Origin of the sequence: Streptomyces rubiginosohelvolus (genome assembly GCF_014649875.1) — a bacterium.
GTDB classification, from domain to species: domain Bacteria; phylum Actinomycetota; class Actinomycetes; order Streptomycetales; family Streptomycetaceae; genus Streptomyces; species Streptomyces rubiginosohelvolus.
The window spans coordinates 55,389-286,074 of record NZ_BMTW01000004.1 but is presented as its reverse complement, the minus strand read 5'-3'; the positions used below and the strand labels follow the sequence as shown (position 1 = coordinate 286,074).

The following is a 230,686-nucleotide window of genomic DNA, read 5'->3' as shown; positions in this document are numbered from 1 at the left end:
CCCGTAGCCGGGGCGTCTCCCACGCGGGAAAGACCGCGTAGGCCAGCATGGCCAGGGCTCCGCCCAGCAGAGTGAGGGCCATCCGCTCCGGAACCGTCTGTTCCCATTCCTGACCGCCCATGCCGAGCAGGAAGACGACGTAGGCGGCGGCGAAGCACTGGGAGTAGGCGTAGCCCGTACGAATCAGGGTGTACGACAGGCCCGCCGAGACCACCGCCAGCGCACCGAAGAGACGGGCGTCCGGGCCCAGGGCCTCCACGGCTCCGGTGGCGAGCGCGACACCCACCAGAGTCCCGGCGAGACGGGCGACCGCACGCGCGTACGTCCGGTGGAAGTCCGGGCGCATCACCATGACCGAGGCGATGGGCGCCCAGTAGCCGTGCCCCAGGGGCAGCTGTGCGGCGATGAGGTAGCCGAGCGTGGCCACCGCCACCAGCCGAACGGCATGCCGGAAGACGGGCGAGTCGCGTCGGAGCTCACGGCGGACCGCCCGTGCGACGACCGGAACAAGCCGGAACATGGTCGGGCGCTCCAGCAACTCGACGCGTGCGCCTCCGTGGCGCACAGACATCCCTCTGCGCGCGTTGCCGCACTCCGCGATCTCCAGCGCCTCGCCGAGCAGTTCCCTGAGCCTTTCGGCGGCCTGCCTCGCCGGACCTTCGAGCACCTCGCGCTCCGTGCCTTCTCGCAGGAGCTCCGAGGCTCTTGGCGGTACCTCGACGGGGGTGCCTCGCCGGATCGACCGGGCGGCCGCGTCCAACACCTCAGCGGCCGCGTCGAGCAGTTCCCGCGCGCGGTCCCGCCCGGAACCCTCGGCCGGGGCGCCGATGTCAGGGTCGGCCAGCGCGGCGATGGCCGGCACCATGCGCTCGGCAACTCCTCGCGGACCGTGCAGGGCGACGGGGCGCGTGCGAGCCTGAGACGGCGTCACGGCCGCCGCGTCCCGGGCTGTCATCAAGGGCTCGGGGTCGAACCCGGCCGTCGGGTCGTGCCGGAGTCGACGGGCGTAGTCCGCCACGGCGGCCAGAGCCTCGGCGAGCGCGTCCCGATGCGCCCCCCACCGGCGGATCGGGAACAGCAGGATCAGCACTGCCTGCACCACTCCGCCGAGCGCGATGATCCCGGCGTGCTCCAAGGCCCGTCCGGCGCTCGTGGGCAGGGTGATGGTCACCAGCATGCTGCCGACGGTCGTCGCCGCGACGATCCCAGCGGTCGATCCGACGGCCCACGCCAGCCCCGCCCCGAAGGACCACAGGGCCAGCAGCGGAAGGAACGTCACGAGGTGCCCCGCCGCCAGGTACCCCGCCAGGGTGCTGAGCGCCAGCCCCGCGCCCGCGCCGAGCGCGATCACCTTGCGTGGGCGCCAGGCGCGCTGGAAGGTGGCCCCGCCCGCGGAGAAGGCGCCGAGGGCGGCGGATGCGGCGTACGCGGGGGCGCCGAGCCACAGCGCCGGCCCGACGAGGAGTGCCACACCGACGGCTGCGCGCAGAGCGAGCAGGGGCTCCAGGCGCGTCTCCTCGATGCTGAGTCCGGATCGGAGGACGTCCCTCAGGGCTCGCGGCCACGTCACGGGTGCGGGCCCAGCCGGAAGGTCGTTTCAGCTCGCGTCGGCCGGGTCGCCGGAGCCACCATCATGTTCATCTCATCATCGCCGAGGAGAGGGGCGGGACAGGCCGTGTGCCGTCGCCACCGGTGCGTGTGCATCTTGCCTGCGGCTAGCCATCGTGCTCGCCCTGGAGCAGCATGTGGCGACGTTCCTGTTCGCGCGTGGAATAGGCCGCTGCTCGGATCGCCTCGTCGCTCTCCAGCCCCGACCCCAGCGCGCCGCCCACTGTGGCAATCGAAGCCACGAACCATGACAGCGTGCAGTAGTTCTGCGCGTTCAACGGATGCCGGGTCGCGGAGGCGAACACGTGGCCGTTGAGCACGAAGAGCGCCCACACGAAGCTGACGACCATCAGGCCGACGTAGCAGACGGCTGCCCCGATGCTCACGGTCACCAGGGTCGACGTGTTGTAGAGAACCGATCGCTGCCTCGCCTCCGGCGATCCTTCCGTTGTGCGATGCCACAGGTTCGCGTCCACGATCAGCCAGCCGATCATGAGCCCGACGGAACCGACCGTGGCGACGACGAGGCGTGGCGTGCCCAGGGAGGTGGCCAGGCTCCAGACGGTGTCGTCCACCGTGGCGATGGCTCCCGTGGCGAGTGCGGCGGCCAGGGCTTTGGACAGGCCCGGCACCAGCCGCCACGGCCGGTTGGCGCGGACCATGCCGACGAGCAATTTGACGTAGCCGCGCGGGCCGTCGGCGACGTAGCGCAGATCGGCGAGCTCCTCCTCGTCGACAGGGCCCGGGCGGATGGGCGCGAGGCGGCCGGCGAAGGGGCCGAGCGGCGTTCGGCGATAGGCAGCTTGCTCACATCCGGGGGACCGCGAAGCGGCCAGGCTGAGCACGGCTTCCTCCACGACCCGCCGTGCCTTTCCCTGCAACCGCCAGCCCCCCAGGGACGGAAGGGAAAGCAACGCCGTCCCGTGTTCGTGGCTCAAATCCACGACGAGCCTTCGCCTGTGCGAGTGCAGCGGAAGGTCGGTGAGGGCCACGACGATGTCCCAGCTCTCCGCACTTCCGTCCTCCACGATCCGGCGCATCAACGTGGACGGGTCCTCGGCGTCCGCGGTGAAGGGCCTGCTGACCACCTCGACAGCGAACCGTCTCTGCCGGCCGGACTTCTCGGCGAGCCGGGCGGGAAGGGTCCGTGCCAGGCGCTTCGCGACCACGGTCGGCGCGTCCGGGTCCGCGAGGAGAACGACCACCGTGACGACCTGCGACGACGCTTGCATGACTGCATCCTTCTCGTTGTCCGTCCCCGCGACCGCAAATGCCCACAGAATGCCTCCGGCGTGGCGTCGGCCGTGCGATGACACGCTGGCCCCGGCCGGCCGGTACGGGCGGAGCGGCCGGATTTCCGTCGTTCTGCCCGTACGGGGCCTGCTCTCCGTGGCGGGGTGATCAGCCCTCTCGGACCATCGTCAGGAGCTTGCGAGCCGGGCCGCGAGATAGCGTGCGGTGGCGCTACGGCGGGCCTTCGCGACCTTGGCCGGCGGGCCCGCCGCGACCACCCGTCCGCCCGCGTCGCCGCCGCCCGGCCCGAGGTCGATGACCCAGTCGGCGGTGGTGATCGTGTCCAGGTCGTGCTCGACGAGGACGACCGTGTTGCCCGCGTCGACGAGGCGGTGCAGCTGGCGCAGCAGCAGTGCGACATCCGAGGGGTGCAGGCCCGCCGTCGGTTCGTCGAGCAGGTAGAGCGCGTGGCCACGACGGGCCCGCTGCAGTTCGGTGGCCAGTTTGATGCGCTGCGCCTCACCGCCGCTGAGCTCCGTGGCGGGCTGCCCCAGCCGCAGGTACCCCAGTCCCACCTCGCGCAACGTCTCCAGACTGCGGGCGGCGGCCGGGACGGCGGATAGAAACTCGGCGGCGGCGTCGACGGACAGCCCCAGCACTTCCGCGATGTTCTTGCCGCGGTAGGTGACTTCCAGCGTTTCGGCGTTGTACCGGGCGCCCTGGCAAGTCGGGCACGGTGCGTAGGTACCAGGCAGGAACAGCAGTTCCACCGCGACGAATCCTTCGCCCTGACAGGTCTCGCACCGCCCTTCGGGCACGTTGAAAGAGAACCGGCCGGCCGTGTAGCCGCGCGCCCTGGCCTCGTCCGTCGCCGCGTACAGCTTGCGCACCGCGTCGAACATCCCCGTGTAAGTGGCCAGATTGGACCGGGGAGTACGCCCGATGGGCCGTTGGTCGACCCGGACCAGCCGGTCGAACGACTCGACCCCCGACGCGTCCTGAACATCGACCTCCAGCCGCGCCTCGTCAAGATCCTCGGGCCCGAGTCCGAGGTGGCCTCGCACGACCTCGGCGAGCACCTGTGTGACCAGCGTCGATTTTCCGGAACCCGACACGCCCGTCACCGCCGTCAGTACGCACAGCGGTACGTCCACGGACACGTCATGCAGATTGTGGCGGGACACGCCGCTCAGGTGCAGCCAGCCGTGCGGTGTGCGCGGCCGGTGATCGAGCGGTTCGGCGCGCCCGAACAGGTACTGGCTCGTGGCCGACTCCTCCACCTGCTCAAGACCGGCGACGGGGCCGCTGTACAGCACGCGCCCGCCGCCCTCACCGGCGCCGGGGCCGATGTCGACCACCCAGTCCGCCCGCCGTACGACGTCCATGTCGTGCTCCACGACGAACAGCGAGTTGCCCGCAGACTTGAGACGCTCCAGCACGTCCAGCAGCGGTTCCGCGTCAGCCGGGTGCAGACCCGCGGAGGGTTCGTCGAGGACGTACACGACGCCGAACAGCCCCGAGCGCAGTTGCGTGGCGATCCGTAGGCGTTGCGCCTCGCCGGGCGACAGGGTCGTAGAGCGGCGCCCGAGGCTCAGATACCCCAGGCCCAGGTCGAGCAGTACGTCGACCCGCGCGACCAGATCGCCGCAGATCCGGACCGCCACCTCGGTCGTTTCCCCGGACCGGGCGGTGGAAGTGGTGGCGTCGGCCTCGGGCCGCCGTGCGACGGGCCGCAGCAGCGCCGCGACCTCGTTCAACGGCATCGCGTTGACTTCGGCGATGGAACGTCCGGCGAAGGTCACGGCGAGCGCCTCGGGCCGCAGTCCGCTGCCGTGGCACTCGGGGCAGGGCACGCTCCTGACGAACCGGAGCGCCCGTTCGCGCATCTTCTCGCTCTTGGAGTCGGCAAGGACGTGCATGACGTGCTTGCGGGCGCTCCAGAACGTGCCCTGGTAGCCGTAGTCGACGCGGTCCTCCTCCGGCTCGATGTAGACGGAGGGCTGCTCATCGGTGTACAGCAGCCAGTCCCGGTCCTTCTTCCTGAGCCTGCGCCACGGTCGGTCGATGTCGATCCCCAGGCCATGGACGATGCTGCGCAGGTTGGCCCCCTGCCAGGCGCCCGGCCAGGCGGCGATCGCCCCCTCTCGGATACTCAGCGAGAGGTCCGGGACAAGGAGGTCCTCGGCGACATCGTGGACGACGCCCAGTCCGTGGCACTCCGGGCAGGCCCCGGCCGCGGTGTTCGGTGAGAACGACTCGGCGTCCAGCCGTGCGGCCCCGGGCGGATAGGTGCCGGCGCGGGAGTACAGCATGCGCAGCAGATTGGACAGCGTGGTGATGGTGCCGACCGTCGAGCGCGAACTGGGCGCCCCGCGTCGCTGCTGCAGGGCCACCGCCGGTGGCAGTCCGGTGATCTCCTGCACGTGCGGTGCACCGACCTGCTGCAACAGCCTCCGGACGTACGGTGCCACGGACTCGAAGTAGCGCCGCTGCGCCTCAGCGTAGAGCGTGCCGAACGCGAGCGAGGACTTACCCGAACCGGAGACGCCCGTGAAGGCGACCATCGCGTTCCGCGGAAGATCGACGTCGATGTTCCGCAGGTTGTTCTCACTGGCACCCCGGACATGCACGAAGGGGTCAATCGCGTCCATGTTCACCCTTCCTGAGTACCTGATCACGCCGGGAACCGCGCGACGGGAGCCGGCGAGCGGCCGCGACGGGTGAGCGAGGGAGTGGGCGGCCACCTGCGTCATCCCACCGGGACGCCGGGTGGCACCACTACCGGGCGCAGGCCCTCACCGCTGCCGCACTGGACTGATGATGTCCAACCCTGAGGGTCTACTGGTGAAAGATCAGCGCCGAGATACGGACCGGTCCGCCTCCGGTTGAGGTCTCTCAGGGCCTGTGGTGCGGTCGCGGACGAGGTTGCCGGCATTCTCGCGGTGCTCGTGCACGAGGCGAATGGCCATGGCGCCTTCACCGGTGGCCGAGGCAACTCGTTTGACCGAGCCGCTCCTCACGTCGCCGGCCGCGAAGACCCCGGGAAGGCTGGTCTCCAGCAGCAAGGGAGCACGGCCGAGTGCGTCCCACCGGGTCGCGTCGGCAGCAGCCCGGGCGTCAGCCCCCGTCAGGACGAAGCCCTTCTCGTCCAGGGCGAGGGCTCCCCTCAGCCACTCCGTGCGCGGGCGGGCCCCGATGAACACGAACAGCGCGGCGGCCCGCAGCGGGCGGCGCTCACCGCGTGTGTTGTCCTCGACGCTCAGCGACTCCAGTTTGTCCTTCCCGGAGACGCCCCGGACTTCGGTGTGGAGGAGCACCTCGATCTTCGGATGACGTTCGACCTGGTCCACCAGGTATCGGGACATGTCCGCGTTGAGGTCGCCGCCCCGGACGAGGAGGTGGACTCCGGACGCGTGTTGCGCCAGGAACAGCGCCGCCTGGCCGGCGGAGTTGCCCCCGCCGACCACCGCGACCGGGTCCGCCTCGCAGAGACTCGCCTCGTGCACGGTCGCCGCGTAGTAGACGCTGATGCCCTCCAGCCGCTCGATGCCGGGCACCTCGAGCCTGCGGTACCGGACACCCGAGGCGAGCACCACGGCGCCCGCCCGGACGTGGGACCCGTCTGTGAAGGTGACCACGTACGCGTCGTCCTGCGGTGTGAGCCTGTTGACCTGGGCCGGCACCATGAGGCGGGCACCGAATTTGTGGGCCTGGAGCACCGCGCGTTCGATGAGCTCGCCTCCGGAGATGCCCGACGGGAAGCCGAGGTAGTTCTCGATGCGGGACGAGGTGCCTGCCTGGCCTCCGGTGGCCACGGCGTCGACGGAGATCGTGGTGAGGCCGTCGGAGGCGCCGTACACGGCTGCGGCGAGTCCCGCGGGGCCCGCGCCGACCACCACCACGTCGCACTGGGCGTCCTTCGCCGTGGGGGCGGGCAGCCCGATGAGCCTGGCGAGTTCGGCGTTGCTCGGATTGCGCAGCACTCGCTCGCCCTTCCAGAGGACGACCGGAGTCTCCTCGGGGCGGATCGAGAACCGACGCAGCAGCGCCTCAGCTTCCTTGTCCCTCTCCAGATCCAGCCAGCGGTGGGGGAGCCTGTTGCGGGCAGCGAACTCCCGCAGCCGCCGCGTGTCCTGCGAGTAGCACGATCCCAGGATGCGGAAACCTGCGCCGAGGCCGATGAGGAGATACCGGCGGCCCAGGCAACCCCGGAGGATCAGGTCACCGAGTACGGGGTCACGGCCGATCAAGGTGCGCTGGCGTTCCACCGGCACGGCGAGGATCTCGCCGGCCTCACGGACCACCGCGGTGTCGAAGGCGGCCTGCCCCTCCAGCATTCCCAGCTCACCCAGGAACCTGCCGGGTCCGTGCAGCGCCATCGTGCGCTCTTCCCGATCGCCGTGGTCCTGAAGGATCTCGACGGTGCCGCTGAGGATCGCGAGGAACTCCCGGAACGGCTCTCCCTCCCGGTACAGCACCTCACCTTCGGTGGTCCTGCGGCGCTCGCCGTGCGCGGTCAGGTTCTGAAGCTGTTCCGGTGTCAAGCGGGGGAACGCTCCGTACCGGTCCGGTGTCTCACGGACCGCACCATTCCCGTGCTGCGCCGTGCTCATCAGACCAGAGCCTCGTGAACGTAGCACCAGCGCCAGTCCTCTCCCGGTTGGAAGGACTGGACGATGGGGTGCCCGGCACTGCCCGCGTGTCGTCGGGCGTGTTTGAGGGGTGAGGAATCGCAGCAGCCGACGTGCCCGCAGGTGAGGCAGAGGCGCAGGTGCACCCACGGGGAGTGCTCCTTGAGGCACTCCTCGCAGCCCTGCGGGGTGCGCGGTGTGACGGGCCGCACCATGGCCAGGTGCGGATCCGGAATCGTGGCCATGACGTTCTCCTCCCAAGTAGTGCGCTACCGCGTGGTTTCGGGGAGCCCTTGTGGTGGCCGGGCCATGGTGACTCACTGCCCCGCAGTGGCCTGCCGGCCTTCCAGGGCTTGTTCGACCCATTGACGCAGGACGTGGGCCGGTGCCGCACCTGCCTGTCGGGCGACCGTCTCGCCGTGGTCCTGGACGAGCAGCGTGGGCACTGCCTGGACCTCGAACCGCTGACTGACTCCTGGGTTCTTGTCGATGTCGACCTTGACGAGCTTGATCCGTCCGGCGAGGTCGCGGGCGACCTGTTCGAGGGCGGGGCTGACCATGCGGCAGGGGCCGCACCAGGTGGCCCAGAGGTCCACGACGACAGGTTGGACGGCGTTGTCGGCGACTTCGGTGAAGTCGCCGTCCCCCGCGTCGACGACCCAGGGCAGTGGCTGCTTGCAGTGGCCGCATCTGGGGCGTCCCTCGGCGGCAACAGGAATGCGGTTGTCGCGCCCGCAGTGCGGGCAGGTCACCGTCGTTGTACGTGTGGAGTTCACGCTGCCCTCGCTTCCCGGGCCTCTTCCGGCTGGTCGTAGGTGACCACCAGCTCTCCGTGTTCGGCGTCGACACGGACGGTCGCGCCGTCCTGGACGTCACCACGCAGAAGGGCACGTCCGACCAGCGTCTCCACCTCGTGGGAGATGTACCGCCGCAGCGGCCTGGCCCCGTACACCGGGTCGTAGCCCTGGTGGGAAATCACCTCTCGCGCCGCATCGGTGAGTTCTACGTCGATGCGGCGTTCCGCCAGCCGCTGCCGCAGTTCGTCGAACTGCAGCTCCACGATCCTTTCGATCTGCCGCTCACCCAGCGGCTTGAACAGCACGATGTCGTCGACGCGGTTGAGGAACTCCGGGCGGAAGTGCCCACGCAGCTCGCCCATCACCAGAGCGCGGGCGTCAGGTTTGATCTCACCCTCGGCGGTGGCGCCGTCGAGGAGGTGCTCGGAGCCGATGTTGGACGTCATGATGATCACGGTGTTGCGGAAGTTGACGGTGCGGCCCTGGGCGTCGGTGATGCGGCCGTCATCGAGGATCTGCAGCAGGGTGTTAAAGACGTCGCTGTGTGCCTTCTCGATCTCGTCGAACAGCACGACCGAGTACGGCTTGCGGCGTACGGCCTCGGTGAGTTGGCCGCCTTCCTCGTAGCCGACGTATCCGGGTGGTGCGCCCATGAGCCTGCTGACGGTGTGCCGTTCCTGGTACTCACTCATGTCGAGGCGGACCATGTTGTCCTCGGAGTCGAACAGCGCCCGGGCGAGAGTCTTGGTCAACTCGGTCTTTCCGACGCCGGTGGGGCCGAGGAAGATGAAGGAACCGATGGGCCGGCGAGGGTCGCGGATGCCGGAGCGGGCGCGGATGATGGCGTCGGCGACGAGCCTGACGGCCTCGTCCTGGCCGACGACGCGCTCGCGGAGGATCTCGTCGAGGCGCAGCAGCTTGTCGCGTTCGCCTTCCTGCAGGCGGGCGACCGGGATGCCGGTCCAGGCGGCGACGATCTCCGCTATCTCCTCTTCGGTGACCACCTCGCGCAGCAGACGGTTCTGTCCCTGCCGGGTGGCCAGCTGCTCCTCCTCCGCCGCGAGTCGCCGCTCCAGGTCCTGGAGGCGGCCGTATCGAAGTTCGGCGGCACGGTTGAGGTCGTAGGCGCGTTCGGCCTGCTCCGCCTCGTGGCGGACCTGCTCCAGTTCCTGGCGCAGTTCCTGCACCCGCCGGATCGCCTGCCGTTCGGCCTCCCACTGGGCGTGTTTGGCGTCGGCCTCACCGCGCAGGTCGGCCAGTTCCTTGCGCAGCTCCTCCAGGCGGGCTTGGCTCGCCGGGTCGGTTTCCTTGGAGAGGGCGGCTTCCTCGATCTCCAGGCGGGTGACACGGCGGGTGAGCTCGTCGAGTTCGGCAGGCATGGAGTCGATCTCGGTACGCAGCCGGGCGCAGGCCTCGTCGACGAGGTCGATGGCCTTGTCGGGCAGGAACCGGTCCGTGATGTAGCGGTGGCTGAGTGTGGCGGCCGAGACCAGTGCGGTGTCCTGGATCTTGACGCCGTGGAAGACCTCCAGGCGCTCACGCAGTCCACGCAGGATGGAAATGGTGTCCTCGACGCTGGGCTCGCCGACCAGGACCTGCTGGAACCGTCGTTCCAGCGCGGCGTCCTTTTCGATGTGTTTGCGGTACTCGTCGAGGGTGGTGGCGCCGATCATGTGCAGTTCGCCGCGGGCAAGCATCGGCTTGAGCATGTTCCCCGCGTCCATGGCCCCCTCGGCGGCGCCCGCACCGACGACGGTGTGCAGTTCGTCGACGAAGAGCAAGATGCCGCCCTGTGCGGCCTTGACCTCGCTGAGCACGGCCTTGAGGCGTTCCTCGAACTCGCCCCGGTACTTGGCGCCGGCAACGAGGGATCCCATGTCGAGGGCGAACACGATCTTGTCGCGGAGTCCCTCGGGGACGTCGCCGCGGACGATGCGCTGGGCGAGGCCCTCGATGATGGCGGTCTTGCCGACACCGGGGTCTCCGATGAGAACCGGGTTGTTCTTGGACTTCCGGCTCAGGATCTGGGTGACGCGACGGATCTCGGCGTCCCGACCGATGACCGGGTCGAGCCTGCCCTCCTTGGCCTCGGCGACGAGATCGCGACCGTACTTCTCCAGCGCCTCGTAGGCCACTTCGGGGTTGGCGGAGGTGACCCGCTGATTGCCGCGGACCTGGGTGAGTGCGCCCAGGAACGAGTCCCTGGTGATCCCTGCCTGGTTGAGCCGACGTCCAACGGCTGTTGATGCCCCCTCTTCGGCCAGGGCGAGCAGGAGGTGCTCCACGGACACGTACTCGTCCTTGAGCCGTTTGGCCTCCCGTTCAGCGGCGTCCAGCAGGCCGGCAAGGCGCTGAGTGACGAAAACCTGGCCGGGTGCCGCACCGGAGCCGGTGACCTTCGGGCGGCGGGACAGTTCCTCGCGCACGGCCGCGCGCAGTTCCGCCGGATCGCTTCCGGCATGCTCCAGCAGGCGTGGGATCAGACCGTCCTCCTGATCGATGAGTGCGAGCAGCAGGTGTTCTCCGTCCACTTCGGTATGCCCCATGCGGCCGGCCGCGGACTGGGCCTCTTGGAGGGCTTCCTGGGATTTCTGTGTGAGGCGGTTCATGTCCATGGCGGTGTATCACTCCTCGTGCCGCGGCCGCGCAGGGCGGTTTCGAGCAGGCTGATGCGGTCGAGCAGGTCGAGCACCAGTCCGATGGATGCGTAATTGAGGCAGAGTCCGGAGCGCAGCCGCTGGATGCGGGCAAGCACCGCGGGGGCGTCGCGGTCGAAAACCAGGCGGCCGACGGCATCGCGTTCGGCGTCGACAAGCCCGAGGGCGACGAACCGGCGGACCAGATCCGGATGGAGACGCGATCGGCGGGCGACGGCCTCCAGGGAAAGTCCTGGGACGGGAACGAGCGCATAGCGGGTAGTCGTCGGAGCCGTAGCGGCATGGGCGACCGGCTGATCCGGGCGGTTGCCGGTACCGGACCGGGCGGTGCCCGCCGCTCCCGTGGGTCGGTCGGTCATCGGGTCCTCCTGGGGTCGAACGAGGAGGTCGCGGCGAGCTCCTCGAACAGTTCACGCTCCCGGTCACCCAGGGTGGGCGGCACCATGATGCGGAGTTCGGCGTACAGGTCACCGTTCGCACCACGCGGGTTGGGCATGCCCTCGCCGCGCAACCGCAGCCGCCGGCCGCTGGACGAGCTGGCGGGCACGGTGACCTTGGCCGTACCACCGCCGGGGGTGGGCACCGGCACGGTCGCGCCCAGGGCCGCCTCCCACGGGGAGACCGGGACCTGCACATGGACATCGCGGCCGTCCAGCCGGAACTGGGGATGGGACCGGATGCGCACCCGAAGGTGCAGGTCGCCCGCGGGCGCGGCACCGCTGCCCCGCCCGCCTTCCCCCGCCAGCCGGATGCGCTGCCCGTCGGTGACGCCCGGCGGGACGTCGACCTCGTAGCGCCGCGGCTCACCGGAGGGCCCTGCGAGTGTGACGGTACGGCGGCCACCCTTGTACGCCTCTTCGACGGTGAGTGGCAGTTCGGCCTCCTGGTCGGCGCCCGGGACGCCCGCGGAGCCGGCACCTGCACCGAAGAGGGAGCCCAGCAGGTCCTCGATGTTCACATCCTCGGCCGAGAAGTCCTCGCCGAAGCCTGCGGTGTACCGGGCGCGGGGGCCGCCGGCGCCTGTGGTCCGTCGGGTACGGAATCCGCCGCCCGCGCCGGCCGCGACCCGTTCGTCGTAGTCTTCGGGGATCTTGCGGAAGTCCTCGCCGAAGCGGTCGTAGCGTGCCCGGGTCTTCGGATCGGACAGAACGCTGTACGCCTCGTTGAGGTCCTTGAAGCGTTCCTCGGCCGACGGGTCCTTGTTGACGTCGGGATGGTGTCTGCGGGCGAGCTTGCGGTAGGCCTGCTGGATCTCGTCCTGGCTTGCGGTCCGCGACACTCCCAGCACTTCGTAGAAGTCCCGTGCCATGGCCGGTCACTCCCGCTTCGCGACAGTCACGGAGGCGGGCCTGAGCTGCCGATCGCCGTCGCCGTAGCCCGGGCGCAGCACCTGCACGACGGTGCCCGGCTCGATGTCGGGGTCATCGACCACGCTGACCACCTCATGATGGGCCGGGTCGAAGGTCACTCCGGTCTCCGCATGCCGCGGGTAGCCGAGCTGTTCGAGAACGCCCACCGCTTGGTCGCGGACTGCCCGGACGCCCTCCACGACCGCACCTGAGTCGGCGTCGGCGTGGGACAGGGCGAGTTCGAGGTTGTCCAGGACGGGCAGGAAGGCGGCGGCCGTACGCGAACGCTCGACCATCCGCTCCCGCTCCAACTCCCTCGCATGACGCTTGCGCAGGTTGTCGAGATCGGCGAGGGCGCGCCGCCAGCGGTCCTCCAGCTCCCGCACCGCGGCTGCGTGCTCGTCCGCCGCGGATGCGGGGCCGGCCGCGTCGGGTCGCGCTTCGTCCGCCGTCGCTTGCGGCCAGAGAGTCGGGCCGGGTTGATGCGGCTCCTCGCCAGGAGGGCTTACGGCGTCCTTCGGAGCCGGTCCGACCGACGCTGCGCGGTCAGGTTCTTCGGGAAGGCGGGTCATGGCGGCCTCAACCCTTGTCGAACTCGGCGTCGATGACATCGTCGTCGCCGCTGCCACCGCTCGGGGGAGCATCGGCGGAAGCACCCTGACCCGGGTCGCCCGTGGCGGCAGCACCCGGCTGGGCAGCCAGTCCGGCGAGGATCTGCTGGAGTTCGGAGGCCAGTGGCCGCACGCGCTCCACGCCGGCCTCTTCCTTGACCGCCGCCCGGGCATCGGAGATGAGCATCTCGGCACGTGCCCTCTCGTGCGAGGGGGCCGCGTCGCCCAGTTCGGCGAGGCGCTTCTCGACCTGGTACGCGACGGCGTCGAGCTCGTTCCGGGCGTCGACGGCTTCGCGGAGCTCCCGGTCCTGACCCTGGTTGCGCTCGGCCTCCTGCACCATGCGCTCGACCTCACCGCGGTCCAGGTTGGAGCTCTCGCTGATGGTGATGCCTTGTTCCTTGCCGGTGTCCCCGTCGCGCGCCGTGACATTGAGGATGCCGTTGGCGTCGATGTCGAAGGTGACCTCGATCTGCGGTTCACCTCGCGGCGCCGGCCGGATGTCGGTGAGCTGGAACCGGCCGACCACGCGGTTGTCGGCAGCACGCTCGCGCTCACCCTGGAGGACCACCACATCGACGGCCGGTTGGTTGTCGTCGGCGGTGGAGAACGTCTCCGTGCGCCGCACCGGGATGGTGGTGTTCCGCTCGATGATCTTCGTCATGACTCCGCCGCGCGTCTCGACGCCCAGCGACAGGGGCGTGACATCGAGCAGCAGGACGTCCTTGACCTCGCCCTTGAGCACTCCGGCCTGAATCGAGGCGCCGAGGGCCACGACTTCGTCGGGGTTGACGCTCATGTTGGGGTCCTTGCCGCCGGTCAGCCGACGGACCAGGGCCTGGACGGCAGGTATCCGGGTGGAGCCGCCCACGAGGATGACCTCGTCGATGTCGCTCTCGCCGACCTTGGCGTCGGCCATGGCCTGCTTGACCGGTTCCAGGCACCGCTCCACGAGATCGCCGGTGATCTGTTCGAACGTGGAGCGCATGACGGAGTCGGTGAGGTGTTTGGGGCCCGACGCGTCGGCGGTGATGAACGGCAGGCTGACCTGCGTCTGGGTGACAGAGCTGAGTTCGGTCTTGGCCTTCTCCGCCGCCTCGAACAGTCGTTGCAGTGCCTGCGGGTCGTTCCGCAGGTCGATGCCGTTCTCCTTCTGGAAGCCGTCCGCGAGATGGTCCACCAGGCGCCGGTCGAAGTCGTCGCCGCCCAAGTGGCTGTCCCCGGCGGTGGAACGCACCTCCACCACGCCGTCGCCGACGTCGAGGATGCTCACGTCGAAGGTTCCGCCGCCCAGGTCGAAGACGAGGACGGTCTCGTGCTCCTTCTTGTCCATGCCGTACGCGAGAGCGGCCGCCGTCGGCTCGTTGATGATCCGCAGCACCTCCAGCCCCGCGATCCGGCCGGCATCCTTGGTGGCGGTGCGCTGGGCGTCGTTGAAGTAGGCGGGGACGGTGATGACCGCCTCCGTGACACGCTCGCCCAGTTGCTTGGAGGCGTCGTCGGCGAGTTTGCGCAGCACTTGTGCGCTGATCTCCTCCGGCGCGTACAGCTTGTCGCGCACCTCGAAGCGGGCCGCCCCGCCGTCGCCCTCGACGACGTCGTAGGCCACCGCTTTCGCCTCGTCGGAGATCTCGTCGAAGTGCCGGCCTATGAATCGCTTGGCCGAGTAGATGGTTCCTTTGGGGTTGAGGATCGCCTGGCGCCGTGCCATCTGGCCCACGATGCGCTCCCCCGAGTCGGTGAAGGCGACCACCGACGGTGTCGTCCGATTGCCCTCGGTATTGGGAACCACGGACGGCTCGCCGCCCTCCCACGCGGCGATCACCGAGTTGGTGGTGCCGAGGTCTATGCCCACTGCCCTGGCCATGAGGAACTCCTCCCGGTGCTGCGGCCTGCGCCGATTACCGGTTCGCTGTCGTTCGCCAACGGAGAAGACCTCCACGGAGGGCCGCGCACCCCGGGCTCTCGCACCCGGACCGAACGTCCCGAGCAGGGCAACCGACCCGTAGCGCTGCTCTGCTTCGGATTCCGCTACTTCTGGCGACGTGTACGCGGAGGCTTCCGAACGCTCCCAGCATGTCGAGCCGATTCGCCCCGCGCCTGCGCCTGGCGGGACGAAAACGGATGGGCCCACTCGCCCTGCACGTACTAAGGTGAGATTGCGGACATTACGCACTGAATGGCCTCGCGGGCAGTGACCCGGAGCAGCGCTTGTCCGGCCCTCCGACAGCTCGGGATTGGTACCCATGGGGAAGCGTCGGCCGCACAACCTGAACGGCCACTCCTACGAGAAGGGCAGCCGGTCAGCCGTCGGCCACCGCCGACCGGCCGCAACTGGTCCGAGAGAGCCGCGAGCGCTTCCTTCCGGCGGCCGCTCCCTCCAGGAACTGACGGCGTTGCTCCGCGACCTTTTCGCCACCTGGGACGAAAGCAAGATTCTGCGCCTGGCCATGGACCACGTTGCCGCCGCCGGGCCCTATACGGCCGAGGCGGGATACCTGCTCGAAGCGGGCGGCGACCTGGTCCCCAGTGCGGGGAACCGCCAGGATCACGCCCTCATGATGCAGTCGAGGGTACGAGACCTGGGGGGGCGGGACGGCTCTGTAGCCGTACCCGGCAGGCGCGGCGGTCAGGCCCTGGCGCTGCGCGGAATCGAGGGCCTGCACGGATACCTCGTGGTGACGTCCCGCTTCCCGCCGACCGGAACCGAGAGGTTCCTGCTCGCCACACTCATCCGGCACACGGCTGCCGCGCTGTCGGTCGCCTTCGTACACCGCCGCCGCCGGGAGGAGGCAGTGGAGCTGCATGGCCTCAGGGAGGAACGTGCGGCACTCCAACGGCAGCTGGTCACCGTCGTGGGGGAGCTGGCGTACCGGCAGGCTGCACATGGGCTCACGGCCGACGTCGCAGCCTCGGGCGGTAACGAGGAGGCCGTCACCCGCGCTCTGCACGGGCTGACGGGACTTCCCGCCCTGGTCGAGGACCGCTTCGGCCGGCTGAGGTCCTGGGCAGGCCCCGATCGACCCGACCCCTATCCGGAGCCGGATCCCGTACGCCAGCACGCACTGCTCAACGAAGCCGCGCGGGAGGCGGGGCCGACGCGGATCGAGGGCCGGCTGATCGCTCTCGTGCGCCCGCACGGCGAGATCCTGGGCATGCTGGCTCTGGTCGATCCCCTGGGCGAGGCGGACGAGCACGCGGTGCTCGCGTTGGAACAGGCCGTCATGTCGCTCGCCCCGGAGCTGGCGCACCTGCGCAACCAGGCCAACGTCGAACTGAGGCTGCACCGCGAGCTGGCCGACGACCTCCTGGCAGGAACGGACGAGACCAGCGCCTACGCCAGGTCCGAGGCCGTCGGTCACGATCTGCACCGCAGCCACTACATCGTCGTGGTGCGGTGGTCGGACCGGGTTGCGGACGACTCCTTCGCGCAGGCCGTGGACAGGGCGGCCGCCGCCGTGGGCATGCGCTCGCTGTTGACCCGAGGGGCCGAGCACGTGGTCCTCATCGCTGATGACAGGCCGCACGCCGGAGCGCTGTACGAGGCGCTTGCCCTGGACACAGGGGCGCCGTGCGGGAGCATCGGCGTGAGCGCGCGGTGCGATACCCCCGACGACTTCCCTCAGCATTACCAGGAGGCGCAGCGCGCCCTGGAAGTGCTGCGCCACTCCCGCAAGCAATACGGGATGACGTTCTTCGACCAACTCGGTCTCTATCGCATCCTGGGACCCGGCAACAATCTCCGGGAACTGGAGGCGTTCGTCCACGAGTGGCTCGGGAAGCTCATCGATTACGACGCGGGAAACAACTCGGCCATGACGGAGACCCTGGCCCGGTACTTCGACTGCGGCGGCAACTACGACGAGACAGCCGCTTCTCTCTCCATCCACCGCAGCACACTGCGCTACCGGCTCCAGCGCATCCGCGAGATCAGCGGCAACGATCTCGCCAACGTCGAGGACCGGCTCAACCTTCAGGTGGCCACGCGAGTATGGAAGATCGTCCTGGGCGGATCCGGCTGATGCTTCACACCGGAGTACGCCAACGGCAGACCTCAACCGCCCCGGTGTGCGGGAACCTGGCCGAGAGCGGGGGAACGTGAGTATGGCTACTCATGTGGCGGATGTCGGCGCACGGCATCGTTCGGATCATCAGCACATCGGCCACCACACCGGGCATTCCGGTATCCCCAGGAGATCCGCCATGGACAAGAATCCTCGCTCGCTGCCTCAGACTCTCCGCCACTACCTGGTCAACCCGCTGGCTCTGGGGTATCTGGGCGTTGTCCTTGCGGTGTGCGTGTGGGTGACCATCGACGCCGTCTCCGCGTCCTCCTCCGGAGACGCCAGCTTCGCCGGGTTGTGGGCGGTCCTGGCCACCGCACCGACCTCGATGCTGTTCCTCGTGGCCGGTCCCGTCGGACTGATAGGCATTCCCATCGGTGCCATCGTCCAGGCCACCGCGCTCGGAGCCCTGTACCGCTCCATCACCGAACGCCGGGCCCGCGCCACGGACGTCGGTGTGAGCAACGCCTGACCTCCCCGCGCGGTCAGCACTGACGCTGGAGAATCGTGTGCGGGAAGCTCCAGCGGCGGTGCCAACAGCTGATGGGGTTCGAACTGAAGCCCTGGTCGCCATCCTCCACGACGTCATCACGGCGGCCGTTCACCACCTCCTCGCCCCCTGGTCACGCCGTGCCTCGGCTCGTCTCAGCCGCGATCCAGAAGAGCCCGGGTCTCGACATTGATCTGCTGGGCCTCTCCCGTGGGGATGACCACGACGGGAACACGGGCGCCGGGCTCACTGACGATCTCGGGGCGTTCGGCGACCAGTGGTCGCAGGCCGCCCGTGAGGCCGAACACGGACAGGCCGGCGCACACCTCCTCACGAACCTCGGGCTGATCCTCGCCGATCTCGCCGGTGAAGACGAGAGCGTCCAGGCGGCTCAGGGATGCGGCCATCCCTGCGATGCCGCGTCGGCACTGGTGGGTGAAGACGTCCAGGGCGAGTGCGGCGCGCTCGTCGCCTGCCGTCCGACTGCGGACCAGGTCCCGCGTGTCGCCTGATGTGCCCGACAGGGCGAGCAGACCGGACCTCCCATTCAGAACGTCCTCGATCTCGTTCGCAGGCAGATTCTTCCGTGTGAGCAGCCAGGTCAGGGCACCGGGGTCGATGCTGCCGCTGCGACGACTCATCACCAGCCCCTCCAAGGGCGTGAAGCCCATCGTTGTGTCGACACTGCGCCCGTCGCGGACCGCGCAAGCGGAGCAGCCACCCCCAAGGTGCACCATCACCAGGTGCAGCTGCTCGGGGCGGCGGCCGAGGAGTTCAGCCGTCCGGGCCAGCGCCCAGGCGTAGGAGAGGCCGTGGAAGCCGTAGCGGCGCAGTCCGTACGTGTGGCGCCAATCGGCAGGTACCGCGTACTCCCTTGCCGCGGCGGTCAGGCCGGAGTGGAAGACGGTGTCGAAACAGGCGACATGGGGAACTCCCGGCAGCAGATCCCGGGCCGCGTCCACCACGGTCAGTGCTTGCGGGACGTGCAAGGGCGCGAGGTCTGCCACCTGGGTCAAGCGGGCACGGACAGCGTCGTCCAGCAGAGTATGGCTGCGCAGCTCCGGACCCCCGTGGACGATACGGTGTCCCGCAGCTGCAGGAGGCGGTCCTTCCTTCAGCAACTGCCGCAGCGCCTGGGTCGCCCCCTTACCCGGCGGGGACTCACTGTGGTGTTCGTTGAGGACGTGACCACCGTCGCCGAAGACCGTCAGACGGAGGCTCGATGACCCGGCGTCAGCCACCAGTACCGGGCTGGTTCGTGTACGCACACTCCGATCCTCTCCGTCGTTCCGCGAACATCCCTCGAAAGAGGATTCATGACTGTCGTGATGGGCTCCCTCGCTCCGGCACCGGGTACCCGATCAGTCAACGCAGAGAACAGGACGGTCCGCCGAGGGAGTCGCCTTCCGGACCAGCGGAGCCTGCTTCGAGCTACACGTTCCTGGAGCCTCGGCCCCGCCCGGGAAGTGACGCGTCACCCTGGCCGTCCTCACGGGGTCTTAAGCGGGCTGCTTCTCCACGACCACATCGATCAGCTCGATCGTGGGTTCCTCGAAGAGCTCACCCGATTTCTGGCTGAGCGCCTGCGCGACCGCGCCCGACAGGTGTGCTTGGCGCCCGTCGTCGTCGGGAAAAGCGTCGAAGATCCCGAACGACGAGGGCCCGAACTGGATTCCGAACCACCTCACCGTCCCGGGCTCCCCCTCAACGATTGACAGCCCCTGATTCAGGAAGTCGCGGACGTCGTCCTCCCTGCCGGGGAGTGCTTGAAGCCGTACCAGGACCGCTTTGCTGACCTGCGTAGCCATCTGGGGTCTCCTCAACTTCCACTTGCCCGGTTCGCGTACTCGCAACGTTTGAGCCACCGGCGCCGGCTCAGGGAGCCGTCCGCAATGACGTCATCGCCATGTCGGTCATGGCTGCCCCCTCCCCTCCGGGACCCCTACCGAGATGTTGGATTGCACCCCAAGGAATTCCTGGACCCCTCAACCCTCACCCGGTGTCCTCCCACCTGCAAACGCAGCCCACAGGCGAAACATCTGATTCATGGACCAACTGCGATTTGTGGTGGAAATAGGCTGCTCCAATGACCTCTCCGACTCCGAACGGGGCCCGAGCACGTTCCGCTGGAGCTCAGGGTCGGGACGACGCCCCGGCATGACGCCGACGAACCGCCCGCGTGGACGGCACGCCCACCCTGTGCCGTCGCCATGGACGGAGGGTGCTCGACTCATCTGATGTGTTTCGGGACGCCCCTTCGATCCTGCCGAGGTCAGAAGCCCCGGAAGACACCGTTGTCGGCGGCGTTCTCGAAGTCCTCCCAATCCATGTTGGCGAGGGAGATATTGTTCTCGACCGACCACAGCTCTGTGGCGATGACTCGGAGTTGGCCGTGCTCCTGCCTGGCCTCACCCTCCCCGCATTCGTCGTTCTCGTCGAAGAGCAGGAGGGCCAGCAGCGGCATCTCCGGCGCCGTGAGGGAGGTCTTGTCGGCCACGATGAGAAGGTCGGTGTCCAGCTCGCGTGTGGCCGAGAGGATCTGTTCGGTCGTCAGGTCGCGATAGGCGAGATCATCCACTGGGTGGACGTTCGCCAGGAAGCCGTCCTGGTTCGGTGTCATAACGGTCGCTAGCAGGGCTTGCCAAGCGGTCGGGTCGGAGAAGTCGGTGCGGATCAGCAGGGTCTCGTCCGTGTCCGGCAGGCTCTTCACGAGTCCTCCCCGTGCGGGCGTGTTCGGGGTGGCGGCGTGCTCGGCCACCGGCTCGCCGTCGCGCCAGACGATGGTGCCGTCGGCACGGCACAGGATCACTCCGCCCTCCTCGATACGCAGTTCGTCGGCCGGTCCGCCCAGCGGTGGGCGTTCGTCGCCGAGAACGCGCAGCATGCCGTCCTCGCCGAGCCGCAGTCCGGGCTCGGCCGCTTCGCCGAGGTGCGCGTACCAGAGCCAGGTCTGGTCGGCCCCGAACAGCACGAGGCGGCGTTCGTCCCAGTGTCCGAGCACGGTGCTTCCGTCGGGGGAGGTGAGGGAGTGCCGTCCGAGCGTCTGTCCCCGGCGCAGCACGGCACCCCGCGGGGCGTCGGCCGTGGGGCCGTGGCATGCCGTGTGTGTGCCTATGGACCACACCGACCGGCCGTCCACGTCACGCAGTTCGGCACGGCCGTCATCACCGACCACGAGCCGGCGGGCCCCCGAACCGGACGGGCCGGAACTCCACACCGGGACACCATGGGTGTTGCGGACCGAGAGGACCCCGTCCTCGGAGAGCTCGGCCCACCCTCCGTCCACCCACCCCGTGCCGGTCGACCACACGGCACGGCGCTCGGTGTGGCAGTACAGAGTCAGGTCGCCGTTGCCCTGGTGAGCCAGTGTGTGCGTACCTGCGGGAGACGTCAGGGACTGGTTGCGCAGGCGGCCTCCCACCTCCAACGCGGGCCCACCGTACGCGTAGGGCTCTCCCGGGGGGACCGGTCCATGAGGGCGTTGGGTGCCCTCGTGCCACAGGACGGTCCCGGCGGAGTCGACCAGGCACAGCATCAAGCCTTTGGATTTCGAACCACCCGCCAGGTGCCGGCGCCAGGTGAGCACGGTGTCCTCCTGTTCGAACCAGTCGACCAGCGGACGGGTCAGCGCGTAGCTCATACCCCCGCCCTTCCCGTACTCGCAGACCCGCAGCCATCCGTCCTGCTCGCGGGCCACTGTCCGGCGCGTCTTCCCCTCGCTGACCAGATAGGCATCCCGGGTGATGGCAGCCGCGGGCGCCGCGTCCCCGAGCGGCACAGGGCGGGTGAGTCCGGTGCGTATGTTGCCCAGGCGGACGTGGGAGCGGTCCAGGAGTTCCAGCTCTCCGGCGTCCGTGAGGGTGAGGTACTGCGCCCCAGGCGCGGCGAAACCGGAGCGCCACACCGTGTCGTCGTCCTCCCCGCCCTCGACGACGACCTCGTACCCGTGTCCGAGAAGCAGTTGCCCAGTTGCGCCCGCACGCCAGACGACCTGATCGCGGTCGGTGTCGGTGATCACTGCGATACCCTCCGAGTCGCACCGCAGCACGAACCTCTCGGAGGGGGACGTCAGCTGGACATCGGGGTAAAGACGTTCGAACATGGGCAGTTCATGCACAGGAACCCTCTTCTCCTACCGGGCGACGCCAGGTCAGGGTGGCGTCGGTGAAGCGGATTCTGCCGGACGCCACTGACAACGGGCCTGGTTGGCCCGACGGCCCTGCCCTGACACCCCTGCCGCACACCCTGAGCTGCCCCGAGTTTCGTAGAGATCCGGTGATCTTGGTTCAGGCGGGCCGCGGGATCTGCTCCTTGCTTCGCCGGAGGGCTCCCTCGTACTCGGCGGGCGAAACGTATTCGAGCGCGGAGTGAAGACGTTCTCCGTTGTACCAGGTGATCCATTGGAAGATCGCCCGTTCGACCTGGTGACGTCCTTCCAGGGGTGCTGCGTCTCTATAAGTTCGGCCTTGGAGGTGCCGTTCAGTGCCTCGGCCATCGCGTTGTCATACGAGTCCGCGCCCGACCCGACGGAGGCGAAGGCACCGATGTCTGCGAGCCGGTCGGTATACCGAATTGACACGTATCGCGACCCGCGGTCGCTGTGACGGATGAGGTCGGAGCCCCTCGTGATCCTCGGCCTCCACAATGCCATTTCCATTGCGTCCAGCGGCAGTTCCGTTCGGGCCCAGCATCGCGAAGACGGCCTGTAGGTAGTCGGTCATGGCGGTCATGCCTCTCGAAGATGCTTGCCGGGAATCGTTCGTGCCAGCATCGAGCGCCTTTCCTGTCGACGGCTGGCCGGGGTCCTCGTTGTCCATGGCATGGAGGTGGGGCGGCAACTGGTGCCAGACAGGTTGTGGGAGCTTTTCCTTTGCGTGAGGCCCGGGGCGCGTGTTCGATGACTAACAAAATGTCCGCCGAACTGACCGAAGAATCCGTTCCAACCTGGCGAATGGAAACGGATATACCACCTACATCGGCGTGAAAATCTGATCAGCAGCCCTGCTGGTGGTGTGTGCTGACGCGGCGGATGCCGTAAGTGGCTGCGCCGATGAGGAGGACGGCGGCTCCGGTGAGCACGGAGGACGGCGGCAGGGCGAAGGCCAGGACGAGGCAGCCCGCCACGCCGGTGACGGGGATGATCCGCGCCGGGCGGCCTTCGGCGGGGGTCAGGGTCCAGGCGGAGGCGTTGGCGATGGCGTAGTAGGCCAGGACGCCGAAGGAGGAGAACCCGATAGCTCCTCGTACGTCCGTGGTTGCGGCGGCCACGGCGACGACGGCGCCGACGAGGAGTTCGGCCCGGTGGGGGACCTTGAAGCGTGGGTGGACGGCGGCCATGGCGTGGGGGAGGTGGTGGTCGCGGGCCATGGCCAGGGTGGTGCGGGAGACGCCGAGGATGAGGGAGAGCAGGGAGCCGAGGGCGGCGACGGCCGCGCCGACGCGTACGAGGGGGACGAGCCAGTCGGCGTCGGCCGCCCGGGCGGCGTCCGTGAGCGGGGCTCCGGCGGCGGCGAGTTGGCCGGGGCCGAGGACGAGGAGGGGACGGAGACGGCGACGAGGGCGTAGACGACGAGGGTGATGCCGAGGGCGATCGGGATGGCGCGCGGAATGGTGCGGGCCGGATCGCGGGCCTCCTCGCCGAGGGTGGCGACGCGGGCGTAACCGGCGAACGCGAAGAACAGCAGTCCCGCCGCCTGCAGTACACCGGCGACCGTGGCATCGGCGCCGATCTCCAGGCGGGCCGCGTCCACCCCGCCGGACGTCAGGGAGGCGGTCGCGGCGGCGGCGAGCACCGTCAGGACGACGGCCACGATGACGCGGGTGAGCAGGACGGACTTCTGGACGCCCGCGTAGTTGACCGCGGTCAGGGCCACAACGGCGCCCACCGCGATCGCGTGCGCCTGGCCCGGCCAGACGTAGGAGCCGACGGTCAACGCCATCGCCGCACACGATGCGGTCTTGCCCACGATGAACGCCCAGCCGGCCAGATACCCCCAGAAGGGGCCGAGCCGCTCCCGCCCGTAGACGTAGGTGCCGCCCGAGGCCGGGTAGAGGGCGGCGAGCCGGGCGGAGGAGGTGGCGTTGCAGTAGGCGACGACGGCAGCCAGGGCGAGGCCGAAGAGCAGGCCGGATCCGGCGGCACGGGCGGCCGGGGCGAGCGAGGCGAAGATCCCGGCGCCGATCATTGACCCCAGGCCGATCATCACCGCGTCCGGCACGCCAAGGCGCCGCCGGAGTTCGTCCGGGAGCCCGACTGCGGGCGGAGGCATGCTGCTCACGGCGTTCTCTCCTTGCCGAATGCGCACCGCGGACAGTTCCGCGGTGCGCGGGCACGATAAGCGATCGACCTGAACAGCACCCGGCTTGCCCCGCCTGTGGACCGGGGTACGGGTGTCGAGCGGGTCGCGCCTGGGCCTGCTTCGGTCAGCAGTTGGACCAGCTCGTCGGGGGCACGCCGGTTGGTCACGAACTGCAGTAGCCGCCTGCTGGAGCCTCTTCGGCAGTTGCGCCGACCGTGGAGGGGGTGCCGAGCTGGACGAGAGGCGGGGTGGGCGCGCAGCAGCCTTCGCTGTCGGTTTCCCTGGTGTCGGAGGTGTCGAAAAGGCCGGCTCCGCCGCAGACTCCGGTCTCGGGGAGGGTGAGTTCGACGCGGTCGGCGGAGGCGAGGTCGCCGGCGATCGCGGCGGCTACCGAGCGGACCTGCTCGTAGCCGGTCATCGCGAGGAACGTCGGGGCGCGGCCGTAGGACTTCATCCCGACGAGGTATACGCCGGGTTCGGGGTGGGAGAGCTCGCGGTGGCCGTGGGGGTAGACGGTGCCGCAGGAGTGCTGGTTGGGGTCGATCAGCGGAGCGAGCTCGGCCGGTGCCTGGAGGCGCTCGTCAAGGTCCAGGCGCAGTTCGTTGAGGAAGGACAGGTCGGGGCGGAAGCCGGTCAGCACGATCAGCTCGTCGACGGAGTCCAGGCGGCGGCCGTCCTCGCCGACGAGGGTCAGGCGGCCGTCGGTGTCGCGTTCGACCGCTTCGGTGCGGAAGCCGGTCACGGCGTCGGCGTGGCCCTCGTCGACTGCGGCCTTCGCTGCGAGGCCCAGGGCGCCGCGGGCGGGGAGCTGGTCGGCTTCGCCGCCGCCGAAGGTGGAGCCGGAGATGCCCCGGCGCAGGATCCAGACGCCCTTGGTGCCTGTGCCGTCCTTGGACTTGGCGAGGTCGGCGAGGTAGGCGAGGGCGGTGAACGCGGAGGCGCCGGATCCGATCACGGCGGTGCGCCTGCCTGCGTAGCGGGCGCGGGTGGCGGGGTTCTTGAGGTTCGGGACGCGGTAGGTGATCCGGTCGCTCGCCGCATGTTCCCCGAGGGCGGCCAGGCCGCTGCCGCCGGCCGGGCTGGGCGTGGCCCATGTGCCGGAGGCGTCGATGACGGAGCGGGCGAAGATGCGTTCCTCGCGGCCGTCGGCGTGGGTGAGGTGCACGACGAAGGGCTGCTGCTCGCGGTCGGCGTCGACGATGCGGTCGCGGCCGGCGCGCGAGACGCCGGTGACCATGGTGCCGAGGCGGACCCGGTCGCCGAGGGCGTCGGCGAGCGGCTGGAGGTACTGCTCGGCCCAGTCTCCGCCGGAGGGATAGGTGTCCGGGTCGGGGCGGGTCCAGCCGGTGGAAGCGAGGAGCTTCTCGGCAACCGGGTCGATGACCTCGCCCCAGGTGGAGAACAGGCGCACGTGTGCCCAATCGCGCACTGCGGCGCCGGCCTGCCGGCCGGCTTCAAGAACGAGGGGTTCGATGCCCTGGTCGAGCAGGTGGGCGGCGGCGGCCAGGCCGGAGGGGCCTGCTCCGATCACGGCGACGGGCAGCTCGGGGGTGGCGGGCGCGTTCACGGTGGCTCCTTGCGTGGTTCGACATCTGTCGATGGCTTGCGCGGCCCAGCATCGCACCTGTATTGATGAGCGTCAACATAGACGTCTATCGAATTACGCAAATGGTTCAGGGAGCACATCGACGTCGATGTCATCGGTGGCGGCCGGTCGGACTCGCCGCCGCCCGCGCGCTGCTGGGGCGCGCGCTGCGGCGGATGGTGGTGGAGGCGTTCGACGGCACCGGCCGGTGCTGCCGGGTCTGACGGAGTTCACCGAGCAGGCGCTGCATGCTGCCGACTACCGCAGCCCAGCGCCCGTCACCGGCGGCCGACTGGTGGTGGTCGGGGCCGTAAGTTCCGCGGCGCAGATCGCCGCCCCGTGAATTCTCGGCCGGAACCTGCACTTCTGGACGGCCCGCACCGGCCTGGACGCCGCGCCTCTCGGCCGGCTTCTGGTGCGCCCGCCGGGGCAGCCCGTTCGAACTCGCTGCGCGGTGTCGGCCGGGAGGCGGAGCAGATCGCCCGGCGCGTTGCCGCCCGGCTCGTGTGCCGATGACGGCCCTCCCCAGGCTGGTTCGACGTGTGTCAACATAGACTTATGTCGAATGTGCAGGAGTTGCCGCTACTAGAACCCACCGGTGGTCAGGGTGCGGTGCCGTGCTGCCCGCCGCTGACCGAGCGCCCCATGAGCGCCGCGGAGGCCGAAATCGCGGCGCGGATGTTCAAGGCGCTCGGTGACCCGGTGCGGCTGCGGCTCTTCTCCGCCGTCGCCTCGCACGAGGGTGGGGAGGCGTGCGTGTGCGACATCTCCGACGTCGGCGTTTCCCAGCCCACCGTCTCCCACCACTTGAAGAAGCTCAAGGAGGCCGGTCTGCTCACCTCCGAGCGGCGCGGCACCTGGGTGTACTACCGGGTCGAGCCCTCGGTGCTTGCCGCGATGGGCCAGTTGCTGGCCATGCCGGCCGCGGCCTGACAATCGGACGGAAAGGGGGCGGGCGCAATGGGCGGGGCACTGAGTGCGGTGGTCGTGCCACTGGCGGTGGAGCACGCCGAGCAGGTGCTGGCGATCTACCGGGCGGGAGTCGACGAAGGGAACGCCACCTTCGAGACCACCGCTCCGGCGTGGGAAGCGTTCGACGCGGCGAAGCTGCCCGAGCACCGCTTCGCCGCCGTCGAGGGGAACGGGAAGGTGCTGGGGTGGGTCGCGGCGAGCCGGGTTTCCGACCGGTGCTCGTACGCGGGGGTGGTCGAGCACTCCGTCTACGTCCATCCGGCGGCCCGCGGTCGCGGGATCGCTTCCACCCTGCTCAGGGCGCTGATCGAATCGACCGAGCGAGCCGGTATTTGGACCATCCAGTCCGGAATCTTCCCCGAGAACGCCGCCAGCCTCGCCGTGCATGAGCGGGCCGGCTTCCGGGTCATCGGCACGCGGGAGCGGATCGGGTGCCATCACGGCGTCTGGCGCGATGTCGTCCTTGTCGAGCGCCGCAGCCCGGCCATCACGTGAGCGTCAGCTCGACTATGCGATCTCAGGTGCGGCATCGTGGGCAGGGCGACCGACGCCGATGAGTGTGGCTGACGCCGGGCCGGTCCGGTCGCCTGAGCCGAGCCGCTCCAGTATCCGATCGGCTGAGTGGCCAGCATGTCATCGGTGGCGGCAGGGTTCGCCGGTGCCTGGTCAGCGGTCGTAGCGCTTCTCGTGGTCGGCGCGGTAGTCGAGGCCGCGCCGGCGCAGGTGGTGGCCGGCGGCGAGTCCTGATTGGCCGCCGCCGACCACCACATCCGTGTGCTGCGTCATGGGGCCGTCGTTACCGCGCCTGGGGCGAACTTCTTCCGCCAGGCGAGTGCGACGTAGACCAGGCCGATCAGGACCGGGACTTCGATGAGCGGGCCGACGACGCCGGACAGGGCCTGGCCGGAGGTGACGCCGAAGGTGGCGATGGCGACCGCGATGGCCAGTTCGAAGTTGTTGCCCGCCGCGGTGAACGCCAGGGTCGTGGTGCGGTCGTAGGCCAGGCCCAGGCCCTTGCCGAGGAGGAACGTGCCGAAGAACATGACGGCGAAGTAGACCAGCAGAGGCAGCGCGATCCGCACGACGTCCAGCGGCTGCGAGGTGATGATCTTGCCCTGGAGGGCGAAGAGGATGACGATCGTGAACAGCAGCCCGTACAGCGCCCATGGGCCGATCTTCGGCAGGAACTTCGCCTCGTAGGTGTCGCGGCCCATCGTCTGCTCGCCAATGCGGCGGGTGAGGAAGCCCGCCAACAGCGGGATGCCGAGGAAGATGATCACGTTCAGCGCGATGTGCCAGACGGACACGTCCAGGCCTTGGCCGTCGCCGAGGTTCATCCACCGGGGAAGCAGGTCGAGGTAGAACCAGCCCAGCAGTCCGAACGCGAGTACCTGGAAGACGGAATTCAGGGCGACGAGGACGGCGGCGGCCTCGCGGTCGCCGCAGGCCAGGTCGTTCCAGATGATGACCATGGCGATGCAGCGGGCCACGCCGACGATGATCAGGCCGGTGCGGTACTCGGGCAGGTCCGGCAGGAAGATCCACGCCAGGGCGAACATCACCGCGGGTCCGACGATCCAGTTGATGACCAGCGAGGAGGCCAGGAGCTTGCGGTCGCTGGTCACGCGGTCGAGCCGGTCGTAGCGGACCTTCGCGAGGACCGGGTACATCATCACGAGCAGGCCGAGCGCGATCGGGAGGGAGATCCCGCCGATCTCGATCTTCGCGAGCGCGTCGTTCATCCCCGGGATCAGGCGGCCCAAGCCGAGGCCGACGGCCATGGCGAGCAGGATCCACACCGCGAGATAGCGGTCGAGGGTGGAGAGCTTCTTGACGATCGAGTCGTCCCCACCGCCGGTCGGAGCGGAGGCGGTGGTGGGCTCGGTGGAGGTCACGGGCAGGCCCTCTTGTTATCGGCGGCGGCGCGGGCGGAGGCGGCCAGGGCGGCGAACTGCTCGGACAGGCCGGCCAGCACCTCGGGCTTGAGCTTGTAGTAGGTGAAGCGGCCGCACGGCTCGGTCTCCACGATCCCGGCCTCGCGCAGCACCTTCATGTGGTTGGACAGGTTGGTCTGCTTGGCCCCGGTCTCCTCGACCAGGTGTGTCGTGCAGAGCGTCTCGCGCGCCAGCAGGGTCACGATCTGCAGGCGGAGCGGATCGCCCAGCACCCGGATCACATCAGGTTCGACTGAAGTCAGCATGCACTGATAATGTCACATCATCACTCGCTGATACCAGCGGGGGCTGAAGTTAATGGCGGCTGGGTTCCGCCCTGCGACGAGAGAGAACGATCACCATGGCCGACAAGCCGTCCGTCCTGTTCGTCTGCGTCCACAACGCCGGCCGCTCCCAGATGGCCGCCGCGTGGCTGACCCACCTGGCCGGCGACCGCGTCGAGGTCCGCTCCGCCGGCTCCAACCCCGGCGACCAGGTCAACCCGGCCGCCGTCGAGGCCATGGCCGAGGTCGGTATCGACATCTCGGCCGAGACCCCGAAGATCCTCACCATTGACGCGGTCCGCGAGTCCGATGTCTGCATCACCATGGGCTGCGGCGACACCTGCCCCGTCTTCCCCGGCAAGCGCTACCTCGACTGGAAGCTCGAGGACCCCGCCGGCCAGGGCGTTGACGCCGTCCGCCCGATCCGCGACGAGATCAAGACCCTGGTCGAGGGCCTGATCGCCGAGATCGCCCCGGCGAAGCCGGAGGCCACGGCGTGACCGAGATGCGAGAGGTCGTCATCATCGGCTCAGGCCCCGCCGGATACACCGCCGCGCTCTACACCGCCCGCGCCCAGCGGCGGGCCCCTGCTTTCGGTTAGCGGCATCTTCGTCGGTGGCTCTCTCGCGACCGCCACCGAGGTCGAGAACTTCCCCGGTCTCCCCGACGTGGTTTCCGGGACTGGTACGCCGAGCCGGGACGGGAGCTCGCCACTCTCGAGGCTGAGCTATGGCGGGCGACTGGCATGATCCGGCGGCCGACTGGTGAGACCGGTTGCGGACCGTTGGTCCCGTGCTGCGGATGGACAGGCGCGAAAGGAGGTCCTGATCGACTTCGGCGGACGGCTGACGCTCTTCCCGGCCCGCGCTCCCCTTCGCTGGGTGCCCGGTTTCCTTCACCGCCCCGAGCAGGACTGAGCCGAGGATGGCACCTGGCCGGCATCGACGGGTTGAGAGCGGCGGCGATGCTGCGCCTGCTCTCCAACCCCCCCGCGGTTGGAGGAGGCCGCGGCCCGGATGCGGGAGGCCCGGCGGACCTCGCCGACGAGGTGTGGATACCGGACAGAGCTGCCGTTGCCGAAGGCGCCCGAGCTCAACCCGGCAAAAGTGTCTGCCCCGGAACGGCGCGCAAGCTTTGCTCGGACCTGGCACCGGAGATGTCACCGCAGAGCAAGATCACTTACGGGGCAGCCCTCAGTGTCGGGCCATGTCCTCGATCAAGTGCCCGCGTTTACTGCAAACGCGGTGCGTGCTCTGGCCGCCGTTTCGTCGGCTTCATGATGAGTGGCAGCCAGAGGTAGGGCCCGGTCGCGGCGCACGTCCCGGGTCTGTCCTCGCCCGGCGGTGCGCTCCTCAGCGGAGGTGAGAGGGCTGGCGAGGGCAACGAGCCCACCCGCCCCTGCGCGCGCCGCCCAGGGCTCCTATCGCCGAAGCCGACAGGCGAGGGCTATCCTCGGGGTTGCCTTAACGGAGTTTGGTGGACACGAACCGGGACAACCCGGACCGTCAGGTGCGGCTGAGCTTCCTCGGCTGAAAAGATCGTTGCTCTGGGGCGTGCCGCCGATTCTCCGTACTGGGCGCGCTCGAGCGGAGAGAAGTCCTGCGGTACGGGCCTCAATGCGGTCGAACGACCCTATGACGGATGCGGCAAGTGCCTGCTCGGAGTGCGGCGGTTGTCGCGCGTGAAGCTGGTGACGCCTTCCCCTGAGCGCCAGCGCGAGAACGTGCTCACGGCCGCCGTCGGCGGGGCCCACATCATCGGCTGGGCGGACGATCGGGAGGTCTCCGGCGGCCGGCCTGTACGACGCCGTGTGGTTTCCGGGACTGGTATGCCGTGCCGGGACGGGAGCTCGTCGCTCTCGAGGCTGAGCCATGGAGGGCGACTGGCATGATCCGGTGGCAGCTTGGCGAGACCGGTTGCGGGCCGGTGGAGCCGTGCTGCGGGTGTACAGGCGCGAAAGGAGCTCCTGATCGACTTCGGCGTACGGGTGACGCACTTCAGGCCCGCGCTCCCCTTCGCTGGGTGCCCGGTTTCCTTCACCGCCCCGAGCAGGGCTGAGCTGGGGAGAGGCCGCGGCCCGGATGCGGGAGGCATGGCAGACCTCGCCGACGAGGTGTGGTTACCGGACAGAGCTGCCGTCGCCGAAGGGAATCGGGCATCTGCGCCAAGGGTGACGGGCCCCCGTTCGGCCGGTCAGCGCCCTTCCGTGCCGCCAGACTCCGAGGAGGGAACGCTCCGGCGGAGCGTGGGTATGGGTGATACGGGGCGGGCGTGATCGAGCGGGGTAAGACCGATCGTGCCGCCCCGGGGGAGACGGGGCTGAGTTGACCGATCACGGTGTCCATCGCGCATACAAGGCAACGGGAGGCGGGCCGGGTGGGCGACGGTCCGGCAACGACCAACGCCGGGACACCGGGCGGGTGCGTGCGGTGCCGCGGCACGTGGCCTGCGTGATGGACGGCAACGGCCGCTGGGCCCAGCGGCGTTCGCTTCCACGGACGGCCGGCCATCGGGCTGCCGAAGCCACCGTCATCGACATCATCGAGGCGGCTCGGGCGGCCGGAGTCGAGTGGCTCAGCCTGTACGCCTTCTCCACCGAGAACTGGAACCGCCCCGGCACCGAGGTCGACTACCTGATGCGCCTGGTCCGCCGGGTTGTGCGCAAGCACGCACCCCTGCTGCTCGCCCGCGGCATCCGCTGCCGTTTCCTCGGAGCCGCCGACCCACGCATCCCCCGGGAGCTGGCCCAGGATTTCGACGACCTGGCGACGCTGACCGCCGACAACCGGGGGATGACGCTCACAGTCGCCTTCGACCACGGCGGGCGCCGAGACATCGTCGAAGCCGCCAGATCGCTGATCCGCAACGGGACACAAGCCGACGACGTGACGGAGCGGCTTTTCGCGGACCACCTGCCGTTTCCCGACACCCCCGACGTCGACCTCGTCATCCGCACCTCCGGCGAGCAGCGCATCTCCAACTTCATGCTCTGGCAGGTCGCCTACGCCGAGTGGGTCTTTCCCGACGTGCTCTGGCCGGACTTCCGGGCCCCTGACTTTCTCACCTGCCTGCGCACCTACCGGCGCCGTGACCGCCGCTTCGGCGGCGTCCCGCCCCAGACGAACGGAGACCCGTCATGACGACTGGAACCACGGGAACGGCTGAAGAGACACCCCTGTTCGCCACGCAAGCGCCGTTCCGCGCCTTCTTCGACGACCCGCGCTGGGCGCTTGCCATCATCCGCGCCACCGTGCTGGAGGCCGCCCACCCGCAAGTTGGCGCGGCTCTGGCCGACAACTCCACCTTCGTCGCCCACCCCTGGCGCCGACTGCGCAACACCTTCCTCAGCATGCGGCGCATGTTCGACGCCGACCCAGCGGTGCGAGACCGGGAGGCCGCCCGGCTCAACAGGCTCCACGCCCGCATGAGCGGCTCCGACTCCCGCGGCCGTGCCTACGACGCCATGGACCGCGCGACCCGCGCCTGGGTGGTCGCCACCCTCTTCGAGAGCGCCGTCACCATGTGCCGGCTCAGCGGTCAGCCGCTCGACCAGGCCACGATGGAGCGGCTGTACGGCGAGTACCGTGCGTTCCTCGCTGCACTCGACGGCGACGCCGGTGAACTACCCGAGGACCTGAACGACTTCTGGCGCTACTTCGACAGGGTCGTCGAGGACGAACTGGAGAACACCGAGGCCGCCCGCCTCATCCTTTACCGGCTCTTCGACCACCTGCCCGCCCCGGCACTGCTGGACGGCATGCCGGCCCTGTGGGCGGCCGGCCGCGCTGTCGTCGGTCCCCTCCTCGGCGCGATCACCGTCGCCTCGCTCCCCGAGCCCTACCGGCGCAAGGCCGGCCTGGCCGAGATGCCGGGAACCCCGACCCTCATGCAGGGCGCCTACCTCGCCGCCGGGCTTACCCGGTTCCTGCCCGATGGCTGGATCAATGCCGAAACCATCATCGAGACCCTTTCCCTCTCGCCCGACAGCGACGACCCCCGCGCCCGGACCGTGACCGCGCTGCGCGCCCGCATGACACAAGCCTCGGCCCTGCTGCGCCTCCTCACGCCACTGGGCGGCGACGCAGGCCCCGGCCCGGCCCCCACTGCCTCGAAGACCACGGGAGAAGGCCGACGCTCGGCGGAGGAGTTCTTCCGCACGGTGCTGGACCAGACCGGCGACGGCTACCTCGACTGGCCCGACCTCGCCGCCATGGCACGCGAACTGGCCACTCGACTCGACCTGGACGAACCCCAAGAGACCCGGCTCTACGACGCCTTCGCTGCCTGGTGGCGTGAACTCCAGGCCGCCCTCGACACAGACGGAGACGGCCGTGTCAGCGCCGACGAGTACGCCACAGCCGTCCCCTCCCTCGCCGGGCCCGCGCTCATCCGCGTCGCTGAGGTGCTCTTCGACGCGACCGACAAGGACGGCAGCGGCACCATCAACGCCGAAGAACACCGGGCGCTCTTCCGCACCGCCTTCCACCGTGACCTCACCATCACCGACGGCACCTACGACCGCAGCGCCTTCGTGGGCGACTTCCTCACCTTCATGGCAGGCCGACGCAGGAACTCCGCGTACGACGCCCTGCTGGCCGACGCCTGACGAACTCGTGCAGGTCGGCGGCCACGGCTGCACGCTCTCCTGCGGGACGGTGGGTGGGCGCGATTGTTTCGGTGAGGCCTCGGCGGAGGGCGGACAGGTGCGGCCGGTGCGGGTCAGGGGGTGTCAGACGCGGTGCACCCCTCGGGGCGATGGGCGAGGTGCCCCCGGGAACTCCTGATCCCTGTCCAGGAGCATGGGCCGGACGCCCGATCACTACGGCGGGGGCTCGGGCGCCGACCGGGTTTGGAGCAGCTTCCAGCCCCGCTCGGTGCGGAGGATGAGCCGGCCGTGCTCCGGCCTCGTCACCGAGTGGTGGCGGCCGCCCGCATCGCACGCACTGCGAGCCGTGGATGGCCCGTCCGGGGCGTGTGACGGAGTCCCTCGTGCCGAGTGTGCTGGAGCAGCGGATCACTACCGGCAGCGCCCACTGGACCAGGCGGCGCCTGCTGAACCGTTACGGGCAGAAACCCCGGGCGCGGTCCCTGAGGGGATGCGGATCCTGCCGTCGGTCGCCGCCTGGCGGATGGTGCCGAGCCGGGAGTGGCACCGGTCCGGAGCAGCCGAGATCCTGCGCGGCTGCTTCTACGCCCCGCGCCTGGAAGAAGCCGCAGACACGACTTTGCCGGAGGCGATGACCCGCCTCCAGCCCGCTCCCGGCATCGGCGCGTGGACCGCCGCCGCAGAAACGCTGCAACGTACCCCTGGCGCCCTGGCGCCTTCCCTCGGCGACTTCCACCTGCCCGTCCAGATCGGCTACGCCCGCGGCGGCGCCGACGAGCAGGTGCTTCAGCTGCTGGGGTCGTACAGAGGGCAGCGCCACCGCGCCGCCCTCCTCCTGCTCGGGTACCGGCAGCCGGCGGCTGGCTGCCGAACCGCCGGGCCAACCGGACAGCCGCATCGCCTATCTGCGGCGCGGCCGCGCCGCGCGGCGTTCGGCAGGAGTGCGGGTCAGACGGTGCCGCGCCAGCTGCCTGTCTCGGTGCCGCGGGCTTCGATGAACTGCTTGAAGCGCTTGAGGTCGCCGGTGGCCTGGCGCTTGACGAAGCCAAGCTTGTCGCCGACGGTCTCGGCCAGGCCCTCGGGGTCGTGGTCGAGCTGGAGCATGATCTTGGTGGTGGTGTCGTCGATGTAGTGGAAGGTCACGACACCGGCCTGCTTGGCTTCTCCGCCGACGCTGGTCCAGGCGACCCGCTCGTCGGGGATCTGCTCGGTGATCTCCGCGTCGAACTCCCGCTCGACACCGGCGATCTTCGTCTTCCAGTGCGTCAGAGTCTGCGTACGCTGCTCGATCCGCTCGACCCCCTCCATGAACTGCGGGAAGCTCTCGAACTGCGTCCACTGGTTGTACGCGGCACTGACCGGGACGTTGACCTCGATGGACTCTTCAACCTGCGACACGGTGCTCTCCTTCGTGGGGGGATGTCCCCCTGGGGTGCCCCCGATCACGCCCGGCACACCCCGGCACCCGCCCGCTGGTGGCACGAACAGACCGAACTCCTTCAGAACGCCCCCTCCACCGACCAGGCCGTCACCCGCGGCGAAGAGCCTGACAGCGAGACCGACGGCGTTCCCTCCGCCTTCACCACCGCACTCGGTGAGGTATCCACCACCCACGCGAGCCTGCTGCCCACCGCACTCTTCACCGCCACGGACACCACGCTCACCCGAGTCCGCGACCGACTCCTATCACGCCCGAGGGCAATGCGGCCCCTGACCGCCGCCCGCCGGCACCCCTGGGCATGGGGGTGATGGCGGGACATCCATGTAAGGGCCCGTGATCACCGCTCCGGTGGCCGGCGCTGATCATCGGGAGACGGCAGAGTGAAGGGCCTGCGCCGTTACGGCGCAGGCCCTTCACTCCCATCCGGGAGCCCTGCGGCGGTTGTGTACGCCTGGTGGCGGGGTCAGCGAACGATCCAGCCGCGCTCCGCGTCGAAGTAGGCTGCCTGCCCCTTCACGGTGGTGATCCCGTACGGGCCGCCGAGGTTCTGGTACTCGCCGATGGCCCACCCCGCCTCGATGCCCGCGTGGCCGTCGGCGTGGGCGTCGAGGCCGTTCGCCGAAGCGGGGGCCGCGGCGATGAAACCGGCTGCGGTGACAGCTGCCAGGGTGATGGCGATACGACGGATCATGAGCGGTCTCTCCTTCGTTCCATAGGCATATGCGCGTGAAGTCACCCTGTCCACAAGACCGGTGGGTGATGGACGCGGCACGCGGGGATCCCGGCACGGAAGACCTGATCGGCCCTGCGGCGGGACCTGTGGAGAAGAGCGCACCGGCCCCGGCCTGACACCGGACGCCCAAAGCGGCGAGCCCGCTTCTGGGCGGACGGCCTCTGAACCGGCAGAGTCTCCACCCGCATTGTGGCCGCCCCCTTCACCACCCGGCAGCCCACCGCGGATGACCGCGCACTCGAAGCGCTGCAGGTCTACGCCGAGGGGCCGTGCGAGGGCACCATCGTGCACTACGCCTCGGTTGCCTGACCGCGCGTCCGCTGAGGAACGCCGACGGGTGCCCGGGAGGGTGGCCTCGCCCCCGGCGCTTGCTCGAGCTTGAGGCTGGTCCGACCGCCGAGGCACCTCGGCGGTCCGAGCCCCGCCCGTGCCGGGTGGTGGTGCTCAGGCGCCGGCTGTGTTCAGCCAGGTACTGATCCTGCCCAGGGCCCCGGGGCCGTAGTCGGAGGTGACGTCGGTGGCGAGGTCGGCGACGGTGATCGACCGGAGGGTTTCCCGCCAGGCGGTCTCCGCCCGGCCCATGGCGCGGCTGATGGCGCAGGGTGCGGCGCAGGCTTCCGGGGGAGTGGCCATCGGGCCGCGCTGTCGGATCTCGGTGCAGACGAACGCGGGCCCCGGGCCGTCGACCGCCTCGACGACGTCGAGCACTGTGATGAGCGCGGGTGACCGGGTCAGGACGTAGCCGCCCGCTTTGCCCTGGACCGACTGGACCAGACCGGCCCGCGAGAGGGCCTGCAGCTGCTTGGCGAGATAGCTGGGCGAGACGTCGTGCAGCTCCGCCAGCCGAGCGGCCGGTGTGGGCCCTTCCGCCGCGGTCAGCACGACGCAGCAGTGCAGTGCCCACTCGACGCCACCAGACATTTTCACTTCTTCACTCTATTCCACGGCTCCAGATACCCGGATACACAATGTCCGAGTATTATCGCGGATAAATGATGTCCGTGTTTGCCGGGTGGGAGGCGCGACGCCCCCGGCCGGCCGGGCGGGACGCGTGATCGAGGGAAGGGCAGGACCATGCACATTGCCGTCATCGGCGGAACCGGACTGATCGGATCCCAGGTGGTGCGGGATCTCGACGCGGCCGGACACCGCGCAGTACCCCACTCCCAGTCCACCGGGGTCGACGTGATCACCGGTGAGGGCCTGGACGCCGCCCTCACGGGCGCGGACGTGGTCGTCAACCTCACCAACTCACCGACGTTCGACGACGCCTCGCCCGGGTTTTTCCGGACCTCGATGGACAACCTCGTCACCGCCGCCAGGAAGGCGGATGTCGGGCACTTCGTCGTCCTGTCGATCGTCGGGGTCGACAAGGTGCCCGAGCTGGACTACTACCGGGCCAAGACGCTCCAGGAGGCCATCCTCAAGGCCGGCCCCGTGCCCTACTCCATCGTTCGCGCCACGCAGTTCATGGAGTTCATCCCCGCTGTCCTCTCCTGGACCGCCGACGACGACACGGTGCGCCTGCCACGCACCCGGCTCCAGCCGGTCGCCGCCGCGGACGTCGCCGCCACCGTCGCCGAGGTAGCCGCCGGCACCCCGCTCGGGGGCACTCTCGAACTCGCCGGGCCCGACGCCTATCCGCTGGACGAACTGGGCCTCATCACACTCCGCGCCGAGGGCGACAGCCGCTCGGTGACCACCGACGACACCGCTGGGATGTTCGCCGCGGTCAACGGGGACGTCCTCACCCCGAAGAGCGGCGCCCGAATCGCCCCCACCCGCTATACCGACTGGCTGGCCAGGCACGCCTGACCCGCCCCGCGGACGGCGGTCCTCTCGCCAGGCGCCGGAAGCCGCCGAGAACGCGCGCAGCGGTGGCTCCCCGTGCGGAGGGCCGCCGTGCCCTCGTGACCCCGGGCGGCGGGCTCGGGGATCCGTCACCGACAGCCTGCCGCCACGATGCGAGGAGCCGCTTGACGATGTCCGGGCGGCCACCCGCCAGCGCTTGCGCCGCCGACGCGCGGCGGGTGCGGATGACGCGGATGGTCTCGGTCCCGAGGGGGCGCTGAGCTCGTCGGCGTACCAGAGGTCCTCCGGGCCGCGTACGGAGCACAGCGGCACGCACGGTTCCTGTTCTTCCGCTGTGTGCCGGGTGCGGCGGAAGAAGGTCGTTGAGGTCAGCGAGACGTCTCCGCCGTTGCTGCATGACCATGCGCTGCAGGCGGTGAAGGGGCTGCGCTTGGAGGGGGGCTCCGTGTCCTTGCCCTCTGTGTCAGCGGTTCTCCTCCTGGGCCCGGAGGATGCCGAGCTTGGGCGGGCAGTCCGCGGCGCGGGCTTGCTCGGCGGCGAGCAACGCCGAGGCCATTTCGTATTCAGTGACGGTCGGCATGCCGGTGTTGGCGCGGTCCCGGCTACCGGCTTCGAGCAGCTGCCCGATGAGCGGTTCGTCCTCGGGCGCGCTCGCCCGCTCCGGGTACGCGGTTCCCCGGCACAGGTCATCGACATGCCGCAACAGGGCGTAGTACTCGTGCGTGTGCGTCGGGCCGTGGACGCCTGGGCGGGGCATGCCCACACCCAGCGACCGGCGGTGGGCCGCGCCTTCGACGATGGCAGTGCCCAGGGTGCCCTCCCGGCGGGAGGCGATGGCCCGCGCGGCCCAGGCCCGATTCGAGGTCGAGCGGTGGCAGTCGATCGTGCGGTCGCGCATGGCGACGTAGCGCTGCCCGGCGAGGGCGGTGTCGAGGTGGGTGCGCATCTCCTCCTCCAGAGGACCGTCCGCCCACATCGCGATCCACCGGGCGCCGGTGTGGTGGTACAGCCCCACTTCGATGTCGGTGACCTCGGCCAGATGCCGGGCGAGCAGAGCGGCTTGACGGCTGCGGCTCATGAGCTGTCTCCTGGGCGACGGTGGAAATCGGACGGCGTCCGCTCCCGGCGGCGGGCATCCGTAGGGATATCGGGGTGCCAAGATATCGACCGCATCACCGTGTGTGCATCTCTTCGGGGCGTTGCTGCGTAATGGTCATCGGATTACACGGCGTCAGCCGCAGTGCCTGTCAGTCCCGCCGTCGCCAATTCCTGCCCAGCCGCACCAATCCGTGGACCTCTCCGGAAGTCGGGCCGCAAGGGCGGACCCAGTTCGCGGACCGAACACGGTTCGCGGCGAAGCCCGTTCGGGTTGTTGTCAGTGCGGATCTGTAAGGTCCCCGCCCATGACCTCTCTCACTGGTGCTGAGCGCCCGGAAGACCTCGTGGCCGCCTACTCCGGGCTCCTGGGGTCGGTGAAGCGCACGCAGGCCCGCAAGGCGGTGCGGGAGCTTGTGGCGCTCGCCGACGACGGATCGGCCCTGAAGCTGGCGGCAGCGCTCGCGCCGGTAGCGGCTCTTGCGCCGGACACCTTGGTGCGGCTGTGGCCGCAGGCCCACGATCCGGACGGCTTCGCCGCGGCCCTGCTGGCCCCGGCCTTCCGAGAGGAAGGGCGTACGGAGCTGAAGCTGCAACGGGTGAACTCGCTGGCGGGCCTGCGGCACCTCGTCATGCTGCGCAGGCTGACAGTGGAGCGCTGCAAGGAGATATCCGACCTCACCGAACTCGAAAGCCTCACCGAGCTGCGCTCCCTCGACCTGAACGGCTGCGCGGGGGTAGAGGACCTGACACCTCTCAGCGGTCTGACCCAGCTGACGTGGCTGAGCCTGCACCGTTGCCGTCCGGTCCGCGACGTCAAGCCGCTGCTCACCCTCAGCCGTCTGCGCCATCTCGATCTGAGTATCACGCGGGTCACGTCCGTGGATGGATTCGCGGCCTCGTTTCCCCTGCTCGAAAAGCTCGACCTGCGGGGTTGCCGGTCCTTCAGAAGCCCCTCCCAGCTCTCGGGGCTGACCCGCCTGACCCATCTCGACCTGGGGTGGACGGCCGTACGCAACCTGAGCGGCCTGACGGACGTGCCCGCGCTCACGTCCCTGCACCTGGCGAGCTGCAAGCAGTTGCGCGACCTGACTGGCATCGACGCGGCTGAAAACCTCGTCGAGCTGGTCGTCGAGGAATGCCCAGCCCTCCGGTCCGTACAAGGCTTCGGGTGCCACCCCCGGCTGACGAAACTGGAGTTCAAGGGCTGCACGGAGCTTTCCGATCTGCGCGGTGCCTCCGCCCTGTCGCACCTGGAGGAACTGCGGATTTCGGGGAGCGAGCGCCTGGCCTCCCTCGCGGGCATGGGCCCTCTGCCCGCCCTGAAGGAGATCGCCATCGAGGACTGCCCCGCCTTGGCGGACTTCACAGGCCTTACCGGAATCGCCTCCGCGTACCGGCTGTACCTGAGCGGACTCGGCCTGATCCGGGACCTCGCCCCCTTCACCCTTCTCCGCGGCCTCCGCGCCCTCGCCCTCGACAGGTGCCAGGGTCTGTGGGAGCTCACCGGGCTTGACCTCCGCAGCGGCCTGGAGGAGCTGACGGTCAGCCGCACCGGCAGCCTGAGCAGTCCCGGCGACCTGGGCGAGGCACCGGACCTGCGGGTGCTGGAGCTCCGGGACCTTCCCGCGCTCGCCGATCTCGGCCTCCTGGGCGGCCTGACCGAGCTCACCACGGTCGGAATCAGGGGGTGCCCCGCGCTCACGGATATCAGCGCGCTTGCCCGCACGCCGCTCACCGGACTGTCGCTCCACCACACGACGGCCCTGGACTCGCTTCATGCGCTGGAGGAATGCCGCGACCTGCGCGTTCTGAGCGTGCGGGACATCCCCGGCCTCAGGACCTTCCCCGCACTCCCATCCCTGCGCGAGCTCTCCCTCGCCCGGCTCCACTGGAAGGAACTCTCGCCCCTCGCCGGCCTCGGAGGGCTCCAGCACCTCCGCCTGGACGACTTCGACGACCTGACCGACATCAGCGCACTGACCGGACTGCCCGACCTTTCCGAACTGCTCCTCGGACACCTTCACTCCTTCACCGACCTCGGGCCCCTGCTGGACATCCCGTCACTGCGGCGGCTCAACAAGTCACCCCAGATGAACGCGGAAATCCTGCAGGGCCGACGCGACCCCGTGCTGGTCGAACTCGCCAACCGCCAAGTCGCCATCGACCGGCGCTGAAGGACTTCCGGGTGGCACAGGCTGCAGACTTGGGCCGCTGCGGCTGTCCGTCGTCCGCATCGTCATCCTCGAAGACCAGCGTGAAGAAGCCCAGCGCAGCAACGCCGAACTCCAGCGAGGCGTCGGCCCGTCCAACGCGCCACCTGCCGCCTGAAGTCCGGTCGAGGCGGAGAAGTCCAGCACAGGCTGTCCGCCGTCGGTGATGCGCGCGAGGCCTCTTTCCAGCGGTGCTTTCGGGTGTCCCGAAGGCGCGCTCTCGTCCTGGGTCTGGGCGCGCCTTGCTGAGCCTTGCTCATTCGAGCAGGAGGCCCACCGGCTGGTCGCAGCGGTGTCTACGTACTGACTTCGGTGGGCCAATATCTATGGCCACGGCGTCAGGTTTCAATGCGCGGCGCCAGGAGCGTTACTGCAGCGAAAGGATCAGTGGAATTTATTCAGCGTACGCGGATCGCTGCAGCGTGCTACTGTCGGTCTCGGTTGCAGTTGTGGTTCCCAAGAATTCTAGCTTCTGTTTGGGTGTTTTCGACCAGCAGACGCTTCACTTTTTCCGGGCTTCTCCGGTCGGGGCATCATCGCGGCGACGCGGGACCCGCACTCGCGGGTCTCGGCGTACCTGCCCCCTGAAGGAGATGTCACATGGCGTCGAGAATCGTGAAGTGGTTCAGCGCGGGCCATAGGGTCTCGGCTCCATCGAAAAGGGCGTCGGCGCTGATGTCTCCGCCCACCCCTCGAACATCGCCGCCGAGGGATTCCGTGAACTGATGGAAGGCCAGAAGGTCACCTTCGGCATCGCGCCCAGCCCGAAGGGGCCGACGGCCGAGAATATCGTTCTCGTCTGACACTGGCACCTGTGCAGCACCTTTGCTTCCGGGTTTCCTGCCCCGTCTCTGGATACCCGCTCGGCGGTGGCAGAGATTCTCGATCCGCAGTGTCACTTGCCTCGTGGCCTGCCTCCCCATGCGGGATCAACCGCATTCCGTATTTGATTCCCCGTTCCGCTCGGCCCGTTCTTGTGATTCCCCGCGCTGTTCTTTCGCTGCTGGAATTCCTTGATGCGAGTCACCTCAAGGAAGGTTCTGAATGAACCCCACGCGTACGAACAACCGCTCTACCCGCGCACGTAGCCGAACCGCCGACTCCATTCGTGGCGGAAGCCGCGTCAACTCGACCACTTCGACCCGTTCGGTCGCTCCTGCTCGCTCCGGAGGTTCGAGTCGCTCGGGTGGCCTGGGACGGCGGCCCGTCGCGGTCCAGGGCGAGTTTGCCCTGCCGGTCACGGTCACTCCCGCACTGCCTGCTGCCGAGGCGTTCGCCGACCTCGACATGCCCAAGCAGTTGCTGGCGGCGCTGACCGTGCAGGGGGTGAGCGTTCCGTTCCCGATCCAGGGGGCGACCCTGCCCAACACTCTCGCGGGCCGTGATGCCCTGGGCCGGGGGCGCACCGGGTCCGGTAAGACCCTGGCCTTCGGCCTCGCCCTGCTGGCCCGTACTGCCGGTCAGCGGGCTGAGCCGCGACAGCCGTTGGCGCTGGTCCTGGTACCGACGCGTGAGCTGGCCCAGCAGGTGACCGACGCACTGGCTCCGTACGCGCGTGCGGTCAGGCTGCGGCTGGCCACGGTCGTGGGCGGAATGTCGATCGGGAGGCAGGTCAACGCGTTGCGCGGTGGTGCCGAAGTCGTCGTGGCGACGCCGGGACGACTCAAGGATCTCATCGACCGCGGTGACTGCCGGCTCGACCAGGTCGCGATCAGCGTCCTGGACGAGGCTGACCAGATGGCCGACATGGGCTTCATGCCCCAAGTCACCGAACTCCTCGACCAGGTCCGCCCCGAAGGGCAGCGGATGCTCTTTTCCGCCACCCTGGACCGCAACGTCGACCGCCTGGTCCGCCGTTACCTCAGTGACCCGGTCGTCCACTCCGTAGACCCTTCCGCCGGAGCGGTCACGACGATGGAGCACCACGTGCTGCACGTCCACGGCACCGACAAGCACCGCACGACGACCGAGATCGCCGCGCGCGAAGGCCGGGTCATCATGTTCCTGGACACCAAGCGCGCCGTGGACAAGCTCACCGACCACCTGCTGGCCAGCGGGGTGCGGGCGGCGGCTCTGCACGGAGGGAAGGCGCAGTCCCAGCGCACCCGGACCCTGACCCAGTTCAAGACGGGGCACGTCACCGTACTCGTGGCCACGAACGTCGCCGCCCGCGGCATCCACGTCGACAACCTCGACCTCGTCGTCAACGTCGACCCGCCGACCGACCACAAGGACTACCTCCACCGCGGCGGCCGGACCGCGCGGGCAGGGGAGTCCGGCAGCGTCGTCACCCTGGTCACCCCCAACCAGCGCCGCGACGTGGCCCGCCTCATGACGGCCGTCGGCATCGTGCCCCAGACCACCCAGATCCGCTCGGGCGAGGAGGCACTCGGCCGCATCACCGGCGCCCAGGTTCCCTCCGGAATTCCCGTGACGATCACCGCGCCGGTGGCCGCGCGGCCTCAGCGCAGCACGTCCTCACGCGGTCGGCGTCGCCCCGCCTCCGCAACCCGGCGCGCGAGCGCACATCAGGCGGCCGTCAACGCGGCGGCCTGAGAACTCCGTGATCCGGAAGCTGACACACTTGTGCAGGAGGCACCTATTGACGCTCGTCCAGATGCAGCCCCGCTCGACCAAGGCCACAGCCGTGGGCAGGACGGTGGCCGAGGCCATGGACACCGCCGGCCTCCAGGTGTACGACGACATGACCGTCGAGGTGGCCCTGTCCGTCATGGCCAGTGCCCATACCGGACATCTGCTGGTCTGCGACGACAGCAGTCTGTGCATCGGACTCATCACGCACGCCCGGCTCACAGCATTCCGCATGAGCCCGGCGTACTCGGACAGGGTCCAGCTGCGGGACATCTTCCGCGACCGAGGACCCTTCACCTCACCGTGGGCCACCACGGCCGAAGCCGGGCACATGATGCGCCACAGCGACGTCGATGCCCTGCCTGTGATCGACGAACACGGCAGTGCCCTGGGCGTGTTCGCTCTGGCCCGCTGAGCTGTCCCATCCGCAGCGGAACCACTCCATCGTCGCTTCTCTCCCTGTGAGGCATCATGCGCTTCGTCATCGCCCGCTTCCCGTTCGACCTGACCAGGAGCGGCGTCCTGGAATCGATGAAGGGCATCAAGCCCGAGCACGCCGCCGGCGAATCGGTGATCATCGGCCGACGCACCTACCCCGTCAAGCAGGTCGGAGAGGTCATCACACGTCAGGACCGCCGCGACTTCAGTGCCGGCGAGGTCCTACGGGCCATGACCCAGCTCGGCTTCACCTGCCGCAGCCTGGTCCCTGCCCCTGTCCCCACACGGGTTCCCACGTCGGTGGAGCAGGCATCCGCGATGCTCGGCGCACCTCTGCCTGCCTGACGAGCAGGCAGACGAGTGCTGTCGGCCAGAACATGGGTGGGGGCCGGCCGGAATGTTCCGGCCGGCCCCCACCGCGTACGGAGATCCCCGGGCAGCGGTTCAGTGGTCGGAGTAGCTGAAATCGCCCATGGTCCATGCACTGACGTCCTCGATCGCGACCCGGTACATGCCACCCGTCTCCGGGATTCCCACCGGTCCCTGCAAAATCCGAGCCACGTGAAAGTGCAGATGCGTGGGGGGCCCTTCCTCAGGTGCGGCAGTGGTGAACATGGCGGAGAAGTCGCTCAGCTGAGCCGAGTCCGCAAGGACCTCCGACACCCGCTGCCTCCAGACGGCTTCCGGTGCCAGCCGGCCCGTGATGACCGCTCCACCTGTTACGACGGTCAGGGGCATCTGGTTGCTCCGCCCGGACTCGACCAGAGCGGCAATGTCAACGAGCAGCGCATCGTGCTTCGGCATGAGGCCGATCATATGCGTCGGGGCCCCTGCTGCTCTCCTGTGGGGTGAGGCTTCGACGACGGCGCTGAGGCGCCGCAGATAGGCCTGCCAGAGCCGGTCGGTGTCCGCTTCGGCCGCGGCCCAAGACGACCGGTCGGTGAGTCTGGGATGCAGTCGGCCCCGGGAGTGTGCGACGGCGGTGCCGTGGATACGGGTGTCGGTGAGGTGTTTGCTGTCCGGGGCGTCCCAGGTGCCGGGCTGTGCGAAGACCGAACTCGCTGCCGGCGCTGCGGCCCCTGGTGTGAGGCTGCCGTGCCGGGGCCGGCCTGCGCAGGACTCGGTCCCAGCGCATCCGGGCCCGCACCTGCAGCGGCAGGTCCCGCAGGAGGTGGACGGCGAGGCGTAACGCATCCAGCGGGGCGGTCCACGAGCTGCGCCCCGGCTCCAGCGCGCAGACGCTCGGTGCCGCGGCCCGGGCGTCCGACAGCCCCGGGCGAGGGCGGCGTGGAGCCCTCCGTGGTCGGAGCGCATGTTCAGACGAAGGCCGCTTCTGTGTACGGCGATACTCAACCGAGTGGTCGAGTACGACGCAGCGTTCGACGACGTGCGTCGAAGATCAAGTTAGGCGCCGATCAGCTCACGCACGGTGGCCATGTCGCTGAAGGGGAGCAGTTCGCCCCGGATGCTCTGGTGCGGTTCGCTGCCCTTGCCCGCGATGAGCACGATGTCGTCCGGCCCCGCCTCCGCCAGCGCGGCGGCGATGGCCGAGCGGCGGTCGGTCAGCCGCTCGAACGGCGTCCCGGTCGACACGATGCCCTTCGCGATCTGGTCGAGGATGCTCTCGGGGTCTTCGTAGCGGGGGTTGTCGGAGGTGAGAACGCACAGGTCGGAGTGGGTGCCCGCGATCGCGCCCATCTCGGCGCGCTTGGTGGTGTCGCGGTCGCCACCACAGCCGAACACGGTGATGACCCGCCCTCGGGCGAAGCCCCGGATGGTGGTGAGGACCTTGTTGAGGGAATCCGGCGAGTGGGCGTAGTCCACGATCACCGAGGTACCCCCGGGGATCTGGAGGCGCTCGAAGCGGCCGGGGATCTGCGGCATCTGCTCCAGCGCGTCCACCAGCCCGGCCAGACCGTGGCCCAGGAGGTGGCACGCGGCCACTGTGGCCAGCGCGTTGGAGACGGAGAACCGGCCCGGCGACGGGATCGCCGCCGGATACTTGTGGCCGTCGTGGTGCAGGGTGAACCGGGAGCCCGAGGCATCCACGGTGAGGTCGCTCGCGCGGTAGTCCGCGTCGCCGTCCAGTGCGTATGTGGTCACGGCGCCGGGCATCAGCTTCCGGATCCCGGCACCCACCGGGTCGTCGGCGTTGACCACGGCGTGCCGGCACAGGCCCTGGAAGAGGCGGAGTTTGGCGTCCCGGTAGTTCGCCATGGTGCCGTGGTCGTCGAGGTGGTCCTGGGTCAGGTTGGTGAAGACGCCGACGTCGATGAACGTCCGGTCCAGGCGGTGCGTCAGCAGCCCCATCGACGTGGCCTCCAGGACGACGCTGCCGCACGCCCGGTCGCGCATGTGCCCCAACAGGTACTGGAGATCGGGCGATTCCGGAGTGCTGAGCACCGATGGCGGCATCGGGATGACCTCGTCCCCGATCCGGCTGCCCGCGGTTCCGATCACTCCGACCCGGGCCTGCTCGGCGAGCCGCAGCACCGACTCGGTCATGTACGAGACGGATGTCTTTCCGTTGGTCCCGGTGATGGCGATCAGGTCCATCGCCCGGCCCGGTTCGCCGAAGTAGCGCGAGGCCACCACTGCGGTGGCCTTGCGGACATCGGGGACGCGGACGGCGCACACGTCGCCCACCGCGGCGGGCAGGGGTGGCGCCTGTTCGTCGACGAGTACGGCGACCGCGCCGCGTGCGACGGCCGGGGCGACGGCGTGCGGGCCGCCGGCGGCATGGCCGGGCACCGCGGCGAACACGGAGCCGGGGGTGACCCGGTCCGCGTCGAACGTCACGCCGGCGGTGACGTCCGTGCGGTCGGGGGTTCCCCGCAGCACGTGGTGGTCCTGTCCGGCCATGAGGTCGCTCAGCTTCACGGTGATCCCTTCGAGTGCGGCGTCGGCCGGGTGGTGCGCCATTGCCGGGAAGCGGCACGGGCGGGTGCGCCGTGGGCCGCGTGGTGCTGTGGAGCCGATCGTGGAACGCACGCCTCCGGCGGACGCCGGAGGCGACGGAGGCTCCGGAGCTCGGCGCGCCGGAGCGGTGGTGTCGGTGTGGGGGCGGCGGGGCGGGGCGGTCACGCCAGGGGCGTGGAATGCCGGATGCCGCTGCCGGGAACGGTCGCGAAGATCGCTAGCCGTGGCCGTGCAGCGCGGTACGGCCCGTTCCGGGCGCCGCGTCCGCGGGCGCCGGGGGCACGGCCGCGCGGGCGGCGAAAGGGGGCAGCGCGGAGCAGGCCCGGTGCGGGCACTTACTCGGCTCGGCGCTGTGTCCCATGGGCCGAGTGTACGGGGTCGAAGGAACGGGCCCCCTCCGCGTCGGTCCCCCCAGCGGCACCTGTGACCCGGTGACCTCGGTGATGCCCGACCGGCAGGGCCGGATCTGGTGGGTCACCGGGCTCGGCGGGCCCGGGGACGGCAGGCGGTTCTGCCGATGATCTCGGAATCACCCGGTGCGGCAGCAAAGAAGTGACCTCTGACGGCAGGAACGTGGGAGGCGATCAATTTGGCTGCTCAACAGCGGAGCCAGGTGCCTCATCGTGAGGTTCGTCCGCACATACGCGGTGACCAGCAGCGCCCGGTCCTCCAACGACACTCTCCACACGGCCGCCCCCAGCCTGAGGAGCCAACATCCTCACGACGCGGCGCGGTCAGCAACTTGCCGAAGGCGCCCGGACTCAACCCGGTAGAAGTGGCTGCCCGGAACGGCGCGCAAGCTGTGCTCACACCTGGCACCGGCGAGGTCACCGCAGAGCGAGATCACTTACGGGACAGCCCTCAGTGCCGGGCCATGTCCTCGATCAAGTGCCCGCGTTTGCTGAAAACGCGGTGCGTGCTGTGGCGGCCGCCTTTCGTCGGCTTCGTGATGAGTGGCAGCGAAGGTAAGGCCCGGTCGCAGCGCACGTCCCGGGTCTGTCCTCGCCCGGCGATGCGCTCCTCAGCGGAGCTGAGAGGGCTGGCGAGGGCAACGAGCCCACCCGCCCTTGCTCGCGCCGGCGAGGGCTTCCATCGCCGAAGCCGACAGGCGAGGGCTATCCTCGGGTTGCCTCAACGGAGTTTGGTGGACACCAACAGGGATAATCCCAACCGTGAGGTCCGACTGAGTTTCCTGGGCTGACCTCGGCCCTCCGAAGCCGCGCCGTCGATTCTCCGTGGCATGCGCGCCCCTGCGGCGGGTGCCTGCTCGGCCGTCGGAAGCGCAGCGCGACCGTGAAGACGCGGGCGGCAGGTCGGCCGAAGCTCGGGGCGCCCCAGGGGTTCCAGTGAACGCGCACCGTCACGGGCGGCCCCATCGATCACGTCGAGTCGCACTCTCACAGGGGGAAGTACGGGTGCACAGGCTCATCGGCACTGCCGGTCAGCTGGCCAGGCCGCTGATTGCGTCGCCGATGTACTTGGCGGCGAGGACGACCAGGACGGTGGTCATGATGGCCGCGTTGTGGGCGGTCATCCACGCCTTCCATCCACCGAGCACCTTCGCGGACTTCGCGCCGCCGAGGAGGTAGACACCGAGCGGCAGCAGGGTGCAGAGGGAAGCGACGAGCACCATGAGGACGGCGGCGCCGGTCTTGCCGCCCGTCGAGGCGGTGCTCGCGGCGATGGAGACGGCGCCTCCGACGGCGAGGACCAGGTTCTTGGGGTTGGCGACGGCGAGCGCGGCGGCGAGCCCGGCCGACTTGCCGGGGGTGAAGCGGTCGATCGTGGCCATCCAGCCCGGCGGTTCGGCCGCGCGGCCCTCTCTCGGCCGGTCCTTCCACTGCTTGGCGCCCAGGAGCAGGAACAGCAGGCCGAGGCACAGCTTGAGCCACAGCGTCCAGGTGGCCGGGCCGTCGTCGCCGCCGGACGCGTCGCCACCCGAGCTGGCGAGGACGACCACCGTGACCAGGACGGCGAGTGAGAGCACCCAGCCCGCGGTGAAGGCGATGCCGTTGCGCCGGCCCTGGGGGGTGGCCAGCATGAGGATCACGGCGATCAGCGGCAGAGGGCTGATGGCGATGCCGACTGCGGAGGCGAGCATCTGCCCGATCGCGTCTCCCACGGCGGCCTCAGCTCCGTGCCACGACGGGCGGCAGTTGATAGGTGCCGTCGAGGACGGGCTGTCCGGGGGTGTAGAGGCGGATCATGGGGCGGAAGTCGCCGGTCGGGGCGGGGAGCCAGTTCGCTGCCTCGGCGGGGTCGGTGGGCCGTTCCCGTTGGATGACGACGGTCAGCGAGCCGTCCTCGCCGTACACCAGGCCGGGGGTGCGGTCGCCGAGGGAATACCGGTCGGCCGGATTGGCGACGAGGTAGTAGTCGGGGGTGTCGTACATGGTCACCGACCAGAACGACCCGACGGGCGGCGGCTGTTCGAAGCGCAGGGTGTAGGAGCGGGAGCCGTTCAGCTGCTCGCCGCCGGCGTCGGTGTAGGTGCGGGCGTACACCGCCTCGTAGCCGTGGTTGCCCCAGAGCCCGACGCGGGCCGCCGTGGCGCGGACGAGGTAGGACGCCTCGCGGTCGGCGATCTTCCACTGTGGCGCGTCGATGGTCCCGACGCCGAGGTGGTCGAGGTTGTAGTCGAACAGGTGGGGATTCATCTCCCAGGACCCCGGCCGGCGGCCGCCGTCGGTGGGGGGCTTCGACGCGGCCTCGACCCGCGCCTTGCCGGCCGCGACCCCCCGGGTGAGGGCGTCGACGAGCTCGGGGGACGGGTTCACGTACGGCGAGGGGCCCTCTTCGAGGAGGCCGAGCGGCTGGAAGCGCTCCTGGTGGTCCTGGTCGGGGCCGGCGGGCGGGAAGGCCGCCGTCCAGACCCGCAGTTGCTCCCAGAAGTGCAGTTCCTCGGGCACGTCGGGATCGGGCGACGGCAGCCCCGAGGTGTGCGTGCCGGTTTCGGGAGCGGTGAGGGTGAGCGCCTGCTGCAGGGCGTGGACGCGGGGCATGTCGCCCGGCCCGTCGCAGGCGAAGCGGCCGACGACGGACACGACGGCGGTCGGCGCCTCGATCACGCCGCGCACTCCGTCGGGGGTGGTGCCGGTCCAGCGGGGCGGGACGAGCAGCCAGTCGCTCTCCTCGGTGCCGGTGGCCCGCTTGCCGAGGTAGGCGAAGTTGTTGCTCCACACGTCGACGAACTGCAGGACGAAGTAGGCGCCGGCCGTGTCCGGCACGTGGAGCAGCAGAGGGCCGCCGGAGAGGTCGACCTGGGCGATGGAGTAGACGGTGTCGTTGTTCACCGACACGAACTGGGCGTCAGCGGTCGCCAGCTTGGTGGCGTGCCCGAACCGGTTGAACGGGGCGGGCGGCAGGGAGCCGAAGCCCCGTTGCACGGACGTCGAGACCATCGACACGTCGAAGACAAGGGGGTAACCGTAGACATAGGCGTCGGCGGCCAGATCCGCCAGGCTGCCGGTGCTGCTCGGGCTCGCGGCGCTGTTCGGTTCTGCGGGGCTGTGCGGGCTGGTCACAACGGGCTCCTGTCAGGCGTCGATGCTCAGGGCGGTCAGTGCCGACACGTCGTCACTCCTCTTCCGTGGCAGGCGGACGTCATCGGGGCAGGGCCCTACGGGGTGACGACGGGAAAGCCGGCGTCGGGCGCGGTGACGTAGGACAGGAGTCGGGCCAGCATGGCCGGGTCGCCGTCGGTGGTGACGCTGTCGAGGCCCTGCCCGGCCAGGATGCCCAGGAGCTGCGGCCTGGTGAGCGTGAGGGTGAGTCCGGCGGGGGTGCGGGGCTCGCCCGCGAGGGTGCGGTGGGTGAGGGCGCCGTTGTGGAGGGTGAGGCGGTGGCGGGCGTCCTCGTCGGTGAGGACGAGGTCGACGGTGAGGTCCTCGTGCCAGGCGCGCGGGCCGTCGATGCGGACGGCGACGGAGTCGAGGAGCATGTCGGTGGTCAGTGCCGTTGCCATCTCGGGGTTGCCGGTGTCGAGCAGGGCGGCGTTCTCGCCGTGGCGCAGCTCCATCGCGGAGGTGAGGTAGAAGTTGCGCCAGGTGCCGTTCTCGGCGCCGTGGCCGAGCCGGTCATAGACCCCCGCGAGCGCCTCCTTGGCGTCCGTGCGGGCGGGATCGGCGAAGACGAGGTGGTTGAGGAGGGTGGCGGCGAAGCGTAGGTCGCCGTGCCCGATGTAGTCGCGGGCCTTGGCCAGGGTCCGCTCGGGGCCGCCGGCGAGGTCGACGTACCGCTTGGCCAGTTCGACGGGCGGGTGCTCCCAGAGGGTGGCGGCGTTGCCGTTGAACCAGCCGAGGTAGCGCTGGTAGATCGCCTTGACGTTGTGGCTGAGGGATCCGTAGTAGCCGCGCAGGTGCCACGCCTTCTCCAGGGCGGGCGGGAGCTGGATCTCCTCGGCGATCTCCGGGGCGGTCAGGCCGGTGTTGAGGAGGCGCAGGGTCTGATCGTGCATGTAGGCGTAGAGGTCGCGCTGTTCGGAGAGGAAGCGCACGACGTTGTCGTGGCCCCAGGTCGGCCAGTGGTGGGAGGCGAAGGCGACGTCGTAGCGTCCGTCGAAGAGGTCGACGGCCTCGTCGAGGTAGCGGGACCAGATGCGGGAGTCGCGCACGACGGCGCCGCGCAGGGTCAGGATGTTGTGCATGTTGTGGGTGGCGTTCTCCGCCAGGCACAGGGCGCGGTGGTCGGGGAAGAGGAAGTTCATCTCAGCGGGGGCCTCGGTGCCGGGGGTCAGCTGGAAGACGATCCGTACCCCGTCGACCGTCTCCTCCTGGCCTGTCCTCGTGATGTCCACGGTGGGCGGGATGAGGGTGATGGTGCCGGTCGAGGTGGTCATGCCGAGGCCGGCGCCGATCTGGCCGTCGGGCGCCTTGGGCAGCCGGTCCCCGTACATGAAGACCGCGCGGCGGGTCATGGCGTTGCCGGCGTAGACGTTCTCGCTGACCGCGTGCTCCAGGAACCCGGCCGGCGCGAGGATCGGCACGCCCGCCTCGGTGCCGCGCGCCAGCACACCGCGGGCGCCGCCGAAGTGGTCGCCGTGCGAGTGGGTGTAGATCAGGCCGGTGACGGGCCTCTCGCCGCGGTGCTCGCGGTAGAGGGCGAGCGCGGCGGCGGCGGTCTCCGCGGAGATGAGCGGGTCGATGACGACCACACCGCGCTCGCCCTCCACCAGCGTCATGTTCGACAGGTCGAGGCCTCGGACCTGGTAGATCCCCCCGGTCACCTCGTACAGGCCCTGCTTCGAGGCGAGCTGCGCCTGCCGCCACAGGCTCGGGTTCGCCGTGTCGGGGCACTCGCTCCCGAGGAATGCGTAGGCGTCGTTGTCCCACACCACGCGCCCGTCCGCCGACTCGACCACGCCGGGGGTCAGCGCACCGATGAAACCGCGGTCGGCGTTGTCGAAGTCGGTGGTGTCCTCGAAGGGGAGGGCGCTCATCTCGTGCTCCGTTCTGCGGCGGTGCGATCCGGTCCATCTGAACACCGGCCGGCGGTATGCGCACTTTGTCACGCATGGCCGGTCGGCTCGTCGTCGGACCTGCTGCCGGGTGCGGTGCCGGCCTGCTGCCGTGTGGCGATCCAGGCGTGCCCGTCGGCGACCGCCGTGCCCAGGGACCCGAACAGCTCGGGGCGGGCGGGTACGACTCCTCCCTCCCCGAGTCGCTCGCTCAGCCCGGACGCTTCCAGTGCACGTACGAGCGGGGGCCTGGCCCCGGCCAGGACGAGCCGGCCTCCGGCGTCGGCGAGCGTGCGGGCGTAGCGGTCGAGCAGTTTGATCACGGCCGAGGACGGCACGTCCGGCACGGTCCGTACGACGAGCACGAGGACGGCGTCGCGGGCCCCGGCGGGGTCGGGCAGCTGGGCTTCGATGCGGGGGAGTTCGGCGAAGAAGGATACGCCTGCGTAGTCGAGCACCGTGACGTCGCCGGGCGGCAGTCGCCTTGGCGGGTCGGCAGTGCGCCAGGTCCTGTCCTCGCCCCGGTCGAGGGCGACGACCTCGGCCTGACGGGCGGCCTGGGCGCAGAACAGCAGCAGGGACAGGACGGCGCCCAGGACGATGGCCTGCTGGAGCGGGAGCTGGGTGGTGGCCAGGAAGGTGAGGACCATCGCCGCTGACGACATCCGGGAGGTGCGGAGCACGAGGCGGATGTCGCGGCGCTTGCCCCAGACCAGTTCGCCACCGACGACGAGGATAAGGCCGCCGATGACGGGCATCGGGATGCGCTCGGCGAGCGACCCGCACAGCAGGACGACGAGGGCGAGGAAGACGCCGGAGACCACCCCGGCCCAGCGGGTGCGGGCCCCGGCGGAGACGGCGACCCCGGTGCGGGACAGCGAGCCACCGGAGGGCAGCGCCTGGAACAGGCCTCCGAGAAGGTTCGCGTACCCCTGGGAGCGGAAGTCGCCGTTGACGTCGGAGCGTGAGCCGTCGGGGTTCGGCATGGACGGCGAGATCCCGGCCGCCTGCGCGAGGGCGACGAGCGCCACGGAGAACGCCCCGCCGACCAGCTCGCGCACGGCCGACAGGTCGGGTGCGGTGAAGGAGGGCAGGGCGGCGGGAATCGAGGCGATGCCCTTCACCAGTTCCACGTCGGCGGACAAGGCCGCCACCCCGACGCTCGCGACGACCATGGCGATCAGCAGGGCCACCGCCTCGAGCCGCTTCACCGCCCGCGCCGCCGCCCAGACGGCCAGGGTGCAGGCGGCGACGAGGGTCGTCGACCCTTCCCAGTCCCCGACGTGCACCAGCCAGTCGCCGAGCTGGTGCAACTTGTTGTGCCCCTGCGGCTCGTAGCCGGTCGCGTCCTCCAGTACGCCGGTGACGATCTGCAGGGCGATGCCGGTGGAGAACCCGGTCATGACCGCGTTCGACACGAAGCTCATGACGGCCCCGAGCCGGAGCACGCCCATCAGCAGCATCACCGCACCGACCATCAACGTCAGTACGGCCACGTTGCCGGCGTCCTTCGGATCCAGCCCCGCGTCAGACAGCACGCTCTGCGAGGTCAGGGCGATCGCGCTGGTCAGCGTCGTGACCATGAGGACGGTGCGGGAGGTCAGCGAGCCCGCGATCGCGGGCACCACGCCCGCGTACAGGCCGGCGACCGGGTTGAACCCGGCGATCGCCGCGTACGCCATCCCCTCCGGGATGGAGAACAGCCCGGTCACCGCGCCCGAGGTGGCGTCGGCGGGTGTCGGACGGCCCAGCCCGCGCAGCCTCGACGGGAGGTGCCTGCGCCGACGGGCCGCCATTACCCCACCGCCCCTCTCCGTCCGTCCGCCCTCAGGCAACCCCGGCCGAGGGGCCCCGGCCACCGAGACCTGTCCGAACGGGCGAACGGCGCGGCGGAGCCGCCGGCCAGGATGCCGGCCGCCCCGTCGAACCGTCCGTCTGGCGACGAGGCGCCGGTCGGACGGCGGGCGGACCCGCCCGGCCCTCGGTCTCAGTGGCTGACGGGGACCCCGGTGGCCTGGGACTCCGGGACACCGAGGCGCTTCGCGTCCTTCTCCGGACGCATGAAGAGCGCCGCCAGCAGGCCGGTGATCAGGAGCAGCGCCGCCGTGACAAGCCAGCCGTTCCGGTAGCCGGCCGTGGCTGTCGACGCGCTGTCCACGATCCCGCCGAGGATGAGGGGCGACACGATCCCGCCCAGGGCGAAGACCGCCACCAGCGCGCCGAGGGCGACGCCACGCTGGGAGGGTGGAGTGATCCGGGCGACGGACGTCTGGGCGACGGTGATCATGACCAGGGCGAGGGCCATCGGGCCGAACATCATCGGGATCTTGATCCAGAGAATGCCCGAGGTCGCGAACAGGGCCACCGCGGCCGCCGAGGCCAGAAGGAGCAGACCGGCTCCGGCTCCGGCGGACAGCCTGCCTCCGGTGCCGCGCAGGGCGGCCCGGCGGGCCAACAGCCCGTGGGCGAGGAGCACGACGCCGTTGGCGACCGCGCCCCCGCCGACCGCCGCACCGGCCTGCCGGAGGTCCCAGCCGAGGGCCGTGTGGAGGTAGTCGGGCAGCCAGGTGAGCTTGGCGCTCATCACCCAGTACGCCGCGAACGATCCCAGTGCCGCCGTGACGAAGGTGGGGGACAGCAGGACGGACCGCAGCGGCACCTCGGGGCAGACGGCGTCCTCGGTGCGCGCGCGGCTGCCCACCGGCGGGGCCAACGGCCCCTCCCTGCCCTTCACCGCCCACAGCAAGCTGGCCAGGCCCGCCGCTCCAAAGGCCCAGCGCCACCCGAAGTGAGAGATCACCGCCCCCAGGGCCGGCGCCGCCACCGCGACGCCGGCCGCCGCGCCCACCATGAGGACTGCGGTCGGCAGGGTGCGTTCTCGCTGCTCGAACCAGCCGAAGACGTGATGGGCCGCCACCGGCGCCGCAGGCCCCTCGGCGAAGCCCAGGAGCACCCGGGTCGCGATCAGCGTCCCGAAACCCGCCGCGGCCCAAGAGCATCGGGAGTTGGGCGACCGACCACAGCAGGGCCATCGCCAGCAGCAGAACCGAGGTACGCACCTTGCGCGTCAGGAACGACACGCCCACCGCGGAGAGCGAGAAGAGGCTGAAGAACGCGGCCTGCGCGGTGCCGAACTCCCCCCGGCTGAGGCCGAACTCCTTCATGACCTCCGGGCCGGCCAGCCCCAGTACGGCCTTGTCGGCGAAGTTCACCAGCATGAAGGCCAGCAGCAGCCACGTCGTCGCCCACGCCTGTCGGCCCGAGGGAGGCTCGGCCGCCCGGCCCCCGTCGGGCACTCGGGTGTCCATGGTCTCCGTGCTCATTCCCCCTCCCGGATGCCGGTGCTGCCGGCCGCGCCGCACCCGCAGCCGTCGTCGTCGACGACGCCCACGCTGACGGCGCCCGCGGCCCGCCGCCGCCCTTCGTCGCTGCGCGTCAGCTCGGTGGCGAGGTCCGTGCCCTCGGCGATTGCGGCGGATTCGGCCGCCGCCCAGTGGAAGACGCCGCGCGCCATCGTCGAGGTCTCCGCCTTCGCCCGGCAGGCGAAGACCTCCGCACGGACCTGGGCCACCTCCCGGTCGGCCGGCGCGGCCAGCGCGGCGGTCTCGGCGAGGTGCGCTGCGAGGCGCAATTGCCCGCGGCCGAGCAGCCGTTCGGCCCGTTGCGCCAGCGCGCGGGCACCGCCCGCCGCGTCCGCGAGCTCGGCGGCCAGCGCAGGCTCCGGGGCCGGCTTGAGGTGCGCCGGGTTCTGGTCGTACCAACCGCCCCACAGCCGCCACAGGTTGCGGACGACGAACTCCGGCTCGTCGTAGGCGGGGTGCAGGTACGGCTTCTCCAGCAGGCCCGGCGGCACCTTCACCCCGTGCAGGACCTCGTCCAGGCGCGCGCCGGCGTTCATCAGGTCCCGCGTCTGGGTGCACAGCGACTCCAGCAGCTCCGCCGTGTCGCCGAGCGCCTGCCGGATGCGGTCCGCGCCCAGGATCGGCACCCCGTGCCCCGGCAGCAGCACCTCGGCGCCCAGCTCCTGCATGTCCCGAAGGGCCCGTGCCCGACAAAGACAATGCCGACCGTCAGGTCCGCCTGTCGTTCCTCGGGTAGAACCGCGTCCGCCGTCACGGGAAAAGCGCGACAGCGCCCCTCGTCCGTGACGACGAGGGGCGCTGCGGCTCGGGAGCGGCCGACCGTCAGGTGCGGTAGGCGTAGTACGCGGCGTTCGGGTAGGACGAGATGATGCTCGTCACCGAACGGCGCAGGGTGTTGGTGGAGTGGTACGTCAGGTACGGCACGCCGTTGCGGCGGGACGTGACGATCATGGTGTGGTCCTTGGACCCGTCCTTGTCGAAGTCGACCTGGAGGACGTCGCCGACGTCCATCTGGTAGACGTTGGCAAGGCTGGTGGTGCGCTTGGAGTTCTGCGCGAACCAGGACCACTCGTTGACGCCGACGAAGGAGTGCGACTGGATGTCGGCGGTGCCGAACCAGCGCGTGTAGTCGTAGACGTAACCGGGAACGTGCTTCCAGCCGCCGGCCTTGAGGGACTGACTGACGAAGTTGGTGCAGTCGCCGCCCGCACCGGCCCCGTTGAAGTTGGGGTAGGCAGGGTTGTAGTTCGTCCAGTGCTTCTCCGCGTACGCGGCCATCGCCTGGTAGTCGTACTCGCCGCCGGTGAGGTTCTTGGGGGCGGCCGGCGGGCGCTTCGTGATGGCGGCGCGGGGCGCGGCCGGGGTGGTCGTGGTGGTCTTCGCCGCCGCGGTGGTGGTCTTCGGCTGGGCGAGCTGGTTGACCGCGAGGTAGCCGTCGGCGGTCTCGCGGATCTTCGTGACCTTCCAGGAGCCGCTGCTGTCCGCCTTGAAGGTCAGCTCGTGGTGAGCCTGGAAACCGGTGGTGCCCGGCTCGCCGCCGGTGACCTTCGCGTAGGTCAGGGTGGTGTTCTCGGTGACCCGGACGACGGCGGTACGGCCCTTGACCTCGGTGCGGTCCAGGGTGACCTTGGTACTGCCGGCGCTGTACCTCTCGCCGTTGCGTGCGAGTCGGTTCTTGCGCTCGTCGAGCTGCTTCCGGGCGGCGTTCTCGGTGCGGCCGATGCCGGAGGAGAGCTCCACCTTGCCGGAAACGCCTTCGGATACGGCCTTCTTGCCGCCGTGGCGCGGCCGGTCGACCAGCGCGTTGGTGCGGTCGGTGAAGACCGCGTCGGCCAGGCTCTGGAAGGCGGCCTTGGTCTGGGCGTCGACCCGGGGTTCGGCCGTCGTGGACGCGCCCGCGTTCCAGTTGGGCAGCAGTGCGACCCCCGCGACGGCCGATGCGGCGGCCGCCGTGAGTATCGTCGCCCGGCGCCGCGTGTGCTTGAGTTTTCTCGACTTCACTGGCGTTCTTCCCTCTTTTTCCCGGCATGGGACCGCCGAGCCAAGCGGCATCTTTGCATGACTCGTGCAGCCGGTGTGAGGGAGGTGCGGGGATTGATGCGAGGAGGTGTCCGAACTGTCACCGCAGGTGAGGGCGACGGTCGTTGGGCGTCACCTCACGACGGTGGACCAGTCCGGAGACTGGGCGGGGTCGAGGCTGCGGAGCCGCTCCAGGGTGGCGGGCTTCTGAGCGTCCATCCAGTCGGCAAGTTCCTTGAAGGACACGCACTGGACGTCCTTCTTGGTGCACACCTTCTCTATCATCTGGTCGACGGCCTTCATATAGATACCGCCGTTCCACTCCTCGAAGTGGTTGCCGATGAACAGAGGCGCGCGACTGCCGTAGTAGACGCGGTTGAACCCGGCTGTGTAGGTGTTCAGGGTCTCCTGCTGCCACTGCGGGTGCATGGCCGGGTCGCCGTCGGTCTTTCCATCGGACTGGTTGTAGAGAAAGTTGAAGTCCATGGACAGGCCCTGGTACTTGCCCCCCTCGTACGGGAGCATCTGGAGCGGGAAGTCCCATATGCCGTTCTTCTTCCTCGGCCATATCTGGAAGTCACCGGCGGAGCTGGCGTCGTAGCGCCAGTTGTAGCTCTTGGCGGCCTGGAGGAGATTGGGCTGACCTTCGAGGCAGGGAGCGCGGCCGCCGGCGACCTCACGGCGTACGTCGAACGGCAGCGGTTCGAGGTCGGTCCTGCCGGTGTTGGTCTTCCACTTCTCGACGAAGTCGTAGAACTGGTCGATCTCGCTCTTCCACTCGGGCACGCTCCAGTCGCCACCGCCCTTCGGGCCGCAGAAGTGCCCGTTGAAATGGGTGCCGATCTCGTTGCCGTCCTTCCAGGCCCCGCTGAGCTGCTCCAGGGTGGTGTAGACGTGCTCGTCGGTGGGGAAGCTGATGGCCGCGCTGCCCCGGGGGTGCTGCGGCGGGTCGTACAGGTCCCTCTTGCCCTTCGGCAGCAGGTAGATACCGGTGAGGAAGAAGGTCATGTGGGCGTTGTGCCGATTGGCCATCTCCCGGTAGTGCGCGAACAGTCCGTCATCGCCCTGGAGGGCGCCGTCCCAGGAGAACACCACGAACTGCGGCGGCTTCTCGCCAGGCTTGAGGGGCCGGGGCTTGAGCTGCCCCTTCTGCGGGCCGGTGTAGGAGGTCGAGCCGTCCCCGATCACCTTGACCTTGCCGTCCCAGGCCGGTTCCTTCGCGTCTCCGGACAGCGGTTGGCGCGGCGAGCGGTTCGTCGCGGACGCGGTCGGGGTGGTGTCGTCGGTGCCGGACAGGACCAGGTAACCGCCGAGGGTGGAGGCGACGACGACGAGTGCCGCCAAGGCGAGCGTCCGGGGGCGGGCGGGGAGACGGCGGGGCGCGGGGTCCTTGCGGCGTCGGCCCGACGGCTTGTTCATCAGCGGCTCAATCTCTCGTGGCCTCCACCTGGCGGAGGCGCGGAAGGGGACGTTGTCGGTCGTGCCGGTGGTCAGCCGAGCGGTCTCAGGGCTTCCGACCAGATGCCGTACGGGACGCTGTCGGTGATCGTGCCGCCCAGTCCCTCCAGCGGTAGGGGTTCGAGGCTCTTGGCCAGGTCCATGCGGTAGACGACGACCGCGGTGGACACCTTCTTCTCGGTGCCGACGTACCAGGCGGCCGTGTCGTCCTCGGTGGTGCCCCTCTTCCCCGCGACCTCGCCGCCCGCCTTCGCGGCGGTCTCCGGGTAGGCGGTGCGGAAGGCGTCCGTCAGGGCGGACTGCACCTCGGCGGCGGTGTCGGCGTCCACGGCCCGGCGCGCGACCGGGACGTCCGTGGGGACCTCGTGGCCGTTGCGGGTGACCTTGAGGATGGCGTACGGCTCGGTGTGCCGGCCCTCGGCGGCGAAGGTGGTGTAGCCGCTCGCCATCCGGATGGCGCTGGGCCTGGAGCTGCCGGTGGTCAGTGCGGGCACCTGGGCGCCGAGGCTGGAGGGCAGCAGGCCGCTGGCCCGGGCGGTCGCGCGGACCTTGTCCAGCCCGGTGTCCATGCCGAGCTGCATGAAGGTGGTGTTGACGGAGGACGCGAGGGCTTGGTGCAGGGTGATCTGTCCGTACGATCGCCCGTTGTCGTTCTTCGCGGCGACCTTGCGGCCGCTGCGGTCCCAGTAGGGCCCTTCCGGCGTGGTGACCGGCACCTTGTCGTCGCCGTCGTACACCGTCCCGCCCGTCACCGGCTCGGGGCCGCTGTCCCGGCTCTTGCGCACGCCGTGCTCCAGGGCGGCGGCGTAGACGAACGGCTGGAACGCCGAACCGGCGGGCACGGTGGTCGCGTTGGACTCGTTGTAGCCCTGCTTACGGTGGTCGGGTCCGCCGTGGATGGCCACGATCCGCCCGTCGACGGCGATGGAGGCAGCGCCGTAGTGGACGTGTTTCGCGGCCTTGGGGTTGTCCTTGCGGGCCTTGTCGCGGGCCTTGCCGACGGCCCGGGTGAGCTGGTCCACGCGCTTCTTGTCGAACGTCGTGTAGATCTGGTAGCCGCCGCGGTCGAAGTCCTTGTCGGAGATGCGGGCCGTCTTCTTGGCGTACCGGGTGGCGAGTTCCACCAGGTAGTCGCTCTGCTCGCCGGTGCTGTAGAGCGGGTTGCTCTCCAGCACCTTCGGGAAGGTCCGGTAGTCGGCGCGCTCCTCCGGCGACATCTTGCCGATCTCCACCATCCGGTCGAGCGTCCACCGCCACCGCTCCTCCGCCCGGGCGCGGTTGGCCTCGCTGAGCGTCGGATCGTACAGCCCGGCGCCCTTGAGGAGGGTGGCGAGAAAGGCGCCCTCGCTGGCGTTGAGTTCGCTCACGTCCTTGCCGTAGTACGCCTGGGCCGCGCGCTGGATGCCGTAGGTGCCGCGTCCGAACCAGCTGGTGTTGAGGTACCCCTCCAGGATCTGGTCCTTGCTCATCTTGTTGTCGAGCTTGAGAGCCATGATGGCCTCGGTGAACTTGCGGCTGTAGGTCCTCTCCTGGCTCAGGTAAGCGTTCTTGACGTACTGCTGGGTGATGGTCGAGCCGCCCTCGGTGCTGCCCTGTCCGACGGTCCGCAGGAGGGCGCGGGTGAGACCCTTGGCGGAGATGCCGGGGTCGCTGTAGAAGCTCTCGTTCTCGGCCGCGAGCACCGCCCAGCGCACGTCCTGGGGAACGTCGTCCAGCTCCATCTCCTGCCGTTGCACCCAGCCGGCGCGAGCCATGGGAGTGCCGTCGGCCCAGAAGTAGACGTTGTCCTGCTGGGTGGCGAATGAGTTGAGGTTGTCCGGAATGTCGGTGACGGCGTAGGCGACCGTCAGGGTCAGGACGCTCAGCCCGAACGAGGCGAGGACCGCGCCCCCGGCTTGCCGCCAGTTGGGCAACCAGCGCTTCCAGCCGGTGAGCCCGGGGCGGGGATAGCGCGGCCGCACGCGGCGAAGCCAGGGGCCGAGCACGGCGACGACGGTACCGGTGGCGGCGACGGCCGCGGCGGTGAGGCGGGCGGCGGGCGTCGACTTGGGCGCCTTGCGGCGGCGCCGGGTACCGGGCCGGCCGGATGCGGCGGCTTTGGCGTCCGCGCGGCGCGATGTGCGGGATCCGGAAGTGGCCGCGGGGGAGTCGCCGGTCGGTGCGGTCTGTCCGGTCTTCTCCGTGTCGGAGGGTGTGCCGGTGCTGCCGTCGGGTATCTCCCGCCGCCCTGCGCCGGTTATGGGCGGCTCTTCGAAGCCGGGGGTGGGTATGCCGCCTTCGGCTATGCGAAGCTGCATCGTCTCGTCGGGTATGAGCCGCTGTCCGAGCGCACGCCTGTGTGCCGGGGGACTCGACTCCGAGGGCTCTCCCTCGCCGCCCTGAGCGTCTGCTCCCTGCCCTGCCTGGGTCACGATCGGCCTCTCTCCGTACTCCCAACACGCGCAGGCAGTACGGACGTACGAGGGCTTGACCCAGCAATCGTTATGGCGGTCGCAAACCCTGACTTCCCCCGACCTCACGGGATCGCGGCTCTCAAATTACCAGCGTAGTTCGCAGGATCTCCACACGGTGGTCGGGCGAATCCGGTCACATCATGGCTGACCGTGCCTGTACGCCTCGCCGGGGGCTCTTCGCCGCATCGGACGAGCTGACCTCGACGGTTCCGGGAAAGAGACGGACTCAGGTCCTCCCGCAGCGACTACGCGGCGCGATCGTAGTCGGCGGGCTCTTCGGGGGAGCAGGGGTGCGCCTCCCCGCCCCCACTGCCTACGGCCCTACGGAAGAGCCCTTTCTGGGCGGCCCGGAGAAGCGCCCAGGAGATGAGGAGAGCGGCGGTCAGTGCCCAGGCGGCGACCCACCAGTTGGCGGCCGTTCGCAGGATGGCCTCGGTGGCGGTGAGGGCGATGGCGGTCGCGTGAGACCAGCACAGCGCAATGCCTGCCCAACGGGTGGCGTGGTCGATCCTCCGCAAGCCGAATCTCGCCCCGCGCTGGTGCTGCTCCATGACTCCCCCGTTTCGTCGCGTGCTTCTTTGCCCGAGCTTGACTGTTTATGCGATTCGGTGCACGGAACGGAGCGGCCCGGGGCTGTCTTTCGGCCGCGCTTTTGTTGATGCTGAAACTGTTGCCACGGGGAAAGTCAGGCTGGGGCGGGGTGCTTTTCGGGGCGAAGGGGGCATGGAGGCTGGCTTGATCTCGCCCACTTGCGTGCTCTTGGTCGAGAGCTTGTTCGTGTTGAGTGAAGGAGTTGTGGCAGTGTGTGGAGCTCCAGTGGGTACCTTCACGGCCTCTGCGCATCTCCTGCCGTCGCCCCCCCGTGATCGCCACGTCTGCCGAGACACCCTTCACCTCGCAGCTCGCCTTGTCCGGCCATCTCTTCTCCCCTCCCGCTCCGTGCTGATCGCGGCCGGTTTCCTGGGTTGATCGCGATCACCACCCGAGCTGCCTGGATCCTGTCGGCAGGTGCGCTTGCCGATTGGTAACCCATGGGTTACCAATAAGGGGTGGACCCGTTCATAGCGCTGGCCGACCCCGTACGTCGTGACCTGCTGCGCGCACTCGCCTCCGGCCCGGCCCGGGTGGTCGACCTCGCGGCGCGGCATCCGATCAGCCGACCCGCGGTAAGCAAGCATCTGCGCATGCTCACCGAGGCAGGGCTGGTCACGGTCGAGGACCGCGGTCGCGAGCGCCACTACGCGCTCGCCCGCCCGGGCCTCGCCCCGGTCCGCGCTCTGCTCGACGAGCTCGCCGGGCGCCGTCCTCCGATCCCCGAGAGCGCCTTCGACGCCCTCGACCTGGAGGTCCGCAGAACGGTCCACGACCGCCGGGCCGGCGCCGACGCCGTTCCCGGTACCGGAAGATCTCAGGAGGAATCAGCATGACCAGCACCCCCACCGGGCGTCGCGTGACCATCGACGGCCTGGACAGCATCGCCTTCGACCGCACCTTCCGGGCCGGTATCGAGGACGTCTGGGCGGCGGTCACCGAGTCGGACCGTCTGGCCCGATGGATCGGCGAATGGACCGGCGACCCGTCGACCGGCTCGGTCGACTTCCGCATGCTCTTCGAGGGCGACGAGCACCAGGCCGAGGTCTTCACCATCCAGGAGTGCCAGGCCCCTCGCCGTCTGGTCCTCATCTCGCAGGTGCCTGGCGAGGAAGCCGTCTGGCACATGACTCTCACGCTCGTCGAGCACGAGGGCACCACCACCCTCACCTTCACGCAGTCCGTCGGCGACGACCCGGCGATGGCGGGCGGCGTGGGCCCCGGCTGGGACTACTACCTCGACCGGCTCGTCGCCGCCGAGACCGGCGGCGACCCGGCATCCGTCGACTTCGGCGACTACCACCCGGTCCACACCCAGCACTACCTCGACATGTTCAGCTGAGCTCATGGAGGACGCCCGGTACCCGGGGCCGTATCCCGCCTAACGGGGATGCGTGTCGGCCACGCCCGGGCCGCGATGCCCGTCGGCCGAGCCGGGAAGCAGGCCCGCGTCCTGGGCGCGCAGCACCGCGCCGAGCCGGTCCGTGGCCCCGAGCTTCCGGTACAGCGCGTTCAGGTGCTTGTGGACGGTGCGCGGCGAGATGCCCAGCCTTCGTCCGATCCCCCCGGCGGTCAGTCCCGTGGCCAGCAGGTGCAGCACGTTCGTTTCGCGCGGGGTCAGCGGGGCCGCCAGGGCGTGGTTGGCCTGCCGCCTGTGGTCGCTGCCGGAGGACTTGCGCAGTGCCGTCAGGAGGGCCCGGTGGGCCGTCGCGGCCTTGAGGAGTGGCTGGACGCGCGCGGCGTAGCGCTCATCATGCCGGGAGAAGTCGCCGCCTGAGCGGTGCACCAGGAACCCGCTCACGTGCGGCCCCCTCTCCGGCAGCGGCAGGCCGAACACGTGCCGTGTCCCGAACGCCTGGCGGAGAGCGTCGGCGGTCGGACTGTTCTGCCAGGTCCGCGCCCCCACCACACGTGCGGCGCTCTGTGGCGTCCAGTCGGAGCTGGCCCCGTAGCGGTCGATGAAGGGGTACCCCGAGCGGATGTGAGCCTGCACCGAGTCGTCACCGACGCCCGCTTCCGGCAAAGGCCGCGGGGACCGGATCACCACGCTGCCCTGCTCAGGTGTCCAGGGCACCTCCTTGACCACGATCAGTTCGCCGTCGAGCGCCGTGAGCAGTTCCCCCGTGAGCAGGGGCCAGACGGACGCAGGGGCCTCGGTGCTCATCACCTCGACCGTCAGGTCCAGCATGCGTGCGTACCGATCCGGCATGACGACTTCCCCCGACGTCCCCGTGAATGTCCCGCTTTACCGTAACCCGCTGTTGTCCATACGCAGTTCTCCCCATGGTGCGGCACGAGGCGCCCCCGCCACCATCGGCTCCGTGCGGACCACGGGGTCCGCACGGCACAGCTTCTCGCCGACCACGTGGTGGCCGGAGCAGCCTGACGCTCTTTCAGGTGACGGGTGGCTGTACCGAGTCGTACCCCAGTGGCCTGCGCGGCAATGGCTCGTTCACCGGGCAGGTCCCGTACGCCGACGACAGCCTCGACGACCTTGTCGCGTACGTGAAGGTCTGCGCGGCTGACGCCGCGACCGCGAACCACCGAAGGGACATCTCCACCATGCGCCCACTGCGCTCCGTGCTCACCTCACTCACCGCGGTATGCGCCCTCGCGGCCGGCCTGGCCGTCGCCGGGCCCGTCGCCCCGGTCCAGGCCGCCGCGTCGGACTGCACGGGCGGCGCCCGGGGCTTCCGCGACCACCCGGACAACGCCTCCGGCGACACCGACAAGCCTCGCAGCCTGGACCTCGGCGGCGGGGTCGTCATCACCTTGGAGAAGGGGGTGTACGGGGGCCAGCAGATCGCCTTCGGGAAGATCAGCGGCCCCACCCGCCCGGGCGACAAGGTGTGGATGGACTGGCGTGCCGCCGGATGGGACGACGGCGGCAGGCCCGAATGGCCGGTCCACCCCTGGCTCCAGTGCGGGCCCTTCACCGTGCAGAGCCACGGTCAGAGCCTGACGACTCCTTTCAAGCGCACCAGCACCGACCCCAATTACCAGTTCCGGGTCTGCGGTTCGCTCGCCACCAACGGCGTCGTCCGCTGTGCCACCAAGAACGGCGTCGACTGGTGGTGACCCGCCGACACCGCTGAGGTACGTCACCGACGCCTGACCCGCCGTACCCATCCCCTTCCGGAAGAACCGAGGATGACCGTGTCCCTGTTTTCACACCGACGTCTGCCCGTGAGCGCGGCCTTGATCGCCGCCCTCGCCGGAGTTCTGGCTCCCGCCACCAGTGCGTCCGCAGCCCCCGCCACCATCCGGACCCAGGAGTCCGCCCCCGACATGGCCGGCATCGTCGCCGCACTAGAGTCCGCGATGGCCAACGGAGCGCCGGGCGCGATGGCCCGCTACTCCGGTCCGGAGGGGGTGAGAGGAAGAGCGGTCGGCGTCCGTGACCGGGAGTCGGGCGCGGCCATGGACACCCGGTCCCGGTTCCGGATCGGCAGCGTCAGCAAGACGTTCTCCAGCGTCGTGCTGCTCCAACTGGTCGAAGAGGGACGGCTGAAGCTGGACGCGCCCGTCAACACGTATCTCGAGGGGCTCCTGCCCGACGACCGGATCACGGTCCGTCACCTCCTGACCCATCGCAGTGGCCTGGCCGACTACACCAACGCCATGTTCGAACAGACCGTGCCGGGCTTCGAGGCGGTGCGCAACCGGGTGTTCAGCTACCAGGAGCTGGTCGACCTCTCCCTCGCCGAACCCCGGACCACCGAGCCCGGTGCCGCGTACGCGTACTCGAACGCCAACTTCGTCGTCGTCGGCATGCTCATCGAGAAGCTGACGGGACGCCCGGTGGCCGACGCCTACCAGCGGCGCATCATCAAGCCGCTGGGGCTGCGCGACACCGCCTACGTCCACCCCGACACGCGCATCAAGGGCATTCACGTGCGTGGTTATCTGCACCCCGACGAGTCCGGTGCGCCGCTCGTCGACTCCACCGAGCAGACCGTGTCCTGGGCGCAGTCCGCAGGCGCCGTCATCTCCAGCCCCGCCGACCTCAACAGCTTCACCGGTGCCCTGATGCGCGGTCGGCTGCTGTCCCCCAGGGCGCTGGAGGCCATGACCACGGTCACGCCGACGGACGGCACCAACACCCGGTTCTACGGCCTCGGTCTGCGCCGCTACGACCTGTCCTGCGGTACCCGGGTGTACGGGCACACCGGCACCGTCCAGGGCTTCTACACCTACGCCTTCTCCACCCGCGACGGGCGGCGCAGCCTTTCGGCGCTGGCCAACACCTCCAACCGCGGTGCCGCGAACACCGCGCTGGGCAACACCCTGGAGGCCGCCTTCTGCGGCAAGAGGCCGGTACCCGCCCCGGCCGCGCGCTCCACGGCGCCCTCCGGCACCGCTGCCCACGTACCGCTCCCCGCCGAGCGTGACCTGCCCGAGCGCCACTGAGGTCCAGCGGTCACGTCGACCAGACCACCTTGCCCTGGTGCACGATGACCACCTTCGCGTCGGGCCTCAGCACCATCTGGGCGCCGCCGAAGTCATGGGTCTTGGAGGCCCAGATGGCCCGGTCGTCGCCGTTGTGGATGACCAGGTTGCCGTCGGGCTGGAAGATCGCCCGGTGGTTCTCGCCGAAGGTCATGGCGGCCCAGATCGGCTTGTTCTGCTCGTTGTAGACGACGAGGTTGCCGTCCTGCTGCATCGTCATGCGGATGCGGTTGGTGGCCCAGGACTGGCCGACCCCGATGGAGCTGGTCGCGGAGACCGTCTGGGTGCCCCAGTTCGGCTTCGGGGCCGCCTTGGGCTTCGGTTTCGGCGAGGCCTTCGGCTTCTCGGCGGGGGCGCTCGTCCGGGGCGCGGGTGAAGGGGCCACGGGTGCGGGGGCTGCCTTCGGCCGGTCGGTCTTCTTCTGTTCCGTCGGGGACGGTGTGGGCTTCACCGCCACGTAGTCGTCCAGCGCCGCCGGGGCCGACTCCGGGTTGAGGACCGTGTCGGCGCTCCCCGCGACCGGGGTGGTGGAGGGGCGTCGGGGCTCGTCGTCGTTCGCGCTGCCCATCAGCAGCACGGGTATCGCGACCAGGGCGGCGCCGACGAACGCGGCCCCCGCCAGCACCGGGGTGCGGGGGCGGCCCTTGTCGGCGGCGGTGAGGGTCTTGGTGCCCGGCTTCGCAGCGACGGCCGCTGCCAGGGCGATGCTCTCCGTACGGCCCTCGGGTGCTTCGGTGGTCCGCGCCGTGGACGAGGGCTCGGACGGGGCGGCAGAGGCCGTCGGCGAAGCCTCGGCTGTGGGTGTGGGTGTGGGTGTTGCTGTGGCTTCGGCCTCGGTTGGGGCTTGGGGGTTTTCGGTACCGGCCGTTGCGGCGGGCTCGGCGGGGGTCCCTTCGGTGCCGGCCGTCGCGGCGGCCTCGCTCCGGGGCTCCTGCGACTCGGCCGGGGCGGCGGGGCCGGACTTCTTCGTGCCGGGCGGCGGGGAAGTGGCGCCGGACTTCTCCGTGGCTGCTGCCGCGGACTCGGTGCCGGGGGCGGGGGGCTCGGGGGGCATGTGCTGACTCCTCCTCGGGGGCGAGCCCAACGTAGCCCGTCGGAGAAGGGGGAGAGGACACTCGCTTCGATACGCCTCCGTCGCTTTGTCATCCGACGCCTTTCCTGTCCCGGAAAGTTCCGCGCTCGGGCAGCAAACGGGCAGGCAGACGGCCGATACGGGCCCGCCCTCGGGCCCCGCGAACGGAGCTCGTATGACATCCTGTTGAGGCCGTTCGGCACTCAAAGATTCGTACGGAGCCAAGAGTTCAGGTGGATGCCTCCCTCGTGCCGGAAGCCGTGAAGGACGCCGCACGTCGTGCGCCCGGCCACTGGATCGGAATCGTCGATCCGGAGTGGACGCAGGCGCGGACGCCGCCGGAGTGGGCCGTGCTGGGGGAGTGGCAGTCGGACGAGAGCGGGAGCGTGGGCGAGTACCGCGCCAACCCCGCCTACCGTCCCTCGGCCCGGGTCCTCGGCTGGCCGGAGCCCACCGATCCGGTGGACGCGGCCGCCCAACGGGCCGCCACGGGGTACGGCACCGTGGACGAGGCGCTGGCCGCGCTGGCGGAGGCGGACGTCACCGTCGTACGCGGGCCGGACGGCGGGCCGCTCCTGGCCGCGGGGCGGGACGGGGCGCCGGTGGCGCTCCTGTTCACCTCGCCCACCCACGCGTTCATGTCCGCGGCACTTCACCATGACACCGTGTCCGCCCGGGAGCTCGCCGGGCCGCTGGCGGACACCGGCGCCCTGCTGATGGTCAACCCCGGTGCCGCGGCTCCGCTGCTCGTTCCCGCCGACAGCCTTGCCGGTGCCGTGAGTTCCGGCCCGGTGACCGAGGCCGTCGACCCCGCCCCGACCGAACCCTGGCCCCACACCACAGGGAGGACCCCGTGACGCGTTCGTCGTCCCAGCAGACCCCCGCCTCCGCTCCCGTGCAGGCGAAGCCCGAAGCCGAGGCCGCGGAGGCGGCGAAGGTCTCCGAGGAGGCCGAGAAGGGCCTTGAGGCTGCGAAGACCCCGGAAGCCGAGAAGGCTGAGGGGGCCCCGCAGGTCGCGAAGGCCCCGAAGACCGGGGAGGCCAAGGAGGCTGAAAAGGGTGAGAAGGGCGAGCAGAGCGAACGCCCCGATGCCCCCGCCCCCGACGCCCAGGCCACAACCCCCGAGGCCGCCCCCGACTCCGAGGCCGCCCCCGACTCCGAGACCGACCCCAGCGCCTCCGCCGCCGCCCAGAGCCGGCTCCCCGCCCTCGTGCGGACCATGACCGCCACCGCCATCGGGCAGCCGCAGCAGGAGGCGGGGCCCGTGGGGCGGCCGGGCAAGGCCGCGCTCGCGGGGGCGGCGGTCGTGGGAGCGCTGCTCGTGTCGGTGCCGTTCCTCGTGCTCGCCGGGAACAACGACGACGGGCCCGAGCGGACGAAGGCGGCAGGTGCCGGGACCGTCCTCGACGGGAGCGGGCCGGAGGCTCCGGGCGAGTTCGCCGTCACCGCTCCCGAGACCAGCGCGCCCGCCGAGGACGGGAAGAAGGGGGAGAAGGACGAGGCGAAGCCGGAGAAGGCCGGCAACGCCGTGCCGGCCATTCCCCCGACGGATGGTGGCAAGGAGGCGGCGAAGCAGGACAACGGCCCCAAGGACCCGCCGAAGAAGGCGGATTCGTCCGAGGACAAGCCCAAGGCCGGGAGCGGCGGTGGCAAGAACCAGCCCGCCAAGGCCCAGCCCGCCGTCACGTTCAGCGGGCCCGTCTCCTTCCGCAGCCACCTCTCCGGCCGCTGCCTCGACGTTCCCGGTCACAACTTCAACGACGGCCAGCCGCTGTTCATGTGGGACTGCAACGGCGCCGACGCCCAGAAGTGGCGCTTCGGCTCGGACGGCACGATCCGGGCCAGGGACAAGTGCCTGGACGTGGCCAACGCGAACTTCGCCAACGGCTCCCGTATCCAGCTCGCCTGGTGCAACGGCTCCGCCGCCCAGAAGTTCACCCTGAACGGCGCCCACGACCTGGTCAACACCGTCGTCGGCAAGTGCGTCGACATCCCGAACCACAGCAAGGGGCGGGGCCCGGAGACCTATCTGATCCTGTGGGAGTGCACGGGGCTCGACAACCAGAAGTGGAGCACCTGACCCGGGCGCGGGCAGCGAGACATGATGAAATCGCCGGAGCGCCGAACCCTGTCCCCGGCGAAGAGGGGCGTCCGGACAGGACGCCGCCGTAGCAAGGAGGTTGGTGCGTGTCGCGCCAGGTACTGACGGTCGGCCCCGCGGACCGCTTTTCCACGATCGGTGAGGCGCTCGCCGCCGCCCGTACCGGTGCGCTCATCAGCGTCCGGCCCGGGACGTACGCGGAGAACCTGGTGATCCACACCCGGGTGACCCTCACCGCCGCCGAGGGACGGGGCACGGTGGAGATCCGGCCGCGCTCGGGCAGCGTCATCGCGCTGCGCGCCGACGCCGTCATGATCTCCGAACTCACCCTGCGCGGCGGGGACTCCGAGCTGCCCGCCGTGGACGTGCGGCGCGGGCAGGCCGCGCTCGACGGGTGCGAGATCGTCGGCGCCGCCTGGACCGCGATGCTGGCCGGCGGGACCGGCTCCCTCGCGCTGCGGGACTGCCGGGTGAGCAATCCGCAGGGCGCGGGCATCGTGGTCACCTCCACCACCCCCACCACCGTCGAGTCCTGCACGCTCGAACACCTCGGCACCAGCGGCATCGTCCTCGCCGAGCAGGGCGAGGCGCGCGTCCGCGACTGCACGGTACGGGGCGCCCGGGGCAACGGGCTGCTCGCCAACGGCGAGACCCGGGGCACCGTCGAGGACTGCGACATCTCCTCCACCGACAAGCCCTCCATCGCCCTGGAAGGGGACTCCGCCGTCTCCGTCGTCCGGACCGTCGTGCACGACACCAGCACCGGCGTGCATCTGAGCAGCGCGGGCCGCACCACCCTGGAGGACGTACGCGTCACCGGCGCCTCCGGCAACGGGATCGTCCTCGCCGTCGGCACCGATCCCGTCCTGCGCCGCTGCCGAGTCTCGCGCGCACGGGGGCACGGCCTGTTCGTCACCGACCGGGCGCGCGGCACCTTCGAGGACTGCTGGGTGGACGCGGCGCAGGGCGCGGCGCTGCGGGTCGCCGGGGCCTCCTCCCCGGCGCTGACCGGCCTGACCGTCCGCGACTGCGAAGGGGCCGGGCTGCTCCTGGAGGAGGACGCGGCGCCCGAGCTGGACCGCTTGGAGGTCATCGGCTCCTCGCCCGCCGTCGCTCTGCAGGGCGGCGCCAACCCGCTGCTGCGCCGGGCCCGGCTGGTCGAGCCCGCCGGTGACGGCATCGCGGCCACCAAGGACGCCCGGGGCCGCGTCGAGGACTGCGAGATCGTCCGCCCGAAGGGAGCCGGTGTCCGCGTGGCCTCCGGTTCCACCCTCTACCTGGCCGGTGGCGGGGTCTCCGACACCGCCACCAGCGGCCTGGTCGTGGAGGACGGCGGCAACGTCACCGTCCGCGACTTCCGCGTCGAGGTCTCCGGCGAGGAGGGCGTGGTCGTCGCCGCGGGCGGTGAACTGACCGCCAACCGCACCACCGTCCACGCCCCCAAGGGACATGGCTTCCTCCTCCGCGAGGGCGCTCTCGCCTCGCTCAGTGGCTGCGAGGCGGGCGGGGGCGCCCAGGACGGCTTCCGGGTCGAGTCCACCGCCCCCGTCTCGCTCGTCAACTGCACCGCCCGCGAGAACGAGGGCGGCGGTCTGGTGCAGACCGCGCCCGGCGAACGGCTCGCCGTGGACGGCCTGAACAGCGTCGGCAACGGCAAGCGCGACGCCTGGGGGAGCGGCAGTGCCGAGAACACCGACCCGGCCGGATCCGGCGCCGCCGACGCGCCCCCGCCGGACCGTGCGGACGGCCCGCTCGGCGCCCTCAACGCGCTGATCGGCCTGGAGAACGTCAAGCAGCAGGTACGCACCCTGGTCAACCTCACCCAGCTCGCCCAGCGCCGCGAACAACTCGGTATGCCCGCACCCCCGATGAGCAGACACCTGATCTTCGCCGGACCGCCCGGCACCGGTAAGACCACCGTCGCCCGCCTCTACGGGGCGATCCTGGCCGAGCTGGGCTCGCTGCGCAGCGGACACCTGGTCGAGGTCTCCCGCGCCGACCTGGTCGCCCAAGTCGTCGGCGGCACCGCCATCAAGACCTCCGAGACCTTCCAACGGGCCCTGGGCGGAGTTCTTTTCATCGACGAGGCGTACACCCTCACCGCCGACAGCGGCAACGGCGGCGCCGACTTCGGCCGCGAGGCGGTGGACACCCTGCTGAAGCTCATGGAGGACCACCGCGACGACGTGGTCGTGGTCGCCGCCGGATACTCCCGTGAGATGGAGTCCTTCCTCAGCTCCAACCCGGGCCTGGCGTCCCGCTTCTCGCGGACCGTCGAGTTCGAGAACTACTCCGTGGACGACCTGGTCGCGATCATGGAGAGCATGTGTACCCAGCACCAGTACGAGCTGGGGGAGGGTACGGCCCAGGCGCTCGCCGCCCACTTCGGGGCCATGGACCGGGACGCCGGATTCGGCAACGGCCGTGCCGCGCGCGGGGTGTTCGAGGAGATGGTGGACCGCCAGGCGATCCGGCTCTCCGCCCAGACCCAGGTCAGCGAGAACGATCTGCGGCTGCTGCTCCCCGAGGACGTCTCCGCCACCGCCGCCGCCTCGGCCGTCGAGACCGCCGCACCGGCCGACGACCCGCTCACCCGCCTCGGCGACATGATCGGACTGGCCGAGGTGAAGCGCGAGGTCGCCGACCTGGTCAACCTCATCACCACCGCCCGCCACCGCGCCGCGGCCGGGCTGCCCGTCCCCTCCCTCAGCAACCACCTGGTCTTCACCGGCCCGCCCGGCACCGGCAAGACGACGGTCGCCCGGCTCTACGGCGAGGTCCTCACCCAGCTCGGCGTGCTGGAGCGCGGCCAGCTGATCGAGGCCGCCCGCGCCGACCTCGTCGGCCGGTACATAGGCCACACCGCCCAGTTGACCCGGGAGGTCTTCGAAAAGGCCCGTGGCGGCGTGCTGTTCATCGACGAGGCCTACACCCTCACCCCGCGCGGCGGCGGAGCCGACTTCGGGCAGGAGGCGGTGGACACCCTGCTGAAGCTGATGGAGGACCACCGCGACGAGGTCGTCGTCATCGTCGCCGGCTACACCGACGAGATGGAACGCTTCCTCGCCTCCAACCCCGGCCTCTCCTCCCGCTTCCCGCGCCGGATCACCTTCGCCGACTACTCCTCCGAGGAGCTGGTCACCATCGTGCGCGCCCAGGCCGCCGCCATGGGGTACGAGTGCGGCCCCGGCACCGGACCGCTGCTCAAGGAGCACTTCGACGCGGTACCCCGCGACCGGTCCTTCGGCAACGCCCGGCTGGCCCGTCAGGTCGTCGAGTCGATGGTCACCCGCCAGGCGGGCCGGATCAGTTCGCTGGCCGCGCCCACCCTGGACGACCTGCGCATCCTCCTCCCGGCGGACGTCACCGCCGCGGCCCCGAAGGCGGTGCCCCGGTGAGGCCGCCCGAGCGACGGGCGACCGGGAGGCCCCGGACGGCCAGGACGGCCCGCCTGCTGTACGGGGCCTCGCTCGCCGCCGCCCTGGTGGTGCCCCTGGCCTTCGCCCCGGCCCAGGCGGCACCTGTCACCCGTACACCGGCCGCCGACGGGGCCAAGGGCCAGGAGCTGCCCGGGATGCCCACCGCGCTCGATCCGCGAGCCGAGGCCGTCGCCTGCACCCCCGCCTCCAAGGAGCGGGCGAAGAAGCAGGACTGGTCGCGCCAGCGCCTCGACCTGGACCGGCTGCACCGGCACACCACCGGGTCGGGGGTGACCGTCGCGCTGATCTCCACCGGCGTCGATCCCGGGGCCGAGGGACTCGACGGCCGCGTCACCGCCCAGGGCCAGGCCGCCGACGACTGCGTCGGACAGGGGACGTTCCTGGCCGGGCTGATCGCTGGGACCGGCGGCCCCACCCCACGCCTCGCCGGGGTCGCCCCGGGCGGGAAGATCCTCGCCCTGCGCGGCACCGACCGACGCGGGCAGCCGGACCCCGCACTCGTCACGGCGGCGGTACGGGCCGCCACCACGGCCAAGGCCGACGTCATCGCGGTCGCGGTGGCCCTTCCCCGTAAGGACACCGCGCTCACCCGGGCTGTCGCCGAGGCCCGCGAGGCCGGGGCGGTGGTGGTCGCTGCGGCCACCCCGGAGCCGCCGTCGCGCGGCGCGGCCGACGAGATCCCCTCCCGTACCTACTGGCCCGCCGGTGAGCCCGGCGTCCTCGCGGTCGCCGACATGCTGCCCGCCGGGGCCCGGCCGGACGGCGCGCTGCCCACCGAGGGCATCGATCTGGCCGCCCCGGGTGCCGGGGTGGTCTCCGGCGGGCCGCGCGGGAAGGGGCACTACCTCGGCGGCGGTGTCGCGGTGGCCACCGCGTACGCGGCCGGGGCCGCGGCGGCCGTCCGCGCCACCCACCCCGAGGCGTCGGCCGACGCGGTGGCCCGCCGGCTGACCGCCACCGCGTACCCGGCCGACATCCCCCAACTGGACGCCTACGCCGCCGTCACCACGGTCCTCGGCGACGCGGGCGCGCCGGTCGGCGGTGCGGAGCGGGCCGCCGACCCCGTGGCCGTACGGGACACCTCCGACACCGACCGCGCCACCGGCCGGGCCGTCCTCTTCGTCCTCCTCGGCTCGGCGGGCGTCCTCTCCCTCCTCTGGGCCGGCTTCGCCCTCACCCGGGCCCGCGCCCGGGGCTGGCGTCCGGCGGGGCCGGGCACCTCGGACCGGGGCTGAACGCCAAAGGGGCCCCCTCCGGCCGGAGGGGGCCCCTTTGGCGTTCTAATCCACCAGGGCCGTCTGCACCAGCCGCGGCTTGCGGCGCTGGATGTGCAGGGCCCGGCCCGGCGGCAGGTTCAACGGCTTCGCGTTGCCGAAGAGACGGCCCTCCGTGGGCGGGCAGGAGAGCAGGACCGCCGGGTTGTTGGCCTCGTCCAGACGGCGGATCAGCCCATCGCTCAGACCGCGCCCCGCGCCCATCGCGCTCCGGGCGACGACCAGGTGCAGGCCCATCTCGTAGCCCAGGGTCAGGTGCTCGAAGAGCGGCTCGAAGGGGCTCTGGAACGAGTTGCCCGACACCATGTCGTAGTCGTCGACCAGGACGAACAGGCGCGGGCCCGTCCACCAGTCGCACCGGCGCATCCGGGCGGGTGAGATGTCGGCCCCGGGCACCCGGGTCTTCATCGCGCGGGCCGCGCCCTCGATGGTCTCGTTGAGGTTGTCGAGGGAGATGACATGCCCGATGCGGTACTCCTCGGGGATGGCGTCGACCAGGGTGCGGCGGTAGTCCACCGCGATGATCTTCGCCTCGTCGGGGGCGTACCGGGTGGTGATGCCCTTGACGATCAGGCGCAGCAGGTTGGTCTTGCCGCTCTCGGTGTCGCCGACCGCGATCAGGTGCGGGGTCCGGCTGAAGTCGTGCCAGACGGGCTCCAGCGCGTCCTGGTCGAGACCGAGCGCGAGGCGCATGCCGCCGCCCTCCGTGGCCTCGGGGGAGGGGAGTTCGGAGACCGGGAGCCGGTGCGGGAGCATCCGTACCTGAGGGGCGGGAGGACCGGACCAGTGCCGGGCGATCTCCCCGACGAGGTGGGCCACACCCTCACCGAGGTCCTCCAGGGAGCCGCTGCCGTCCAGCCGGGGCAGGCCCGCGAGGAAGTGCATCTTGCTGTCGGCGGTGATGCCCCGGCCACCGGTGCGCGGCACCGAACGGGCCTTGCGGGTGTCGATCTCTGAGTCCATCGGATCGCCCATCCGCAGCTCCAGACGGGTGGCGGCCTGGTCGCGGACCTGCGCGGACAGCTCCACCCAGCGGGTGGTGGTGATGAGCAGGTGGATGCCGTAGTTGAGGCCCCGGGCGGCGAGTTCGTTGAACTTCGGGATCAGGTCGTCGTAGTCCTGGCGGACCGTGGACCAGCCGTCGACCACCATGAAGACATCGCCGAACGGCTCGTCGGGGAACTCCCCGGCGGCGCGGCGCCGCCGGTAGGACTGCATGGAGTCCAGCGTGTGGTCCACGAAGAACTGCTCACGGCGGGCCAGGAGCGTCATCACCTCGGCCACCGTCCGGTGCACCCGCTCCGGGTTGAGCCGTGCCGCGACCCCGCCGACGTGCGGGAGCGCGGCGAGCTGGGAGAGCCCGCCGCCGCCGAAGTCCAGGCAGTAGAACTGCACTTCCGCCGGGGTGTGGGTGAGCGCCAGCGCGGCGATGAGCGTGCGGGCGACCGTGGACTTGCCGCTCTGCGAACCGCCCGCGACGGCGACATGGCCGCCCGCCCCGGCCAGGTCGACGATCAGCGGGTCGCGCCGCTGCTCGAACGGCTTGTCGACCAGGCCGACCGGCACCCGCAGCTTCCCGGTGCCCGGCCAGCGCGAGGCGATCAGGCCCCGCTCCTCGTCCGGTGCGATCCCGGGCAGCAGGGCGTCCAGCGGGGACGGCTCGTCCAGCGGCGGCAGCCACACCTGGTGGGCGTCCGGCCCGGAGCCGCGCAGCCGGTCCAGCGCCACGTCGAGCAGCGCCTCCTCGTCCTCGGCCTCCTCCGTCTCCGGCTCCGGGTCGGGCGGGGTCTCCAGGGTGCGGGGTACCACCCATCCGCTGGTCCACGGCACCACCTGGCTCGCCACCCGGGCCTGCACCACCGCACCGGTCCTGCGCCGGTACGTCCCCGAGGAGTACGCGGCACGGAACCGGGTCAGGGCCTCCACCCCGGACTTCAGATAGCCGCTGCCGGGCGCTGCGGGCAGCTCGTAGGCGTCCGGTACGCCGAGCACACCGCGGCTCTCCATCGCGGAGAAGGTCCGCAGCCCGATGCGGTACGAGAGGTGGCTCTCCAGCTGGTGCATACGCCCCTCGTCCAGGCGCTGCGAGGCGAGCAGCAGATGGACGCCCAGGGACCGGCCGAGGCGGCCGATCATCACGAACAGCTCCATGAACTCGCGGTGTGTGGAGAGCAGTTCGCTGAACTCGTCGACCACCACGAAGAGGCTGGGCAGCGGGGCCAGGTCGGCTCCGGCGGCGCGGGCCCGTTCGTACTCCAGCGCCGAGGTGTAGTTACCCGCCGCGCGCAGCAGCTCCTGTCGGCGGATGAGTTCGCCGTGCAGGGCGTCCTGCATGCGTTCCACCAGAGCGACTTCGTCGGCCAGGTTGGTGATCACGGCGGAGGTGTGCGGGAGTTCCTCCAGGCCGAGGAAGGTGGCGCCGCCCTTGAAGTCGACCAGGACGAAGTTGAGCGTCTCGGAGGAGTTGGTCAGGGCGAGCCCGAGGACGAGGGTGCGCAGCAGCTCGCTCTTGCCGGAGCCGGTGGCGCCGATGAGCATGCCGTGCGGGCCCATGCCGCCCTGCGCGGACTCCTTGATGTCGAGCTCGACCGGGCGGCCGTCCACGCCGACCGCGATCGGCACCCGGAGCCGGCCGGAGCCGGAGTGCCGGGCGAACAGGGTCTGCGGGTCGTGCCGGTGGAGATCGGGGATGCCGAGCAGGGTGGTCAGCTCGACGTCGGTGTCCAGCGGCTGCGCGATGTCGGTGCCGAGGCTCATCCGGCGCGGGGTGAGCAGCCGGGCCAGCGACTCCGCGCCGAGCGGGCCGAGCCGGTCGGGGCGGCCGAGCGGCACCGTGCGCTCCTTGCGGCTGCGGTCGGTGCGCACCAGGTTCACCTGGCCGGGCCCCACGGTGAGGCGCAGCGTGTTGCGGCCGGGCCGCCAGCGCAGCGCCCCGGACACATCCAGGATCAGGGCGTTGCGGTAGCCGTGGCCCTCCCAGCGGTGGCCCTCCGGCACGCTGACGCCGTCCAGCACGACGACCGTGTACGGCTCGTCGCGGCCCGGCCGGGCGTCCGGGTCGAACCCGGGGCGCTCGGCGAACTCGGCGCCGAGCAGATCGTCCAGCTCGGTCAGGTCGGCGGTGATCCGGCGGGCCTGCCCCGCCCCGTCCTCCTCGTGCGGATCCAGCACGTGCGGCAGCCACTTGACCCACTCCCAGTCGGGTCGCCGCTCGTCGCTGACACAGAGGGCGATCCACAGCTCCTCGGGCGCGTGGAACACCGCGAGCTGCCCGAGCATCGCCCGCACCAGCGCCCGTACGGCGTCGTGCTCCGGGGGGTGAGCGCCGGGGGCGGCCCCGTCCGGCGCCTCCTCCGGGCGCAGCAGGATCCGGGCCGAGGAGCGCAGATAGAGCCCCAGCGGCTGCTCCGGGATGGTGGAGTAGGCCCGGATGAAGCGGCGCAGCGCGTGGGCGCAGAGGGGTTCGAGATCCTCCACCGGACGGGTGGAGACCGGGTTCAGGGTGAGTGCGAGCTGCTGTTCGCCCACCGCGAGACGGACCTCGCCGAAGTCCTCGTCGGCCGGGCGGCGTTCCCACAGCCGGGAGGTGCGGGCCAGCGAGCGGAGCGTGGCCGGCTCCGGGTGACGCCAGGCGAGCGCCCGCTGCTGCTCCGCGATGGTGGTCCGCACCCGCTTGCGGGTCTGGGCCAAGTAGCGCAGATAGTCGCGCCGTTCACCCTTCAGCCGCTGCTTGCGCTCGCTGGAGCGCCGCATCAGCTGCCCCAGCAGCATCGCGCCGGCGGAGAGCGCCATGACACCCATCGCCAGATACATGAAGACGCCGTTCCCGCCGCCGGGGCGCAGGAACATCAGCATCATCGACACCGACATCAGCGCCATCGGCAGGTACGTCCACACCGCCGAGGTGTCGGGCACCGTCTCGGCGAGGACGGGCGGCTCCTGGAGGGTCAACTGCCCCTCGGGCATCTCCGGCCCGCGCCGGCGGGCCGGACGGCGAAACAGCACGACACTCAAGGAACAGAACCTCCGGTTCACTGGCTTTGCCGCCCGCCGAATACCGGTGCACCCGGCAGGGGAAAGACCGCACCAGGCTGATTCATTCGGTCGCGGAACATGCTCCGATGAACGCCGGGTGAAAGTCTCGAGCGGATTGCGCGGAGCGGCCAACTTCCCGGAAGGCGCACCCGCATACCGGATTCGGAGCCCGGCCCGCAGCACGGCCGGTGGCCGCAGGCAGTAGTCTGCATTCACGGAACGCGCCCTGTCCACGCGGGAGGGGTCCGCACCCGGTGTGCGGGCACAATTTCCCTGACAGGACCCCGGCTTCACGGCCGCGCGGACTTTCCGTACTGTTCGCACATTCCCTCTCGCCGGGGAAGTCCTCTGTCAAAGCCTGCACGGAAGACGAGAGTTCTGCTGATGACCGACAGTGCGGTGGCCGAAACGTGCCGCCTGACCGTACGTGCGCCGAGCGTCACCATCGATCTGGCCGTGCCCGCCGACGTACCGGTCGCCGATCTGCTCCCCACCCTCCTGCGGTACGTCGGTGAGGAGGCCGAGGAGGCCGGGCTCGACCACGCCGGCTGGGTGCTCCAGCGGCTCGGCGACGCCCCCCTCGATGAGGAGACCACCCTGGCCCGGGCCGGTCTCGCCGACGGCGCGGTGCTCCACCTGCGCCCGCACACGGAGGCACTCCCCGAGGCCCGGCTCGACGACCTGGTCGACGGGATGGCCGAGACGGTCGGCCGCCGACTGCACACCTGGCACGCCGGAGCGGCCCGCGGCCTGCTGGTGGGCACCGCCGTGGCGACCGTGGCGACCGCCCTGGTGATGGTGTTCCGGCCCGGCGTGGCCGACTCCGCCGCCACCCGAGCCGCCTGCGCGGCCGTGGCCGGAGTGCTGCTCCTCGCGGGCGCCGGCTCCGCCAGCCGCGCGGTCGGCGACCGCCTCTCCGCGACCGCTCTCGGCCTGCTGGTCGCCCCGTGCTTCGCCCTGGTCGGCTGGGTGCTGCCCGGCGGCGACCTGACCGGCCCCGACGCGGCGCAGGTCGTCGGCGCGCGGCTGCTGGCGGCCGGTGCCGCGGCGGCGGGCGGCGCGGTCCTCGCGCTCGCCGCGACCGCCGTCGGCGCCCCCGCCCTGCTGGCCACCGCCGTGGTCGCCGTGGCCACCGCGGTCTCCGGGGCCCTGATGGGCTACACGAGCCTGGACGCGGCGGCCTCGGTCGCCCTGGTGGCGACGGTCGTCGTGCTCGCCGCCGGAGCCGTGGCGCCCTTCGCCTTCAAGTTGGCCGGAATGCGTATGCCCGCGCTGCCGTCCTCAGCCGGACAGCTCCAGGAAGGCATCGACCCGTACGCGGGCGACGAGGTCGCCGAGCGCACCGAACTCGCCGGACGCTGGGTCACCGCGCTCTTCGCCGCCACCGGCACCATCGCCGCCGCAGCCCTGGCCGTCCTCGCCCACCACCCGGACCTCCCCGAGACGCTCACCGCGCTCGCGCTGACCCTGCTGCTGCTCCTGCACTCACGGGGCCTCGTCCACATCGGCCAGCGGCTCACCCTGGCCGTGCCCGGGGTTCTGGGGCTGCTCCTCCTCGCCCGCGCCTGGGCGGTGGACAGCGACGCCGACGGCCGCGTGATCGTCTTCGCGGTGCTGCTCGCCTGTGCCGCCGCCCTGGTGACCGCGTCCTGGATCGTGCCCGGCCGCCGGGTGCTGCCGTACTGGGGCCGGGCGGCTGAGCTGGCCCACACCGGCCTCGCGGTCGCGCTGCTGCCGTTCGCCCTGTGGGTGGCGGGCCTCTTCGGCTGGCTGCGCGGCCTGTTCGGCTGAGCACCCGCGTACGCCGGTCGACCAGAAACGAGTTGAGGAGAGGCTGTGCAGTCCAAGCGCGACCAGGTCCAGGCCCACGGATTCATGATGGGCAGGCTCAGTTCGGGCCTGCTGATGGCCGACCCGGATGCCCCCGAGAGCCCGCTGGGCCGCACCACCCGCGGCGTCGTCTTCGGCCTGCTGGTGACCGTCCTGATCGGCGCGGGCGCTACCGTCTACGGGCTGCTGCGCCCCGGCGGGAACGACACCTGGCGCAAGGGCGAGCACCTGGTGGTCAACCGTGACACCGGCGCCCGCTACCTGTGGACCGGCACCGACGGCGTCCTGCACCCGGTGCGCAACTACGCCTCGGCCCGGCTGATCGGCGGGTCCGACCTCAAGTCCGTGGACGTCTCCACCGCCTCGCTGCGGGACGTCCCCGTGGGAACCCCGGCGGGCATACCCGGCGCCCCGGACACCCTGCCCGACCCCGGCCGGCTCGACACCGGCGCCTGGCACATGTGCGTCACCGGGCCGGACGGCGCCCTGCCCACCACCTCCGGCGGGGTCCCGGACGCCGGAGTGGACCGGCCGGGGGCCACCACCGTCGTCGCGGGGGCGCCGCTGGACTCCCAGGACGTCGGCGGCGACCGCGGGGTCCTCGTACGCGGCCCGGACCGAACCGAGTACCTGGTGTGGCGGGGCAGCCGGCTCGCGCTGGACCGCGCGTCCGACGCCCGTAACGCCCTCGGCTACGGCTCCGAAGAGGCCATGCCGGTCTCGGCGGCCTTCCTCGACGCCCTCGCCCCCGGCCCCGCCCTGAAGCCGCCGGAGGTACCGGGACGCGGGGCGAAGGGTCCGGCCATCGGCGGTGAACCGAGCACGGTCGGCCAGCTCTTCGAGGTGAGCGTGCCCGGTGGCGGCAGCACCTACCACCTGCTGCGCAAGGACGGGCTCGTACCGCTCTCCGGTCTGGAGGCCGCCCTCGTGCTGGGCGACCCGGCCACCCAGAAGGACGCCTACCAGGGGCGCTCGCCCGAGGCCCGCGCGGTCGGCGCCGACGCGCTCCGTACCCACCGGGCCAAGGGGGCGTCTGCCGGCTCCGCGGGCGCGGAGCTGCCCCGTACGCCGCCCGCCCCGCACTCCGCACCGCGCGGCACCGCGCTCTGCGCCCAGGTGGACGGCGGCGACGGCGGCGCGCGGATCCGGTCGGTGCTGGTCCCGCTGACCGCTCTCGCCCCCGTCGCGGTGTCGCAGGGAACCGCCCAGCCGCTGGCCGCGGCCTGCGTCCGGACCGACGCCACCGTCGTACGCCCCGGGCGCGGCTCCCTGGTCCGGGCCCTGCACGCGAGCGGCGCCGCACACGCCGGAACCACCTATCTGGTCGCGGACAACGGCGTGAAGTACCGGTTCCCGGCCAAGGACTCCCTGACGGCGCTCGGGTACGGCGAGGGGGACATCGGCTCGGTCCCCGCACCCCTGCTCGCCGCTCTGCCCACCGGCGCGGACCTCGACCCGGCCGCCGCCACCGGCGCCGCGGAACCCCGGGTGACCGCACCGAAGTGCGGTGCTCCCGCCAAGGACGGGGCAGGCGACTCCCGGCCATGATCCAGGGCGAAATCCCCCATAGGGTGGCGAAGAAAGGGAAATGGGTGGGGAAGCGGAACTTCACGCACGACTCGGCGTCAATCGCGTTCTCTGGCGCGTGGACGGGGCCTGAAGGGAAACCTCAGAAAAAGCTCAGAATTTGAGCGCCTCGTCCTCCACGGAATCCTGCGAAAGGGGCGCACCCCACCGGAAACGGGCCTCCTCGATGACCGTTCGGATTCTCCGGCTGCCCGTTTCCCGTCCGCATCGACCGGTACGCCCGTGCGGCAGGTGGTCCGCGTTCATTTCGTCGAAACCTTCGGACAACTCCGTTGGCGTGCAAGGAATCTGACCCGAAGAACTATGCTCAAATCTTCCCTGCATACGTTGCGGCGGACGGCGATTTCTCTTTAGCCTCGGCGGGCAACGGTGCGACGAGAAGTCACTCAACGAAGGGAGCGCGACATGGCGGACAGCGGCCAGAGGCGGGCGGACTATGCCAAGGGCCTGGGAGGTGTCTCCTCGCTGGAGTCGGCCCGGGCAGCGGTCGAGAAGATCCAGAACAACGTCGGTGAGATCGCCGCGCGTTCGGGCGTCGGCGGCGACGAGGGTCAGGCCCTGCTGAAGCTGTTCCGCAGCTGGAACGGCGAGGCGCAGAAGGTCGTCGTGCAGATCAGCAAGATGATCGACGCGCTCCAGGAGAACGTCCAGTCGGCCGACCGGCTGGCGAAGGAGAACCAGGACCTCACCGAGGTGCTCAACAGCAAGACCAGCCAGGGCGTCTTCGAGGCGCTGCGCTGACCCGTCCCCGGCGGCGCCGGCCCCCTGTGCGGCGGCCGGAACCTGTGAGCATCCCCGGGCCCGCGGGCCCGGCCACCCGAGAGGAGATGTCATGGCCGACGGCATCATCGATGTGCAGTACTCCACGGTCCGCAACGCGATCGAGGAGCTGAAGCAGCAGACCCAGCAGATCATCACCACCCTGAACAACCTGGAGGACGAGCTCAAGCCGCTCGTCACCTCCTGGGAGGGTGACGACCAGGCGATGTACCTCGGCGTCCAGGCCGAGTGGGACCAGGCGACCAAGAACATGGCCCTGCTCCTCGGCGACAGCGGCGAGCTGGTCCAGAGCATCCACGACAACCACTCCCGCGACGAGCGCCGCAGCGCCGACAGCTGGGGCAACGTGCGGGCCCGTTAGCCGCCCGGCCGGGGGCCGCCTTCCCGCTCGTACGCGGTGGAGGCGGCCCCCGGCCTCCCGCACTTCCGTCTCCGCGACCCCCGTCAGGACCCGACCGCAGGAGGACGTCCCATGGCCGGTGAGCAGGCCGACGTCAAGCATTTCGACCTCAAGCAGATGGAGAACTTCCGCGACAACGAGGTGCACCCGGTCTACACCAAGGCCAAGAAGCACAAGGAGGACGGCGAGGGTGAGGGCGAGGGCCGTATCCGCCCCCTCGGCGAGCTGATCGGCGGCTACACGACGCCCGACAACCTCGACCAGCAGAAGCAGCTCCTGCGCCTCGGCCTGATGAACACGGAAGCGCTGGTCTCCGGTCCGAAGCTGGTCGAGAGCGTGACGACCGTCGCGACCTCCCTCGACAAGCTGCTCGGGGACCAGATGGAGCTCTTCAAGGAGCTCAAGGAAGCCCTCACCGACACCATCGAAGAGGCCAACAAGACCAAGAACAAGAACCTGGACGCGATCGACGCACAGACGCTGCTCCAGACCTTCGAAGAGGTCGACACGCTCACCAGCGGATCCTCGGAGACGGAAGAGAACTAGCCGCCCCCGCGCACGGAGTGGACGGCGAGAGACGAGAAAGGGCGCGCGGTGGCTGACCGGTACGACGAATCATCCGTGGAGAACGTCGACAAGTACGAGGACACGGAAGCGGCCTCAGCCGACAACTGGGCCGACCTCGTCAAGCACATCACCGGGTACCCCGTGCCCGAGCGCGGCAAGGTCTTCGACACGCTCCGCTCCGACCACGGCGGCAAGCTCTTCCGGATGGACATCAAGGAGCGCAGCCTCAGCCTCCTGGTCAAGGACTCCGGCTTCCTGCAGAACAAGGGCCAGGACTACGACATCTGGTTCTTCGACAGCGGAAAGAAGCGTTCCATCATGCAGGCCCGGATCGTCTTCGAGGGCCGCGTGAAGTCCGGAGACGAGATCATCTTCGCCGGCACCGACTCCACCGACGTCAACAACGTGTCCGTCCGCGAGGGCAACGAGTTCACGGACTACAACAAGGACAAGTTCAGCACCATCCCGTTGGCCCAGTACATGAACGGGCCCCGGGCGGCGCTCATCGCGCTGCTGAACGGGAACAGCGGCGACGGCCGGTTCAGCGGTCTGGTCGCCAAGGAGTCCGACACCGTCGACCTGGACTCCTTCAACAACGCGGGTCACTCCTTCGACTACGCGGCCAAGTTCTTCAAGGACCACGCACCTCTCCTCAAGGACTGGGAAGACCGTTTCGGCCGCGACGACGCGAGCTGGAAGGGAGAGGCCGCGGAGGTCTTCCGCAGCCTCATCACGAAGATCCGCGAGAACTACGACAGCTACGTCGAGACCTTCAACAGCACGGCCGGCACCGGGGACCAGACCGGCACCGGCAACACCGTGTACTCCCGTGCCCTCTCCCTGGGCCGCCAGCATCTGGAACAGGCCGCCAGGGACCTGCTGGCCGCCTGGCTCAAGTGGGCCCAGTCCGACTACTACGACCCGCACCGGGTGCTGCGCTACGTCCTGGACGACCTGGCCCAGTGGGTCGACGCCAACAACGTGGCCAAGACGGAGATCACGTCCACGACCACCCGCTACACCACCACGGTCCGCCACAGCCCGCACGGCGACTTCTCGCAGACGCATCCGGAATACCTCGACCTCACCGACATCGCCAACTGGGCGAAGGTCGGCGACAAGGCGGTCGACATCTGGAGCCGGGGCGTGGACGACTACCTCGTCAAGCCCGCCCGCGAGGTGCAGTCCCGCCTGAACAACCAGTTCCTCTCGCTCTCCGAGGACTTCTCCGAGAACGTACCCGAGCCGAAGTCGACCGGTACGGCCTCGGAGGCGTACGAGGAGAAGAAGGCGGAGGAGGAGCGGGAGAGGATCGAGAAGGAGAACGAGGAGAACCGCCGCTACCAGGACGAGCTGCGGGAGGAGCAGCGCCTGCAGCGGGAGGAGGACAAGCGGCTCCAGGAGGAGCTCCGCAAGGAGCAGGAGGAGCAGCGCGAGGAGGACCGGAAGTACCAGGACGAGCTCCGGGAGGAGCAGCGCCTCCAGCGCGAGGAGGACAAGAAGCTCCAGGACGAGCTGCGCGAGGAGCAGAACCAGCAGCGCGAAGAGGACAAGCGGTACCAGGAGGAGCTGCGCGAGGAGCAGCGGCGAGAGCAGGAAGAGGCCAAGCGGGAGGCCGAGGAACAGGCCAAGCAGATGGAGGAGAGCCTCGGCAACATCAACGGGCCGGGCGGCGGAGGCGAGAACCTCGGCAACCTCGACGACCTGCTCAACCTCAAGCAGGACGTCCCGGTGACGGAGAGCCTGGGCGATCTCGGCGGCATCAACAACCCCGGGGGCCAAGGCGGTTCGAACACTCCGAGCCTCGACGACGTGAACAACGCGGTCTCCGAGAACCTCGGCAACCTCGGTGACGTGAACAACCCCGCCGGTGGCCCGGTGCCCGTGACCTCCAACCTCGGAAATCTCGGCGGGATCAACGGCGGTCCCGGATCCACGCGGAACCCCAACGACGCGGCCAACCAGGCGATCACCGAGAACCTGGGCAGCCTGGGCGACCTCAACAACGGTACGGGCGGGTCCCTCGACACCCCGACCGGCGGCCGGACCCAGCTCGACGGCAACCAGCTCACCACCGACTTCCCGGACGGCAGCGGCACTTCCTTCGACGCGGACAGCGGAGTGCTCACCACCACCCACCCGGACGGCAGCGTCACCACGCAGGACCTGGGCGACGGCGCCCGGGTCACCAACGCGGACGGTTCGGTCACCTCCCTCGGCGACGACGGCAAGCTGACGACGACGTTCCCGGACGGTACGAAGCAGGAGATCGATCCCGCGACCGGTCAGGCCGTCTCCACCGCCCCGGACGGCACCGTCACCACGGAGAACCTCGGCAACCTCGGGGGTCTGAACGGCCGGAACGACATCGGGGACCTCGGGGATCTGGGCAACATCAACGCCGACCTGCCGACGGAGTCCCCCGGCGACCTCGGTGACCTCGGCGACCGGGAGACCATCAACGACCTGGGCGACCTCGGGAACCTCAACACTGACGACGTCGGCCTGGAATCCCCGACCGGCAGCCTCACCGGGCTGGAGAACGGCGACTTCGCCACCACGTTCCCGGACGGCGGCAAGACCGTCTTCGACCCCGATACGGGGCAGCTCACCAGTATCGCCCCGGACGGCTCCGAGGTCACCACCGACCTCACCCACGGGGCCGAGGTCACCAACCCGGACGGTTCCGTCTCGTCGCTGGACAACGGCCGGTTCCTCAACTCCTTCCCGGACGGCTCCAGCCACTCCATCGACCCGGACACCGGGATCGCCACCGTCACCGACCCGCAGGGCAGGACGGAGACGGTCACCCTCGACGAGCTCAACTCGCGCGGGAGCGACAACAACAGGCCGGACTTCCTGGACGACTTGAGGGACCTCGGCCAGGACCGTGACCTCGGCAACCTCGGTGACCTCAACGGGAACCGGGACCTGGACGGCCTGAACGAGAACCGGGATCTCGATCTCGACGGGCTCAAGGACCTCGCCAACGGCAGCAGCGGCGGCGGGGGAGGCGACGGGACCACCACCCGGGACGTCCCCCTCTCGGAGCTGGGGCTGAGCGCCCAGGCGGGAGCAGGCGGTTCCGGCGGTGGCCTCCCCGGCGCGAACCTTCCGTCGTCGGAGACCCTCGGCCAGGTCTCCCCGCTCTCCGACAGCGCCACGAACAACGCGATGACCCCCAACACCGGCGGCGGCCCGGGAGCCCCCGGAGCCCCGGGCACGCCCGGCACCCCCGGTATGCCGATGGGCGGCGGCATGGGCGGTATGGGCGCGGGCGGCGAGAAGGGCAACGGCGAGCGTGTGCGCGCCGTCCTGGTCGACGCGGCGGAGGAGAGCGAACGCCGTAACCGCCGCAGGCGCAGCCCGTGGAACCGCCAGGAGGACAGCGACACCTTCCTCACCCCGGCCTCCCGGGTGACCACCACCGGCGGCGAATCCCCGGAGGAGGAACAGGAGCAGGGGCGCCGGCCCATGACATCCGCCGACTACCTGGAGGAGGACGCGGACGTCTGGGGCACCGAGGAGGGCGGCACCCCGGCCGTGATCGGCAGGTGACGGCCTGTCAGGCCGTCACGGCTGGGCCGGATGTGCGAGCCCGGCGAGGGGAACGTACGGTCATGCGTACGGGCGACGGAACGATCATCAGGACGGAACGAGGGGCACGCGCGTGACGGAACCACTGGAGAAGCGCCTGGAGAAGGCCATGGCCGAACTGCAGGCCGCTCAGGAGGCGGTGGCGCGTACCGAGCGCGAACTGCGGTCGGCGTCCTTCTCCGTGCTCTCCTCCGACCGGGCGGTACGGGCCACCGCGGGCCCGCAGGGCGAGCTGACCGGGATCGAGTTCCTGGAGAACAAGTACCGCGACATGTCCCCGCAGGAGCTGGCCGCCAGCGTCCTGGAAGCGGCGAGCGCGGCCCGGCTGAAGATGAACCGGCATGTGATGAAGGCGATGGCCCCCTTCACCGAACCCAGCAGCAACGTGCCGGAGTTGAAGGGCTTCGAGCTGGACTGGGAGCGCGTCTTCGGCCCCGAGGTCCTGCGGGAGGACGACGAGACCACCTCGCGCGGCGGCCCGGCGACCCCCGCCTGGCGGGACGCGCTCGGCGACGAGGGAGAGGACTGACGGGATGGGACAGCGGTACTACGTCGACCCGGAGCGCATCGAGGCGCTGGCACGCCAGTTGGAGGAGATCGGGACGCTCACCCGGACCATGACCGAGGAGTTCCTCGACGAGCTGGCGCCCACGGTCAGCTGGCCCGGAACCAACAGCGAGTTCTCGGAGAAGGCCAAGCCGCAGGAGCAGAAGGAGCGGCAGACCACCAAGGACACCATGCTCTCCATCCGGGACGCGCTGGTCGGCATCACCGACGCCACGATCGGCAACGTCCGGATGATGAAGGACACCCGCGACCGCAACATCGACGAGATCGAGCACGGCAACAGCCGCCTCGAAACCGATGGATTCGACGGCCCGGGCGGGCATGGCCGGCGCTGACCTCCGCACCGCAGGCCGCTCCCGTACGCGACCGGGAGCGGCCGCTCCGTCCTGCCCGCACGGCCCCCGGGGCGGCCGCCGGTGAGCATCCAGGTATCGCCCGAGGTCAACGCCATGATCTTCATCCTCACCGGGGAGAAGCTCATGGACGCCGACGAGGACCTCGCCTTCGAGAGCCGCCGGCCCTACTCCGGCCTCGGGCGCAAACTGGACCGGCTGTCCTCGCTGATCGACAAGTCGATCCACGACATCGGCGAGTCCATGCCGGACGACCTCGCCTCGTCGTACGCCAAGGCGATGGGCATGCTCATCGACGACGGCGGCAAGAACTACCTGCGCGAATTCTCCGACCAGCTCGACAAGATCGCCGAGGGCCGCCGCAAGACCTCCATGGACATCATGGAGTCCAAGTGGCAGGTCATCGCCGAGATCATCCGGCTGCTCATCGAGATCGCCATCTACCTCGCGATGTCCTTCTTCACCGGTGGCGCCTCGGCCAGCCAGATCATGATGGCCAAGCTGCGCAGCCGCTTCTTCATCCTCACCACCCTCAGCCACCTCCTCCAGCGGCTGCACCTCGCACCCTCGCTGACCGAGGCGTTCGCCGAGGCGTTCACCACCTTCGCGGTCCGGCTCGCGATGATGAACTTCGCCCCGGACGGCCGCCGCCCGGACGGCATCGACTGGAGCGACATCGGCAAGGCCGCCGCGTTCGGCGCGGCGGCGGGGTTCTTCACCAGCGTCTTCGAGAAGTTCGCCAAGGACATCGTCCGCAGCTTCGACGGCAACTTCCTCAAGGGCGGCCCTGATCTCGACTTCAAGAACCCCAACTGGCGGGACACGCCGAACGTCGACATCAAGACCAACGGCCCGACCCCCAACCCCAACCCCAAGCCCGGTCCTGACCTTCCCGATCCCCCGAAGGACCGCCCCGACCCGAACCCGTACGGCAACGGCCCCACACCCACGCCCGGCCCGGTGCCCGTCACCTTCCGGGACGGCCCGTTCTCCTTCCGCAACAACCCCGAACTGTGGCGCAACAGCCAGATCCTGCGCCTCAACCTCGACCGGCCGGGCGCGCTGGTCGCACACTACGGCCTGAAGGGGACGGCGGACTTCATCGCCGCGGGGGCGGGCGAGGTGGTCGCGGAGATCCTGATCAAGGGCGCATTCGAGGGTGACTGGTCCTCCAGCTGGACCACCTTCTTCGGCGCGGGCATCAGCAGCCGGGTCGAGTCCTCGCTCATGGGCGCCGCGCTGAACAGCGGAGCCGAACTCCGGCACGCCATCGACAAGTTGCGCAACCAGCCGCCACCGACCGTCTCCGGCGGCAACGGCGACGGCACCGGGGCGGATAGCCCGGACCGCACCGAGGGCTCCTCCCGTACGGACGGCACCGGCAGCGACGGCCCCGGGCCCGGTCTCTCCTCGCCGCCGCCGGTCGTCCAGCAGACCACGGGCCAGGGCGACTTCACCGGCAGCCAGTCACCGCCGCCGTACATGTCGCAGGACGCGCCACCGCCCTACCTCTCGGCCGACCCCCCGCCGTACACGCCGGGCCCCCTGCCGGTGACGGCCGCCGAGAACGCGCTGTGGCAGCAGGTCCACCAGGGCCCGGCCGATGTCCGGGAGCAGGCGCTGCGGGACCTCGCCGCCCTCCGGGGCTCCCAGCCGCCGGGCCCTGCCGAGATCGGCGTACGCGACGGGGTGCACGAGAGGCTGTCGCAGGTGCCCGAGGTACGCGTGGTGCCCGGCGGGAACAGCCCGGCCGGTCAGGTGGACACCGACGAGGTGCGCCGGGCCCTGGAGAGCCTCGGCACGCCGGTGACGGTGGACGCGCCGATCGTGGGGGAGGGGCCGGGGGCGTCGCCGGTGGACGGTGCGCCCGGCGGGGCGGAGAGCCCGGTACGTTCGCCCGGGACCGGTGCGTCCGGCGAGGTCGGGACCGTCGGTTCGCCCGAGACCGGTGCGTCCGGCGAGGTCGGGACCGTCGGTTCGCCCGAGACCGGTACGTCCGGAGAGGCGGGCACCGTGGACTCGCGGGGTACGGAGACCTCCTCCGACCCCGAGGCCCGCGATGTGCGGGGTGATGCCCCGGTCACCGCCGACGGTGCCGGCACCGGTGCGCCTCCGCTCACCGTCGTGGTCTCCGAGGGCCCGCCGCCCCTCGCCGCATCGCCGGAGGCGGCCGAACTGCTGGACGGCGCCGGGGTGGACCGGGCCGTGGTGCTCGGTCCGCCGACCGGGTCCGACGCGGCGGGGCAGCCGGTGCGCGAGGCGGTCGAGCTGACCCGGGAGGGTCCCGGCGCGCCGGTGGAGGTCCGTCCGCTCACGGGACCCGAGTTCGCCGGGGCGCCCGACAGCGGCGTGAACACGGCGTTCCCCGGCGCGAACGTGCTGCTGCCGCTCGCCGACGCCCTCGGGGTGCCGCCCGTGATGGCGGCCGCTCCGCCGCCCGCCGCATCGACCGTCCCGCCCGCCGCATCGACCGTCCCGCCCGCCACATCGGCCGTCCCGCCCGCCACATCGGCCGGCTCTCCCACCACGTCGACGGCCTCGCCCCCGCGTTCCCTCTCGCAGGGCGACACCGGCACAGCCGAGGCGTCGCCGGGCGAGCAGACGCAGCAGACGACGGGCACACAGGAGACGCCGGAGCCGCCCGCCGTCACCGAGTCCGGTCAGGTCGACCCCGTTACCGCGCCTCCCCGCACCGAGTCCGAGCACCGCGACATCGACCCGTCCTCGGTGAAGGTGGTGTCGGGCGAGCCTGCCCCCACCCCCGGTGACCTGCCGGGCCCCGACGCCAAGCCTTCGGTGATCACCACCACCAGTTCCACGCCCGGCCCGGACGTCAAGGCTCCGCTCGCCGACAACGCCCCCGAGGCCGCCCCGGACATCAAGCCGACGGTCATCCCGACCTCCTCGGCCCCCACGACCACGCCCACCGACCCACCCGCCGCCTCCAAGCTCGCCGCCGACGCCCGCCCCTGGACCGAGACGGCCACCGATCTGCACCTGGAGTCGGGCCGTGGCGACGCGGACACCACCCCCACCGCCACGCCCGGGCAGATCACGGTCCGCCCCGCAGACCCGGCATCTGGCCAACCACCGCAGACGCTCCGGGACTTCCTCCCGGAGGACCAGTGGTGGACCTTCTACATCGACCCCAAGAACCACCAGGCCGCGCTCGAAGCCTTCCCGGACGACCCCGGCTCCTACTACGACCACGACCGCTCACCCGGCTTCCAACAGGGCATGGTGTCGGCGTACACGCAGTTCCTCGGCGACCCCGCCACCGTCGCCACGCCCATGGACTCGACCTCGTACCGGACGATGCACGGGCTGGCCACCGGCCACCTCGGCCGGACGATCGGCTGGTCCGGCGGCGGTGCCACGCAGTTCCCGCTGCGAGGGGAGACGCTCGCCGACGACATCTTCGACGAGCGCATCGGCGAACAGCTGCTTGTCTACGACACGACCAGCCGCGACTGGTCCACGCCGCTCCCCAAGCCCCGGCCGGTCACCATCCTGACCCGGTTCATGCACAACAACCCCTCTCTGGCGACCAATTACGGCAAGAACGCGGCCCCCGGCCTCGTCGACACGCTGTTCCAGCAGCACTACGCCCGGGTGTCCGACCCCGACGCCGACGACGCGGCCAAACTCGCCTCCATCGTCCGTACCATCCGGGCGCTGCACGTCGTCCACCCGTTCCAGGACGGCAACCTCCGGTCCAACGTGCAGATCCTGCTGCCGAAACTCCTCCTGGAGCAGGGCCTGCGCCCGGTCGTGCCGGACAACATGTACAGCCTGTTCCAGGGCGGGCGTTCCGTACCGCAGATGGTCGACTCCCTGATCCGTAACGGCGCACTGGACACCGGAAGGCCGCGCCCGCCGCAGGGCGAGACCGCCGCCGAGGTGAACCTGGAGTCGCGGCGGGACAACGTCATGGACACGGGCGACAACCCGGTGGCCCCGATCGCCACGAGCAGCAGCACCGACGGCGACACCAGCACGCCGCCTCCCACCGCCGGGCCCTCCGTCACCACGCTCGACCGGAAGACGGTGCCCTTCAGCGAGCTCCGGCGCTTCGTGCCCCAGACCACGACCGCTCCGCAACCCGGCGTGGCCGTGCAGACGGTGACCATCTCGCAGGGCCCGGCCGAGGACGGCACGGCACGCAGTTCCGGCCGTGAGGCGCTGCTCGGGCAGGACAGTTTCCGCGGAGTGCGCACCACCGCGGCCGAACCCCCGCCCCCCGGCACCTCCGAGGCCCCGCCCGCTCCCCGTACCGTCTTCACCGGCCCGCCGACCGCCCTCCCCGGCTCCGGAACCGAGCGCGGCGCCGACTACTTCGTCGGCCACGGCACGCCCCGCACGGTCACCCTCGGCACGGACAACGCCGCGTACCCCACCGTCAAGATCAGCGGCGTCCAGCTCGGCGAGGTCCTCAAGTCCTGGGCACAGGACGGGGACCAGGACCGGCCGCTGGTGCTGTTCTCCTGCGAGACCGGGCAGCAGCCGAAGATCGCGGGGCTGCCGGTCGCCCAGCACGTCGCCAACCGGACCGGGCGCCCGGTGTACGCGCCGACGACCGAGGCGGGCACCGCGAAGGACCGGGACGGCAACGTCCGCGCGGTCCTCGGCGAAGGCCCCGACGGGCCGGGCCGGTGGCGGCTGTTCACCCCCGAGCCCGCCGGGACCGCGCTGGACGACCTGGCGCGTGACGCCGGACTGCACGCGGGCCCGGACCCGGCCGACGCCTTCGCCCGCGCCCGTACCCTCCAGCAGATCCGCACCCTGCGCGAAGTCCTCGGGCCGGACGCCGAACAGCAGCCCGGAAACCGGGGGTTGCTGGCGGCCCTGGCCTATGTGGACGGCCTGCGCTGGCGTGATCCGGTCACCGCCGCCCGGTACGGCGACGGCCGGATGACCCCGGAGCTGCTCGACCGGATGGTCACCGACTGGCACACCGCCACCAACGGCACCACCGTCGACCCGGCCACCGGCCCCACCCCGGAGCAGTACACCGCGTTCCTGGAAGCCGCAGCCGGACTGCGGGCCGGCGCGACTCCCGAGACCACGCTCGACGGGTTGTTGCCGCCCCCGCCGCCCGAACTGCCCCCGGACACCCTGGTCTCCCAGCCCGACGTGCTCGGCCTCTCCTACGCACGTTCCGCGCAGATCACCTGGTCCCTGTCGAACGCCCCGCTGCCGTTGTCCGAACTGGGCCTCGGCCCTGCCGACACCGCCGAACTGGCCCGCCGCCTGCACCACCCGGAGCTCACGGACCCGACCGGCCCGCAGGACGCCCCGCGGCCCGAAGGAAGCCCGCCCCCGCCGGCGCTCCCGGTCAACGCCCTTGCCGTCAACGCCTACACCGCCCGGCACACGTACGGCATTCCGGAGAAGAACTTCGACAAGTTCCGTGACCTGGCGCGGGACCGGAACGTGGTCGTGGACGTGCGTCCGACGAATCCGTCGGCGCCGAAGTGGCTGGACGCGGGGGCGATGCCGAAGCCGCAGGACATCAAGGCGAAGACGGTCAACGAGGTCGATGTTCTGCTCGGTGCCGATGCGGGGACGATCGGTCTGGTCGGCTATTTCCAACCGGTGCTGCCGGACCAGGGCTCCGTTCCGCACGGTGCCTGGGACCGGGTGCTCTCACGGTTCAACCAGCGGTCCACCGAGTTCCGCGAACTGGCCGGGAAGATGGCCCAGTACGAGGCCGAAGGCCGCTTCGTCGTCCAGGACGGCGTCGTCCACGGTGTCGACGACGCCGGTGACCGGCGCCCGATCACGGGTGACCACGATGTGTTCGACGTGTCGTCCCCCGACGGCTCACGGCTCTCGCATCCCGACCACGACGCGCTGATCGACGAGATGCGGGCCAAGGACATGGCCGTCGTGCACGGCGCGCACATGTTCTGGAATCCGCCGACCGCGTTCGACAAGTCGGTCTTCGACAAGATCGTCAGCTCCCATCAGGGCCCCTCCGGCGAACCGTTGCTCCGCTTCACCCCCAACAGCGACCACGCCGTCCTCACCTGGACGCAGAAGCTCAAGCCCGGACAGGTCGACTCCTACACGGCCCGGCACACGTACGGCATTCCGGAGAAGAACTTCGACAAGTTCCGTGATGTGGCGCGGGACCGGAACGTCGTGGTGGATGTGCGGCCGACGAATCCGTCGGCGCCGAAGTGGCTGGACGCGGGGGCGATGCCGAAGCCGCAGGACATCAAGGCGAAGACGATCAACGAGGTCGATGTTCTGCTCGGCGCCGAGGCGGACACGATCGGTCTGGTCGGCTACTTCCGGCCGGTGCTGCCCGCCGAGGGCTCCGTTCCGCACGGTGACTGGGACCGGGTGGTCTCACGGTTCAACCAGCGGTCCACGGAATTCCACGAACTGGCCGGGAAGATGGCCCAGTACGAGGCCGCCGGCACGTTCACCGTGCACCAGGGGATCGTGTTCGGTTTCGACGACGCGGGCGGCCGCCGTCCGATCACCGGCGACCACGACCTGTTCGACGTGTCCTCGCCGGACGGTTCCCGGATCTCCCCCGCGGCCCACGATGCGCTGATCGACGAGATGCGGGCCAAGGACATGGCCGTGGCGCACGGCGCGCACATGTTCTGGAATCCGCCGACGGCCTTCGACAAGTCGGTCTTCGACAAGATCGTCAGCTCCCACGAGGGCGCGTCCGGCGAACCGCTGCTCCGCTTCAGCCCCGGCAACGACCACGCCGTCCTCGTCCACCCCGAACCCCGCCCGGCCTCGCCGCCGCCCGCCCGCCCGGAGAGCATCGCCGAGGACATGCAGCTCTCCGGCAAGGCCACCGGGACGCCCGGCCTCGCGGACACCGTTCACGCGGACGGCCGGGCCTTCCGCAGGATGCCCGCCAGGGGCGACGGGGACTGCCTCTTCCGGTCGCTCCTCGACACCGCGCGCAGCCACGCCGTCCCGCCCCCCTGGGCCGCCCGGAACGTCGCCGGGCTCCGCGGCCTGCTCCGCGACCGGCTCACCGGCTCCGAACTGCTCGCCCCGGACGTCGAGGCCACCCCCGACCCGGTGCTCGCCGTCGTCGACGACCTCCGGATGACCGCCCTGGCCGGGGTACGGGACGCGGAGGCGCGGGAGCGTATCGGGCAGCGCTGGGACCGGATCGAGCAGTCCGTCGTCAAGGACGGCGACGGACGCCGGTGGCGGAGCATCCTCCGCGACAGCGGCTACCCGCATCTCGCCGACGTGGCGCCCACCCCCGCCGACGCACGGCGGCTCGGCACCGACGGGCTGATCCTCGCGGCGGCCGAACTCCCGGCCCTGTGGTCCTCGCCCTTCGCCGACGCGCTCCCGCTCGCGCTGGCGCACACCCTCGACATCGAGCTGCGGCTCGTCCGCCCCGACGCGTCGGCAGCGACGGGCACGTCCGTCACCCCGCTCAACCCGGGCGGCCGGAGCGGCACCCTGCATGTGGCCTACAACGGCGCCGACCACTACGACGCCCTCGTCCCGGCCACCGCCCTGCCCGCACCGACGACCGCTCCCGCCCCTGCCCCGGCCACCGAAACCCCGGCCGTCTCCGACGTCTTCGGGGAGTGGCTGCGGAGCATGGGCGGGGTCACGGATCTCAGCAGTCCCACCGAGGAGAGCCCGGACCGGGGCGATCCCGTACCGCTGGAGACCCAGCTGGAGCGGCACCGCCCGGCACGGCTGCTGACCGGCGAGGACGCCCGGCCGCCGGGTCCCGCCCCGCGCACCGTCACCTTCGACGACGGCAGCCGTCTGCCCACCGTCCTGATCAGCCCGGACGCCGATCCCGACGACGGCTCCACCGGCCCGGGCGCGCGGACCGCCGCCGGGCCGCCGAGGACGGGGCTCCTCAACGGCCCGGGCGTCCTCACCCTGCGCTCACCCGAGCAGGTCGCGAAGGAGATCTTCGACCAGCTGCCCAAGAAGCTCCGCGCCCAGTTCGACGAGGCGGAGCTGCTGCGCCTGCTGAAGGACCAGCCCGGCGCGTTCACCGCCCCCCGCGGCGCCCGCTTCGTGGGCCGGGAGAAGTCCGGGGTCGGCCACGAGATGATCGTCGAGGCCGTCCCGTACCACCGCTGGGAGCGTTTCGGCGAGGTCGGCGGCGCGACCGTACGGCTGGACACCATGCGGCGCGGTCAGGCCGGTACGGGCGGCGGGCGCAGCGTCGGCGTCGGCCGCCGGGTCGCCGCCGCGCTGGGCATGGGCCCGCCGCTCAACTGGATGCTCAAGATCGGCGTCTCGCTGGGCTGGACCCGGAAGACCGACTACACGCAGGGCACCCAGGCGTACCACCAGAGCGAGTACCGGGCCTGGGAGGGGTCCCACCTGCACCTGGACGACGTCCACTACCGGGTGCGCGTCGAGCGGGTCACCGAGGCGCCGAAGCCCCCCGCGCCGACGGGCCCCGGGCCGGGCACCGCGCCCGCCGCCACGCCCCGGTGGCAGCGCAGCCAGGTGCACTCCGCCGCCTTCGCCATGCGGGACGGGCTGAGCTGGCGGCTCCCGGACGACCTCACCGTGCCCTTCAAGGGGCCGAAGCGCGCCCCGGAGACGCTCACCTTCCCCGACGGGGCCGAACCGCGGATCACCGACACGACCGCCCTCCACCTCACCGATCCGCCGGAGGACGTCGCGCTCGCCATCTCCGGTGCGCGCCCCGGCAGTTCGGCCCACCGCACACTGATCTCGTACGTACGACCCGGGCGGCTCCTCGGCCTCTTCGGGCGGTTCACCGGACCCGTCAGCGGGCCCGAACTGACCCGGGGCAGCGGGCAGCACCCGCTGGGCCATCTGATCGTCGAGCGGTCGATCCCGCACCGGGCCACCCTGGTCACGGAGTCGGTCAAGGCGGAGGTCCGCGACCTCACCCAGACCACGTACCAGAACCAGCGCGCCCACGTCCGCGACACCCGCCTCGGCGTCCAGGTCACCGCCGGGCCCAACTACACCCTCATCGGCCCCGAGACCGACGTACGCCTCCAGGGCGGACCCCTGGTCCGCACCGATCTCAGCGCGGGCCGGGGTCACTACCTCGGCTCGGACGCCGCCCGCAAGGTGACCGGCCGCGTCCGCAACCACCCCATGGCGCTCTACCGGGTGGAGCGCACCCTGATGGTGCGCAAGGCCGGTCAGCCGTCCTCCGCCGCCCGGCCGGTCCGGGTGGTCAGCCTCGACTGGTACTCCACCCAGGACGCGCGCCGCCTCGCGGGCTGGGACAGCCGTACGCCGGGAGCGGCCGGCCCGAACCCGGACGCCGAGCCCCCGGTGCCCTGGTACCTCACCCGCCAGGACCCGGTGCACCTGGGCGGCCAGGTCCGCGCCGAGGGCTTCGTACCCGACCAGCGTCCCCCGGCCCCGGCGACCGCCCCGGCCCCGGCCACCGCGACGACGGCTCCCGCTCCGGTGGCGACCACGTCCGCCCCGGCGACCACGACCACGCCCGCCCCGGCTCTCGCCCCCACCCCTCCGGACCCCCTGAAGGCCTTCACCGACACGGTCCTGGACACGCTGCACCGCGCGTACCCCTCGCTCTTCGTGCCGCCGCTGATGCTGCGCCACCCCCATCTGGCCAAGCTCTGGTACGGGGACGGGCGCATGCGCACCGCGCTGCACAACGAGCGCCAGGTGCGCGAGGCGCTGAACCGGCCCAGCCTCGCGCAGAGCCTCGACGACCTCACGACCACCGGGGTGCCGGTCACCCTCACCGAGGACGGCAAGGTCCGCCGGGGCCACCACACGCTCATCCTGCGCGCCCGCCTCACCGACCGGCGGTTCGAGACCACCCTCAGCGAACGATCGCTGCGCAACGCCGTGATCGGCACCGAGATCTCCGGCCAGGGGCAGCAGGAGTCCACCACCCTCTCCGCCGGGGTCGAGCTGGGCATCTCGCCGCGCGACCACGACAAGGACCCCGGCACCGGGCTGCCCCGCCAGGCGGGCAACGTCTCCCTCGGCGCCCGCTACGCGCAGTCGCGTACCCGCGCCACCAAGAACACCGTCGCGGTCGCCCACGACCAGCTGACCTTCCAGAACGGCGCCGATCTCTACAGCTACCAGGTGGAGTTGGGCGCCACCTTCGAGGGCCACCGCCGCCCGCGGGGCTGGACCCGGCTCGTGTCGGTGGGGCTGCTGGGCGCGGGCGTCTTCGTCAGCAAGGTCGCGGAGCGCCCGCTGTTCGCCCGGGGGACCGAGACCGTCGGGCGGGTGGAGCTGGCCGTCCCCGCCGCCCACGGCTCCGAACGCCACGCCCCCGCCGATCCCCCCGCCACCGGCCCCGCCCCGGCGCCCGCACCCACTCCCGTACCGCGTTCCCTCTCCTCCACCGAGGCGGACCAACTCCTCGACGGCACCCGCCCCTTGCCGCGCACGTCCTCGTCCGACCGGCAGCTCGTGAACAAGCTGCTCAGCGCCCCGCACGTAGTCCTCAGCACCGAAGGCGGCGAGCAGCGCCAGCAGCTCGTCCAGGACACCGCCGACCGCGCCACCGGCACCTCCTGGCACGTCAGCGCCCCCGGCACCCCGATCCGCACCGCCCTGCGCCGGGCCATGGCCAACCTCGGCGTCGCCGGGCAACTCGGCCAGTACCTCGGCCCGTTCGGCTCCCGCATCACCGGGCTCACCGGCGCGGGCCCGTTCTCGACGCACTACCTCAAGGGGGCGGTGCGGGGCGAGCTGGAGAACCTCCGCGTCAAGAGCGACCCGAAGCCCGGCAGCCTCGAAGCCACGATCGGCAACGAACACCGCGTCGCCGGAACCTCCGGCAGCGGCTCCCGGACCACCCTCGGACTCCAGGGCGCCGTGACGCCGGTGCAGCAGGCCCCCGGCCAACAGGCCGTGGTGGGGACGTACTCGACCGCGCTCCAGTACGCCTGGGGCAAGGGCCGCAGCGTCTCCCAGACCCTCACCCGGGGCCGCAACACCACCCTCAGCTACGCCGGCCGGATGTACCTGGTGGTCGCCGACGCCGCCGAGACCGTGGCCGTACGCGACCGCTGGACGGCGGCGATGGGGACGGTCGGCACCCGCGCCGGGGGCCGGATCGGCTCCGCCGCCGGGCGGATCTCCGAACGGCTGGGGCGCGGCCTCTCGCCGCGCCGTGCCGCCGCCGCGCTCCAGCGCGTCCGCGACGCGGTGATGTTCCACCTGCCGATGCAGGACGCGATCGAGGCCGGGCTCGCCCCGGACGGCCTCGGCACCAGCACACCGGCCAACCTCGGCGGCGGCTACCGGCTGCCCCCGTTCCTCCGCCGCCGCCACTTCCCCTCCCACCCCAGCGGCCAGCTCGACGCGAGCCGGGTGGCTCAGCAGCTGATGGGGCAGCTGGAGCGGATGGGCGTGCCCTCGCACGACCGGGAGCAGGTCCTCCAACGGCTCTCGCCGGACTTCCTCCGCTCCCATGTGCACGAGCTGACCACCGACGGGATGGCCCTGCCGGTCCACTACCGCTCCTGGTCCAGCCCCCACCACCTGCCGGTCGGCGGCAGCCCCGGGCAGCTGAAGGTGACCCTGACACCGGTCACCACCACCGTGGAACGGCTGCGTACCGGTTACGAGTTGGAGGACTACCGGACCACCGCCCGCGACGATGTCGACGGCCGCTCCCAGGACCGCGGCGCCGATGCGACGCTCAGCGCGAGCGAACGCGCGGCGGGCAGCGGAGTACTGGTCGCCAACCCGGCGCTCCAAGGAACCGCGGCCAAGCAGCGGTCGAGCAATGTGACCGAGGCGGTCGGCAGTACCGCGATGCCCAACATCGCCACCACCCAGGCCCACGCCGAGATCGTGACCACGTACACCCTGACGGCCACCCTGGTCGACGCGTCCGGGAAGCCGCTCGGCCCCACCGCCACCGCCCCCGTCGGCAGCCTCAACGAGATCCTCCCGGCGAGCCTGCTCTCTCCGGCCGGTGATGGCGCCGACGGCGCGCTCACCGAACAGGATGTGCCAGAACCCCCGCGCGCGGTAAAGGTACTGACGGCACATCAGGCCCTGCCTGACTCCATCACCCGATGGCGGACCACGGACAGTGAGACCGGCGAAAGCGACCCCGACATCCTGCCCTTCGACGATGTGATCGGCTCCGGCATCCTCGCCGTGGACATCCTCGGCTCGGCCAACGTGCAGGACGCCCTGACCCTCGCCACCGCCCGCGCCGACGGCTTCCCCGGCGACGCGGACCTCGGAAAGCGCCACACGGGCACCTCGCTCACCGAACGCGTACGGATGGCCCGCCACACCCCGCTCACCGGACTCGGCACCGCCCCGGCCCAGGCCCAGCAGGAGGCCACCTCCCAGGTCGGTCTGACCGCGGGCTTCCGCGAGGCGCTCGGAGCCGACGGGTCACCGCTGCCCACCCAGTCCTCCGCACGCCTCCTCGGCCAGTCCCACACCGCCGACTCCCGTCTCTACGCAAAGATGCACCGCAGCGGCGCCCGGCTGCTGGCGGTGGAGAACAAGCCGCGTATGGAGGCCATGCAGCGGCGCAAGACCGGCGACGCGCTGGACGCGGGCATCACCGACAACGTCGAGGGTGCGGTCAGTACGTCGCCGCTGGCGGGCAACAGCAACGCGGGCGTGACCAACCCCGGGGCCACGGTCCCGATCGGCGGTACCAACGACTCCACCGCGCTCAGGGGAGCCACCGACACCACCCTCGGCACCCACGTCAAGGTGCTCACCGACCGCAGCATGCTTTTCGCGGTCCCCGTCAGCTGGCTGTCGGTGGCCGAGGTGGACCACCGGGTCACCGACAGCCGCCCGGTGCAGGCCCTCGGCAAGCCCAAGCGCGGGCCCCGCGCCGTCGAGGCCGAGACCACCGCCCTGGTCTGGCTCCGCGAGGACATCGCCCGCGACTACGGCCTCCTGGACGACACCACCTTCCCCGACGAGGCCCGCACCGCCTGGGACGACCAGGCCAAGGCGGCGGCCGACCTCGCCACCGCCGAGAAGAACTACTACGACGCCCGCGCGAAGACCCGGGAGACCTGGCTCGACCTGAGCCCCGAGGAGCAGGCCGCGCTCGGGGACGACATCGGGGACACGACGCCGCCCCCGGAGCTCGCCGCGTCCCCGGCCGTCACCGCCTGGCAGTCCGCCCGCGACGAGGTACGCCGTCGGCAGCAGCACCTGGACGCCGCCGCGAAGGACCACCACCGCCTCCACCTCGCCGCCGCCCGCCTCACCGCCCACCACCAGGGTTCGGGCTCGGTGCCTGTGAAGGACGTACCGCAGGAGTACGCCGCGCCAGACTGGCGCTCCGAGGCACCGGAGCCGTACACGGTCACCGACGCCACCGACTCCGCGCCGCGCACCCTCACCTCGCCGGACGGCCGCACGGTGCACCAGGTGCACGAAGTGCCCCACGACGGGGCCTCGTTCTTCCACGCGCTGCTCGCGACGGCCCAGGACCGGGGCAGGCTGTCCTTCCTGCTCGACGGGGACCTCGCCGACCGGTTCGCGGCCGACCCCGGTGACCTGGCGGTCACCAGGGAGGCCGTCGACGCCGTGCGCAACCGGCTCGCGTGGGCGCTGGGCGACGAGAGCAACCAGGACCTGCTGGACAGCCTGGCCCTGGATGCGGCGGACACCTTCACCCAGGCCGAACTGGACTACGCCGAAATTGATCTGACGAATGCCCAGCAAGCGGAGTTCGACGCGTTCGGCCGGCTTCCGCAGACCGTTTGGCCGAGCCCGGAACAGCGGGTGGCGCTGGCCATGGCAGCCTTGTCACGCCCGTTCACGGCCGAGCCCACGACGGCGGACCCGGACGGCGGGGACCCGGCCCTGCCCGAGCGCCGGGCGGGCGACCACGGCGGCGCGGACCTGCTGCCCGCCCTCGCGGCCCGGGTCCTGGGCACCCCGGTGACCATCGTGACGGGGGAGGGACGGCAGCAGACGTTCCTGCCGCACGGCGCCGACCCGGCGACGGCCGACGCGGCCACCGGCCCGGTGCTCTTCGCCGCCGACGGCTTCTTCTCCGCCGCGCTGACACCCGGCACGACGCCGCCCGTCATCACTGCGCTGCCGACCCCGCCGACCACAGTTACGCCCTCGGGCAGTACGGAGATCACCCCCGTCCCACCCGCCCACCGCAGCCACCCCACCCCGCCCTGGTTGCCACCCGCCGACACCGACGGCCCGCGCTACCGGCTGGACCGGGACGGCCTCCTCACCGCACCCGACGGCGCCACCTACACCCAGGGCGTTCCGGCGGGCCGGGGCAACGGCTTCTTCGCCGCGCTCTCCACGGCCCTGCGCCATGCCGCCGAGCAGCCGGGCCGCGACGCGGGGGCGGCGGCCAGGCTCCGGACCCGCGCCGGGGCGTCGCCCGCCCAGCTGATGCGGCTGAACGGACTTCCCGGCGAACGGGCGGAGCGCGACACGCTGTTCTCGCCCCCGCCCCCCGCGAATCAGATGGGCATTCCCGCGCTGAGCCAGGACGCCCTCGACGGCCGACTGCGCCGCCACCTGGCCAACGCCCCCTGGGGCCCGGAGGCCGACCGCGCGGTGGCCGAGTGGGCGGCGAAGGCGACCGGCGCCACGGTCACCCTGATCGAGGAGAACGGCACCGTCCACACCTACGCTGGCCCCTCCGCCGACGCGCCGGTCCTCCGACTGCGGCGCCGGGGCGGGGACTTCGTACCGCTGCTGCTCCGGACTCCGGCCCCGGCTCCGGCCACGGCCCCGAAGCCGAAGACGCCCACGGACGGCAGCGTCCCTGGGCTGCCCGGGGAGGAAGAGGCGTACGAACTCAGCACGCTGTCCGGCACGGAGCCCCAGCCGCAGCCCCAGCCCCACGGCGGCACCGACTCCGACTCCGACGCGGATTCCGACTCCGACGGCGAGGTGGACACCCGCATCTGGGCCGACCCCGAGTGGCTGACGGCGGTGTTCGGTCCGCAGTGGAACAGGGCCCCGCGCGCCCGGCTACAGGAGACCTCCGAAGCCCTTTACGAGCTGGTCGAGGAGGCGGCGGGCGGCCGCCCGACCCGCGACGGCCTGGCCGACCTCGTCCGGCACGTCCTGCACCTGCCGCACCGGGCCCGGGTGAGCAATCAGGACGTCCTGGACCTGGGAGCGCTGGCGCTGGAAGCGTCGTCGGACGACCTGGCGACCGCTGACGACCTCGCCGTGTACTTCGTCGACCGGCAGATCGAGACCAGGCGGGACGCCCTCGCCGAGGAGACCCTGCTCCGTACGGCGGACCGGACCTCGGCGGAACGGGCTCCGGCGGGACGGGACTTCACCGGGGCGGGCCGGGGCCTCCCGGCCCCGGACTCCTACCTCGCCGAGCGTTCCGGCCGCATGGCCGGGCAGAGTGCGCCGTGGCGGAACCCGTACCTGTTCGTGGCCGAGGCGGCGGAGGGCGGCGGCGTCGAGATCGTCACGCCGTGGCGCACCTTCGTGGTCCGCGACGCCGAGGAGATGGCCCGGATCATCTCGTACGACTCCCGGCGGCCGGGCGGCGCGGACATCGTCCTCGCCCTGCCCCCCGCGTTCGCCGCGCGGGTGGCCAACCTGGTGGCCGGTACGACGGCCCGCCCGGTCTGGTACCCGCTGGGGCCGGCCGAAGTGGCCACCCACCCCACCACCGGGGCCGCCCACCTCGTGGTGCACCGGCGGGCAGGGGAGACCGGGCCGGACTGGACCACGCCCCCGCCGCCGCAGGAGCCCGGCCTGCCCGGCGCCCGCGACCTCAGCAGCGACAGCGAGAGCGACGACGGCCGGGGCGGCGATACCGACAGCGACAGCGGCTCCACCAGCGACGGCGACGCGGAGTTCGACCGGCTGGCCGACCAGTTGCAGTGGGAACGCCGTGTCGACGCCCTGCGCGCCCGTCCTCTGATCACCCGCGACTACGAGGTCGTCGACGACAGCGGCACCGGAGTGCTGTTCACCGAGCCCGGCCTCCGCACGGTCGGTGCAGTCCGTACGGCCGGGACGGATGAAGGGCCCGCGCTGGTCCTGCCCCACCAGACTCCCGCAACTGTCCCCGCCGCCGACCGGCCGCCGCTGCACATCTCCGAGGACCGGACGGTCGCGCTGCTCTCGGCCGGGGACGACACCACCGGACGCGGTAGGCAGGTGTACGCCACCCGGGCGGCGATCGAGCGCTCCTCGGCCCGCCTGGCCGCCGCCGGAGCCGGGGTGCGGCTCGCGGCCGATCCATCAGTGCGGGTGGTGCTCGCCCGGGAGGACGGCACGCCCGGCGAACCGCTGTTCCGCGTGGAGCCCCGGTTCCTCACCGCCTCCGGGTCATCCGAGTACGCCTTCACGCGGGACTTCGCCCGGATGGTCGCGGGAACGGATGCCGCACCGCTCTCCCACTTGGCCTTCCGCACCTCCGGCGGTACGGTCGCCACGGCCCCGGTGAACGGGCTGCACGGCCGGGAGGTGACCGGCACCCACCACCTGGCCCAGGCGCTGACGGAGGTCGCCGACGGCACCCGTACCGGCACCGACGTCACCCCGGTCTGGGCGGCCCGGCAGGCGGGGCGCGACCCGCGCTTCACCGGCGGAGTGGTCGGCGCGCCCACCCCGGGCGAGGCATACGGCCAGGCCCTCCGCCACACCCAGGACAACGCGCTGCGGGGGCCGTTGACCCGTGCCGCCGCCCGGACCGGGGTCAACGAGTACGCCTGGGCGGAGGTCGGCGAGGGCTACCTGATCCAGTCGGTCAGTACCACCAACGACGGCGGCGCCCAGCTCTTCACCCATAACCACGCCAAGCCCGGCGACCCGGTCGGCCCGCACGCCCCGTACCACTTCGCGCAGGTGGTGCTGGCGAGCGAGGACGGCAGCCACCAGGTCACCCTGGAGAACGAGACCCACTCCCGTACACCGATACCGGTGGAACAGCTCGACGCGGTCGTCGACGAGAACCTCGACCGCTACGACGAGGACCAACTGAAGGCCCTGGCACAGGAGTCGGAAGACCGCGCCGCGAAGGCCCGGCGCGATGGCGCGGCCCCGGGGGAGATCGCCCGCCTTGAAGCCTTCGCCCGTGCGGCCCGGGCCCTGGCCGCCGTCCACGAGGCCGAGCACGTCCGGTGGTACTTCACCGAGGACCGCCCCGAACACGCCCTGGCCCAGCGCGAGGTGGATCAGGCCCGCGCCCGCGCAAGGGAAGCCGTACGGGCTGCGGCGCCGGTCCTGGACGACAAGGACCAGTGGTTCTTCCGGGCCTACAGCAGGCGCCCCGGCGAGTCCGCCCACGCGGTCAACGCGGCTCTCCTGTCGGAGCGTTCACCCGCTGTCTCCAATCCGCTCACCGCGGTCGCCCTGCACGGCCACGCGCTCCGCCCGGACCGGCGGACCGTCCGCTTCGCCCAGCAGCAGCACACCCCGTCGGCGGACGCGGACGAGAACCTGGACGCCCTGGCCCTGTCCCTGGCCCGCACCGGCCTGTGGAACCACGCCAACGGACTGCCCCTGCCCACGGTCACCGTCACCGGACACGGCAACCGGTCCCGGGCCAGCGGCCAGAAGCGGGCCGAGGCGGTCGGCAAGGCACTCGGGGACCGGCTGGCCCGGTTGCTGAGGACCTTCCAGGACGGCGCCCCCGGCCCGCACGTCCGGCTCGCCGACTTCACGCTCACCCTGGACGCCCAGCGGGTCCGTCGCGCCACCGACCCGGACCGGGGGCGGACGGTGACCGTGGCCATCGACGACCACCGGCACATCCCGCCCCTGACCTCCGGCCGCCCCGCACCCGTCCGTCCGGCACCCGCCGGGGAGCCGCCCCGCACCGAACCGCTCGCGCTGCCCCACCCGACCGCCGAGCCGACCCCCGGGACGTCACGCCCCACCGGTACGGAACCGTCCACCGCGCCCCCGCCGACGCGCCCCGGCCTTCCTGCGTCCACCACGGCCCCCGCGTCCGCCACCCCCTCCCACCGGGACCGCGACCCGTCCCGCCCCGGCCGCCGGTCCGCGACGCCCAGCCCCGAACGGGGCGCACCGGTGCCTGCCTGGGTCCAGGCCCGTATCCGGTACGCCGAGGAGTCCGTCGCCTTCGAACGGCGACTGGCCGAACACCTCGCCGAGAACGAGGCGGTGACGGAGGAGTTCCGCACGATGGCGCGCGCCGCGTGGGATCGGGCGCGGCAGCAGTACCCGCGCGCCCTCGCCACCTTCGGCAGCGAGAACCCGAGCATGCCCGGGACGGTCGGAACCAGCAGGCCCGCCCTTCAGCAGGTGCTGCGCACCGGCCATCTGAGGGAACTGGTGACCTTCCTGTTCCAGGGCATCTCCAGCGACCTGGTACCCGAGATGCTGGGCGGCAGGGAGGACCCGAACCCGGAGATCGAGCAGGAACGGCCGAGCCGCCGCCAGGCCGAGGGTCGCGCCGAACTGGAGAGGCTGGCAGCTCAGTTGAACCTGGACGACACCCTCTCCGTAACGGAGAAGCAGGCGGCGCTCGCCCGTGCCACCCGGGAGCACACGGTCCAGAGGGACCCCGACGACGTACGCCCACCCCTGAGCCGGGCCGAGCGCCCCTTCGCGGTGAACGACCTCGGCCTCACCTGGATGCCCGCGTCCTCCGTCTACGACCTCGCCATGAGCACCGGCCTTCAGGAGGCGTCCGAGGACACGGGGGGCCTGGTCCTGACCGGCACCGCGGGTTCGACCTACCGCTTCCTGGTGCACGCCGCCCGGATGCGGGACCAGTGGGGGATCGACCTGGACCTCGGGCTGATCCGGGCCGGGATGATCGCCATGTCGCTGTCGGCTGGCCACCACTCGTTCCACGAGGTCATGCGCGGCGCCCAGTTGGCGCTGGACTCGGTTCCCGGCCATGACCCGGCGCTGGACTACCAGGACAACTGGGGCCGGTACTGGAACATCCACCCGCTCACCGAACAGGACCTGCGCACCCACGTCGCCCGGGACGGCCTCTTCCCCGACGAGCACGCCCGGGCCCTGCTCGAAACCCTGGCCTCGCGCCGCACTTCGCTGCCGTCGTCCGACTCGGCCGCGCCGCACCGGCCCGGCAGCCGGTGACTGCTCTCCGAGTGCCGCGATGCGAGAGGAGGAAACCACCACTCCCGTCGGACGTCAGCCGTAGGCTTTGCGGGAACCAAGGGGAGAGAATGATTGACTACCGCAAGGCAACCGTTCCGGTGTGGACGCTCGCGACGGGTGACGTCCGGGTGCCGGCAGTCGCCGGAGACGGTCCGATGACGGCTGACCGCCTGGGTGAACTGCGCAGCGTGCTGGCTGTCCTGGCCGACGAGCCGATCGCCACACTTGAGGTACATCCATTGCCCGGCAAGCTCGACCGCAGCCGAGGTATCCCGCTCGATGCCGTGAGCCCCTTGGCGCAGCACCTGTCGCAGCTCGTCACGCAAACAGTGCGGAACTCCTCCGCTGCGTCCACGGCGACCGCTGCCGGCGAGAACCTGTATCGCATGGTGGTTCCGGCGAGATTCGCAGCCCAGTTCGGTCAGGGCATGGTTCGTCCAATGGCGGCCAAGGGAGTGGCCGGCGGCATCTACGGCTCCCTCGTGAACTCAACAGGCATCGTTGCCAACGCGTCGTTCGTCCCCGTCGGCAAAGCGGCCGCAGCCGGTGCGGTCGGCGGGGCCGGTGCAACAGTCGGCGTCGCGGCCGCAGGCAGCGCGGCGCTCACCGTGGCCGCGCCGCTCGTACTGATGGCCGTAGCGGTGGGGGTGAGTGCGCATGCCGACCACAAGCGGGAGCAGGCCATCGGACACATAACAGAACTGCTGGAGCAACTGCACGAAGAGAAGCTCGATGAGGAGCACAGCGAACTCGACGGCTGCCGCGATGCCATCGACAAAGCCACAGCCATCCTGCTCGACCAGGGCAAGCTCGGTGTCTCGTTGGGACTCGACTCGGCGGTGCATGCCATCAACACGGCCCTGGGTGCCGCCGACCGACGCCTTGCCCGATGGCAGAGCGCACTCGACAAGTTGCCCGACGGCGAGGCCGTCGAGATCGGCACGCTGACCAAGTCGTTTCCCGGTGTCGACGAACAAGGCGGCCCGTTCCGTGCGCACCTCGAACTAGCTTCCCTGGCCATTGCGTTGAAGCGGCGAGTCATTGTCCTGCAGGCCGTCGAGCACGCCCAGAGCGATTCCGGTAACCCGTTCGAGGCTTTCGCCCGCGCACTGAAGCGTGACCAGCAGCGCCTGGATGAACTGGAGTCGAGCATCGGTGGAGTCCTGCTACGACTGTCGGCTCTGGAGCTGGCTCGCCCGAGCGGCCTGCGGCCCGTCTTCACGCCCGGTGAAGTTGATCGTCTGATGCGTGCGACACACCGGATTCACCAGCTGGGCGACGGCGTCACGACCGAAAGCCACACCACGGACGTGGCGATCGAGATCGCTCGCAGCCGGGACGGCTCGTTGGTCGTGTTCCCCGCGCTGTCGGCATAGGCGGGTTCGCATTGTTCAGTACCGTGGCCGATCGTGGGGCTGATCTACCCCGCCTCGTCCGGACGGCTCGCTGGGTGGGACGGCAGAGGTGATGTGAGGCGTACCGTGATCGCTTGCCACATGGAATGTCCATGTATCCGGTCGGCCCGTCCGGCGGGTTCCGGAGGCGAGCGAGGGGACCGCGATGAGCGAACTGACGAAGCCGGTGGTCGAGGTTCCGGAGGGGGACGCGCCCACTGAGCTGACGATCCGGGACCTCGTGGTGGGGGACGGGCCCGAGGCGCAGCCGGGCCGGGTCGTCCGGGTGCACTACGTCGGGGTGACGTTCGCGTCCGGGCGGGAGTTCGACTCGTCCTGGGAGGAGGACCGGCCGTTCAAGTTCGCCGTGGGCGGCGGCCGGGCCATCAAGGGCTGGGACCGCGGGGTGCGGGGCATGAGGGTCGGCGGCCGGCGCGAGATCATCGTTCCCCCGCGCCTCGGCTACGGCAAGCAGTCACCCTCCGCGCTGATCCCGCCGGGCTCGACGCTGATCTTCGTCGTGGACCTGCTCACGGTGGTGGGCGGCCCGCCGGACCGTGGCGCGGCTTGACGGATTCCGTCACGGACACCACCGTCCGAGGGCGCTCGTGGCCGCAGCGGAGCGGGAGCTCAGCTCTCCTCGGACGTGCGGAACGGGATCTCCAGTGAGTGCTCCTCCAAGCTGCGGAGGATCACCCGCCCGTCCCGTACCTGGTTGATCAGAAACAGCTCCCGTGTCCGGCAGTCAGGGCAGAGACCGGCCACGGCCAGCGGCCAGAGATCGACCGGACGGCCCGAGGGGTCGCTGTCGACATAGACCCGGTCCGGGCGCAGCGGGTAGGTGGTTGACCGCTCGAACGGTTCCCAGCTCGGATGGCTTCCCCGGAGCCTCAGGCCCACGGTGCGGAAGGAGGACTCGTCGAGATACTCGCAGCGCTCCACCCAGTACCACTGGATTCCTGACAGCCAGTTCACCGAGCTGATGGCCGAGACCACGCGGGGTTCGAGTTTCTCGATGTCCACGTCGATCTCGTGGCTCATGCGGACGCCGTGGGAGTGATGTGAGTGATTGCGGAAGTCCTTGATCTCCTCCAGGAGCTTCCGTGTGGTGTCGCGGTCCCGGATCGCCTCGAGTTCCGCAAGGGCGGGCGTGCCTTCCACGTCCTCCAGGAAGCGGTCGATGAGCCACAACCAGGTGCCGAAGGCAGCACCATTGCGGAACTGCTGGCGAAGGGATTTCGTGAACCCTCGGTGGTGGGCGATGAGTTCGCTGAGCGCGAGGATGCCCAGCGTGCGTGCCGTGCCCTCGCCCAGCTTGAGCAGGCCGTCCTTGCGCTCGGCGGAATGGGTGCTGACGCGGTAGCGGCGGGCGAGGGCAGCCATATGGAAGGGGTAGCTCGACTCCGCCCGCCAGATGGGGTCGTCGAAGGGGCGCACCAACTGGCCCGCCAGCCGTGCCTCGTGGGAGGCGAACCGTATCGCGGTCCGGATGTCGTCGCTGAGGGTCTCGCTGCCGGAGAAGACGTTCGGCAGGATGCCCTCGGTCGTGGCCCGTAGGCCGCGACGCGCCTCCTGCACCTCCTGCAGCAGGTCGTCGACCGCCGCGTCGGTGACCAGGTCGACAGGGACCGGAGTGTCGAGCAGGTCACGGACGCGCGGGAACGCACCGTTGCTCTTGCGGGAGTTGAGCCATTCGCACAGCACTGCGCCGCGGTCCCCGAGCGGATGCAGTACGAACAGAGGCGTAACGGCCTCACCGAATCCTGCCGGGAGAAGCCGCCAGTTGCCGAAGCGCCCCACTAGATCGCCGCCGGAGCACGGCGTCACTTCGGAGTCGTCCAGCTCCGCGTCGGGCAGTTCCACGGCCGATTCGACGCTGTGCAGATGAGGTGCGGTGAGGTGCTTGGGCGGGGCCGCACCGTCATCCTCAGGTTCCGGGCGCGCCAGTTTGAACCGCCCCGTTTCCAGCCGCGCGAAGTTCTGCAGCGGTTCGAAGGGGCCGTCGAATTCCGCCACGTAGAAGAGTCTGGGCGCGATCTCACATCCGGGTCGCGTTCGGGCGGGGTCAATCCAGGCGTCGGGCGTACGGGACCGGACCCGGTTCTGGAGGTACTCTTCGGGGTCCTCGTCCCACGGCAGCGAGACCGTGCTCCGCAGCTCCACGTCGGGCTCTGTCGTACCGCGGCTCCGCTGGAGCTCACCGCGTTCGTCGCGCACCCCGATCGCGTTGCGGACGGCCTTGTCGAACGCGCTTCCGCCAGGCCAGGACTGTCCGGTGCTCTCCGCGGCACGGCGGAGCGCGCTGCGTGCTGCGGATCCCGTGTTCCAGGTCGTACCGACGAGGCCCCGAAGCGCCGACACCAGCGCTTCGGGATCGTCGGCCCGCTGGACCGGCCGGAGGGCGGCGAGCCGGTCAAGCGCCTCCGGGGAGAGCTCGAAGCGCAAGCGCAGCGGGCTCTCGACGACAATCTGGCGATACAACAGGTCCTCGTTGCGCACGACACGCACATGGTCGCGCGGGGATCGGATCGGGGCGGGAGAGGAGGGCGTCGCTTCGCTATAGAGCTGTACGATCTCGGCCAGCTGATCGGGCCCGAGATACTTCCGCTTTCCGCCGACCGACTGGCGCATCTTCTGCCAGTGGTCCTGAGCGTTGACGAGAATGACACGTCCGCGTCGGCCGACGGGCTTGCGGTTGCTGAGCACCCAGATGTACGAGCTGATGCCGGTGTTGGTGAAGAGCTGATCAGGCAGCGCGACGATGCCTTCGAGCCAGTCGTTCTCGATGATCCAACGCCGGATCTCGGATTCCCCCGAGCCGGCGGCACCGACGAACATGGGTGAGCCGTTGAAGGCGATCGCGAGACGGCTTCCCCCGCGGTCGGAGTCGTCCACCGGCTTCATCTTCGCGAGCATGTGCTGGAGGAACAGCAGGGAGCCATCGTTGATACGGGGAAGGCCGGCGCCGAATCGGCCTCGATGGCCGAGGTTCTCGTGCTCACTACGGACGTCGTGCTCGACCCGCTTCCACTCGATGCCGAACGGAGGATGTGCCAGCAGGTAGTCGAATTGTTCCCCTGCGAACTTGTCATCGCCCAGAACGTTTCCCCAGGCCATCCGCACCGGGTCGTGGCCGCTCATCAGCATGCTGGAGTAGGCGATCGCCCAGCTCTCGGGGTTGATGTCCTGGCCCGACAGGTGGACCCGGGCGTCGGGATTGACCTCGGTGATGAGATCCGAGGCCGCACTCAGCAGCCCGCCGGTCCCGCAGACGGGATCGTGGACGGTCCTGACGGTCCCGGGAGCCGCGAGTTGCCCCGGATCGGGCTCCAGTACGAGGGTGGCCATGAGCCGGCTGACGTCGCCCGGCGTGGTGTGCTCGCCGCTGGTCTCGCTGCTCTGCTCGGCGAATCGACGTACCAGATCGTCGAAGATGAGGCTTGTCTCGGAGGCTGAGAGGGTCGGCCCCAGATCCAGCTGCTGGAACCGGGCGACGATGTGATGGAGCAGACCGGTGGAGTCCAGGCGCTTGACCGTCGTCGCGAATTCGAAGCGCTCGAAGACTTCCTGAATGTTCCGGGAGAAGCCGTATACATAGTCGAGCAGGAGAGGTCCGGTCATCCCCGGTTCTTCGGCAACGCGCGCGAGCGTCAAGGGGCGGGTGTTGTAGAAGGGGTGGCCGGAAGCCTGTCGCAAGAGCGCGTCCGATTCCTCGCCACGGTCGCGCGCCAGTTTTTCCGCGACCTTCAGCACGTCGGGCCGGGTGGGAGCGAGCAGACATTCGAGTCGCCGCAGGACGGTGAACGGCAGCAGGACCTTTCCGTAGTCGTAGCGCTTGAAGTCGCTGCGCAGCAGGTCGCCGACGGACCAGATGATTCGGGATAGTTGGGTCACCGAATCACTCATGCTCTTCCCCTCCCGGACGCGCGGATCTTCCCCGATCGGCCTCAAGAAGCTTATGCGGGGGAGAAGGCCGGTGTGCGGGGATTCTGGGGCGGCTGTGGCTCCCCGCTGTGACCGAAGGGACTGCGCTCAGACCCCCCGCTGAGCGCCTGCCGCCGTGCCGGACATCGCCGGAGCGGCGTTGAACAGCGCGTGGACGGCGGAGGTGACCTGGGCGGCGACGATCTCGGGGGTGGAGGAGTCGAGCTTGCCGTCGAGGTGCAGGAACGCGAGGCCGTGGACGAGGGCCCACACCGTGGTCGACAGGGCGTCCGCGTCCACATCGGGGAAGGTCGCGGCGACGATGGTGCGGACGTACTCCGAGATGGCGGCGGTCGCGGCGACGCGCTCCTCGCTCGTGGGGTCGCAGGGCTCCGCGAACATCGCCCGGAACAGGGCCGGGTGCTCCAGTGCGAACCGTACGTACGCGACGGCGACCGCGGCGAGTTCATCGGGGGTCGAGGGTGCGGGGTGGGCCTGTGTCAGGTGCGTGGCGAGCTCGCGGTACCCCTCGGCGGCCACCGCGGAGACCAGCGCCTCGCGGTCGGCGTAGTGACGGTAGGGGGCCGTCGCCGAGACCCCGGCCCGCCGGGCGACCGCGCGCAGCGAGAGTCCGGCGCTGCCGTCCTCCTCCAGGAGTTCACGCGCGGCACGAAGGCAGGCGGCGCGCAGATCGCCGTGGTGGTACGTGCTGCTGCTCCGGGACATGGGCCGTGCTCCTTATGTTTGCCATGTCCACATCTCCTCCCTGATGTGAACGATGTATACATCTTAGGTGATCGGAAAGGAAGAAGAAACCGAGGCCGTCTGCGAGCGGTTCCGGCACCGTTTCTCCGGGGGCGCCGGAACCGTTCGACCGGATCCGCTGCTGCGGCGTGACGCGGGCAGTCGCCATCGCTGTCGCTGTCGCTGTTCAGCGCATGCCGATCGCCTTCATGACCTTGAGCGCACCGGTCAGCAGGTCGGCCCAGGTCTCGGGGGAGATGCGGGACGGCGGATAGAAGCCCTGGAGGCGCTGGTGGGCGACGGTCTGGGGCTCGGTGTACTTGAGGATGCCGTCGGCGCCGTGGCGGCGGCCGAGGCCGGAGTCGCCCATACCGCCCATCGGGGCGTCGATGCTTCCCCACGCGGCGGCGAAGGCCTCGTTGACGTTGACGGTTCCGGCGTGCACGCGGGCGGCGACAGCGCGGCCCCGGGCTCCGTCGCGGGACCATACGCTGGCGTTGAGGCCGTAGGACGTGGCGTTGGCCAGGGCGACGGCCTCGTCGACGTCGCGGTAGGTGGAGATCGAGACGACCGGGCCGAAGGTCTCGTGGTCGTACAGGGTCATGTCGGGGGTGACGTCGGTGAGGACGGTCGGCTCGTGGAAGAGCGGGCCGAGGTCGGGCCGCGCCTGGCCGCCGGCGAGGACGGTGGCGCCCTTGGCGACGGCGTCGCCGACGTGCTCGGTGACGGTCTGCAACTGGGAGGGAGTCGTGAGGCTGCCGACGTCCATGCTGTAGTCGTACGCGGCGCCGATGATGAGCTTCTTGGTCCGGGCGGTGAACGCGGCGATGAACGCGTCGCGGACGGATTCGGCGACGTACAGGCGCTCGACGGAGACGCACAGCTGACCGGCGGAGGGGAAGCAGGCGTTGACGGCGCCTTCGGCGGCCTTCTCGATGTCGGCGTCGTCGAGGACGATCATGGGGTTCTTGCCGCCGAGTTCGAGGGATGCGCCGATGAGGCGCCGGCCTGCGTCGCCGGCGATCCGGCGGCCGGAGGCGGTGGATCCGGTGAACATGATGTAGTCGGCGTTGTCCATCAGCGGGGTGCCGATGGAACTGCCGCGGCCGATGACCATCTGCCATACGTCCCGGGGGAGTCCGGCCTCGTGCATGAGGTCCATGGACCACAGGGCGGTCAGCGCGGTCTGGGTGTCGGGCTTCTGGACGACGGCGTTCCCGGCCATGAGTGCGGCGATGGTGTCGCTCGCGGCCATGCTGAGGGGGTAGTTCCAGGGCGAGATGACGGTGACGACGCCCTTGGGGTGGCGCAGTTCGGTGGTGTGGGTGAGGAGGGGGATGGCACCGCGGCGTCGCTTGGGGGAGAGGTGCTTGGCGGCGTTGCGGGCGTAGTGGCGCGAGACGATGCCGATGTCGACGACTTCCAGGAACGCGTCGCGGCGGGTCTTGCCGTTCTCGGCCTGCATCAGGTCGAGGGCCTCGTCCCGGCGGGCGAGGACGAGGTCGTGGTAGCGCAGCAGGATCCGCTTGCGCTCGCTCAGAGGGGTGGCGGCCCAGGCCTTCTGCGCGGCCCGGGCGCGGGCGAACGCCACTTCGACATCCTCCGGCGTCGAGACCGGGAAGTCGGCCAGGGGGAGGCCGGTGTAGGGGGCGCTGGTGGTGACCCGTGCGGCGTCCGGCGCGGCGGATACCCGTGCGGTCAGCCGCCTGAGCAGGGCCGGGGTGATGGACGCCGGCAGAGCGGGTCCGCGGGGCGTGGTGGGGCGGGTTGCGTGTTCGGTGGTCATGGCGGGGCTCCCTGCTCACTTGTTCCGGGGCGGGACCGAGGTGGGGACCGGCATGTGCAGCGCGGCCTGGCCCTCGGTCATCACGTCGAACTGGATGGTCCGCTTCGGCTTGAGCGAGCGCAGGTCGTCGGACATATGGCCTTCGCCGAGCTGGAGGGTGACGTCGCGCGTGCTGCGCGTCGTGCCGGCGTTCAGCACGTTGGTCTGGTTCAGGGTGGAGTGCCACCCGCCGTTGATCTTCGTGTAGGAGGTGAGCGAGCCGACGCGCTCCCCGCTCACGCACGCCTTCTGGGCCGGGGTGGCCGCCGAGAACGCCACATCGACTCCGCCTGCGTCGTTGGCCACGCGGGCGGTCGTCCGGCGGTCGTCGATGGCGACGTCGAGGTCGGTGACCCACTTGGGGAAGCCGTAGCCGTCGTGGCCCCGGACCTGCGCGATGTCCGAACTCACGGGCAGGGACAGCACGTAGGCGTCGAGGCGTTCGTTCTTCAGGCCGGTGACGAGGTCGAAGAAGCCGAGCTTTCCGTGCCGCGCGGGCTTCACGGCGATGCCGACGGTGGCTTCGGTGTAGAAGTCGATGTCGCACACGTCGTAACGGAAGAACATCACCGAGACCAGTCCAAGCCCGGGCACGATCTCCAGCGGCGACAGCTCCTCGGGCAGGCGGGTGCGGATCGCCTTGGACGGGGCGAGCATCGTCAGCCGGGCCGTGGACATCGTGTAGTAGAAGTTCGGGGTGAGCGTCGGACCGATCGGGGAGTCGACCTTGATCTTGGGCAGTCGGCGGAAGAAGTCCACGCCGCTGACGCGCGGGTCCCGCGCGATCGCGTCGAGGTCGGGGTTCATCCGGTACCGGTCGTACAGGCCGCCCTTGGGGACGCCGACCTCGCGGCCTCCCAGGTCGACCTTGACGGTGTCCTGGCCCTTCGGTGGGGAAGACATGGTGCGGGTTCCTCTCGTGTTGGCGCTGCATATATGGAGGCGGGGGGAGTGTTAACGTTGTTAACATTTGGGTCTGGTGGTGCCCGGAGGAGGCTGACGGCAGGGGGCATGGGCCTCGCTCAGGCCGCGCCCCGGGGCTTGGCCAGCCAGGCGCGGTAGCGGCGCAGGGCGGTGCGCTGCTTGCGCTGCTCGGTGATGAGGGCGAGCGCCGGGTGGGTGCCGGGCCGGGGGTTGCTGCCGCGGGCGAGGCGGCGCATCTGGTGGCGGACCTGCGCCATGCTCGCGGCCGAGGCGAGGGCCTTGTCGGACCACTTCACCGGGCGCATCCGGCGGTCCGCCTCGCGGCCGCCGCGCCAGCGGTCGGGCAGGTCGGGCGTGACGGCGAGCGCGGTGCCCATGCCGATGACCGCCACACCGCTGTCGAGGACCTTCTGTGCGGTCCCGCGCCGGGTGATGCCGCCGGTGAGCATCAGCGGGATGGGGCTGGTGGTGACCAGGTCCTCGGCCAGATCCAGGAAGTACGCCTCACGGGCCTGGGTGCGGGTGTCGGTGGGCCGGCCGGTCATGGCCGGGCTCTCGTAGCTGCCTCCGGAGAGTTCGACCAGGTCGACGCCGAGGGGTTCGAGCATCTCGATGACCTGGCGGGCGTCCTCGGCGTCGAATCCGCCGCGCTGGAAGTCGGCGGAGTTCAGCTTGACCGCGACCGCGAAGGACGGCGAGACGGCGGCCCGTACCGCCTTGACGATGTCGAGCAGCATCCGGGCGCGGTTCTCGAGAGACCCGCCCCAGCGGTCGGTGCGCTTGTTGACCAGGGGGGAGAGGAACTGCGACAGCAGGTAGCCGTGCGCGGCGTGGATCTCGACGCCGTCGAAGCCGGCCTTCTCGGCGCGGTGGGCGGTGACCGCGTACCGGGTCACGGTGTCGTCGATCTGCTGCGCGGTCATGGCGGTGGGGCGGCCGAAGCGGCTGCTGTGCTTGCCCAGGCTGACGCCGATGTCGGACGGCCCCCAGACGACTCCGGGCATGTCGGAGGCGACCTGGCGGCCGGGATGGTTGATCTGCATCCATATCGCGCCGCCGCCGGACTTGCCCGCCTCGGCCCAGTCGGTGAACGGCCCCAGTGGCGCGTGCTCGTCGAGCACGACACCGGCGGGGCCGGTCAGCGCCTCGGCGTGGACCATGACGTTGCCGGTGATCAGCAGTCCCGTGCCGCCGGCCGCCCACTTCCGGTACAGCGTGAACAGCTGCTCGTCGGGCACCTGGCCGTCGCCGGCCATGTTCTCCTCCATCGCCGCCTTCGCGATCCGGTTCTTCAGTACCTGCCCGGAGCGCAGGTGCAGCGGTGAGAACAGCTCGCCGGTCATGTCGATTCTCTCTTCCTCTTGATCGCCTACGATGTGTACAGCACTCACATTAGCTCAGGAATGTAATCAGCGTAAACATCGGGTGGTGTGGGGTGCGTCGCACCGGTCGGCCACCGGTCGGCAGCCGGGCGTGGCGGGCGGGCCACCAGCCGTTCGGGTGCTTCCCGCCTGCGGGGCGGCCGGTCGTCCCGGACTGTGGAGACCATGAAACAGAGCACCTTGTCCGAGGTGAAGAGCGCCGTCACCCCCCGGGCCACGCTCCTGGTGATCGGGGTCGTCGCCCTCCAACTGCTGTTCGTCGTCTCCTATGTGGGCGCGTTGCACGAGCCCAAGCTGAAGGACGTCGCCTTCGGAGTGGTGGCACCGCCGGCCGCGGTCGAGCAGACGGTGCAGCGCCTGGACGAGCTGCCCGGCTCGCCGCTGGACCCGCGCGCCCTGCCCGACGAGGCGGCGGCGCGGAAGCAGATCGAGAACCGGGACATCGACGGTGCGCTCGTGGTGCGCCCGGGCGGCACCACCGATACGCTCCTCGTCGCCTCGGGCGGCGGCAGAACCCTGGCCGTCGCGCTGGATTCGCTCACCGGCGACGTGCTGGGGGCCCAGGGGCGTACCGCACGCCTGGTCGACGTGGCTCCGGCGTCGACGCACGACTTCAACGGGCTGTCCTCGTTCTACCTGGTCGTCGGCCTCTGCGTCGGCGGGTATCTGTGCGCGTCGATCCTCGCGATCAGTACGGGGGCCCGGCCCGCCAACCCGACCCGCGCGGCCACCCGTCTCGGCACGATGGTGCTGGTCGCCCTGGCCGGCGGGCTCGGCGGAGCGATCATCGTCGGACCGGTCCTGGGCGCTCTGCCGGGCAGTGTGTGGGCGCTGTGGGGGCTCGGCGCGCTGATCGTCTTCGCCGTGGGCGCCGCGACGCTCGCCCTCCAGGGCCTCTTCGGCGTCATCGGCATCGGCCTGGCGATCCTGCTCATCGTGATCATGGGAAACCCGAGCGCCGGCGGAGCCTTCCCCGCGCCGATGCTGCCACCGTTCTGGGAGGCCATCGGTCCCGCCCTGCCACCGGGAGCGGGCACCTGGGCGGCCCGCTCGATCACCTACTTCGACGGCAACAGCATGACCTCGTCCCTGCTGGTGCTCTCCGCCTGGGCGGTCGCCGGAGTCGTCATCACCATGCTCGCCGCCGTACTGCGGCAGCGTCGTGCCACGGAGCCGAACTCGCCCGGGGACGCGTCATGACGAAGGTGCTGTTCGTCGTCCCGGCGGCCGATCGCTGAACGCTGCGGGACGGAGGTCCATCCCTCGGGGTTCTGGGGGTGAGAGGTGTCCGGCGGACACCCGCATCACGGTCCCGCACACGCCACGGAGCACCGGCCCGCCCGGTTGCGCGGGTACGGCAGGCAGGGAGCATGGAAAGGTGCCACCGACAGGGCAGGCGAACTTCCAGCCCCCAGCACGCGACATGTCCCCCAGGAGGTCGGCATGAGCGAGCCCGATGATCCTCTCGCCCCGTGGACGGACCGGCTGCTCCGGCTCGGCGACGGCGTCGCGCCCGAGGCCGCCCGGAGTTTCGTGCACGATCTGTACGTCCGGGCCCAGGCCGACATCGACAAGGAGCGGGCGGAAGCCGAGTTCGAGCGGGAGGAATGAACCCATGGGCGACCTGTCACCGGGGTTCCGGGGGAAGACCCACGCCTTCGCCGGCCGGCTGCCACCGGGGCAGTATCCGACCGAGTCGTTTCCCGTCCTCTCCGCGGGTCCGACCCCGGACGTCCCCACCGACCGATGGTCGTTCACCCTGACCGGCGAGGCCGGCGAGAGCCGTTCATGGACCTGGGACGAGATGATGGCGCTCCCGCAGGAGGAGCCCACCGTCGACATCCACTGCGTGACCCGCTGGTCGAAGTTCGACACCCGCTGGCGCGGTGTCCCCCTGGACGTGTTCCTCGACGCGATGGAGACAGCGGCGGACTTCGTCGTCGCCGAGTCCTTCGACGGCTACACCACCAACCTCCCGCTGGAGGACGTCACCGACGGCAAGGCCTGGCTGGCGCACTCCTTCGACGGCTTCGCGCTCTCCCCGGACCACGGCGGACCGGCCCGGCTCGTCATCCCCCACCTGTACTTCTGGAAGTCGGCGAAATGGGTCAAGGGCCTCCGGCTCACCCTCGACGACGAGCCCGGCTTCTGGGAGTCGGCCGGCTACCACGACTACGGCGACCCCTGGCGCGAACAGCGCTACTGGAGCGACTGATGCACGGCTGGCGACGGGCCCGCCTCACCGAGCGGACGAAACAGACGGCGACCGGCCGCACGCTGACGTTCGAAGTGCCGCACTGGCCGGGACACCTTCCTGGCCAGCACGTCGACGTACGGCTCACCGCGGACGACGGGTACCAGGCCGTACGCAGCTACTCGCTCGCCGCTCCCGCCGACGCCGGTGGCGACCGCATCGAGCTGGGAGTCCAGGCGGCTTTCGGCGGCGAGGTCTCCCCGTATCTGGCCGACGACCTCCCCGTGGGCGCCGAGGTCGAGGTCATGGGACCGCTCGGAGGCTGGTTCGTCTGGACACCGCAGGACCACGGCCCGCTCCTGCTGATCGCCGGAGGCTCCGGTGTCGTACCCGTGATGGCGATGCTCCGGGCACGGGCGGCATCGGCGTCGGGCGACCCCTGCACGCTCCTCTACTCCGTCCGCGCCCCCGACGAGGTCTGGTACGCGACCGAACTCGACGCCGCCGCAGAGGGCGTCCGCGTCCGGCTCCTGTACACCCGCACCGCACCGGAGGGATCGCGGCGCCCCGCCGGACGCATCACCACGGACGATCTGCTGGGCATGCCGCCTCCCACGGACACCCGCTGCTACGTCTGCGGCCCGACCGCCTTCGTCGAGCACGTCGGCGAACTGCTCCTGGCCGCCGGATACGGACCCGACCGGATCCGTACCGAACGCTTCGGCTGACACATCCGCGTCGCACGGTGAGGAACCCCTGCCATGACCGAACACCCCCTGTACGTCGACGGCAACGCCTTGGCCGGTCCGCTCGGCGAGGTCTTCGCCGTCGACCCGACCACCGCCTGGCGCTCGTGCCCCTCCTGCCGACTGCCCGCGACCCTGGCCCAGTTGCACGTCTACGGCCCCGAGCCCGGCCTGACCGCCCGCTGCCCGGGCTGTGCCGCCGTCGCCCTGCGGGTCGTCACCCAGCCCGAGTACCTCTGGCTCCAGCTCGGCGGGGGAGCGGGCGCTTTCCGCTTCACCCTTCCCGCCGTGGCGCCCGGTGTCAGGCGTCCTTGAGGCACCGCCACGGTCCGGTCCGACCCCGCCATGACCGTCGGCCGTCCACCGGTCCCGCCGTGGCATGAACGCCTGACCGGTTCCGTGCCGGTTGCGGGGGATGAATGGGGCGCAAAGGATGGAATCGCTCATTGCCGTTCGGGGCGGGCACCACCCCGGCCTCGACGGCTGACGCTTCAGCGGCCGACCGGGTCGCGCGCACCGGGCACGCGGCGTGCCCACGACAGGGAGTCGACATGACCGATCTGCCTCCTCCGATCACCCCCTACCTGGAACCCGCGGCGAAGGAACTGTGCGAGGCCACGGATCCGCATCCGCGGATCTACGAGGTCCCCCCGGAGAAGGGCCGCGACATCCTGCTCGGCCTGCAGAGCGACCCGAGCGTGCCCCGCCCGGACGTCGACGAGGAGTGGGTCGACGTGGACGCGGGCCAGTGGGGCACGGTCCGCACCCGGATCATCCGGCCCAAGGGATCCACGGGACTGCTGCCGGTGGTGTTCTACATCCACGGCGCCGGCTGGGTCTTCGGCGACGACAAGACCCACGACCGCCTCTTCCGCGAACTCGCCGTCGGCGCCGGAGCCGCCGGGGTCTTCCCCGTTTACGACCGCGCGCCCGAGGCCAAGTACCCCACCCAGGTCGAGCAGAACTACGCCGTGGGCCAGTGGGTCCTGGAGCACGGGGCGGAGCACGGACTGGACACCTCGCGGATCGCGGTCACCGGTGAGTCGGTGGGCGGCTGCATGTCGGCGGTGTTCGCGCTGATGAACAAGGAGCGCGGAGGCATCGACCTCAAGGCGCAGGTCCTGCTGTACCCGGTCGCCGACGCCGACTTCAACACCCCTTCGTACCTCCAGTTCGCCGAGGGCTACTACCTCACCCGCGACGGCATGAAGTGGTTCTGGGACGCCTACATCGGCAACCCCGCCCACCGCAGCGAGGTGTACGCCGCGCCCCTCCACGCCTCCCTGGACCAGCTCCGGGGCCTGCCCACCACGCTGGTCATCACCGACGAGGCGGACGTCCTGCGCGACGAGGGCGAGAAGTACGCCAACCGGCTGCGTGAGGCCGGGGTGGACGTGACCTCCGTCCGCGTGGCGGGCATGGTCCACGACTTCCTCCTGCTGGACAGCCTGCGCGACACCCGCGCCGCGAACGTCGCCCGTACCCTCGCCGTCGACGCCCTCAGGAAAGCGCTGCACGACGGCTGAGACGACTTGTCGGCGGACCCGGCCACCTCGCCGCGCCCTCTCGGGTCAGGCCGTCCGCGCGGATTCCTCGGCGGGGAGCCGGCTGCCGACACGCGTCATCAACAGCCCGGCGAGCGCCGCGACGGGATAGGCCAGGACGCCGTAGACGGCTGCGGGCACGGCCAGGCTGACGCTGCCGAGCACGCTGATCGCCAGTGTCATGGCGACCGCGCTGTTGTGCACGCCGATCTCCATGGAGCAGGCGATCGCCTGCCGCTTGCCGACGCGCGCCAGGCGCGGCACGAAGTACCCCGTGGCCAGGCTCAGCACACAGAAGAGCAGCGCCACGGGCCCGGCGTCCGCGAGATAGCCGCCGATGTTGCTCCGCTCGGCCAGCACCGCGCCGATGATCACCGCGACGAGGACGACGACCGACAGGAGACGCACCGGACGGTCCATACGGAGCGCGAACGCCTCCGAGCGCCGACGCACGGCCAGGCCGATCACCACCGGCACGAGCACCAGGGCGAAGACCTGGAGCACCTTGTCGAACTGCAGCCCGAGGCCGTCCTGCCCGATCCCCGGCTCGAAGTGCAGCAGGGCGAGGTTGGCGATGACCGGCAGGGTCACGATGGCCACGACCGCGTTGATCGCCGTGAGTGTGACGTTCAGCGCCACGTCCCCGCCGAAGAGATGGCTGAAGAGGTTGGCCGTCGTCCCGCCGGGAGAAGCGGCCAGCAGCATCATGCCGACGGCGAGTTCGGGGGAGAGGCCGAAGGCGACGACCAGGCCGAAGCACACGGCGGGCAGCAGCAGTGCCTGACAGGCCAGCGCCACGACGACGGCCCGCGGATGCCGGCGCACCCGCCGGAAGTCGTCCGCGGTCAGGGACAGCCCCAGCCCGAACATGATGACGGCGAGGGCGAGCGGGAGCATGACGGTGGCGAGGGGAGAGTCCATGTGCGGCTTCGTCTCCTGGGCGGGGGAAGGGACGGCGGGGCGGCCGCATGAACGTAACCTCGCAATGTGAACACCGTCAACACTCTGGCAGGCGGATTCCGGCCGCGGGATGGCCCCGGGGCGGCGCGCCATCGTCCGCGACGAGATCCAAGCCGAAACCGAAGCCGAAGCGCGGGCCCCGGGAACACCGGGCCCCGGCGGCACGGTTAGCTCCACCGAGGGGCCGAGCCCCGGAGCTGCGGCATGCCCGCCGCGCACTCGGACCCCGACCTGACTCCGTGGAAGGACCTCTTCATGACCGACCGGCCCCTGACCCTCATGGCCGTGCACGCCCACCCCGACGACGAGGCCACGGGAACCGGAGGAGTGCTCGCCCGGTATGCGGCGGAAGGCATCCGCACGGTTCTCGTGACCTGTACCGACGGCGGTTGCGGTGACGGGCCGGGAGGCGTCAAGCCCGGTGACCCCGGGCACGATCCGGCGGCCGTCGCCGCGATGCGTGGCCAGGAGCTCAAGGCGAGCTGTGACGTCCTGGGCGTGAGCGATCTGGAGACGCTGGACTACGCGGACTCCGGGATGATCGGCTGGCCGAGCAACGACGCTCCCGGATCCTTCTGGCAGACCCCCGTGGAGGAGGGCGCCGCCCGGCTCGCGGAACTCATGCGGCACTACCGGCCCGATGTGGTCGTCACCTACGACGAGAACGGCTTCTACGGCCACCCCGACCACATCCAGGCCCACCGCATCACGATGGCGGCGCTGGAGATGACCGAGCTGACACCGAAGGTCTACTGGACGACGATGCCGCACTCGGCGATGCGCCAATTCGAGGAGATGATGCGCGAGTCCCAGGAGGACATGCCGGAGCCGGACCCGGCCGAGGCCGCCGAGATGGAAAAGATCGGTCTCCCCGACGACGAGGTCACCACCTGGGTGGACACCACCGCGTACAGCGGCCAGAAGTTCGACGCGCTGGCCGCGCACGCCAGTCAGGGTGAGAACATCTTCTTCCTCAGGATGGGCAAGGAGAGGTTCGGCGAGCTGATGGGCATGGAGACCTTCGTACGGGTCAAGGACGCCACCGGCGCTGCTCTGCCCGAGAAGGATCTCTTCGCCGGACTCCGCTGACCCGCCGCCCGCCAGGGCCCGTACGGCCAGGGGCGTGCGGCCGCGTCATCCCTGCCGCGCCCCTGCCAGCCGACCCCGTGCTGCCGCCTGGATCCGGGAGGGTCCGAGCCCCCATTCCAGGGTGCGTCCGACGGCCGTCGCCAGCGGCCGGTCCCAGCCGACGCGGACGGCGTCCGGGCGGCGGATGCCGAGTTCGGTGCGGGCCCAGCCGGGGAGGAGCCCGGTCGAGGCGTTGGTGAGCAGGCGGACGGCCAGCCGCTCCTGGGGCGTGCGTCCGAAGGCGCGGAGGAACCGCACCGAGTCCAGCGCGGCCGGGGTGGCGTGGAGCCGGGGGCGCATGCGGGTCAGGTAGCTCTCCGCCTCGGACGCGGTACGTGGCACCTCCCGCGCCCCCAACTCCTCCGCCACGGGTGCGGCCTGGCGGTAGTAGGTGTCGCACTCGGCGGGGGTGAGCCGGTGCGTCCGGGGAGCGTACGCCTGGTGACCGGCGAGGAAGCTGCGTACCTCGGCGGTGTGCACCCAGGTGAGCAGGTCGGGATCGTCCGCGCGGTACGGCCTCCCGTCGGGGGCGGTACCGCGCACCCGCGTGTGGATGCGCCGGACGAGGCCGATCACCTCGCGGGCGGCGGGCGCGGAGCCGAACGTGGTCGTGGTGATGAACCGTACGGTTCCGTTCAGCCGCCCGACCGGATCGGCGCGGAAGTCCGAGTGCTGGTCGACCCCGGCCATGGCCAGCGGATGCAGCGACTGGAGCATGAGGGCGGCGAACCCGCCGGTGAGCATCCCGGTGGCCTGCCCGTGCACCCGCCACACCGGGTCCGCCGGGGTCATCCCGAACAGCCCCGGATCGCCGGGCGGAGCCGCGTACCGCTCCAGCTTGAGATCCCCGCCGTGCAACGCCGCAGTGAGCTCCGTCGCGATCCGGTCCCGCAGTCCCACGAACGCCTCCCGGCTTCCGCTCCGGTGTCCTCCGGCCGAGGGTATCGAGCCGCTACACCTGTCGGCCTCCGTCCGCTCCTCCGCGGCCAGGGAACGAGCTCCGTTCATCGGTTCGGCCGGGGTCAGTGCTCACAGAGGGAGAACTCCCTTTCGTAGAGCTGCTCGTTGTGTTCGTCGACGAAGAACTTCCGTTCCCGCATGAGCTCTTCGCGGTAGCCCTCGGCCTGCTCGCGCGTCATGGTCGAGGTGGCGAACCCCGGCTGCTGCGGCGGTACGTCGGATGTCGAGACGATCTTCTTCGACGGGTCGACCAGGAAGAACGCGAGGATCTTGCGATGGCCCGGACGGGTGGGGTCCGTGAGACGGAACGAGCCGACGCGGTGCTGCAGGACGTTCGGGAACGCCAGGCAGCGGCCCGCCGGGGTGGCCGCCGAACCCAGGGTCTGGTTCAGCGCCTCCTCGTCCTCCAGGCCGTAGACGTCCCGCAGGCCGTTGTCGTCGTTCTGCTCGTAGCGCGGGTCGTCGAGGGCCGTACGGAAGCTCAGCCGGCTCTCCGTGATGTTCTCGCTGTCCCAGTAATAGATACCGGTCGAGACGATCCGCTCGTTCAGCATGCCCTCGACATGCCAGGAGCCGCCGGCGTACTCGGGCTTGTCCGGGGTGAGGTGGATGGTCGCGAGTTTGACGATGACCTGGAGGCGGCGGCCGCGCAGGTCCACCCGGGCCGACGGGTCGGGCGCCGGGGGCGGGGTGAAGTCCGGGGCGTCCGGAATGACCGGGCGGCGGTTCTCCCACCACGCGTCCTGGTCCACCTCCCAGGCGCGCAGGGCCTCCTGGTACGCCTCGTCCTCGGCGTACGACGCCTTGTCCGGGTACTCCGGCTCCGAGTCGTACCACCCGAAGGGATCGGCCTCGATCCGCAGGGGCCGCGGATGGCGCAGATCCGTGAGCACGTTCTCCAGCAGCGGACGCATGCGGGTGAACACGTCCGGCAGGACAGCGGCTAGGTCGCGATGGGTCTCGGGGTGGACGTTGTTGACGTACGAACGGAAGACCGTGTCGCCGTCGGCGGTGACCTCGACGTCCGTGGGCAGCCACTGGAACTTCTCCGAGAACTCGTAGGCCGCGTAGCGGTGGTCGGTCTCGCTCTGCCAGGCCCGCTCGGGGGCGTCGCTCACCCCCTTCACCAGACAGAACAGCGAGGGATGCACCAGGTCCAGCACCTGCCCGCCGGACCCGGGATGCCAGTCCCGCTCCGCTGCGGGGACCTCCTCCAGCACCCGGACCGCCTCGCGCAGCCGGGACCTGAGCGCGTCGTCGACCAGGGTGTCCGACTGCCACACCCCGTCGACCACGGACACCTCGATTCCCGCCCCGGCGTCCCGCAGCGCGGCGTAATGGGCGAGCTCGGCGAGGACATAACGGATCTGCGCCTCGGTGAGCCCTTGGGCGGCCGCTTCCCGTGTCCACCTGGCGACGATCTCGGCATCGTTCATCTTGTCGAACCAGCCGGGCTTCGCCCTGATGTGTGCGCTGCACCGGATGATCTCCAGCTCCCGCAGCGTCCGTGGCGTCGCGAGCGCTATGGAGCGGGAGGTGTGAAAGGGCAACGGGAAAGCAGACAGGCCGGTCAACGCTCGTGATCCTCCGCGTCGGTGAATGGTGGCGGGAAGACTACGCGAGCGGACTGACACCGCCGCCGTCGTTCCTGCCGTCACCTGCCGGAACCGGCGGTGGGGCCGGTGCGCGTACGCACCGGCCCCACCGCTGGAGGAGGCTGTCAGACCAGGTCGTAGCGGTCGAGATCCATGACCTTGGTCCAGGCGGCGACGAAGTCCGTCACGAACTTCTGCCGCGCGTCGTCGCTCGCGTAGACCTCGGCGAGGGCACGGAGCTCGGAGTTGGAGCCGAAGACCAGGTCGGCGCGGGTGCCGGTCCACTTGACCTTGCCCGACGAGTCGCGGGCCTCGAACTCGTCCTGCGTCGACGACGTCGACTTCCAGGTGATGCCCAGGTCGAGCAGGTTCACGAAGAAGTCGTTGGTCAGCGTGCCCGGGCGGTCGGTGAGAACGCCGTGCTTCGAGCCGCCGCTGTTGGCGCCCAGCACCCGCAGACCGCCGACCAGGACGGTCGTCTCCGGGGCGCTCAGCGTCAGCAGGTTCGCCCGGTCCAGGAGCAGGTACTCGGCGGGCAGCCGGGCCGCCTTGCCGGTGTAGTTGCGGAAGCCGTCGTACGCGGGCTCCAGCGCGGCGAAGGACTCGACGTCCGTCTGCTCCTGCGTGGCGTCGACGCGGCCCGGGGTGAACGGGACCTCCACCTCGACACCGGCGTCCTTGGCCGCCTGCTCGACCGCCGCGCTGCCCGCGAGGACGATCAGGTCGGCCAGCGAGACCTGCTTGCCGCCCTTGGCGTTGAAGGACTCCTGGATGCCTTCGAGGGCGCGCAGGACCTGGGCCAGCTCGTCCGGGTTGTTCGCCTCCCAGCCGCGCTGCGGCTCCAGACGGACCCGGGCGCCGTTGGCGCCGCCGCGCTTGTCGCTGCCGCGGAAGGACGCGGCCGAGGCCCAGGCGGCCGAGACCAGCTGCGCCACGGTCAGGTCCGTGCCCAGCACCTGCTCCTTGAGCGCGGCGATGTCCGCGCTGTCCAGCACCTCACCGGTGCGCGCGGGCAGCGGGTCCTGCCACAGCAGCACCTCGGAGGGCACCTCGGCGCCCAGGTAGCGCTGGATCGGGCCCATGTCGCGGTGCGTCAGCTTGTACCAGGCGCGGGCGAAGGCATCCGCGAACTCTTCCGGGTTCTCGTGGAAGCGGCGCGAGATCTGCTCGTACGCCGGGTCGAAGCGCAGCGACAGGTCGGTGGTGAGCATCTGCGGCTTGTGCTTCTTCGACGCGTCGTGCGCGTCGGGGATCGTCGACTCCGCGTCCTTGGCGACCCACTGGTGCGCACCGGCCGGGGACTTGGTCAGCTCGTACTCGTAGGCGAAGAGGTTGTGGAAGAACTCGTTGCCCCACTGCGTCGGCGTGCTGGTCCAGGTCACCTCCAGACCGCTCGTGATGGCGTCCCCGCCCTTGCCCGACTTGTACGAGTTGCGCCAGCCGAGGCCCTGCTCCTCCAGCGGGGCGCCCTCGGGGTCCGCGCCGACGCTCTCGGCCGGGCCCGCGCCGTGCGTCTTGCCGAAGGTGTGGCCACCTGCGATGAGGGCGACGGTCTCCTCGTCGTTCATCGCCATCCGGCGGAAGGTCTCGCGGATGTCGCGGGCGGCGGCGATCGGGTCCGGGTTGCCGTTGGGGCCCTCGGGGTTGACGTAGATCAGACCCATCTGGACCGCGCCGAGCGGGTTCTCCAGCTCACGGTCGCCGGTGTAGCGCTCGTCGTCGAGCCAGGTGGTCTCGGGGCCCCAGTAGACGTCCTCCTCCGACTCCCAGACGTCCTCGCGGCCGCCGGCGTAGCCGAAGGTCTTCAGGCCCATGGTCTCCAGGGCGACGTTGCCGGTGAGGATCAGCAGGTCGGCCCAGGACAGCGCCTGGCCGTACTTCTTCTTGACCGGCCACAGCAGCCGGCGGGCCTTGTCCAGGTTGCCGTTGTCCGGCCAGCTGTTCAGCGGGGCGAACCGCTGCTGACCGGCGCCCGCGCCACCGCGGCCGTCGCTGATGCGGTACGTGCCGGCGCTGTGCCAGGCCATCCGGATCATCAGCGGTCCGTAGTTGCCGAAGTCGGCCGGCCACCAGTCCTGCGAGGTGGTGAGCACCTCGGCGATGTCCCGTTTCACCGCGGGCAGGTCCAGCGCCTCGAACGCGGCCGCGTAGTCGAACTCCTCACCCAGCGGGTTCGCCACGGCGGGGTTCTTGGCCAGGATCTTGAGGTTGAGGCGGTCCGGCCACCACTGGCGGTTCCCGCCGCCCTGCGTGGGGTGCGGCGCGCGGCCGTGTGCCACGGGGCAGCCGCCGGCCTGCGCCTCGGGCTTCTCGGGGACGGCCGTCTCGGGCGAGTCCGGGACGACGGGGTCGAAGACGTGCGACTCGTTGTTCTCGGTCATGGGTGATCCTTCCGGACCCGGCGGGTCGTGGGGCGCTGAACGGGGGAGGAGGATTCGGTCCGTACAGAAGGGGCACGCTGATTTTCGGGTCCCGCCGCGGGTCGCCCGAGCGCCTCGCGGACCACCGCACCCGGCGATCCCGGGCGGTGCGACGACGGCGCTGGGCCGACGGGCGGCATTGCGCGGTCGACCGGTGGGGTCCCGTCGCGTGTCTCTGCTGCCGTACCGGAGTCTTCCTGTCTCTTGGATGTCGCCGGGATCGATCCTACGATGGACTTCGTCCAAGTCAAGAAGCAAGCTAAAACCATAATGACGGGGGCGCGGCGTCGGCGCATTCTTCGCGCGGGCCGCCCGCCCCCTCCGGCGAGCGGAGCAGGTGAAACGAGATGAGCGACCTCCTTGGGCGGCTGCGGGGCCGTGGCTGGCGCATGACCTCCCAGCGGCGTGTCGTCGCGGAGGTCCTCGACGGCGACCACGTCCACCTGACGGCCGACGAGGTGCACCTGCGGGCCGCCGCACGACTGCCCGAGATCTCCCGAGCGACCGTCTACAACACGCTGGGCGAGCTCGTCGCGCTCGGCGAGGTGCTGGAGGTCTCCACCGTGGGCCGCGCCAAGCGCTACGACCCGAACGCGCGCAACCCCCACCAGCACCTGGTCTGCTCCGGCTGCGGCACGGTCCGCGACGTCCACCCGGTCGGCAACGCCATCGGCGATCTGCCCGAGGAGGAGCGGTTCGGATTCGCGGTCGGCTCGGTGGAGATGACCTACCGCGGGCTGTGCCCGGCCTGCGCCTGACCAGCGGCGGGGGCCGGCCTCGGGAGCGGGGAGTCCGTCATCGGTCCCGGATCGACGTCACGTCGTAGACGAGCGCGGAGCTGTTCGCCGGTCCGCGGCAGGTCAGTTGGCGTGCCGGCGTGCGCCGCGCCCGTACGTCGACGTCCAGCAGCCTCGTGTGCGGTGCCCGGCCGCTGACGCCGACGCGCCAGCCGTCGTCGGTGGCGACCGTCGCGGTGACCGCGTAGTCGTGCCTGCCCGCCGGGCCGAAGCGGCGGAGCACCGCGGCCACCGCTGCCTGCTGCGGCGGTCGGAGGGTGGTGTAGCCCCGCAGGTGGTCGGCGCGGATGCGGTCGGCCAGATGGTCCTCGACCACGGCGACCGCCGAGCGGGGGTCCAGATTGCCGTAGTAGACGCCGTCGGGTACGACGACGACGTTGGCGGCGAACCGGTCACCTCCCACGTGCGTGCACTCCCACACCAGGTCGGGCCAGCGTGCGCTGAGGGCCTGGCCCACGGGCCGGCCGCGCACCGCGCAACAGGCGTCGTGCAGGCCGTGCGCGCAGACGAGGACGACGGGGGCGAGGCCCGGCTCCCCCGGGGAGTCCAGGGCGGTCACGATCTGCGCCAGGTCCTGGTCGCGGTGCCAGGTGCCCCACCGCTGCCGCAGCGCGCCGGAGCTGTCGTGGTGCAGCACCGCCCACCGGTCGCTCCCCTCGGGGCGGCGGCGCCCGTGCCGCCTGACGAGGAGGATCCGGGCCCGGTTCGCCCGGGCCGCGGCGAACACGAGGGTCTTGGTCTCCGGATCGAGGTCGAGGCCGTCGAAACCGTTGGCGGGCCAGGCGCGCCGGTACTCGATGAGGACCCAGACGGAGCCGAAGGGAGCCGTGCCGACGAACGGGTCATGGCGGGCCCTGGCCGCGTCGGCGCAGAAGAACCGGCCCGGCGGGGTCACCGGTCCGCGGGCACCAGCACGCCCGCCCGCAGCAGCCGCCCGGCGAGTGCGAGGCCGAGGTCCCCGGCGGTGTGCACCCGGCCGTCGAGCAGCCGGGCCACGGGTACGAGGTCGGATGCCGGGAAGTCGAGGTACCCCACACGGGTGAACAGGCGTGTTCCCTCCAGCCGGGGTTCCAGCGCCTTCCGCAGCCGTACGGGAGAGGTCGTCGCGAGGCCGCTCAGCGCGGCGAGCTGGGCCACCGGCCCCAGTGGTGCCGGGCGGGCCTGGGACCGGCGGGCGCGGTGGAACGGCGGGGCGGGGTCGGCCTCGGCGACGGCGGCCAGCAAGCGCTCGCGGACCAGGTCCAGGACGGCGTCCGTGCCGTTCGAACCACCTGGTTCGTCCGGCCCGTTCGACTCCTGTTCCGCCAGGGGAAGGGAGCGGCGCATGGACGGGTCCTCGCCCAGGGCCGCGAGGGCGGCCCTGGTCAGATGTTCGGCCAGCGCGTAGCGGGTCCAGGCGTGGACCCCCAGCGTCAGATGGATCGAGACCTCCCCCTGGGCCTGCGCCGAGTGCAGCCAGCCGCGCGGCAGGTACAGCACATCGCCGGGGCGGAGCATCGTGTCCAGACGGGGCGTGCCGTGCGCGGCCCGGTCGGCGACGGCCGCACGGTGATCGGTCCACGGCTGATCGCGCAGCGGATCCGGCAGTACGGGCTCGTGGATCACCCACCGCTTCGCCCCCTCGATCTGGAGGACGAACACGTCGTGCACGTCGTAGTGCGCGTCGAACCCGCGGTTCTGCGGCGGGGTGACATAGGCGTTCGCCTGTACGGGGTGCCCCAGCTCCGCACTCAGACCGGAGACCAGCTCCGCCACCGGCTCCCAGGTGCGGTGCAGCGCCTGCAGGACGAGCGTGGCGCCGTCGGCGAACGCACGCCACAGGGCCGTGTCGTCGAGCTGGTCGGCGACGGTCGCCCCCACTCCGGCGGGTGCGGTGAAGGACGACGACGGAAGCGTGGCGCCGTCCTTGGCGACCCGGAGGAACGGCGTACGAAGCCCCCGGCGGGAGATCAGCTCGTCCACGGCGGACGGGGAGAAGACATCCGAGAAATCGCTCGCCCCGCGCGTCAGCGACGCTGTCCGGCCCCAGACGTCGCGGGCGAATTCCTCCCGGCCGAGCCCGGTCAGCCGGGACTCCAGGATTCCGGCGCCTTCACGCGCGCCGGAATCCTGGACCTCGGTGCTGGACAGGCTCAAGAGCCGCTGCCGGCCCCGCCGTCGGCGCCACCGTCGGCTCCGCCGTCGTGGACGCCGGGCGTTCCGGCCGCTCCGCCGTCGGCAGGCCCCTCGGCTCCGCCGTCCGCGCCACCGTCGGCCCCGCCGTCGTGGACGCCGGGCTTACCGGCCGCCCCGCCGTCCGCGGGTCCCTCGGCTCCGCTGTCGGCTCCGCCGTCCGCGCCGCCATCAGCGCCGCCGTCGTGGACCCCTGGGGTGCCGGCCGCTCCGCCGTCCGCGGGCCCCTCGGCTCCGCCGTCCGCTCCGCCGTCGTGGACGCCGGGCGTACCCGCCGCTCCCCCGTCCGCAGGTCCCTCGGCTCCGCTCGCGTCGTGCTCGGTCATCATTCCTCCTGGGATCACACCACGGGGACGATGGATTTCCGCTGTCCGGAAACCCGGTCGCCGGGACGTCGATCTGCACTGAAATGGCCAGTAATCACCGTATCCCTGCGGCTGGAAAACATCGATTCGAGCGGTCTGGAGTCGTCCGAATGCCGGAACGTGAGGCGGCGGCGGGTTGGCGACCGTCCGCTACCTCGTCGGCGATCCGCCGGTCAAGTCCTCGGTCAACCTCGATCACCGGGAACAACGCAACCGCACGGCGCAGATTGCCGTGATCTCCCAAGACCTGTCCGGGCAATCACGTGCGGAGCCAGATGGCGATGGCTGCGGGGGTGACGGTGCCGAGGAAGACGTAGCCGCGCTTGTCGTAGCGGGTGGCGACTGCTCGTGCGGGCTTGAGTCGATTGATTGCTCGCTCGACGGTATTGCGTTTCTTGTACCGCTCTTCGTCGAAGCCGGAGGGCCGTGCGCCGCGTGAGCCTTTGCGTAGGCGGGCGGTACGGCTGTCTGACTTCCCGGACTGGTGTGCCGGATGCCTCGATGTCGCAGGTACTGGCGGCAGGGCCTGTTGCTGTACGCCTTGTCAGCCGCGACGCTCTGAGGCTTCTTGCGCGGCCTGCCGGGCCCGCACCGTAGGACGCGGATCTTCTCCGGCACTCATGTGAACTGGGCGCAGTCCGAGCCCAAATGGACTTTGGTGATGAAGCCGCCGCGCGGCCCAGGCGCTCGCCCGGTCCGCCACCTCCACCAGGTGGCCGCGCAGGTACGGCCGCAGCCGTTCGCACGCCTCGTCCGTCGAATCCCCGCGAACGGTCATGCTGCGGAAAACGAGTTCTGCCGTCTGATCGGCACGGCCTACGCTTCCGTGATCGATGACACCGCATATCCAACGTAACGGGGGTCTTGGTGTGAGCGTGGACAGCGGCAACGGGCTTGCATCGCTGGAAAAGTTGCCTGGCTACGTCCTCCGGCCCTTTCACGGCCGCGAAGACCACAACGCCATGGCCGCTGTGCGGCTCGGCTGTGCAGAGCGGGACCGGATCGACGCCCGCTCGGTTGTGGAAGGTCTCCCGACGGCAGCCGAGATCGCCGAAGCCTCCGCCAAGCTCGACGACCCATCAGAGAACCAGGCATTGGTGGAGCACAACGGTGGTGTCGTCGGCTGCTCGACGATCAGGCGGTGGCAGGAGCGGGACGGGACGTGGTTGTACCTGCACCGCGGCTACCTGCTGCCCGAGCACCGCGGCCAGGGCATCGGCTCAGCCATGCTGAACTGGGCAGAAAGCCGTATCCGTCAGCTCGTGCAACAGCATGGAACCGCACAGACGGCCGTGCTCGGCGCGAACGCCATGGCCTCTCAACAGGATGCAACGGCGCTCCTGCTCGATTCGGGATACCGGTCTGTCTTCAGCCTGGTAGAGCTGGAGCTGGCCGATCTCCAACAGCTCCCCGACGGCAAGCCGTTGCCGGCCGGCATCCGAGTCGGAGCTGTCGATCCAAGCAGCTACCGCGCGGCCTGGAAAACGATCGTCGATTCATATGCGGAGGCCCCCTTCACCGAGAGGTGGACGTTCGAGAGCTTCCTCGCCACGGCCGACCCGACCTGCTGGCGGGCTGCTTGGGATCGGGAAGATATGGCCGGTGTCGCCCTGTGCTCCATCCGTCGGCAGGACGCCACCGTGGGCGAAGTCGAAGAATTGAGCGTCCGGAAAGAGTCGAGGCGTCTGGGACTTGGGCGGGCCCTGCTACTGGACGGGCTGCGATGCCTTCGCGAGCACGGTGCAGAGACTGCCCGGTTGTACACCGGCACCGCGAATCCGCACCGATCCTACGACCTCTACGAGGGCGTAGGCTTCCGGCGCCAGAACGAGCATGTCCGCTACCGCAAGCCGATCTCCGTCTGATCCGGCAGAGGAAGCTCCGCAGCGCCTTGTCGGTGCGGATTCCCGAGGACTGAGCCCGGCTTGATCGCCCGGACAGGCCCTGAGGGCAGTCCCGTATTTCCAGTCCGGGAGTTCGCCCTGCCCGCGCTCGCGGCGGTGGGGGATGAGGACTCCGGTGCCCGGGTAGCCACCGTCGGCCATCGTCAGTGTGTTGCCGACGGCCGCCTTGGCGCCGGACTCCTCCCACGCCTTGCAGTCGTTGCGGTTCCCGGCGAGCGGTCGGCCGACCACGACGACCAGGCCGGTGTCGGCGTCGATGACAACCTGGCGGTTGGTGGAGTACCGGTAGTTCTTCGACCGCTCGGTGATGGTGTGATCCCTGGTGGGCACCAGGGTGCCGTTCACGATGAGCACGGTGTCCTTCGCGAACCGCTTGCGGCGCGAGCTGCCGCATCGTGAGGTTCGTGCGCCAGTAGGCCGTGACCAGCAGGGCCCGGTCCTCCAGTGCAAGGCTCCACGGCCGGCCCTTGCGGACCGCTTCCGCACCTGCGCGTCGCAGCGCCGTCGCCAACTTGCCGAACTGCCGTGAGCTGAGCCCGGTGAAGAGGGGCTGCCCAAGAAGGCTCCGACGCCGTGATCACACTCGCCAAGGCGAGATCGTTTCACGGTGCCCAGTGCAACGCGAGAATGCCCCTATGACTGAAGAGCTGGTGAAGTTCCTTGAGGCGCGACTGGACGAGGAGGCCGACTTGGCCCGACGCTGCGACGGTGACGGATGTGGTGAGTGGTCAGCCCACGGACACACCGTCGACTTCTGCCAGGTTGACCTCCCTGGCTTCCACCCCACGATTGCCCGGCACGTGGCTCTCCACGACCCGGCCCGTATCTTGCGTGAGATCGAGGCCAAGCGGCGCATCCTGGCCCGCCATGCCCGCGACCCCTGGCCCTGCCACGACTTGCGCGATCTTGCTTCGCCCTACGCCGACCATCCGGACTTTCCTGTAGAGATCAAGGTCAACGCGAGACGAGAAGATCTGCTGGTATCGCTTGTCGTCCAGCAGTAGGGCTTCGGAGTACCTGAGCGCGTTGTGCGGTTCGCGAAGCGCAAAGGACGTGAATTCGCGGGCCAAGCGACTCATGGAGACTACTTGCTCCAGCTGGAACCCGAGGTTGCGGTAGTAACTCGCCCGCCGCTCGTAGTAATAGCCGCCCCCGTGCGTGAGGCTCTCCTCGATGTCCTTCTGAATGGATTCGGTTGCCCTGAGGGCGCCAGCGGGAAGTTGGGTCTGGCTATTGGTGGCACGGATGATCCTGTCACGTGCGGTACCGGACTCGGGTGCGACGACAATCTTGACCAGGAGTGACCTGTCGCGATGTTGTCCGCCGGATTGAAAGTAACTGTAGACCTCGTGACTGGTTTGGAGTCCGTTGACGATTTGTGGATCCTTGATGACGATTTTCTTTCCGGCTATCTGCGCGGCGTCGGCGACAACTGTAACGCCGTTGTTGAACCACCAGAAATCCTCGCCGGTTCCCGATTTCAGGGTCTCGCTGATCGCATTGTTGACCGTGGTGGAGCCGGCGTAATCACGGACATTGGATTCGAATAGTTCCAGGCGGAGTGCCTCATTTTCGGAGGTGATGAATTTGTAGTACTCGTCCAGTCTGGCCAGGCATACGTAGCCTTCGCCGAGTGATGTGCTCATTGGAGTTTCGGAGAACACGAGTTGCGCGACAGCTCTGGCGCCCCGAGCTGTCCGCTCCCGTAGATCGGCTGCGCTGAGATACTCGATTGTCGCTTCGGTATCGGACGTGATTTTCGCGAGTTCGCGGCGGAGTCGGTCTCCTTTGGCCTTGACGTTTGGGTGGGGCCCCTCGGCGGCTTTGCTCGCATAGATCACTTTGACCCGGACCTGTGGGAATGAAGACGCGAGGTCTTCGAGGACATGGAGGAACCGACGTGTACGCTCCAGAAGCTTGGCATTCGTGTGAGAGGTCAGTTCGTCCTCGTTCCGGCTCATGTCGAGGAGTGTGGGGAGATGAAAGTGAAGCTTCTCGAAGACCGACTCCTGGTAGCCGGGCGACGTCTTTGCCTGGAGCAGGACCAGTTCGATCTTGCCAGCACGTGACGGAAGGTACTGGCGCGCATCTGCAGTGATGTAACGGCCATCGACGAAAGACCAGATTCCGTCGATTCCGCAGTCGTGCGCACCATCGACGATACCGTCGAGAATCTCATCGTTGTCGAGATCCCAGTCCTGCAACGCCTTGTCGGCGGCGAAGAACGTGAAGAAATCGTCTCGCCCCTTCTGCGGCGCCAGCCTCAGATGTTGATCGTCCAGGATCCGGTCCAGAAGTCGTTGATCGTTGTTCTGCACCGACGACATACAACCCCCCAGAGGTATGTGAGCGGGACAAGATGATTGCAGGACTGTGTGGCAGAGGGATAGTCCCCCGGCATGGACCAAGTTCGGGCAGGACCGAGGAAGAACGCTGGGCAACTCCGCTCGACTGCCCAGGTCTTGTTAAGCGGGTCTCACCGCTTGATTCCGGCACCGGCGGAGCCCGGCTTGTCCGCGAACACCCACCGGTTGCCCGCCAGCGCGTCGTTCGGCTCGGGCAGGGGACCGCGTCCGTGCAGGCGGGTGAAGTCGAAGGGGGTGTGGACCGAGGTGGACCAGCCGCGGTCCGTCAGACGGCCCGCGGAGTCGGGGCGGGGAGCCAGGTCGAACAGGTCAAGCAGGTCGATGCCGATCTGGTCCCTCGTGGCCGTGTACAGCGGGCTGTCGCGGTACGCCAGCAGGTCCTTTTCCAGCTTCACCTCGAAGGCCAGCGCGCTCCCGCCGGCGCTCAGCCCCGCCACCGTGTCGATGAGGTAGGTCTCGGCGGCCGGCGGCAGGTAGAACAGCAGCCCCTCGACCAGCCAGACGCTCGGCGCGGCCGGGTCGAAGCCGACGCCGGGCAGCGCGTCGGCCCAGTCGGCGCGGAGATCCATCGGAACCGGGACGCGCGCCGCCTTCGGGGTGGCCGGAAGACCGCCGAGTACCCGGTGCTTGAAGGCCAGCACCTCCTCCCGGTCGATCTCGAAGACCACGCAGCCGGGAGGCCAGTCGAGCCGGAACGCCCGCGCGTCCAGCCCCGCCCCGACCAGGACCACTTGGCGGGCGCCCCCGGCGCGCACCGACCGGAGGAGGAAGTCGTCGAGGACACGTGTCCGCAACCCGAAGTACCGGGCGAACCGGCCCCACAGCGGGTTCGCCTCCCCGTCCGGGACCTCCCGGGGGTGGACCGGCCAGTCGGCGGACGCGGGAGCCGCGCGTACGAAGTGCTCCGCGTAGACGTCCCTGGCCAGGCTGTCGGGGCGGTGGGTCTCCAGCGCCCGCGCCGCCGCGACCAGGAGAGCGGTCACCCCGACCCCTCCTGCCACGCCCTCCACACCGGTGCCGTCGGTGTTCCGATGTGCCGTGTCGACCATGTGTACTCCTTTGATAGGCATCGAAGTGATAGGCATCGAAGGCGGGGAAACGCGTGGTGCGCGGAATGCGTGCGGCTTACGGGATCAGCACCGGCTTCACCACCCGGCCCGCCTCGCAGTCCGCCTCGGCTTCGTTGATGTCGGTGAGCGGGTACGTACGGATCAGCTGGTCGAAGGGGAACCGTCCGGCCTGCCACAGCCTCGTCAGCCGGGGGATCATCAGGGCCGGGACCGCGTCCCCCTCGCAGATGTGGGAGAGCCTCCGGCCCCGGTCCAAGGTCCCCGGCTCCACCGGGAGTTCGGTGTGCAGCCGGGCCACCAGGCCGAGGTGGCCTCTCGGGCGCAGCGACCGGAGTGCGTCGTTGATCAGCGGGGCGGAGCCCGTGGTGTCGAGGGCGTACCGCGCGCCGCCGTCGGTCAGCCGCCGGATACGGTCCGGCAGATCGCCCGATGCGGCGTGCAGCCCGGTCGCGTTGAACTTCTCGGCGAGGGCCAGCCGTTCGGGGCGCCGGTCGACCGCCACGACGACGGCCCCGGCGGCGGTGGCCGCCATGACCGCCGCCAGCCCCACCGCCCCGGCGCCGAAGACCGCGACGGTGTCGCCGGGGCCCGCGCCGAAGGAGTTGAGCACCGCCCCGGCGCCGGTGAGGAAGCCGCAGCCGAGCGGGCCGAGCAGTTCGAGCGGGAGCGCGGGGTCGACCCGTACGGCGTTGCGGGCCGGGACCATGGCGTACGCGGCGAACGAGGACTGGCCGAACCACCGCGGTGCCAGCGTGCCCCCGGCCGCGTCGGTGAACCGCGCCGCGTTCTCGGCGCGTCCCCCGAAGAGGTTGAGCGCGGCGAACGCGTCGCAGTAGGCGGGGGCCGCACCCAGACAACTCCGGCAGTGGCCGCAGGAGTCGAAGCTCAGCACGACGTGGTCGCCGGGGCTCAGCCCGGTGTCCGCCCCGCCCGTCTCGACCACCACCCCGGCCCCCTCGTGGCCGAGCACCGCGGGCAGCGGGGAGCGGCCCGCCGAGCGCCGGACGGCGAGATCGGTCCGGCACATACCGCACCCCGCGATGCGGACCAGCACCTCGCCGTCGCCCGGCCCCGCGTTCAGGATCACCTCCTCGACGGCGAACGGGTCCTCGTACGAACGCAGCACCGCGGCGTCGAAATTCATGGCCGGTCCTCCAGAGGGCGGTGTACGACAAAGGGGCTGAGGTTGCCGTACAGCCCCCACGGCCCGCCCGCGACGCCGACGCCGCTCTCCTTGACCCCGGCGAAGGGCTGGGCGAGGGAGAGTTCGGCGTGGTGGTTGATCCACGCAGTCCCGCACTCCAGCCGGCCGGCCACCGCCTCGGCCCGGTCCAGGTCCGTTCCCCACACCGAGCCGCCCAGCCCGAAGCGGGTGGCGTTCGCCGCGTCGACGGCCTCGTCGACGCTCCCGTACGGCAGCACCGGCAGGACCGGACCGAACTGCTCCTCCGTCACCACCGGGCTGTCGGGCGGGACATCGGTCAGGACCGTCGGGGCGTGGAACCAGCCCGGCCGGTCCAGCCGGTGGCCCCCGGCGGCGGCCCTGGCCCCGTCCGCGAGGGCCCTCGCCGTGTACCGCTCCACCCGGGCCAGCTGGGCGGCGTTGTTGAGCGGCCCCAGCTCCGTACCCTCGTCGAGGCCCGCCCCGACGACCACCGCCTTCGCCCGTGCCGCCAGGGCCTCCACCACCCGGTCGTGGAGCCGGACGGGGGCGTAGACGCGTTTGACCGCCATGCAGACCTGGCCGCAGTTGCGGAACGCCGCCCAGAACAGCCGGTCCGCAATCCGCTCCACGTCCACGTCGTCCAGCAGGATCGCGGCGTCGTTGCCCCCCAGCTCCAGGGTGACCCGGGCCAGGCCGGACGCCGCGCCCGCCGCGACGGCCCGCCCGGTGGGCACCGAACCCGTGAACGTCACATGGCGGATCCCCGGGTGCGAGGCGAGGAGCGCGCCGAGGGGGTCGCGGCCGGTGAGCACCGTCAGTACGCCCTCGGGCAGGGCGGCGGACAGGACGGACCCCAGCAGCCGGGTGGTCAACGGCGTGAAGGGGGAGGGCTTGAGCACCACCGTGTTGCCCGCGGCGAGCGCGGGCGCGAACTTCGCCGAGGCGAGCTGGAGCGGGAAGTTCCACGGGACGATGGCGGCGACGGGCCCGAGCGACCGCCAGCGGATCTCGCTGTGCACGGCTCGGTCGTCCGCAATGGTTCGGGGCTCGGGGGCCGCCGCGGCGAACCACCGCAGCCGGGCCGCCGTGCGGGCGATCTCCGCGTACGACTCGGTCAGGGGTTTGCCCTGCTCGCGGGTGAGCAGGGGCGCGAGCTCAGGCCCGGCCGCCTCCACGGCGTCGGCCGACGCGAGCAGGGCGGCGGCACGGGCGGCGGGGTCGGACCGCCAACTCCGCCAGGCCTCGTGGGCTTGGCGGACCGCCGCGTCCAGCTCCTGGGCCCGCTGGTCGGGAGCCTCGTCGAAGGCCTCGCCCGTCGCCGGGTCGAGCACGGCGAAGCGCTCACCGGCGGCCGCCTGGGCGGGACCGGGCTGGTACGGCGCCACGCCGGCGGTCAGCTCGCGGCCGGGGTCGCCGCGTGTTCCCGGGCGTGCCTGTCCATCTCCGCCCGGAACTCGGCCACCAACCGCGGCTGGATCCGCCCCGCGTTGCGGTCGCCCCCTTCGCAGACCGCCCCGCGTACGCCGACGATGTCCGTCCCGATCCGGGTCAGCAGGGCAAGATCCTCCTGCTTCACGCTGCCGGCGAGCGCGGCGAGCAGCCCGGCGTCGTGGGCCAGCCGGACGAACTCCCCGCAGGCCTCCGGCGGCACATGGTCGAACAGCCGGGTCCCGTCCTTGATCGCGGTGTCGAGCATCGCCGCGTCGGAGCCGGAGCGGCGGGCGATGTCGGGCAGCGCGAGCGGGCTCACACAGCCGATCCGGTGGGCGTCGGCATAGCCCGAGGCGACCACGAACGCGTCCGGCCGGAAGTCCTTGACGGCCCGGACCACTCCGCGCATCACCTCGATGGCCTGGTCGGGCGTCGTGCACCCGTAGAGACCGACCTTGATGTAGGTGGCTCCGGAGACCGCCGCGCCGAGCGCCGCCTGCGCCACTGTGCCGGGCTTGTACGGGACATCCCCGACCGTCGCCGACACCGGCTTGTCCGACGGGACCGCCCCGCGGATCTCCCGGATGACCCAGGGGAAGTTCGCGCCGAGCGAGCCCTCGTCGGGCTTCTTCACATCGACGATGTCGAGATGGTCCGCCGCCTTCGCGCACGCGAGGGCTTCCTCGACGCCGTCCGGGGAGATGAGCAGCAGCAACGTGGATTCCTTCCACCGCTGACACCACGAGGGGTGTCGTGCCGATCAGGTCCGGATCATCGTCGCCGCGCCACCCGACCCCTCGGCAGGGCGCGAGGGAAGGCGAACGGGGCACTGCTCCGACACCCTCACGCCCCCCGCGGCGCGCCGTTCACCCCAGCCTCCGCCGGATCACGTACAGCCCGAAGTCCCGGAGCTACGACCCAGATCCCGGCACTGCGCCCGAAATCCCGCGCCCACCGGGTCATACGGCCCCGGGGTTGCCGTAATAGGCTCCCGCGCCGTGTTTACGGGTGAAGTGGCGGTCCAGCAGATGCTGAGGCGGCTGCGCTGCCCCCAGGGAGAGGGTGTGCAGCGCCATTTCCGCGACCGCCTCGCAGATCACCGCGTGCTCCAGCGAGGCGTCGGCGTCCGCGCCCCAGGTGAAGGGCCCGTGGTGTGCGACGAGGGCGGCGGGCACCGTCCGGGCCCGTTCGTCGTCGCCTTCGAGCAGCTCCACGATGACCTGCCCGGTGTTGAACTCGTAGTCGTCCGCGCACTGTTCGGCGCTGAGCGGTTCGGTGACCGGCACCGGGCCGTCGAAGGTGTCCGCGTGCGTCGTGCCGAGCACCGGGATCGGGCGGCGGGCCTGGGCGAAGGCCACGGCGTGCGGGGAGTGGGTGTGCGTGACCCCGCCGATCGACGGGAAGGCCCGGTACAGGCTCCGGTGGGTCTCGGTGTCCGTCGAGGGGCGCAGATCCCCCTCGACCACCCGGCCGTCGTCCAGGGCGACGACGACGAGATTTTCCTCGCTCAGCCGGTCGTACGGCACCCCCGACGGCTTGATGACGAACACGCCGGCCTCCCGGTCGACCCCGCTCACGTTGCCCCAGGTCAGGGTGGCCAGACCCGCCTGGGGGATGCGCAGATTGGCGGCCAGGACCTCGCCGCGCAGCGACGCGAAAGCGGAGCGGGACATGGCGGTGCCTCCTGGCCGGGGTGGGGGAACGGTCGCTCGGACGGTGCCGCTCACAGGGCGTCGGCCAGTCGGTGGTAGGCCTGGTTCCAGCGCAGTTCCTGGGCGAACCGGCGTACGGTGGTGTCCGCGTCGATGAACGCGAGTTCCACGGCCAGCATGTCGGCCAGATCCTCGAACTCCTCGCGGCCCAGGGCCGTGGTGAGCACCGTGTGATGCGGAGCCCCGGCGGTCAGCCACGCCTCCGTGGAGGTGCGCAGGTCGGGTTCCGGGCGCCACACCGCGCGGGCCACGGGCAGCCGGGGCAGCGGTTCGGGCGGCCCGACGACATCGATCCGGTTGGCGACCAGCCGGAAGCGGGAGCCCATGTCGGCAAGCCCCACGACGACTCCGGGGGCGGGGGCCGCGTCGAACACCAGGCGGACCGGGTCCTCACGCCCACCGATGCTCAGCGGGTGGATCTCGCAGGAGGGCGTGGTGGCGGCGAGGGACGGGCACACCTCCAGCATGTGCGCCCCGAGGACGAGCCCGCTGTCCGGCGCGAGGTCGTAGGTGTAGTCCTCCATGAACGAGGTGCCGCCCGGCAGCCCGTACGCCATGGCCTTCGTGGCCCGCAGGAGCGCCGAGGTCTTCCAGTCGCCCTCGCCCCCGAAGCCGTAGCCGTCGGCCATCAGCCGCTGGACCGCGAGGCCGGGCAACTGCCGCAGGCCGCCCAGGTCTTCGAAGTTGGTGGTGAACGCGTTGAAGCCGCCGCCGGTGAGGAAGCCGCGCAGTCCGGCCTCGATCCGGGCCGCGTACCGCAGGGACGCGTGACGCTCCTTGCCGGGGAGCAGCTCCGGAGTCAGCGTGTACCGGTCCGCGTACTCCTCGGTGAGCGCTGCGACGGCACTGTCGTCCACGGCGTCCACGGCCGCCACCAACTCGTTTACCCCGTAGGTGTTGACGGACGTGCCGAGCCTGAACTGGGCCTCGACCTTGTCGCCTTCGGTGACCGCGACATCCCGCATGTTGTCCCCGAAGCGGGCGAGGCGCAGCCGGGCGAACTCGGCGCGTCCGACGGCGGCCCGTGTCCAGGCCGCGATGCGGTGGGACACGTCGGGCGAGGAGACGTGCCCGGTCACGGTCTTGCGGGCGACGCCGATACGGGACTGGATGTGGCCGAACTCGCGGTCCCCGTGCGCCGCTTGGTTCAGGTTCATGAAGTCCATGTCGATCGTGGACCAGGGGAGGCGGCGGTTCGCCTGGGTGTGCAGATGAAGGAGGGGCTTCCGCAGGGAGGCGAGGCCGGTGATCCACATCTTGGCGGGGGAGAAGGTGTGCATCCAGGCGATGAGGCCGATGCAGCGGTCGTCCGCCTCGGCGTCCAGGCACATCCGGCGGATCGCGTCCGCCTCGGTCAGCACGGGCTTCCACACGATGCGGACGGCAGGACCGGCCGCGGCATCGGCGGCGATCGTCTCGCATATCTGCCGTGACTGGGCGGCCACTTGGGCGAGGGTGTCCTCGCCGTAGAGCGCCTGGCTGCCGGTCAGGAACCAGACTTCGCTGTCGGTGGGGGCGAGGGGCATGAAGACAACTCCCTGGTCGGGGTGCGGGGCAGCGTGTGGGTGGCGCGAGGTGCGCGGGGCGGTGTGTGGTGTGTGGTGTGGTGAGAGTGCGCTGGAGGTCAGCGCGCGGTCCCGTGGGCCCGGGCGCGGTTGCGGAGCCTGCGCAGCCGGTGCAGCAGGAGATCGCCGCCGGTGCCGAAGTGGTCGTGCAGCGCGCGGTATTCGGCGTACAGCTCGTCGTAGACGTCGGCGTTGTCCGGGTCGGGGAGATGGGCGTTCCGCTCGACGCCGCCCATGCGGGCGGCGGCCGCGCGGACGTCCGGGTACGCCCCGGCCGCCACCGCCGCGTGGATCGCCGAACCGAGTGCCGGGCCCTGGTCGGAGGTGGCGAGCGACACGGGGCGGCGCAGGACGTCGGCGTAGATCCGCATCAGCAGCGGGTTCCTCTTGAGCCCGCCCGCCGCGATGAACTCCGTGACGGGCACCCCGTGTTCCTCCAGGGTCTCGACGATGACGCGGGTGCCGAAGGCGGTCGCCTCCAGCAGGGCGCGGTAGACGTCCTCGGGGCGGGTGTCCAGGGTGAGGCCGACCAGCACCCCGGAGAGATGGTGGTCGACGAGCGGGGAGCGGTTGCCGTTCATCCAGTCGAGCGCGACCAGGCCGTGTGCCCCGACCGGCTGCGCGGCGCTGAGCCGGGACAGATGCTCGTGGAGGTCCTCGCCGGCCGCCTCGGCGGCGGCGCGGTAGTCGTCGGGCACGCCCTGGCGCAGCCACCAGGCGAAGATGTCGCCCACCCCGCTCTGCCCGGCCTCGTAGCCGTACGCGCCCGCCACGATGCCCCCGTCGACCACCCCGCAGACCCCGGGGACGTCGGCAAGCTCGTCGCTGTTGACGACATGGCAGGTGGAGGTGCCCATGATGGCGAGCAGGTGCCCGTTGTCCACCGCCCCGGCCGCCGGGGCCGTGACGTGGGCGTCGACGTTCCCCACCGCGACCGGGGTGCCCGGCCTGAGCCCGGTCAGGGCCGCGGCTTCGGCGGTCACGGTCCCGGCGCGGGAGCCGAGGGGGAGCAGCGGATGGTCGAGCCGGGTGGCGGGGAAGTCCGCGAAGTCCGGGTGAAGTCCGGCGAGATAGGCGGGCGAGGGGTAGGCGCCGTCCTGGTGGATGCCCTTGTAGCCCGCCGTGCACGTGTTGCGCGACTCGGTGCCGGTCAGCTGCCAGACGATCCAGTCGGCCGCCTCGATCCAGCGGGCGCAGGCGGCGTACACCTCCGGATCCTCTTCGAGGACCTGGAGCGCCTTCGCGTACTGCCACTCGGCGGAGATCCGGCCGCCGTACCGCCGGATCCAGGGCTCACCACGTCGGTGCGCCAGGGCGTTGATGCGGTCCGCCTGGTCCTGGGCCGCGTGGTGCTTCCAGAGCTTCGGCCAGGCGTGGGGGCGGTCCGCCCAGGCGGGCTGCTCAGCCAGCGGAACGCCGTCCGCCGTGGTCGGCAGCACCGTGCAGGAGGTGAAGTCGGTGCCGATGCCGATGACCTGGGACGGGTCGATGCCCGCCGCCGCGAGCGCCTCCGGTACGGCGGTACGGAGCGCCTCCCGCCAGTCGCGCGGGTCCTGGAGGGCCCAGTCCGGGGGCAGGGGGGTGTCCGAGCCCGGGAGGCTTCGGTCGATGACGCCGTTGCGGTAGGTGTGCACGGCGGAGCCGAGCTCCGCACCGTCGCGGACCCGGACCACGACGGCACGTGCCGAGAGCGTGCCGAAGTCGACGCCGACCGCGCAGGTGTCGGGCCGGCCGTCGAGAGGGCTGCCGGGAGAGCCGGCGGGAAGATCGCCGGGGGAATCGGGCTGAGGGGTCACGAGCGAGACTCTCTGCTGCGGGAGTGGATGCGGGGAGCGTCACCGCCCTCTGATTGTTAGCGCTCACAATCGCTGGAAGCAAGAGGCCCGGGCTTTCGGAGTGGCGTGAGCCGGGACTTCCTGGAGCGTGCCGTACTGATTCCGGGGCGGCGTACGGCACGGATTCCCGGAGCGATGTGCCGTACGGGTGCCGGAGTGCTGTGCGGATTCCGGGGCGACGTGGCGTCCGGGTGCCGGAGTGCTGTACGGATTCCGGGGCGACGTGGCGTCCGGGTGCCGGAGTGCTGTACGGATTCCCGGAGCGGCGTGCCGTACGAACACCCGGGGCGGCGTACGCCTCAGGCGCCGTCCTGCGAGCGGGTGCTCGCCCGGACGATGAGCTGGGGCTCCACCACGATGTGCTCCACGCCCGCCGCGGTGCCCTCGATGTGCTCCAGCAGCAGCTGGATGCTCCGGCGGCCGATGGCTGTGAAGTCCTGGCGCACGGTCGTCAGCGGGGGAGGGAAGAACCCCGCCTCGGGGATGTCGTCGAAACCCGCGACCGCCACCTGCCGCGGGGTGCGGATGCCCGCCTCCCGCAGCGCGCGCAGAACCCCCAGCGCCATCTGGTCGTTGGCGACGAAGGCCGCCGTCACCGGGGCCGCGCCCCGCCCCGCCAGGGCCAGCCCCGCCAGTTCCTGCCCCGCGTGGTAGCCGGACAGCGGACTCCAGTCGCCCCGCAGTACGCGCGGCGGGCGGATCCCGTGCTCCTCCAGCACGGCACGCCAGCCCTCGGTGCGCGCCGCGCTCTCCAGCCAGTCCTCGGGGCCGGCCACATGCCAGACCGTCTCGTGGCCGGTGGCCAGGAGGTGTTCGGTGACGAGGCGGGCGCCCAGCTCCTGGTCGAGGGAGACGCCGGGGATGTCGAGCCCGTGGCTGCCCTCCACCGTGACGACGGGAAACGGCGGGGTCAGCCGGGCGAGGGCCTGCACGCTGGAGCGCTGGGGGGTGATGGCGACGGCGCCCTCGACGCCCCAGGCCGCCAGATGGTCGAGCGCGTCCTCCAGTGCGTGGCCGCCGCCGGTGCGCAGGGTGACCGTCGAGACCAGGTACCCCTCGTCGCGCGCTGCTTCCTGCAGGCCGGCCAGGGTGCTCGCGGGGCCGTAGAGCGTCGGGTCGACCGCGATCACGCCGATGGTCCGCGAACGCCGGGTGACCAGCGCCCGGGCCGCGGAGTTGCGGCGGTAGCCGAGCCTTTCGATCGCGGCCGTCACCTGATCCCGGGTGGTGGTCCGGACGTTGGGATGGCCGCTGAGCACCCGGGACACGGTCTGGTGGGAGACCCCCGCCTCCCGGGCGACGTCCGCCATCGTCGGTGGGCGGAGGGCCTCGGTGGGGCGGGTCATGCCTTGCTTCCTCCGGACGACGGCCGCGGCCCGGCCCGGCCGCGGGACGCCCCGCGAGGGCGACGGGCCCACCTCGAATTCGAGAAACAGCTTAACGCCTCTTGCCCCCGACATGTGTGAGCGCTAACAATCCAGTGGCCGGTGGGCGGATCCCCGGTCGACGGAGCCCGCGAGCGCCGCGACGACGGGGGGCCCGTCGGCTTCTCACCCCTGCCCAGAGCCGCCCCGACGCTCCGCCCCCGGAGCCGCCCCAACGACGGGAATGCCAGGTAACGACCATGACGAACCGACGAGCCGCTCTTCCGCTCCTCGCCGCCTCGACCGCGTGCGCCCTGCTGCTGACCGCCTGCGGTCAGAACAGCGAGGGCGGAAGCCGTGAGAAGTCCGGCGACGAGGCCAGGACCATCGGCATCGCGATGCCGACCAAGTCGTCCGAACGCTGGATAGCCGACGGCAGGAACATGACGACCAGCCTGAAGAAGGCGGGCTTCCGGACCACCCTCCAGTACGGGGAGGACGACCCCGACCAGCAGGTCTCCCAGATCGAGAACATGATCACCCAGGGGGTGGACGCCCTGGTCATCGCCGCGATCAACGGCGAGGCCCTCTCCAACGTCCTCCAGCAGGCCGCCGACGCCGACATCCCCGTCATCTCCTACGACCGGCTGATCCTCGGCTCCGACCACGTCGACTACTACGCCTCGTTCGACAACGAGAAGGTCGGCGAGCTCCAGGCGGGCTACATCGTCGACAAGCTCGAACTGAAGGACCGGCCGGACGAGGGCCCCTTCAACATCGAGCTGTTCGCGGGGTCGAACGACGACAACAACACCAAATACTTCTTCAACGGCGCCATGAAGGTGCTGAAGCCCTACATCGACGACAAACGCCTCGTCGTCCGCTCCGGGCAGACCCGCCTCAACCAGGTCACCACCCTGCGCTGGGACGGCGGCACCGCCCAGAAGCGGATGGACGACCTCCTCACCTCGACGTACTCCAGTGCCCGCGTCGACGCGGTCCTCTCCCCGTACGACGGCATCTCCATCGGCATCCTGTCCGCTCTCAAGTCCGACGACTACGGCAGCTCCGCCAAGCCCCTGCCGGTCGTCACCGGCCAGGACGCGGAGGCCGCCTCCGTGAAGTCGATCATCGCGGGCGAGCAGACCCAGACCGTCTACAAGGACACCCGTGCCCTCGCCCAGGTGGCGTCGGACATGGTCGGAGCGGTCCTGGACGGGAAGGAGCCGGAGACCAACGACACCACGACGTACGACAACGGGAAGAAGGTCGTCCCCGCGCACCTGCTGCCGCCGGTCAGCGTGGACAAGTCCAACTACCGGTCGGTGCTCGTGGACTCGGGCTACCTGAAGGCCGAGGACCTGCGGTGACACCGAAGGCCCCGACCGCCGGCCCGGATCGGGACGCGGCCGACGGCCCCGTGCTCGACATGCGGGCCATCAGCAAGACGTTCTCCGGCGTGAAGGCGCTGAGCGAGGTGAACCTGCGGGTGCGCCGAGGTGAGGTCCACGCGCTGTGCGGCGAGAACGGCGCGGGCAAGTCCACGCTGATGAAGGTCCTCTCCGGCGTCCACCCGCACGGCAGTTACGAGGGAGAGATCCGCTACGAGGGCGAGGAGTGCCGGTTCCGCGACATCCGCGCCAGCGAGCGGTCCGGCATCGTGATCATCCATCAGGAGCTGGCCCTCGTCCCACAGCTCTCGATCGCCGAGAACATCTTCCTGGGCCACGAGCCCGCCCGGCGCGGCGTCATCACCTGGCCGGCGACCCTGCGCCGGGCCGCCGAACTCCTGCGCCGCGTAGGTCTTGAGGAACACCCGCAGACCCGGGTCGCCGACATCGGGGTGAGCAAGCAGCAACTTGTCGAGATCGCCAAGGCACTGGCCAAGGACGTCGGACTGCTGATCCTCGACGAACCGACCGCCGCGCTGAACGACGAGGACAGCGCCCAACTGCTGCGGCTCATCGACGAACTGAAGAACCAGGGCATCACCTCGATCATCATCTCGCACAAGCTGGGCGAGATCGCCCAGGTCGCCGACTCCGTCACCGTCCTCCGCGACGGCCGCACGGTGGAGACCCTCGACCTCAAGGACCCGGAGACCACGGAGGAGCGCATCATCCGTTCCATGGTGGGCCGCAGCCTCGACAGCCGCTTCCCCGACCGCACCCCCTGCGCGGCCCCGCCCGCCCCCGCCCCGGCCCTGGAGATCCGCGACTGGACCGTGGGGCACCCCGTCGACCACCAGCGCAAAGTCGTCGACGGGGTGTCGCTGCGGGTGGAACGCGGCGAGATCGTCGGCATCGCCGGGCTGATGGGCGCCGGCCGCACCGAACTCGCCATGAGCGTCTTCGGCCGCTCCTACGGGCGCTACCTCTCCGGAACGGTGCTCAGGGACGGGGCCGAGGCCCGGACCCGTACCGTGCCGGAGGCCGTCGACGCGGGCATCGCCTATGTGACGGAGGACCGCAAGCACTACGGCCTCGACCTCCAGGACTCCGTCAGCCGGAACATCTCCCTCGCCTCGCTGTCCCGGCTGGCCCGGCGCGGGGTGGTCGACGCCCACCAGGAGCGTGTCGTCGCCGAGGAGTTCCGCCGCACCATGAACATCCGGACCCGCACGGTCTTCGACCAGGTGGGCCGGCTGTCCGGCGGCAACCAGCAGAAGGTCGTCCTGAGCAAGTGGATCCTCGCCGGGCCCGAGGTCCTGATCCTGGACGAACCGACCCGGGGCGTCGACGTCGGCGCCAAGTACGAGATCTACACCGTGATCGACCGGCTCACGGCCGAGGGCAAGGCCGTCCTGATGATCTCGTCCGAGCTGCCCGAACTCCTCGGCATGTGCGACCGCGTCTACACGATGGCGGCCGGCCGGATCACCGGCGAGAGCGCCCGCGCCGAGGCCGACCAGGAGCTGCTGATGCGGTACATGACGCACGACCCCGCCGTCCCCGCGCCCCGGCACCCCGCACCCCACGAAGGACTCACCGATGAGCACTGACCTCAGCCCCACCCCTCCGGCCGCCGCGGACCCCGGGTCGCGCGGGGCCGCCCCGGCGGTGGCGCGCCTGCTGGTGGAGAGCGTCCGGCGCAACACCCGGCAGTACGGGATGCTGTTCGCGCTGGGACTCATCGTGCTGCTCTTCCAGATCTGGACGGGCGGCGACCTGCTCCTGCCGCGCAACGTCTCCAATCTCGTCCTGCAGAACAGCTACATCCTGATCCTCGCCATCGGCATGATGATCGTCATCATCTCCGGCCACATCGACCTCTCCGTGGGATCGCTGACGGCCCTGGTGGGCGCGGTCGCCGCGGTGCTGATGGTGGAGCACCAGCTCGCCTGGCCGCTCGCCGTGGTGGTGACCCTGCTGATCGGCGCGGCCGCGGGGGCGGTCCAGGGCTTCTTCATCGCGTACGTCGGCATCCCCTCGTTCATCGTCACGCTGGCCGGGATGCTGCTTTTCCGGGGGCTGACGGAGATCTTCCTGCGGGGACAGACCCTGGGCCCCTTCCCGGAGGGGCTGCAGAAGGTGGCGAACGGCTTCCTGCCGGAGGTCGGCCCCGTCACCAACTACCACAACCTGACCCTGCTGCTCGGCCTCGGAGTGATCGCCCTGGTGGTCAACCAGGAGATCCGCAACCGCGCCCGGCAGGCGGAGTTCGACCTGGCGCCCCTGCCGAAGAACCTCTTCGTCCTGAAACTCGTCGCCCTGATCGCCGCCATCACCGTCGCCACGCTCCTGCTCGCCAGCTACAAGGGCGCGCCCGTGGTCCTGATCGTCCTCGCTGTCCTGCTGGTCTGCTTCGGTTACGTGATGCGCAACGTGGTGGTGGGACGCCACGTGTACGCGATCGGCGGCAACCTGCCCGCGGCCAAGCTGTCGGGCGTCAAGGACCGCAAGGTGACCTTCGCGGTCTTCCTGAACATGGGGATGCTGGCGGCCCTGGCCGGGCTGGTGTTCGCGGCGCGGTTCAACGCGGCCTCGCCCAAGGCGGGCATCAACTTCGAGCTGGAGGCCATCGCCGCGGCCTTCATCGGAGGGGCGTCGATGAGCGGCGGTGTGGGCACGGTGCTGGGCGCCGTCATCGGCGGGCTGGTCCTCGGGGTACTCAACAACGGGATGAACCTGGTGGGCATCGGCACCGACTGGCAGCAGGTGATCAAGGGCCTGGCCCTGCTGGCCGCGGTCGGCTTCGACGTCTGGAACAAGCGCCGGGCGGGCTCCTGACCGGCGCCGGCCGTGATCGGGTCCGGCCCGACACGGTCCGGTCGGGGAGCAGGGCCCGGCGACGGACCGGGCGCGGCCGGGGCCGGAGCGCGGCCGGGGCCGGAGCGCGGCCGGGGAGTAGGGCCCGGTCGGGGGCCGGGCCTGCCCAAGGGGCAAGGCCCGTCAGCCCTCAGGTCCGGCCCGCTGATGATCGTCTTTCGGGGGACGGCCCGGTGGTCCACCATGGGAGGTACGTCGACATCCGTCTGGAGGCGTCACACCATGCGCCGTGAAGATCTCCCGGCACCGGCGTCGGGCCTGCTCCTCACCCACTTCCTCACCGTCGCGGACGTTCCCCGCGCACGCGCCTTCTACGCCGACGTCCTTGGCGGCGAAGTGGTCCTCGACGCGAACCCGTGCATCATCAAGCTCGCGAACAGCTGGCTGATCATGAACCCCGGTGGCGGCCCGACCCCCGACAAACCCGATGTCACGCTCCACCCGCCGACCGATCCCGGCACCGCGACCAGCTTCCTGAACATCCGCGTCGCCGACATCGAACGCTGCTACCGCGAGTGGAGTGCGAAGGGCGCCGAGTTCCTCACCCCGCCGATCGACCGCAAGGCCGAGATCCGCTGCTACCTGCGCGACCCGGACGGCTATCTCATCGAGGTCGGCCAGGCCACGGGGCTGCTCGAAGGCATCCTGGCCGATCCGCCCGCCGGACAGGGCTGACCGGGGCAGCGAACTGCTTGATCGTCTCCGGGCGGGGTAGCGAATCGGTATGACCACTGACAGAACATCGCCCGCGACCGGCGGGTACGTGCAGCCGGAGATCGACGTCCGGGCGCTGACCGAGGTGCTCGACGGCGAGTACGCCGAGGTCCGGGACCTGGTCCGGGCCAATCTGACGACGTACGCCTCGGTGCTGGACGAGGCCGACGAGCTCGACATCGACGCGTTCCGCGAGCGCGTGCGTGAGCTCGTGGTCGAGATGGCGGCGACGGGCCAGACCGGCATGGGCTTCCCGAAGCGGTACGGCGGAGGCGGCGACGTCGGTGCCTCGATCGCCGCGTTCGAGACGCTCGCCTTCGGCGATCTGTCGGTGCTGGTGAAGGTCGGGGTGCAGTTCGGGCTCTTCGGCGGCGCGATCCTGCATCTGGGGACCGAGCGCCACCACGACGCCCATCTCCCCGGCCTGATCACCGGGGAGCTGATGGGCTGCTTCGCGATGACGGAGACCGGGCACGGCTCCAACGTCCAGGCGCTCGGCACGGTCGCGCGCTACGACGTCGACGCCCAGGAGTTCGTCATCACCACCGAGGGCGACCAGGCGCGCAAGGACTACATCGGCAACGCGGCCCGCCACGGCGAACTGGCAGTCGTCTTCGCCCAGTTGGAAGTGGGCGGCGAGTCCCGGGGTGTGCACGCGTTCGTCGTGCCGATCCGGGTCGACGGCGAGGCCGCGCCCGGGGTCCACATCGAGGACGACGGCCGCAAGATGGGCCTCAACGGCGTGGACAACGGACGCCTCCGGTTCGACGGTGTGCGGGTGGATCGCGAGGCGCTGCTCAACCGCTTCGCCGACGTCACCCCGGAAGGCGTCTACGAGAGCACGATCGACAACCCCCACCGCCGCTTCTTCACCATGCTCGGCACCCTGGTGCAGGGCCGCGTCAGCGTCGGCGGCGCCGGGGTCAACGCCGCCAAGGTCGCCCTCGCGATCGCGACGAAGTACGCCCTGCGGCGACGCCAGTTCGCGGCCGGCCCCCAGAGGGAGGAGCAGCTGCTCCTCGACTACGGACTGCACCAGCGGCGTCTGCTGCCGCTCGTCGCCCGTACGTACGCACTGCACTTCGCCCAGGACGTCGTCCGCACCCAGCTCCACGACGTCTTCTCCGATCTGGAGGACGACGCGCAGGCGCGACGCCTGCTGGAGGCCCGGGCCGCCGGAACCAAGGCGCTCGCCACCTGGCACGCCACCCAGGTGATCCAGGAGTGCCGCGAGGCGTGCGGCGGCGCGGGCTATCTGGCCGTCAACCGGTTCGCCGCGCTCAAGGCCGACAGCGACATCTTCACCACCTTCGAGGGCGACAACCACGTCCTGCTCCAGCTCGTCGCCAAGGGCCTGCTCACCGACTACGCGAGCGAGTTCGAGGACCTGGACCAGCTGGGCATGGTCCGCTACGTCACCAACCTCGCCGTCGAGACGGTCATCGAGAAGACGTCGGCCCACAAGCTGCTCGAACGGGTCCGCGATCTGCTGCCGGGCGGCGACGAGTGGGACCAGGAGGCCGGACTGCTCGACTCGGAGTACCAGCTCGCCATGGTCCGCTACCGGGAGGAGCACATGCTCGCCGGGGTGGCCCGCAGGCTCAAGAGCGGCATCGACCGCAAGCGCGACGCGGGCGCCGTCTTCTCCGAGGTGCAGGACCATGTCATCGCCGTCGCCCGCGCCCATATGGAGCGGCTGGTGCTGGAGGCGTTCGTCGAGAAGATGCGTACGCTGCCCGACGGCGGCAACAAGGTCGCCCTGGGTTTGCTGTGCGACCTGTTCGCCCTGTCGACGATCGAGGCGGACCGCGCCTGGTTCATGGAGCACGGCCGGCTGACCGTCCAGCGCTCCAAGGCGATCACCCGTGAGGTGAACGACCTCTGCCGCAAGATCCGGCCCCTGGCCGGCGAACTCGTCGACGCCTGGGGGATTCCGGCCGCCATGCTGCGCGCCCCGGACCTGGTGGGCGGAGCCTGAAACCGGCGGTGACCGTGACCCCGGGCCCGTCGGGTCCGGGGTCGGCCGGGTCCGGGGTCGGCCAGTGGTCCGTCAGCCGGTGAACAACTGGGTGGCCTTGCGGATCAGTTCGTACAGCCCGTAGGCGAGCGGGGCGCCCACCCACAGCCAGGTGAAGGCGATCAGCGGCCGCCGGTCCTTCCCGGTGGAGACGTCAGGCGGACTCTGACTGCTGCTGTCGGACATCGGGCGCTCCCTTCTGCGCGGTGACGTCGCCGAGGTGGTGCGACGGGTGGACCGGGCGGACCAGTTCGTTGGCCACGAAGCCGATGACGAGCAGGCCCATCATGATGAGGAGGGACGTCCCGTACAGATCCGCGCCGTCCTTCCCGGCCTCCTCCTGCCGGTCGGCGATCCAGTTCACGATGAGTGGCCCGAGGACCCCGGCGGTGGACCAGGCGGTGAGCAGACGGCCGTGGATCGCGCCCACCTGGTACGTGCCGAACAGGTCCTTCAGATAGGCGGGGATCGTCGCGAAGCCGCCGCCGTAGAAGGAGAGGATGACCAGCGCGCACAGCACGAACAGCGGCTTGGACGAGTCTCCCACCAGGGCGATGAGCGCGTACATGAGCGTGCCCGCACCGAGATAGACGCGGTAGATGTTCTTGCGCCCGATCAGGTCGGAGGTCGAGGACCAGCCGATCCGGCCGGCCATGTTGGCCGCGGACAGCAGGGCGACGAACCCGGCGGCCGCGGTCACCGACACGGGCGTCGAGGTGTCCGCGAAGAAGTCCGTGATCATCGGCGCGGCCTTCTCCAGGATCCCGATGCCGGCCGTCACGTTCATGCAGAGCACGACCCACAGCAGCCAGAACTGCGGGGTGCGCAGCGCCTGACGCGCCGACACCTGCGGCCCGGCGGCGGTGGCGGGGCTGCCGTCCGCCCGCTGCTCCTCCGTACGCGGGCGCGGCACCCGTACCAGCAGGACGCCGAGCAGCATGAAGACCGCGTAGGACAGTCCGTGCACCAGGAAGGCGAGGGCGATGCCCTTGCTGTCGCTGCCGAAGGACTCCAGCATCTGCGCCGACCAGGGCGAGGCGATCAGCGCACCGCCGCCGAACCCCATGATGGCGATGCCCGTGGCCATGCCAGGGCGGTCGGGGAACCACTTGATGAGCGTCGACACGGGCGAGATGTAGCCGATGCCGAGACCGATGCCCCCGACGAAGCCGTACCCCAGGACGATCAGCCAGAACTGCTGGGTCGCCGCGCCGAGCGCGGAGATCAGGAAGCCGGAGGAGAAGCAGACGAGGGCGACGGTCATGGCCCATCGGGGCCCGCGCCGCTCGACGAGCGTGCCGCCGAAGGCGGCGGAGAGGCCGAGCATGACGATGCCGAGCTGGAAGGGCAGGGCGCTCTGCGTGCCGCTGAGGCCGAGCGCGTCCTCCAGCGGGGGCTTGAACACGGACCAGGCGTAGGCCTGGCCGATGGAGAGGTGGATCGAGAGGGCGGCGGGCGGTACCAGCCAGCGACTCCAGCCCACGGGGGCGATGGGGGGACTCATGGGTCCCTCACCGTAGTGACGGGTGATCCTGTTGAGAAGACTGTTGGTTAAACTTTCACCTTGTTCGATTCGCGTGATGGCGGCGCGGGTCGGCGACGCGTGACGGGGATGGCTACTTCCCGGACGCGGTCGCGGACGTCGTCGCCGCGAGCACCAGCTCCACGCAGTGCGCCTCCAGCCGCTCGCGCGGTACGTCGAGCGTGCCGTGGAGCCACCCCGCGAAGAGGTTGGCCAGACCGCCTACCAGGGCGTGCGCGGCCAGGCGGCGGTCGATGTCGTCCCCCGTACCGGCGAGCTGGCCGCCCACGAGGTCGGTGAACACCGGCATGAGCAGATGGCTTCGGGCCCCCAGCACCGGGTCGGCGAAGGGCTCCAGGAGCAGCAGGCGGCCCTTGTGCGGCGCGTCCAGGACCAGGGCGACGAAGGCGGAGACGGCGGCCCGGGCCCGGACCTCGCGCTGCGGGCCGCCGGTAGCCACCGCTCCCTCCAGCGCGCTCCGGGCCTCGTCGGCGACCCGCTCGAAGGCGGCGAGGAGCAGGTCGTCGCGTCCGGTGAAGCTTTCGTAGAAATAGCGGTCCGTCAGGCGCGCCTCACGGCAGACCGACCGGACCGTGACGGCCGCGCACCCCTCCTCGCCGGCCAGCCGCCCGGCGACGTCCAGCAGGGTCTGCCGACGGGCGGCGCGACGATCGGCGAGCTTGGTGCCGCCCCAGCTCCGTTCCGTCAACTCCGGTTCCCCCGTGTTCTGTTCGCGTAGTCGAGTGCTGCTCGTGCAATTGACGACAGGTGTCCGCACATTTTAACCTGAGGACAGGTGTCATCAGATTGCTCTCGACGGCCTCGCAACGGAGAACCCCAGCGGAGGTACACGTGACAGCGTCAGCGCACGGACCCGGCCCGACCGGCCCGAGAACCCCCGAACCGCTCGGCCCCGACTCCCTCACCTGGCGCTGGTTCGGCGACTGGAGGGGCCTCCTCCTCGCCCCCTGGGCCGGATCGATGCAGAACATGCACCCCGAGCTGGGCGCGGGCGTCGCCGAGCACTCACGCTTCTTCGAGGAGCGCTGGGAGCGCCTCTTCCGCTCGCTGTACCCGATCGGGGGAGTGGTCTACGACGGCCCGCTCGCCGCCCGTACGGCCCGCGAGGTGCGCGGCTACCACGCCGCGATCAGCGGGGTCGACGCGCACGGCCGCCCGTACCACGCGCTCAACCCGGGCACGTTCTACTGGGCACACGCCACGTTCTTCATGCTGACCGTGCAGGTCGCCGAGCGCTTCGGCGGCGGCCTCACCGAGGCACAGAGGCGCACGCTCTTCGACGAGCACGTCCGCTGGTACGCGCTGTACGGCCTCTCGATGAAACCCGTGCCCGGCAGCTGGGAGGAGTTCCAGCGGTACTGGGACCACATGTGCGCCGACGTCCTGGAGGACAACCGGCCGACCCGGGACGTCCTGAACATGCGCCGTATCGCCCGGCCGCCCCTCCTGCGGTGGCTGCCGTCGCCGTTCTGGTCCCTCGCCCGCGTCCCGCTCGTGCGGACGACCCTGTGGATCACGGTCGGCCTGTATCCGCAGACCGTCCGGGACCGCCTGGGCCTGCGCTGGACGCCCCACGATGAACGCCTGCTGTGCCTGCTGGGCCGGTCGGTACACCACGCCTGGCGGTACGTCCCCGAGCGGCACCGCTTCCATCCGCGCGCCCGGGCGGGCTGGGACCGCGAGCGGGGCCGGCCCGCGTCGGCCCCGGTGGAGACACCGGGCCGGAACCTGCCGCCCGAAGAACGGCGAGGGCTCCCGCAGCACTACGTGCCGAGAGACGGCCCGCGCGACTGACGACACTGCGTCCCGAGAGCCGGCCGTCCCGCCCCCCTGTGCGTCACCCGCTTTGCTCCGCCGTACCGCCCTGCGACTAGTTTGGGTGCAGCACGAACGAGCAGGCCCGTGGTGGCGGAGACGCACGCACGGGGGACGGGAGGTCGGGGAGAGTGTCGCTGCGCGGAGGTGACCCAGCCGAGATCGGCGGCTATCCGCTGGAGGCGCGGCTCGGTTCGGGTGGCATGGGCACGGTCTTCCTGGCCCGGACGAGTTCCGGCCGGTCCATCGCGATCAAGCTGATCCACCAGCAGTTCGCGGGGGACGACGAGTTCCGCATCCGGTTCCGGCAGGAGGTGGCCGCCGCCCGGCGGGTGAGCGGAGCGTTCACCGCCGCCGTGGTCGACGCCGCCCCCGAGGCCGACCAGCCGTGGATGGCGACGACCTACATCGAGGGCCCCACGCTCGCCCAGCGCATCACCGACGACGGCCCCCTGAACGGGCCGGAGCTGCGGAGACTCGCCGTCGGTCTCGCCGAGGCGCTGCGCGACATCCACCGGGTGGGGGTCGTCCACCGCGATCTGAAGCCCTCGAACGTGGTCCTCTCGGCCGAGGGGCCCCGCGTCATCGACTTCGGCATCTCCCGCGCCGTCGACCAGGAGACGCTGACGATGACCGGGCGGGTCATCGGTACGCCGCCCTTCATGTCGCCCGAGCAACTGCAGGCGCCGCGCGGCGTGGGCCCGCGCTCCGACGTCTTCTCGATGGGGACGCTCCTGGTGTACGCGGCGACGGGCCACGGGCCCTTCGACGCGGACAGCCCCTACATCACGGCGTACCAAGTGGTGCACGAGGAGCCGTCGTTGGGCGCCGTACCGGATGCCCTGCGCGCGGTCGTCGAGCCGTGCCTGGACAAGGATCCCGAGCGGCGTCCCTCGGTGGACGAACTTCTCGTGCTGCTGCGCGACCTGCCGTCCGACCTGGGCGGCACCGCCACCGGCGGGCCGGGCGCGGGCCGGACCCGCGACATGCTCACCCAGCACCACCTCATGACACCGGACACCCCGCCTCCGACGACCCCCGCCCCGGCAGCCCCGACCGCTTCCGACGCCGGGAGCACCGGCACCGCGATCGGCGGCCGGCTGCGTCGCCGCTGGCGGCCCGTGCTGGCAGCGGCGGTCGCGGTGGCGGCCATCGGCGGGGGAGTCGCCGCGCTGACGACGGGCGGCGCCGACGGCAACGGCGACGGCACGGACGGCCGGGGCACGGACGCCGGGCGGAGCGCCGCCGCGCCGGGCGGCACCCTCCCCGACGGCTTCGGGCCGTGGCGCACGACCGTGCCGGGCGGCCGCGAGGACATCCCCGACGAGCTGCGCTGCGTCGCCCGCGACGACGCGCTGTTCTGCGGGGGCGGCGGTGTCGTCGCGACCCGGGTGAACCCCGCGGACGGATCGCGGGTGTGGACCGCGAAGAGCCCCGGCGTCCCCGCCCAGGGCATGTACATGGTGGGCGCCACCGACGACACCGTGATCGGCTACCGCATCGCCGACCAGGACGCCCCGCAGGGCCCGCCCACCGAGGTCGTGGCCCTCGACGCGGACAGCGGCGAGGAGCTGTGGTCCACGCCGTCCGGCGCCCAGTCGACGGCCGTCACCGGCCGGACCCGGGACGCCGTCGTGGCCGGCTCCGCCGTGGTGACCGTCGACGCCTCCAACTCCCGCTTCGAGGCCCGGGACGCCCACAGCGGCGAGGTCGCCTGGACGGCGCAGTTCCCTGCCGGCACCCAGTGCGCGCCCGTCCCGGCGGGCCCGCGGCTCCTCGCGATGTGCGCGACCGACGCGGAGGTCGACGCCCTCGAACAACGCAGCCCCACCCTGCGTACGCTCGCCCTCGACTCCGGGGAGCTGGGCGGGCCCGTCACGGTCGAAGGCCCCGCCGTGCCGGTGGGCGACGCCGATGGCTCCCTCGTCCTCCTCTCCCCGCACTACGAGGGGACCGCGCGGGCCGGGTACGACGGGGTGGTCCGCGTCGACCCCGCCTCGGGGAAGGTGACCCGCTCCCGGTTCGACCGGGTGTACGGCGGCACGCCCGGCATGGCGGACGGCACCGTCTACGTGAGCGGGCAGACCGGTCTCGTCACCGCGTTCGACCCCGCCACCGGCCGGAAGAAGTGGAAGCGGCAGACGGGTGTGGAGGGCGCGTCCGGGCCGGCGACGGGTGACGGCGCGGTGTACTTCAGCTCGGCCACCGGGCGGGTGGTCGCGCTGTCGCCCGACGACGGAAAGCCGCTGTGGTCGACGGACCCGCAGGCCGACGGGCTGACGGGCCAGGAGGGCGCGAGCCCCCGCGTGACCGTCGCGGGACGTGCGGTGTTCGTGGCCGCGGCGAAGAACACCCTCTTCGCCTTCGATGCACGGAAGCCGCCGAGGTCGGGCTGACCTCGGCGGCTTCCCCGCCGCCCCACCCCCCGTGGGAGCGGCGTTCAGGCCCGGCGCAGGACCGTGGCCTCCGCGCCCCAGCCGAGGGCGACGGTCCGCTCGACCCGCCAGCCCGACCGCTCCGCCAGGACGGCGAGGGCGGCGGAGTCGCGCAGCGGGCCGCCGGTCGCGGTGAACGCGTGCAGTGCCGCCTCGGCCGCGTGCGGGCTCAGCCCGTCCGGGCGCGAGGCCTCAACGAGCACCGCCGTCCCCGTCCATGCGGCCAGCCGCGTGAGAAGCCGTACGGCCTCCTCGTCGGTGCGGTACGCCAGCGCCTTCGCGGCGACCGCGACATCCGCGGGGCCGCCCGTCCAGTCGATCCGGTCCGGCGCCGGAACGTGTCCGCGCAGCACCTCGGCCGGTGCGCCCTCCTCCGCGATCCGCAGCCGCAGCCGCCGTCCGGCGTCGTCGAGGGCCGCGGCCATCGAGGCGCTCCCCGGACCGGTCAGGAGGCAGGTCTTCACGCCCTCCCAGAGGGGATCGGCCGTCAGACCGGTCAGCAGGAACACCAACTGCTCGCACTCCTCGACCAGTTCGCCGTAACGCTCCGCGTCGTCGGCCACCGTGTCGTGCAGGGTGGCGCCCGAGGCGAGGCGCCACGGCGATGTGCCGTCCCGGAGCGCGGGGGCGAGGTGCGCGAGGGCGAGCAGCAGGTCGGCCTCGTGGCCGGTGTACTCCTCGCGCTCGTGGTCGTCGAGGAGTTCCTCGCCCGCCGCACCGAGACGCAGCCCGCTCCCGTCGGCGTCGACGACCACGTCGTACGCGGCGAGCAGCGGCAGCAGGACGGCGATCCCCGGACCGGGCACGCCCAGCCGGGCCGCGAGGGCGCCGGCGGAGAGCCCCGGGGTATCGGCGACCGTGTCCACCACGCCGAGCTGCAACGCGGCCCGGGCGACCAGCCACGGCAGCGGCGACGGAATCCCGGCGGGTGCCGGTGCGGAGTCGGCCGTGGCCTCCGCCTCCGCCTCCGGCGCGGCGGGCTCCTCGCGGTGCCAGTAACCCGTGATGTTCACCCGGTCCTTGGAGAGCTTCCCCTCCCGCTGGAGATACCGGCGTACCGGCAGCAGCGCCCGGCTCTCCGCCGCCGCCCAGACGTACCCCTCGCCCGCCGGCACCGGCAGCGCGCGTACGGCGGACTCCAGCGCCGCCGCGTCACCCGGCTCCGCGAGGACCCAGGTGACCGTGTCGCCGTCGCGCAGGGCGAGTTCCTGGCGTGCCGCGTCGTCCGGGACGGTCACCAGGACGTGCGCCGGGACGTCGAGGGGGCGTTCGTCGAGGAAGCGGCCGATCGCGGGCAGCGCCGTCTCGTCGCCGACGAGCTGGATCCAGTCCAGCCCTTCCGGCAGCCGGAGCGAGGACTTGGGGCCGACGAACCACAGCTCGTCGCCCTCCCGGGCCGCCGCGGACCAGGACTCCGCGGGCCCGTCGCCGTGCACCACGAAGTCGAGGTGGACCTCACCCGCGTCGAGGTCCACCCGCCGGGGCGTGTAGTCGCGGGTCAGCCGGTGTTCGGCCGGGGTCCACTCGATGCCGTGCGGCAACTGGGCCGGGAGCGCCGCCCGGATGTCCCCGTCGGCGGCCAGGATCAGTTTGACGTGGTCGTCGAACCCGGGCGCGGCGAAGCCGGGGTGGTCGATCCCGTCCCGGGTGAACGCCGCGAGGTCCTCGCCGCCGAGGACGACGCGCCGCATCCGGGGGGTCACCTCCTCGACGCGGCGCACGGCGACCCGGCGCAGGACGAGGGGGTGCGTCGTGTACGCGCGCTGGGAGGCCATCAGGAGAACTGCTTCTCGATGATGTCGAGCAGGGCCATCGACTCGTCGTAGTCGCCGCGCAGCACCCAGTGCGGCAGGTCGTAGGCCCGGTTCGCCTTGAAGGCGGGCAGCGCCTTGTAGACGGGGTTCTTCTTCAGCGTGGCGACGTCGGTCGTGTCGGCGTTGAAGCCCATCACGAACACGGACGGCTGGGTGATCGTCTGGCCCACCTTCTCGGTCGACAGCTCGAACATGTCACCGCCCTGTCCGTACACCTTGAAACCGCCGTCGGCGAAGACCGGGGCCGGTTCGATGCCGACCTTCTTCAGCTCGGTGGGCAGGCCCACGCTCTCCACCAGGCCGTAGGCGGTGCCGTCGCCGGTGAGGGCCAGGAAGGAGACCGGGCCGGCCGGCGGTGTGATCGCCTGCTTCACCTCGTCGATCCGCCGGTCGTAGGCGGCCACGTGCTCCTTGTAGACGTCGGGCCTGCCGAACACGTCGTCGGCGAGGAAGGAGAACTGGGCCCGCCAGTCGCCGAGCTTCTTGCCGACGAGCACGGTGGGGGCGATGTCGGAGAGGTCGTCGTACACCTTCTCCGCCTGGAACAGCGGGAAGCCGATGCCGCCGCCGACGATGAGGTCGGGGTCGAGGGCGAGGATCGCCTCCAGGTCGAAGCCGTCGACGCTCCACGGCAGGAACGTCGTACCGTCCTCCTTCGCCTCCTTCGCCCAGTTCGGGGAGAACGCGCCCTTGCTCTCGGCGTCCTCGGGAATCGTCGCCGTGACCGGCACGTCGAGGTCGTAGAGGTACCCGGCGAGCGCGTGGTTCAGCACGACCACCCGCTTCGGCTCGGTCGGCACCTTCACCTTGCCGTAGTCGGTCGTGACGGCACGGGTCTTCGCGGCGGACGCCTTGTCCCCGTCGCCCGACGGGTCGGAGGCCGAGCAGCCGGTGAGGGCCAGTGCGGCGACGACCGCGACGGCGAGAAGACGGGCAGGAGCAAACATGGGACCTCATGAGACTGGGCAGGCTCGACCGTTCGAGCTGTTGGTAAGGTGAGGCTAACCTCGCTGGTTCCGCTGCGTCGATCCGAGTACGACATGGTCGGTGACGGACACGACGCATCGCACAACGGGAGGCACGCTTGCCGACGACATCCCTCGGCACGGTGGTCGCCGAGAACGCCATCCGCTTTCTGGGGCACGACACACACCAGCACGACGAGCCCCATCTCGTCTACGTGGTGACGGGCAACGCCCGTCTGACCGCCGACGGCCAGGAGTGGCGGCTCGGGCGCCACGAGGCGCTCTGGCTGGCCCCGCGCGTGCCGCACGCCCTGCGGATCGAGCCGGGCGGCATGGCGCTCGGACCCCTCCTCGACCCCGCTGACCAGCCACGATTCCGGGTTCAGCCGCTCGGGGCGGTGCCCGCGCTCACCGAGGTCATGACCACCGCACTCGGGGCCGCGCCGACCACACGGGAGCAGGTCGAGCCGTTCCGGCAGGCGCTGGGGCGGGTGCTGAGGGGCATCTCCCGGCAGTACTTCCCGGTCGTCCTGCCCGTCCACCCCGCCGTGCGCGCCCTCGCCCGCGAGGCCCTGCGCACCCCCTCGGCGACGCTGGAGAGCCTCGCCGATCGGTACCGGATGAGCGCCCGTCAGGTGCAGCGCGTCTTCCTCGACGAGACCGGACTGCCCTTCACACGGTGGCGCAACCGGGCCAGGATGAACGCCGCCGTCGAACACCTCCGCGGCGGGGGCGAGCTGACGGCGGCGGCCAGGGCGGCCGGATACGCCACCCGGGCCGGGCTGCTGCGGGGGCTGAGCCGCGAGTCCGGAGTACCGGTCAGCGAGCTCACCACGGACGCGGTGGGGGCTCTCGGCGGCTGACACCGGGGGAGTCGGGCCGGGCAGGGGTCCAGCAGTACAGGTACGTCGATCACGCACGGCACTCCGGCCTGTCCGGGTGGCGGGTTGCTCAGGGAGAACAGATGGCACAGGCGCTCGCGACGAAGGACGCGCCACCACCGGCCGCACCGTCGAGGCCGTCGCGTCGAAGGACGCGCCGGCTCATCGGCCTGGGCGTCGCCGTCGGCGCCCTCCTCGTGGCGGTGCTGCTCAGCGTCGCGATCGGCTCGGCGCTGCTCCCGCTCGACGTGGTGTGGCAGGCGCTGACCGCTCCCGACGGCTCCGCCTCGCACGCCACGGTCAGCGGCGCCCGGGTGGACCGCACCCTGCTCGGCATCGTCGTCGGCATGTCCCTGGGCGTGGCGGGAGCGCTGATGCAGGCGCTCACCCGCAATCCGCTCGCCGACCCCGGTGTCCTCGGCGTCAATGCCGGTGCGGGCTTCGCCGTCACCCTGGGCGTGGCCGTCCTCGGCGTCACCCGCATCGAGCAGTACCTGCCCCTCGCCCTCGTCGGCGCCGTCGTCGGATCGGCGTTCGTCTACCTCGCCGCGAGCGGGGGGCGGGGCGGGCCGACGCCGGTGCGCCTCACCCTCGTCGGGACCGCCTTCACGGCGGTCCTCGTCGGCATCTCCCAGACCCTCGCCCTGATCGACACGGAGACCTTCGACCGGATGCGGTTCTGGGGGGCGGGCACCATCACCGACCGCCCGACGGGCACCGCCGGTGACATCCTGCCCTTCGTCCTGGCCGGACTGCTGGTCGCCGCCCTCTGCGCCCGCCCGCTCAACGCGATGGCCCTCGGCGACGACGCGGGGCGATCCTTCGGGCTGCGGGTCGGCGCTGTGAGGTGCGGTGTGGTGGTCGCGGTGGCCCTGCTGTGCGGTGCGGCGACGGCCGCGGCGGGCCCGCTGATGTTCGTCGGGCTCATGGTGCCGCACGCCGTGCGGTGGCTCACCGGTCCCGACTGGCGCTGGATCCTCGTCTTCTCCGCTGTCCTCGCCCCGGTGATCGTCCTCGTCGCCGACGTCCTGGGCCGGCTGATCGTGATCCCCTCCGAACTTCAGGTCGGTGTCATGATGCCGCTCATCGGCGCTCCCGTACTGATCCTCCTGGTGCGCGGAAGCCGGGTGAAGGAGCTGTGAGCGGGGCGATCGTCCTCAGGGCCGGGTCCCTGAGCCTGAAAGCGACACGACGCTCGGTCGTCGTCTGCGGACTGCTGGCGGCCGCGCTGGTCGCCCTGGCGCTGTGGGCGTTCACCCTCGGCAGCTTCGCGCTGAGCCTCGGCGACCTGATGTCGGTCCTGACCGGCACCGCCCGCAACAGCGTCCGCACCGTCGTCCTGGAGTGGCGGGCCCCGCGCATCGTCGCCGCCATGGTGTTCGGGGCGGCCCTGGCCGTGGGCGGCGCGGTCTTCCAGTCCCTGACCCGCAACCCGCTCGGCAGCCCTGACGTCATCGGCTTCACCACCGGCTCGTACACCGGTGTCGTCCTCATGCTGCTGGCGGGCGCGAGCAGTTACTCGGCCCTCGCGGCGGGCGCGCTCGCCGGCGGGCTCCTCACCGCGTTCGCCGTGTATCTGCTGGCGTTCCGGCGGGGGGTGCGGGGCTTCCGGCTCATCATCGTGGGCATCGCGGTCGGGGCGCTGCTGTCCTCGGTCAACACCTGGTTCTCGGTGAAGGCCGATGTGGACACCGCGCTGCGGGCCGCCGTCTGGGGCGCCGGTTCGCTGAGCGCCATCGGCTGGCCCGCCGTACTGATGTCCTCCGCCCTGGTGGCGGCGGTCGCCCTGATGGCCCCGGTGGCGCAACGCCGGATGCGCTGGCTCGAACTGGGCGACGACACGGCGGCGATGCTGGGCGTCCCCGTCGAACGGACGAAGCTGCTGCTGGTGGTCCTCGGCGTGGCCGCGACCGCCGCGGTGACGGCCGCAGCGGGCCCCATCGTCTTCGTGGCCCTGGCGGCGCCGCAGATCGCCCGCCGGCTCACCGGCCGCGGATCCACCGCCGACCTCACCGGTTCGGCGCTCGTCGGCGCGCTCCTGCTGCTCGGCGCGGACATCGCGGCGCAGCACGCGATCCCCGGCGTGGTGCTGCCGACCGGCGCGGTCACCGTGTGCGTCGGCGGAGCGTATCTGCTGGTGCTGCTGGTACGGGAGTCACGCCGGGGGTTCTAGACCGCCGGCTGCCCGACCGGCCCCCGTCCGCTCAGTCGCCGAGGATCCGCTCCCACAGCAGCCCGTCCCGCCAGCCCCCGTCGAGGAAGATCGCCGAGTGCGCGACGCCGTACGGGGTGAACCCGTTGCGGCGCAGCACCCGTTGGGAGGGCAGGTTCTCCAGATTGGTGGACGCCTCGGCGCGGTGCAGGCCCAGCTCCTCCCGCATCACCCGCAGGGCGAGCCCGACGGCGTTCCCGGCGTGGCCCCGGTTCTGGGCGACCGAGGCGATCCAGTAGCCGACGGAGCCGCGGCGCAGATGCGGCTGCGGCAGGATGCCCCCGACGGTGACCTGCCCGATCACCTCGTCGCCGGCGAGCACCGCACCCGGCCAGACCGTACCGGCCCGGTATCCCGCCAACAGGCCCTCGATCCGCTCCGCCTGGCCCTCCGGGGTGAAGAAGTCGTCCGGCTGGGCCGGTTCCCACGGGCGGAACGCCTCGGCGTCCCGTACCCGGTGGGCGGCGATCGGGGCGGCGTCGGCGGGCTCTATGAGACGGATGCTGGTGCTGCTGGGCATGGGCCGGTCCTCGTCGGTACGGCGAAAGGGACCGGCCCAACCTATGCGAGCGCGTCAGGACCTGTGCGAGCGCGTCAGGGCACCTTCACCCAGTCGAGCGTGCGCTCCACCGCCCGCTTCCAGCCCGCGTAGCCGTCCGCGCGCTGCTTCTCGGACCACTGGGGCGACCAGCGCTTCGACTCGTGCCACTGGGCGCGCAGCTCGTCGGTGTTCTGCCAGAAACCGGTCGCGAGCCCCGCCGCGTAGGCGGCGCCGAGAGCGGTCGTCTCGGCGACCACGGGACGGCTGACCTCGACGCCGAGGACGTCCGACTGGATCTGCATGCAGAGGTCGTTGGCGGTGACGCCGCCGTCGACCTTGAGCACGTCGAGATGGACCCCGGAGTCCTGCTCCATCGCCTCGACCACATCGCGGCTCTGGTAGCAGATGGCCTCCAGCGTGGCCCGCGCCAGGTGGGCGTTGTCGTTGTACCGGGCCAGGCCGACGATCGCGCCGCGGGCGTCGGAACGCCAGTACGGCGCGAACAGGCCGGAGAACGCGGGCACGAAATACATCCCGCCGTTGTCCTGGACGCTGCGGGCCAGCTCCTCGCTCTCCGGCGCCGACTTGATGATCTTCATCTGGTCGCGCAGCCACTGCACCGCGGATCCGGTGACCGCGATGGACCCCTCCAGGGCGTAGACCACCGGTTCGTCGCCGAACTGGTACGCCACCGTGGTGAGCAGGCCGTTCTCCGAACGGACCAGCTCGGCACCGGTGTTGAGCACCAGGAAGTTACCGGTCCCGTAGGTGTTCTTGGCCTCGCCGGGGGAGAAGCAGACCTGGCCGACGGTGGCCGCCTGCTGGTCGCCGAGGACGCCGCCGATGGGAATGGCGGCGCTCAGCGGCCGGGAGGTGCGCGTGGAGCCGTAGGCCTCCGGGTGCGACGAGGGGTTGATCTTCGGGAGCATCGCCCGGGGGATGCCGAAGAAGTCCAGGAGTTCCTCGTCCCAGTCGAGGGTCTCCAGGTTCATCAGCATGGTGCGGCTCGCGTTGGTCACGTCGGTGGCGTGGATGCCGCCGTTCGGACCGCCGGTCAGGTTCCACAGGACCCAGGCGTCCGTGTTGCCGAAGATCGCGTGACCGGCCTCGGCCGCCTCCCGTACGCCGTCGACGTTCTCCAGGATCCACTGGATCTTGCCGCCGGAGAAGTACGTGGCCGGCGGCAGCCCGGCCTTGCGGCGGATGACCTCGCCCTTCCCCGAACGCTCCAGGTTCGCGGCGATGACGTCCGTACGGGTGTCCTGCCAGACGATGGCGTTGTAGTAGGGCCGCCCGTTGCGCGGATCCCAGACCACCGTGGTCTCCCGCTGGTTGGTGATCCCGATCGACACCAGGTCGGTCGGCGACAGACCGCCGTGCCGCAGGGCGTTCTGGATCACCGAGTTGGTGCGCTCCCAGATCTCCACGGGATCGTGCTCCACCCAGCCGGAGCGCGGCAGGATCTGCTCGTGCTCCAGCTGGTGCTTGGCGACCTCGTTGCCGCCGTGATCGAAGATCATGAATCGGGTGCTGGTGGTCCCCTGGTCCACCGCGCCGATGAAGTCCGCCATGATGTGCTGCCTCTCCGGGCGCTGTGGTTCAGTCTTGGGACGCCGGGACGCGACCCGGCGGTTCGGGCTCCGCGGACGGCAGGAAGCGTCCGACGAGGAACTTGTAGAGCCCCGCGCCCAACAGGCCGCCGAGCAGCGGGCCGATGATGGGCACCCAGAAGTAGAGATTCCCGTACTGGTCCCGCCACGCCCCGCCGTAACCGGTGAGGAAGCTCGCCAGCCGGGGGCCGAAGTCACGGGCCGGGTTGATCGCGTACCCGGCGTTCGTTCCCCACGCCATCCCGATCGCGACCACGACCAGGCCGATGATGAACGGGCCCATGTTCGAGCCGGGCGGGGTGTTGAGCATGTCGGTGATGGCCAGGATCAGCAGCAGCAGGATGGCGGTGCCGATGATCTGGTCGCGGAACGCGCCCCACTCGTGCACCGGCAACGCCGGGTTGCCGTTGGCGGGCAGGGTGGAGAACACCCCCTGCGTCTTGATGGTGTGCCCGGGGTCGGCCTTCGCCAGCGCCTCGCTGTAGTTCCAGCGGACGATCAGCGCGGCCACGAACGCCCCGGCCGTCTGCGCCACCGCGTAGGGGGCGACCTTCTTCCACGGGAACCCCTTGAAGGCGGCCAGCGCCAGGGTTACCGCGGGGTTGAGATGGGCCCCGCTCAGCCGCGCCGCGACATAGACGCCGAGCGTGACGCCCAGCCCCCACGCCCAGGCGATGCTGTCGTGGTCCCCGAGCCCGCCGGGCGGATCCGTGAGGGCTCCGCCCGCCGCCACCTGGGCCACGACACCGCAGCCGAAGAGGATCAGGATCATCGTGCCCGCGAACTCGGCCGACAACTCGCCGACCAGTCCGGACTTCTTGCGTAGCTCAGCCATGGAAGCTCGCCCTCCGCCGACCGTGCCGGCTGTCGACTATCCGAGCAGTGTCAGCAGGCTAAGACGATTCGGCGAAAGGGGCATATCGGGGGGAACAGGGCGGCTGGTGGGCGGTCCCGGCGGTGGACCGAACGGGTGAGAACGGGCTTGGGCCGAGCGGCCGGGACAGATAGCCGGACGCCCCCGGCCCGGGGCTCGGCGCGTCATGCGCGACCGGTCGCGCCCCGCCGAAGGACCGCGGCCACCGGTCTGAGACGCTGTCCCGGCACGCACCTGACCAGCCGTTCCACCCGGCGGGCGCCCACCGCACCTGATCCACCCGCAAGGAAGACATGCAGGGAGTTCTCACCGGATTCACGGTGATCGCCACCGTCATCGCCGTCGGGTACGTCATAGGGCGCCGCGGTTACCTGGGGCAGGACGGCCGGACCGTGCTGACCCGGCTCGCCTTCAACGTCGCGACCCCGGCCCTGCTCTTCACGATGCTCGCCGGCGCCGACCTGTCCGTCGTCCTGTCGCAGCGTCTGCTGGTCACCGCCATCGCCACCGGCGCGGCGGCCGTCGTGTTCATCGCGGTGGCCGGGCCGTTCCTGCGCTGGGACGCCGGACGGGTCACGATCGGCGCCCTGTGCTCCAGCTACGTCAACGCCGGGAACCTCGGCATCCCGATCGCCGTCTACGTCCTCGGCGACGCCTCGCTCGTCGCGCCGGTCCTGCTGCTCCAGCAGATCGTGATGACCCCGCTGGCCCTGACCGTCCTCGACCTCAGCCGCCCCGGGGAGCGGGGCTCGGTCCTCCGGCGGCTGACCACCCCCCTGCGCAACCCCATGGCGATCGGATCGCTGTCCGGCGTGGCGGTGGCGGCATCCGGTCTGACCCTGCCCGGCCCGCTGCTCGAACCGCTCGTCCTCATCGGCAACATGTCGGTCCCCGCGGTCCTCCTCGCCTTCGGCATATCCCTGCGCGGCGCCGAGCGGCCCGGCCGCGGGGAGGACCGGGGCGCGCTGTACCTGTCCGCCCTGCTGAAGACCGTCGCCCAGCCGCTCGTCGCCTGGGCCGTCGGCGCGGGCCTCTTCCACCTGCGGGGCGAGGCCCTGCTCGACGTCGTCGTGATCGCGGCCCTCCCGGCCGCCCAGAACCTCTTCACGTACGCCTCGCACTACCGGGTCGCCGAACGGTTCGCGCGGGACTCCATCCTGCTGTCCACGCTGCTGTCGGTCCCTGCGCTCATCGCCGTCGCGGCGCTGCTGGGCTGAGAGCACGAGCCCGCCGAGTTCCCCCGGAACCCATGGAAAAACTACCGATTTCTGGGACATAGGGCGGAAAGGGAGGGGCACGAGGCTGTCAGCGGTCGATGAGGAAAAGGAAAGCCCGCCCGGACAACGACCAACCGGCGCCGGCAACCGTCCGCCGACCGCTTCGAATACCTCATGTATTTCCGTGCGAACGAAGGAGTTTCCTATGTCCGAGAACCTGTGGGGATACCAGCCGACCGCCGGTCACACCGTCGGCACCGACCTGATCGGCTACAAGGTCGAGGCCACGGACGGCAGCATCGGCAAGGTCGACAAGCACTCCGATGACGTCACGTCCTCGTACCTGGTCGTCGACACCGGCGTATGGATCTTCGGCAAGCACGTCCTGCTTCCGGCGGGCACGGTGAGCCGCGTCGACAACGGCGACAAGAAGATCTACGTCGACCTCACCAAGGACCAGATCAAGGACTCCCCGGAGTTCGACAAGGACAAGCACGTCGGCGACGCGGACTTCCACCGCACGACGGGTGAGTACTACGGCCGCCACCGTCGCGTCTGATCCCTCGCGCCGTAGGCACAGCGGGCGGGGCCCGACGCATCACGCGTCGGGCCCCGCCCGCTGTGCGCGCCGTTCTCTCACCGCTCGCGCGGTGAGGCGAGGACGTAGACCGTCTCCTCGGGGATGTGCCGGGTGTCGCGGCGGGCCAGCAGCCAGTAAAGGGTCGCCGGGACGATGAGGCCCACGATCCAGGAGACGTCCGCGCCGCCCAGCGGTTCCACCAGGGGGCCCGTGTAGAAGTGCGTCACCAGGAAAGGGAGTTGGGCGAGGATGCCGATCCCGTAGACGGTGAGCGCGTCCCAGCGCCAGGCGCCGTACCGGCCCCGGGGGTCGGAGAGCGCGGGGATGTCGTACCGCTCCCGTGAGATCAGGTAGTAGTCGACCAGGTTGATCGCCGACCACGGGGTGAAGAACGTCAGCAGGAACAGCAGGAAGTCCTTGAACGACGTCAGGAAGCTGTCCTTGCCCAGCAGCGCCAATGCGGTCCCCGCCACCATGATGAGCCCGATGTACACCGTCCGGCCGCGCTGCGACAGCGTCCGCTGACCCCGGAATCCGCTGATGCTCGTCACCATCGACATGAACCCGCCGTAGGTGTTCAGCACGTTGATGGTCAGTTTGCCCAGCGCGATCACGAAGTAGAGGAACGACGCGATCAGCCCCGCGCCGCCGAGGCCGACCACATAGCCGACCTGGTCCGTGAGAAAGGCCTCCCCGGCGGTCGCCGCCACGAGCACCCCGAACGTCATCGACCACTGCGAGCCGATGGCCGACCCCGACAGCGTCCACCAGAACGTGGACCGCCCCGACGTCGTACGCGGCAGATAGCGCGAGTAGTCCGCGACGTACGGTCCGAAGGCCAGCTGCCAGGACGCCGACAGCGACACCGCCAGCAGGAACATCGGCAGATCGAAGTGCGCGTCGCCGAGCAGCGCCGAGAGGTCGACCCGGTCCAGCAGGCGGATGCCCAGATAGACGAAGGCCAGGGCGCAGATCACGCTCGCCACCCGTCCCAGGGCGTGGATGATCCGGTAGCCGACCGCCGCCATGACGGCTGTGACCACCGCGAAGACGACGATGCCGGCCGTGTCGTCCGTGTGCATGAGCCGGGCCGTTGCCTGGCCCGCCAGCACGCTGCCGCTCGCGAAGAACCCCACGTACATGAGGATGACCAGCAACAGCGGGACGACCGCGCCCTTCACCCCGAACTGGGCCCGGGACTGGATCATCTGGGGCAGACCCAGCTTCGGGCCCTGCGCGGAGTGCAGCGCCATGACCGCGCCGCCGAGCAGATTGCCCAGCAGCAGGCCGACGACCGACCACACCACGTCACCGCCGGAGACGACGGCCAGCGCGCCCGTGACCACCGCCGTGATCTGGAGGTTGGCGCCGAGCCAGAGGGTGAACTGACTGAACGCGGTCCCGTGCCGTTCGTCGTCCGGGACGACGTCGATGGAGCGGCGCTCCACCAGGTCTTCGGCTGCCATGCTGCGGCTCCCTGGTCTCTCGGTGGTGTGGTGCTGTTCCTCCGGCCCGCCGGCTCCGGACCGGACGCGGCTACTTCTTGATGCCGTGCTCCGCCGCCCAGTCGTACGCGACGTCCTCGGGGTCCTTCCGGTCCTTGTCCACCAGGCGGTTCAGCTCGGTGAGGTCCTTCGTCGTCAGCACGGACCCGAGCCGGGCGAGCGCCTTGCGGACCGTCGAGTCGGCCTTGCGGTCGGCGATCAGCGGGACGACGTGCTGACCGGGGATGAGGTTCTTCGGGTCGGTGAGGACCACCCAGCCCTCGGCGGCGATGTCGGTGTCGGTGGTGAACAGGTTCGCCACGTCCACATCGCCCTTCTTCAGGGCTCCCTTGACCAACGGGCCGGAGGAGTCGAGGGACTTGAACTCCTTGAACTCGACGTCGTACACCTCCTTGAGGCCCACCGAGCCCACCGTGCGCTTCTTGACCTCGGGGGCCGCGCCGATGACGAGCTTGCCGTTGTGCTTCGCCAGGTCGGCCAGGGACTTCAGGCCGTACTCGTCGGCGGTCTCCCTGGTCACCGCGAAGGCGTCGGCGTTCTCCGCCTCGCCGTACGGGAGGATCTGCAGGCCGCGCGGCAGGAGCATCGCGAGGGCGTTCTGCATCGTGCCCTCCTCGGTGGCCGTCGCCTTGGTGTCGAGGTAGTGCAGCAGCGCGCCCTGGTACTCCGGCAGCAGATCGATGTCGCCGCCCTTGAGCGCGGGGATGAGGATCTCGCGGGTGCCGAGGTTCGGGCGGACGGTGGTCTTCACCCCGGCCGCTTCGAGGGCGGCGGCGTAGAGGTACCCGAGGACCTGGTTCTCGGTGAAGTTGGCGGTGCCGATGGTGACGCCGCCCTTGCTGGAGCCGCCGCCACCGCCCCCGGCCCCGTCTCCTTCGAGCGAGGTGATGCCGCTGCTGCACGCGGCGAGCGCGGGGACGGTGGCGGCGGCGAAGAGCCCGCCGAGGAGAGCCCTGCGGTTCATGGGGTTCATGCGGGTCACGCGGCTTTCGCGGTTCGTACGGGTCATGAGGGGCCGACTCCTAGGACTGCGGGGCGGGGCGGTGGCGGAACAGGAAGCGCTGGAGGGCGGAGAGCGCGAGGTCGAGGACGACGGCGACGAGCGCCACGAGCACGGCCCCGCCGAGGACCTGCACGAGGTCGCGCTGGGCGAGCCCGTCGAAGACGTACCGGCCGAGCCCGCCGAAGGAGACGTACGCGGCGATGGTCGCCGTCGCGACGACCTGGATGAGCGCGAGCCGCAGCCCGGTCATGATCAGGGGGAGCGCCAGGGGCAGTTCGACCTGGAAGAGCACCTGGTACCAGCGCATCCCCTGGCCGCGCGCCGCGTCCCGCACCTCCGGGTCGACCGCCGTCATCCCGGCGTACGTGTTGGTCACGATGGACGGGACCGCGAGCGCCACCAGAGCGATGTAGACCGGCCACATCGACAGACCGCTGGCGAGGAAGACGAGGACCACGAGACCGACGGTGGGCAGCGCCCGGCCGAAGCTCGACAGGTTGATCGCGACGAACGCGCCGCGCCCGGTGTGTCCGATGAGCAGCCCGATCGGCAGGGCGATGGCGGCCGCGACGAGCGTGGCGAGCAGCGAGTACTGGAGGTGCTCGGTGAGCCGGTGGCCGATGCCGTCGGAGCCGGTCCACTGCTCGCTGCCGACCAGCCAGGAGCCGAGGCCCTTGAGGAGTTCGTACATGAGGTCAGGCCCCCTGCTTCTGCCGGCGGGTCCACGGCGTCAGGACGTACTGGAGGGTGACGAGCAGCGCGTCCGCGGCGAGCGCCAGGAGCAGGGTCAGGACGACGCCGACGATGACGGGGGTGGGGAAGTTGCGCTGGAACCCGTCGGTGAACAGCTGGCCGAGCCCGCCGTCGCCGATGTACGTGGCCACGGAGACCAGGGAGATCGCCATCACGGTCGCGATCCGCACCCCTGCCATGATCACGGGCAGGGCGAGGGGGAGTTCGACGGTGAGCAGGGTGCGCAGCGGCCGGGTGCCCATGGCCTTCGCGGCCTCCTTCGTCCGGGCGGGCACGGAGTCCAGGCCCTCGACGGTGTTTCGCAGGAGCACGACGAGCGTGTAGATCGTCAGGCCGATGACGGTGGTGGTGCGGGTCAGCCCGCTGACCGGGAGGAGGAGCACGAACACCGCGATGGACGGGATGGTGAACAGGACGTTCGACAGCCCGAGGAGCAGCCCGCGCAGTCGGCGCACCCGGTGGGCCAGCACGGCCAGGGGGAGCGAGATCAGCAGGCCGAGGAGGACGGCGGTCAGTGCGGCCTGGAGGTGGGAGAGCGTCAGGGTGGTGAGGTCGTCCGTGTGGTCGGCTATCCACGACCAGTCGACGCTCATGCCGCCACCGTGCTCGCCGCGCTGTGCACCCGGCCGGCGTGGGCGTGGATGTCCTCGCGTGAGGTGACGCCGGTGAGGACGCCGTCCGCGTCGACCCGGGCGACCAGGCCGCTCGGCGCGGCGATCGACTCGTTGAGCGCGGAGAGCAGCGAGTCGCTGTCCCGCAAGGGTCGGACGGGTATCTCCGCCGCGTCCTTGCTCTCGCTGTCGCGCCAGGCCAGTGGCCTGCGGCCGGCGTCCAGGGTCAGCTGCCAGCGGGCGCCTTCGGGCGCGGGGCCCTGGGTGACCTCTTCGAGCGTCGTGAGCGACAGCAGCTTCAGACCGCGCTCGGCGCCCAGGAAGTCCGCGACGAACGCGTCCGCCGGGCGGGCCAGCAGCTCGGCGGGGGAAGCGCACTGGACGAGATGGCCGCCGGTACGGAAGACGGCTATCCGGTCCCCGAGCCGGACGGCCTCGTCGATGTCGTGCGTGACGAAGACGATGGTCTTGTTCAACTCCCTCTGGAGGCGGAGCAGTTCGTCCTGGAGCTGGGTGCGGACCACCGGGTCGACCGCGCCGAAGGGCTCGTCCATCAGGAGGACCGGCGGGTCCGCGGCGAGCGCGCGGGCGACCCCGACGCGCTGCTGCTGACCGCCCGAGAGCTGGTGCGGGTAGCGCTTGGCCGCGTCGGCGGCGAGGCCGACCGTCTCCAGCAGCTCCGCCGCCCGCGCCCGCGCCTTCCCGCGGCCCCAGCCCAGCAGCAGCGGTACGGTCGCGATGTTGTCCAGGACGGTGCGGTGCGGGAAGAGCCCGGCCTGCTGGATCACGTAACCGATGGAGCGGCGCAGCTCGGCGGCGTCCTGCTCCAGGACGTCCTTGCCGCCCACCCGGATTGTTCCGGAGGTCGGCTCGACCATCCGGTTGATCATGCGGAGCGTGGTCGTCTTGCCGCAACCGGAAGATCCGACGAGGACGGTCACGCCCCCTTCCGGCAGGTCGAGCGTGAGGTCGTGCACCGCGGTCGTGCCGTTCGGGAAGCGCTTGTGGGCCTTGTCGAATTGGATCATGAGGAGTCCCTTGCCCGGCTGCATATCATCATGCAGAGTTCTCGGTGGCTGAATAGATTGTCAATAGGTCGTCGCCACCCGGGCGTAAATCCCTGGTTACGGGCGGCCGCAGGGCAAGACGGATCGTCCGACAGGGGAGGAAATGCACCTGATGTCGTCTCATATCGCGGACAGAGTGGCCGATGGCAACGATGCGGTCGTCATCCTCGACGGCCGCCGCCTGATGGTCCCAGATGTCGTACGCATGGCCGAATCCATGGCCAGGCCCGTCCCGGCGGCCGAGGGCATGAAACGTGTCGAAGCCTCGTGGGACGCTGCGCGGGAAATCGCCTCATGGGGTCGCGTCTACGGCCGCTCCACCGGCGTCGGGGCGAACCGGAATGAGTCCGTGCCCACCGAGGCGGCCGCCGACCACGGACTGCGCCTGCTGCGCAGCCACGCCGGAGCGATCGGCGAGGAGCTTCCGGCGCGGCAGGTCCGCGCCATGCTCGCCGTCCGCGCCAACCAGCTCCTCGCGGGCGGTGCCGGGCTGCGCCCGACCGTCGTCACCGCGCTCTGCGACGCCCTGGAGTCGGGCGCCCACCCGAAGGTCAACGCCCTCGGCTCGGTCGGCACCGGCGACATCGCGGCGCTCGCGCAGATGGGCCTCGCGCTCGCGGGCGAACACCCCTGGCAGGGGGCGGGCGCCGCCCCCGAACCGCAGCCGCTCGACAACAACGACGCCCTCGCCCTGATCAGCAGCAACGCCCTCACCCTCGGCCAGTCCGCCCTCGCCCTGCACGAACTGCGCGCCCTGATCGGCGCCACCCAGGTGGTGGCGGCCCTCTCCCTGATGGCGATCGACGGCAGCTACGAGGCCTACGCGCTGCCCGTCCACGAGGCGCGGCGGCACGCCGGTTCGTCCGCGGTCGCGGAGCGGATGCGGCTGCTGCTCGGCGCCGCCGACCGCCCGACGCCCCCGCTCGGCCGGATCCAGGACCCGTACGGCTTCCGCTGTCTGCCGCAGATCCACGGCCCCGCGCACGACGCGGCCGACGCGCTCGAAGGGGTCCTCGAAGTCGAGATCAACGCGGCCGCCGAGAACCCCCTGATCTCCGCCGACGACATGGCCGCCTACCACCACGGCGGCTTCTACCTCGCCCAACTCGCCCTGTCACTCGACCACTTCAGGCTGGCGGTCACCCAGGTGGCGCGGCTCTCCACCTCCCGCCTCTCGACCCTCAACGAACCGGGCTTCACCCGGCTGCGCCCCTTCCTCGCGGACGGCGAGCCCGCGTCCTCGGGCGTGATGATCCTCGAATACGCGGCCGGGGCGGCCCTCGGCGACCTGCGGGCCTACTCCGCGCCCGCCTCGCTCGGGCACGCCGTGCTCTCGCGGGGCGTCGAGGAGCAGGCCAGCTTCGCTTCGCTGGCGGCGCGGCAGACCCTGCGGGCGTGCGAGGCGTTCCGGCTCGTCGTGGGCTGCGAACTCGTCGCGGCCGTAAGGGCGTTGCGCCAGCGGGAGCTGCGCCTCGACCCGGAACTGCCCGTCGGCCGCGCCTTCGGACTGGCGTCCTCGGTGCTCGACGCGGAGTCGGCCGACCGGCCGTTGACGGACGACGTGGCGACGGCCGCCGGTCTGCTGGACCGGTTCGCCGAGCTGTGGGCGGTCGCGGAACCGGCCCCGGAGGCTCACCCGAAGGTGAAGACGTAGGCCTGGATGCCTTCGTCCACGCGCAGTTCGAGGCGTGCGGTACGGGCGTCCTTGTCATCGGTGAGGCGGTACAGCGTCGGCGACCCGGTCACGCTGATGGTCTTGGTCGCCTCGCCGTTCACGAGGACGGTGACCTTCCCGGTGCCCGCGAGAACGAGGTTGGCGTTCTTCGCGCGGTAGGTGAAGGCCAGCTTGGCGTCCTTCCCCGCAGTGAACTGCTCGTACCCTGCCGTCCATGTGCCGTCCAGCGACAGCTTGTTGACCGGGAGAGAACCCTTCGGGAAGCGATAGGCGGTCGGCCTGTCGTCCACCAGAGGCGTGCCGACGTATCCGCGGATGCGCAGGTTGCTCAGATAGGTCTCGGGCGTCCGGTCGGCGGCCAGGTCGTCCATGGCGCGGCCGGTGGGCTCCGGGAGGGTGACCGTGGGGTCGGCCTGTCGGAGCAGTTCGCGGATCATCTTCTCGGTCTTGTCGTACTCGCCCTCGCCGAACTTGAAGTACCGGACGGTGCCCTCGGCGTCGATCAGATACTTGGCGGGCCAGAAGCGGTTGCGGTAGTTGTCCCAGGTGGTGAGGTCGTTGTCGAGAGCGACGGGCCAGTCCACGCCGAGCTTCTCCGCCCCGGCGACGACATTGCTCCGCTTCTTCTCGAAGGCGAACTCGGGGGAGTGCACCCCGATGATGCGCACTCCGGCATCCCGGTAGGCGCGCTCCCAGTCCCGCAGATGCGGCACCGCGCGCTGGCAGTTGATGCAGGAGTACGTCCAGAAGTCGACCAGGGTGACCTTGCCGCGCAGGCTCTTCAGATCCACGGGCCGGTCGCCGGGGGTGTTGAACCAGGAGTCGATGCCCTCCAGCGCCGGGGCCTTCCCGCAGGAGCGGAGTTCGTCCGCGCCGTCCTCGCAGCGGGAGAGCTCCTTGTTGGAGTTGTCGTACAGACCGGACAACTGCTGCCGCGCGGCGTCGCTGTCCTCGATCTTCTTCTGCACACCGGAGGTGTAGTCGGGCAGCGACCGCTGGATCGCCGCCGTCACGTCGAGGGCCAGGCCCAGCGCGAGAGCGATCATCAGGCAGCCCGCGGCGATCCGCAGCCCGCGGGCGCGGCGGCGGAACGCGGCGACCCGGTCGGCGACCCTGCGCCCGGCCAGGGCGAAGACGAGCAGCGGCACGGCGGTGCCGACGGCGAACGACAGGGTCAGCACCACGATGTCGGAGCTGATCTCGCCCCGGGCGCCCGCGATGGTGATCGCCGCCAGCACAGGGCCGGCACAGGGTACGTACAGCAGACCGAGGCCCAGGCCGAGGGCGAAGGCGCTGCCCTCCTTGTTGACCTGGCGCTGGGGGAGACGGGCGAAGGGCTTCTCCAGCAGGCGCTCGACGGGCGGGAAGATCAGGCCCAGGCCGATGAGGACGAGCAGCCCCAGACCGACGTAGCGCAGGATGTCCTGCGGCAGGCCGAGGGCGGAGATGATCGTCACCCCGAGCAGGGTGAAGAACGCGAAGCTGACGACGAGCCCGGCGACCACGGCGTACGGACGCCGGTTGCGCGGCACGCGAGCGGGCGCGGCCGGGGGCGCGGTCGCCACGGCTCCGTCGGCCGTTCCGCCGCTCCCGCGCTCGTCTGCCGCCCCACCGCCGACTTCGGTTCCGCCGGGGGACCGGGCCGGCTTTCCCGCGTCCTGGCCCCTGCCGGTGCCGCCCGCCAGGAACACCACCGGCAGCACGGGCAGGATGCAGGGGGAGACCGCGGTGATCAGCCCGCCCAGCAGACCGATCAGGATCAGGGTGACCATGGCGCACCGCCTCTCGCGGGAGAGAGCGGCAGTGTCCGCGGCCCTCACCACCTATTCGGCGCCGGGCGATCGCCGGATTGGTGGCGGGGAGGCCGTGGAGGGCACTTCGTCAGGAGCGGGCGGCGCTCACGAGCGGGTCGCGACGTCGCAGCCCTCGCCGTCGCCCTCCCGGATCCGCTCCTCGATCGGCGTGCTCCGGTCGTACGGGTCGACCGCCGGGCCGTCGCCACCGTCGGCGGTGGTGCGGTCGGCGAGGAAGGCGGGGATGAGATAGCCGGTGTGGGTGTCGCAACCGCCGTTGGTGGTGTCCACCTTGTAGGAGACGAGGGAGAACGTCCCCGGCTCGATCACGATCTTCTCCGGGTCGTCCCAGCTCATCACCACCTCGCGGCGCACGATGGTACGCGCGACCTCGTCGTCGCCCGAGGCGCGCATGACCGGGTAGACATAGGTGACGTCGGTGGAGACCTCCACCGCGCCCTTCTCGCCCTCCCGGAAGGTGACCCGGCCGCGCGCCTTGACCACGTCCCCGACCGGCCGCACATCGGCGGACCGGAAGCGGCTGAACAGCAGAAGGGGGTCGTTCTCGCGGTCGGGCGCGCGGAACGCCTTCTTCAGGTAGTCCTGTACGTCCGCCTGGTGCGGGTTGATGAGCGCCATGGCCTTCGTGGGCCGCTCGCCGCGCAGCACTTCGGGGTCGAGGCCGGAGGCGACTAGGAAGTCCCGGGTGCGGTCCAGCGCCGTGCCGACCTCCGCCTCGCTCATCCAGCCGGTCGCGCGCGGCGCGGGCAGATGGATGCCCGCCGCGCCGTCGGCCCACCGGGCCGCCGGGGACCCGGCGAATGGTTCCTCCGGGGTGGGAAGCGCGCCGTCCCCCTCCTGGGCGGGCGGCCCGCCCGGGCGCTCCGACTCCGCGGCGAGGGGAAGGGTGTCCACCGCGTCCCCGCCGTCGAACCAGCCGACGATCCGGCCGGGGGCGACGGCCACGGCGACCAGCAGGACCACGACGACCGCGAGGCCGACCGCGTACCAGCCCTTGCCGCGCCGGGGCCGGGGCGGCTGATGCGTCCGCCACCCCCGCGGCGGTTCGGGCTCCTCCTGGAGCCGCCGGGTCACCATCCGAACCCGCGCCGACGGCTCCTCGGGCGCGCCCGGGCTGCCGGCCTCGGACTCCCTCAGGAACCGCTCCCACTCCTCGTCCGGTACGGACGCCCCACCCTTGCTCAACTCACCGCTCCCGTCGCTGTTTCCGCGCCGGCCCCTCCCCAGGTCCGAGCGCTGCACGGGGCATCATCACACGCCCCGCCGACATCGGCGGCGGGCGGTCCGGTCACCGGCCGGGCGCCCCCGTACGCAGCCCGTCCATGACGAGATCCAGGAGCCGGCCGGCCCTCGGCTCCCAGTCCTCGTGCGGATCGATCTGCCAGAGACCGGCGATCGCGAGGAAGAAGTCGTCGGGCGTCACCCCGGAGCGGATGGCGCCGGCGTCCTCGCAGGCGCGGAGCAGGGTTCCGGCCGCCTCCATGACCGGGGTGGGGCCGGGCCGGGCGGGTCCCCCCGGCGCGCTGGTCACCAGCCGGATCGCGTCCGCGAGGCCCGCCTTCGTCATCGCGAAGCGGGCGAGGCGGTCCATCCACTCGCGCAGGGCCCTCTCCGGCGGGCGGGACCGCAGCAACTCGCACGCCGCGTCGGCGACCTGCTGCATCTCGTAGCGGTAGACCTCCAGGACCAGCGCCTCCCGGTGGGGGAAGTTGCGGTAGAACGTGCCCTGCCCGACCCCCGCCTTCTTGGCGATCGCGCTCAGCGGGGCGTCCGCGCGCAGCGTCAGTTCGACCGTGGCCACGCGCAGGATGCGCTCGCGGTTGCGCTGGGCGTCCGAACGCAGGGCGGTGTCCTTCTTCGGCTGCTGGGACACGGATCCTCCTCGGGGGGTGGCCGGACTCGGGGGGCGTGGCCGAAACCCATCCTTGTTAACCGGACAGCTGTCCGTTACGTTTTCCGGGTAAGCGGACAGTGGTCCGGTTAGGGCTACCTTACTCCCGGCCGGGGCCCGCGGTCGCCCGACCGAGGCCCGGGTTCTCCTCGTCACCCGACACCAGAGAAGGCTGAACATGGCCCCAGCGCCCTCATCGACGTCCAGTGCGATCACCCTGAACATCAACGGCGAGAAGCACCACCTGCCCATCGACCACCGCACCACCCTCCTCGACGCCCTGCGCGAGCGCCTCGACCTCACCGGCACCAAGAAGGGCTGCGACCAAGGGCAGTGCGGCGCCTGCACGGTCCTGGTCGACCAGCGGCGCGTCGTCTCCTGCCTGAGCCTCGCGGTCGCGGCCGAGGGCCGCGAGATCACCACCATCGAAGGCGTGGCCGATGCCGACGAACTGCACCCCGTCCAGCAGGCCTTCCTCGACCTCGACGGCTACCAGTGCGGCTACTGCACGCCCGGCCAGGTCTGCTCGGCCATCGCCGTCATCGAGGAACACGCGGCCGGCTGGCCGAGCGCCGTCACCGACGACCCGGCTCCCGAGGCGGGGCCGCCACCGCTGACGCCCGAGGAGATCCGCGAGCGGATGAGCGGCAACCTGTGCCGCTGCGGCGCCTACGTCTCGATCGTCCAGGCCGTCGCCCGCGCCGCCGGGGAGTACGCCGCCGAGGGAAGCACGGCCGGGAAGCACGCCGCAGAGGGACACGCGGCCGGGAAAGACGCCGCCGAGGAGGCCGCCGCATGAGGGAATTCGGCTATCAGCGCGCCCACGACATCACCGGCGCGGTCACCCTCCTCGCCGCCGACCCGGACGCGCGGTATCTCGGCGGCGGCACCAACCTCGTCGACCTGATGAAGACCGGCGTGGAACGCCCCGCCCTCCTCGTCGACGTCCGCGAACTCCCCCTGGACCGGATCGAACCCACGGCGGACGGCGGCCTGCGCATCGGCGCGACCGTCACCAACAGCGACCTCGCCGTCCACCCCGAAGTCCGCCGCCACTACCCGGCGTTGACCCAGGCCCTGCTGGCCGGAGCCTCCGGGCAGCTGCGCAACATGGCCACCGTCGGCGGCAACCTCCTCCAGCGCACCCGCTGCGGCTACTTCACCGACCTCTCCCAGCCCTGCAACAAGCGGGCCCCGGGCAGCGGTTGCCCCGCCGTCGCGGGCGAGCACCACAACCACGCGGTCCTCGGGGCATCCGACCACTGCGTGGCCGTGCACCCCTCCGACATGGGGGTGGCCCTCACCGCCCTCGACGCCGTCGTCTCCTACGAGAGCGCCGACGGACCCGGCGAAGTCCCGATCACCGACTTCTACCTCCCCGTCGGCGACACCCCGCACCGGGAGACCGCCCTGCCGCCCGGCGCGCTGATCACCCACGTGACCCTGCCCGCCGCGCCCGTCGCCGCCCGCTCCCGCTACCGCAAGGTGCGCGAGCGCGCCTCGTACGCCTTCGCCATCGGCTCCGTCGCCGCCGCACTCGCCATCGAGGACGGCCGCGTACGCGAAGCGCGCCTGGCCCTCGGGGCCGTCGCCTCCCGCCCCTGGCGTGCCCGCGCGGCCGAGGCCGTCCTGACCGGCGCACCGGCCGACGGCGCGACCTTCGCCGCCGCCGCGGACGCCGAGCTGGCCGCCGCCCGGCCGCTGCCCCACAACGGATACAAGGTGACCCTCATGCGCAATCTCGTGGTCTCCGTCCTGACCGAACTCGCCGGGGAGGACACCCGATGACGACCACCACCCCGGGCCCCTCGGCGCTCCGCGGAGCCGTCGGCACCGCCCGTACCCGTATCGAGGGCCGCGAGAAGGTCACCGGCGCGGCACGCTACGCGGGCGAGATCCCCTTCGCGGACCTGGCCCACGGCTGGCTCGTGCTGTCCACCGTCACCCGTGGCCGGATCCTGGATGTGGAGACCGCCCCGGTCCTCGCCATGCCGGGCGTGCTCACCGTGCTCCACCACGGCAACGCCCCCCGCCTGCACACCGATTACGTTGGCATGCTCGGCACCCCGCCCGACCCGACCTGCGCCGTCTTCCAGAACGACCGGGTGCCGTTCGCCGGCTGGCCGGTGGCCCTGGTCGTCGCCGAGACCCCCGAGGAGGCCAGGGAGGCGGCCGAAGCGCTCGTCGTGACGTACGACAGCGAACCGCACGACACCGCGCTGCACGCGGAGCACCCCGGCGCCTATGCCGCCGCCGGCCATATGCCCGCCGAGACGGAGAAGGGCGACCTGGATGCTCAACTGGCCGCCTCCGCCTTCGTGGTGGACGCGGAGTACACCACCCCCGAAGAGCAGCACAGCATGATGGAGCCGCACGCGGCGACCGCCCGGTGGGAGGGCGGCCGGCTGGAGGTCGTCGACTCCAACCAGGGCGCCGGCTGGGTCCAGGGCGAACTGGCCACGATGTTCTCGCTCGACGCCTCCTCGGTGCGGGTGCGCTCCGAGCACATCGGCGGCGGCTTCGGCAGCAAGGGGCTGCGCGCCCACCAGGTGTCCGCCGTGATGGCCGCCACCGCCCTGCAACGCCCGGTACGCGTGGTCCTGACTCGGCGTCAGACGTTCTCGCTGGGCGGCTACCGCAGCCCCACCACCCAGCGGGTCAGGCTCGGCGCGGCCCCCGACGGCCGGCTGCTGGCCCTGGAGCACCGCTCGCTGAACCAGACGTCCACGGTGTACGAGTTCGTCGAGCCCAGCGCCGGCGTCGCCCGGGTGCTGTACGACGCCGACGCCCACCGCACCGCCAACCACGTCGTCCGGCTCGACGTGCCGTCCCCGACCTGGATGCGGGCACCGGGTGAGGCCCCGGGATCCTTCGCGATCGAGGCGGCCCTCGACGAACTCGCCGAACGCGGCGGCATCGACCCGATCGAACTGCGCCTGCGCAACGAGCCGGACGTCGGGCCCGTCTCGGGGCTCCCGTTCAGCAGCAACAACCTCGCCGCCTGCTTCCGCGAAGGGGCCCGCAGGTTCGGCTGGGCGGACCGCGACCCGCGCCCCGGTATCCGGCGGGAAGGACGCTGGCTGCTGGGCACCGGCACGGCGGCGGCCTCCTTCGGCGCCGGGGCCGCCCCCTCGACGGCCCTGGTCACGGCGGAGGCGGACGGCTCCTTCACCGTACGGATCACCGCCGCCGACATCGGCACCGGAGCCCGCACCGCGCTCACCCTGATCGCCGCCGATGCGCTGGAGACCGCACCCGAACAGGTCCGGGTCCGCATCGGCGACAGCGACTTCGGCCCCGCGATGATCGCCGGCGGATCCATGGGCACCCGCTCCTGGGCCTGGGCGGTCACGGCGGCCGCCGCCGAACTGCGGGAGCGGCTCGCGATGGCCACGTCGATCCCGCCGGAGGGGATCACCGTACGGTCCGACACCACGGAGGCCCTCGGGGCGCTCGCGCGGAAGGAACGCCACTCGTTCGGCGCGCAGTTCGCCGAGGTCGCCGTGGACACCGCCACCGGCGAGATCCGGGTGCGCCGCATGCTGGGCATCTTCGCGGCGGGCCGGATCGTCAACCCCCTCACCGCCCGCAACCAGCTCGTCGGCGGGATGACCTGGGGCATCTCCATGGCCCTGCACGAGGAGGCGGTCCGCGACCGCAACACCGGCGGCCACTACGCCCCCGACCTCGCGGGCTACCACGTCGCCACGCACGCCGACACCCCCGCCATCGAGGTGGACTGGGTGGACGACCACGACCCGGACGACCCGGTCGGCATCAAGGGCGTCGGGGAGATCGGCATCGTGGGCGCGGCGGCGGCCGTCGCCAACGCGGTCTGGCACGCCACCGGCGTACGCCACCGGAATCTGCCGATCCGCCCCGACCGGGTCCTCGCCGCGACGGTGCCGGAGCCCGCCGGGGGAGCGGCGGATGCTTGACATCGCCGGTGAGCTGCACCGATGGATGACGGAGGGCCGGGAGTTCGCGGTCGCCACCGTCGTCTCCGTCGGCGGCAGCGCGCCGCGCGGGCCGGGGGCGGCCCTCGCCGTCGACAGCGAGGGAACCGTGATCGGCTCGGTCTCCGGCGGCTGTGTGGAGGGCGCGGTCTACGAGCTGTGCGCGCAGGCCCTCGCCACCGGCGAGAGTATGCGTGAGAGCTTCGGCTACAGCGACGAGGACGCCTTCGCCGTCGGTCTGACCTGCGGCGGCGTCCTGGACATCATGGTCACGCCGGTACGGTCCGGCGCACCGGAGCGTGCGGTGCTGCGGGCCGCGCTGTCCGCCGCGGTGTCCGGCGAGGCGGCGGCCCTCGCCCGGGTGGTGGACGGCCCCGACGGATTCCTGGGGCGGGCCCTGCTCGTCCGCGCCGACGGCTCCCACGAGGGCGGGCTCGGCAGCCACCCGGAGCTGGACCGTACGGCGGCGGCCGAGGCCTCGGCCCTGCTGGACACCGGCCGCACCGGCACCGTCGCCCTCTCCGAGGACGGCTCGTACTGCCCCGGCGGACTCACCCTGCTCGTCGAGACCAGCGTCCCGCCGCCCCGCATGATCGTCTTCGGTGCGGTCGACTTCGCCGCCGCGCTGGTCCGGGCCGGCAAGTTCCTGGGCCACCATGTGACGGTGTGCGACGCCCGGCCCGTCTTCGCCACGCCCGCCCGGTTCCCCGAGGCCGACGAGGTCGTCGTCGACTGGCCCCACCGCTATCTGCGGCGCACCCGCACCGACGCCCGTACCGTGCTGTGCGTCCTCACGCACGAGGCCCGGTTCGACGTGCCGCTGCTCACGGAGGCGCTGCGGATGCCCGCCGCGTTCGTCGGGGCGATGGGGTCGCGCCGCACCCACGAGGACCGGGCCCGGCGGCTGCGCGAGGCCGGCCTCGGGGATGCCGAGCTGGAGCGGCTGCGGTCGCCCATCGGCCTGGACCTCGGAGCCCGTACGCCGGAGGAGACGGCCCTGTCCATCGCGGCGGAGATCGTCGCGGCCCGGCGGGGCGGCACGGGCCTGCCGCTGACCGGGGGAGCGGAGCCCATCCACCGGGAGCCCGGCCCGGAACGACGGGTCGTCAGCCGGCTCTGAGGTCGCCGCGGATCCGGTCGACGACGGCCGAGACGAGCTCGTCGAACTGCTCGTCGGGGGTGGGAAGCGGCAGCGCGGCGGCCTCCCGGAGGGTGGGGATGTCCAGGTCGGCGTGGCCGGCGAGCCAGGCGTCGGGGACGAGCCCGGCCCGGTCGGGGCTGTCACCCGCGCGGTCCGCCGGTCCGTCGACCACGAGGACGAAGGACAGGACCAGCAGCGAGAGTTGGCGGTGCGCCGCGAGCGCCGCGGGCATGTCCAGGCCCACGTCCCGCAGGAGCCGGAGGAAACGGTCCAGGTTGAGCAGGCGGTTGGGATGGACCGAGGCCGGGGGCGTGTCCTCCTCCAGGGAGACCAGCAGGGCCCGGGGCCAGCGGCGGTACAGCGCACGCAGGGAACCGGCGTAGTCGGCGACGGAGGTCTCCCAGGTCGCGGCGTGCAGCGGGGGCGGGTTCCACGAGGTCAGCAAGGTGTCCACGGCCAGGTGGACGACGTCCTGGCGATCCTCCACGTAGTTGTACAACGCCCGTACGGTCACGCCGAGTTCGGCGGCGAGAGCGCGCATCGTGAGGGAGCCGAATCCCCGGGCCCCGGCCATCTCCAGCGCCTTGGCGGCGATGCTCTCGCGGGTGAGGACCGGGCGGCCCTTGCGCGTGGCGGGGCGGCGGCGGGACGTGGCAGGCATGGCGTCAGGGTACGGCCCGATTGAACTTCACTCCTGTTGACTTTAACGGCGGGTCCCTCCAGGCTGGCCACGTCACGGGTCGCCCGGCCTTCCGTCCGGACCGCCCGGCCCTGTCCGTGCTGCCCACACGTCCGCGAAGCCCGCGGACGCCTGTGCCCGCCCCTGCCCCGGAGGCCGTCTCCCGCATGTCCGCACGCCGGAAGTCCCGTCGTCTGCCGCCGCTGAGCGGGGTCCTGGTGCTCGTGATGGCCTCCACGGGCCTGGTGGTGGTCGACCTGACGATCGTGGCCATCGGACTGCCGCTGATCAGTGCCGACATCGGGGACGGAGCCTCCGCCGAGTCCGTGGTGGTGACGTACATGGTCGCCATGGGCGCCCTCACCCAGGTCGTCGGAAGCCTGTCGGACCGGTGGGGCCGACGGCCGCTGTTCCTCGCCGGGATCGCCGTGTTCACCCTGTCCTCGCTGGCCGCGACCGTGGCGCCGGACCTGCTGTGGCTCGACGCCGCCCGCGTGGTCCAGGGCGCGGGAGCCGCCGCGATCATGGTGAACGCCATCCCGCTGCTTTCCGACCGCTACTCCGGTGAGGAGCGCGACCTCGCCATCGGCACCTGGGGCTCGTTCGCGACCGCGGCGGGTCTGCTCGCCCCGGTCTTCGGCGGGGTCCTGGCGGAGGCCTTCGGGTGGCGTGCGGTGTTCGCGGTCAACCTGCCGCTCGGCGTGGCCGCCTGGGCACTGGCCGTACGGGTCCTGCCCCGCTCCCCGGGGACGGCGGGCACGGCGGAGGCGTCCGAGGCCCCGGGGACTCCGGGCTCCCGGGGCACGGGGCGGACGGACTGGCTCGGCAGCCTGCTGCTCATGCTCGGTCTCGGCACGGCGACGCTGCTGATGCTCCGCTCCGGCGACACTCCCTGGTCCGGGCGGGACACCGCCGTGCTGCTCACCGCCTGCGCGGCGCTGACCGCCTTCCTGGCCGTCCAGCTCAAGGTGCCCGCGCCGACGCTGGACCTGCGGATGTTCGGGAGCCCCGCGTTCTCCGGCGCGATGCTGGCCGTGCTCCTCTCCCGCGTCCTGACCATCGGCGGCTCGGTCCACCTGGTTCTGTACTTCTCCGACGGACTCGGCATGAGCCCGACGGGGGCGGGCCTGCTGATGACCCCGATCTTCCTGGCCCAGATCGTCATGGGCATGGTCGGCTCCAAGCTCATCGGCGACCGGCCCCCCGGCCTGGTGATCGGCGCCGGCTACGCGCTCAAGGGGGTCGGCCTGGCCGCCCTGGCCCTGTTGATCACCCCTGACACCCCTTGGTGGGCGCTCGTCGTACCGCTGCTCGCCTGGGGTGCGGGCGGCGGGATCGCCGGCGCGCCCGTCATGGCGGTCGCCGTGCGGGTCACGGCCCCCGAACGCGTCGGCATGGTCGCGGGAACGGTCTCCACCCTCGCCTCGCTCGGCGCCGGTGTCGGCACCGCGGCGCTCGGTTCCGTCTTCGCCCTCTCCGGAGGGGACGGCGCCCAGGCGGTCACCGACGGCACCCGCACCGTACTGGCCGTGTCCTCGGCGCTCGCGGTCGTCGCCGTGATCACCGCCGTCACGCTCGTCGGACCGCGCCGCGTCCCTGCCCGCGTTCCTGCGGGCGAAGGCGGCGAGCCCGCCCCGGCCGGGAAGTGAGGGCCACCGCGGCGCGTCCTACCCGGCGTCCTGCCGGCGCACCATCTCGGCGATCCAGTCCGGTGCGTACGGAGACGTACAGCCCGGAGAGGTCGGATAGTCCTTGAGCACCTCCAGGCGCTCACCGATGCCGACGGCACGGGCGCGGAGCCCTGGATGGTCGATGCCGATCTGGGCCAGACAGTGGTTCATCGCCCACTGCAGACGGTCCGGGGCGTCCTTCATCTCCGCCTCGATGACGTCCAGCAGCCCCGGGAGGTCGAGGGTCTCGGGCTTCTTCCCCACGCGCTCGGTGGTGAGCGCCCAGCCGGCGCTCGCGACCACGGGATCCGGATCGGCGGACCAGGCCACGCGCAGCTCCTCGGCGTGCGGGCTCTTCTTCACCACGTAGTTCACGAGCCAGTCGTGCACCTTGGGTGCGCGGGCCTCGCGCAGCATGCGGTCCAGGGCGTCACGCCCGAACGCCTTCGGGCGGCAGATCAGGAGCGCCAGCAGCCTCGCCGCGGTGTCGTCCGTCTCCCAGAGCCGGACCGCGAGCTCCTGCTGCGTCTTGAGCCGTTTCGCGACGGCCCGCAGCTTGCCGAGGTTCACCCCGTGATCGTCGCCGTGCTTCTCGTTCACCGCGCGGGCTCGCGGGTCCTCCAGCTCGGCCAGCTCGGCCGTGACCTCCGCCACCGTCGCGTCGACCGGACTCCCTGCGGCCATCTCGGTCTCCTGTCAGCAGTCGGTCGGAACGGGGGATTCAGCGTACGACGGGTCCACGAACGGCGGATCGCGCGTTTGGCGGAGCCGCACGGGGTCACTCCCTTACAGCGGCGCGAGCCACCGAGAACCGGACCGCCCGGTGACGGCCCCCCCGGCCTCTGCCCCGCTGGCGAGGAGACATGAACCGCTCGACGGTGGAACTACTGCTGACCGCACAGGAGGACACGATGCGTGACGTACGCAGGATCTTGCGCGCCAAGGTCCTGAGGGCCCGCGGGCTGGCCAAGGAGTCGGACGGCAAGGCGCTCGACGATCAGGGCCGCAGGGACGAGGGCCGCCGTCGGCAGGCCGACGCGGACCGTCTGGAGCGGCGGGACCGCCCGGACGGGACGCCCGGCCGTTGAACGGCGGACGAGGGGTACGGCTCTCCGAGGGCGAGGACGACCCGGTGACGCCGGAGGCCCTGCCGGACGCTTCCGTCACGGCCCCGGCGGCGGTCGCGGCGGCCCCGCGTCCGGGCCGGGTCGTGCGGCTACCGGGGGTGTACCGCCCGCAGACCGACACGCTGCTGCTGGCCCTCGCCATGCGCCGCGAGGGGATCGGCCCGGGGACGGATCTGCTGGACCTGTGCACGGGGAGCGGCGCGCTGGCCCTGCACGCCGCCCGGCTCGGCGCCCGCGTCACCGCGGTGGACATCAGCCGCCGCGCCGTGGCGTCCGCACGGCTGAACACCGTGCTCGCCCGCCTGCCCGTCACCGTACGCAGGGGAGACCTGCTCCGGGCCCTGCCGGGCCGTACGTTCGACGCCGTCGTCAGCAACCCCCCGTACGTCCCGGCCCCCGGCCTGACCCTGCCGCGCTACGGGCCCGGACGCTCCTGGGACGCGGGCCCCGACGGCCGGGTGATCCTCGACCGCATCTGCGACGACGCCTTCGCCGCCCTGCGCCCCGGCGGTCTGCTCCTGCTGGTCCAGTCGGGGCTGAGCCGCCCGGAGGAGACGGTCGGGCGACTGTCCGCGGCCGGTCTGGACGTTTCCGTGATCGACCGGGTGACCATCCCGTTCGGGCCGGTCACCCGCGGCCGGGCCGCCTGGCTGCGCGACCAGGGCCTGCTGCGGGGCCGGCCGGACCGGGAGGAACTGGTGGTGATCCGTGGCCGGAAGGGATGAGACACCGCGCCGCGTGGTGGTGAACCGGGAAGGCCCGATCCTGGTGGAAGGGCCGGTCGAGGTCGTCGGCGACGACGGCACGACGACCCGGTCCGACCGCTTCGTCGTCGCGATCTGCACCTGCCGCCGCAGCCGTGCCTACCCCTGGTGCGACACCAGTCACCGCCGCCGCAAGCCCGCCGGGCCCGCGGAGAGCCGCCCGGACGACGACGGCCGACAGCCCGAGAAGAGCGAGGAGGAGCCCCGACCGTGACGACCCAGGCCACCACTCCCCGGGACAGCCCGGCGGCGCCTCCCGCGCTCCCTCCGGCACGCGGCCCCCTGAGCGAGGACGTCCTCGCCGCGCTGGCGGGCAGCGGCACCCGGCTGCCCGCCGCCGACGCGGTCCGCCGCTCCGACCCGTACGGGGACGACCTCCAGCTCCTCCTGTACGTCCTGTACGAGCTCCACTACCGGGGGTTCGCCGGGGTGGACGAGCGCCTGGAATGGGACCCCGCCCTGCTCGGCGTGCGCGCGGCGGCCGAGGACGTCTTCCTGGACGCGCTGCGCCGCGGCGCAGGCCAGGGCGGCAAGAACGTGGCGGAGGCGGTGGACGAGCTCCAGCTGGAACCCGTCGGGGACGACGGCCACAGCGTCAGCCACCACCTCCGGCGGGAGGGCGAGCTCTGGCAGCTGCGCGAATACGCCGCCGTGCGCTCCCTCTACCACCTCAAGGAGGCCGATCCGCATCTGTGGGTGGTGCCCAGGCTCCGGGGCCGGGCGAAGGCGGGCATGGTCGCCGTCGAGTTCGACGAATTCGGCGCGGGACGGGCGGAGAACGTCCACGCTCAGCTCTTCGCCGACCTGATGACCGACCTCGGCCTCGACGCCCGGTACGGCCGATACCTGGAAGCCGCGCCCGCCCAGGCCCTGGCCGTCGTCAACATGATGTCCCTCTTCGGCCTGCACCGGCGGCTGCGCGGCGCCCTGGTCGGCCACTTCGCCACCGTGGAGATCACCTCGCCCCCCGGGTCGAGGCGACTGGCCGAAGCCCTGCGCCGCGTCGGCGCGGGCCCCGCCGCGCAACGCTTCTACGACGAGCACGTGGAGGCCGACGCGGTCCACGAACAGGTGGTGCGCCACGAGGTGATCGGCGGCCTGCTGGAGGACGAGCCCGGCCTGGCAGCCGACATCGTGCTGGGCATCGAGGCGACCGGCCACCTGGAGGACCTCCTCGGCGACCACCTGCTGGCGGCGTGGCGCGAAGGCCGCTCGGCGCTGCGCACACCGCTGAAGCCCTGAGAAAGGCCGGGCCGTATTCCGCCGACGGGCCGCCTTCTGTTTGGTTCCGGACGTGCTGGGAACCCGGCGTCCGGCCCTCCCGGGAAAAGCCGCGAAGGCGACCGGACCGTACAGAAAGGAGTGCGACCGTGCGCGCGTTGACCTATCAAGGAAAGCGGGACGTCCGAGTGGAGACCGTCCCGGACCCGCGGATCCAGGACCCGACGGACATCATCGTCAGGATCACGTCCTCCGGCATCTGCGGCTCCGATCTTCACCTGTGCGAGGTGCTCGGGCCCTACCTCGACCCCGGCGACATCCTCGGGCACGAACCGATGGGAATCGTGGAGGAGGTCGGACCCGACGTCACCGCCGTCGCTCCGGGGGACCGCGTCGTGATCCCCTTCAACGTGTCCTGCGGCTACTGCCACATGTGCGGGCAGGGGCTGCACTCCCAGTGCGAGACGACCCAGGTGCGTGAGCGCGGGATGGGCGCGTCCCTGTTCGGGTTCACCAAGCTCTACGGGCAGGTGCCCGGAGGGCAGGCGGAGTATCTGCGGGTCCCGTTCGGCAATGCCCTGCCCATCAAGGTTCCGGACGGCCCGCCGGACGACCGGTTCGTCTTCCTCTCCGACGTCCTGCCCACCGCCTGGCAGGCCGTGGAGTACGCGGACATCCCGCCCGGCGGCAGCGTCACCGTGCTCGGCCTCGGCCCGATCGGCGCCATGGCGGCGAGGATCGCCCTCCACCGGGGCGCCGGCCTCGTCATCGGGGTCGATCTGGTCCCCGAGCGTCTCGATCGGGTCAGCGGGTACGGCGCCACCTGCCTCGACCTGCGCCGTTACGGCAAGAACCTCGGGGACGCCGTCCGCGACCTCACGGACGGGCGCGGCACGGACGCGGTGATCGACGCCGTGGGCATGGAGGCCCATGGCTCGCCCGTGGCCAAGGCGGCGCACACGGCGGTCGGGCTGCTGCCCGACGCGCTCGCCCAGCGCCTGATGGAGACGGCGGGCGTCGACCGCCTCGCCGCTCTGCACACGGCTGTCGACCTGGTGCGCAGGGGCGGCACGATCTCCGTCTCCGGTGTCTACGGTGGCTCCGCCGACCCGATGCCGATGCTCACCCTGTTCGACAAGCAGATCCAGCTCCGTATGGGCCAGGCCAACGTCAAACGCTGGGTCGACGACCTGCTGCCCCTGCTCGTCGACGGCGATCAGCTCGGTGTGGACTCCTTCGCCACCCACCACCTGCCGCTCGAAGAGGGGCCTCAGGCGTACGAGACGTTCCGAAAGAAGGGCGACGGCATGATCAAGACCCTGCTCATCCCCTGACCGGGCCTGCTCCGGCCCGCCAGGGGGTCCCTGCCCTCAGAGGGCTCCCTGGAGCACGCCCTCACGCACCCGCTCGCAGGACTGGCTGAGCAGGCGCGACACGTGCATCTGCGAGATGCCGAGGCGTTCGGCGATCCGCACCTGGGTCATGTCCTGGAAGTAGCGCAGGTAAAGGATGGTCCGCTCTCGCTCCGGAAGCTCTCGCAGCCCCGGCTTGGCGGCCTCACGGTCGACAGCGGTGTCCAGGGCCGTGTCGCAGGACCCCAGCCGGTCGAGCAGGGGCGAACCGCCCTCCACGCCCGCGGGTTCGGCGTCCAGGGAGAGCGCGCTGTAGCTTTCCAGGGCCTCCAGCCCCAGCAGCACGTCCTCCTCGCCGAGCCCGGTGGCGGAGGCGATCTCGGCGCAGGTCGGGGACCCGCCCCCGCTGCTCTGCGCCAGATCGCGGCGGGCCACCCGCACCCGGTTGCGGAGGTCCTGGACGCGGCGCGGCACATGGACGTCCCAGGTGTGGTCGCGGAAGTGCCGCTTCAGTTCCCCGGTGACGGTGGGTACGGCATAGGTCTCGAAGGCCTTGCCCCGCTCCGGGTCGTAGCGGTCGACCGCCTTGACGAGCCCCATCGCGGCCACCTGCCGCAGATCGTCCATGGCTTCGCCGCGGTTGCGGAACCGGGTGGCGATCCGGTGGGCCATCGGGAGCCATGCGCAGATCGTCTCCTCGCGCAGCGCGTCACGCTCCGGCCCGGGAGAAAGCGCCCGTAGCCGCCGGAACGCCCGGTCGGGCGATGCGGTGTCGGTAGGGCGATCGGGCTCGGGGGCGGGTGCTGCCTGCATGGCGGTCACTCCTCGTCGACAATGCGTTCGGGGCCGCCGCGGGAAGGTCGCCGGGTCGGACAGATGCGGCCCGGAATCCCACGGGCGCGCCTCTTGTCCGAAGCACAGAACACCCCATACCCGTCGTAAGGGGTGCTAAACGCAAATGCTGCGAGGCTTCGGTCCGCGCGAGTCAGCCGGGGCCCGCCCCGAACGGGCTGTCGTCGAGGTGGTCGAGCAGGTCGGCGACGTCCAGGTAGACCACGTCCGCCCCCGCCCGCTCCAGGTCGGCGCGCGGGATACCGCCCGACAGGAGCGCCACCGCGCCCACCCCGGCCCGGGCCGCCGCCTCCATGTCCCACACCGTGTCGCCCACGAACACCGCCTGATCCGGAGTGACACCGGCCAGTCGGCAGGCCAGCTCCACGGGCTCCGCGGACGGCTTGCCCCGGTCCACGTCGTCCGAACTCGCCGTGTCCCGGATCGCCTCGTCCGCGTCCACCGCCCGCCGCAGCGCCGCGAGCTCCGCGCCGCTCGCCGAGGTGGCGAGGACGACCTGCCAGTCACGTCCTGCCAGGGTGCGCAGCAGGTCGCCCGCACGCCGGAAGGCGGGGATCCGGTCGAAGTACGTTCCGTAGAGGACCGTGTGCGCGGAGCTGATGGCCTCGTCCTGCCCGGGATCCCGGTCGGCCCCGAGCAGCCGCTCGATCAGGTCACCGGAGCCGAGCCCGACCGCCCGGTGGATGTCCGGCATCGGCACCGTGTGCCCGGCCTGCCGGAACGCCTCCCACCACGCCACCACGTGCAGGTGGTTGGTGTCCGTGAGCGTGCCGTCCACATCGAATATCGCCGCGCCTGCCATGCTCAGCCGTTCCTCTCGCCGCGCACCGTCTTCCCTCGCTGTCAGCTGTCGCGGCTCTGGAGGGTGTCTTCCTCCTCCGTGACATGGACGGCGGCTTCCTCGGCCGACGCGGCGCCGCCGTCGATGCCCACGTCCTCGGCGAAGATGTCGTTCTCCCGCCCGGTCGCGTCGTCCGCGCCACTGAGCCGGCCTGCCCGGGGCTCGACGGTGGATCCTTCCTGGGGTTCCCCCTCGCCATCGGCGAGGTCGCCGATGCCGTCGCCGGCGGGCGGCTCCACATCGTCGACCTCCTGGGCGAGCCGCTGGTCCAGCGATTCGCCCTGGCGCTCCTCTGCCCCCGTCGTGCCGAACTTGGTCACACCCAGGGGGCGTTCGGGAGGGCTGTAGCCCTCCTCCATCTGATCGTCCAGGTCCCGTTCGTCGAGCGTGTTCTCCAGGTCGAGCTCATCGTTCGGGGGAATCGAGCCGTCGTCGTCCTGCGGCTGGTACACATCGTCGCCGCGTGCGTCTGCGGGCATGTTCTGCTCCTCCGTCGTTCGGGCGGCTGTCCGGCCGGATGGTGCCGACCGCTGGTCAGCGCCCGAGGGCCTTGCGGAGCTGTTCCTTGTTCATGGCGGAACGCCCGTCGATGTTCTTCTTCTGCGCCTCCGCGTACAGCTGGTCCTTCGTGGGACCCTGCGCGCCCTTGTGGGAGCGTTCGCCGCCGCGTTCGTAGGCGGACTTCCTGTCCTGAGTCGACGTCCTGCTCGCCGTCCTCGACTCGCCGGACCGGGCGCGCTGCTTGTTGACGGTCCGGGCCGCGATCTCCTTCGCGCGGCCCGTCGAGGCGCCCTGTTCCTCCTGGCTCTCCTTGATGTGCTCGTACTGCCGTTCACGCTTCTTGTTCGATCCGGCCGGCATGACGTGCTCCTCACTCCGTCTCGGGGGACGACCCCCGCGTTTCCCGTACGGATCCCACTAAACAACGCGCACCGGAACGACGCTCCTGGAGGCGTGGCAAGGAGTAACACTCTGAAGCCGGCGGGCGGCGCCGATGGCTGCTTTCCCAACCGTTCGGCGCCTGGGCTCCGCGTACGCCGGAATACCTGCTGCTGGAGTACCCCTGCAACGGATACCAAACATGCACCGGCCGACGTTCGGCCGTACGTGTCCGCATTCAGGTCACGGACGGGGGCGCAGGCCGGGGCCGCCGGTGGGAGGGGCGCCGGAGACGCTGCTGACCAACTGCGCACAGAGGTCCCGGAGTTTCACGTTGCGATGCTGCGACGCGGTACGCAGGGTCTTCAGCGCCTCCTCCGAACTGCAACGGCGCTGGTTCATGACGATCCCGGCCGCCTGGTCGATCACGGCGCGTGACTGGAGGGCGGCTTCCAGGTCGGCGGTGAAGGTCCGGGTGTCCGCGAGCCGCTGGGCGAGCGCGACGGCCCCCGTCGCCTGGGCGGCGAGTGCGCGTAGTCCGCCCAGATCGACGTCCTCGAAGCCGTTCTCCTTGGGCGAGTAGAGATTCAGGGCGCCCGCCGTGTGGGAGTGCGCCGCGATCGGCAGGGAGAGCGACGACCGGGTCCCGGAAGCGACCGCAAAGGCGGGGTAGCCGTTCCAGCGGCCCTCCTCGCGCATGTCGCCCACGTAGACCTCGTGCCCGTCGCGCAGCGCCTCCAGACAGGGGCCGTCGTCCTGCCCGTACTGGGCCTCGTCCAGGGGCGGTGCGCTGATGCCCGCGCTGGCCACCGTCAGCGGGCGGTTCTCCCGCTCCAGCGTGACCCCGCACCCGTCGGCCGTGGGGGACATGCGCAGGGCGTTCTCGGCGAGCGCGAGGAGGAACTCGTCCAGCGTGTCCGTGTCCAGCAGGAGAGAGACGAGGTCGGGCGGCCCCGGCGTGAGCACTCCGTCATCGGTCATGATCGCTCCCTTCCGGGTCCGGGCCCTGTGACCAGCATGGCACTCTACGGACCGTGCCGCGCTACCCCTCCGCGTACCCCCTCCGGGAGCGGACACCGCCCCAGGCCTGCCGCCGTCGCACAGGTGTCGAGCGCCGAAGAATGGGCATACGAACCCGACGCAGGTCAGGAAGCGGCCGCGCACTCAGCCCTGCTTCCCTGGAGTGCCCATGTTCCTGCTCAGCTATCACCTCGACGCCGCCCACCTGGTCGTGGAACTCGGCGAAGTGGTCGACCTCGACAACGAGGCGGCGATCGAGCGTGAGATCGTCCGCCTGCTGCCGTGCTGCGGACCCCGGGCGATCATCGTGGACATCGGTACCCCCTTGCTCACCCCCCGGGCCCTGGGGCTCCTCCTGCGGGTACGGGGCCAGGCCGAGGAGCGCGGCATCTCGATGGCCGTGGTGGCCGGGCACGACATGGCCCGCGAGATCCTGCGCGCTGCCGGGCTCCACCGTGTGCTGCGGGTCGCCGCCACCTTCCCGGGCGCGGAGCTGCGCAGCCGGGGGTGCCGACCGGAGCCGGAGGCGTCCCGGAACGCCAGGCCCGGCGGCCGACGAAGTGTGCCGCCGGCCGCCGGGGACTCGCCGCGACCGCGCGGTCCGTACGCCGACACGTCCCGGCCCCGCATCCCGCGGAAGCACTGACGGCCGGAGGCGGTGGCCGAAACTGACGGGGATCGACTGCGCGGTGCACACCCCGCGGAGTCGATCCCCGTCGTGCTGCGGCGATTTCGGGCCGGAGCGGGCCAGCTCGGCGACGCCGGGCCGACCGGGCCGGACGGGAGAGGGCATAATGAGGCGCTGGAGGTCAGGAAACGGCCCGTAAGAATTCTTCCTGCCTCCGTGGAGTTTCCCGTGAACCTCTGTTCCCGTCGCCGCGCCGCCCTCATGGCCCCGGTCCTGCCGCCGTCCGCCGGCGTCTCCTGTGCCGCGTGCGTGCCTCAACGGTCACCCCGCAGCCGGCCACCCGCGACGAGACACCGCCCCGCAGCCGGTCCGCCGACAGCCCTTCGCCCCACGGCCGTCGGCGCGCCGACCCGTCCGCGGCCGTCCCGCTTCCACGACTGACCCCTTCACCGCCCCACGCCCGGAGCCCGCTCGGCGCCGGTGTGTCGGTGGCGGCTGCCCTGTCCCCGGCGGCCCGGACCACGCCGCCCAGCTCTGCCCCGCCCTTTTCAGCGGCGGGTCACCGCCCAGAACGAGATGATCATGACTGACAGGCCCGTGGCCGAGGCGCCGGACACGACCGCGCTGCTCCTGGAGACCACGTCGCTGGACGACTTCCTGCGTGCCCTCGCCCGGAGCGCCCTCGCCCTGGTGGATGAGGCCGACGGCTGCGGCATCACGCTGGAGAGGCTCGGGCGTCCCGTCACCGTCTCCAGCGTGGGGGCCTCCGCGACGAAGCTGGACGAGGCCCAGTACGGCCAGGACGACGGCCCGTGCCTTCAGGCGATGCGCACGGGCCAAGAGGTCAGCGTGCCCGACACCCTGCGGGAGAGCCGCTGGGCCGACTACCCGGCCTACGCCGCGGTCTGCGGCGCCCGCTCCTCGCTGTCGTTGCCGATCGCACCGCACAGCCACACGGCAGGAGCGCTGAACTTGTACGCGCCCGTCCCGCACGCCTTCGACAGGGCCGATCTGACGGCGCTGAGGCTCCTCACCGCGCAGGCCACCGGTGCCATCGCACTGGCCCAGCGCATCGCGGACACCGAGGAGTTCGCCGCGGACCTGGAGGCCGCCCTGCGCTCGCGCACCGTCATCGACCAGGCGATCGGCGTCGTGGTCGGCCAGCAGCGCTGCACCCCGGAGAAGGCGTTCGACGTCCTGCGCACGGCCTCCCAGCACCGCAACATCAAACTGCGCGAACTCTGCGCGGAGCTGATCGCCAGTATCACCGGTGAAGCCCCGCCGGAGGGACGGATCCAGCCCCGGACCTGAACTGCGTTCCTGGCAGCTTCGTTTGAATACCCGCACTCGGGTAGACGGCGCAGGTCCCCGCCCCGAGCCGAAGGAGAATCCGTGTCCCGGGATCTGCGCAAGAACATCTTCATCCTCGGACTGGACGAGGCGAACCTGCGGACGCTGGAAGCCGTTCCGGACGCCCGCCACCACCGCCTCCACCCCCTGCTCAGCGTCAAGGAGCTGCAGGAGGACGAGACCACCGTCGACGAACTGCTGGCCCGGGCCCGGGCCGTGCTCGACGCGCACGAGGGAAGCATCGACGCGATCGTCGGCTACTGGGACTTCCCGGTGAGCACGCTCGTGCCCCTGCTGAGCGCGGAGTACGGCACCACCAGCACCAGCCTCGAATCCGTCGTCAAGTGCGAGCACAAGTACTGGAGCCGGCTGGAGCAGCAGAAGGTCATCGACGAACACCCCCGCTTCGGCATGGTGGACCTGGAGAGCGACGATCCGCAGCCGCCGGAGGGGATGAGTTTCCCCATGTGGCTGAAGCCCGCCCTCGCCTACTCCTCCGAGCTGGCCTTCGGCGTCTCGGACATGGACGAATTCCGTACGGCGGTCGCGGAGATACGCGAGGGCATAGCCCGGGTCGGAAAGCCCTTCGAGGCGATACTCGATCTTCTGGAACTCCCGCCGGAGATGGCGGGGGTCGGAGGCCAGGTCTGTCTGGCCGAAGAGACGATGACGGGCATCCAGGTCGCTGTCGAGGGATACGTCCACCAGGGCGAGGTCACCGTCTACGGCGTGCTCGACTCGATCAACTACCCCGATTCCTCGTCCTTCCTGCGCCACCAGTATCCGAGCACCCTCCCGGCACCGGTGATCCAGCGGCTCCACGAGGTCAGCGAACGCACCATGCGGCAGATCGGCATGGACTCCGCGACCTTCAGCATCGAGTTCTTCTACGACCCGAAGACCGCCGACATCAGCCTGCTGGAGATCAACCCCCGGCACTCCCAGTCGCATGCGGAGATGTTCGACTTCGTCGACGGCGTGCCCAACCACCACCGGATGTTCCGGCTCGCGCTGGGCGGCGACCCGGCCGTGCCGCCGGGCGGCGGTCGCTACAAGGTGGCCGCCAAGTGGTACTACCGCTGGTTCGGCGAGGGGCGCGTGCACCAGGTGCCGACCGCCGAAGACATCGCCGCCATCGAACGGGACATCCCGGGCGTCCGCATCGACATGGTTCCCGACGAGGGCCAGCGACTCTCCTCGGTCAAGGGCCAGGACAGCTACAGCTACGAACTCGCCCACATCTTCACCGGCGGGGAGGACGAGGACGACATCCGTCGCAAGTTCGACCAGTGTGTCGCCGCCCTCGGCCTGAGCTTCGACGAGACCGAACCGGGCGGGCGCGGCCGGAATTCATCGTGACGCCCCGGGTACCCGCCCCCACCGGACCCGACGTCAGGAAGGACCCTGCCAACCGCATGCGATTCGTCGAGCACCTCCCGCACGAGACCCGCCGCGAGGACCACGTCACCATCACCATGTCCGACGGGGTGCGACTGTCGGCCCGGATCTGGCGTCCCACCACGTCCGACACGGACCCGGTCCCCGCGGTCGTGGAATGCATCCCCTACCGCAAGAACGACCTCACCTCGACCCGCGACGCCATCCACCACCCCTACATCGCGGGCCACGGCTACGCATGCGTCCGCGTGGACCTGCGGGGGACGGGAGAGTCGGAGGGCGTCCTGCTGGACGAGTACCTGGACCAGGAACAGCGCGACGCCGAATCCGTGCTGGCCTGGGTCGCCGCGCAGCCCTGGTGCGACGGGAGCACCGGGATGATGGGCATCTCCTGGGGCGCTTTCGCCGCGCTCCAGACAGCGGCCCGCCAGCCCGAGAGCCTCAAGGCCATCGTCATCGCGTCGTTCACCGACAACCGGTACGCGGACGACATGCACTACCTCGGCGGCGCCATGCTCTCCGACAACCTCGCCGAGGCCGGCACGATGTTCGCGTACGCCACCTGCCCGCCCGACCCGGAAGTGGTGGGGGAGCGGTGGCGCGACATGTGGCGGGAACGGCTGGAGGCCGCCAGGCCCTGGGTCCTGGAGTGGCTCCGCCACCCGCACCGCGACGCCTACTGGCGCCATGCCTCCCTCAACGAGGACTACGCCCGGTTGCGCTGTCCCGTGCTTGCCTCCAGCGGCTGGGCGGACGGCTACTCCAACGCCGTCACCCGGCTCCTGGCCAACGTGGACGTACCCCGCAGGGGGCTGATCGGCCCCTGGTCCCACAAGCTCCCGCACCTCGGGGAGCCCGGCCCCGCCATCGGCTACCTCCAGGAAGTCGTCAAGTGGTGGGACCACTGGCTCAAGGGCGTCGACAACGGGGTGATGGACGGGCCCATGCTCCGCACCTGGATGCAGGAGAGCGTTCCGCCGTCCACGTCCTACGAGGAGCGTCCCGGCCGCTGGGTCGCCGAACCCTCCTGGCCCTCGCCGCAGATCAAGGAAGTGGAGCATCCGCTGCGGGGCTCCGTCATCGTGACGACCGACGACGAGGAGCCCGCTCCGCGCGCCCGTACCCGTACGGTCCGCTCACCGCTGTCCGTGGGCCAGTTCGCCGGGAAGTGGGCCTCGTACAACGCTCCGCCCGACCTGCCCTACGACCAGCGCGAGGAGGACGGCGGCTCCCTGGTCTTCGAGACCGAACCGCTCGCCGAACGGTTGGAGATCCTCGGCTCGCCCTCCGTCGACCTGGAGGTGTCGGCCTCCGCCCCGGTCGCCCAGATCACCGCCAGGATCTCCGACGTGGCACCCGACGGCAGCGCCACGCGCGTGACGTACGGCGTACTGAACCTCACCCACCGCGAGAGCGACGAGCACCCGCAGCCGCTGGAGCCCGGTCGGCGCTGTCACGTGCGCGTCCCGCTGAACGGGGTCGCGCAGGCGTTCCCGCCCGGCCACCGCGTCCGGCTCTCCCTCTCGACCTCGTACTGGCCCCTGGTGTGGCCGGCTCCGGAACCCGTCCTGCTCACCGTCCACGAGGACGGTGGCGCACTGACGCTGCCCGTACGCCCCACCGAGGAGCCGGACGGCATGCCCCAGGCGGACTTCGGGGAACCGGAGGGCTGCCGACCGCCGCCCGTCACCCGGCTGACCGAGCCCGAACAGGCGTGGAACGTCTCCCGAAGCCTGGTGGACTACCACTCGGCCCTCGACATCGTGAAGGACCGGGGGACGCAGCGCTACGAGGAGAACGGCATCGAGGTGGGGCTGCGGGCCTGTGAGAGGTACACCTCCGTGGCCGACGACTTCTCCTCCCTGACCGGCCGCTCCGCGTGGACCATGCGGTTCTCCCGGCCCGGCTGGGACGTCCGGGTCGAGACGAGCACCGTGCTGACGTCGAACGCCGACGCGTTCACCGTCGATGCCACGCTGGATGGTTACGAGGACGGCCGCCGGGTCTTCTCCCGCACCTGGAACGAGACCGTTCCCCGGGACCTGGCCTGATGACCCGGCAAGGAAGCTGAGGCGGGGTGGCGATGCCGCTGACCATCGGGGCGACGGCGATCGCCGCGTGGGGGGTGCTCGGCTGGCCGGTGTCGGTGGCGCTCCTGGTGGCGGCGGTCCTGGCGCAGACGGACCCCGTGCTCGCGTCCGAGGTGCGGGTGGGCGAGCCGTCCGCCGCGGAGAACGACGGGGACGAGGTCCGCTTCGCGCTGACCAGCGAGGCCGGGTTGAACGACGGCCTGCCTTCCCGTTCGTCCTCGCGGCCGTCGCACTCGCCGCCGCAGGGGGGAACTGGACGGGAGGCTGGCTGACCCACTGGGTCTGGAGCTACGTGCTCGTTCGGATCGCCGTGGGCGTGGCCGTCGGCCTCGCCCTGGGTCTCCTGCTGGGGCGGGTGCTTTTCCGCTCCCGTTCCCGGTCGCTGCGGCTCGCCGAACAGGGCGAGGGGTTCGTGGCGCTCGCGGCGACCTTCCTGGCCTACGGCCTCGCCGAGGCCCTGCACGGCTACGGCTTCCTCGCGGTCTTCGTCACCGCGTGCGCCCTGCGCAGGTCGGAGCACAGCCATGGCTACCACCAGGTGATGCACGGCTTCGTCGAGCAGATCGAACTACGCCTGCTGTGAGGGCGACTTCGGTCCGTACGAACGGGAGATGCGGACGGTCGTCGTCTTCGCCGTCCTGACATCCGTGGTGGCCCACGGGGTGGCCGCGGCCCCGGTGACGTCCTACCTCGACCGGCGCTCTGAGCGCAGTCGCCCTGACCCGGGCTCCCGAACGGGGACGGCACCGGAGCCCGGGTGAGCCGCGTCTCACCCGGGCTCCACGCCTTGTCTATGCAACGAGTTGCATAGAAGGATCGCCGTATGGCCCTCGACCACGCGATCCTCGTCTCCCTGCTGGAGCGGCCCGGCTCCGGCTATGAGCTGGCCCGGCGGTTCGAGCGGTCCATCGGCCACTTCTGGACCGCCACCCACCAGCAGATCTACCGCGTCCTGGGCCGCATGGTGACCGACGGCCTCCTCCTGGTCCGCGAGGTGGAGCAGCAGGGCCGGCCGGACAAGAAGGAGTACTCCGTCACCGGGCCCGGCCGCGCCGCCCTCGCCGTGTGGCTGCACAAGCCGATCGAGCCGGAGAGCCTGCGGCACGACCTCGCCGTGAAGATCCGGGGCGCGGCCTTCGACGACCCGGCCGCGCTGATCGCCGAGGTCGAGCGCCACCGCCAGGTACACCGCGACCGGCTGGCGCACTACCTCGCGGGGGAGCTGCGCGACTTCACCGGGCCCGATGCCCCCGCGCCGCAGGACGCCGGCCAGGAGCTCCAGCACGTCGTGCTGCGGGGCGGTATCGCATACGAGCGCATGACGATCGCCTGGCTCGACGACGTACTCGCCACGCTCCACCGGCTCGAAGCCGCGGGCCCCGGCGCCTGAACGGCGCCCCGCCCGCCACCTCCGTACCACCGACGAAACCCTCACCCTCCCGGAAGGCACCCGCCATGGCCGACTCCGCGTCGCTCCTGTTCAACCCGCGCACCTACGACCCCGAGCACTTCGACCCGGAGACCCGCAGGCTGCTCCGCGCCACCGTCGACTGGTTCGAGGCGCGCGGCAAGCGCCGGCTGATCGAGGACTACCGCTCCCGCGCCTGGCTCGGCGACTTCCTCGACTTCGCCGCGCGGGAGGGCCTGTTCGCCACCTTCCTCACCCCCGCATCCGCCGCGGGGAAGGACGACCAGCGGTGGGACACCGCCCGGATCGCCGCACTCAACGAGATCTTCGGCTTCTACGGCCTCGACTACTGGTACGCCTGGCAGGTGACCATCCTCGGTCTCGGCCCGGTCTGGCAGAGCGACAACGCCGAGGCCCGCGCCCGGGCGGCCGAACTCCTCGCCCAGGGCGAGGTGTTCGCCTTCGGTCTCTCCGAGAAGATCCACGGCGCCGACATCTACTCCACCGACATGCTGCTGACGCCGGACGGCGAGGGCGGTTTCCGGGCCTCCGGCTCCAAGTACTACATCGGCAACGGCAACGCCGCCGGTCTCGTCTCCGTCTTCGGCCGCCGCACCGACGTCGAGGGCCCCGACGGCTACGTCTTCTTCGCCGCCGACAGCCGCCACGAGGCGTACCGGCTCGTGAAGAACGTCGTCGACTCCTCCAAGTACGTCAGCGAGTTCCACCTCGCCGACTACCCGGTGGCGCCCGCCGACATCCTGCACACCGGCCGCGCCGCCTTCGACGCCGCGCTCAACACCGTCAACGTCGGCAAGTTCAACCTCTGCACCGCCTCCATCGGCATCTGCGAGCATGCGATGTACGAGGCGGTCACGCACGCGAGCAACCGCATCCTCTACGGGCGCCCCGTCACCGCCTTCCCGCACGTGCGCCGCGAGCTGACCGACGCCTACGTCCGGCTCGTCGGGATGAAGCTGTTCAGCGACCGCGCCGTCGACTACTTCCGCTCCGCCGGGCCCGACGACCGCCGCTACCTCCTCTTCAACCCGATGACGAAGATGAAGGTGACCACGGAGGGCGAGAAGGTCATCGACCTCATGTGGGACGTCATCGCCGCCAAGGGCTTCGAGAAGGACAACTACTTCGCCCAGGCCGCCATCGAGATCCGGGGCCTGCCGAAGCTGGAGGGCACGGTCCACGTGAACCTCGCGCTGATCCTGAAGTTCATGCGGAACCACCTGCTCAACCCCGTCGACCACCCGGCCGTCCCGACCCGTCTCGACGCCGCCGACGACGCGTTCCTCTTCCAGCAGGGACCGGCGCGCGGCCTCGGCTCCGTACGCTTCCACGACTGGCGCACCGCGTTCGACGCGTACGCCGAGGTGCCGAACGTCGCCCGCTTCCGAGAGCAGGCCGACGCCCTGTGCACGTTCGTCGAGACGGCCGCCCCCGACGAGGAGCAGAGCCGCGACCTCGACCTCCTCCTCGCCGTCGGCCAGCTCTTCGCCCTCGTCGTCCACGGCCAGCTGATCCTGGAGCAGGCGCGGCTGACCGGCCTGGACGAGGAACTGCTGGACGAACTGTTCGCCGTTCTCGTCCGCGACTTCTCCACCCACGCCGTCGAACTGCACGGCAAGGACTCCGCCACCGAGGACCAGCAGAGCTGGGCGCTGGGCGCGGTCCGCCGGCCGGTCGTCGACGCGGCCCGTTCGGCCCGGATCTGGGAGCGTGTGGAGGCGCTGTCGGGGGCGTACGAGATGGGGCAGTAGACCGCTTCCGGCCGGGGCGGCACCGGGGGGCCGCTCCGTTTGCGGGGTGGCGGACATCGCGTTTGAGTGGGAGGGCCCCCTCGCCTTCCCTGGAGCAGACATGTCGATGGCGTTCGGTTCCCCTCTCGGTCCGTCCGATCCGTTCAGCGACCTGCTGAACCGGTTCTTCGGTATGTCGCCCGCGTCCTCGCCCCCCGCGATGCAGCGCGTCCCGATCGGGCGGCTGCTGACGGAGTCCTCCCACGAGCTGCTGGGCCGGGCGACGAGCAAGGCGGCCGAAGACGGCACCGCGGACCTCGACACCGAGCACCTGCTGTGGGCGGCGACCCAGGTCGAACCCGCGCGCGGGCTGCTGTCCCGCGCGGGGGTCGACCCCGACGCGCTCGCCGCGCAGCTCGACGAGGTGCTGCCCCGGGAGTCCTCCGAGCCGTCCGCCGAACCCGGGCTCACCCCGGCGGCGAAGCGGACCCTCACCGCCGCCTACGCCCGCTCGCAGGCGGCCGGGGTGTCCTACATCGGGCCCGAGCACATCCTCGGCGCGCTCATCGACGACGCGGACTCCGGGGCCGGGCGGTTCCTGGGGTCGGACGATCTCGATGTGGGGAAGCTGCGCGGCGCGGCCGACCGGGCGGCGGGCCCGGACGGGGCTCCCGGCGGGGCCAAGCAGCCCGCGACCACCCTGGACGAGTTCGGCCGGGACCTCACGGAGGAGGCGAAGGCGGGGAAGCTCGACCCCGTGGTCGGGCGGGCCGAGGAGATCGAGCAGACCATCGAGATCCTCTCGCGGCGCTCCAAGAACAACCCCGTCCTCATCGGCGAGCCCGGCGTCGGCAAGACCGCCATCGTCGAGGGCCTGGCCCAGAGCATCGTCGCGGGCGAGGTCCCCGACACCCTCAAGGACAAGCGGGTCGTCTCCCTGGACCTGTCCGGCATGGTTGCCGGAGCCCAGTACCGGGGGCAGTTCGAGGAGCGGCTGAAGAAGGTCATCGAGGACGTGCAGAAGGCCGAGGGGGAGATCATCCTCTTCATCGACGAACTCCACACGGTCGTCGGCGCCGGTGCCACCGGCGAGGGCTCCATGGACGCGGGCAACATGCTCAAGCCCGCACTCGCCCGCGGCGAACTGCACGTCGTCGGCGCGACGACGATCGACGAGTACCGCAAGCACATCGAGAAGGACGCCGCCCTGGAACGCCGCTTCCAGCCCGTCCTGGTCCCGGAGCCCACCGTCGAGGAGACCGTACAGATCCTCGAAGGACTGCGGGACGCCTACGAGGCCCACCACCAGGTCCGCTTCGCCGACGGAGCCCTCACGGCGGCCGCCGAGCTGTCCGACCGCTACATCAGCGACCGCTTCCTGCCCGACAAGGCCATCGACCTGATGGACCAGGCCGGGGCCCGCGTACGGCTGCGCAGCGCGAACCGCTCCACCGAGGTCGTCAGCCGCGAGGACCGCCTCGCCAAGCTGCGGCGCGAGAAGGACGAGGCCGTCGTCGGCGAGGAGTTCGAGAAGGCGTCCGGGCTGAAGCAGCAGATCGCCGAGGTCGAGGGCGAACTCGCCGGGATCGAGGAGCGCCGCGAGGGCGTCGTCTCCGTCACCGCCTCCGACATCGCCGACATCGTCTCCCGCCGCACCGGCATCCCCGTCTCCCAGCTCACCGCCGGCGAGAAGGAGAAACTCCTCAAGCTGGAGGAGGAGATGCACGCCCGGATCGTCGGCCAGGACGAGGCCGTCACCGCGGTCTCCGAAGCCGTACGCCGCAACCGCGCGGGCATGGGCGACCCGAACCGGCCCGTCGGCTCGTTCCTCTTCCTCGGCCCCACCGGCGTCGGCAAGACGGAACTGGCCAAGACCCTGGCCGAGCTGCTGTTCGGCCAGGACGACCGCATGATCCGCTTCGACATGAGCGAGTTCCAGGAGAAGCACACGGTCGCCCGGCTCGTCGGAGCCCCTCCCGGATACGTCGGTTACGACGAGGCCGGCCAGCTCACCGAGAAGGTGCGGCGCAACCCCTACAGCGTCGTCCTGTTCGACGAGGTCGAGAAGGCGCACCCCGACGTCTTCAACACGCTGCTCCAGATTCTCGACGACGGCCGCCTCACCGACGGACAGGGCCGCACCGTCGACTTCCGCCACTGCGTCGTCATCATGACGTCCAACATCGGCGCGCACCGCATCCTCGCCCACGAGGGCGACGCCGCCGAGCTCAAGGACGAGCTGATGGAGGAGCTGCGCGGCCGGTTCCTCCCCGAGTTCCTCAACCGCATCGACGACATCATCGTCTTCCACAGCCTCACCGAGGACGACCTGTCCGAGATCGTCGACCACCTTCTCGACCGCAGCAAGCACCGCGTCCACGCCCAGGGCATGACCCTGGAGGTCACCGAGGCGGCGAAGAAACTCCTGGTCGCCCACGGCTACCAGCCGGAGTTCGGCGCCCGCCCGCTGCGCCGCACGATCCAGACGGAACTGGACAACCGCGTCGCCTCCCTGCTGCTCGGCGGCGAAGCCGACCCCGGGGACACGATCGTCGCCGACGTGGTCGACGACTCCCTGCACTGCACCATCCGCAAGGGCGACGGCGCCGTAGAGACCCCCGACGCCGACACCCCCGACGGCGAGGAGTGAGCGATGTCCCATCACCACCACAAGTCGAACGAAGAGGTCGAGGGCGACCCGGACACCGGCCACAGCCGCGGGATGCCCCGCCGCCCGGACGAGAAGCGACTCGACGAGCGCCTGGAGGAGGACCGCGAGGAAATGGGCCTCGCCCCGGACGGGAAGAGCCGGAGGAAGAAGACCGACTAGCGCCGTGGGAACGGCCCGGCCCCGCGAGATCTCGGCCGGGCCGTTCCCGTTCGGGCGCCCGGCTTCAGGCGCCCGGCATCACCGTGATCTTGACGTGCTTCATGATCGGCTGGTCGCTCTGGGTGCTGTAGTCGCCCAGCGCGCACAGCACGTTCATCTCCGGCATGTACCCGGCCGCACAGCCGCGCGGAATGTCGTACGGGATCGCCGTGTAGCCGTTCAGGAACCGCCGGCTGCCGTCCTTCGCCGTGCTCGTGATGTCGACCGGACCCATGTCGGCGATCCCGCGCTCGCGCATGTCGGCCCGGTTCATGAAGATCAGCGTGCGCAGGTTCTTGATGCCCCGGTAGCGGTCGTTGTCGGAGTAGATGGTGGTGTTCCACTGGTCGTGCGACCGCATCGTGCCGAGCGCCAGGGTGCCGGGCTCGGGCACCACGTCGGGCAGCGGGGCCGCGGAGAACTCGGCGCGCCCCGACGGGGTCAGGAAGACCAGCTCGCGGGCGGGCTGCTTGATCCGGAAGCCGAGGGGCAGCCGGACCCGGCGGTTGAAGTCCTCGAAGCCGTCCAGGGCCTCGGCCATCGTGTCCCGGATCCGGTCGTAGTCCTCGATGTACCAGTCCCAGGGGGTCTCGCTGTCCGGCAGGGCGGCGCGCGCCATCCCGGCGACGATCGCCGGCTCGGACAGCAGGTGCGGGGAGGCGGGGCGCTTCATCCCGAGGGACAGGTGGACCATGCTCATCGAGTCCTCGACCGAGGTGCTCTGGACGCCGCCCCGCTGGTGGTCCTTCTCGGTGCGGCCGAGGCACGGCAGGATCAGGGCCGCGCGGCCGTGGACGACATGGCTGCGGTTCAGCTTGGTGCTCACCTGGACGGTGAGGTCGCAGGAGCGCAGCGCCGCGTACGTGGCCGGGGTGTCGGGCGCGGCGAGCGCGAAGTTCCCGCCCATCCCGACGAACACCTTCACCGCGCCCTCCTGCATCGCCTGGATCGTTCCCACGGTGTCCAGGCCGTGTTCGCGCGGCGGGTCGATCCTGCAGGCCTCGGCGAGCCGGTCCAGGAACTCCTCGGTGGGGCGGTGGTCGATGCCGCAGGTGCGGTTGCCCTGGACGTTGCTGTGCCCGCGCACGGGGGAGGGGCCCGCGCCCTCCCGGCCGAGATTGCCGCGCAGCAGCAGGAGGTTGACGATCTCGCGGACGGTGTCGACCCCGTGCTCGTGCTGGGTGAGGCCCAGGCACCAGCTGACGATGGAGCGGTCCGCCTCCTCGTACACCTGCGCCGCCTTGAGGATCTCGGCGCGGCTCAGCCCGGACTGGTGCTCCAACTCCTCCCAGGGCGTGGCCTCGCACAGCTCCCGGTACTCCTCGAAGCCGGTGGTGTGACGGTCGATGAAGATACGGTCCAGGGCCTTGGGGTCGCTCGCCGACTTCTCCAGGACCGCCTTGGCCATGCCGCGCAGCAGCGCCATGTCACCGCCGATGCGCGGCTGGAGGTTGAGCGTGCTGGTCTTCGTGGTCTTGAACAGTGCCATGTCCGTGAAGTCGTGCGGCACGATGGTGCGGGTGGCCGCCGCCTCCACCAGCGGGTTGACGTGCACGATCTGCGCGCCGCGACGGTCGGCCTCGGCGAGGGCGGTGAGCATCCGGGGCGCGTTCGACGCGGCGTTGACGCCCAGGATGAACAGGGCGTCCGCGGACTCCCAGTCCTTGAGGTCGACCGTGCCCTTTCCGGTGCCCAGGGAAGCCTGGAGGGCCCGCCCGCTGGCCTCGTGGCACATGTTGGAGCAGTCCGGCAGATTGTTCGTGCCCAGCTCGCGGGCCATCAGCTGGTAGAGGAAGGTGGCCTCGTTGCCGAGCCGGCCGGAGGTGTAGTACGCCGCCCGGTTCGGGCTGTCGAGCCCGCGCAGGGTGGCTCCGACCAGCTCGAACGCGTCCTTCCAGCTGATCGGGACGTAGTGGTCGGATGCGGGGTCGTACACCATCGGCTCGGTCAGCCGGCCCTGGTTCTCCAGGTCGTAGTCGCTCCACCCGTACAGCTCGGTCACCGAGTGCGCGGCGAAGAACTCCCGCCCGACGCGCTTGGGTGTCATCTCCCAGGTGACGTGCTTGATGCCGTTCTCGCAGATGTCCAGGTGCAGGCCCTTGGTGTCGTCCGGCCACGCGCACCCGGGGCAGTCGAAGCCGCCGTTCTCGTGGTTCATCCGCATGATCGCGCGGGGGCCGTCCACCAGCGCGCGTTCCTCCACCAGGAAGCGGGTCACGCTCTTCGCCGCTCCCCACCCCGCGGCGGGATGGTGGTAGGGCCGGAACTGCGGATCGCCCTCGGGGACGGGACCGACCCGGGGCTCCAGGGACTCCTGCGCGTCCTCGCCGGTGCTGGCGTCCTTGTCGATGCTCACGGAACTTCCACCCTTTCACCTGCGATGACGGCGGGTACGACGGGCTCGGGGACCGGCTACGGCGGGTCGACGGACATGGTGGGGCGTAACGGGTCCTTCCGGCAGGCTATGCCGGGTGTTTCCCGGCTGCCAGTCGGCGCCGAGGCCCGCTGCCGGTCGGCGCCGAGGCCCGCTGCCGGTCGGCGCCGGGGCCGCTCGCGGCCGAGTCCGAGGCCCGCTTCCGATCAGCCGCGACACCGCTCCGGAACTGCGGGCCGGATCACCCGCGCATACGCTGACATGGTCCGGCCCCGGCTGCGGGGAACGCCTCGCGGCACAGGGCTCAGGCTCCTCGGGCAGCCACGTGAGGCCCCCCATGAACCACATCGACACGTACCGTCGGTTCCTGCTCCCCGCCGTTCCCCGGCTCGCGGGCTCCGCGCTGGTCGGAGCCGCCTTCGGCGTACTGGTCGGCGCCCTCCTCACCAACGTGCCGCTGGGCTTCCTCGTCGGGATAGCCCTCGCCCAGACCGTCTTCGTCGTCACGGGATGGCTCGTCCTGTGGCCGATGGACGCCGCCGCGACCCACGACAACGCCCGGCGCGAGGAGTTCCGGCCCGTCGCCGAGGAACTCGTCGTCGTCACGGCCGCCCTGTCCGGTCTGGTCGGCATCGTGCTGTTGCTGCTGATCGGCGACTCGGACCTGAGCCACACGGCGGCCGCCTTGGCGCTCGGCGGCGTGTTCATGTCCTGGGCGGCGCTCCACCTGATGTACGCGGCCCGTTACGCGTACATCTACCACCAGACGCCCGGCGGCGGGATCGACTTCAACACGAAGGAGCCGCCGCGCTACATCGACTTCCTCTACTTCAGCTACAACCTGGGCATGACGTACCAGGTCTCCGACAACAACGTCTCCACCTCCAGGATCCGCGCCGTCGCCCTCCGTCACTGCCTGCTGTCGTACATCTTCGGCGCCAGCATCCTCGCCACCACGATCAACCTGGTCGCCGGCATCGTCACCGGCTGAGGCGTACGGATCAGCACTCGGGGAGTGTCAGCCGCCGGGTCACGCGCAGCGCCGACTCCAGCAACCGCGCCCTGACCTCCGTGGTCCGGTACATCCGGTCCGACCGGAACGAGATGCCGATCGAACCGATCTGGTCACCGTTGTAGACCGGCACCGCCGCGCACGTCGTGCCCCGTGAGTACTCCCCGCGGTCCATCGACATCGGGCCCGATGGGGCGGCGTCGAGCTCCCGCAGCAGTTCCTCCCGGCGCGTGATCGTGCGGGGGGTGAGGTCGGCCAGGGCGTGCCGGGAGAGGTAGTTGGCGCGGGCCTCCGGGTCCAGCTCGCGCAGCACGCTCTTGCCGAGCGCGGTCGCGTGCCCGGCCTCCTGGAAGCTCACCCAGACGTTCACGCGGGGGGCCCGCGGGCTGTCGACGATCTCCAGGACCCGGATCTCGCCCTCGTCGTAGAGCGTCAGGTAGACGGCGGCGGACAGTCTGTCGCGCAGCGAGGACAGCAGGGGGCGGACGCGCTCCTGCGACGCCAGGCCGTCGTCGGCGGTCAGCAGCCGGGGGCCCCGCTCGTGGAGGGCGAACGCACCGTCGTCCAGCTCGTCCAGATAGCCGTCCCGGGCGAGCTCGTGGAGGAGCCTCCGGGCGGTGAGCTCCGGCAGCTCGGCCGCCCGGGCCAGCTGCTCCACGGAGGCGCCGTCCGGGTGTGCGCCGACGGCCTCCAGCAACCGGAGGTCCTGCCGGACGGACACCGTCGGGTCGGGGCCGGCCTGGTCACCCATGGCACCAGGATGGACCCGGCGCCGGGGAGCGGCAAGGCCGGTCCTCCGGCCGGGCGCAGGCACGGCGGACGACCCGCCCGGCATTCGGTACGCTCTCGTCTGATCTTCGGGGCACGTGCGGGCTCCGGACTGCCGTGACCAGGGGGATGGTTTCTGATGAGCAGCGCGTCTTCGACCGATCCGTTCCAGCCGCTCAAGGCCGACGACCCCGCGGTGGTGGGGGGTTACCGGCTGGCCGCCGTGCTGGGCGCGGGCGGCATGGGCAAGGTGTATCTGTCGTACACGCCCGGCGGGCGGCCCCTCGCCATCAAGGTGATCCGGGCCGAGTTCGGCGAGGACCCGGAGTTCCGGCGGCGTTTCCAGCAGGAGGTGCGGTCCGCGCAGCGGGTGCAGGGGCTGTACACCGCGCCGGTCATCGACTCGGACACCGAGGGCGCGCAGCCCTGGCTGGCCACGGCCTATGTGCCGGGTCCCTCGCTCGCGCACGCGGTGGCCCGGCACGGCGGACTGCCGTTGCGCAGTGTGCTGCTGCTGACGGTCGGGGTGGCCGAGGCGCTCGGGGTCATCCACGGTGCGGGCATCGTGCACCGTGACCTGAAGCCCGCGAACGTCCTGCTCGCCGCCGACGGCCCGCGTGTCATCGACTTCGGTATCGCCCGGGCGGCCGACACGACCGCCCTGACCGGTACGGGTGTCAGTGTCGGCACCCCGGCGTTCATGGCGCCGGAGCAGGCCGCGGCCGGCACCGTCACCCCGGCCACCGACGTCTTCGCCCTGGGCCAGATCGCCGCCTACGCCGCGATCGGCGCGCCCGCGTTCGGTGAAGGGCCCTCGCACGCGGTGCTCTACCGCATCGTCCACGAGGACCCCGACCTCAGCCGGCTGCCTGACGGACTCCGCCCCCTGGTCGGCCGCTGCCTCAGCCGCGACCCCGCCGACCGCCCCGCCCTGGCCGACATCATCGCGATGTGCCACGAGATCTCGCCCGAGCCCCTGCGCCAGGGCGAGGACTGGCTCCCGCAGGAGGTCGCCGGGTCGATCACCGAGCGGCTGCGGATGCCCGCCCCCGCGCCGACGCCGCCCCCGCAGCCGAGCACCGCGCCGACGCCCACCGAGTTCGCCCCGGGGAACGCGCCGACCCCGCCGCCGGGAGGCCCCCACTACACCCCGACCGGTTACGCGGTCGCCTCCGCGCCGACGCAGACCGGACCGGGTACGCCCGGTGCCCCGAGTGCACCGGGTGCGCCGGGCGCACCCGGGAGCGTGCCGCCCGGCCCGTGGCAGCCACACGCGTACCAGCAGGGGCACCCCACCCCGCCGCCCCAGCCCTCCGGCTTCCAGCAGCCCGGTTTTCAGCAGTCGGGGTTCCAGCAACCAGGCTTTCACCAGTCCGGTTTCCAGCAGCCCGGGTTCCAGCAGTCCGGCTTCCAGCCCCAGGCGCCACGCTCCAAGCGGCCGGGTCTGGTCGTGGCCGCGTCCGTCGTCGGCGCGCTGGTCGTGCTCGGCGTGATCGGGGCCCTGCTGCCGGACGACGAGAAGTCCGGCAAGGAGGGCCGGGCCGGGACGTCGTCCTCCAGCGGCAGTTCGGCGGGCAGCGGTTCCGCCGACAAAGCCCGCGGAAAGCCGGTCGATCCCAGGCCCGTCTCGTACCAGGGCATCGATGTGACGGCGAACTACGCACTCAAGCTCGCCGACCACCCGCCCCGGCCGGTGGACGACGAGGACAGCGGCGTCAGTTACGGCAAGGGGGACTTCTACTTCTACCGGGACGAGCTCTTCGGCGACGAGAGGGTGGGCAGCGCCAACGGGAAACTGGTGGTGCTGAAGAACTCGCAGAAGGGCTCGCTGGAGGTCTGCCGTCAGGAGACCCGCTTCACCGAGAAGATCGAGCTCGAACAGCTCACGTCCGGTTCGCAGATCTGTGTGCTCAGCAAGGCCGGACACATCGCCGTGGTGACCTACCGCGGCAAGTCGGGCGCCGACGACCCGAGCCGCTACATCACCATCGATCTGACGGTCTGGCGCAACGCCGAGGAAGCGCAGATGGACTGACGGTCAGTCAGCCCGCCCCGGTCAGCAGGTCGCGCCGGGGTGGACGGGGTTCAGGCCGACCAGATAGGCGTCGACCTTCTCCGTGACACAGGCGCCGCCGCGCCCGTACGCGGTGTGCCCCATCCCCTCGTACGTGAGCAGCATCCCGCCCGGGAACTGGTCCGCGAGGCTCACCGCCTCCTCGTACGGGGTGGACGGGTCACCGGTGGTGCCGACGACCAGCACCGGCACCACCCCGTCGGCGTCGACCCGGTGCGGCGTCCGGCCGCCGGACGGCCAGCCACGGCAGGTGAGTTCGGCGGTCACGCCGGCCGTGCCGTAGGCCCCCGCCGCCTTCTCCGCGCGTGGCAGGGCGTCCCAGTAGGCGTCCAGGTCGCGCGGGTGCGGAACGTCCAGGCAGTTGACCGCGGTCAGTGCGGCGCTCTCGTTGTCGACGGGGGTGAGGTCCTCGGTGGCACCGCTGTCCTCACCACCGCTCTCCTCCTCGGTGGCATCGTCGGTGTCCTCCGGAGCGGGGTCCTCATCGGCCGGGGCCGGCTCCTCCTCGTCCAGCGCGCCCAGTTCGGTCGCGTCCCCCGCGTCCGCCGCCGCCAACGCCCGGGACAGCGGCTCCCATTGGTCCTCCGGGGTGTACATCGCCATCGACACCGCGTCGAGTACGGACGTCGCGTCCATCCCGCCGTACTCCGCGTACGAGCTGTCCTCGGAGACCGGCAGCGGCTCGCGTTCGGCGCGCGTGTACAGCCCTTCGATCAGCGCGCGTATCGCGTCGGGGCTGTCGGCCGGGCAGCTGTCACCCGCGACCTCCGCGCAGTGGTCGGCGTAGTCGTCCACGCTCCGCCGGAACCCGGCCGACTGGCTGAGCACCCGCTGCGACCAGTCCATCGACGGGTCGATCGCCCCGTCCAGCACCATCGCGCGGACCCGGCGGGGAAACAGTTCGGCGTACGCGGTGCCCAGGCTCGTCCCGTACGACCAGCCCAGGTACGTCAGTTCGCGCTCGCCCAGCGCGGCGCGGAGCACGTCCAGGTCGCGGGCCGCGTCCTGGGTGCCGACGTGCCGCAGGAGGCCGCCGCTGTGCCGCTCGCAGTCCTCCGTGGCGGCCCGTGCCCCCTCGGCGGCGGCGGTGCGCTCCTCCTCCGTACGGGGATGGAGCGGTGCGACGCCTTCCGACACGGGCGGCTCCGACGCCGCCTCCTCCTCGGCCTCGTCCTCGCTCGCCGTGCAGGTCAGGGCGGGGACGCTCGCCCCGACCCCGCGCGGGTCGAAGGCGACGATGTCGAAGCGGTCGCGGGCCGCCCGGCCGAACGCCTCGTCCATGCCCTCCTGGAGGGACTGGACCCCGGCCGCCCCCGGCCCGCCCGGGTTGTAGACGAGCGAGCCGATGCGCCGGTCCGGCTTCCCGGCCTCCGCACGCGCCACCGGCAGAACAAAGGTTTTGCCGTTCCCCGGGGCGTCGTAGTCCCGGGGAACGGTCAGTCGCGCGCACACGTACCCCTCCGTGTCGCAGTCCGTCCACCGCAGCCGCTGGCCGTAGAACGCCTTGAGGTCGGGCCGGGACGCGGGGTCGGCCGACGCGGGGGAGGCCGCGGCCCGCCCCGGTCCGGTGGCGGAACCGGCCGTGCAGGAGGTGAGCGCGACCGAACAGGCCAGAGCCAGTGCGGTGACGAGGGCGGGGCGGCGGCGGACGGGGTGGTTCAACGGACTGCTCCCAGGAGTTGGGCCGTGCGGTTCCCCGGCAGCATTCCTGGTCGATGCTGAGTATTTGATGAGTCGGCCCAGTGGCCGGCCTCAGCCCTCCGCAGACGGCCGGTCGCCGCTCGGCAGGCGGAGCACGAACCTGGCCCCGCCGCGCCGCCCGGGTCCGGCCGTGAGGCTGCCGCCGTGGGCGTGCGCGACCCATGAGGCGATGGAGAGTCCGAGCCCCGTCGACCGCGATCCGCTCCGGAACCGGTCGAACAGCGCCCCCGCCACCTCGGGCGGCAGCCCCGGCCCGGTGTCCTCCACCGTCACGGTCGTCGACGCCCCGTCGACGGCCACCGTGACCTCCACCTCGGCCGGGGCCCCGGGCGCATGCCCGTGGACGAGCGCGTTGCCGACGAGATTGGCCACGGCACGCCGTACGAGGTCGGGGTCGGCGACCACCACGGCCTCCCGGGCCTCGACCGTCACCCGGTGGCCGTCCGTGGGCGCGTCCTCCACCACCGCTTCCACCAGCTGGTCCAGACGCAGCGGCTCCACCGCGAGCACGGCCGTCCCCGACATCAGCCGGGCCCGGGTGAGCAGCCCGTCCACCAGCGAGCCCATCCCCTCGGCCAGCCGCAGCGTGCGCCGGTGCACGTCGGTGCTGTCGGTGTCTCCGCGCAGCGCGGTCTCGGCGAGGGTCCGCAGCGAGGCCGCCGGAGTCCGCAGGTCGTGCGCGGCGTCCGCGAGGAACGACTCCTGCCGGTCCAGGGCCTCCAGGGCGGGCCGCACGGCCCGGCCCGACAACAGATGCCCGACCAGCGCCGACAGACACACCAGCAGGGCGCAGCCACCGGTCACCCGCCAGGCGAGCCGCCGGTGGTCGGCCTGCTGCGCGGCGGTGTCCGCCACGGTGACCAGGGCACCCTGCGGGCGGGAGTCCTCCTCGGCCTCGGGCGGGTAGAACGGCAGGGCGAACAGACGCACCGGTTCCCCCGTGGTCGTACGCCCGTCGAGGGACCGTTCCTCGTCGGCGTTCACGGCCGCCGCGGCCGCCCGTCGTACGGCAGGGCCGTCGACGGTGAGGCACGGCCCGCGCGGCGCGTGCTCCACGACCAGGTCCGCCGGGGCGATCCGGCGCGCGTCCCGCGCGGCGTCCGGCGGGACGGACAGCAGGTGGAGGGGCGGGCAGGCGGTCCCGGCCGTGTCGAGCAGCACCCCGGCGTCCAGCCGCCCGTCCTCGTCGGTCTCCAGCAGGCCGAGCGCCCAGTTGGTGTCCGCGCTCATCGTCCGGTCCAGCTGGTCGCGCCAGCGCACGTCGTCGCCCCGCACCGCCCAGGCGGCCATCGCCACCAGCCCCACCGCGCTGGTCAGGGCGAACAGCAGGGTGATCCGGCGGCGGAGCCGACGAACCCGGGCCGTCGGCGTGAGGGGGCGGGAGCGCCGCGACCGCCGGCGTACGGCTCCGGTCACGAGGCCGGGTCCTCCGCCACGGCCAGCCGGTAGCCGGTGCCGCGCACGGTGTGGAGCAGCGGGGGAGCGCCGAGCTTGCGGCGCAGCTGTGAGACCAGGACCTCCAGCACGTTGGACCGGTGCTCGGCCATCTCGTCCCAGCAGCGCTCGACCAGCTCCGCCCGGCTGACCGCCTGGTCGGCCCGGTCGGCCAGCACCTCCAGCACCGCGAACTCCCGGCTGGTCAGCGTCAGCAGCACCCCGCCCCGCCGCACCCGCCGCCGCGCCGTGTCGATCTCCAGATCGCCGACCCGCAGCACCGGCGGGGTCAGCGCCGGGGCGCGGCGGCACAGGCTGCGTACCCGGGCGACCAGCTCCGGGACGGCGAACGGTTTGACCAGATAGTCGTCGCCGCCCCGGGCGAAGCCCTCCACCCGGTCGGCGACGGTGTCCCGGGCGGTCAGGAACAGCACCGGCACCGCCCGGCCGGAGCGCCGCAGCTCCTCCACGTACTCCACGGCGTCCCCCGCGGGCAGCATCCGGTCGAACACGACGCAGTCGTACGCGGTGACGAACAGCGCCTCGTCGGCCTGCGGCAGGTCGACCGCCTCGTCGACGGCGAGCCCGGCGGCGCGCAGGGCCGCGGCCACGCCGAAGCGGAGGTTGGCGTCGTCCTCGACCAGCAGCACTCTCACGCCGTCACCCTAACCGCGCCGGGTGACGGCGGTCGGGCGGGCCGGAGGCCCACCGGCAGTCGGGTCAGTGACCGACCAGCTCCCCGTCCCGGGCCACGATCCGCCCGCCGCGCACCACCATCTCGCGCCGCGGCAGGTCCACCACGACCTGCGGCAGGCACTCCCCGCGCACCAGCAGGAAGTCGGCCGGCGAACCCGGCTTCAGATCCGCTTCCGGCAGCCCCAGCAGCCGGGCCCCGCCATCGGCACCCGCCCGGAAGGCCGCCTCCAGCTCCTCGTCGAGGCGTGCGTCCCGTACCCAGGCCAGCAGGTGCGAGCGGTGCAGCATGTCCGCGTTGCCGAAGGGGCTCCAGGAGTCCCGTACGCCGTCGGAGCCGAGGCCCACCTCGACCCCGTGCTCCCGCAGCCGGTCGATCGGCAGCACCAGGTCCGAGGAGGGCGCGACCGTCGTCAGCGAGATCCGGGCATCGGCCAGGTCCGCCGCAAGACGGTCGAGCTCCCGCTCGGGCAGGCCGGGCACACAGAAGACATGACTGACCGTCACCTTGCCCTGGAGCGACAGCGCGTTGGTGCGGTCGATGATCGCGCGCAGGGACTCCATCCCCGTCGCGGTCCGCTCGTGCAGATGGATGTCGACGCCCACGCCGTGCCGGTCCGCGATACCGAAGACGATGTCGAGCTGCTCGTCGAGCGCTTCGTCGAACCCGATCGGGTCGATGCCGCCGACCCGGTCGATCGCCCCGGTGCGCGCGGCCTCCTCCAGCAGTTCCTTCGTCCCCGGCGTCCGGACCACCCCGTGCTGCGGGAACGCGACGATCTCCACGTCGAGCGCGTGCCGCAGCGCCCTGCGGGCGGACCCGACGCCCTCGACGCCCACCAGGTCGTAGGCGGGAGCGACGTCGACATGGGCCCGCATCGCCCGGGTGCCCTGGGTGACGGCATGGCCCATCAGACGCTCCGCGCGCTTCTTCAGCGGCGTACGCAGCGCGTGGTACAGCTTCACGTCCTCCTCGGTGTACTCGGCGATGGAGCTCGCCGGGTTCCGGGTCACCCACGGCTCGCCCCAGGCCGTCTTGTCGGGGTGGATGTGCGCGTCGACCAGGGTCGGCAGTGCGATCCGGCCCTTGCAGTCGACGACCTTCGCGCCGCGCGGGGCGGGTTCCGCGGTGATGACCCCGTCGACGACGGTGAGGTCGACGGGGCGCTGCGCGCCGTAGGGCCGGACGTCCTTGAACACCGTGGCGCGGGCGTGGCCGCCCGTGCGGTCGGGCTGCTCGGTGATCCGGTCGGCGGCGGCGGGTGCGGCGGCCGTCCCGGCGGGCCGGACCTCGGCGGCCTGGGCCCCCGGGGCCGCCGAAGCGCTGAGCGTCGCCGCGGTGCCCGCGACGGCGGCGGCCCCGGCCAGCATCGAGCGTCGGGAGAGACCGGCGGAGGCGGTGGACTCGGCGTGCATCAGGAACTCCTTCGAGGAGAGGGAAGGGGGGAAGAGGAGGGGAGAAGCGGGGAGGGCGGGGAGAGGGGAGGCGGGGTCAGGCGGCCGCCGGTACCGCGAACCCTGCCCGCACCACGCGCGCCGGGCGGCTCAGCACGCCGAGGTCCGCCAGCGGGTCGCCGTCCACGACGAGGACGTCACCCGCGAAGCCCCGCGCCAGCCGGCCGGCCGTGGAGTCGAACCCGAGGAGCTTCGCCGCGCCGGTGGTCGCCGTGCGGATCGCGTCCAGGGCGGAGAGCCCGGCCGCGTGCATCAGCTCCACCTCCCGGCCGATCGGGTCGACCGTTCCGCCCGAGGAGTCCGTGCCCGCCGCGAGGGGGACGCCCAGCTCGTGCGCGGCCAGGACCGCCCGCTTCAGGACCGGGAGATAGGTGCGGCCCCGCTCGGCCAGGACCGGGTCCGAGGACTCCGCGAGCCCGGCGATCGCGGTGAGCGTGGGCGTGAAGTACGTACCCCTGCGCCGCATTTCGTGCAGCGTGCGCTCGCCGACGAACGCGCCGTGTTCCAGGGAGCGGATGCCGGCCGTGACCGCGTCGTGGCAGCCCTTCTCGCTGTAGCTGTGGCAGAGCACCCCCTTGCCCCGGCGCCGGGCCGCCGCCACGATCGTGGACAGCTGCTCGTGGTCGTACACCTGGACCAGCGGGTCCTGCTCGGGCAGCCCGGCCCGCTCGTTCACCCGGGTCTTGATGGTGTCGGCCCCGCGCGCGAGGTTGACCTCGACCACCCGGCGCAGCGCATCGGCCGAGCGCACCCCGTCCCGCAGCCGGGCCAGCGGCGCGAGGTCCGGGTCGGCGAGGATCGTGTCGCCGAGGTCTGGGGTGACGAAGACGCCCGCGGCCCGGAGGCGGGGCGCCTGCTCCGGCGCCTGGCGGGCCAACTCCCTTACGGCGATGTCCTGGTAGAAGTTGGTCGAACCGCTGCGCGCGCTGGTGGCGCCCTTGAGGACCGCGTCGCGCGCCTCGGCCGCCGTGTTGAGGTGGATGTGGGCGTCCACCAGGCCGGGCAGGATCCACTGCCCGTGGGCCCGCAGCACCGGTACGCCGCCGGGGACCCGGCCGACCTGCCCCCGGGGCCCGGCCGCCCGGACGACGCCCCCGGCGATCACGACGACCGCGTCCTCCGTGACCTCGCCCGTCGCCGGGTCGAGCAGCCTGCCGCCCTCGACGACGAGATCGCCGCCCCGGCCCGGCGATCCGTGCCTGGCGCCGGACGACGCGGAGGCGGCCGGGGCCGTTCCGGCCAGCACGGCCGAGGTTCCGGCGAGGGCCGCCGCGCCGGCGAGCACACCCCGCCTGGTCAGCCGGTTGGAAGGGGGCGGGGTGTTCTCGACGCACATGGGAGGGCTCCTTGGGTCGCGGAAGCGAGCGGGAGCATTTTGTATACCAGAACCGTCATGATTCCGGGAAGGAGTGATTCCGCTCCCTGTGCGTGCAGGAAACGTGCAGGAAGTGCGCTCTGACTCGTTCGAGGGCGCGAGGGGTGAGAATGGTTGGTATACAAATAATCAGGCGTTGTCGAACAGGGACCGCAGGGCCACGGCCCGGCTGTCCCGCACGTGCAGCAGCGTGCTCGCGGCGGCCGACTCCTCGTCGCCCGCCGCGATGTACCGGAACATGACCGCGTGCTGGGCCCGCATGTGCTGCGGCTCCTCCCGCATCCCGAAGAGCAGCTGGAGCTGTCCGCTCAGCTGCTCCATGGTGCGGGCCAGCATCGGGTTGCCGCTCAGGGCCACGATGTCCTCGTGGAAGGCGGTGTGGGCCGCGACCTCACGCGTGCCCTCGTCGTCGGACGCCGCCTCCTCCGCCCGGTCGAGGGAGGCCCGCAGCGCGGTGACGCCCGGCGGTTCCACCGGGGCCGACCCCGCCACCCGCCGTGCCGCGAGCCGGGATGCCTGGACCGCGAGCGGCTCCCACACCTCGTACAGGTGCTCCACATCGGCCCGCTCCAGCCGCCGCACCCGGACCCCGCTGTGCGGCAGCAGCTCCAGCAGCCCTTCGCCCACCAGGGCGCGCAGCGCCTCGCGGACCGGGACGCGGGACATCCGCAGCTCCTCGGCGACCTCGCGCTCCACGAGCCGGGCGCCCTGCGGATAGCTGCGGTCGACGATCCGCTGCCGGACCGCGTCCCGCGCCCGGGCGCTCAGCGACGTACGTTCCGGCCGGGCGTCCGCATCGGACGCCGGGCGGCCCGGAGCCGTAGTCCTCGCGCCGCCCGGATCGCCCGGTCCCGCTCCGTTCCGCCCCGCGCTGCTGCCCGCCACGTACGCCATCCTCCGCTCGGCCCGCCTTCCGGCTTCCGGCCGAGGATACGCGGGGCGCTCAGGCCGTACCCGGCGTGCGCCCCTCGGGCAGGAACAGCACCGAGTTCACATACCGCTCCCGGCGTGGCGCGAACGCCCGGTGCAGCAGCCCCCGGTGGACCAGGTGCTCGGTCCGCTTCTGCTGGGCCACCAGATCGAACCCGGTGAGCGGCACCCAGTCGCGGTTCGGCAGAACCCAGCCCGCGTACCCCTGACCGGTCAGCGTGGTGATCACCGGTTCGATCGGGCCGAGCCGGCTCTCCAGCTCGATCAGCAGCGCCGGGCGGTCCCGGCGCAGCAGTTCCGCCGCGCCGAGCAGCGCGGCCGCCTCCCCGCCGTCCACGTCCATCTTCACGAAGCCGACCCCGGTAAGACCCAGGCCGTCGACGGTGATCGAGGGGACCTCCACGCTGTGGGCGTGGATATCGCGCCGGGCCAGTGAGGACACCCCCCGGTCACCCTGGTCGCCCTCCGGGAACCAGAGCTGTGCCGTGCCCTCCCGGTCGGTCGCCGCGCCCTGGACCACCCGGACGTTCGACGGCAGTGTCCGCCGCAGATGCTCGGCCAGATGCGGCACGGGCTCGACGGTCACCACCCGCTCGCAGCGCGCGGCGAGCCGCCGCGACCAGGGGCCGTACCAGCCCCCGATGTCGAGGGCGACACCGCCCGGCGGGCAGAAGTCGGCGAGCCGTCGCAGCTCGGGCTCGAAGCGCGGATACAGGGCGACGGCGGCGGAGCCCACCAGCCGTCCGGGCAGTCTGGCCGCGACCGCCGCGGCGAGCGTGGTCACGTGGCCGAGGCCTTCAGCGAGGAGAGGAACCGCTCGTGGTCGACGGCGTCGACCTTTCTGCCCGAGGAGGGCAGAAGCTGCGGTATCCCGTCCACGATCGGGTAACTCAGGTGCAGCCGCGGGTTGTAGAGCGCGTCCTCCTCCGGCAGCAGGGACAGCGGCCCCTTGTCGAGCGGGCAGGCCAGGATCGTCAGCAGCGGATCGTCGGTACGCATCAGGGGCTCCTCGGGAGTCGTCGGCACAACAGCGGAAGGTACGTCAGAGGGTCAGGACGCCGCGGCGGGCTGCGGATCGTGCCGCGGCATGGCCAGCAGGACGGACAGGGCGAGCGCCGTGCCGCCCACCCGCAGGGCCAGCAGCAGCGGATCCTCGGGCAGGCTCTCGCCGAACGCGAGCGTCCCGAGGACCGCGGTGAACAGGCAGGTCACCGTGGTGCACACCGGCACGATGAGGGACGCCCGGCAGCGCTGCAGCGCCGCCTGCGACATCACGAGACCGGCCCCCGCGGTGAACAGCAGCAGATACGGATACGGGGACCCGAGCAGCGACAGCGCGGCGTCGCCCAGGTCGGTGGTGGTCAGGCGGCTGGACGTGCCCTTGATCGCCAGCGAGCTGACCCCGTAGAGCAGGCCCACCGCCACGCCGTACCCGATGCCGCTCGTCGGGACCCGGTGCCGTTTGGCCGCCAGGCTCTCGACGCGTACGTACAGCCAGACGCCCGCCGCCAGCGCCGGCACACAGACCAGCAGCACCAGCGTCCACGGGGCCCCGCCGCTCACCACGTCCTCGCCCTCGCGGACCGAGGCCACCACCATCAGCAGGGCGAGCAGGACCCCGCCCAGCGCATAGCGTTCGCGCCCCGTCGACTCCTCGCCCAGCACCGCCGACGACAGCAGCAGGAGCAGCACCAGGCCGGAGACGAAGATGCCCTGCGCCGCCGCGATCGGCAGCGCGCGGTAGACGACCAGCTGCGCGCCGAACCCGGCCGCCAGCGCCAGCGCGCCGACGATCCACAGCGGACTGGTCGCCAGCACCCGGATCACCTGGAGCGGGCGGCCCGCCGACAACGCCGGCAGCGAACCGAGGGCCCGCTTCTCCACCACGAACCCCACGCTGTACAGCGCGTTGGCGACGAGCGCCGCGCCGACACCCCACCACATGCGGTTACCTCCGCCGCGCGTGGGCCAGCAGGATGGAGGACGCCCCGGGCACCGCGCACGCCGCCCGGTCCAGCAGGCGCAGCGGACGCGGCACCCCGTGGAAGGGGGCGCCCTTGATCGTCACGTCGGTGAAACCGGACGCCGTCAGGAACGAGCGCAGCGCACGGGCCGTGTACAGCCGCAGATGCCCCACCACCTCCGAGCCCGGACGGCCGTGGATCCCGCGCAGACTGACCTCCGAGAACACCGGCTGCACCCCGGCGAGCAGCAGCGCCCGGTTGTACCAGGCCGCCAGATTCGGGGTGGACAGCATCAGATGGCCACCGGGCCGCAGCACCCGCCGCAGCTCGTCCAACGCCTGGTCCGGGTCGACCAGATGCTCCAGTATCTCGCTGAACAGCACCGCGTCCGCGCATCCGTCGGCCAGCGGCAGCCCGCCGTGCTCCAGCTCGCCGCGCACCACATGGCCCATCCGGGGCCGGGCCCTGCGCAGCGCGTCCTGAGACCAGTCGACCCCGATCATCCGGTGCCCGGCGAGGAACGGGGCCGCCGTGGCCGCCGCCGAACCGTCACCGCACCCGATGTCCAGGATCACCTGCCCCGGCGCGTCCAGGGCGTCGGCCAGCAGCCGGGCCTGCCGCAGGGTGCGCCCGTCGCCCGAGGCGACGGGGACGGCCGGGTTCTCGTAGAAGTCCCGCAGCCCGGGGGAGGGGGACGTGGTGCTGGTCATATGGCCTCCGAGGACGTCGCGGCCAGGTGGCGGGTGAACAGGTCCAGCAGCCTCGCACCGTCGCTCTCGCCCAGCAGGGTGCGCGACCAGCGCAGCGCCAGATGCAGCCGGCCGCCCGTGGACGCCGTGGTGAAGGTCAGACCCCGGGGCATCCGGGCGGGCGCGGAGAACCACACGGCGGTGGCCCGGCCCGCGTCGCCGAAGTCCAACGGGTACGGAATCCGCCCGATGTTGCTCAGCAGCGTCGTCGAGGTCCACGGACCGGCCGCCACCCGCAGCCCCCGGGTGAGGGCGGCACGGGCCGCCACCGGCAGCAGCGGCACGGTCAACAGGCCTGCACCGTGCCCCAGTTGAGGGCGCGGTGCGGCCTTGAGGGCCCGGGTCCGCTCAGCGGTCGCCCGCAGCAGCGCCGCCACGTCCGTTCCCGGCGCCAGTTCGGCCGCGGTGAAGCCCACCTCGACCAGCCGGGTGCCGTTGCCGATCGGCATCTCCGGGCCCCGGGTGCGGTCGTCGACCGGCATGGTGATCCGCAGCGGCCGGCGGTCCGCCCCCGGCGCGCCCTGCGCCCGGTTCCAGCCGGCCACCGTCAGCGCGGTGGCCACCATCAGCTGGTCATTCACCGTGTACGGCGCACCGGACTCCCGGCGCGGGACCGGGAGTTCGGCCAGCAGCATCGCGTTGCCCGGCACCGGGGCGGGCCCCGGCGAACCCGGCGCCACCTGGGCGGGCCGGGCCAGCGCCGGGGTCCGGGACTGGCGGGGCAGCGGGGCCGCGGCCGGGCGGGCCGGGGCGGGCGACGGCGGCGCGGGAGAATCGCTGTAGATCTCCGCGGCCGTCGCCGCCAGCCGCAGGCACGCCGGACCGTCCAGGGCGGTGTGGTGCACGGTGAACAGCAGCACACAGCCCTCCCGGTCCGGCTCCCGGACCACGTCGAGCCGCAGCGGCGGCGAGGCGGTCAGCGCCGGGGCGCGGTCCAGCGCCCCGGCCCGCGCCCGCTCCAGGGCGCCGGGCGCGCACGGAGGGAAGGAGACCGGGTCCGTGTCCGGGTGCTCGGTCAGCTCCCACTCGTACCGCCGGGCCAGCGGCCCCCGGGGCCGCTCCCGCATCAGCGCCCGGGGGTGCCGGGCCAGCGCGGCGGCGAACGCGGAGCGCAGCCGTTCCTCGTCGACCCGGCCCGGCAGATGGATCTCGATGTGCACGGTGCTCGGCTCGGCATCCTGCGCGCAGTGCCGGGCCACCTCGTCGACGACCGGGAACGGCACCCGGACGGGCTCCCCGGGCGGCTGGCCGCCGCCCGGGGCCCGCTGGTGCTGCGTGGTCGCCATCAGGCGTCCTCTCCCTTCGCCGGGTGCCTGCCGTCGGCGGACAGCGTCCGGCCCGAGGGCGGTGCGGGCTGCGCCGGGAGCTGGACCGTCGGACGGTCACCGCCCGCCGGGGCCGGCTCGGCCGCGTCCTGGCCGGTACGGACCGCACGCCTGCCGAGCGGTTCCCGGCCCACCGTGACCAGCGCGGCGAACAACCCGATCAGGGCCAGGAGTTGAGCCGTGGCACCGAAGGCGCCCTCGCCCGTCGTCGTACTCTCCCCGGTGCCCACCGCGGCGACAACCCCCGCGGCGGCCATCGACGCGAACGCGACCGGAACGAGCAGCCTCGGCCGGAAGTGCGCCAGGACGGCGAGCAGGGGAACGGCCACGGCGACCGGACCCGCGATCACCACGCCCACCAGGGTGAGGGCGACCGTGCCCAGGATCAGACCCGGACCCGGCGGCGCCGGCAGCTCCTCGGTCTCCTCCGGGCCGGACTTCTTGCGGCCCACGAGGGCGAGCACCACGAGCGCCAGGAACAGCACGCCCGCACCGATCAGACCCCAGCGGTAGATCGAGGCCGGCTCGTACTCCAGGGTGACCGTGCCGCCCTCGCCCTCGGGCACCAGCCAGGCCTGCTGCCACCCGTCGATCCGCAGCGGCGTCAGTTCCTTGCCGTCCAGGGTGGCCTTCCACCCCTTGTTGTGGTTCTCGTGGATCTGGAGGTAGGAGGCCTCACCGGCCCCGACCTCGACGGTCCGCCGGTCGCCCTCGCCCTGCTCGACGTCCACCGAGCGCGGCGTCGCCGCGGCGGCCTCGGTGGTGCCGTTGCTCAGCGAGACGTCCGTGATGGCCAGCGGACCCTCGTCCCCGGCCTGCACGGTGGTGGACGAGGCGGCCAGCTCGACCTTGCTGTCGTCGGTGCACAGCGAGACCTCGATGGGCCTGCGCTGGGTCAGATCCCGCACCCGTCCCTCGGCCTTGGTCTCCATGTACGTGCCGCCGACGGAGAGGACCGGGCCCTTGCCGCAGGGCAGGCTGAACTTCTGGTCCGGCTTCGGCTGCGGCGAACGGAACTCCTCCAGCGCCGGGATGTAGACCTCGCTCAGCCCGACCGGCAGCTGCAACTGGCCGTCGGCCACCGGGTTGTGCACGGTCAGCGGAGCCGTCTTGGAGATGGTGATGTCCATCCGGTCGGTGTTGATGGGCGAGAAGCGGGCCATGCCGTTCTCGTCCACCGAGGCCACCGCCGTACCGTCCGGCGAACTGATCTGGACCTGCTCGGCGCGGGCCGACAGACCCCCGGCCGCCGCGAACACGATCTCGCCGACCGGCCGCTTCTCGGGCCAGTTCAGCCGCAGTACGGGACGCTCGCCCGCGATCCACGCCGTGGTGAGGTCACCGTCGGTCAGGTTGCGGGGGCTGAGGTTGGTGCCCAGGCGTGCCGTGGAGTCGGCGGTCACCTCGATCTTGTCCCGCTCGCCCGTCAGCTCGAACAGCAGCTTGTCGAGCGCCTCGCCGGGCACCGGCAGCGCGGTCGCCGAGACGGTGTAGTCGCCCGCCTCCGGCGCGGTGAACTGCCGGCCGAGACCGACCTCGGCGGCCACGGACGACAGACCGCCCGGGTCGCTGCCCCGCTTCAGCGAGAACATCGTCGCGTCGGCGCCCTCGCGCGGCGCGTCGTTCGGCAGCTCCAGCATCCGGGTCACCTGAACGCCGGGGATGGCGATGTCGGTGAATCCGGCGCCGGTCAGCCCCGGGCGCCCCTGCTGGGACTCCAGGATCGTCACCTTCAGCCAGGCGGCCTGTCCGGCGGGCGCGGCCACCTGCTGCGCCGAACCGTCGGTCCGCAGCGGGCTGTCCTTGGAGCCCTTGTCGGTCTCCACCCGGATCACGGTGGCGGCGGCCCGCACATTGCCGCTGGGCAGCGGCGTCACCTGGATCGAGCCGGGGATGTCCGTCGGCGTGGAGAAGTCGACGCGCACCCACTCGTCCTTGGGCGCGCCGGGGGAGCCCTCCGCCCAGCCGGTCGCCGGGTTGCCGTCGAAGGCGTTGACCGGGTCGTACTGCGGCAGATGGAACAGCCAGTTGCCCACCGAGGACGCGCTGACGGACTTCGCCCCGCGGATCACCGCCGTCGTCTGGTGCTTCGACCCGGACGTCGGCAGGATCTGCCGCGGCTCACGGCCCGGGTCCTGCGCGGACTCCTCGGCGTTGCGCTCGTCGGCGGTGTACGTGTACGAGGTGTTGGAATTGACCAGGCCGAACCGGGTGTCGGCGCGCCGCAGTCCGTCGCCCGCCGCGTACAGCGACGGCCGCCCCAGACCCGGGTGCGCGTCACCGGCCAGCACGGTCGGCCGGCCCGCGATGGCGCCGTTCGCCGACAGCGGCAGCAGCGACTCCGGGCCACCGCTCACCACGGCCGTCGAGGCGACCGGGGTGGCCTCCGCCCGCCCGGGGCGCTCGGTCCCCTTCGGCGGTTCGTAGATCTCCACCGCCCGCTGGCGCGGATACAGGCCCTCGACCTGCACGGGGGTGTCCGCCGCGATCCGGCCGGCGGTCATCACCGGCCCGTACCCCTTGACGCGGCTGTAGCCGGACGCCTCCAGGGTGCGCTTCACCGTGGTGGACGGGACATAGCCCAGCTGGTCCGGGTCCAGGTCGTTGCGGACCACCACGTAGTGGAGCCCGGCCCGGTTCAGGTACTCGCTGAGTCCGGGAACCTCGCCGCCGGAGGTCAGGGCCTGCTCGACGGCGTCCATCGCCCGCCGGTTGCCGGGCGTGCCGAAGGGGACGTAATCACGCTGTGCGTACGGCGATTCGGCCAGCACGTCCAGCGGCTGGTCGATGGGGGAGCCCCAGGTGTAGATGCCGTGCGCGGTCGCCGGGACGACCAGCGCGCGGTCGTCCGGCGAGTTGTTCTTGAGCCAACTCCCGGTGCTCTCCCAGTAGTCGGGGACCTTCTGGAACGAACCCGTCTGAAGGATCGACCCGTTGAGGTACGGCCAGGCAAGGCCGGGCAGCACGACCGCGGCGGCGACGACCGGCGCGAGCCGGCGCATCCGGGCCGGGTTGCTGCCCCGTCGGGAAGCGGCCACCGCGGCGACCCCGGTGACGTGCGCCAGCCCCAGGGCCAGCGCCAGCGCCAGACCCGTCTGGAACTTGTAGATGTTCCGGAACGGCACCAGCCAGGTGTCCAGCCAGTCCTGCACCGTGCCGTGGAACAGACCGCCCAGCGCCCCGCCGTACCCGGCGAGCGTGACGAGCGCGACGGACAGCACGGTCAGCACCAGCCAGCGGCGCTCGGGCAGATCACGCCGCGCCAGACCCGCCAGACCCAGGGCGGCGGCCAGCGCCGAACCCAGGATCGTGACGGTCGCGGTCGCGACGGTCCACCCGGCCGGCAGCCAGGCCTCGCCGAAGTTCAGATAGCCCACCCAGTTGCCGGCGCCACGCAGCACCTCGGTCGCCGACATGGTGGTCGTGGTGGTGTACGAGGACTCCACGTACGGCATGAAGTTCTCGCCGAACGTCCCCAGCAGCAGCAGCGGAACGATCCACCAGGCGGTCGCCATGATCACGCCCGGAATCCACCACAGCAGCAGCCCGCGCTTGCGCGGACCGCCCGGCCGGGACAGCAGGTACAGCCCGACCGGCAGCAGCGAAGCCAGCGTGGACGCCGCGTTGACCCCGCCCATCAGCGGGATCAGCAGCGCGGACCGGACCGCCGCGATCCGCGGGGTGAGGCGCGGGTTCGTCAGCGGCAGCAGCACCCACGGCAGCAGGGCGCCCGGCAGCGCGGCGGCCGACGTCGAACCCACCACGATGGTGTACGTCGGCCACAGCGCGTAGACGACCGCACCGAGCAGCCGGGTGGCCGGTGAGCCCACCCGCAGCCGCTCCGCCAGCCGCAGCGCGCCCCAGAAGGCGGTCGCCACGATGATCGAGAGCCACAGCCGCTCCGCGAGCCAGGTGGGCACCCGCAGCAGCTCGGCGGTGCCGTAGTACGGCAGCATCGGCACGAGATAGCCGATGTACTGGTCGGCGATCCCGCCGAACCCGGAACGGCTGTGCCACAGCTCGCCCAGGTCACCGAGGAACCGGCCGGGAGCCGTGACGACACCCAGCTTGGTGTCGAAGGTCATCCGACCCGGCGACACCGCCAGGAACGCCGCGAACACGGCGGCCCAGAACCCCAGGAGCCAGCGCCGGGAGCGCGCCTGCGGCGGGCCCTCGGCGGGGACGGTGGGCTCGGGACCCGGGCCGTCCGGGGCCGCGGGCCGGGGTGGGTGGACAGCGCTGGTCATGAACACCGCCGGAGAATGAGGAGGAGGTTCCAGGTGGCGAATTCCCGCAGGACGGGGATGCGCGGCACGAACTGGGGAAGGACGGGCCAGTAACGCGAGCGTGCGGACACGACGGTCACGTCACTACGGCTCCGGACATGGCGCAGCGTCTCGCCGACGCCGATCCGGAAGAGGTTGTCGCCGAGGCGGTGCTTGGCCGGGCGGCCGGTGCGGCGCTCGTAGCGGCTCCGGGCGCGCTCGGCGCCCAGATAGTGCCACGGAGCCCACTCGTGGCCGCCCCAGGGCGAGTACCAGTTGGTGAAGGAGACGTAGATCAGACCGCCCGGGCGGGTCACCCGGGCCATCTCGCTGAGAAAGGTGTGCGGATCGGCGACGTGCTCCAGCACGTTGGAGGAGAAGCAGACGTCCGCCGCACCGTCGGCCAGCGGCAGCAGATAACCGTCGGCGACGACGGTGTCCGCACGCTCGCCCGGGCTGAGCTCGGCTGTGTCCGGTTCGAAGAGATAGCCGTGCGCACCGCGCCGACGGAACTCCCGGGTGAAGTAGCCGTCGCCGCCGCCGATGTCCACGACGACCTTGCCCCGGACCGGACCGTGCCGCTCCACCTGGTCCGCTGCGTCGCGGGCCAGCAGGGTGTACGCCGTCGCCGGGTCGCCCTGTTCCCGCATGAAGGCGCGGAACAGGGCGACCGAGCGCCGGAAGGAAGGGTCTTTCACGCGCTCGCACCGATCGCCGGGGCGCTCACGCCGCTGGTCGCCTCGGCGGCGACCGCCATGAACTGCCGGACACTGCTGGTCCACCGGAACGCGGCGGCGCGCTCCCGGGCCGCCTTGCCCATCGCCTCGCGCCGCTCGTCGTCCAGGGCGAGCGCGCACCAGGCCGCGGCGAAGGAGGACGCGCCCTGGGCCAGGATGCCCGTGACGCCGTCGTCGACGGAGTCGCGCAGCCCCGGTACGTCGAAGCCCAGGGTCGGGGTGGAGCGTGCGCCGGCCTCCGTGACGACCAGCCCCCACCCCTCCACGGCCGCCGGATGCAGCAGCATCCACGACGCGCAGAGCAGCCGGTGCTTCTCCGCCTCGGTGACATGGCCGGCGAACTCCACACCGGGGCCGGCGAGCCGCTCCAGACGGGCCCGCTCGGGGCCGTCGCCGACGATGACGAGCCGGCCACCGGTGACCGGCCGGACCCGCTCCCACAGCTGGAGCAGCAGATCGATGCGCTTGTAGTCGACGAGTCGGCCGAGCGCCGTGAACAGCGGGGTCTCGGACCGGTCGCCCTGCGGGCTCGGCTCCTCGACGCCGTTGTGCACCACCCTGATCCGGTGGTCGGGCACGCCCAGATCACGCAGCGCACCCGCCGTGGACGGGGACACCGCGATCATCAGGTGGTCGCGGTAGGCCCGGGACAGGGCCCAGTGCTCCAGTCGGCGTCCGGCCCGCGCCACCGGCATCGGGAACCGCATGTCCCACAGGTCGGTGTGCACATGGTTGACGAGGCACACGGTGGG

Annotated in this window: 173 protein-coding genes and 11 pseudogenes (2 of these 184 only partly in view); 80 read left to right on the top strand and 104 right to left on the bottom strand. The window is 71.3% G+C overall.

Annotation, left to right across the window (positions count from 1 at the left end):
- The 11 genes from IE134_RS13445 to dnaK all read right to left on the bottom strand — a co-directional run.
- A protein-coding gene (locus tag IE134_RS13445) for an FUSC family protein (protein ID WP_189430603.1) crosses the window boundary here: on the bottom strand, positions 1–1,570 show its 5' portion. Its footprint begins 602 nt before the window's first position; only the first 1,570 of its 2,172 coding nucleotides appear in the window; it begins with the start codon at positions 1,568–1,570; its stop codon lies off the left edge, out of view.
- A gap of 145 nt (positions 1,571–1,715) precedes the next feature.
- Entirely contained in the window at positions 1,716–2,840 is a 1,125-nt protein-coding gene (locus IE134_RS13440; protein ID WP_018516020.1) for a hypothetical protein, read from the bottom strand.
- A 189-nt stretch (positions 2,841–3,029) separates the two neighbouring features.
- Positions 3,030–5,498, bottom strand: coding sequence for an excinuclease ABC subunit UvrA (gene uvrA, locus IE134_RS13435; RefSeq protein WP_189430601.1), 2,469 nt, complete (start codon positions 5,496–5,498; stop codon positions 3,030–3,032).
- A 195-nt stretch (positions 5,499–5,693) separates the two neighbouring features.
- On the bottom strand, positions 5,694–7,454 hold the full coding sequence (locus IE134_RS13430) for an FAD-dependent oxidoreductase (RefSeq protein ID WP_189430599.1): 1,761 nt from the start codon (positions 7,452–7,454) through the stop codon (positions 5,694–5,696).
- Positions 7,454–7,717, bottom strand: a complete 264-nt coding sequence (locus IE134_RS13425) for a UBP-type zinc finger domain-containing protein (protein ID WP_018516017.1) — start codon at positions 7,715–7,717, stop codon at positions 7,454–7,456. The genes IE134_RS13430 and IE134_RS13425 overlap by 1 nt, the downstream gene beginning before the upstream one ends.
- A 72-nt stretch (positions 7,718–7,789) precedes the next feature.
- Entirely contained in the window at positions 7,790–8,248 is a 459-nt protein-coding gene (trxA, locus tag IE134_RS13420) for a thioredoxin (RefSeq protein WP_018516016.1), read from the bottom strand.
- A complete protein-coding gene (clpB, locus tag IE134_RS13415; RefSeq protein WP_189430597.1) occupies positions 8,245–10,884 on the bottom strand; it encodes an ATP-dependent chaperone ClpB in 2,640 nt (879 codons plus the stop codon). Before clpB ends, trxA begins: the two co-directional genes overlap by 4 nt.
- Positions 10,875–11,285, bottom strand: a complete 411-nt coding sequence (locus IE134_RS13410; RefSeq protein WP_189430595.1) for a chaperone modulator CbpM — start codon at positions 11,283–11,285, stop codon at positions 10,875–10,877. Before IE134_RS13410 ends, clpB begins: the two co-directional genes overlap by 10 nt.
- Positions 11,282–12,235 carry a DnaJ C-terminal domain-containing protein gene (locus IE134_RS13405; protein WP_189430593.1) on the bottom strand — a complete coding sequence of 318 codons (954 nt, stop codon included), beginning with the start codon at positions 12,233–12,235 and terminating at the stop codon, positions 11,282–11,284. Before IE134_RS13405 ends, IE134_RS13410 begins: the two co-directional genes overlap by 4 nt.
- A 6-nt stretch (positions 12,236–12,241) precedes the next feature.
- Positions 12,242–12,847 (bottom strand): nucleotide exchange factor GrpE, encoded by a 606-nt coding sequence (locus IE134_RS13400; protein ID WP_189430591.1) that lies wholly within the window; start codon positions 12,845–12,847, stop codon positions 12,242–12,244.
- A 7-nt stretch (positions 12,848–12,854) separates the two neighbouring features.
- Entirely contained in the window at positions 12,855–14,753 is a 1,899-nt protein-coding gene (dnaK, locus tag IE134_RS13395; RefSeq protein ID WP_189430589.1) for a molecular chaperone DnaK, read from the bottom strand.
- Between the two features lie 583 nt (positions 14,754–15,336).
- Between dnaK and IE134_RS13390 the strand changes: the two genes are divergently transcribed.
- Both IE134_RS13390 and IE134_RS13385 read left to right on the top strand, forming a co-directional pair.
- The gene (locus IE134_RS13390; protein WP_229823553.1) at positions 15,337–16,908 is read left to right on the top strand and encodes a PucR family transcriptional regulator; all 1,572 of its coding nucleotides are present in this window, start codon (positions 15,337–15,339) and stop codon (positions 16,906–16,908) included.
- 181 nt (positions 16,909–17,089) lie between these two features.
- Complete coding sequence (locus tag IE134_RS13385; protein ID WP_018516010.1) at positions 17,090–17,422, top strand: SCO4225 family membrane protein; 333 nt, start codon at positions 17,090–17,092, stop codon at positions 17,420–17,422.
- A 173-nt stretch (positions 17,423–17,595) separates the two neighbouring features.
- Here IE134_RS13385 and IE134_RS13380 read toward each other — a convergent pair whose 3' ends face one another.
- From IE134_RS13380 to IE134_RS13355, 6 genes and pseudogenes are all read right to left on the bottom strand, one after another.
- Positions 17,596–18,681: an acetate/propionate family kinase gene (locus tag IE134_RS13380; protein WP_229823546.1), complete on the bottom strand. Its 1,086-nt coding sequence runs from the start codon at positions 18,679–18,681 to the stop codon at positions 17,596–17,598.
- A 258-nt stretch (positions 18,682–18,939) separates the two neighbouring features.
- Positions 18,940–19,248, bottom strand: coding sequence for a putative quinol monooxygenase (locus IE134_RS13375; protein ID WP_018516007.1), 309 nt, complete (start codon positions 19,246–19,248; stop codon positions 18,940–18,942).
- A 464-nt stretch (positions 19,249–19,712) separates the two neighbouring features.
- Positions 19,713–21,542 (bottom strand): DUF6924 domain-containing protein, encoded by a 1,830-nt coding sequence (locus IE134_RS13370; RefSeq protein ID WP_229823545.1) that lies wholly within the window; start codon positions 21,540–21,542, stop codon positions 19,713–19,715.
- A 184-nt stretch (positions 21,543–21,726) separates the two neighbouring features.
- Complete coding sequence (locus IE134_RS13365) at positions 21,727–21,837, bottom strand: hypothetical protein (RefSeq protein ID WP_229823552.1); 111 nt, start codon at positions 21,835–21,837, stop codon at positions 21,727–21,729.
- Positions 21,838–22,432: 595 nt separating this feature from the next.
- Positions 22,433–23,709: pseudogene (locus tag IE134_RS13360) on the bottom strand (APC family permease).
- A gap of 193 nt (positions 23,710–23,902) precedes the next feature.
- Positions 23,903–25,306, bottom strand: a complete 1,404-nt coding sequence (locus IE134_RS13355) for an NAD(P)-binding domain-containing protein (protein WP_189430580.1) — start codon at positions 25,304–25,306, stop codon at positions 23,903–23,905.
- A gap of 226 nt (positions 25,307–25,532) precedes the next feature.
- On the opposite strand from IE134_RS13355, the gene IE134_RS34540 reads away from it, so the two are divergent.
- From IE134_RS34540 to IE134_RS13345, 3 genes are all read left to right on the top strand, one after another.
- Positions 25,533–25,667: a hypothetical protein gene (locus IE134_RS34540; RefSeq protein ID WP_018516002.1), complete on the top strand. Its 135-nt coding sequence runs from the start codon at positions 25,533–25,535 to the stop codon at positions 25,665–25,667.
- Between the two features lie 215 nt (positions 25,668–25,882).
- Entirely contained in the window at positions 25,883–26,257 is a 375-nt protein-coding gene (locus IE134_RS13350) for an ArsR/SmtB family transcription factor (protein ID WP_189430578.1), read from the top strand.
- Between the two features lie 27 nt (positions 26,258–26,284).
- Positions 26,285–26,791, top strand: coding sequence for a GNAT family N-acetyltransferase (locus IE134_RS13345; protein ID WP_189430576.1), 507 nt, complete (start codon positions 26,285–26,287; stop codon positions 26,789–26,791).
- Between the two features lie 89 nt (positions 26,792–26,880).
- On the opposite strand, the pseudogene IE134_RS34115 reads toward IE134_RS13345, so the two are convergent.
- From IE134_RS34115 to IE134_RS13335, 3 genes and pseudogenes are all read right to left on the bottom strand, one after another.
- Positions 26,881–26,973 (bottom strand): annotated as a pseudogene (locus tag IE134_RS34115) (MarR family transcriptional regulator); the annotation flags it as partial.
- 105 nt (positions 26,974–27,078) lie between these two features.
- On the bottom strand, positions 27,079–28,191 hold the full coding sequence (arsB, locus tag IE134_RS13340; protein ID WP_189430574.1) for an ACR3 family arsenite efflux transporter: 1,113 nt from the start codon (positions 28,189–28,191) through the stop codon (positions 27,079–27,081).
- Complete coding sequence (locus tag IE134_RS13335) at positions 28,188–28,496, bottom strand: ArsR/SmtB family transcription factor (protein WP_032788484.1); 309 nt, start codon at positions 28,494–28,496, stop codon at positions 28,188–28,190. Before IE134_RS13335 ends, arsB begins: the two co-directional genes overlap by 4 nt.
- Positions 28,497–28,591: 95 nt before the next feature.
- Here IE134_RS13335 and IE134_RS13330 point away from each other — a divergent pair, with 95 nt between their 5' ends.
- From IE134_RS13330 to IE134_RS13315, 4 genes and pseudogenes are all read left to right on the top strand, one after another.
- Positions 28,592–29,014 carry an arsenate reductase ArsC gene (locus IE134_RS13330; protein WP_189430572.1) on the top strand — a complete coding sequence of 141 codons (423 nt, stop codon included), beginning with the start codon at positions 28,592–28,594 and terminating at the stop codon, positions 29,012–29,014.
- Positions 29,011–29,194 (top strand): annotated as a pseudogene (locus IE134_RS13325) (FAD-dependent oxidoreductase); the annotation flags it as partial. The gene IE134_RS13330 and the pseudogene IE134_RS13325, both read left to right, overlap by 4 nt.
- A 1,740-nt stretch (positions 29,195–30,934) precedes the next feature.
- The gene (gene uppS / locus IE134_RS13320) at positions 30,935–31,654 is read left to right on the top strand and encodes a polyprenyl diphosphate synthase (RefSeq protein WP_030118893.1); all 720 of its coding nucleotides are present in this window, start codon (positions 30,935–30,937) and stop codon (positions 31,652–31,654) included.
- The gene (locus IE134_RS13315) at positions 31,651–33,120 is read left to right on the top strand and encodes an oxygenase MpaB family protein (protein ID WP_030121005.1); all 1,470 of its coding nucleotides are present in this window, start codon (positions 31,651–31,653) and stop codon (positions 33,118–33,120) included. The genes uppS and IE134_RS13315 overlap by 4 nt, the downstream gene beginning before the upstream one ends.
- Positions 33,121–34,068: 948 nt before the next feature.
- On the opposite strand, the gene IE134_RS13310 is transcribed toward IE134_RS13315, so the two are convergent.
- Entirely contained in the window at positions 34,069–34,518 is a 450-nt protein-coding gene (locus IE134_RS13310; RefSeq protein ID WP_030118894.1) for an SRPBCC family protein, read from the bottom strand.
- Positions 34,519–34,539: 21 nt separating this feature from the next.
- On the opposite strand from IE134_RS13310, the gene IE134_RS13305 reads away from it, so the two are divergent.
- A complete protein-coding gene (locus IE134_RS13305) occupies positions 34,540–34,869 on the top strand; it encodes a hypothetical protein (RefSeq protein WP_030714623.1) in 330 nt (109 codons plus the stop codon).
- Between the two features lie 155 nt (positions 34,870–35,024).
- Here IE134_RS13305 and IE134_RS13300 read toward each other — a convergent pair whose 3' ends face one another.
- Entirely contained in the window at positions 35,025–35,252 is a 228-nt protein-coding gene (locus tag IE134_RS13300; protein WP_189430570.1) for a hypothetical protein, read from the bottom strand.
- Between the two features lie 486 nt (positions 35,253–35,738).
- Positions 35,739–36,215 (bottom strand): RrF2 family transcriptional regulator, encoded by a 477-nt coding sequence (locus IE134_RS13295; protein WP_032794503.1) that lies wholly within the window; start codon positions 36,213–36,215, stop codon positions 35,739–35,741.
- A 153-nt stretch (positions 36,216–36,368) separates the two neighbouring features.
- Between IE134_RS13295 and IE134_RS13290 the strand changes: the two genes are divergently transcribed.
- Entirely contained in the window at positions 36,369–37,109 is a 741-nt protein-coding gene (locus IE134_RS13290; protein ID WP_098019813.1) for an SDR family oxidoreductase, read from the top strand.
- Between the two features lie 460 nt (positions 37,110–37,569).
- Here IE134_RS13290 and IE134_RS13285 read toward each other — a convergent pair whose 3' ends face one another.
- On the bottom strand, positions 37,570–38,184 hold the full coding sequence (locus tag IE134_RS13285) for a hypothetical protein (RefSeq protein ID WP_030118899.1): 615 nt from the start codon (positions 38,182–38,184) through the stop codon (positions 37,570–37,572).
- A 325-nt stretch (positions 38,185–38,509) separates the two neighbouring features.
- Between IE134_RS13285 and IE134_RS13280 the strand changes: the two genes are divergently transcribed.
- From IE134_RS13280 to IE134_RS13260, 6 genes and pseudogenes are all read left to right on the top strand, one after another.
- The gene (locus tag IE134_RS13280; protein ID WP_189430568.1) at positions 38,510–40,378 is read left to right on the top strand and encodes a leucine-rich repeat domain-containing protein; all 1,869 of its coding nucleotides are present in this window, start codon (positions 38,510–38,512) and stop codon (positions 40,376–40,378) included.
- Positions 40,379–40,433: 55 nt separating this feature from the next.
- A pseudogene (locus IE134_RS34635) lies at positions 40,434–40,532 on the top strand (MerR family transcriptional regulator); the annotation flags it as partial.
- Positions 40,533–41,014: 482 nt separating this feature from the next.
- Positions 41,015–41,217: pseudogene (locus tag IE134_RS13275) on the top strand (cold shock domain-containing protein).
- Between the two features lie 241 nt (positions 41,218–41,458).
- Positions 41,459–42,970, top strand: a complete 1,512-nt coding sequence (locus tag IE134_RS13270) for a DEAD/DEAH box helicase (protein ID WP_098019810.1) — start codon at positions 41,459–41,461, stop codon at positions 42,968–42,970.
- Between the two features lie 46 nt (positions 42,971–43,016).
- Complete coding sequence (locus IE134_RS13265) at positions 43,017–43,421, top strand: CBS domain-containing protein (protein WP_030118904.1); 405 nt, start codon at positions 43,017–43,019, stop codon at positions 43,419–43,421.
- Positions 43,422–43,477: 56 nt separating this feature from the next.
- Positions 43,478–43,789 carry an SCO5918 family protein gene (locus tag IE134_RS13260; RefSeq protein ID WP_030118905.1) on the top strand — a complete coding sequence of 104 codons (312 nt, stop codon included), beginning with the start codon at positions 43,478–43,480 and terminating at the stop codon, positions 43,787–43,789.
- Positions 43,790–43,888: 99 nt separating this feature from the next.
- Here IE134_RS13260 and IE134_RS13255 read toward each other — a convergent pair whose 3' ends face one another.
- The 15 genes and pseudogenes from IE134_RS13255 to IE134_RS13190 form a co-directional block, all read right to left on the bottom strand.
- Positions 43,889–44,248, bottom strand: coding sequence for a GvpU-like protein (locus IE134_RS13255; RefSeq protein WP_030118906.1), 360 nt, complete (start codon positions 44,246–44,248; stop codon positions 43,889–43,891).
- A 69-nt stretch (positions 44,249–44,317) separates the two neighbouring features.
- Positions 44,318–44,684, bottom strand: a pseudogene (locus tag IE134_RS34535) (transposase); the annotation flags it as partial.
- A 164-nt stretch (positions 44,685–44,848) separates the two neighbouring features.
- Positions 44,849–46,324 carry a UDP-N-acetylmuramoyl-L-alanyl-D-glutamate--2,6-diaminopimelate ligase gene (locus IE134_RS13250; RefSeq protein WP_189430678.1) on the bottom strand — a complete coding sequence of 492 codons (1,476 nt, stop codon included), beginning with the start codon at positions 46,322–46,324 and terminating at the stop codon, positions 44,849–44,851.
- A 256-nt stretch (positions 46,325–46,580) separates the two neighbouring features.
- A complete protein-coding gene (locus IE134_RS13245) occupies positions 46,581–46,724 on the bottom strand; it encodes a hypothetical protein (protein WP_158767680.1) in 144 nt (47 codons plus the stop codon).
- 1,080 nt (positions 46,725–47,804) lie between these two features.
- A complete protein-coding gene (locus IE134_RS13235) occupies positions 47,805–48,485 on the bottom strand; it encodes a GAP family protein (protein ID WP_126931999.1) in 681 nt (226 codons plus the stop codon).
- Positions 48,486–48,492: 7 nt separating this feature from the next.
- Entirely contained in the window at positions 48,493–49,824 is a 1,332-nt protein-coding gene (locus IE134_RS13230; RefSeq protein ID WP_229823551.1) for a DUF1254 domain-containing protein, read from the bottom strand.
- Positions 49,825–49,982: 158 nt separating this feature from the next.
- Complete coding sequence (locus IE134_RS13225) at positions 49,983–51,800, bottom strand: alkyl/aryl-sulfatase (protein WP_189430565.1); 1,818 nt, start codon at positions 51,798–51,800, stop codon at positions 49,983–49,985.
- A 68-nt stretch (positions 51,801–51,868) separates the two neighbouring features.
- Positions 51,869–53,614, bottom strand: a complete 1,746-nt coding sequence (locus IE134_RS13220) for a SulP family inorganic anion transporter (protein ID WP_126932001.1) — start codon at positions 53,612–53,614, stop codon at positions 51,869–51,871.
- A gap of 191 nt (positions 53,615–53,805) precedes the next feature.
- Entirely contained in the window at positions 53,806–54,105 is a 300-nt protein-coding gene (locus tag IE134_RS34630; protein ID WP_373296800.1) for an MFS transporter, read from the bottom strand.
- A 6-nt stretch (positions 54,106–54,111) separates the two neighbouring features.
- Positions 54,112–54,792: pseudogene (locus IE134_RS13215) on the bottom strand (MFS transporter); the annotation flags it as partial.
- A 345-nt stretch (positions 54,793–55,137) separates the two neighbouring features.
- The gene (locus IE134_RS13210; RefSeq protein WP_189430562.1) at positions 55,138–55,848 is read right to left on the bottom strand and encodes an alkyl sulfatase dimerization domain-containing protein; all 711 of its coding nucleotides are present in this window, start codon (positions 55,846–55,848) and stop codon (positions 55,138–55,140) included.
- A gap of 154 nt (positions 55,849–56,002) precedes the next feature.
- Complete coding sequence (locus IE134_RS13205) at positions 56,003–57,181, bottom strand: amidase domain-containing protein (RefSeq protein ID WP_098894501.1); 1,179 nt, start codon at positions 57,179–57,181, stop codon at positions 56,003–56,005.
- A gap of 150 nt (positions 57,182–57,331) precedes the next feature.
- Positions 57,332–58,618: a polysaccharide deacetylase family protein gene (locus IE134_RS13200; RefSeq protein ID WP_189430561.1), complete on the bottom strand. Its 1,287-nt coding sequence runs from the start codon at positions 58,616–58,618 to the stop codon at positions 57,332–57,334.
- A 71-nt stretch (positions 58,619–58,689) separates the two neighbouring features.
- Positions 58,690–60,954 (bottom strand): transglycosylase domain-containing protein, encoded by a 2,265-nt coding sequence (locus IE134_RS13195; RefSeq protein ID WP_189430559.1) that lies wholly within the window; start codon positions 60,952–60,954, stop codon positions 58,690–58,692.
- A 401-nt stretch (positions 60,955–61,355) separates the two neighbouring features.
- Complete coding sequence (locus IE134_RS13190; RefSeq protein ID WP_126932006.1) at positions 61,356–61,661, bottom strand: hypothetical protein; 306 nt, start codon at positions 61,659–61,661, stop codon at positions 61,356–61,358.
- A gap of 498 nt (positions 61,662–62,159) precedes the next feature.
- Here IE134_RS13190 and IE134_RS13185 point away from each other — a divergent pair, with 498 nt between their 5' ends.
- Together IE134_RS13185 and IE134_RS13180 are read left to right on the top strand one after the other, a co-directional pair.
- Complete coding sequence (locus IE134_RS13185) at positions 62,160–62,537, top strand: ArsR/SmtB family transcription factor (protein WP_098019807.1); 378 nt, start codon at positions 62,160–62,162, stop codon at positions 62,535–62,537.
- Positions 62,534–63,043 (top strand): SRPBCC family protein, encoded by a 510-nt coding sequence (locus IE134_RS13180; RefSeq protein WP_032788462.1) that lies wholly within the window; start codon positions 62,534–62,536, stop codon positions 63,041–63,043. The genes IE134_RS13185 and IE134_RS13180 overlap by 4 nt, the downstream gene beginning before the upstream one ends.
- 39 nt (positions 63,044–63,082) lie before the next feature.
- Here IE134_RS13180 and IE134_RS13175 read toward each other — a convergent pair whose 3' ends face one another.
- Positions 63,083–63,910: a helix-turn-helix transcriptional regulator gene (locus IE134_RS13175; RefSeq protein ID WP_189430558.1), complete on the bottom strand. Its 828-nt coding sequence runs from the start codon at positions 63,908–63,910 to the stop codon at positions 63,083–63,085.
- A gap of 188 nt (positions 63,911–64,098) precedes the next feature.
- Between IE134_RS13175 and IE134_RS13170 the strand changes: the two genes are divergently transcribed.
- Together IE134_RS13170 and IE134_RS13165 are read left to right on the top strand one after the other, a co-directional pair.
- Positions 64,099–64,779 carry a hypothetical protein gene (locus IE134_RS13170; protein ID WP_229823543.1) on the top strand — a complete coding sequence of 227 codons (681 nt, stop codon included), beginning with the start codon at positions 64,099–64,101 and terminating at the stop codon, positions 64,777–64,779.
- Between the two features lie 72 nt (positions 64,780–64,851).
- Complete coding sequence (locus tag IE134_RS13165; protein ID WP_189430557.1) at positions 64,852–66,111, top strand: serine hydrolase domain-containing protein; 1,260 nt, start codon at positions 64,852–64,854, stop codon at positions 66,109–66,111.
- Positions 66,112–66,121: 10 nt separating this feature from the next.
- On the opposite strand, the gene IE134_RS13160 is transcribed toward IE134_RS13165, so the two are convergent.
- Complete coding sequence (locus IE134_RS13160) at positions 66,122–67,204, bottom strand: mannose-binding protein (RefSeq protein ID WP_189430555.1); 1,083 nt, start codon at positions 67,202–67,204, stop codon at positions 66,122–66,124.
- Between the two features lie 251 nt (positions 67,205–67,455).
- Here IE134_RS13160 and IE134_RS13155 point away from each other — a divergent pair, with 251 nt between their 5' ends.
- The 4 genes from IE134_RS13155 to IE134_RS13140 all read left to right on the top strand — a co-directional run bounded on the left by IE134_RS13155 (position 67,456) and on the right by IE134_RS13140 (position 73,998).
- On the top strand, positions 67,456–68,079 hold the full coding sequence (locus tag IE134_RS13155; RefSeq protein ID WP_098020567.1) for a type VII secretion system-associated protein: 624 nt from the start codon (positions 67,456–67,458) through the stop codon (positions 68,077–68,079).
- Entirely contained in the window at positions 68,076–69,302 is a 1,227-nt protein-coding gene (locus IE134_RS13150) for a ricin-type beta-trefoil lectin domain protein (RefSeq protein ID WP_189430553.1), read from the top strand. The genes IE134_RS13155 and IE134_RS13150 overlap by 4 nt, the downstream gene beginning before the upstream one ends.
- A 107-nt stretch (positions 69,303–69,409) precedes the next feature.
- Positions 69,410–72,721, top strand: a complete 3,312-nt coding sequence (locus IE134_RS13145) for a right-handed parallel beta-helix repeat-containing protein (RefSeq protein WP_030714558.1) — start codon at positions 69,410–69,412, stop codon at positions 72,719–72,721.
- Positions 72,718–73,998 (top strand): S8 family serine peptidase, encoded by a 1,281-nt coding sequence (locus IE134_RS13140; protein WP_189430551.1) that lies wholly within the window; start codon positions 72,718–72,720, stop codon positions 73,996–73,998. Before IE134_RS13145 ends, IE134_RS13140 begins: the two co-directional genes overlap by 4 nt.
- 45 nt (positions 73,999–74,043) lie before the next feature.
- On the opposite strand, the gene eccCa is transcribed toward IE134_RS13140, so the two are convergent.
- On the bottom strand, positions 74,044–78,051 hold the full coding sequence (gene eccCa, locus IE134_RS13135) for a type VII secretion protein EccCa (RefSeq protein WP_195826284.1): 4,008 nt from the start codon (positions 78,049–78,051) through the stop codon (positions 74,044–74,046).
- A 405-nt stretch (positions 78,052–78,456) separates the two neighbouring features.
- Between eccCa and eccD the strand changes: the two genes are divergently transcribed.
- The 11 genes from eccD to IE134_RS13080 all read left to right on the top strand — a co-directional run bounded on the left by eccD (position 78,457) and on the right by IE134_RS13080 (position 108,756).
- Positions 78,457–79,863 (top strand): type VII secretion integral membrane protein EccD, encoded by a 1,407-nt coding sequence (gene eccD / locus IE134_RS13130; protein WP_030714549.1) that lies wholly within the window; start codon positions 78,457–78,459, stop codon positions 79,861–79,863.
- A 45-nt stretch (positions 79,864–79,908) separates the two neighbouring features.
- Positions 79,909–81,450 carry a type VII secretion protein EccB gene (gene eccB / locus IE134_RS13125; RefSeq protein ID WP_189430549.1) on the top strand — a complete coding sequence of 514 codons (1,542 nt, stop codon included), beginning with the start codon at positions 79,909–79,911 and terminating at the stop codon, positions 81,448–81,450.
- Positions 81,451–81,894: 444 nt separating this feature from the next.
- The gene (locus IE134_RS13120) at positions 81,895–82,230 is read left to right on the top strand and encodes a hypothetical protein (RefSeq protein WP_030714543.1); all 336 of its coding nucleotides are present in this window, start codon (positions 81,895–81,897) and stop codon (positions 82,228–82,230) included.
- A 91-nt stretch (positions 82,231–82,321) separates the two neighbouring features.
- Complete coding sequence (locus tag IE134_RS13115) at positions 82,322–82,630, top strand: WXG100 family type VII secretion target (protein ID WP_030714540.1); 309 nt, start codon at positions 82,322–82,324, stop codon at positions 82,628–82,630.
- 111 nt (positions 82,631–82,741) lie between these two features.
- Positions 82,742–83,215, top strand: coding sequence for a type VII secretion system-associated protein (locus IE134_RS13110; RefSeq protein WP_030714539.1), 474 nt, complete (start codon positions 82,742–82,744; stop codon positions 83,213–83,215).
- Positions 83,216–83,263: 48 nt separating this feature from the next.
- Positions 83,264–86,794, top strand: coding sequence for an AAWKG family protein (locus tag IE134_RS13105; protein ID WP_189430547.1), 3,531 nt, complete (start codon positions 83,264–83,266; stop codon positions 86,792–86,794).
- Between the two features lie 112 nt (positions 86,795–86,906).
- Positions 86,907–87,362, top strand: coding sequence for a YbaB/EbfC family nucleoid-associated protein (locus IE134_RS13100; RefSeq protein ID WP_030714537.1), 456 nt, complete (start codon positions 86,907–86,909; stop codon positions 87,360–87,362).
- Positions 87,363–87,366: 4 nt separating this feature from the next.
- Positions 87,367–87,735, top strand: a complete 369-nt coding sequence (locus IE134_RS13095) for a hypothetical protein (protein WP_030714536.1) — start codon at positions 87,367–87,369, stop codon at positions 87,733–87,735.
- Between the two features lie 114 nt (positions 87,736–87,849).
- Entirely contained in the window at positions 87,850–106,770 is an 18,921-nt protein-coding gene (locus IE134_RS13090; RefSeq protein WP_373296820.1) for a DUF8616 domain-containing protein, read from the top strand.
- 89 nt (positions 106,771–106,859) lie between these two features.
- A complete protein-coding gene (locus IE134_RS13085) occupies positions 106,860–108,167 on the top strand; it encodes a hypothetical protein (RefSeq protein ID WP_098895171.1) in 1,308 nt (435 codons plus the stop codon).
- Between the two features lie 184 nt (positions 108,168–108,351).
- Positions 108,352–108,756 carry an FKBP-type peptidyl-prolyl cis-trans isomerase gene (locus IE134_RS13080; RefSeq protein WP_098018776.1) on the top strand — a complete coding sequence of 135 codons (405 nt, stop codon included), beginning with the start codon at positions 108,352–108,354 and terminating at the stop codon, positions 108,754–108,756.
- A gap of 59 nt (positions 108,757–108,815) precedes the next feature.
- Here IE134_RS13080 and IE134_RS13075 read toward each other — a convergent pair whose 3' ends face one another.
- The 5 genes from IE134_RS13075 to IE134_RS13055 all read right to left on the bottom strand — a co-directional run bounded on the left by IE134_RS13075 (position 108,816) and on the right by IE134_RS13055 (position 116,945).
- A complete protein-coding gene (locus IE134_RS13075; RefSeq protein ID WP_098018779.1) occupies positions 108,816–112,091 on the bottom strand; it encodes a type I restriction-modification system subunit M in 3,276 nt (1,091 codons plus the stop codon).
- Between the two features lie 126 nt (positions 112,092–112,217).
- The gene (locus tag IE134_RS13070; protein ID WP_030714528.1) at positions 112,218–112,835 is read right to left on the bottom strand and encodes a TetR/AcrR family transcriptional regulator; all 618 of its coding nucleotides are present in this window, start codon (positions 112,833–112,835) and stop codon (positions 112,218–112,220) included.
- A gap of 205 nt (positions 112,836–113,040) precedes the next feature.
- On the bottom strand, positions 113,041–114,639 hold the full coding sequence (locus IE134_RS13065) for a succinic semialdehyde dehydrogenase (protein WP_189430545.1): 1,599 nt from the start codon (positions 114,637–114,639) through the stop codon (positions 113,041–113,043).
- 15 nt (positions 114,640–114,654) lie between these two features.
- Entirely contained in the window at positions 114,655–115,581 is a 927-nt protein-coding gene (locus IE134_RS13060; RefSeq protein WP_098018784.1) for an acetoacetate decarboxylase family protein, read from the bottom strand.
- A gap of 119 nt (positions 115,582–115,700) precedes the next feature.
- A complete protein-coding gene (locus IE134_RS13055; RefSeq protein WP_189430543.1) occupies positions 115,701–116,945 on the bottom strand; it encodes an NADH:flavin oxidoreductase/NADH oxidase family protein in 1,245 nt (414 codons plus the stop codon).
- Positions 116,946–117,149: 204 nt separating this feature from the next.
- Here IE134_RS13055 and IE134_RS13050 point away from each other — a divergent pair, with 204 nt between their 5' ends.
- From IE134_RS13050 to IE134_RS13025, 6 genes are all read left to right on the top strand, one after another.
- The gene (locus tag IE134_RS13050) at positions 117,150–118,184 is read left to right on the top strand and encodes an ABC-2 transporter permease (RefSeq protein WP_030714519.1); all 1,035 of its coding nucleotides are present in this window, start codon (positions 117,150–117,152) and stop codon (positions 118,182–118,184) included.
- A gap of 243 nt (positions 118,185–118,427) precedes the next feature.
- Positions 118,428–118,595: a hypothetical protein gene (locus tag IE134_RS13045; RefSeq protein WP_157849987.1), complete on the top strand. Its 168-nt coding sequence runs from the start codon at positions 118,428–118,430 to the stop codon at positions 118,593–118,595.
- A 4-nt stretch (positions 118,596–118,599) separates the two neighbouring features.
- Positions 118,600–119,199: a sulfite oxidase-like oxidoreductase gene (locus tag IE134_RS13040; RefSeq protein ID WP_030714517.1), complete on the top strand. Its 600-nt coding sequence runs from the start codon at positions 118,600–118,602 to the stop codon at positions 119,197–119,199.
- Positions 119,199–119,906 (top strand): ferredoxin reductase, encoded by a 708-nt coding sequence (locus IE134_RS13035; protein ID WP_098018790.1) that lies wholly within the window; start codon positions 119,199–119,201, stop codon positions 119,904–119,906. The genes IE134_RS13040 and IE134_RS13035 overlap by 1 nt, the downstream gene beginning before the upstream one ends.
- 33 nt (positions 119,907–119,939) lie before the next feature.
- Complete coding sequence (locus tag IE134_RS13030; RefSeq protein ID WP_030714512.1) at positions 119,940–120,239, top strand: DUF6510 family protein; 300 nt, start codon at positions 119,940–119,942, stop codon at positions 120,237–120,239.
- 236 nt (positions 120,240–120,475) lie between these two features.
- On the top strand, positions 120,476–121,450 hold the full coding sequence (locus tag IE134_RS13025) for an alpha/beta hydrolase (RefSeq protein ID WP_098018793.1): 975 nt from the start codon (positions 120,476–120,478) through the stop codon (positions 121,448–121,450).
- 45 nt (positions 121,451–121,495) lie between these two features.
- Here IE134_RS13025 and IE134_RS13020 read toward each other — a convergent pair whose 3' ends face one another.
- Positions 121,496–122,389, bottom strand: a complete 894-nt coding sequence (locus IE134_RS13020; RefSeq protein WP_126932020.1) for a bile acid:sodium symporter family protein — start codon at positions 122,387–122,389, stop codon at positions 121,496–121,498.
- Between the two features lie 294 nt (positions 122,390–122,683).
- Between IE134_RS13020 and IE134_RS13015 the strand changes: the two genes are divergently transcribed.
- The gene (locus IE134_RS13015) at positions 122,684–123,517 is read left to right on the top strand and encodes a PIG-L family deacetylase (protein WP_189430672.1); all 834 of its coding nucleotides are present in this window, start codon (positions 122,684–122,686) and stop codon (positions 123,515–123,517) included.
- Positions 123,518–123,562: 45 nt separating this feature from the next.
- Here IE134_RS13015 and IE134_RS13010 read toward each other — a convergent pair whose 3' ends face one another.
- From IE134_RS13010 to katG, 3 genes are all read right to left on the bottom strand, one after another.
- Entirely contained in the window at positions 123,563–124,456 is an 894-nt protein-coding gene (locus IE134_RS13010; RefSeq protein ID WP_098895173.1) for an oxygenase MpaB family protein, read from the bottom strand.
- A 122-nt stretch (positions 124,457–124,578) separates the two neighbouring features.
- A complete protein-coding gene (locus tag IE134_RS13005; protein WP_098018798.1) occupies positions 124,579–126,090 on the bottom strand; it encodes a DUF4246 domain-containing protein in 1,512 nt (503 codons plus the stop codon).
- Between the two features lie 146 nt (positions 126,091–126,236).
- Entirely contained in the window at positions 126,237–128,492 is a 2,256-nt protein-coding gene (gene katG, locus IE134_RS13000; RefSeq protein ID WP_030714488.1) for a catalase/peroxidase HPI, read from the bottom strand.
- Positions 128,493–128,878: 386 nt separating this feature from the next.
- Between katG and IE134_RS12995 the strand changes: the two genes are divergently transcribed.
- Entirely contained in the window at positions 128,879–129,289 is a 411-nt protein-coding gene (locus IE134_RS12995; protein WP_030714484.1) for a Fur family transcriptional regulator, read from the top strand.
- Positions 129,290–129,326: 37 nt separating this feature from the next.
- Here IE134_RS12995 and IE134_RS12990 read toward each other — a convergent pair whose 3' ends face one another.
- From IE134_RS12990 to IE134_RS34625, 4 genes and pseudogenes are all read right to left on the bottom strand, one after another.
- Positions 129,327–130,223, bottom strand: coding sequence for a ferredoxin family protein (locus tag IE134_RS12990; protein WP_030714481.1), 897 nt, complete (start codon positions 130,221–130,223; stop codon positions 129,327–129,329).
- The gene (locus IE134_RS12985; RefSeq protein ID WP_030714478.1) at positions 130,220–131,464 is read right to left on the bottom strand and encodes a cupin domain-containing protein; all 1,245 of its coding nucleotides are present in this window, start codon (positions 131,462–131,464) and stop codon (positions 130,220–130,222) included. Before IE134_RS12985 ends, IE134_RS12990 begins: the two co-directional genes overlap by 4 nt.
- Positions 131,461–131,829 (bottom strand): BatC protein, encoded by a 369-nt coding sequence (locus IE134_RS34430; RefSeq protein ID WP_089114373.1) that lies wholly within the window; start codon positions 131,827–131,829, stop codon positions 131,461–131,463. Before IE134_RS34430 ends, IE134_RS12985 begins: the two co-directional genes overlap by 4 nt.
- Positions 131,830–132,124: 295 nt before the next feature.
- Positions 132,125–132,483: pseudogene (locus IE134_RS34625) on the bottom strand (transposase); the annotation flags it as partial.
- Between the two features lie 251 nt (positions 132,484–132,734).
- On the opposite strand from IE134_RS34625, the gene IE134_RS12970 reads away from it, so the two are divergent.
- Positions 132,735–133,730 (top strand): GNAT family N-acetyltransferase, encoded by a 996-nt coding sequence (locus IE134_RS12970; protein ID WP_126932049.1) that lies wholly within the window; start codon positions 132,735–132,737, stop codon positions 133,728–133,730.
- Positions 133,731–133,826: 96 nt separating this feature from the next.
- On the opposite strand, the pseudogene IE134_RS12965 reads toward IE134_RS12970, so the two are convergent.
- Positions 133,827–134,359, bottom strand: a pseudogene (locus tag IE134_RS12965) (transposase); the annotation flags it as partial.
- 45 nt (positions 134,360–134,404) lie between these two features.
- On the opposite strand from IE134_RS12965, the gene IE134_RS34100 reads away from it, so the two are divergent.
- Positions 134,405–134,773: a DUF6221 family protein gene (locus tag IE134_RS34100; RefSeq protein ID WP_229823536.1), complete on the top strand. Its 369-nt coding sequence runs from the start codon at positions 134,405–134,407 to the stop codon at positions 134,771–134,773.
- On the opposite strand, the pseudogene IE134_RS34095 reads toward IE134_RS34100, so the two are convergent.
- The 9 genes and pseudogenes from IE134_RS34095 to IE134_RS12920 form a co-directional block, all read right to left on the bottom strand.
- Positions 134,750–135,415, bottom strand: a pseudogene (locus IE134_RS34095) (AIPR family protein); the annotation flags it as partial. The gene IE134_RS34100 and the pseudogene IE134_RS34095 sit on opposite strands and share 24 nt — an antisense overlap.
- A gap of 830 nt (positions 135,416–136,245) precedes the next feature.
- Entirely contained in the window at positions 136,246–137,184 is a 939-nt protein-coding gene (locus IE134_RS12955) for an SAM-dependent methyltransferase (protein ID WP_098018804.1), read from the bottom strand.
- A 76-nt stretch (positions 137,185–137,260) separates the two neighbouring features.
- A complete protein-coding gene (locus IE134_RS12950) occupies positions 137,261–138,349 on the bottom strand; it encodes an NAD(P)-dependent alcohol dehydrogenase (protein ID WP_189430541.1) in 1,089 nt (362 codons plus the stop codon).
- Positions 138,346–139,755, bottom strand: coding sequence for an aldehyde dehydrogenase family protein (locus IE134_RS12945; protein WP_189430539.1), 1,410 nt, complete (start codon positions 139,753–139,755; stop codon positions 138,346–138,348). The genes IE134_RS12950 and IE134_RS12945 overlap by 4 nt, the downstream gene beginning before the upstream one ends.
- A gap of 8 nt (positions 139,756–139,763) precedes the next feature.
- Positions 139,764–140,516, bottom strand: a complete 753-nt coding sequence (locus tag IE134_RS12940; protein ID WP_189430537.1) for a (5-formylfuran-3-yl)methyl phosphate synthase — start codon at positions 140,514–140,516, stop codon at positions 139,764–139,766.
- Positions 140,517–140,760: 244 nt separating this feature from the next.
- Positions 140,761–141,474 carry an L-ribulose-5-phosphate 4-epimerase AraD gene (araD, locus tag IE134_RS12935; protein ID WP_030714454.1) on the bottom strand — a complete coding sequence of 238 codons (714 nt, stop codon included), beginning with the start codon at positions 141,472–141,474 and terminating at the stop codon, positions 140,761–140,763.
- Positions 141,475–141,524: 50 nt separating this feature from the next.
- Positions 141,525–143,039 carry an L-arabinose isomerase gene (gene araA / locus IE134_RS12930; protein WP_030714452.1) on the bottom strand — a complete coding sequence of 505 codons (1,515 nt, stop codon included), beginning with the start codon at positions 143,037–143,039 and terminating at the stop codon, positions 141,525–141,527.
- Between the two features lie 98 nt (positions 143,040–143,137).
- Positions 143,138–144,874 (bottom strand): ribulokinase, encoded by a 1,737-nt coding sequence (gene araB, locus IE134_RS12925; protein ID WP_189430535.1) that lies wholly within the window; start codon positions 144,872–144,874, stop codon positions 143,138–143,140.
- Between the two features lie 338 nt (positions 144,875–145,212).
- Positions 145,213–146,259 carry a LacI family DNA-binding transcriptional regulator gene (locus IE134_RS12920; RefSeq protein ID WP_030714447.1) on the bottom strand — a complete coding sequence of 349 codons (1,047 nt, stop codon included), beginning with the start codon at positions 146,257–146,259 and terminating at the stop codon, positions 145,213–145,215.
- A 278-nt stretch (positions 146,260–146,537) separates the two neighbouring features.
- Between IE134_RS12920 and chvE the strand changes: the two genes are divergently transcribed.
- From chvE to IE134_RS12895, 5 genes are all read left to right on the top strand, one after another.
- Complete coding sequence (chvE, locus tag IE134_RS12915; RefSeq protein WP_189430533.1) at positions 146,538–147,647, top strand: multiple monosaccharide ABC transporter substrate-binding protein; 1,110 nt, start codon at positions 146,538–146,540, stop codon at positions 147,645–147,647.
- Positions 147,644–149,278 (top strand): multiple monosaccharide ABC transporter ATP-binding protein, encoded by a 1,635-nt coding sequence (gene mmsA, locus IE134_RS12910; RefSeq protein WP_373296816.1) that lies wholly within the window; start codon positions 147,644–147,646, stop codon positions 149,276–149,278. Before chvE ends, mmsA begins: the two co-directional genes overlap by 4 nt.
- Entirely contained in the window at positions 149,268–150,506 is a 1,239-nt protein-coding gene (gene mmsB / locus IE134_RS12905; RefSeq protein WP_098018822.1) for a multiple monosaccharide ABC transporter permease, read from the top strand. Before mmsA ends, mmsB begins: the two co-directional genes overlap by 11 nt.
- Positions 150,507–150,767: 261 nt before the next feature.
- Entirely contained in the window at positions 150,768–151,220 is a 453-nt protein-coding gene (locus tag IE134_RS12900) for a VOC family protein (RefSeq protein WP_189430531.1), read from the top strand.
- Between the two features lie 49 nt (positions 151,221–151,269).
- Positions 151,270–153,237 (top strand): acyl-CoA dehydrogenase family protein, encoded by a 1,968-nt coding sequence (locus tag IE134_RS12895; protein WP_189430529.1) that lies wholly within the window; start codon positions 151,270–151,272, stop codon positions 153,235–153,237.
- Between the two features lie 72 nt (positions 153,238–153,309).
- Here IE134_RS12895 and IE134_RS12890 read toward each other — a convergent pair whose 3' ends face one another.
- The 3 genes from IE134_RS12890 to IE134_RS12880 all read right to left on the bottom strand — a co-directional run bounded on the left by IE134_RS12890 (position 153,310) and on the right by IE134_RS12880 (position 155,507).
- Entirely contained in the window at positions 153,310–153,462 is a 153-nt protein-coding gene (locus IE134_RS12890; protein ID WP_167393126.1) for an MFS transporter small subunit, read from the bottom strand.
- The gene (locus IE134_RS12885; protein WP_030714430.1) at positions 153,431–154,780 is read right to left on the bottom strand and encodes an OFA family MFS transporter; all 1,350 of its coding nucleotides are present in this window, start codon (positions 154,778–154,780) and stop codon (positions 153,431–153,433) included. The genes IE134_RS12890 and IE134_RS12885 overlap by 32 nt, the downstream gene beginning before the upstream one ends.
- Positions 154,781–154,892: 112 nt before the next feature.
- Entirely contained in the window at positions 154,893–155,507 is a 615-nt protein-coding gene (locus IE134_RS12880) for a TetR/AcrR family transcriptional regulator (protein ID WP_030714428.1), read from the bottom strand.
- Positions 155,508–155,650: 143 nt separating this feature from the next.
- Here IE134_RS12880 and IE134_RS12875 point away from each other — a divergent pair, with 143 nt between their 5' ends.
- Positions 155,651–156,613: an oxygenase MpaB family protein gene (locus tag IE134_RS12875; protein ID WP_098895841.1), complete on the top strand. Its 963-nt coding sequence runs from the start codon at positions 155,651–155,653 to the stop codon at positions 156,611–156,613.
- A gap of 152 nt (positions 156,614–156,765) precedes the next feature.
- A complete protein-coding gene (locus IE134_RS12870; RefSeq protein ID WP_189430527.1) occupies positions 156,766–159,030 on the top strand; it encodes a serine/threonine-protein kinase in 2,265 nt (754 codons plus the stop codon).
- A 44-nt stretch (positions 159,031–159,074) separates the two neighbouring features.
- Here the strand turns inward: IE134_RS12870 and IE134_RS12865 are convergent, their stop codons facing one another.
- On the bottom strand, positions 159,075–160,844 hold the full coding sequence (locus IE134_RS12865) for a siderophore-interacting protein (RefSeq protein WP_189430525.1): 1,770 nt from the start codon (positions 160,842–160,844) through the stop codon (positions 159,075–159,077).
- Positions 160,844–161,830, bottom strand: a complete 987-nt coding sequence (locus tag IE134_RS12860; RefSeq protein ID WP_189430523.1) for an ABC transporter substrate-binding protein — start codon at positions 161,828–161,830, stop codon at positions 160,844–160,846. The genes IE134_RS12865 and IE134_RS12860 overlap by 1 nt, the downstream gene beginning before the upstream one ends.
- 137 nt (positions 161,831–161,967) lie before the next feature.
- Between IE134_RS12860 and IE134_RS12855 the strand changes: the two genes are divergently transcribed.
- From IE134_RS12855 to IE134_RS12845, 3 genes are all read left to right on the top strand, one after another.
- Positions 161,968–162,711, top strand: a complete 744-nt coding sequence (locus IE134_RS12855; protein ID WP_189430521.1) for a helix-turn-helix transcriptional regulator — start codon at positions 161,968–161,970, stop codon at positions 162,709–162,711.
- Between the two features lie 101 nt (positions 162,712–162,812).
- Positions 162,813–163,871, top strand: a complete 1,059-nt coding sequence (locus IE134_RS12850; protein WP_030714413.1) for an iron chelate uptake ABC transporter family permease subunit — start codon at positions 162,813–162,815, stop codon at positions 163,869–163,871.
- Positions 163,868–164,902, top strand: coding sequence for a FecCD family ABC transporter permease (locus tag IE134_RS12845; protein WP_030714411.1), 1,035 nt, complete (start codon positions 163,868–163,870; stop codon positions 164,900–164,902). Before IE134_RS12850 ends, IE134_RS12845 begins: the two co-directional genes overlap by 4 nt.
- A gap of 31 nt (positions 164,903–164,933) precedes the next feature.
- On the opposite strand, the gene IE134_RS12840 is transcribed toward IE134_RS12845, so the two are convergent.
- The 3 genes from IE134_RS12840 to IE134_RS12830 form a co-directional block, all read right to left on the bottom strand.
- Positions 164,934–165,461 (bottom strand): GNAT family N-acetyltransferase, encoded by a 528-nt coding sequence (locus IE134_RS12840; RefSeq protein ID WP_030714408.1) that lies wholly within the window; start codon positions 165,459–165,461, stop codon positions 164,934–164,936.
- Positions 165,462–165,535: 74 nt separating this feature from the next.
- On the bottom strand, positions 165,536–167,053 hold the full coding sequence (gene glpK / locus IE134_RS12835) for a glycerol kinase GlpK (RefSeq protein ID WP_030714405.1): 1,518 nt from the start codon (positions 167,051–167,053) through the stop codon (positions 165,536–165,538).
- 28 nt (positions 167,054–167,081) lie between these two features.
- On the bottom strand, positions 167,082–167,927 hold the full coding sequence (locus IE134_RS12830) for an MIP/aquaporin family protein (protein WP_030714401.1): 846 nt from the start codon (positions 167,925–167,927) through the stop codon (positions 167,082–167,084).
- Positions 167,928–168,259: 332 nt separating this feature from the next.
- Here IE134_RS12830 and IE134_RS12825 point away from each other — a divergent pair, with 332 nt between their 5' ends.
- Together IE134_RS12825 and IE134_RS12820 are read left to right on the top strand one after the other, a co-directional pair.
- On the top strand, positions 168,260–169,183 hold the full coding sequence (locus IE134_RS12825) for an AEC family transporter (RefSeq protein ID WP_089114349.1): 924 nt from the start codon (positions 168,260–168,262) through the stop codon (positions 169,181–169,183).
- A 205-nt stretch (positions 169,184–169,388) separates the two neighbouring features.
- Entirely contained in the window at positions 169,389–169,742 is a 354-nt protein-coding gene (locus IE134_RS12820) for a PRC-barrel domain-containing protein (protein ID WP_030714396.1), read from the top strand.
- Between the two features lie 77 nt (positions 169,743–169,819).
- On the opposite strand, the gene IE134_RS12815 is transcribed toward IE134_RS12820, so the two are convergent.
- The 5 genes from IE134_RS12815 to IE134_RS12795 form a co-directional block, all read right to left on the bottom strand.
- Positions 169,820–171,229 carry a purine-cytosine permease family protein gene (locus IE134_RS12815; RefSeq protein WP_189430519.1) on the bottom strand — a complete coding sequence of 470 codons (1,410 nt, stop codon included), beginning with the start codon at positions 171,227–171,229 and terminating at the stop codon, positions 169,820–169,822.
- A 70-nt stretch (positions 171,230–171,299) separates the two neighbouring features.
- On the bottom strand, positions 171,300–172,232 hold the full coding sequence (locus IE134_RS12810) for an ABC transporter substrate-binding protein (RefSeq protein WP_189430666.1): 933 nt from the start codon (positions 172,230–172,232) through the stop codon (positions 171,300–171,302).
- A gap of 58 nt (positions 172,233–172,290) precedes the next feature.
- Entirely contained in the window at positions 172,291–172,962 is a 672-nt protein-coding gene (locus IE134_RS12805; protein ID WP_030714391.1) for an ABC transporter permease, read from the bottom strand.
- A gap of 4 nt (positions 172,963–172,966) precedes the next feature.
- On the bottom strand, positions 172,967–173,617 hold the full coding sequence (locus IE134_RS12800; protein ID WP_030714388.1) for an ABC transporter permease: 651 nt from the start codon (positions 173,615–173,617) through the stop codon (positions 172,967–172,969).
- Positions 173,614–174,663, bottom strand: coding sequence for an ABC transporter ATP-binding protein (locus IE134_RS12795; protein ID WP_030714386.1), 1,050 nt, complete (start codon positions 174,661–174,663; stop codon positions 173,614–173,616). Before IE134_RS12795 ends, IE134_RS12800 begins: the two co-directional genes overlap by 4 nt.
- Positions 174,664–174,814: 151 nt before the next feature.
- On the opposite strand from IE134_RS12795, the gene IE134_RS12790 reads away from it, so the two are divergent.
- The gene (locus IE134_RS12790) at positions 174,815–176,356 is read left to right on the top strand and encodes an aromatic amino acid ammonia-lyase (RefSeq protein ID WP_189430516.1); all 1,542 of its coding nucleotides are present in this window, start codon (positions 174,815–174,817) and stop codon (positions 176,354–176,356) included.
- On the opposite strand, the gene IE134_RS12785 is transcribed toward IE134_RS12790, so the two are convergent.
- From IE134_RS12785 to IE134_RS12775, 3 genes are all read right to left on the bottom strand, one after another.
- On the bottom strand, positions 176,335–178,149 hold the full coding sequence (locus tag IE134_RS12785; protein ID WP_189430513.1) for a cytochrome c biogenesis protein DipZ: 1,815 nt from the start codon (positions 178,147–178,149) through the stop codon (positions 176,335–176,337). The two genes, IE134_RS12790 and IE134_RS12785, sit on opposite strands and share 22 nt — an antisense overlap.
- Before the next feature lie 126 nt (positions 178,150–178,275).
- Positions 178,276–179,376 carry a hypothetical protein gene (locus IE134_RS12780; RefSeq protein WP_189430511.1) on the bottom strand — a complete coding sequence of 367 codons (1,101 nt, stop codon included), beginning with the start codon at positions 179,374–179,376 and terminating at the stop codon, positions 178,276–178,278.
- Between the two features lie 103 nt (positions 179,377–179,479).
- Positions 179,480–180,064, bottom strand: a complete 585-nt coding sequence (locus IE134_RS12775) for a TetR/AcrR family transcriptional regulator (protein WP_030714373.1) — start codon at positions 180,062–180,064, stop codon at positions 179,480–179,482.
- Between the two features lie 196 nt (positions 180,065–180,260).
- Between IE134_RS12775 and IE134_RS12770 the strand changes: the two genes are divergently transcribed.
- The 4 genes from IE134_RS12770 to IE134_RS12755 are packed head-to-tail and all read left to right on the top strand — an operon-like array spanning position 180,261 to position 185,158.
- Positions 180,261–180,881 carry a (2Fe-2S)-binding protein gene (locus tag IE134_RS12770; RefSeq protein ID WP_098895661.1) on the top strand — a complete coding sequence of 207 codons (621 nt, stop codon included), beginning with the start codon at positions 180,261–180,263 and terminating at the stop codon, positions 180,879–180,881.
- Positions 180,878–181,870 (top strand): FAD binding domain-containing protein, encoded by a 993-nt coding sequence (locus IE134_RS12765; protein ID WP_030714360.1) that lies wholly within the window; start codon positions 180,878–180,880, stop codon positions 181,868–181,870. The genes IE134_RS12770 and IE134_RS12765 overlap by 4 nt, the downstream gene beginning before the upstream one ends.
- Positions 181,867–184,020, top strand: coding sequence for a xanthine dehydrogenase family protein molybdopterin-binding subunit (locus IE134_RS12760; RefSeq protein WP_030714357.1), 2,154 nt, complete (start codon positions 181,867–181,869; stop codon positions 184,018–184,020). Before IE134_RS12765 ends, IE134_RS12760 begins: the two co-directional genes overlap by 4 nt.
- Positions 184,013–185,158 carry an XdhC family protein gene (locus tag IE134_RS12755; protein WP_030714354.1) on the top strand — a complete coding sequence of 382 codons (1,146 nt, stop codon included), beginning with the start codon at positions 184,013–184,015 and terminating at the stop codon, positions 185,156–185,158. The genes IE134_RS12760 and IE134_RS12755 overlap by 8 nt, the downstream gene beginning before the upstream one ends.
- Here IE134_RS12755 and IE134_RS12750 read toward each other — a convergent pair.
- Positions 185,145–185,840 carry a TetR/AcrR family transcriptional regulator gene (locus IE134_RS12750; protein ID WP_030714351.1) on the bottom strand — a complete coding sequence of 232 codons (696 nt, stop codon included), beginning with the start codon at positions 185,838–185,840 and terminating at the stop codon, positions 185,145–185,147. The genes IE134_RS12755 and IE134_RS12750 overlap by 14 nt on opposite strands.
- A gap of 185 nt (positions 185,841–186,025) precedes the next feature.
- Here IE134_RS12750 and IE134_RS12745 point away from each other — a divergent pair, with 185 nt between their 5' ends.
- Positions 186,026–187,507, top strand: a complete 1,482-nt coding sequence (locus IE134_RS12745; protein WP_189430509.1) for an MFS transporter — start codon at positions 186,026–186,028, stop codon at positions 187,505–187,507.
- A gap of 18 nt (positions 187,508–187,525) precedes the next feature.
- Here the strand turns inward: IE134_RS12745 and IE134_RS12740 are convergent, their stop codons facing one another.
- Positions 187,526–188,212, bottom strand: a complete 687-nt coding sequence (locus tag IE134_RS12740) for a DNA alkylation repair protein (RefSeq protein ID WP_189430507.1) — start codon at positions 188,210–188,212, stop codon at positions 187,526–187,528.
- Positions 188,213–188,391: 179 nt separating this feature from the next.
- On the opposite strand from IE134_RS12740, the gene IE134_RS12735 reads away from it, so the two are divergent.
- From IE134_RS12735 to IE134_RS12715, 5 genes are all read left to right on the top strand, one after another.
- Complete coding sequence (locus IE134_RS12735; protein WP_098018313.1) at positions 188,392–188,616, top strand: hypothetical protein; 225 nt, start codon at positions 188,392–188,394, stop codon at positions 188,614–188,616.
- Entirely contained in the window at positions 188,613–189,380 is a 768-nt protein-coding gene (locus tag IE134_RS12730; RefSeq protein ID WP_373301887.1) for a HemK2/MTQ2 family protein methyltransferase, read from the top strand. Before IE134_RS12735 ends, IE134_RS12730 begins: the two co-directional genes overlap by 4 nt.
- Before the next feature lie 13 nt (positions 189,381–189,393).
- Entirely contained in the window at positions 189,394–189,633 is a 240-nt protein-coding gene (locus IE134_RS12725) for a CDGSH iron-sulfur domain-containing protein (RefSeq protein ID WP_030714345.1), read from the top strand.
- Positions 189,630–190,661 carry an iron-containing redox enzyme family protein gene (locus tag IE134_RS12720; protein WP_189430505.1) on the top strand — a complete coding sequence of 344 codons (1,032 nt, stop codon included), beginning with the start codon at positions 189,630–189,632 and terminating at the stop codon, positions 190,659–190,661. Before IE134_RS12725 ends, IE134_RS12720 begins: the two co-directional genes overlap by 4 nt.
- A 128-nt stretch (positions 190,662–190,789) precedes the next feature.
- Positions 190,790–191,974: a zinc-dependent alcohol dehydrogenase gene (locus IE134_RS12715; protein WP_189430503.1), complete on the top strand. Its 1,185-nt coding sequence runs from the start codon at positions 190,790–190,792 to the stop codon at positions 191,972–191,974.
- 36 nt (positions 191,975–192,010) lie between these two features.
- Here IE134_RS12715 and IE134_RS12710 read toward each other — a convergent pair whose 3' ends face one another.
- The 5 genes from IE134_RS12710 to IE134_RS12690 all read right to left on the bottom strand — a co-directional run bounded on the left by IE134_RS12710 (position 192,011) and on the right by IE134_RS12690 (position 195,545).
- Entirely contained in the window at positions 192,011–192,805 is a 795-nt protein-coding gene (locus IE134_RS12710) for a SigB/SigF/SigG family RNA polymerase sigma factor (protein WP_030714339.1), read from the bottom strand.
- Positions 192,806–192,977: 172 nt separating this feature from the next.
- Complete coding sequence (locus IE134_RS12705; protein WP_098895463.1) at positions 192,978–193,646, bottom strand: HAD family hydrolase; 669 nt, start codon at positions 193,644–193,646, stop codon at positions 192,978–192,980.
- A gap of 41 nt (positions 193,647–193,687) precedes the next feature.
- Positions 193,688–194,164, bottom strand: a complete 477-nt coding sequence (locus IE134_RS12700; protein ID WP_126932050.1) for a DUF5709 domain-containing protein — start codon at positions 194,162–194,164, stop codon at positions 193,688–193,690.
- 55 nt (positions 194,165–194,219) lie between these two features.
- Positions 194,220–194,546 (bottom strand): hypothetical protein, encoded by a 327-nt coding sequence (locus IE134_RS12695; protein ID WP_030714332.1) that lies wholly within the window; start codon positions 194,544–194,546, stop codon positions 194,220–194,222.
- A 261-nt stretch (positions 194,547–194,807) separates the two neighbouring features.
- Positions 194,808–195,545 (bottom strand): GAF and ANTAR domain-containing protein, encoded by a 738-nt coding sequence (locus tag IE134_RS12690; RefSeq protein WP_030714329.1) that lies wholly within the window; start codon positions 195,543–195,545, stop codon positions 194,808–194,810.
- Between the two features lie 208 nt (positions 195,546–195,753).
- Here IE134_RS12690 and IE134_RS12685 point away from each other — a divergent pair, with 208 nt between their 5' ends.
- The 9 genes and pseudogenes from IE134_RS12685 to IE134_RS12645 all read left to right on the top strand — a co-directional run bounded on the left by IE134_RS12685 (position 195,754) and on the right by IE134_RS12645 (position 207,039).
- The gene (locus IE134_RS12685) at positions 195,754–196,230 is read left to right on the top strand and encodes an STAS domain-containing protein (RefSeq protein WP_189430501.1); all 477 of its coding nucleotides are present in this window, start codon (positions 195,754–195,756) and stop codon (positions 196,228–196,230) included.
- A 564-nt stretch (positions 196,231–196,794) separates the two neighbouring features.
- Positions 196,795–197,523, top strand: a complete 729-nt coding sequence (locus tag IE134_RS12680) for a GAF and ANTAR domain-containing protein (RefSeq protein WP_030714325.1) — start codon at positions 196,795–196,797, stop codon at positions 197,521–197,523.
- Between the two features lie 81 nt (positions 197,524–197,604).
- Positions 197,605–198,921, top strand: a complete 1,317-nt coding sequence (locus tag IE134_RS12675) for an ATP-grasp domain-containing protein (protein ID WP_030714323.1) — start codon at positions 197,605–197,607, stop codon at positions 198,919–198,921.
- 56 nt (positions 198,922–198,977) lie between these two features.
- Positions 198,978–201,011 (top strand): CocE/NonD family hydrolase, encoded by a 2,034-nt coding sequence (locus IE134_RS12670; RefSeq protein ID WP_030714320.1) that lies wholly within the window; start codon positions 198,978–198,980, stop codon positions 201,009–201,011.
- A 23-nt stretch (positions 201,012–201,034) separates the two neighbouring features.
- Positions 201,035–201,630: pseudogene (locus IE134_RS12665) on the top strand (cation:proton antiporter domain-containing protein); the annotation flags it as partial.
- Positions 201,631–201,873: 243 nt separating this feature from the next.
- Complete coding sequence (locus IE134_RS12660) at positions 201,874–202,440, top strand: PadR family transcriptional regulator (protein ID WP_030714317.1); 567 nt, start codon at positions 201,874–201,876, stop codon at positions 202,438–202,440.
- 65 nt (positions 202,441–202,505) lie between these two features.
- The gene (locus tag IE134_RS12655) at positions 202,506–204,230 is read left to right on the top strand and encodes an acyl-CoA dehydrogenase family protein (RefSeq protein ID WP_189430499.1); all 1,725 of its coding nucleotides are present in this window, start codon (positions 202,506–202,508) and stop codon (positions 204,228–204,230) included.
- 100 nt (positions 204,231–204,330) lie between these two features.
- Complete coding sequence (locus IE134_RS12650; protein ID WP_189430497.1) at positions 204,331–206,859, top strand: ATP-dependent Clp protease ATP-binding subunit; 2,529 nt, start codon at positions 204,331–204,333, stop codon at positions 206,857–206,859.
- A 3-nt stretch (positions 206,860–206,862) separates the two neighbouring features.
- Positions 206,863–207,039 (top strand): hypothetical protein, encoded by a 177-nt coding sequence (locus tag IE134_RS12645; protein ID WP_179888215.1) that lies wholly within the window; start codon positions 206,863–206,865, stop codon positions 207,037–207,039.
- A 64-nt stretch (positions 207,040–207,103) separates the two neighbouring features.
- Here the strand turns inward: IE134_RS12645 and IE134_RS12640 are convergent, their stop codons facing one another.
- Positions 207,104–209,434 (bottom strand): FdhF/YdeP family oxidoreductase, encoded by a 2,331-nt coding sequence (locus tag IE134_RS12640; RefSeq protein ID WP_030714306.1) that lies wholly within the window; start codon positions 209,432–209,434, stop codon positions 207,104–207,106.
- Positions 209,435–209,789: 355 nt separating this feature from the next.
- On the opposite strand from IE134_RS12640, the gene IE134_RS12635 reads away from it, so the two are divergent.
- Entirely contained in the window at positions 209,790–210,443 is a 654-nt protein-coding gene (locus tag IE134_RS12635; protein WP_030714299.1) for a DUF1345 domain-containing protein, read from the top strand.
- Positions 210,444–210,453: 10 nt separating this feature from the next.
- Here IE134_RS12635 and IE134_RS12630 read toward each other — a convergent pair whose 3' ends face one another.
- A complete protein-coding gene (locus tag IE134_RS12630) occupies positions 210,454–211,215 on the bottom strand; it encodes an IclR family transcriptional regulator (protein WP_030714297.1) in 762 nt (253 codons plus the stop codon).
- A gap of 156 nt (positions 211,216–211,371) precedes the next feature.
- Here IE134_RS12630 and IE134_RS12625 point away from each other — a divergent pair, with 156 nt between their 5' ends.
- Complete coding sequence (locus tag IE134_RS12625) at positions 211,372–213,267, top strand: serine/threonine-protein kinase (RefSeq protein WP_189430495.1); 1,896 nt, start codon at positions 211,372–211,374, stop codon at positions 213,265–213,267.
- 21 nt (positions 213,268–213,288) lie between these two features.
- On the opposite strand, the gene IE134_RS12620 is transcribed toward IE134_RS12625, so the two are convergent.
- The 14 genes from IE134_RS12620 to IE134_RS12555 all read right to left on the bottom strand — a co-directional run.
- The gene (locus IE134_RS12620) at positions 213,289–214,968 is read right to left on the bottom strand and encodes an alpha/beta hydrolase (RefSeq protein ID WP_098018337.1); all 1,680 of its coding nucleotides are present in this window, start codon (positions 214,966–214,968) and stop codon (positions 213,289–213,291) included.
- A gap of 90 nt (positions 214,969–215,058) precedes the next feature.
- Complete coding sequence (locus IE134_RS12615) at positions 215,059–216,423, bottom strand: sensor histidine kinase (RefSeq protein ID WP_098018339.1); 1,365 nt, start codon at positions 216,421–216,423, stop codon at positions 215,059–215,061.
- A complete protein-coding gene (locus IE134_RS12610) occupies positions 216,420–217,091 on the bottom strand; it encodes a response regulator transcription factor (RefSeq protein ID WP_032768691.1) in 672 nt (223 codons plus the stop codon). Before IE134_RS12610 ends, IE134_RS12615 begins: the two co-directional genes overlap by 4 nt.
- A gap of 70 nt (positions 217,092–217,161) precedes the next feature.
- Entirely contained in the window at positions 217,162–218,550 is a 1,389-nt protein-coding gene (locus IE134_RS12605) for an amidohydrolase family protein (RefSeq protein WP_189430493.1), read from the bottom strand.
- A 76-nt stretch (positions 218,551–218,626) separates the two neighbouring features.
- A complete protein-coding gene (locus IE134_RS12600) occupies positions 218,627–219,925 on the bottom strand; it encodes an amidohydrolase family protein (protein WP_189430491.1) in 1,299 nt (432 codons plus the stop codon).
- 168 nt (positions 219,926–220,093) lie between these two features.
- Entirely contained in the window at positions 220,094–220,858 is a 765-nt protein-coding gene (locus IE134_RS12595) for a GntR family transcriptional regulator (protein WP_030714273.1), read from the bottom strand.
- Positions 220,859–220,907: 49 nt separating this feature from the next.
- Positions 220,908–221,678 carry an FkbM family methyltransferase gene (locus IE134_RS12590; protein WP_030714266.1) on the bottom strand — a complete coding sequence of 257 codons (771 nt, stop codon included), beginning with the start codon at positions 221,676–221,678 and terminating at the stop codon, positions 220,908–220,910.
- A complete protein-coding gene (locus tag IE134_RS12585) occupies positions 221,675–221,893 on the bottom strand; it encodes a Trm112 family protein (protein ID WP_010062681.1) in 219 nt (72 codons plus the stop codon). The genes IE134_RS12590 and IE134_RS12585 overlap by 4 nt, the downstream gene beginning before the upstream one ends.
- 51 nt (positions 221,894–221,944) lie before the next feature.
- The gene (locus IE134_RS12580; protein ID WP_010062682.1) at positions 221,945–222,838 is read right to left on the bottom strand and encodes a hypothetical protein; all 894 of its coding nucleotides are present in this window, start codon (positions 222,836–222,838) and stop codon (positions 221,945–221,947) included.
- A gap of 4 nt (positions 222,839–222,842) precedes the next feature.
- Positions 222,843–223,568, bottom strand: coding sequence for a class I SAM-dependent methyltransferase (locus IE134_RS12575; protein ID WP_010062683.1), 726 nt, complete (start codon positions 223,566–223,568; stop codon positions 222,843–222,845).
- Positions 223,565–224,893 (bottom strand): condensation protein, encoded by a 1,329-nt coding sequence (locus IE134_RS12570; protein WP_030714264.1) that lies wholly within the window; start codon positions 224,891–224,893, stop codon positions 223,565–223,567. Before IE134_RS12570 ends, IE134_RS12575 begins: the two co-directional genes overlap by 4 nt.
- Positions 224,893–229,179, bottom strand: coding sequence for an alpha-(1->3)-arabinofuranosyltransferase domain-containing protein (locus IE134_RS12565; RefSeq protein ID WP_179888325.1), 4,287 nt, complete (start codon positions 229,177–229,179; stop codon positions 224,893–224,895). The genes IE134_RS12570 and IE134_RS12565 overlap by 1 nt, the downstream gene beginning before the upstream one ends.
- Positions 229,176–229,895: a class I SAM-dependent methyltransferase gene (locus IE134_RS12560; RefSeq protein ID WP_098896025.1), complete on the bottom strand. Its 720-nt coding sequence runs from the start codon at positions 229,893–229,895 to the stop codon at positions 229,176–229,178. Before IE134_RS12560 ends, IE134_RS12565 begins: the two co-directional genes overlap by 4 nt.
- Positions 229,892–230,686 carry the 3' portion of a glycosyltransferase family 4 protein gene (locus tag IE134_RS12555; RefSeq protein ID WP_030714257.1) on the bottom strand. 375 nt of this gene lie beyond the right edge of the window, so 795 of the gene's 1,170 nt are visible here — the last part of the coding sequence; its start codon lies off the right edge, out of view — the gene reads right to left on this strand; it ends in the stop codon at positions 229,892–229,894. The genes IE134_RS12560 and IE134_RS12555 overlap by 4 nt, the downstream gene beginning before the upstream one ends.

Coding starts and splice junctions, on each gene's coding strand:
- IE134_RS13440 (WP_018516020.1), bottom strand. CDS start 2,840: ATGCAAGCGTCGTCGCAGGTCGTCACGGTGGTCGTTCTCCTCGCGGAC.
- IE134_RS13430 (WP_189430599.1), bottom strand. CDS start 7,454: ATGAGCACGGCGCAGCACGGGAATGGTGCGGTCCGTGAGACACCGGAC.
- IE134_RS13425 (WP_018516017.1), bottom strand. CDS start 7,717: ATGGCCACGATTCCGGATCCGCACCTGGCCATGGTGCGGCCCGTCACA.
- clpB (WP_189430597.1), bottom strand. CDS start 10,884: ATGGACATGAACCGCCTCACACAGAAATCCCAGGAAGCCCTCCAAGAG.
- IE134_RS13410 (WP_189430595.1), bottom strand. CDS start 11,285: ATGACCGACCGACCCACGGGAGCGGCGGGCACCGCCCGGTCCGGTACC.
- IE134_RS13405 (WP_189430593.1), bottom strand. CDS start 12,235: ATGGCACGGGACTTCTACGAAGTGCTGGGAGTGTCGCGGACCGCAAGC.
- IE134_RS13400 (WP_189430591.1), bottom strand. CDS start 12,847: ATGACCCGCCTTCCCGAAGAACCTGACCGCGCAGCGTCGGTCGGACCG.
- dnaK (WP_189430589.1), bottom strand. CDS start 14,753: ATGGCCAGGGCAGTGGGCATAGACCTCGGCACCACCAACTCGGTGATC.
- IE134_RS13390 (WP_229823553.1), top strand. CDS start 15,337: ATGGACCACGTTGCCGCCGCCGGGCCCTATACGGCCGAGGCGGGATAC.
- IE134_RS13385 (WP_018516010.1), top strand. CDS start 17,090: ATGGACAAGAATCCTCGCTCGCTGCCTCAGACTCTCCGCCACTACCTG.
- IE134_RS13375 (WP_018516007.1), bottom strand. CDS start 19,248: ATGGCTACGCAGGTCAGCAAAGCGGTCCTGGTACGGCTTCAAGCACTC.
- IE134_RS13370 (WP_229823545.1), bottom strand. CDS start 21,542: ATGTTCGAACGTCTTTACCCCGATGTCCAGCTGACGTCCCCCTCCGAG.
- IE134_RS13350 (WP_189430578.1), top strand. CDS start 25,883: ATGTCGAATGTGCAGGAGTTGCCGCTACTAGAACCCACCGGTGGTCAG.
- IE134_RS13345 (WP_189430576.1), top strand. CDS start 26,285: ATGGGCGGGGCACTGAGTGCGGTGGTCGTGCCACTGGCGGTGGAGCAC.
- IE134_RS13335 (WP_032788484.1), bottom strand. CDS start 28,496: ATGCTGACTTCAGTCGAACCTGATGTGATCCGGGTGCTGGGCGATCCG.
- IE134_RS13330 (WP_189430572.1), top strand. CDS start 28,592: ATGGCCGACAAGCCGTCCGTCCTGTTCGTCTGCGTCCACAACGCCGGC.
- IE134_RS13315 (WP_030121005.1), top strand. CDS start 31,651: ATGACGACTGGAACCACGGGAACGGCTGAAGAGACACCCCTGTTCGCC.
- IE134_RS13305 (WP_030714623.1), top strand. CDS start 34,540: ATGTCCCCCTGGGGTGCCCCCGATCACGCCCGGCACACCCCGGCACCC.
- IE134_RS13300 (WP_189430570.1), bottom strand. CDS start 35,252: ATGATCCGTCGTATCGCCATCACCCTGGCAGCTGTCACCGCAGCCGGT.
- IE134_RS13295 (WP_032794503.1), bottom strand. CDS start 36,215: ATGTCTGGTGGCGTCGAGTGGGCACTGCACTGCTGCGTCGTGCTGACC.
- IE134_RS13290 (WP_098019813.1), top strand. CDS start 36,369: ATGCACATTGCCGTCATCGGCGGAACCGGACTGATCGGATCCCAGGTG.
- IE134_RS13285 (WP_030118899.1), bottom strand. CDS start 38,184: ATGAGCCGCAGCCGTCAAGCCGCTCTGCTCGCCCGGCATCTGGCCGAG.
- IE134_RS13280 (WP_189430568.1), top strand. CDS start 38,510: ATGACCTCTCTCACTGGTGCTGAGCGCCCGGAAGACCTCGTGGCCGCC.
- IE134_RS13270 (WP_098019810.1), top strand. CDS start 41,459: ATGAACCCCACGCGTACGAACAACCGCTCTACCCGCGCACGTAGCCGA.
- IE134_RS13260 (WP_030118905.1), top strand. CDS start 43,478: ATGCGCTTCGTCATCGCCCGCTTCCCGTTCGACCTGACCAGGAGCGGC.
- IE134_RS13255 (WP_030118906.1), bottom strand. CDS start 44,248: ATGCCGAAGCACGATGCGCTGCTCGTTGACATTGCCGCTCTGGTCGAG.
- IE134_RS13245 (WP_158767680.1), bottom strand. CDS start 46,724: ATGGGACACAGCGCCGAGCCGAGTAAGTGCCCGCACCGGGCCTGCTCC.
- IE134_RS13225 (WP_189430565.1), bottom strand. CDS start 51,800: ATGAGCGCCCTCCCCTTCGAGGACACCACCGACTTCGACAACGCCGAC.
- IE134_RS13220 (WP_126932001.1), bottom strand. CDS start 53,614: ATGGCGGCCCGTCGGCGCAGGCACCTCCCGTCGAGGCTGCGCGGGCTG.
- IE134_RS34630 (WP_373296800.1), bottom strand. CDS start 54,105: ATGATCACCGTCGCCCAGACGTCCGTCGCCCGGATCACTCCACCCTCC.
- IE134_RS13210 (WP_189430562.1), bottom strand. CDS start 55,848: ATGCAGGAGCTGGGCGCCGAGGTGCTGCTGCCGGGGCACGGGGTGCCG.
- IE134_RS13200 (WP_189430561.1), bottom strand. CDS start 58,618: ATGAACAAGCCGTCGGGCCGACGCCGCAAGGACCCCGCGCCCCGCCGT.
- IE134_RS13195 (WP_189430559.1), bottom strand. CDS start 60,954: ATGCAGCTTCGCATAGCCGAAGGCGGCATACCCACCCCCGGCTTCGAA.
- IE134_RS13190 (WP_126932006.1), bottom strand. CDS start 61,661: ATGGAGCAGCACCAGCGCGGGGCGAGATTCGGCTTGCGGAGGATCGAC.
- IE134_RS13180 (WP_032788462.1), top strand. CDS start 62,534: ATGACCAGCACCCCCACCGGGCGTCGCGTGACCATCGACGGCCTGGAC.
- IE134_RS13175 (WP_189430558.1), bottom strand. CDS start 63,910: ATGCCGGATCGGTACGCACGCATGCTGGACCTGACGGTCGAGGTGATG.
- IE134_RS13165 (WP_189430557.1), top strand. CDS start 64,852: ATGACCGTGTCCCTGTTTTCACACCGACGTCTGCCCGTGAGCGCGGCC.
- IE134_RS13160 (WP_189430555.1), bottom strand. CDS start 67,204: ATGCCCCCCGAGCCCCCCGCCCCCGGCACCGAGTCCGCGGCAGCAGCC.
- eccD (WP_030714549.1), top strand. CDS start 78,457: ATGACCGACAGTGCGGTGGCCGAAACGTGCCGCCTGACCGTACGTGCG.
- IE134_RS13120 (WP_030714543.1), top strand. CDS start 81,895: ATGGCGGACAGCGGCCAGAGGCGGGCGGACTATGCCAAGGGCCTGGGA.
- IE134_RS13115 (WP_030714540.1), top strand. CDS start 82,322: ATGGCCGACGGCATCATCGATGTGCAGTACTCCACGGTCCGCAACGCG.
- IE134_RS13110 (WP_030714539.1), top strand. CDS start 82,742: ATGGCCGGTGAGCAGGCCGACGTCAAGCATTTCGACCTCAAGCAGATG.
- IE134_RS13095 (WP_030714536.1), top strand. CDS start 87,367: ATGGGACAGCGGTACTACGTCGACCCGGAGCGCATCGAGGCGCTGGCA.
- IE134_RS13090 (WP_373296820.1), top strand. CDS start 87,850: ATGATCTTCATCCTCACCGGGGAGAAGCTCATGGACGCCGACGAGGAC.
- IE134_RS13085 (WP_098895171.1), top strand. CDS start 106,860: ATGATTGACTACCGCAAGGCAACCGTTCCGGTGTGGACGCTCGCGACG.
- IE134_RS13080 (WP_098018776.1), top strand. CDS start 108,352: ATGAGCGAACTGACGAAGCCGGTGGTCGAGGTTCCGGAGGGGGACGCG.
- IE134_RS13075 (WP_098018779.1), bottom strand. CDS start 112,091: ATGAGTGATTCGGTGACCCAACTATCCCGAATCATCTGGTCCGTCGGC.
- IE134_RS13070 (WP_030714528.1), bottom strand. CDS start 112,835: ATGTCCCGGAGCAGCAGCACGTACCACCACGGCGATCTGCGCGCCGCC.
- IE134_RS13065 (WP_189430545.1), bottom strand. CDS start 114,639: ATGACCACCGAACACGCAACCCGCCCCACCACGCCCCGCGGACCCGCT.
- IE134_RS13060 (WP_098018784.1), bottom strand. CDS start 115,581: ATGTCTTCCCCACCGAAGGGCCAGGACACCGTCAAGGTCGACCTGGGA.
- IE134_RS13055 (WP_189430543.1), bottom strand. CDS start 116,945: ATGACCGGCGAGCTGTTCTCACCGCTGCACCTGCGCTCCGGGCAGGTA.
- IE134_RS13050 (WP_030714519.1), top strand. CDS start 117,150: ATGAAACAGAGCACCTTGTCCGAGGTGAAGAGCGCCGTCACCCCCCGG.
- IE134_RS13045 (WP_157849987.1), top strand. CDS start 118,428: ATGAGCGAGCCCGATGATCCTCTCGCCCCGTGGACGGACCGGCTGCTC.
- IE134_RS13040 (WP_030714517.1), top strand. CDS start 118,600: ATGGGCGACCTGTCACCGGGGTTCCGGGGGAAGACCCACGCCTTCGCC.
- IE134_RS13035 (WP_098018790.1), top strand. CDS start 119,199: ATGCACGGCTGGCGACGGGCCCGCCTCACCGAGCGGACGAAACAGACG.
- IE134_RS13030 (WP_030714512.1), top strand. CDS start 119,940: ATGACCGAACACCCCCTGTACGTCGACGGCAACGCCTTGGCCGGTCCG.
- IE134_RS13025 (WP_098018793.1), top strand. CDS start 120,476: ATGACCGATCTGCCTCCTCCGATCACCCCCTACCTGGAACCCGCGGCG.
- IE134_RS13020 (WP_126932020.1), bottom strand. CDS start 122,389: ATGGACTCTCCCCTCGCCACCGTCATGCTCCCGCTCGCCCTCGCCGTC.
- IE134_RS13015 (WP_189430672.1), top strand. CDS start 122,684: ATGACCGACCGGCCCCTGACCCTCATGGCCGTGCACGCCCACCCCGAC.
- katG (WP_030714488.1), bottom strand. CDS start 128,492: ATGACCGAGAACAACGAGTCGCACGTCTTCGACCCCGTCGTCCCGGAC.
- IE134_RS12995 (WP_030714484.1), top strand. CDS start 128,879: ATGAGCGACCTCCTTGGGCGGCTGCGGGGCCGTGGCTGGCGCATGACC.
- IE134_RS34430 (WP_089114373.1), bottom strand. CDS start 131,829: ATGATGACCGAGCACGACGCGAGCGGAGCCGAGGGACCTGCGGACGGG.
- IE134_RS34100 (WP_229823536.1), top strand. CDS start 134,405: ATGACTGAAGAGCTGGTGAAGTTCCTTGAGGCGCGACTGGACGAGGAG.
- IE134_RS12955 (WP_098018804.1), bottom strand. CDS start 137,184: ATGGTCGACACGGCACATCGGAACACCGACGGCACCGGTGTGGAGGGC.
- IE134_RS12950 (WP_189430541.1), bottom strand. CDS start 138,349: ATGAATTTCGACGCCGCGGTGCTGCGTTCGTACGAGGACCCGTTCGCC.
- araD (WP_030714454.1), bottom strand. CDS start 141,474: ATGTCCCGCTCCGCTTTCGCGTCGCTGCGCGGCGAGGTCCTGGCCGCC.
- araA (WP_030714452.1), bottom strand. CDS start 143,039: ATGCCCCTCGCCCCCACCGACAGCGAAGTCTGGTTCCTGACCGGCAGC.
- IE134_RS12920 (WP_030714447.1), bottom strand. CDS start 146,259: ATGACCCGCCCCACCGAGGCCCTCCGCCCACCGACGATGGCGGACGTC.
- chvE (WP_189430533.1), top strand. CDS start 146,538: ATGACGAACCGACGAGCCGCTCTTCCGCTCCTCGCCGCCTCGACCGCG.
- mmsB (WP_098018822.1), top strand. CDS start 149,268: ATGAGCACTGACCTCAGCCCCACCCCTCCGGCCGCCGCGGACCCCGGG.
- IE134_RS12900 (WP_189430531.1), top strand. CDS start 150,768: ATGCGCCGTGAAGATCTCCCGGCACCGGCGTCGGGCCTGCTCCTCACC.
- IE134_RS12895 (WP_189430529.1), top strand. CDS start 151,270: ATGACCACTGACAGAACATCGCCCGCGACCGGCGGGTACGTGCAGCCG.
- IE134_RS12890 (WP_167393126.1), bottom strand. CDS start 153,462: ATGTCCGACAGCAGCAGTCAGAGTCCGCCTGACGTCTCCACCGGGAAG.
- IE134_RS12885 (WP_030714430.1), bottom strand. CDS start 154,780: ATGAGTCCCCCCATCGCCCCCGTGGGCTGGAGTCGCTGGCTGGTACCG.
- IE134_RS12865 (WP_189430525.1), bottom strand. CDS start 160,844: ATGGCCTCCCAGCGCGCGTACACGACGCACCCCCTCGTCCTGCGCCGG.
- IE134_RS12860 (WP_189430523.1), bottom strand. CDS start 161,830: ATGTTTGCTCCTGCCCGTCTTCTCGCCGTCGCGGTCGTCGCCGCACTG.
- IE134_RS12850 (WP_030714413.1), top strand. CDS start 162,813: ATGGCACAGGCGCTCGCGACGAAGGACGCGCCACCACCGGCCGCACCG.
- IE134_RS12840 (WP_030714408.1), bottom strand. CDS start 165,461: ATGCCCAGCAGCACCAGCATCCGTCTCATAGAGCCCGCCGACGCCGCC.
- glpK (WP_030714405.1), bottom strand. CDS start 167,053: ATGGCGGACTTCATCGGCGCGGTGGACCAGGGGACCACCAGCACCCGA.
- IE134_RS12830 (WP_030714401.1), bottom strand. CDS start 167,927: ATGGCTGAGCTACGCAAGAAGTCCGGACTGGTCGGCGAGTTGTCGGCC.
- IE134_RS12825 (WP_089114349.1), top strand. CDS start 168,260: ATGCAGGGAGTTCTCACCGGATTCACGGTGATCGCCACCGTCATCGCC.
- IE134_RS12820 (WP_030714396.1), top strand. CDS start 169,389: ATGTCCGAGAACCTGTGGGGATACCAGCCGACCGCCGGTCACACCGTC.
- IE134_RS12815 (WP_189430519.1), bottom strand. CDS start 171,229: ATGGCAGCCGAAGACCTGGTGGAGCGCCGCTCCATCGACGTCGTCCCG.
- IE134_RS12810 (WP_189430666.1), bottom strand. CDS start 172,232: ATGAACCGCAGGGCTCTCCTCGGCGGGCTCTTCGCCGCCGCCACCGTC.
- IE134_RS12805 (WP_030714391.1), bottom strand. CDS start 172,962: ATGTACGAACTCCTCAAGGGCCTCGGCTCCTGGCTGGTCGGCAGCGAG.
- IE134_RS12800 (WP_030714388.1), bottom strand. CDS start 173,617: ATGAGCGTCGACTGGTCGTGGATAGCCGACCACACGGACGACCTCACC.
- IE134_RS12795 (WP_030714386.1), bottom strand. CDS start 174,663: ATGATCCAATTCGACAAGGCCCACAAGCGCTTCCCGAACGGCACGACC.
- IE134_RS12790 (WP_189430516.1), top strand. CDS start 174,815: ATGTCGTCTCATATCGCGGACAGAGTGGCCGATGGCAACGATGCGGTC.
- IE134_RS12785 (WP_189430513.1), bottom strand. CDS start 178,149: ATGGTCACCCTGATCCTGATCGGTCTGCTGGGCGGGCTGATCACCGCG.
- IE134_RS12770 (WP_098895661.1), top strand. CDS start 180,261: ATGGCCCCAGCGCCCTCATCGACGTCCAGTGCGATCACCCTGAACATC.
- IE134_RS12765 (WP_030714360.1), top strand. CDS start 180,878: ATGAGGGAATTCGGCTATCAGCGCGCCCACGACATCACCGGCGCGGTC.
- IE134_RS12760 (WP_030714357.1), top strand. CDS start 181,867: ATGACGACCACCACCCCGGGCCCCTCGGCGCTCCGCGGAGCCGTCGGC.
- IE134_RS12755 (WP_030714354.1), top strand. CDS start 184,013: ATGCTTGACATCGCCGGTGAGCTGCACCGATGGATGACGGAGGGCCGG.
- IE134_RS12750 (WP_030714351.1), bottom strand. CDS start 185,840: ATGCCTGCCACGTCCCGCCGCCGCCCCGCCACGCGCAAGGGCCGCCCG.
- IE134_RS12745 (WP_189430509.1), top strand. CDS start 186,026: ATGTCCGCACGCCGGAAGTCCCGTCGTCTGCCGCCGCTGAGCGGGGTC.
- IE134_RS12740 (WP_189430507.1), bottom strand. CDS start 188,212: ATGGCCGCAGGGAGTCCGGTCGACGCGACGGTGGCGGAGGTCACGGCC.
- IE134_RS12735 (WP_098018313.1), top strand. CDS start 188,392: ATGAACCGCTCGACGGTGGAACTACTGCTGACCGCACAGGAGGACACG.
- IE134_RS12710 (WP_030714339.1), bottom strand. CDS start 192,805: ATGCAGGCAGCACCCGCCCCCGAGCCCGATCGCCCTACCGACACCGCA.
- IE134_RS12705 (WP_098895463.1), bottom strand. CDS start 193,646: ATGGCAGGCGCGGCGATATTCGATGTGGACGGCACGCTCACGGACACC.
- IE134_RS12700 (WP_126932050.1), bottom strand. CDS start 194,164: ATGCCCGCAGACGCACGCGGCGACGATGTGTACCAGCCGCAGGACGAC.
- IE134_RS12695 (WP_030714332.1), bottom strand. CDS start 194,546: ATGCCGGCCGGATCGAACAAGAAGCGTGAACGGCAGTACGAGCACATC.
- IE134_RS12690 (WP_030714329.1), bottom strand. CDS start 195,545: ATGACCGATGACGGAGTGCTCACGCCGGGGCCGCCCGACCTCGTCTCT.
- IE134_RS12685 (WP_189430501.1), top strand. CDS start 195,754: ATGTTCCTGCTCAGCTATCACCTCGACGCCGCCCACCTGGTCGTGGAA.
- IE134_RS12680 (WP_030714325.1), top strand. CDS start 196,795: ATGACTGACAGGCCCGTGGCCGAGGCGCCGGACACGACCGCGCTGCTC.
- IE134_RS12670 (WP_030714320.1), top strand. CDS start 198,978: ATGCGATTCGTCGAGCACCTCCCGCACGAGACCCGCCGCGAGGACCAC.
- IE134_RS12660 (WP_030714317.1), top strand. CDS start 201,874: ATGGCCCTCGACCACGCGATCCTCGTCTCCCTGCTGGAGCGGCCCGGC.
- IE134_RS12655 (WP_189430499.1), top strand. CDS start 202,506: ATGGCCGACTCCGCGTCGCTCCTGTTCAACCCGCGCACCTACGACCCC.
- IE134_RS12650 (WP_189430497.1), top strand. CDS start 204,331: ATGTCGATGGCGTTCGGTTCCCCTCTCGGTCCGTCCGATCCGTTCAGC.
- IE134_RS12645 (WP_179888215.1), top strand. CDS start 206,863: ATGTCCCATCACCACCACAAGTCGAACGAAGAGGTCGAGGGCGACCCG.
- IE134_RS12635 (WP_030714299.1), top strand. CDS start 209,790: ATGAACCACATCGACACGTACCGTCGGTTCCTGCTCCCCGCCGTTCCC.
- IE134_RS12630 (WP_030714297.1), bottom strand. CDS start 211,215: ATGGGTGACCAGGCCGGCCCCGACCCGACGGTGTCCGTCCGGCAGGAC.
- IE134_RS12625 (WP_189430495.1), top strand. CDS start 211,372: ATGAGCAGCGCGTCTTCGACCGATCCGTTCCAGCCGCTCAAGGCCGAC.
- IE134_RS12605 (WP_189430493.1), bottom strand. CDS start 218,550: ATGCACGCCGAGTCCACCGCCTCCGCCGGTCTCTCCCGACGCTCGATG.
- IE134_RS12600 (WP_189430491.1), bottom strand. CDS start 219,925: ATGTGCGTCGAGAACACCCCGCCCCCTTCCAACCGGCTGACCAGGCGG.
- IE134_RS12595 (WP_030714273.1), bottom strand. CDS start 220,858: ATGGCGTACGTGGCGGGCAGCAGCGCGGGGCGGAACGGAGCGGGACCG.
- IE134_RS12585 (WP_010062681.1), bottom strand. CDS start 221,893: ATGCGTACCGACGATCCGCTGCTGACGATCCTGGCCTGCCCGCTCGAC.
- IE134_RS12580 (WP_010062682.1), bottom strand. CDS start 222,838: ATGTGGTGGGGTGTCGGCGCGGCGCTCGTCGCCAACGCGCTGTACAGC.
- IE134_RS12575 (WP_010062683.1), bottom strand. CDS start 223,568: ATGACCAGCACCACGTCCCCCTCCCCCGGGCTGCGGGACTTCTACGAG.
- IE134_RS12570 (WP_030714264.1), bottom strand. CDS start 224,893: ATGGCGACCACGCAGCACCAGCGGGCCCCGGGCGGCGGCCAGCCGCCC.
- IE134_RS12565 (WP_179888325.1), bottom strand. CDS start 229,179: ATGACCAGCGCTGTCCACCCACCCCGGCCCGCGGCCCCGGACGGCCCG.